Origin of the sequence: Saccharopolyspora halophila (genome assembly GCF_039531955.1) — a bacterium.
Lineage (GTDB): Bacteria > Actinomycetota > Actinomycetes > Mycobacteriales > Pseudonocardiaceae > Saccharopolyspora > Saccharopolyspora halophila.
On record NZ_BAAARA010000001.1, the window covers coordinates 1 to 225,725 of the forward strand.

General features: G+C 69.6%; 225 protein-coding genes and 4 tRNA genes. 183 read left to right on the plus strand and 46 right to left on the minus strand.

The features are described from left to right. A partial coding sequence (locus ABD289_RS00005; RefSeq protein ID WP_344125023.1) for an HpcH/HpaI aldolase family protein occupies positions 1-604 on the minus strand: 604 nt, incomplete at its 3' end. A gap of 151 nt (positions 605-755) precedes the next feature. Here ABD289_RS00005 and ABD289_RS00010 point away from each other — a divergent pair. Continuing rightward, entirely contained in the window at positions 756-2,429 is a 1,674-nt protein-coding gene (locus ABD289_RS00010) for an FAD-binding dehydrogenase (RefSeq protein ID WP_344125025.1), read from the plus strand. A gap of 111 nt (positions 2,430-2,540) precedes the next feature. Here ABD289_RS00010 and ABD289_RS00015 read toward each other — a convergent pair whose 3' ends face one another. Together ABD289_RS00015 and yczE are read right to left on the minus strand one after the other, a co-directional pair. Continuing rightward, complete coding sequence (locus tag ABD289_RS00015; protein WP_344125027.1) at positions 2,541-3,203, minus strand: maleylpyruvate isomerase family mycothiol-dependent enzyme; 663 nt, start codon at positions 3,201-3,203, stop codon at positions 2,541-2,543. A gap of 174 nt (positions 3,204-3,377) precedes the next feature. After that, a complete protein-coding gene (yczE, locus tag ABD289_RS00020; RefSeq protein ID WP_344125029.1) occupies positions 3,378-4,025 on the minus strand; it encodes a membrane protein YczE in 648 nt (215 codons plus the stop codon). A gap of 61 nt (positions 4,026-4,086) precedes the next feature. Between yczE and yczR the strand changes: the two genes are divergently transcribed. Further along, positions 4,087-5,529, plus strand: coding sequence for a MocR-like transcription factor YczR (gene yczR, locus ABD289_RS00025; RefSeq protein ID WP_344125031.1), 1,443 nt, complete (start codon positions 4,087-4,089; stop codon positions 5,527-5,529). 425 nt (positions 5,530-5,954) lie between these two features. On the opposite strand, the gene ABD289_RS00030 is transcribed toward yczR, so the two are convergent. Continuing rightward, positions 5,955-6,905: a hypothetical protein gene (locus ABD289_RS00030; protein WP_344125033.1), complete on the minus strand. Its 951-nt coding sequence runs from the start codon at positions 6,903-6,905 to the stop codon at positions 5,955-5,957. Positions 6,906-7,167: 262 nt separating this feature from the next. Between ABD289_RS00030 and ABD289_RS00035 the strand changes: the two genes are divergently transcribed. From ABD289_RS00035 to ABD289_RS00050, 4 genes are all read left to right on the plus strand, one after another. After that, the gene (locus tag ABD289_RS00035) at positions 7,168-8,289 is read left to right on the plus strand and encodes a S8 family peptidase (RefSeq protein ID WP_344125035.1); all 1,122 of its coding nucleotides are present in this window, start codon (positions 7,168-7,170) and stop codon (positions 8,287-8,289) included. A gap of 85 nt (positions 8,290-8,374) precedes the next feature. Then, a complete protein-coding gene (locus ABD289_RS00040) occupies positions 8,375-8,950 on the plus strand; it encodes an RNA polymerase sigma factor (RefSeq protein WP_344125039.1) in 576 nt (191 codons plus the stop codon). Beyond that, a complete protein-coding gene (locus ABD289_RS00045; RefSeq protein ID WP_344125041.1) occupies positions 8,947-9,417 on the plus strand; it encodes a hypothetical protein in 471 nt (156 codons plus the stop codon). The genes ABD289_RS00040 and ABD289_RS00045 overlap by 4 nt, the downstream gene beginning before the upstream one ends. Then, positions 9,414-12,032: a CHAT domain-containing protein gene (locus ABD289_RS00050; protein ID WP_344125043.1), complete on the plus strand. Its 2,619-nt coding sequence runs from the start codon at positions 9,414-9,416 to the stop codon at positions 12,030-12,032. The genes ABD289_RS00045 and ABD289_RS00050 overlap by 4 nt, the downstream gene beginning before the upstream one ends. 9 nt (positions 12,033-12,041) lie before the next feature. On the opposite strand, the gene ABD289_RS00055 is transcribed toward ABD289_RS00050, so the two are convergent. Continuing rightward, complete coding sequence (locus tag ABD289_RS00055) at positions 12,042-13,211, minus strand: pyridoxal phosphate-dependent aminotransferase (RefSeq protein WP_344125045.1); 1,170 nt, start codon at positions 13,209-13,211, stop codon at positions 12,042-12,044. Positions 13,212-13,381: 170 nt separating this feature from the next. Here ABD289_RS00055 and ABD289_RS00060 point away from each other — a divergent pair, with 170 nt between their 5' ends. Next, complete coding sequence (locus tag ABD289_RS00060; RefSeq protein ID WP_344126139.1) at positions 13,382-14,590, plus strand: DUF445 domain-containing protein; 1,209 nt, start codon at positions 13,382-13,384, stop codon at positions 14,588-14,590. A gap of 229 nt (positions 14,591-14,819) precedes the next feature. Here the strand turns inward: ABD289_RS00060 and ABD289_RS00065 are convergent, their stop codons facing one another. After that, complete coding sequence (locus tag ABD289_RS00065; RefSeq protein WP_344125047.1) at positions 14,820-15,362, minus strand: CGNR zinc finger domain-containing protein; 543 nt, start codon at positions 15,360-15,362, stop codon at positions 14,820-14,822. A gap of 330 nt (positions 15,363-15,692) precedes the next feature. Between ABD289_RS00065 and ABD289_RS00070 the strand changes: the two genes are divergently transcribed. The 6 genes from ABD289_RS00070 (at position 15,693) to ABD289_RS00095 (ending at position 19,151) form a co-directional block, all read left to right on the plus strand. Further along, positions 15,693-16,073 carry a VOC family protein gene (locus ABD289_RS00070; protein WP_344125049.1) on the plus strand — a complete coding sequence of 127 codons (381 nt, stop codon included), beginning with the start codon at positions 15,693-15,695 and terminating at the stop codon, positions 16,071-16,073. Between the two features lie 79 nt (positions 16,074-16,152). Beyond that, entirely contained in the window at positions 16,153-16,557 is a 405-nt protein-coding gene (locus tag ABD289_RS00075) for a helix-turn-helix domain-containing protein (RefSeq protein WP_344125051.1), read from the plus strand. Between the two features lie 6 nt (positions 16,558-16,563). Beyond that, positions 16,564-17,271: a hypothetical protein gene (locus tag ABD289_RS00080; protein WP_344125054.1), complete on the plus strand. Its 708-nt coding sequence runs from the start codon at positions 16,564-16,566 to the stop codon at positions 17,269-17,271. 265 nt (positions 17,272-17,536) lie between these two features. Then, on the plus strand, positions 17,537-17,821 hold the full coding sequence (locus tag ABD289_RS00085; RefSeq protein WP_344126141.1) for a DUF2516 family protein: 285 nt from the start codon (positions 17,537-17,539) through the stop codon (positions 17,819-17,821). Next, positions 17,821-18,561, plus strand: coding sequence for an alpha/beta fold hydrolase (locus tag ABD289_RS00090; RefSeq protein ID WP_344125056.1), 741 nt, complete (start codon positions 17,821-17,823; stop codon positions 18,559-18,561). Before ABD289_RS00085 ends, ABD289_RS00090 begins: the two co-directional genes overlap by 1 nt. Positions 18,562-18,602: 41 nt before the next feature. Continuing rightward, entirely contained in the window at positions 18,603-19,151 is a 549-nt protein-coding gene (locus tag ABD289_RS00095) for a YbaK/EbsC family protein (RefSeq protein WP_344125058.1), read from the plus strand. 9 nt (positions 19,152-19,160) lie between these two features. On the opposite strand, the gene purU is transcribed toward ABD289_RS00095, so the two are convergent. From purU to ABD289_RS00115, 4 genes are all read right to left on the minus strand, one after another. Then, positions 19,161-20,033, minus strand: coding sequence for a formyltetrahydrofolate deformylase (purU, locus tag ABD289_RS00100; protein WP_344125060.1), 873 nt, complete (start codon positions 20,031-20,033; stop codon positions 19,161-19,163). A 38-nt stretch (positions 20,034-20,071) separates the two neighbouring features. Beyond that, positions 20,072-20,812 (minus strand): maleylpyruvate isomerase N-terminal domain-containing protein, encoded by a 741-nt coding sequence (locus tag ABD289_RS00105; protein ID WP_344125062.1) that lies wholly within the window; start codon positions 20,810-20,812, stop codon positions 20,072-20,074. Between the two features lie 123 nt (positions 20,813-20,935). Then, entirely contained in the window at positions 20,936-21,793 is an 858-nt protein-coding gene (locus ABD289_RS00110) for a class I SAM-dependent methyltransferase (RefSeq protein ID WP_344125064.1), read from the minus strand. Positions 21,794-21,798: 5 nt separating this feature from the next. Then, positions 21,799-22,320 (minus strand): DUF2505 domain-containing protein, encoded by a 522-nt coding sequence (locus ABD289_RS00115; protein ID WP_344125066.1) that lies wholly within the window; start codon positions 22,318-22,320, stop codon positions 21,799-21,801. A 37-nt stretch (positions 22,321-22,357) separates the two neighbouring features. Between ABD289_RS00115 and ABD289_RS00120 the strand changes: the two genes are divergently transcribed. Beyond that, entirely contained in the window at positions 22,358-23,476 is a 1,119-nt protein-coding gene (locus ABD289_RS00120; RefSeq protein ID WP_344126143.1) for a UDP-N-acetylmuramate dehydrogenase, read from the plus strand. Between the two features lie 35 nt (positions 23,477-23,511). On the opposite strand, the gene ABD289_RS00125 is transcribed toward ABD289_RS00120, so the two are convergent. Next, positions 23,512-24,075, minus strand: a complete 564-nt coding sequence (locus tag ABD289_RS00125) for a hypothetical protein (RefSeq protein WP_344125069.1) — start codon at positions 24,073-24,075, stop codon at positions 23,512-23,514. 302 nt (positions 24,076-24,377) lie between these two features. Between ABD289_RS00125 and ABD289_RS00130 the strand changes: the two genes are divergently transcribed. Then, complete coding sequence (locus ABD289_RS00130) at positions 24,378-24,521, plus strand: hypothetical protein (RefSeq protein WP_344125071.1); 144 nt, start codon at positions 24,378-24,380, stop codon at positions 24,519-24,521. Positions 24,522-24,585: 64 nt separating this feature from the next. On the opposite strand, the gene ABD289_RS00135 is transcribed toward ABD289_RS00130, so the two are convergent. After that, entirely contained in the window at positions 24,586-25,329 is a 744-nt protein-coding gene (locus tag ABD289_RS00135) for an SDR family NAD(P)-dependent oxidoreductase (RefSeq protein WP_344125073.1), read from the minus strand. Positions 25,330-25,556: 227 nt separating this feature from the next. Here ABD289_RS00135 and ABD289_RS00140 point away from each other — a divergent pair, with 227 nt between their 5' ends. From ABD289_RS00140 to ABD289_RS00210, 15 genes are all read left to right on the plus strand, one after another. Then, positions 25,557-26,714: a L,D-transpeptidase gene (locus ABD289_RS00140; protein ID WP_344125076.1), complete on the plus strand. Its 1,158-nt coding sequence runs from the start codon at positions 25,557-25,559 to the stop codon at positions 26,712-26,714. Positions 26,715-26,885: 171 nt separating this feature from the next. Beyond that, positions 26,886-28,181, plus strand: coding sequence for a D-inositol-3-phosphate glycosyltransferase (gene mshA / locus ABD289_RS00145; protein ID WP_344125078.1), 1,296 nt, complete (start codon positions 26,886-26,888; stop codon positions 28,179-28,181). Beyond that, positions 28,178-28,663 carry a type III secretion system chaperone family protein gene (locus ABD289_RS00150; protein WP_344125080.1) on the plus strand — a complete coding sequence of 162 codons (486 nt, stop codon included), beginning with the start codon at positions 28,178-28,180 and terminating at the stop codon, positions 28,661-28,663. The genes mshA and ABD289_RS00150 overlap by 4 nt, the downstream gene beginning before the upstream one ends. Before the next feature lie 772 nt (positions 28,664-29,435). After that, the gene (locus tag ABD289_RS00155) at positions 29,436-30,179 is read left to right on the plus strand and encodes a phosphoglyceromutase (protein WP_344125082.1); all 744 of its coding nucleotides are present in this window, start codon (positions 29,436-29,438) and stop codon (positions 30,177-30,179) included. A gap of 350 nt (positions 30,180-30,529) precedes the next feature. Further along, positions 30,530-31,765, plus strand: coding sequence for a sensor histidine kinase (locus ABD289_RS00160; protein ID WP_425564509.1), 1,236 nt, complete (start codon positions 30,530-30,532; stop codon positions 31,763-31,765). Continuing rightward, on the plus strand, positions 31,762-32,442 hold the full coding sequence (locus tag ABD289_RS00165; protein WP_344125084.1) for a response regulator: 681 nt from the start codon (positions 31,762-31,764) through the stop codon (positions 32,440-32,442). The genes ABD289_RS00160 and ABD289_RS00165 overlap by 4 nt, the downstream gene beginning before the upstream one ends. A gap of 131 nt (positions 32,443-32,573) precedes the next feature. Beyond that, entirely contained in the window at positions 32,574-33,617 is a 1,044-nt protein-coding gene (locus tag ABD289_RS00170; RefSeq protein ID WP_344125086.1) for a Ppx/GppA family phosphatase, read from the plus strand. Continuing rightward, the gene (locus ABD289_RS00175) at positions 33,614-34,876 is read left to right on the plus strand and encodes a hypothetical protein (protein ID WP_344125088.1); all 1,263 of its coding nucleotides are present in this window, start codon (positions 33,614-33,616) and stop codon (positions 34,874-34,876) included. Before ABD289_RS00170 ends, ABD289_RS00175 begins: the two co-directional genes overlap by 4 nt. A gap of 104 nt (positions 34,877-34,980) precedes the next feature. Beyond that, positions 34,981-35,868, plus strand: a complete 888-nt coding sequence (locus tag ABD289_RS00180; RefSeq protein ID WP_344125090.1) for a sugar phosphate isomerase/epimerase family protein — start codon at positions 34,981-34,983, stop codon at positions 35,866-35,868. A gap of 149 nt (positions 35,869-36,017) precedes the next feature. Further along, positions 36,018-36,797: a thioesterase family protein gene (locus ABD289_RS00185; protein ID WP_344125093.1), complete on the plus strand. Its 780-nt coding sequence runs from the start codon at positions 36,018-36,020 to the stop codon at positions 36,795-36,797. Between the two features lie 120 nt (positions 36,798-36,917). Next, positions 36,918-37,736: a pyrroline-5-carboxylate reductase gene (gene proC / locus ABD289_RS00190; RefSeq protein ID WP_344125095.1), complete on the plus strand. Its 819-nt coding sequence runs from the start codon at positions 36,918-36,920 to the stop codon at positions 37,734-37,736. Positions 37,737-38,057: 321 nt separating this feature from the next. Further along, a complete protein-coding gene (locus ABD289_RS00195) occupies positions 38,058-38,282 on the plus strand; it encodes a helix-turn-helix domain-containing protein (protein ID WP_344125097.1) in 225 nt (74 codons plus the stop codon). A gap of 192 nt (positions 38,283-38,474) precedes the next feature. After that, positions 38,475-38,576, plus strand: coding sequence for a 30S ribosomal protein bS22 (locus ABD289_RS00200; protein ID WP_010241351.1), 102 nt, complete (start codon positions 38,475-38,477; stop codon positions 38,574-38,576). A 244-nt stretch (positions 38,577-38,820) separates the two neighbouring features. Next, complete coding sequence (locus tag ABD289_RS00205; RefSeq protein WP_344125099.1) at positions 38,821-39,855, plus strand: NAD-dependent epimerase/dehydratase family protein; 1,035 nt, start codon at positions 38,821-38,823, stop codon at positions 39,853-39,855. Positions 39,856-39,870: 15 nt separating this feature from the next. Next, on the plus strand, positions 39,871-40,785 hold the full coding sequence (locus ABD289_RS00210) for a lysophospholipid acyltransferase family protein (RefSeq protein ID WP_344125102.1): 915 nt from the start codon (positions 39,871-39,873) through the stop codon (positions 40,783-40,785). 312 nt (positions 40,786-41,097) lie between these two features. Here ABD289_RS00210 and ABD289_RS00215 read toward each other — a convergent pair whose 3' ends face one another. Together ABD289_RS00215 and ABD289_RS00220 are read right to left on the minus strand one after the other, a co-directional pair. Beyond that, entirely contained in the window at positions 41,098-41,979 is an 882-nt protein-coding gene (locus tag ABD289_RS00215; protein WP_344125104.1) for an HAD family hydrolase, read from the minus strand. Positions 41,980-42,158: 179 nt separating this feature from the next. Continuing rightward, positions 42,159-42,800 carry a sigma-70 family RNA polymerase sigma factor gene (locus tag ABD289_RS00220; RefSeq protein WP_344125106.1) on the minus strand — a complete coding sequence of 214 codons (642 nt, stop codon included), beginning with the start codon at positions 42,798-42,800 and terminating at the stop codon, positions 42,159-42,161. 398 nt (positions 42,801-43,198) lie between these two features. Here ABD289_RS00220 and ABD289_RS00225 point away from each other — a divergent pair, with 398 nt between their 5' ends. From ABD289_RS00225 to ABD289_RS00320, 20 genes are all read left to right on the plus strand, one after another. After that, entirely contained in the window at positions 43,199-43,417 is a 219-nt protein-coding gene (locus ABD289_RS00225; RefSeq protein WP_344126148.1) for a glutaredoxin family protein, read from the plus strand. Positions 43,418-43,728: 311 nt separating this feature from the next. After that, the gene (locus ABD289_RS00230) at positions 43,729-44,607 is read left to right on the plus strand and encodes a redox-sensing transcriptional repressor Rex (protein WP_344125108.1); all 879 of its coding nucleotides are present in this window, start codon (positions 43,729-43,731) and stop codon (positions 44,605-44,607) included. Next, positions 44,604-45,989: a glutamyl-tRNA reductase gene (locus ABD289_RS00235; protein ID WP_344125110.1), complete on the plus strand. Its 1,386-nt coding sequence runs from the start codon at positions 44,604-44,606 to the stop codon at positions 45,987-45,989. The genes ABD289_RS00230 and ABD289_RS00235 overlap by 4 nt, the downstream gene beginning before the upstream one ends. Then, a complete protein-coding gene (hemC, locus tag ABD289_RS00240) occupies positions 45,986-46,924 on the plus strand; it encodes a hydroxymethylbilane synthase (protein ID WP_344125112.1) in 939 nt (312 codons plus the stop codon). Before ABD289_RS00235 ends, hemC begins: the two co-directional genes overlap by 4 nt. Positions 46,925-46,938: 14 nt before the next feature. Further along, complete coding sequence (locus ABD289_RS00245) at positions 46,939-48,471, plus strand: bifunctional uroporphyrinogen-III C-methyltransferase/uroporphyrinogen-III synthase (protein ID WP_344125114.1); 1,533 nt, start codon at positions 46,939-46,941, stop codon at positions 48,469-48,471. A 227-nt stretch (positions 48,472-48,698) separates the two neighbouring features. Then, entirely contained in the window at positions 48,699-49,682 is a 984-nt protein-coding gene (gene hemB / locus ABD289_RS00250; RefSeq protein ID WP_344125116.1) for a porphobilinogen synthase, read from the plus strand. Beyond that, positions 49,679-50,242 (plus strand): hypothetical protein, encoded by a 564-nt coding sequence (locus ABD289_RS00255; protein ID WP_344125118.1) that lies wholly within the window; start codon positions 49,679-49,681, stop codon positions 50,240-50,242. The genes hemB and ABD289_RS00255 overlap by 4 nt, the downstream gene beginning before the upstream one ends. 56 nt (positions 50,243-50,298) lie before the next feature. Further along, complete coding sequence (locus ABD289_RS00260) at positions 50,299-50,862, plus strand: hypothetical protein (RefSeq protein WP_344125120.1); 564 nt, start codon at positions 50,299-50,301, stop codon at positions 50,860-50,862. 154 nt (positions 50,863-51,016) lie between these two features. Then, positions 51,017-51,643 (plus strand): hypothetical protein, encoded by a 627-nt coding sequence (locus tag ABD289_RS00265; protein WP_344125122.1) that lies wholly within the window; start codon positions 51,017-51,019, stop codon positions 51,641-51,643. A gap of 78 nt (positions 51,644-51,721) precedes the next feature. Next, positions 51,722-52,300, plus strand: a complete 579-nt coding sequence (locus ABD289_RS00270) for a hypothetical protein (RefSeq protein WP_344125124.1) — start codon at positions 51,722-51,724, stop codon at positions 52,298-52,300. Then, entirely contained in the window at positions 52,300-52,710 is a 411-nt protein-coding gene (locus ABD289_RS00275) for a hypothetical protein (RefSeq protein ID WP_344125126.1), read from the plus strand. The genes ABD289_RS00270 and ABD289_RS00275 overlap by 1 nt, the downstream gene beginning before the upstream one ends. Beyond that, positions 52,707-53,171, plus strand: coding sequence for a hypothetical protein (locus ABD289_RS00280; RefSeq protein WP_344125128.1), 465 nt, complete (start codon positions 52,707-52,709; stop codon positions 53,169-53,171). The genes ABD289_RS00275 and ABD289_RS00280 overlap by 4 nt, the downstream gene beginning before the upstream one ends. A 38-nt stretch (positions 53,172-53,209) precedes the next feature. Next, a complete protein-coding gene (locus tag ABD289_RS00285; protein ID WP_344125130.1) occupies positions 53,210-53,560 on the plus strand; it encodes a hypothetical protein in 351 nt (116 codons plus the stop codon). A 48-nt stretch (positions 53,561-53,608) separates the two neighbouring features. Further along, entirely contained in the window at positions 53,609-54,949 is a 1,341-nt protein-coding gene (hemL, locus tag ABD289_RS00290) for a glutamate-1-semialdehyde 2,1-aminomutase (protein WP_344125132.1), read from the plus strand. After that, the gene (locus ABD289_RS00295) at positions 54,946-55,590 is read left to right on the plus strand and encodes a histidine phosphatase family protein (RefSeq protein WP_344125135.1); all 645 of its coding nucleotides are present in this window, start codon (positions 54,946-54,948) and stop codon (positions 55,588-55,590) included. The genes hemL and ABD289_RS00295 overlap by 4 nt, the downstream gene beginning before the upstream one ends. A gap of 1 nt (position 55,591) precedes the next feature. After that, the gene (locus ABD289_RS00300) at positions 55,592-56,182 is read left to right on the plus strand and encodes a TlpA family protein disulfide reductase (RefSeq protein WP_344125137.1); all 591 of its coding nucleotides are present in this window, start codon (positions 55,592-55,594) and stop codon (positions 56,180-56,182) included. Positions 56,183-56,374: 192 nt separating this feature from the next. Continuing rightward, positions 56,375-57,157: a cytochrome c biogenesis CcdA family protein gene (locus ABD289_RS00305; RefSeq protein ID WP_344125139.1), complete on the plus strand. Its 783-nt coding sequence runs from the start codon at positions 56,375-56,377 to the stop codon at positions 57,155-57,157. Then, positions 57,157-58,776: a cytochrome c biogenesis protein ResB gene (resB, locus tag ABD289_RS00310; RefSeq protein WP_344125142.1), complete on the plus strand. Its 1,620-nt coding sequence runs from the start codon at positions 57,157-57,159 to the stop codon at positions 58,774-58,776. Before ABD289_RS00305 ends, resB begins: the two co-directional genes overlap by 1 nt. Next, positions 58,776-59,783 carry a c-type cytochrome biogenesis protein CcsB gene (gene ccsB / locus ABD289_RS00315; protein ID WP_344125144.1) on the plus strand — a complete coding sequence of 336 codons (1,008 nt, stop codon included), beginning with the start codon at positions 58,776-58,778 and terminating at the stop codon, positions 59,781-59,783. Before resB ends, ccsB begins: the two co-directional genes overlap by 1 nt. 231 nt (positions 59,784-60,014) lie before the next feature. After that, positions 60,015-61,478, plus strand: a complete 1,464-nt coding sequence (locus ABD289_RS00320; RefSeq protein WP_344125146.1) for a MinD/ParA family ATP-binding protein — start codon at positions 60,015-60,017, stop codon at positions 61,476-61,478. A 45-nt stretch (positions 61,479-61,523) separates the two neighbouring features. On the opposite strand, the gene ABD289_RS00325 is transcribed toward ABD289_RS00320, so the two are convergent. Both ABD289_RS00325 and ABD289_RS00330 read right to left on the minus strand, forming a co-directional pair. After that, complete coding sequence (locus ABD289_RS00325) at positions 61,524-61,706, minus strand: hypothetical protein (RefSeq protein WP_344125148.1); 183 nt, start codon at positions 61,704-61,706, stop codon at positions 61,524-61,526. 280 nt (positions 61,707-61,986) lie between these two features. Beyond that, complete coding sequence (locus ABD289_RS00330; protein ID WP_425564510.1) at positions 61,987-62,205, minus strand: BldC family transcriptional regulator; 219 nt, start codon at positions 62,203-62,205, stop codon at positions 61,987-61,989. A gap of 174 nt (positions 62,206-62,379) precedes the next feature. On the opposite strand from ABD289_RS00330, the gene ABD289_RS00335 reads away from it, so the two are divergent. The 4 genes from ABD289_RS00335 (at position 62,380) to ABD289_RS00350 (ending at position 65,031) form a co-directional block, all read left to right on the plus strand. After that, positions 62,380-62,706, plus strand: a complete 327-nt coding sequence (locus ABD289_RS00335) for a DUF4229 domain-containing protein (RefSeq protein WP_344125152.1) — start codon at positions 62,380-62,382, stop codon at positions 62,704-62,706. Positions 62,707-62,720: 14 nt separating this feature from the next. Continuing rightward, positions 62,721-63,818 carry an L-cysteine desulfhydrase Cds1 gene (cds1, locus tag ABD289_RS00340; protein ID WP_344125154.1) on the plus strand — a complete coding sequence of 366 codons (1,098 nt, stop codon included), beginning with the start codon at positions 62,721-62,723 and terminating at the stop codon, positions 63,816-63,818. A 26-nt stretch (positions 63,819-63,844) separates the two neighbouring features. Continuing rightward, complete coding sequence (locus tag ABD289_RS00345) at positions 63,845-64,414, plus strand: DUF3558 family protein (protein ID WP_344125156.1); 570 nt, start codon at positions 63,845-63,847, stop codon at positions 64,412-64,414. Between the two features lie 122 nt (positions 64,415-64,536). Beyond that, complete coding sequence (locus ABD289_RS00350) at positions 64,537-65,031, plus strand: hypothetical protein (protein ID WP_344125158.1); 495 nt, start codon at positions 64,537-64,539, stop codon at positions 65,029-65,031. A 1-nt stretch (position 65,032) separates the two neighbouring features. On the opposite strand, the gene ABD289_RS00355 is transcribed toward ABD289_RS00350, so the two are convergent. From ABD289_RS00355 to ABD289_RS00365, 3 genes are all read right to left on the minus strand, one after another. Then, positions 65,033-65,905 (minus strand): 1,4-dihydroxy-2-naphthoate polyprenyltransferase, encoded by an 873-nt coding sequence (locus ABD289_RS00355; RefSeq protein ID WP_344125160.1) that lies wholly within the window; start codon positions 65,903-65,905, stop codon positions 65,033-65,035. A gap of 108 nt (positions 65,906-66,013) precedes the next feature. Beyond that, a complete protein-coding gene (gene menE / locus ABD289_RS00360; protein WP_344125162.1) occupies positions 66,014-67,192 on the minus strand; it encodes an o-succinylbenzoate--CoA ligase in 1,179 nt (392 codons plus the stop codon). A gap of 323 nt (positions 67,193-67,515) precedes the next feature. Then, the gene (locus tag ABD289_RS00365; RefSeq protein ID WP_344125165.1) at positions 67,516-68,439 is read right to left on the minus strand and encodes a 1,4-dihydroxy-2-naphthoyl-CoA synthase; all 924 of its coding nucleotides are present in this window, start codon (positions 68,437-68,439) and stop codon (positions 67,516-67,518) included. 134 nt (positions 68,440-68,573) lie between these two features. Between ABD289_RS00365 and menD the strand changes: the two genes are divergently transcribed. Continuing rightward, positions 68,574-70,250, plus strand: coding sequence for a 2-succinyl-5-enolpyruvyl-6-hydroxy-3-cyclohexene-1-carboxylic-acid synthase (menD, locus tag ABD289_RS00370; RefSeq protein ID WP_344125168.1), 1,677 nt, complete (start codon positions 68,574-68,576; stop codon positions 70,248-70,250). Between the two features lie 416 nt (positions 70,251-70,666). Beyond that, entirely contained in the window at positions 70,667-72,205 is a 1,539-nt protein-coding gene (locus ABD289_RS00375) for a M1 family metallopeptidase (RefSeq protein WP_344125170.1), read from the plus strand. On the opposite strand, the gene ABD289_RS00380 is transcribed toward ABD289_RS00375, so the two are convergent. After that, positions 72,202-73,515 (minus strand): isochorismate synthase, encoded by a 1,314-nt coding sequence (locus tag ABD289_RS00380; RefSeq protein WP_344125172.1) that lies wholly within the window; start codon positions 73,513-73,515, stop codon positions 72,202-72,204. The genes ABD289_RS00375 and ABD289_RS00380 overlap by 4 nt on opposite strands. Positions 73,516-73,736: 221 nt before the next feature. Here ABD289_RS00380 and ABD289_RS00385 point away from each other — a divergent pair, with 221 nt between their 5' ends. The 3 genes from ABD289_RS00385 (at position 73,737) to ABD289_RS00395 (ending at position 75,838) form a co-directional block, all read left to right on the plus strand. Next, entirely contained in the window at positions 73,737-74,162 is a 426-nt protein-coding gene (locus ABD289_RS00385) for a DUF3592 domain-containing protein (protein WP_344125174.1), read from the plus strand. 100 nt (positions 74,163-74,262) lie between these two features. Then, positions 74,263-75,207: a 1,2-phenylacetyl-CoA epoxidase subunit PaaC gene (gene paaC / locus ABD289_RS00390; protein ID WP_344125176.1), complete on the plus strand. Its 945-nt coding sequence runs from the start codon at positions 74,263-74,265 to the stop codon at positions 75,205-75,207. Between the two features lie 109 nt (positions 75,208-75,316). Beyond that, on the plus strand, positions 75,317-75,838 hold the full coding sequence (locus tag ABD289_RS00395; RefSeq protein ID WP_344125178.1) for a hypothetical protein: 522 nt from the start codon (positions 75,317-75,319) through the stop codon (positions 75,836-75,838). Positions 75,839-75,856: 18 nt separating this feature from the next. On the opposite strand, the gene ABD289_RS00400 is transcribed toward ABD289_RS00395, so the two are convergent. Further along, positions 75,857-76,741: an inositol monophosphatase family protein gene (locus ABD289_RS00400; RefSeq protein WP_344125180.1), complete on the minus strand. Its 885-nt coding sequence runs from the start codon at positions 76,739-76,741 to the stop codon at positions 75,857-75,859. A gap of 177 nt (positions 76,742-76,918) precedes the next feature. Here ABD289_RS00400 and ABD289_RS00405 point away from each other — a divergent pair, with 177 nt between their 5' ends. The 19 genes from ABD289_RS00405 (at position 76,919) to ABD289_RS00495 (ending at position 99,422) form a co-directional block, all read left to right on the plus strand. After that, positions 76,919-78,043, plus strand: coding sequence for a glycosyltransferase family 4 protein (locus tag ABD289_RS00405; RefSeq protein WP_344125182.1), 1,125 nt, complete (start codon positions 76,919-76,921; stop codon positions 78,041-78,043). 146 nt (positions 78,044-78,189) lie between these two features. Then, the gene (locus ABD289_RS00410; protein WP_344125184.1) at positions 78,190-78,879 is read left to right on the plus strand and encodes a demethylmenaquinone methyltransferase; all 690 of its coding nucleotides are present in this window, start codon (positions 78,190-78,192) and stop codon (positions 78,877-78,879) included. Positions 78,880-79,278: 399 nt separating this feature from the next. After that, on the plus strand, positions 79,279-80,574 hold the full coding sequence (locus tag ABD289_RS00415; protein WP_344125186.1) for a geranylgeranyl reductase family protein: 1,296 nt from the start codon (positions 79,279-79,281) through the stop codon (positions 80,572-80,574). A gap of 182 nt (positions 80,575-80,756) precedes the next feature. After that, on the plus strand, positions 80,757-81,122 hold the full coding sequence (locus ABD289_RS00420; RefSeq protein ID WP_344125188.1) for an NADH-quinone oxidoreductase subunit A: 366 nt from the start codon (positions 80,757-80,759) through the stop codon (positions 81,120-81,122). 75 nt (positions 81,123-81,197) lie between these two features. Further along, complete coding sequence (locus ABD289_RS00425) at positions 81,198-81,869, plus strand: NuoB/complex I 20 kDa subunit family protein (RefSeq protein ID WP_344125190.1); 672 nt, start codon at positions 81,198-81,200, stop codon at positions 81,867-81,869. A 5-nt stretch (positions 81,870-81,874) separates the two neighbouring features. Further along, a complete protein-coding gene (locus ABD289_RS00430) occupies positions 81,875-82,630 on the plus strand; it encodes an NADH-quinone oxidoreductase subunit C (RefSeq protein WP_425564528.1) in 756 nt (251 codons plus the stop codon). Positions 82,631-82,712: 82 nt separating this feature from the next. Next, positions 82,713-84,053: an NADH-quinone oxidoreductase subunit D gene (locus tag ABD289_RS00435; RefSeq protein WP_344125192.1), complete on the plus strand. Its 1,341-nt coding sequence runs from the start codon at positions 82,713-82,715 to the stop codon at positions 84,051-84,053. After that, on the plus strand, positions 84,050-84,778 hold the full coding sequence (nuoE, locus tag ABD289_RS00440; RefSeq protein WP_344125194.1) for an NADH-quinone oxidoreductase subunit NuoE: 729 nt from the start codon (positions 84,050-84,052) through the stop codon (positions 84,776-84,778). Before ABD289_RS00435 ends, nuoE begins: the two co-directional genes overlap by 4 nt. Before the next feature lie 10 nt (positions 84,779-84,788). Further along, positions 84,789-86,090 carry an NADH-quinone oxidoreductase subunit NuoF gene (gene nuoF / locus ABD289_RS00445; RefSeq protein ID WP_344125196.1) on the plus strand — a complete coding sequence of 434 codons (1,302 nt, stop codon included), beginning with the start codon at positions 84,789-84,791 and terminating at the stop codon, positions 86,088-86,090. After that, positions 86,087-88,600 carry an NADH-quinone oxidoreductase subunit G gene (locus ABD289_RS00450; RefSeq protein ID WP_344125198.1) on the plus strand — a complete coding sequence of 838 codons (2,514 nt, stop codon included), beginning with the start codon at positions 86,087-86,089 and terminating at the stop codon, positions 88,598-88,600. Before nuoF ends, ABD289_RS00450 begins: the two co-directional genes overlap by 4 nt. Beyond that, a complete protein-coding gene (gene nuoH / locus ABD289_RS00455; protein WP_344125200.1) occupies positions 88,597-89,910 on the plus strand; it encodes an NADH-quinone oxidoreductase subunit NuoH in 1,314 nt (437 codons plus the stop codon). The genes ABD289_RS00450 and nuoH overlap by 4 nt, the downstream gene beginning before the upstream one ends. Continuing rightward, positions 89,897-90,460: an NADH-quinone oxidoreductase subunit NuoI gene (gene nuoI, locus ABD289_RS00460; RefSeq protein ID WP_344125203.1), complete on the plus strand. Its 564-nt coding sequence runs from the start codon at positions 89,897-89,899 to the stop codon at positions 90,458-90,460. Before nuoH ends, nuoI begins: the two co-directional genes overlap by 14 nt. After that, complete coding sequence (locus ABD289_RS00465) at positions 90,457-91,452, plus strand: NADH-quinone oxidoreductase subunit J (protein ID WP_344125206.1); 996 nt, start codon at positions 90,457-90,459, stop codon at positions 91,450-91,452. Before nuoI ends, ABD289_RS00465 begins: the two co-directional genes overlap by 4 nt. Beyond that, positions 91,449-91,748 (plus strand): NADH-quinone oxidoreductase subunit NuoK, encoded by a 300-nt coding sequence (gene nuoK / locus ABD289_RS00470; protein ID WP_344125208.1) that lies wholly within the window; start codon positions 91,449-91,451, stop codon positions 91,746-91,748. Before ABD289_RS00465 ends, nuoK begins: the two co-directional genes overlap by 4 nt. Positions 91,749-91,768: 20 nt before the next feature. Beyond that, entirely contained in the window at positions 91,769-93,754 is a 1,986-nt protein-coding gene (gene nuoL / locus ABD289_RS00475; protein WP_344125210.1) for an NADH-quinone oxidoreductase subunit L, read from the plus strand. 34 nt (positions 93,755-93,788) lie between these two features. After that, on the plus strand, positions 93,789-95,354 hold the full coding sequence (locus tag ABD289_RS00480) for an NADH-quinone oxidoreductase subunit M (protein ID WP_344125212.1): 1,566 nt from the start codon (positions 93,789-93,791) through the stop codon (positions 95,352-95,354). A 35-nt stretch (positions 95,355-95,389) separates the two neighbouring features. Next, positions 95,390-96,925: an NADH-quinone oxidoreductase subunit NuoN gene (gene nuoN, locus ABD289_RS00485; protein ID WP_344126152.1), complete on the plus strand. Its 1,536-nt coding sequence runs from the start codon at positions 95,390-95,392 to the stop codon at positions 96,923-96,925. A gap of 48 nt (positions 96,926-96,973) precedes the next feature. Then, positions 96,974-98,002 (plus strand): polyprenyl synthetase family protein, encoded by a 1,029-nt coding sequence (locus ABD289_RS00490; protein ID WP_344125214.1) that lies wholly within the window; start codon positions 96,974-96,976, stop codon positions 98,000-98,002. Positions 98,003-98,120: 118 nt separating this feature from the next. Then, the gene (locus ABD289_RS00495; protein WP_344125216.1) at positions 98,121-99,422 is read left to right on the plus strand and encodes a sunset domain-containing protein; all 1,302 of its coding nucleotides are present in this window, start codon (positions 98,121-98,123) and stop codon (positions 99,420-99,422) included. Here ABD289_RS00495 and ABD289_RS00500 read toward each other — a convergent pair whose 3' ends face one another. Further along, positions 99,423-99,869: an Lrp/AsnC family transcriptional regulator gene (locus tag ABD289_RS00500; RefSeq protein ID WP_344125218.1), complete on the minus strand. Its 447-nt coding sequence runs from the start codon at positions 99,867-99,869 to the stop codon at positions 99,423-99,425. Between the two features lie 74 nt (positions 99,870-99,943). Between ABD289_RS00500 and ddaH the strand changes: the two genes are divergently transcribed. Then, on the plus strand, positions 99,944-100,798 hold the full coding sequence (ddaH, locus tag ABD289_RS00505; protein ID WP_344125220.1) for a dimethylargininase: 855 nt from the start codon (positions 99,944-99,946) through the stop codon (positions 100,796-100,798). 150 nt (positions 100,799-100,948) lie between these two features. Here the strand turns inward: ddaH and ABD289_RS00510 are convergent, their stop codons facing one another. Continuing rightward, positions 100,949-101,854, minus strand: a complete 906-nt coding sequence (locus ABD289_RS00510; protein WP_344125222.1) for a YceI family protein — start codon at positions 101,852-101,854, stop codon at positions 100,949-100,951. Positions 101,855-102,140: 286 nt separating this feature from the next. Here ABD289_RS00510 and htpX point away from each other — a divergent pair, with 286 nt between their 5' ends. Next, positions 102,141-103,016: a zinc metalloprotease HtpX gene (htpX, locus tag ABD289_RS00515; RefSeq protein WP_344125224.1), complete on the plus strand. Its 876-nt coding sequence runs from the start codon at positions 102,141-102,143 to the stop codon at positions 103,014-103,016. Here the strand turns inward: htpX and rfbA are convergent, their stop codons facing one another. Then, positions 103,017-103,892 carry a glucose-1-phosphate thymidylyltransferase RfbA gene (gene rfbA, locus ABD289_RS00520; RefSeq protein WP_344125226.1) on the minus strand — a complete coding sequence of 292 codons (876 nt, stop codon included), beginning with the start codon at positions 103,890-103,892 and terminating at the stop codon, positions 103,017-103,019. 67 nt (positions 103,893-103,959) lie between these two features. Beyond that, complete coding sequence (locus tag ABD289_RS00525; protein WP_344125228.1) at positions 103,960-104,451, minus strand: YajQ family cyclic di-GMP-binding protein; 492 nt, start codon at positions 104,449-104,451, stop codon at positions 103,960-103,962. A gap of 179 nt (positions 104,452-104,630) precedes the next feature. On the opposite strand from ABD289_RS00525, the gene ABD289_RS00530 reads away from it, so the two are divergent. The 3 genes from ABD289_RS00530 (at position 104,631) to ABD289_RS00540 (ending at position 105,977) form a co-directional block, all read left to right on the plus strand. Continuing rightward, positions 104,631-105,080: a hypothetical protein gene (locus ABD289_RS00530; protein WP_344125230.1), complete on the plus strand. Its 450-nt coding sequence runs from the start codon at positions 104,631-104,633 to the stop codon at positions 105,078-105,080. Between the two features lie 39 nt (positions 105,081-105,119). After that, on the plus strand, positions 105,120-105,557 hold the full coding sequence (locus tag ABD289_RS00535; RefSeq protein WP_344125232.1) for a hypothetical protein: 438 nt from the start codon (positions 105,120-105,122) through the stop codon (positions 105,555-105,557). Between the two features lie 96 nt (positions 105,558-105,653). After that, on the plus strand, positions 105,654-105,977 hold the full coding sequence (locus tag ABD289_RS00540; protein ID WP_344125234.1) for a carboxymuconolactone decarboxylase family protein: 324 nt from the start codon (positions 105,654-105,656) through the stop codon (positions 105,975-105,977). A 98-nt stretch (positions 105,978-106,075) separates the two neighbouring features. Here ABD289_RS00540 and ABD289_RS00545 read toward each other — a convergent pair whose 3' ends face one another. Beyond that, on the minus strand, positions 106,076-106,675 hold the full coding sequence (locus tag ABD289_RS00545; protein WP_344125236.1) for a DJ-1/PfpI family protein: 600 nt from the start codon (positions 106,673-106,675) through the stop codon (positions 106,076-106,078). 254 nt (positions 106,676-106,929) lie between these two features. Between ABD289_RS00545 and ABD289_RS00550 the strand changes: the two genes are divergently transcribed. From ABD289_RS00550 to ABD289_RS00585, 8 genes are all read left to right on the plus strand, one after another. Next, complete coding sequence (locus tag ABD289_RS00550) at positions 106,930-107,322, plus strand: hypothetical protein (RefSeq protein ID WP_344125238.1); 393 nt, start codon at positions 106,930-106,932, stop codon at positions 107,320-107,322. A gap of 483 nt (positions 107,323-107,805) precedes the next feature. Then, complete coding sequence (locus ABD289_RS00555; protein WP_344125240.1) at positions 107,806-108,261, plus strand: hypothetical protein; 456 nt, start codon at positions 107,806-107,808, stop codon at positions 108,259-108,261. A 165-nt stretch (positions 108,262-108,426) separates the two neighbouring features. Beyond that, on the plus strand, positions 108,427-108,720 hold the full coding sequence (locus tag ABD289_RS00560) for a hypothetical protein (protein WP_344125242.1): 294 nt from the start codon (positions 108,427-108,429) through the stop codon (positions 108,718-108,720). Positions 108,721-108,934: 214 nt separating this feature from the next. After that, positions 108,935-109,939, plus strand: coding sequence for a hypothetical protein (locus tag ABD289_RS00565; RefSeq protein WP_344125244.1), 1,005 nt, complete (start codon positions 108,935-108,937; stop codon positions 109,937-109,939). A 66-nt stretch (positions 109,940-110,005) separates the two neighbouring features. Next, complete coding sequence (locus tag ABD289_RS00570) at positions 110,006-110,290, plus strand: hypothetical protein (protein ID WP_344125246.1); 285 nt, start codon at positions 110,006-110,008, stop codon at positions 110,288-110,290. A gap of 192 nt (positions 110,291-110,482) precedes the next feature. Continuing rightward, positions 110,483-110,833, plus strand: coding sequence for an SAV_915 family protein (locus ABD289_RS00575; RefSeq protein WP_344125248.1), 351 nt, complete (start codon positions 110,483-110,485; stop codon positions 110,831-110,833). A 362-nt stretch (positions 110,834-111,195) separates the two neighbouring features. Continuing rightward, positions 111,196-112,446, plus strand: a complete 1,251-nt coding sequence (locus tag ABD289_RS00580; protein WP_344125250.1) for a Shedu anti-phage system protein SduA domain-containing protein — start codon at positions 111,196-111,198, stop codon at positions 112,444-112,446. A gap of 241 nt (positions 112,447-112,687) precedes the next feature. Continuing rightward, positions 112,688-112,927 carry a site-specific integrase gene (locus ABD289_RS00585; RefSeq protein WP_344125252.1) on the plus strand — a complete coding sequence of 80 codons (240 nt, stop codon included), beginning with the start codon at positions 112,688-112,690 and terminating at the stop codon, positions 112,925-112,927. A gap of 120 nt (positions 112,928-113,047) precedes the next feature. On the opposite strand, the gene ABD289_RS00590 is transcribed toward ABD289_RS00585, so the two are convergent. Then, positions 113,048-113,129, minus strand: a tRNA-Tyr gene (locus ABD289_RS00590). 75 nt (positions 113,130-113,204) lie between these two features. Further along, positions 113,205-113,513, minus strand: coding sequence for a hypothetical protein (locus tag ABD289_RS00595; protein ID WP_344125254.1), 309 nt, complete (start codon positions 113,511-113,513; stop codon positions 113,205-113,207). Positions 113,514-113,594: 81 nt separating this feature from the next. On the opposite strand from ABD289_RS00595, the gene ABD289_RS00600 reads away from it, so the two are divergent. Continuing rightward, positions 113,595-113,852 (plus strand): DUF6191 domain-containing protein, encoded by a 258-nt coding sequence (locus tag ABD289_RS00600; protein WP_344125256.1) that lies wholly within the window; start codon positions 113,595-113,597, stop codon positions 113,850-113,852. Positions 113,853-113,863: 11 nt separating this feature from the next. Here ABD289_RS00600 and ABD289_RS00605 read toward each other — a convergent pair whose 3' ends face one another. Continuing rightward, positions 113,864-114,286 carry a TIGR03668 family PPOX class F420-dependent oxidoreductase gene (locus ABD289_RS00605; RefSeq protein ID WP_344125258.1) on the minus strand — a complete coding sequence of 141 codons (423 nt, stop codon included), beginning with the start codon at positions 114,284-114,286 and terminating at the stop codon, positions 113,864-113,866. A gap of 28 nt (positions 114,287-114,314) precedes the next feature. Here ABD289_RS00605 and ABD289_RS00610 point away from each other — a divergent pair, with 28 nt between their 5' ends. The 12 genes from ABD289_RS00610 (at position 114,315) to rplA (ending at position 123,021) form a co-directional block, all read left to right on the plus strand. Then, entirely contained in the window at positions 114,315-115,286 is a 972-nt protein-coding gene (locus ABD289_RS00610) for an alpha/beta hydrolase (protein WP_344125260.1), read from the plus strand. A gap of 316 nt (positions 115,287-115,602) precedes the next feature. Continuing rightward, the gene (locus ABD289_RS00615; RefSeq protein ID WP_344125262.1) at positions 115,603-118,224 is read left to right on the plus strand and encodes a putative bifunctional diguanylate cyclase/phosphodiesterase; all 2,622 of its coding nucleotides are present in this window, start codon (positions 115,603-115,605) and stop codon (positions 118,222-118,224) included. Positions 118,225-118,362: 138 nt separating this feature from the next. After that, positions 118,363-118,435: transfer RNA gene (locus ABD289_RS00620), tRNA-Thr, on the plus strand. 105 nt (positions 118,436-118,540) lie between these two features. Continuing rightward, positions 118,541-118,616 (plus strand) — tRNA-Met (locus tag ABD289_RS00625). 65 nt (positions 118,617-118,681) lie between these two features. After that, on the plus strand, positions 118,682-118,846 hold the full coding sequence (gene rpmG, locus ABD289_RS00630) for a 50S ribosomal protein L33 (RefSeq protein ID WP_344125264.1): 165 nt from the start codon (positions 118,682-118,684) through the stop codon (positions 118,844-118,846). 133 nt (positions 118,847-118,979) lie between these two features. Further along, positions 118,980-119,429, plus strand: coding sequence for an FAS1-like dehydratase domain-containing protein (locus tag ABD289_RS00635; protein WP_344125267.1), 450 nt, complete (start codon positions 118,980-118,982; stop codon positions 119,427-119,429). Further along, a complete protein-coding gene (locus ABD289_RS00640) occupies positions 119,426-119,851 on the plus strand; it encodes a MaoC family dehydratase (RefSeq protein ID WP_344125269.1) in 426 nt (141 codons plus the stop codon). The genes ABD289_RS00635 and ABD289_RS00640 overlap by 4 nt, the downstream gene beginning before the upstream one ends. A gap of 338 nt (positions 119,852-120,189) precedes the next feature. Beyond that, a tRNA-Trp gene (locus ABD289_RS00645) sits at positions 120,190-120,262 on the plus strand. Positions 120,263-120,293: 31 nt separating this feature from the next. Then, the gene (gene secE / locus ABD289_RS00650; RefSeq protein WP_344125271.1) at positions 120,294-120,689 is read left to right on the plus strand and encodes a preprotein translocase subunit SecE; all 396 of its coding nucleotides are present in this window, start codon (positions 120,294-120,296) and stop codon (positions 120,687-120,689) included. 77 nt (positions 120,690-120,766) lie between these two features. Continuing rightward, positions 120,767-121,630: a transcription termination/antitermination protein NusG gene (gene nusG, locus ABD289_RS00655; RefSeq protein ID WP_344125274.1), complete on the plus strand. Its 864-nt coding sequence runs from the start codon at positions 120,767-120,769 to the stop codon at positions 121,628-121,630. A gap of 160 nt (positions 121,631-121,790) precedes the next feature. Continuing rightward, entirely contained in the window at positions 121,791-122,225 is a 435-nt protein-coding gene (gene rplK / locus ABD289_RS00660; RefSeq protein ID WP_344125276.1) for a 50S ribosomal protein L11, read from the plus strand. A 91-nt stretch (positions 122,226-122,316) separates the two neighbouring features. Further along, entirely contained in the window at positions 122,317-123,021 is a 705-nt protein-coding gene (gene rplA / locus ABD289_RS00665) for a 50S ribosomal protein L1 (RefSeq protein WP_344125278.1), read from the plus strand. A 75-nt stretch (positions 123,022-123,096) separates the two neighbouring features. Here rplA and ABD289_RS00670 read toward each other — a convergent pair whose 3' ends face one another. Continuing rightward, entirely contained in the window at positions 123,097-123,876 is a 780-nt protein-coding gene (locus ABD289_RS00670; protein ID WP_344125280.1) for a hypothetical protein, read from the minus strand. A 327-nt stretch (positions 123,877-124,203) separates the two neighbouring features. Here ABD289_RS00670 and rplJ point away from each other — a divergent pair, with 327 nt between their 5' ends. The 13 genes from rplJ (at position 124,204) to ABD289_RS00735 (ending at position 137,092) form a co-directional block, all read left to right on the plus strand. Continuing rightward, on the plus strand, positions 124,204-124,722 hold the full coding sequence (gene rplJ, locus ABD289_RS00675; RefSeq protein WP_344125282.1) for a 50S ribosomal protein L10: 519 nt from the start codon (positions 124,204-124,206) through the stop codon (positions 124,720-124,722). Positions 124,723-124,845: 123 nt separating this feature from the next. Further along, the gene (gene rplL, locus ABD289_RS00680; protein WP_344125284.1) at positions 124,846-125,235 is read left to right on the plus strand and encodes a 50S ribosomal protein L7/L12; all 390 of its coding nucleotides are present in this window, start codon (positions 124,846-124,848) and stop codon (positions 125,233-125,235) included. A 268-nt stretch (positions 125,236-125,503) separates the two neighbouring features. Then, positions 125,504-126,799 carry an ATP-binding cassette domain-containing protein gene (locus ABD289_RS00685; protein WP_344125287.1) on the plus strand — a complete coding sequence of 432 codons (1,296 nt, stop codon included), beginning with the start codon at positions 125,504-125,506 and terminating at the stop codon, positions 126,797-126,799. Next, complete coding sequence (locus ABD289_RS00690; protein ID WP_344125289.1) at positions 126,796-127,584, plus strand: MlaE family ABC transporter permease; 789 nt, start codon at positions 126,796-126,798, stop codon at positions 127,582-127,584. Before ABD289_RS00685 ends, ABD289_RS00690 begins: the two co-directional genes overlap by 4 nt. A gap of 22 nt (positions 127,585-127,606) precedes the next feature. Further along, positions 127,607-128,446 (plus strand): MlaE family ABC transporter permease, encoded by an 840-nt coding sequence (locus ABD289_RS00695; protein ID WP_344125291.1) that lies wholly within the window; start codon positions 127,607-127,609, stop codon positions 128,444-128,446. After that, positions 128,443-129,774 (plus strand): MCE family protein, encoded by a 1,332-nt coding sequence (locus ABD289_RS00700; protein WP_344125293.1) that lies wholly within the window; start codon positions 128,443-128,445, stop codon positions 129,772-129,774. The genes ABD289_RS00695 and ABD289_RS00700 overlap by 4 nt, the downstream gene beginning before the upstream one ends. Next, on the plus strand, positions 129,771-130,814 hold the full coding sequence (locus ABD289_RS00705) for an MCE family protein (RefSeq protein WP_344125296.1): 1,044 nt from the start codon (positions 129,771-129,773) through the stop codon (positions 130,812-130,814). The genes ABD289_RS00700 and ABD289_RS00705 overlap by 4 nt, the downstream gene beginning before the upstream one ends. Then, positions 130,811-131,791 (plus strand): MCE family protein, encoded by a 981-nt coding sequence (locus ABD289_RS00710; protein ID WP_344125299.1) that lies wholly within the window; start codon positions 130,811-130,813, stop codon positions 131,789-131,791. Before ABD289_RS00705 ends, ABD289_RS00710 begins: the two co-directional genes overlap by 4 nt. Further along, positions 131,788-132,975 (plus strand): MCE family protein, encoded by a 1,188-nt coding sequence (locus ABD289_RS00715; RefSeq protein ID WP_344125301.1) that lies wholly within the window; start codon positions 131,788-131,790, stop codon positions 132,973-132,975. The genes ABD289_RS00710 and ABD289_RS00715 overlap by 4 nt, the downstream gene beginning before the upstream one ends. Continuing rightward, a complete protein-coding gene (locus tag ABD289_RS00720) occupies positions 132,975-134,216 on the plus strand; it encodes an MCE family protein (RefSeq protein WP_344125303.1) in 1,242 nt (413 codons plus the stop codon). The genes ABD289_RS00715 and ABD289_RS00720 overlap by 1 nt, the downstream gene beginning before the upstream one ends. Further along, positions 134,216-135,319, plus strand: coding sequence for an MCE family protein (locus ABD289_RS00725; protein WP_344125305.1), 1,104 nt, complete (start codon positions 134,216-134,218; stop codon positions 135,317-135,319). Before ABD289_RS00720 ends, ABD289_RS00725 begins: the two co-directional genes overlap by 1 nt. A gap of 15 nt (positions 135,320-135,334) precedes the next feature. After that, entirely contained in the window at positions 135,335-135,850 is a 516-nt protein-coding gene (locus ABD289_RS00730; RefSeq protein ID WP_344125307.1) for a hypothetical protein, read from the plus strand. 240 nt (positions 135,851-136,090) lie between these two features. Beyond that, positions 136,091-137,092, plus strand: coding sequence for a hypothetical protein (locus ABD289_RS00735; protein WP_344125309.1), 1,002 nt, complete (start codon positions 136,091-136,093; stop codon positions 137,090-137,092). A 247-nt stretch (positions 137,093-137,339) separates the two neighbouring features. Here the strand turns inward: ABD289_RS00735 and ABD289_RS00740 are convergent, their stop codons facing one another. Continuing rightward, positions 137,340-140,495 carry a CHAT domain-containing protein gene (locus ABD289_RS00740; RefSeq protein WP_344125311.1) on the minus strand — a complete coding sequence of 1,052 codons (3,156 nt, stop codon included), beginning with the start codon at positions 140,493-140,495 and terminating at the stop codon, positions 137,340-137,342. Positions 140,496-141,490: 995 nt separating this feature from the next. Between ABD289_RS00740 and rpoB the strand changes: the two genes are divergently transcribed. Both rpoB and ABD289_RS00750 read left to right on the plus strand, forming a co-directional pair. Continuing rightward, a complete protein-coding gene (rpoB, locus tag ABD289_RS00745) occupies positions 141,491-144,997 on the plus strand; it encodes a DNA-directed RNA polymerase subunit beta (RefSeq protein ID WP_344125313.1) in 3,507 nt (1,168 codons plus the stop codon). A gap of 113 nt (positions 144,998-145,110) precedes the next feature. Further along, positions 145,111-149,022, plus strand: a complete 3,912-nt coding sequence (locus ABD289_RS00750; RefSeq protein WP_344125315.1) for a DNA-directed RNA polymerase subunit beta' — start codon at positions 145,111-145,113, stop codon at positions 149,020-149,022. Between the two features lie 176 nt (positions 149,023-149,198). Here ABD289_RS00750 and ABD289_RS00755 read toward each other — a convergent pair whose 3' ends face one another. Both ABD289_RS00755 and pdxR read right to left on the minus strand, forming a co-directional pair. Then, entirely contained in the window at positions 149,199-149,723 is a 525-nt protein-coding gene (locus ABD289_RS00755) for a DUF6319 family protein (RefSeq protein WP_344125317.1), read from the minus strand. 92 nt (positions 149,724-149,815) lie between these two features. After that, positions 149,816-151,162 carry a MocR-like pyridoxine biosynthesis transcription factor PdxR gene (gene pdxR / locus ABD289_RS00760; protein WP_344126155.1) on the minus strand — a complete coding sequence of 449 codons (1,347 nt, stop codon included), beginning with the start codon at positions 151,160-151,162 and terminating at the stop codon, positions 149,816-149,818. Positions 151,163-152,233: 1,071 nt separating this feature from the next. Between pdxR and ABD289_RS00765 the strand changes: the two genes are divergently transcribed. The 30 genes from ABD289_RS00765 to map all read left to right on the plus strand — a co-directional run bounded on the left by ABD289_RS00765 (position 152,234) and on the right by map (position 175,490). After that, on the plus strand, positions 152,234-152,521 hold the full coding sequence (locus ABD289_RS00765) for an ADP-ribosylglycohydrolase family protein (RefSeq protein ID WP_344125319.1): 288 nt from the start codon (positions 152,234-152,236) through the stop codon (positions 152,519-152,521). Between the two features lie 25 nt (positions 152,522-152,546). Then, positions 152,547-156,359, plus strand: a complete 3,813-nt coding sequence (locus tag ABD289_RS00770; protein WP_344125321.1) for an ADP-ribosylglycohydrolase family protein — start codon at positions 152,547-152,549, stop codon at positions 156,357-156,359. A gap of 759 nt (positions 156,360-157,118) precedes the next feature. Then, the gene (gene rpsL / locus ABD289_RS00775; protein ID WP_344125323.1) at positions 157,119-157,493 is read left to right on the plus strand and encodes a 30S ribosomal protein S12; all 375 of its coding nucleotides are present in this window, start codon (positions 157,119-157,121) and stop codon (positions 157,491-157,493) included. Then, positions 157,493-157,963 carry a 30S ribosomal protein S7 gene (gene rpsG / locus ABD289_RS00780; RefSeq protein ID WP_344125325.1) on the plus strand — a complete coding sequence of 157 codons (471 nt, stop codon included), beginning with the start codon at positions 157,493-157,495 and terminating at the stop codon, positions 157,961-157,963. Before rpsL ends, rpsG begins: the two co-directional genes overlap by 1 nt. Positions 157,964-158,057: 94 nt before the next feature. Next, a complete protein-coding gene (gene fusA, locus ABD289_RS00785) occupies positions 158,058-160,160 on the plus strand; it encodes an elongation factor G (protein WP_344125327.1) in 2,103 nt (700 codons plus the stop codon). Positions 160,161-160,362: 202 nt separating this feature from the next. Then, positions 160,363-161,556 (plus strand): elongation factor Tu, encoded by a 1,194-nt coding sequence (gene tuf / locus ABD289_RS00790; protein WP_344125329.1) that lies wholly within the window; start codon positions 160,363-160,365, stop codon positions 161,554-161,556. Positions 161,557-162,076: 520 nt separating this feature from the next. Further along, positions 162,077-162,382: a 30S ribosomal protein S10 gene (gene rpsJ / locus ABD289_RS00795; protein ID WP_009948626.1), complete on the plus strand. Its 306-nt coding sequence runs from the start codon at positions 162,077-162,079 to the stop codon at positions 162,380-162,382. Between the two features lie 33 nt (positions 162,383-162,415). After that, entirely contained in the window at positions 162,416-163,063 is a 648-nt protein-coding gene (gene rplC / locus ABD289_RS00800; protein WP_344125333.1) for a 50S ribosomal protein L3, read from the plus strand. After that, a complete protein-coding gene (gene rplD / locus ABD289_RS00805; RefSeq protein ID WP_344125336.1) occupies positions 163,063-163,746 on the plus strand; it encodes a 50S ribosomal protein L4 in 684 nt (227 codons plus the stop codon). The genes rplC and rplD overlap by 1 nt, the downstream gene beginning before the upstream one ends. Continuing rightward, a complete protein-coding gene (rplW, locus tag ABD289_RS00810) occupies positions 163,743-164,042 on the plus strand; it encodes a 50S ribosomal protein L23 (RefSeq protein WP_344125338.1) in 300 nt (99 codons plus the stop codon). The genes rplD and rplW overlap by 4 nt, the downstream gene beginning before the upstream one ends. 31 nt (positions 164,043-164,073) lie before the next feature. Further along, positions 164,074-164,907: a 50S ribosomal protein L2 gene (gene rplB, locus ABD289_RS00815; protein ID WP_344125340.1), complete on the plus strand. Its 834-nt coding sequence runs from the start codon at positions 164,074-164,076 to the stop codon at positions 164,905-164,907. Positions 164,908-164,925: 18 nt separating this feature from the next. Then, a complete protein-coding gene (gene rpsS / locus ABD289_RS00820) occupies positions 164,926-165,207 on the plus strand; it encodes a 30S ribosomal protein S19 (RefSeq protein WP_344125342.1) in 282 nt (93 codons plus the stop codon). A gap of 42 nt (positions 165,208-165,249) precedes the next feature. After that, positions 165,250-165,666: a 50S ribosomal protein L22 gene (gene rplV, locus ABD289_RS00825; RefSeq protein ID WP_344125344.1), complete on the plus strand. Its 417-nt coding sequence runs from the start codon at positions 165,250-165,252 to the stop codon at positions 165,664-165,666. Then, positions 165,666-166,511: a 30S ribosomal protein S3 gene (rpsC, locus tag ABD289_RS00830; protein ID WP_344125346.1), complete on the plus strand. Its 846-nt coding sequence runs from the start codon at positions 165,666-165,668 to the stop codon at positions 166,509-166,511. The genes rplV and rpsC overlap by 1 nt, the downstream gene beginning before the upstream one ends. 3 nt (positions 166,512-166,514) lie before the next feature. After that, on the plus strand, positions 166,515-166,934 hold the full coding sequence (rplP, locus tag ABD289_RS00835) for a 50S ribosomal protein L16 (RefSeq protein ID WP_344125348.1): 420 nt from the start codon (positions 166,515-166,517) through the stop codon (positions 166,932-166,934). Then, the gene (gene rpmC, locus ABD289_RS00840) at positions 166,934-167,176 is read left to right on the plus strand and encodes a 50S ribosomal protein L29 (RefSeq protein WP_344125350.1); all 243 of its coding nucleotides are present in this window, start codon (positions 166,934-166,936) and stop codon (positions 167,174-167,176) included. Before rplP ends, rpmC begins: the two co-directional genes overlap by 1 nt. Then, entirely contained in the window at positions 167,173-167,451 is a 279-nt protein-coding gene (rpsQ, locus tag ABD289_RS00845) for a 30S ribosomal protein S17 (RefSeq protein ID WP_344125352.1), read from the plus strand. The genes rpmC and rpsQ overlap by 4 nt, the downstream gene beginning before the upstream one ends. Before the next feature lie 240 nt (positions 167,452-167,691). After that, positions 167,692-168,060, plus strand: a complete 369-nt coding sequence (rplN, locus tag ABD289_RS00850) for a 50S ribosomal protein L14 (protein ID WP_344125354.1) — start codon at positions 167,692-167,694, stop codon at positions 168,058-168,060. A gap of 2 nt (positions 168,061-168,062) precedes the next feature. After that, positions 168,063-168,377, plus strand: a complete 315-nt coding sequence (rplX, locus tag ABD289_RS00855; protein WP_344125356.1) for a 50S ribosomal protein L24 — start codon at positions 168,063-168,065, stop codon at positions 168,375-168,377. Between the two features lie 2 nt (positions 168,378-168,379). Further along, complete coding sequence (rplE, locus tag ABD289_RS00860; RefSeq protein WP_344125358.1) at positions 168,380-168,943, plus strand: 50S ribosomal protein L5; 564 nt, start codon at positions 168,380-168,382, stop codon at positions 168,941-168,943. A gap of 3 nt (positions 168,944-168,946) precedes the next feature. Continuing rightward, positions 168,947-169,132 (plus strand): type Z 30S ribosomal protein S14, encoded by a 186-nt coding sequence (locus ABD289_RS00865; protein ID WP_093414180.1) that lies wholly within the window; start codon positions 168,947-168,949, stop codon positions 169,130-169,132. Between the two features lie 249 nt (positions 169,133-169,381). After that, a complete protein-coding gene (rpsH, locus tag ABD289_RS00870) occupies positions 169,382-169,780 on the plus strand; it encodes a 30S ribosomal protein S8 (RefSeq protein WP_344125360.1) in 399 nt (132 codons plus the stop codon). Between the two features lie 17 nt (positions 169,781-169,797). Next, complete coding sequence (rplF, locus tag ABD289_RS00875) at positions 169,798-170,337, plus strand: 50S ribosomal protein L6 (protein WP_344125362.1); 540 nt, start codon at positions 169,798-169,800, stop codon at positions 170,335-170,337. A 2-nt stretch (positions 170,338-170,339) separates the two neighbouring features. Next, the gene (gene rplR / locus ABD289_RS00880) at positions 170,340-170,738 is read left to right on the plus strand and encodes a 50S ribosomal protein L18 (protein WP_344125364.1); all 399 of its coding nucleotides are present in this window, start codon (positions 170,340-170,342) and stop codon (positions 170,736-170,738) included. A 35-nt stretch (positions 170,739-170,773) separates the two neighbouring features. Continuing rightward, positions 170,774-171,385 carry a 30S ribosomal protein S5 gene (gene rpsE, locus ABD289_RS00885; protein ID WP_344125366.1) on the plus strand — a complete coding sequence of 204 codons (612 nt, stop codon included), beginning with the start codon at positions 170,774-170,776 and terminating at the stop codon, positions 171,383-171,385. 5 nt (positions 171,386-171,390) lie between these two features. Next, entirely contained in the window at positions 171,391-171,573 is a 183-nt protein-coding gene (gene rpmD / locus ABD289_RS00890; protein ID WP_344125368.1) for a 50S ribosomal protein L30, read from the plus strand. A gap of 1 nt (position 171,574) precedes the next feature. Then, positions 171,575-172,024, plus strand: a complete 450-nt coding sequence (gene rplO / locus ABD289_RS00895) for a 50S ribosomal protein L15 (protein ID WP_344125370.1) — start codon at positions 171,575-171,577, stop codon at positions 172,022-172,024. Between the two features lie 531 nt (positions 172,025-172,555). Next, positions 172,556-173,869 carry a preprotein translocase subunit SecY gene (secY, locus tag ABD289_RS00900; RefSeq protein WP_344125372.1) on the plus strand — a complete coding sequence of 438 codons (1,314 nt, stop codon included), beginning with the start codon at positions 172,556-172,558 and terminating at the stop codon, positions 173,867-173,869. Positions 173,870-174,045: 176 nt separating this feature from the next. Next, entirely contained in the window at positions 174,046-174,600 is a 555-nt protein-coding gene (locus ABD289_RS00905; protein ID WP_344125374.1) for an adenylate kinase, read from the plus strand. A gap of 101 nt (positions 174,601-174,701) precedes the next feature. Continuing rightward, positions 174,702-175,490 (plus strand): type I methionyl aminopeptidase, encoded by a 789-nt coding sequence (gene map / locus ABD289_RS00910; RefSeq protein ID WP_344125376.1) that lies wholly within the window; start codon positions 174,702-174,704, stop codon positions 175,488-175,490. Positions 175,491-175,628: 138 nt separating this feature from the next. Here map and ABD289_RS00915 read toward each other — a convergent pair whose 3' ends face one another. After that, on the minus strand, positions 175,629-176,225 hold the full coding sequence (locus ABD289_RS00915; RefSeq protein ID WP_344125378.1) for a class I SAM-dependent methyltransferase: 597 nt from the start codon (positions 176,223-176,225) through the stop codon (positions 175,629-175,631). Positions 176,226-176,392: 167 nt separating this feature from the next. After that, positions 176,393-177,034 (minus strand): class I SAM-dependent methyltransferase, encoded by a 642-nt coding sequence (locus tag ABD289_RS00920; RefSeq protein ID WP_344125380.1) that lies wholly within the window; start codon positions 177,032-177,034, stop codon positions 176,393-176,395. Between the two features lie 432 nt (positions 177,035-177,466). Between ABD289_RS00920 and infA the strand changes: the two genes are divergently transcribed. The 8 genes from infA to truA all read left to right on the plus strand — a co-directional run bounded on the left by infA (position 177,467) and on the right by truA (position 182,180). After that, positions 177,467-177,688: a translation initiation factor IF-1 gene (gene infA, locus ABD289_RS00925; RefSeq protein ID WP_009948665.1), complete on the plus strand. Its 222-nt coding sequence runs from the start codon at positions 177,467-177,469 to the stop codon at positions 177,686-177,688. A 54-nt stretch (positions 177,689-177,742) separates the two neighbouring features. Next, positions 177,743-177,856, plus strand: a complete 114-nt coding sequence (gene rpmJ, locus ABD289_RS00930; RefSeq protein ID WP_093414693.1) for a 50S ribosomal protein L36 — start codon at positions 177,743-177,745, stop codon at positions 177,854-177,856. A gap of 168 nt (positions 177,857-178,024) precedes the next feature. After that, the gene (gene rpsM, locus ABD289_RS00935; protein ID WP_344125384.1) at positions 178,025-178,405 is read left to right on the plus strand and encodes a 30S ribosomal protein S13; all 381 of its coding nucleotides are present in this window, start codon (positions 178,025-178,027) and stop codon (positions 178,403-178,405) included. Positions 178,406-178,426: 21 nt separating this feature from the next. Next, a complete protein-coding gene (gene rpsK / locus ABD289_RS00940) occupies positions 178,427-178,831 on the plus strand; it encodes a 30S ribosomal protein S11 (RefSeq protein WP_344125386.1) in 405 nt (134 codons plus the stop codon). A 26-nt stretch (positions 178,832-178,857) separates the two neighbouring features. Then, entirely contained in the window at positions 178,858-179,463 is a 606-nt protein-coding gene (gene rpsD / locus ABD289_RS00945; protein ID WP_344125388.1) for a 30S ribosomal protein S4, read from the plus strand. A gap of 142 nt (positions 179,464-179,605) precedes the next feature. Further along, positions 179,606-180,697: a DNA-directed RNA polymerase subunit alpha gene (locus ABD289_RS00950; protein ID WP_344125390.1), complete on the plus strand. Its 1,092-nt coding sequence runs from the start codon at positions 179,606-179,608 to the stop codon at positions 180,695-180,697. A 50-nt stretch (positions 180,698-180,747) separates the two neighbouring features. Beyond that, positions 180,748-181,284 (plus strand): 50S ribosomal protein L17, encoded by a 537-nt coding sequence (rplQ, locus tag ABD289_RS00955; protein ID WP_344125392.1) that lies wholly within the window; start codon positions 180,748-180,750, stop codon positions 181,282-181,284. A gap of 17 nt (positions 181,285-181,301) precedes the next feature. Next, complete coding sequence (gene truA / locus ABD289_RS00960) at positions 181,302-182,180, plus strand: tRNA pseudouridine(38-40) synthase TruA (protein WP_344125394.1); 879 nt, start codon at positions 181,302-181,304, stop codon at positions 182,178-182,180. Positions 182,181-182,457: 277 nt separating this feature from the next. Here truA and ABD289_RS00965 read toward each other — a convergent pair whose 3' ends face one another. The 3 genes from ABD289_RS00965 to eccB form a co-directional block, all read right to left on the minus strand. Continuing rightward, complete coding sequence (locus ABD289_RS00965; RefSeq protein WP_344125396.1) at positions 182,458-183,543, minus strand: WXG100 family type VII secretion target; 1,086 nt, start codon at positions 183,541-183,543, stop codon at positions 182,458-182,460. Between the two features lie 5 nt (positions 183,544-183,548). Continuing rightward, positions 183,549-183,848 carry a WXG100 family type VII secretion target gene (locus ABD289_RS00970; RefSeq protein ID WP_344125398.1) on the minus strand — a complete coding sequence of 100 codons (300 nt, stop codon included), beginning with the start codon at positions 183,846-183,848 and terminating at the stop codon, positions 183,549-183,551. Positions 183,849-183,969: 121 nt separating this feature from the next. Next, positions 183,970-185,547: a type VII secretion protein EccB gene (gene eccB / locus ABD289_RS00975; RefSeq protein ID WP_344125399.1), complete on the minus strand. Its 1,578-nt coding sequence runs from the start codon at positions 185,545-185,547 to the stop codon at positions 183,970-183,972. Positions 185,548-185,711: 164 nt separating this feature from the next. Here eccB and eccE point away from each other — a divergent pair, with 164 nt between their 5' ends. Both eccE and ABD289_RS00985 read left to right on the plus strand, forming a co-directional pair. After that, on the plus strand, positions 185,712-187,016 hold the full coding sequence (gene eccE / locus ABD289_RS00980; protein WP_344125402.1) for a type VII secretion protein EccE: 1,305 nt from the start codon (positions 185,712-185,714) through the stop codon (positions 187,014-187,016). Further along, a complete protein-coding gene (locus ABD289_RS00985) occupies positions 187,013-187,744 on the plus strand; it encodes a hypothetical protein (protein WP_344125404.1) in 732 nt (243 codons plus the stop codon). Before eccE ends, ABD289_RS00985 begins: the two co-directional genes overlap by 4 nt. Positions 187,745-187,838: 94 nt before the next feature. Here the strand turns inward: ABD289_RS00985 and mycP are convergent, their stop codons facing one another. Then, positions 187,839-189,206, minus strand: a complete 1,368-nt coding sequence (gene mycP, locus ABD289_RS00990; protein WP_344125406.1) for a type VII secretion-associated serine protease mycosin — start codon at positions 189,204-189,206, stop codon at positions 187,839-187,841. A gap of 12 nt (positions 189,207-189,218) precedes the next feature. Next, on the minus strand, positions 189,219-190,661 hold the full coding sequence (gene eccD, locus ABD289_RS00995; RefSeq protein ID WP_344125408.1) for a type VII secretion integral membrane protein EccD: 1,443 nt from the start codon (positions 190,659-190,661) through the stop codon (positions 189,219-189,221). 275 nt (positions 190,662-190,936) lie between these two features. On the opposite strand from eccD, the gene eccCa reads away from it, so the two are divergent. The 15 genes from eccCa to ABD289_RS01070 all read left to right on the plus strand — a co-directional run bounded on the left by eccCa (position 190,937) and on the right by ABD289_RS01070 (position 207,513). Continuing rightward, positions 190,937-195,025 carry a type VII secretion protein EccCa gene (eccCa, locus tag ABD289_RS01000; protein WP_344125410.1) on the plus strand — a complete coding sequence of 1,363 codons (4,089 nt, stop codon included), beginning with the start codon at positions 190,937-190,939 and terminating at the stop codon, positions 195,023-195,025. 278 nt (positions 195,026-195,303) lie between these two features. Next, positions 195,304-195,819, plus strand: a complete 516-nt coding sequence (locus ABD289_RS01005) for a DUF3558 family protein (protein WP_344125412.1) — start codon at positions 195,304-195,306, stop codon at positions 195,817-195,819. 740 nt (positions 195,820-196,559) lie between these two features. Continuing rightward, a complete protein-coding gene (locus ABD289_RS01010) occupies positions 196,560-196,763 on the plus strand; it encodes a DUF397 domain-containing protein (RefSeq protein WP_344125414.1) in 204 nt (67 codons plus the stop codon). A gap of 37 nt (positions 196,764-196,800) precedes the next feature. After that, positions 196,801-197,052, plus strand: a complete 252-nt coding sequence (locus tag ABD289_RS01015; RefSeq protein WP_344125416.1) for a DUF397 domain-containing protein — start codon at positions 196,801-196,803, stop codon at positions 197,050-197,052. A gap of 230 nt (positions 197,053-197,282) precedes the next feature. Next, positions 197,283-199,061 (plus strand): type VII secretion-associated protein, encoded by a 1,779-nt coding sequence (locus ABD289_RS01020; protein ID WP_344125418.1) that lies wholly within the window; start codon positions 197,283-197,285, stop codon positions 199,059-199,061. Between the two features lie 424 nt (positions 199,062-199,485). Then, entirely contained in the window at positions 199,486-199,788 is a 303-nt protein-coding gene (locus ABD289_RS01025) for a WXG100 family type VII secretion target (RefSeq protein WP_344125420.1), read from the plus strand. A gap of 65 nt (positions 199,789-199,853) precedes the next feature. Then, on the plus strand, positions 199,854-200,144 hold the full coding sequence (locus ABD289_RS01030; RefSeq protein ID WP_344125422.1) for a WXG100 family type VII secretion target: 291 nt from the start codon (positions 199,854-199,856) through the stop codon (positions 200,142-200,144). 415 nt (positions 200,145-200,559) lie between these two features. Beyond that, positions 200,560-201,006, plus strand: coding sequence for a 50S ribosomal protein L13 (gene rplM / locus ABD289_RS01035; RefSeq protein ID WP_344125424.1), 447 nt, complete (start codon positions 200,560-200,562; stop codon positions 201,004-201,006). Beyond that, a complete protein-coding gene (gene rpsI / locus ABD289_RS01040; RefSeq protein WP_425564511.1) occupies positions 201,003-201,524 on the plus strand; it encodes a 30S ribosomal protein S9 in 522 nt (173 codons plus the stop codon). Before rplM ends, rpsI begins: the two co-directional genes overlap by 4 nt. 183 nt (positions 201,525-201,707) lie before the next feature. Further along, the gene (gene glmM / locus ABD289_RS01045) at positions 201,708-203,042 is read left to right on the plus strand and encodes a phosphoglucosamine mutase (RefSeq protein ID WP_344125426.1); all 1,335 of its coding nucleotides are present in this window, start codon (positions 201,708-201,710) and stop codon (positions 203,040-203,042) included. A gap of 53 nt (positions 203,043-203,095) precedes the next feature. After that, positions 203,096-203,254, plus strand: coding sequence for a hypothetical protein (locus tag ABD289_RS01050; RefSeq protein WP_344125428.1), 159 nt, complete (start codon positions 203,096-203,098; stop codon positions 203,252-203,254). A gap of 215 nt (positions 203,255-203,469) precedes the next feature. Then, on the plus strand, positions 203,470-203,751 hold the full coding sequence (locus ABD289_RS01055; RefSeq protein WP_344125430.1) for a hypothetical protein: 282 nt from the start codon (positions 203,470-203,472) through the stop codon (positions 203,749-203,751). Positions 203,752-203,907: 156 nt separating this feature from the next. Then, on the plus strand, positions 203,908-204,219 hold the full coding sequence (locus ABD289_RS01060) for a hypothetical protein (RefSeq protein ID WP_344125432.1): 312 nt from the start codon (positions 203,908-203,910) through the stop codon (positions 204,217-204,219). Continuing rightward, the gene (locus ABD289_RS01065) at positions 204,216-206,909 is read left to right on the plus strand and encodes a hypothetical protein (protein ID WP_344125434.1); all 2,694 of its coding nucleotides are present in this window, start codon (positions 204,216-204,218) and stop codon (positions 206,907-206,909) included. The genes ABD289_RS01060 and ABD289_RS01065 overlap by 4 nt, the downstream gene beginning before the upstream one ends. 7 nt (positions 206,910-206,916) lie before the next feature. Then, the gene (locus ABD289_RS01070; RefSeq protein ID WP_344125436.1) at positions 206,917-207,513 is read left to right on the plus strand and encodes a hypothetical protein; all 597 of its coding nucleotides are present in this window, start codon (positions 206,917-206,919) and stop codon (positions 207,511-207,513) included. A gap of 82 nt (positions 207,514-207,595) precedes the next feature. Here ABD289_RS01070 and ABD289_RS01075 read toward each other — a convergent pair whose 3' ends face one another. Further along, positions 207,596-208,261: a hypothetical protein gene (locus ABD289_RS01075; RefSeq protein ID WP_344125438.1), complete on the minus strand. Its 666-nt coding sequence runs from the start codon at positions 208,259-208,261 to the stop codon at positions 207,596-207,598. Positions 208,262-208,313: 52 nt separating this feature from the next. Next, positions 208,314-209,147 (minus strand): dienelactone hydrolase family protein, encoded by an 834-nt coding sequence (locus tag ABD289_RS01080; RefSeq protein ID WP_344125440.1) that lies wholly within the window; start codon positions 209,145-209,147, stop codon positions 208,314-208,316. Between the two features lie 105 nt (positions 209,148-209,252). Here ABD289_RS01080 and glmS point away from each other — a divergent pair, with 105 nt between their 5' ends. From glmS to tsaE, 5 genes are all read left to right on the plus strand, one after another. After that, positions 209,253-211,115: a glutamine--fructose-6-phosphate transaminase (isomerizing) gene (gene glmS, locus ABD289_RS01085; protein ID WP_344125442.1), complete on the plus strand. Its 1,863-nt coding sequence runs from the start codon at positions 209,253-209,255 to the stop codon at positions 211,113-211,115. Between the two features lie 199 nt (positions 211,116-211,314). Beyond that, on the plus strand, positions 211,315-212,841 hold the full coding sequence (locus ABD289_RS01090; RefSeq protein WP_344125444.1) for a bifunctional ADP-dependent NAD(P)H-hydrate dehydratase/NAD(P)H-hydrate epimerase: 1,527 nt from the start codon (positions 211,315-211,317) through the stop codon (positions 212,839-212,841). Positions 212,842-212,946: 105 nt separating this feature from the next. Beyond that, positions 212,947-214,086 (plus strand): alanine racemase, encoded by a 1,140-nt coding sequence (gene alr, locus ABD289_RS01095; RefSeq protein ID WP_344125447.1) that lies wholly within the window; start codon positions 212,947-212,949, stop codon positions 214,084-214,086. 85 nt (positions 214,087-214,171) lie between these two features. Further along, positions 214,172-215,275: an alpha/beta fold hydrolase gene (locus ABD289_RS01100; RefSeq protein WP_344125449.1), complete on the plus strand. Its 1,104-nt coding sequence runs from the start codon at positions 214,172-214,174 to the stop codon at positions 215,273-215,275. After that, positions 215,250-215,723, plus strand: coding sequence for a tRNA (adenosine(37)-N6)-threonylcarbamoyltransferase complex ATPase subunit type 1 TsaE (gene tsaE, locus ABD289_RS01105; RefSeq protein WP_344125451.1), 474 nt, complete (start codon positions 215,250-215,252; stop codon positions 215,721-215,723). Before ABD289_RS01100 ends, tsaE begins: the two co-directional genes overlap by 26 nt. Positions 215,724-215,730: 7 nt before the next feature. Here the strand turns inward: tsaE and ABD289_RS01110 are convergent, their stop codons facing one another. Then, positions 215,731-216,498 (minus strand): IclR family transcriptional regulator, encoded by a 768-nt coding sequence (locus tag ABD289_RS01110; RefSeq protein WP_344125453.1) that lies wholly within the window; start codon positions 216,496-216,498, stop codon positions 215,731-215,733. 354 nt (positions 216,499-216,852) lie between these two features. Between ABD289_RS01110 and aceB the strand changes: the two genes are divergently transcribed. The 4 genes from aceB (at position 216,853) to ABD289_RS01130 (ending at position 221,407) form a co-directional block, all read left to right on the plus strand. Continuing rightward, positions 216,853-218,439 carry a malate synthase A gene (gene aceB, locus ABD289_RS01115; protein ID WP_344125455.1) on the plus strand — a complete coding sequence of 529 codons (1,587 nt, stop codon included), beginning with the start codon at positions 216,853-216,855 and terminating at the stop codon, positions 218,437-218,439. Between the two features lie 66 nt (positions 218,440-218,505). Next, positions 218,506-219,774 (plus strand): DUF6986 family protein, encoded by a 1,269-nt coding sequence (locus ABD289_RS01120; RefSeq protein WP_344125457.1) that lies wholly within the window; start codon positions 218,506-218,508, stop codon positions 219,772-219,774. A gap of 120 nt (positions 219,775-219,894) precedes the next feature. Next, positions 219,895-220,998, plus strand: a complete 1,104-nt coding sequence (locus ABD289_RS01125; protein WP_344125459.1) for an alcohol dehydrogenase catalytic domain-containing protein — start codon at positions 219,895-219,897, stop codon at positions 220,996-220,998. 76 nt (positions 220,999-221,074) lie between these two features. After that, entirely contained in the window at positions 221,075-221,407 is a 333-nt protein-coding gene (locus ABD289_RS01130; protein WP_344125461.1) for a hypothetical protein, read from the plus strand. A 50-nt stretch (positions 221,408-221,457) separates the two neighbouring features. On the opposite strand, the gene ABD289_RS01135 is transcribed toward ABD289_RS01130, so the two are convergent. The 3 genes from ABD289_RS01135 to ABD289_RS01145 form a co-directional block, all read right to left on the minus strand. After that, positions 221,458-222,390 carry a serine/threonine-protein kinase gene (locus tag ABD289_RS01135; RefSeq protein WP_344125463.1) on the minus strand — a complete coding sequence of 311 codons (933 nt, stop codon included), beginning with the start codon at positions 222,388-222,390 and terminating at the stop codon, positions 221,458-221,460. 363 nt (positions 222,391-222,753) lie between these two features. Further along, complete coding sequence (locus ABD289_RS01140) at positions 222,754-223,809, minus strand: S8 family serine peptidase (protein WP_344125466.1); 1,056 nt, start codon at positions 223,807-223,809, stop codon at positions 222,754-222,756. A 532-nt stretch (positions 223,810-224,341) separates the two neighbouring features. After that, positions 224,342-225,646, minus strand: coding sequence for a nucleobase:cation symporter-2 family protein (locus tag ABD289_RS01145; RefSeq protein ID WP_344125468.1), 1,305 nt, complete (start codon positions 225,644-225,646; stop codon positions 224,342-224,344). Positions 225,647-225,725 lie beyond the last annotated feature (79 nt).

Sequence of the window (225,725 nt, forward strand, 5' to 3'; positions counted from 1 at the left end):
CTTTCGCGATTCGTCCGAGCGCTGCTTCGAACGCCTCGTCTACGGCCGGGTCGTTCGCCGATTCGCCGCCGACCGCGAGTCGCAGGTCGGCGGGGCCGACGTAGACGCCGTCGAGTCCGGGGGTCGCGCAGATGGCTTCGACGTTCTCCAGTCCTGCCGGGGTCTCGATCATCGCGAGCACGGTCACGGCCTCGTTCGCTTCTGCGGGAGCGGGGCCGATCCGCAGTGCTGAGCGCATCGGGCCGAACGAACGCCCGCCCTCGGGCGGGTAGCGGGCCGCCCGTACCGCCGCGGCCGCGTCCTCGGCCGTGTCGATCAGCGGGACGATGACCCCGACCGCTCCGGCGTCGAGCACCCGGCCGATGGCGAACGGGTCGTTCTGCTCCACGCGCACGAGGGGCGCGGAGGTCGCGCCGGCGTCGATCGCCAGCAGCGCGTTGCTGATCCCGGTGTAACCGAGCAGGCCGTGCTGGGCGTCCACGACCACGTACTCGTAGCCGACGCGGGCGATCCGCTCGGTCGCCATCGGGGCGTCGAGCATGATCCAGTACCCGATCGACCGCTGCCTGTTGCGGATCCGGCTGGTGAACTCCGGTGCGCTCACGGAAACCACGCTCCCTCTCACGGCCTCGAACTGGCCTGTTCGGCGAGCTCAGCATCGCAGTCCGAACGGTCTCGAAGTGGTTTCTCCAACTTCCGCTCGTTCGCGGTCGCGGATACAGTCCAGCCCGCTGCTGGAGGAGAGGGGCGCAGTCGTGGACGCGGACGTCATCGTCGTTGGTGGTGGGCTCGCCGGGCTGGTTGCCGCGAAGGAGCTGACCGATCGGGGCAAGACGGTCTTGCTGGTCGATCAGGAGAACGAGAACGACCTCGGTGGCCAGGCCTGGTGGTCCCTCGGAGGACTGTTCCTCGTCGGATCGCCCGAGCAGAAGCGCATGGGCGTGCACGACTCCAGGGAACTGGCCTGGTCCGACTGGCAGGGCAGCGCGCAGTTCGACCGGCTCGACGACGAGGACTCCTGGGCGGCGCGATGGGCGCGCGCCTACGTGGACTTCGCGGCTGGCGAGAAGCGCTCCTGGGTCGAGCAGCAGGGGATCAAGCTGACACCCGTGGTGGGCTGGGCCGAGCGCGGGGATCTGCGCGCCGACGGGCACGGCAACTCGGTGCCGCGCTTCCACATCGCCTGGGGAACCGGAACCGGCGTGGTCGGGCCGTTCATCCGCAGCGCGCGGGCCGCCGCCGAGGCCGGGCTGCTGAAGTTCCGCCACCGGCACCGCGTCGACGAGCTGATCGTGTCCGGCGGGACGGTCACCGGGGTTCGCGGGACGCTGCTGGCGGCCGACGCCTCGGCGCGCGGCGTGGCGTCGAATCGCGACGAGACCGGGGAGTTCGAGCTCTCCGCGCAGGCCGTGATCGTCGCCAGCGGAGGCATCGGGGCCGATCACGACCTGGTGCGCCGGTACTGGCCGGAGCGGATGGGGACCCCGCCGAAGTCCATGGTCACCGGGGTGCCCGCCTACGTGGACGGCCGGATGATCGACATCAGCGACCGGGCCGGTGCGCGGCTGGTCAATCGGGACCGTATGTGGCACTACACCGAAGGCGTGCGCAACTGGGATCCGGTCTGGCCGGGGCACGGCATCCGGATCCTGCCGGGGCCGTCGTCGATGTGGTTCGACGCGCTGGGGCGCAGGCTGCCGAACCCGTACCTCCCCGGCTACGACACGCTCGGCACGTTGCGCCACCTGCGGACCTCGCCGGAGATCGCGGAACACGACCACTCCTGGTTCGTGCTCACCCAGAAGATGATCGAGAAGGAGTTCGCCCTCTCCGGCTCCGAGCAGAACCCGGACATCACCAGCGGTGAGCGCAAGCGGCTGCTCAAGGAGCGCGTTCTCAACAAGGGCGCTCCCGCCCCGGTCGAGGCCTTCAAACGGCACGGGGCGGACTTCGTCGTCGCCGACGACCTGGACTCGCTGGTGGCCGAGATGAACGGGCTGACCGACGAGCCGCTGCTCGACGCCGCCGAGCTGCGCGGGCAGATCGAGACCCGCGACCTGCAGATCGCCAACTCCTACGGCAAGGACGCGCAGGTCCAGGGCATCCACAACTCCCGCCGCTACCTCGGCGACCGGCTCAGCCGCACCGCTGCCCCGCACCGGCTGCTCGATCCCGCCGCCGGGCCGCTGATCGGGGTCAAGCTGCACGTGCTGACCCGCAAGACGCTCGGCGGGATCCAAACCGATCTGGACTCGCGGGCCATCGGCAAGGACGGCGAGCCGGTGGACGGTCTCTACGCGGCCGGCGAGGTCGCGGGCTTCGGCGGTGGAGGCGTGCACGGCTACAACGCGCTGGAGGGCACCTTCCTGGGCGGTTGCCTGTTCTCCGGTCGCCAAGCGGGCCGCGCGGCCGCCGCAGCGGTGCGCTGACTTCGCCGGACGGCCTCCCACGCCGTGTGGCTCTGGGCTGCCCGTGCACGGCGCTGCGGGTGTCTTCGCCCGACGACATGTCAGAACTCGCGACTCCGCCGCGCACCGCGCTCACGGCACGAGCGCCGTGTCCAGCACCGAGCGGTCGCCGTTCCAGGTCAGGCTCGGGTGGTCCTCGGGGATGCGCTTCCAGAGCAGGAGCAGCAGGTCCCGCACCGGCCCGGTGATCTCCGCGACGGGCTCTCCCCGCCCGTACGACCAGGTGTGACCGGTGTCCGAGGAGCTGATCCGGAAGGCGGTCGGCGCGGTGATGCGGCCGAGTTCGATCTGGCGCGGGACGAAGGTGTCGAAGACCTCGCTCACGCCGTCGACGGCCAGGTCGGTGTCGAACGCGGTGGGCTCGCCGAGGGCCTCTTCGGCGTCCCAGAGGTGCATCATCGTTTCCTGGGTTCGGCGGCGCAGCCAGAAACCGACCGTGCTCGGCGGGTAGAAGGTCCACGCGGGAGCGTCCGGATCGGCCGCCAGCGCATCGAGGATGCTTTCGCAGGTGCCTTCGAACCACTCGATCAGCCCGTCTCGCGGCGCCGCGCGGCGCTGGTGGTCCGGGTGGCCTTCGCGCACTGCGGTGGTGACCCACATGTTCTCGTTGCCCAGGTGATCGGCCAGGTCGTGCAGCGTCCAGCCGGGACAGGCCCGGATCGGTGCGGTCAGGTCGCCGCGCAGCTGGTGCCGGAAGGCATCGAGGCGGTGGCCGAGTTCGGCGTGAAGATCCATGGCGCAGAAGTTAAACCGCGTCCCCGACAGGACACGTGGGACTGGTGGAGCCGCAATTAGAGCGCCCCCGCGCTCGACCGGCCTGGGGGTTACCGGGAGTGCGGGGGCGTCGAGGTCCACCCCTGGGGGTCAGGTGGACATCTTCCATACTACTTCGTGGTAACTGAGATGTCTCTAGGGGAAGAGATCTTTTTTCACTCGGACGGCGGTGAACTTCAGGCAGGTCTGTGTGATCGGCCCGATCGCCGCAGCGTAGAGCACTGTGCCCAGTCCGACGGTGCCGCCGAGCAGCCAGCCGAGGGCCAACACGCCGATCTCGAGCGTGGTCCTGCACGCGCGCACCGATCTGCCCGTGCGCGCGTGCAATCCGGTCATCAGACCATCCCGCGGACCCGGCCCCAGGCGCGCGCCGACGTAACTCGCAGTGGCCAGCCCGTTGAGCACGACGCCGGCCACGCAGAACAGCACCCGCATCGGTAGTCCGTGCGCGGCCGGGAGCACCGCGAGAACGACGTCCAGCGAGATCGCGATGATCACGACGTTGGCCACCGTGCCGATGCCCGGGCGCTGCCGCAGCGGGAACCACGCCAGCAGCACGGCGACACCGGTGACCGCGCTCGCGGTGCCCAGGCTCCAGTTCGCCCGCAGGGCGATGCCCTGGTCCAGCACTGACCACGGCGACAGGCCGAGTTCGGCGCGGACCATCAGGGCCAGGCTCGCTCCGTAGAGCAGCAGGCCGGCGACGAGCTGGGTGAAGCGGGGCAGCGGGCGATCCCGCATCGGCAACGGCGAGAGGTCCACAGGAGCGGCGATGGATGCCATGCGCCCTTTCTACGGAAAAATTGGACTTCAAGTCGATATCCAATCCAATTACATTGGACCCATGTCTCCTGCTGCCGCTGTCCACATCCACGGTCACAAGCTCGATGAGCTGCTCGGCGAGTGGCACGGTGGGCGGCCGTCCTCGCAGCTGCTGGCCGAGTCGGTGCGCCAGCTCGTGCTGGACGGCCGGTTGCCGCCCGGCACTCGGCTGCCCGCCGAGCGCGAGCTGGCGGGAACCCTCGGTGTCAGCCGCACCCTCGTGGCGAGGACCTTGGACCGGCTCCGCGAGGCCGGCTTCGCCGCGAGCAGGCGCGGCGCGGGTTCCTGGGTGAAGCTGCCCGACTCGCAACGACGCGCCGGGGTGAGCGGCGGCTGGTTCCCGACCAGCGATCCCGAGGTGCTCAACCTCGCCCAGGCCACCCCCGCGGCTCCGCCGGAGCTCAGCGCGGCGGCCGATCGTGCCAGGCTGCGTCTCACCGAGCACTTGGGCGATCACGGTTACCAGCCGCACGGTCTACCGGTGCTGCGGGCGCGGATCGCCGAGCGGTTCACCGCGCGCGGGCTGCCCACGGGTCCGGAGCAGATCCTGGTCACCAACGGGGCACAGCACGCGTTCGCACTGGTCCTGCGGATGCTGGTGGCTCCGGGTGAGCGCGTGCTGATGGAGCACCCCACCTACCCGAACGCGATCGAAGCGGTCCGCGGGCTCGGCGCCACGCCGGTGGCCGTGCCGATGGTCGACGACGGCTGGGACCTGGACCTGCTCGCCGCGAACCTGCGGCAGACCGCGCCCCGGCTCGCCTACCTGATCCCGGATTTCCACAACCCGACCGGCGTGCTGCTGGACGGCGACGGCCGCGCCAAGCTGGCCACGGCGTTGGCTCGGACCTGCACCAACGCCGTCATCGACGAAACCATGGTCGATCTCGGGCTCACCGATGACCCGCCGCCACCTCCGATGGCGGCGCTGACCGAGCGGGCCATCACCATCGGCTCCGCGAGCAAGTCCTTCTGGGGCGGGCTGCGGGTGGGGTGGATCCGCGCTGGCGCGGAGTTCGTGCAACGCGCGGTGCTGAGCAGGGCCGCGGTGGATCTGGGCACGCCGGTGTTCGAACAGCTGCTGCTGACCGAACTCCTCGACGACGCCGATGCGGTCCTGCGACGGCGGCGGGACGAACTGCTCGAACGCCGCGAGGTGCTGATCGAGGCGCTGCGCGAGCACCTGCCGGAATGGCGCTTCCGGGTGCCCGACGGTGGCCTGGCTCTGTGGTGCGACATCGGATCGCAGGTCAGCAGCAGGTCGTCGGTGGTGGCCGAGCAGAGCGGAGTGCGGTTGGCCCCGGGAGCGCGGTTCTCGGTCAACGGTTCGCTGGAGCGGTGGATCCGGATCCCCTACACGCTGCCGGGCGACCGGTTGCGGGAGGCGATCCGGCGACTGGCCGGTGCGGTGGAAGGGGCCCGGCCGGGGCAAGCGCCGAGCGCGTTGACCGGGCCGGTCGCCTGAAGGTCGGCCGCTCAGCTCGCGAGCGGCGGAGCGGTGCGCCCGCGCCGCGGAATCCGATGAGGACGGTCGTGGTGCGGTCGCCGGTGGACGGTCACCGGAGCGAAAAAGAGGCGGTTTCGGGGTGGAGTCCGTGCTTGCTCCACCCCGAAACCGCCGTTCCTCTCAGCCGTTCCCAGCCCTTCGGCACGGCCCCTCGACGTGCCGATGAGCGCGGGTTCGACTGGGGCGCCACCCCGATGCCGCAGGGGCATGTGCGGCGCCGGGGGCTGGGCCGGCCCGGGCTGTCCGGCGTTCGGTGTTGTTGCCGGGCGGGCTGTGGCGCCCCGGTCCGATCCGGCCGGGCGCAGTCGGTCCGGATCGGGGTCCTCGGTGCTGGCACCAGGTTCACTGCCGCAGCGGGAAGCTGCAGGCCGACGCGGCGAGCGTTAGTCGGGCGAGGGCACAGGTTCGGTCGATCGAGTGTCGACGTGCGGGTCGATGTTGCGCTGTGCGACCAGGACACCCGCCGTGAGCGCGTGCGGGTTCGGCGCGGTGGGCAGGGTGTAGTGCACGTAGCGCAGCCCGTTGATCGACCCGCCGGAGGTGGAGTTGAACGTGGGCGCCGGCTGGGCCGGTGGTGTCGGAGCCTTTCCCCGCCGGTCTTGCGGCAGGAGCGGTGTCTGCCGGGGCTCCGGGTCCGGAGCGCGCGGCTTGGCCTCGGTGTCCTGCGGTCGGGTGTCCGGATCGGCGCGCCCCGGCGGGTCGACCGCGTTGGCGACCGGGTCCTGCGGAGATGCCTGCGCAGTGGTCCGCACGATCTCGTGCGGCGGGTTCTTCGTGCTCTCGGGTCCGTGTTCGGCGTGTTCGGACGGCTTGTTCGTCGAGTTCGAGGCCTCGGGATCGTCCGGGCGCTGGAGCTGGGCCGCGTCCGGGGCGGACGGCTCGGCAACCGATGCTCGGGCGGGCTCGGCCGGATCGGCGGGCGCCGGCTCGTTCGGCTTGACCTGCGTCGGCTTGGCCGGGTCGGCGGGCGTGACCGGTTCGGGACCGGACTGAGGACGTTCCGGAGCGTGCTCGCGCGTGCTGGACCGCGCGGGCTCGACCGGGCGCGGCCGAGCGGGCCGGTCCGGTTCGGCCGCGGCCGACTTCCCAGCGCTCTGGCCGGCCGCACCGTTCGAAGCCGATGCCCCGGCGTCCGGTTCCGCCCGATGCCGCTGCGCGACGGCGACCGAGGTCTTCCCCGCGTGGCCGGTGTCCGGCTGGCCCGCGGAAGCCGCAGCGGCTCCGCCGATCAACGTGCCCGCGCACAGACCACCGATCAGCGAGGCCCGCAGCAGGAGCGGCACGAACCGCGAACGGGGAACGCGCGGCGCGCGGATTCCCTGCACGGTGATCACCGCCTGTTGATCGGGTCCGCAGCGTCGGCGCGGGACCGGTTCCGGGGACGACGTTCGCCGCGGTCGGCGTCGCCGGGCACATTCAACCACCCGGAGCGGCGTTTTCGGGCCCCTGCGCCGACGAACACAACGGTCGGGCCAGCATTCTCCATGCATTCGGCCTAACCGGGAAGGGACCAAATAGGTCTGGAACGGGTGAGGCCGAGCTTCCGGGGCGTTTCGCGGCCGGGAGGGGAAGTCGAAACTGGGCACAGTGTCCGTTGTGGATCAACGCGACATTTCGCTCGGTATCGACGAGCTCCGGCAGGTTTGGGAGAACTACGGCCACGACCTGGTGCTGCACGATCCCGGCGGCAGCTCGGAGTGCCTGGTGCGCGGCGGTGAACTGATCACCCCGATCGGCGATCTCGACCCGGTGCTGGACCGCTGTCGCAGCTGGATCGACCACGTGCACCGCGACGAGGGTCTGCTGATGGCGCGGATCCGGCTGCGCGAGTCCGAACGCGGCAACTGCGTCGACCTCGCGCGCGAGACCGGTGCGCGGCTCAACCACGTTCACCTGGGCAGCCCGGTCATGTTCGGCACCCCGGTGATGTTCGGTACGGGGGCGGAGGCGGACCCGACGCCGCCGATGCCGGAGCCACCGGACGCGCGGTGGGACCCGCCGGTGGTGATCGGCGTGCTCGACACCGGCTGCGATCCGCACCCGTGGTTCCGCGGCCGCGCGTGGTTCGAACCGGTGCCCGAGGTCCTGGACGCCGACGACGACAGCGGGCAGGACCGGCAGGCCGGGCACGGCACCTTCGTCAACGGCGTGCTGCTGCAGCGCGCGCCCGGCGCGGTGATCCGGACCCGCCGGGCGCTGTCCTCGCTGGGATTCACCGATGACTTCACGGTGGCCGCCGAGCTGCGCGCGTTGCGCCGGTCCGCCGCGCTCGCCGGGGAGAACATCGACGTGCTGGTGCTGACGTCCGGATGCCTGACTCCGGACGACGAGTGCCCACCCGTCCTGGCCGCCGAGTTGGAGCGGTGGCCGGACACGGTCGTGGTGGCCGCGGCCGGCAACCACGGCAGCGGACGGCCGTTCTGGCCCGCGGCCCTGCCCGAGGTCCTCGCGGTGGCCGCGACCGGGTCCGACGGGCAGGTCGCGGAGTTCTCCGCGGCCGGTGACTGGGTCGATGTCGCGGCGCCCGGTGTGGACGTGCGCAGCAGCTACGTCCGGCTCGCCCCGGGCGGTGACCGGCGGTTCGGATACGCGCGGTGGAGCGGGACCTCGTTCGCCGCACCGCGGATCGCGGCGGCCGTGGCGACCTCGCTGCAGGCCGATCGGGACCCGGACGAGGCGCGCGACTGCGTGCGGCACTGTTACACGTTCGAGCGGTAATCGGCGCGAACTGAATCTCACGGCGTTCCCGATTCCTCTTATGTCGCGGGGGGCGACAAGGAAGTGGACGTCGGAGGGATCGGTCGTGATCGAACTGGGGGAAGCCGCTCTGCACCTGCGCCGGGCAGCGGAGGGGGATCAACAGGCGTGGCGGGTCGTGGTGGACACCTACACGCCGGTCGTGTGGGGAGTGTCGCGGGCGTTCACCAGAACGCCGGCCGACGCGGAGGACGTCTGCCAGCTGACCTGGCTGTCGCTGGCCGAGAACCTGCACGAGCTGCGGGACCCGAACCGCCTGTCGGGGTGGTTGGTGACCACCGCGCGCCGGGAGGCGATCCGGTTGTCCCGGGCGCGGCAGCGCGAGTCGCCGATCGGCCTGGACGCTGGTGACTTCGGACATCCCGAGCACGCCGAGCCGGCTGAGCACCACGCGTTGCGCCTGCTGACCGGATCGCGGCTGGGCCAGGCGTTCGGCCAGCTGCCGCAGCGCTGCCAACAGCTGTTGCGGGTGCTCGCGGTGGCGCCGGAGGCCAGCTATGCGCAGGTCAGCGAGGCTCTCGGGATGCCGATGGGAACCATCGGGCCGAAGAAGGGCCGGTGCCTGACCGAACTGCGGCGTCGGCTGCTCGGCGCCGAACTGCCCGAGGAGGTCGCGGGATGAAGCAGCGAATGCCCACCGAGATCCACAGGCTCCGGGAACTGTTCACCACCGAGGACCCGGTTCCGGAGAAGGTCTTGGCCGCCTCCTACGCGGCGGTCGCCGTGCGGTCGGAGTCCGCGGACCCGGTGCCGCTGCAGCTGGTCGGGGATTCGGCCGAGGAGCCGGTGGGGACGCGCTCGGGTGCGCAACCGCGGGTGCTGACCTTCGCGATGCCCGGCCGGGTGCTCGAGCTGGACCTGATGCCGATCACCTGCGGGCTCTACCGGGTGTCTGGGATGGTGCTCGCCCGCGCCGGAGACGCCCCGCCGTCGGGCGAGATCGTGCTGCGCCGTCCCGATCGCGAGTACCGCGGTGTCCTCGACGAGCACGGCGCGTTCGAGGTCTCCGACGTGCCGCGCGGTCCGGTCAGCGTGGTGTTCCGGCCGGAGCGGGCCGAGCCCGCCGTCGCGGATTGGCTGGTCTGTTGAGCGCCGGTGCGGCGGTGGCGCCGCCGGATCCGGTCGAGTCCGTCCTGCGCTGGCGCGAGCGCGCGTGCGCGGAACCCGTTGCCGCGCTGGAAGAAGCGGAACGGATCCTGGCTACCGTCGGCCGCGATGACGAGTTGCGGGTGCTGGCGCGGCACGTCGCGGCGTTGGCCTGCGCGGAGCTGGGCAGGGCCGAGCAGGCGCACCGGCACGCCCGGTTCGGCCTCGCGCGGGCGGTGTGCAACGACTGGATGGGATGGGCCGCGCAGCTGCGGCTGACCTTGGCCTGGATCGAGCTGGAACGCGGCGCGACCTCGGCGAGCCGGGTGCAGCTGGACGAGGCCGACCCGCACCTGGACGCGGGTGGGCGTGCCCGCGCTCGGTGCCTGCGAGGGCTGCTGCACGTCCAGACCGGGCACCACCGCCAGGCGCACGAGCACCTCACGACCGCGCTGGACGATCTCCGCGTCGACGGGGACCGGCGCTGGACGGCCAACGCGCTGCTCGGCCGGGGGCTGGCCGCGCTCTACCTCAACCGGCCTGCCGAGGCCGAGGCCGACCTGGCCGCGGCGGAACGGGTGTTCGCCGCCGACGGCAAGCGGCTCCGGGCGGCCGGGTGCAGGCACAACCGGGGGTGCGTGGCCTTCCGCGCCGGTGATCTCCCCCGCGCGCTGCGGCTCTTCGAGCAAGCCGTGGCGATCGGGCTGGACGAGGCCGTGCTGCCGGAAGCGATGGTCGATCGCGGCGAGGCGCTGGCCGCGGCCGGTCTCACCGAGCAGGCCAGGTCGATCATGGAGCAGGCCGCCGAACGCCTCGCGGCCTGCGGCCGGTCCGGGCGACTGGCCGAAACCCGGCTCGCCCTCGCCGGTTGCGCGCTGCGCAGCGGCGATCTGGTCGAGGCCGCCGCGCAGGCGAGCGCGGCGCGCGGGTTGTTCCGCGGCCAGCGACGACCCGCGTGGGCGGCGCTGGCCGCGGCCACGACCTGGCAGGCCAATCTGCGCGCCGGGCGGTACTCCCGGTTCACGCTGGCCGCCGCGCGCCGGGTGGCCGCGGAGTGCGAGCGGTACGGCTGGACCGTTCCCGCCGCCGAGCTGCGCATCACGGCGGGCCGGTGCGCGCAACGCGCGGGATTGCGCGGCACCGCGCGAAGGCTGTTCGGCGGCTGCGCGGTGCCGCCCCCGGATGCGCCGCCACCGGAGAAGGCGCTGGGGCATCTTGCCGAAGCTCTGCTGGCCGAGCAGGACGGTGACCCGTCGCGGCTGTTCCGGGCCTGCCGGGCAGGTTTGCGGCAGGTCGACGAGCAGGCCGCGGGCATGGCGGCCTTCGAACTGCGCGTGCACGCGCTGGGACTGGCCGACGAGCTCGGCGAGGTCGCCGTGCGAGCCGCGCTGCGCGTGGGCGATCCACGACTCGTGCTGCGCTGGACCGAGCGGTCCCGGGCCGCCGCGCTGCAGCGGCGAGCGCTGCGGCCGCCGAGCGATCAGCGGTTGAACTCCGATCTGGTGGAACTGCGCGCTGCGGTGCAGGACGTGCCGCGCAGCACCGATCCGAAGCGGGCCGTGGCCGAGGTGGCGCGGCTGGAGAAGCGGGTGCGGCACCGGGCGATGCTCGTGCGGGGTGGCACCGATCGGCTGGGCGATTCGGGCGGGCTCGCCGGGATATCGGCCGATCTCGGCGACGCCGTGCTGCTGAGCCTGTTCTCGCATCGCGGGAGGTTGTACGCGACCTCCGTCGTGGACGGTGCGACGCGGCTGCACGTCCTCGGTCCGGAGAACTGCGCGGCGCAGCAGGTCGTCCGGTTGCGCCACCTGCTCGCCAGGCAGGCCTGCGGGGTGGCCTCGCGGGCGGAACCGATGTTCGAGCACGGTGCCCGGCTGGCCGCCGCCGAGCTGCAGCGGAGCCTGCTCGCGCCGGTGCTGCCCGAGCTGGAGCGCGGCAGGCGGCTGGTCGTCGTCCCGACCGGGGTCCTGCACCTGCTGCCCTGGGCCGCGCTGCCCGCCTGCCGCGGTCGGAGCGTGACCGCGACCCCGTCGCTGCGCTGCTGGCGAAGCGGTGCCGAACGAAGCCGCGACATGGATCCGGCGGCACCCGGCGCGTGGATCGCCGGCCCTCGGCTGGAGCACGCCGAACGCGAGGTCAGCGCGCTGCACGCGCGCCACGGCGGGCGGCTGCTGCTGGAGTCCGAGGCGACCTGCGAGCGCGTGCTATCCACATTGGACGGCGCGGGAACCGTCCATCTAGCCGCGCACGGGCACTTTCGCGGCGATCAGCCGTTGCTGTCCTGTTTGGACCTGGCCGACGGTCCGCTCTACGCGCACGATCTGGACCGCCTGCACCGGAGTCCGGCCACCGTCGTGCTCTCGGCCTGCGACGTCGGCAAGTCCGCGGTCACCAGAGGTGATCAGCTCAGCGGACTGACCACCACGTTGCTGGACCGGGGTGCGGCCACGGTGATCGCCAGCGTCGTCCCGATCCCGGACGACCGCACCGCCGAGGTCATGTGCTCGCTGCACGAGGCCCTGGCCGAAGGTCGCCCGCCGGACACCGCGCTGGCCGAAGCCCAGGCGCGGCACGGCGAATCGGGATTCATCTGCGTCGGTTACGGAGGTGATCGCTAGCGCGATGCGTCACTTCAACTTCTGCAGGCGTCGCATGCCCTCGTCGAGGACCTCGTCGCGCTTGCAGAAGGCGAACCGGACCAGGTGCCGGGCGTCGTCCGGGTTGTCGCAGAAGACCTGGACCGGGATCGCGGCCAGGCCGATGCGCTCTGGCAGCGAGCGGCACAGGTCCGCGCCGTCGGTGAAGCCCAGCGGGCGCACGTCGGCGCAGATGAAGTAGGTGCCCTCGCTGGCCAGCACGTCGAATCCGGCGTCGGCGAGGCCACCGGCCAGCTTGTCGCGCCTGCGCTGCAGATCGGTGCGCAGCTGTTCTGCCCAGGCCATCTCATTGCGCAGCGCGTGCGCCACGGCGGGCTGGAACGGCGCGCCGCCGACGAAGGTCATGAACTGCTTGGCCGCCCGCACCGCGGCGATCAGCTCCGCCGGGCCGCAGACCCAGCCGATCTTCCACCCGGTGGCGCTGAAGCTCTTGCCCACGCTGGAGATCGACAACGTCCGCTCGGCCATGCCGGGCAGCGTGGCCAGCGGGTGGTGCGCACGACCGTCGTAGAGGAGGTGTTCGTAGACCTCGTCGGTGATGGCGACGACGTCGTTCTCCCGGCAGACCTCGGCGATCGCGGCCAGCTCGGCATCGGTGAACACCGTGCCGGTCGGGTTGTGCGGCGAGTTGAGCACCAGCGCGCGCGTCCTTGGTCCGACGGCGGCGCGCAGCGCCTGCACGTCCAGCTCGAAGCGGTGCTCGTCACCCTGCTTGAGCGCGACGGTCCTGCGCACGCCGCCGGCCATCGCCACGGCCACCGGGTAGGAGTCGTAGTAGGGCTCGACGAGCACGACCTCGTCGTCCGGTTCGACCAGCGCCATCATGGTGGCGGTGAGCGCCTCGGTGGCGCCCACGGTCACCAGGACCTGCGAATCAGGGTCGTACTCGGTGCCGTAGCGCGCCGCGCGGTGCTCGGCGATGGCCGCGCGCAGCTCGGGCTCACCGGCCCCCGGCGGGTACTGGTTCACGCCGTTGGCGATGGCTTCCTGCGCCACTCGCAGCATGCCTTCGGGACCGTCGGTGTCCGGGAACCCCTGGCCGAGGTTGACCGCGCCGGTCCGCCGGGCCAGCTCGGTGATCTCGGCGAAGATCGTCGAGGTGAACGGCTGCAGGCGATTGGTGAGAGCAGGAGTACGCACGAGGCGCAGGGTAATGCATCGACAAGCGGCCGGGGACCGTTCGTTTTGCGGTGTGGGACACCCCGCCCGCTGGCGTCGATTCGCTCGGTCGGGACGGAAACGCTGCCACAATCGGTCTCGTGCACACCACCACGGTCACCGACACCGACAAGCGGCGGAGCCTCACGCGGATGAAGGCGGTGGCGACGGCGCTGCTGCTGTTCGCCACCGCGGTCTACTTCTTCGCCCGCTGGCAGGAGAGCGCCGGCGCGGGCGCCTGGGCCGGTTACGTGCGCGCCGCCTCCGAGGCTGGCATGGTCGGTGCGCTGGCCGACTGGTTCGCGGTGACCGCGCTGTTCAAGCGCCCGATGGGGCTGCCGATCCCGCACACCGCGATCATCCCGACCCGCAAGGACGTCATCGGGCGCAGCCTCGGTGACTTCGTCGGCACCAACTTCCTGTCCGAGGACGTGGTGCGCGACAAGCTGCGGCGCGCCGAGATCACCCGGCGCATCGGCACCTGGATCTCCGAGACCGACCACGCCGAGCGGGTCACCTCCGAGCTGGCGACTGCGGTGCGCGGGGCCGTGCAGGTCCTGCGCGACGAGGACGTGCAGGAAGTGCTCGAGCACGCCGTGGTGCGCAAGATCGTGGCCCAGCAGTGGGGTCCCCCGCTTGGCCGGATCCTCGGCGGGGTCTTCGCCGACGGTTCGCACCACAAGCTCGTCGACCTGGTCTGCGACCGCGCCTACGACTGGGTGCGCGACAACCACGACCTGGTGCTGCGCGTGGTCAGCCAGCGCGCTCCGTCCTGGTCGCCGAAGTTCTTCGACGAGCTGGTCGCCGACAAGATCTACGCCGAGGTCCTCTCGTTCGCCTGGGCGGTCAAGACCGATCCCGACCACCAGATGCGCAAGGCGGTGGACCGCTTCCTCGTCGAGTTCGCCCACGACCTGCAGCACGACGAGCACACCATCGCCAAGGCCGAGCAGATCAAGCACCAGGTCCTCGAGCACCCCGAGGTGCAGAACCTGGTGTCCTCGGCGTGGACCACCGCAAAGAAGATGATCCTGGACGCCGCCGAAGACCCGTCCAGCGAACTGCGGCTGCGGGTCCGGGACGGCCTGCAATCGCTCGGCAAGCGGTTGAGCACCGAGGACGAGTTGCGCGGCAAGGTCGACGGCTGGCTGGAGGGGGCCGCGGTCTACGTGGTGTCCAACTACCGCGCCGAGCTGACCACGCTGATCACCGACACCGTGGAGCGCTGGGACGCCCAGGACACCTCGCGCAAGATCGAACTGCAGGTCGGGCGCGACCTGCAGTTCATCCGCATCAACGGCACCGTGGTCGGCTCGCTGGCCGGCTTGGCGATCTACACGGTCTCCGAGCTGCTGATCTGACCGGCGACGCGCCCGCTTCCGGCACGCGCCGGCGAAGCCGCGGTGGCCGGTGCGACCGCGGGCGGACGCGACGTGCCGCGCGGGCGACCCGCGGGCTCCGGCGCGTCGGGTGCCTGCGGGAACGCCGCTGGAGTGGCCGCACCGGCAGTGGTGCGCGGTGTCCGCGGAGCCGCTCGGGTTCCGCTGCCCGCACCGCCGATCGAGGCAGTTCCCGGACAGCCGGGTACGCCTAGCTCGTGTGGCGCTCGCGCCAGGATCTGGCCTTCTCGCGATTGCCGCAGACGCGCATCGAACACCAGGTCCGCGATCGGTTGCGGGAGCGGTCGTAGAACGCCCACAGGCAGGACTCGGCCGGGCAGATCTTGATCCGGTCCCAGTGCTGGGTGTGCACCAGGCGGGCGGCCGAGACCAGCACGCTGCCCAGCGCGTCCGCGCCGGTCAGCGCCGGGATCCCGTTGCGCAGCCGCACCTGCACCGGCCAGGCGGTGTCGGCGATGTTGGCCGGATGCGCGCCGTAGGCGACCGATGTCCGCATGGTGTCGCGGATCTCCCGCGCCGCGGTGACGTCCGGGACCGGGTTGAGTCCGCGGTCGACGCACCACTGCCGCCACTGGGCCTGGTCGTCGAGGAGCTCGGTGCCCTTCTCCGCGTCGCAGGTGTTGAGGAAGGCCAGGACTAGCTCGATGTCGTGGTCGAAGTCGAGTCCGACCGCCTCCAGCGCAGACGGACGGTCCAGCTCCGGAGCGACAGCTTTGCTGTTCACGAACACCATCGTAGGCCAATAGGAGGTTGCGGTGGGCGTGGCTAACCAGCATTATGCCTGAGTAGGTTAGTAACCGGTGTCATTGGTTTGCTGGTTGGGAGGTTGGAGACGAACCCGATTCAGTTCGACCTGCCCGACGACGGGAGGGATCGGGCCCGGCGAGCGGCCGGACGCGCCGAGACCGACCGTGCGCTGCAGGAGGGCGCCCGGTTGCGCCCGGAGTGGCTGAGCCGCTTCATCGGCTGGTGGGCCGCGGCCGCCACCCCACTTGCAGCCCGGTGCCGCCGTTGACCCCGGGCCCGCGCCGCGCGGCTGCCCGGACTGAGAGGAGAGAGACCTATGACCTCGCTCAAGCTCGCCGCTTTCGCCATCGACTGCCCGGAGCCCCGGCGGCTCGCTGAGTTCTACGGGCGCTTGCTGGGCTGGGAGATCGACGAGGCGGAGACGGACGACGACTGGGTGGAGCTGGCCGACCCGGCGGGCGGCGCTCCGCTGGCCTTCCAGCGTGATCCGGGATATCGCCCGCCGTCTTGGCCATCGCGGGACGTACCGCAGATGATGCACCTGGACGTTCGGGTGACGACCCTCGACGAGGGGCATCGGCGGGCGCTGGAGGCCGGGGCGACGCAACTGCCGCAGCCGACCGACCAGCAGGACGCGAAGTTCCGCGTTTACGCCGACCCGGACGGCCACCCGTTCTGCATGTGCGCATGTCAGTGACGTGCACGCGGGGTGTTAGCAGAGTGCTTGCAATAGTTAGCACTCGCGGTTAGAGTGGATGAAGACGGAGAGGGCACCGATGGATCGCATGGACAAAGCCGTCAACAAGGCCGTGAACCAGGCGGTCAGTGATCTCGGTGGCTACATCCGCACGCAACGGAACAACGCCCAGATCTCGTTGCGGCAGCTGGCGAAGCTCGCCGGTGTGTCCAATCCGTACCTGAGTCAGGTCGAGCGCGGCCTGCGCAAACCGAGCGCCGAGATCCTGCAGCAAATCGCCAAGGGCCTGCGGATCTCGGCGGAAGCGCTGTACGTGCAGGCCGGGATCCTGGAACGCCCCGATGCGGGCCCGGTGTTCGAGGCGGTCCAAGCCGACCCGGAACTCAGCGAACGGCAAAAACAAGTGCTTCTGGACATCTACGCCTCGTTCCGGCGGGAGCAAGACGCCGTGGAAGACGGGGACACCCAGCAATCCGAGGAGTGAACCGCCATGCCGGCTTTCCCCAAGACCGAAGATTTCACCAAGGCTCGCGAGCAGGCGAACCAGGTCGTCGGCGGTGCCGTCGAGCAGGCCCGCACGCCGCTGCTCGCCGTTCTCGGCGCCGGTGACCTCGCCAATCAGGCGCTGGTCGACGCCGTGACCAAGGTCCGCAGCCAGCTCACCGAGCGCGTCGAGTCCGCGCGCAAGGACCTGCCCAACGACATCGGCGAGCTGCGGCAGAAGGCCGACCCGGTCGAGCTGCGCAAGCGGCTCGACGACTACGGCCAGTCGGCCCGGAAGTACTACACCTACCTCGCCAAGCACGGCGAGGAGACCTTCCAGAAGCTGCAGGAGACCCCGCAGGCCAAGAAGGTCCGCGAGGGCGTCGACACCGCGCAGGGCAAGGTCGAGGAGACCGTGGGCCAGGTCAGCGACATCGCCGACGACGTGCTCGGCAAGGTCGCCAGCCCGTTCGCCAAGTCCGAGGAGCCCGCGGCCAACTCCTCGGCGGATTCCGCCGAGGCCAAGTCCGGGGGCTCCGCCAAGGGCGAGACCGAGGAGGCCCAGGGCGAGGAGAAGGCGGAAGCCCCGGCCAAGAGCACTGCGGCCACCAAGCCCGCGGCGGCCAAGAGCGGCACGACGACCACCAAGTCGACCGCCGCCACCAAGCCGGCCGGCGCCCCGAAGAAGACCACCAGCTCGAAGGCCGACAGCTGAGCCGACGAGACCGAGGAGATGTTTCGGTCGGCGACTGCCGCACCCCGGAACGACCGTCGCTGCTCAAGTCGCGGATCCCGGATCCCGACGGCGTCCGAGGTTCCGCTCCGCGCAAACCCGACCGAAGCATCTCCTTAGCCCCCGGCGACGTTCGCGTCGCCGGGGTTTCGCACGAGCTGTCGCGCCGTCCTGCGGGGCTCCCGCCGGGTGGGTGCCTGCGCAGGTGCCGAGCACGTAGGGTGGGAACGTGGGTTTTTCGAGCGGAATGCCGCTGTACTGGTGGATCCTCACCGCGATCTGGGTCGTGGGCGTCCCGGTCGGTGTCTTCGCGTTCGTGCACGCGGCGCTTCAACGTGCCGACGCGTACACGGCCGTGGGCAAGCTGACCAAGCCGGCCTGGATGGGCATCACCGGCGCGGCCGCGCTGTTGCTGATCTTCGACTCGCGCGGGCCGTACGGGATCATCTGGATCGCCGGGATCGTCGCCGCGCTGGTCTACATCGTCGACGTCCGGCCGAAGGTCCGGGAAGTCCAGGGGAAGTCCTGGTAGTGACCGCGCGCTGGACCACGCACGGCCGCGGCGACCCGGTGACCCTGGTGGTGCACGGGTTGGGCGCCACCGAGGGCGAGGCCCGCCTGCCCGCGTCCGGGTTGCCCGGTACCCGCGTCGTGCTCACGCTGCCCGGCCACGGCTCCGCGCCGGACGCTCCGGAGGGCTACTGGAACTACGGGGCGATCGCCGCCGACGTGCTCGAGGTCGCCCGCGAGGTCGGCGCGACCCGTGCCATCGGAACCTCCCTGGGCGCAGGCGCGCTCACCCGCATCGCGGCCGAGCACCCGCGGCTCTTCGACCGGATCGCGCTCCTGCTGCCCGCCGCCTTGGACAGCCAGCGCGAAGCGGCCGCCACCCGGACCTACGAGCGCCTGGCCGCCGCGGTGGCGGCGGATGACGGCGGCGAACGACTCCGCGAGCTCCTCGCCGAGGACATCCCGGCGGGCGTGGACGTGGGCGACTACCTCGAGCGCCGGGCCGAAGCCCTGCTGCGGCTCGAACCCGCGTTGCGCGACCTCCCCGGCGAGGTGCCGGTTCCGGACGCCTCGAGGCTGGCCGAGGTCACCGCCGACGTCCTGGTCATCGGCGCCACGAACGATCCGCTGCACCCGGCCGAGGTGGCCGAGGCGACGGCCAAGGCGCTCCCGCGGTCCCGCCTGGAGCTGCTGCCCTCCCGCGCGCCGGTGCTGACCCACCGCAAGGAGCTGCGGGCGCTGCTGACCGACCTGCTGGGCTGACCGCTCGGTCGCCGGGACGGGCGGGTTCGTATCGTCGGGGCATGGGATTCGATTGGTCCGCGGCGGCGGGAACCCTCGAGGTCGTCCCGGCGCTGGAGCGGTTGGAACTGCTGGCCGAGCCGGTCGCCTCGGCGATTCTCCAGCTCGATGACGAGCGGATCGGCGTGGCCGAGATCGACCCGGAGCTCGCCGACACCGCCGCCTTCTGCGAGCAGTACGGATCGCCGCTGGAGCTCTCGGCGAACTGCGTCGTGGTCGCCGGCAAGCGCGCCGGGGAGGTCCGCTACGCCGCGTGCCTGGTGCTGGCCACCATCCGCGCCGACGTCAACGGCGTGGTCAAGCGGCAGCTGGACGTGCGCAAGGCGTCGTTCGCCTCGATGGACGACGCGGTCGAGCGCACCGGCATGGCCTACGGCGGGATCACGCCGTTCGGGCTGCCCGGCGACTGGCCGATCCTGGTCGACGCCGAGGTCGCCGCGGCCCGTGCCGTGGTCGTCGGCAGCGGCCTTCGCCGCGGCAAGCTCATCGTGCCGGGCGAGGTGCTGGCCGAACTCGCCAACGCCGAGGTCATCGAAGGCCTCGGCCGCTGAGCGGTCCGGTCAGAACACCACGGTCCGCTTGCCGTGCACGAGGACGCGGTGCTCGAGGTGGGAGCGCAGTCCCCGGGCCAGGACCAGCTTCTCGATGTCGCGGCCCTTGCGGACCATGTCGGGAACGTCGTCGGTGTGATCCACCCGGATGACGTCCTGCTCGATGATCGGCCCCGCGTCGAGCTCGGCCGTGACGTAGTGGCAGGTCGCGCCGATCAGCTTCACGCCGCGCTCGTAGGCCTGGTGGTACGGGCGGGCGCCCGCGAAGGACGGCAGGAAGCTGTGGTGGATGTTGATCGCGCGACCGGCCCACCGCCGGCACAGCTCCGGCGGCAGCACCTGCATGAACCGGGCCAGCACGATCGCCTGCGGGTCGTGCTCCTCGACCAGCTCGCGGACCTGGTCGAACGCCTCGGCCTTGGCCGAGGGATCGGCCCCGAAGGGCACGTGGTGGAACGGGACGCCGTGCGCCTCGGTGATCGGTCCGAGGCCGGGGTGGTTGCCGATCACCGCGCGCAGGTCCACGTCCAGTTCGCCGGAGCCGATGCGGCCCAGCAGATCGTGCAGGCAGTGCCCTTCCTTGGAGACCAGGAGCACCGCGCGGCGCCGCTCGGCGGTGTCGTGGATCTGCCACTCGGCGTCCTCGCCGAGTTCCCGGGCTACCTCCGCGAACCGTTCGCGCAACTCGTCGAGCCCGAACGGCAGCGAGTCGGCGCGGACCTCCTGGCGGGTGAAGAACCAGCCGGTCGTCGGGTCGGTGTGGTGACCGGCTTCCAGGATCCAACCGCCGTGCTCGGCGAGGAAACCGGACACGCGGGAGACGATTCCGGTGCGGTCGGGGCAGCCGAGGCTGATGACGAAGCGGCGTTCGGTGGAGCTCACGGTCCGCGATTATTGCAGGTGGTGCGCGGTGCTTCCGGTCACCTTCCCGCCGCGATCCCGGCCAGCTCGGCGTCGCCGGTCACCAGCGCGGTGCTCGGACGGCCCCACACCCGCCGGTAGACCGCGTCGGCGGTTCCGGCCACCGTCGCGTCGACCTCGAGCGCCGCTCCGCGCGGTGCTGTGGTGACCGGCCTCTCGCCCGGCGAGTACGTCACGAGCCAGGCTCGCCCGGCGTCCGGCGAGTGGTAGAGCACGGTTCCCGCGTGCCGCGATTCCGACCAGTCGCCGAGCGGGAGCAGCTTGTCGAGCAGCTCGTCGATGCCGTCGGCGGCCAGCTCCGGATCGAAGATCAGCTCGTGCACCCGGTTCGGTCCCAGGCCGGCAAGCGCGTGCTCGGCGTCGAGCCGGTGGATCGCGGTCTCGTGCGCGATCCGCCGCGTCCAGCTCGCCGGGGTGCCTCCGGCGAAGAACGACCACACCGGACGATCGGGGTCCATAGTGGACAGCGCGCTGGAGAGCTCCGCGTAGCGCTCGTCCCACCACGCGATCGCGTCCTCGAACTCCGTTGGCGGATGGGCGACGTGCGGCCGGTCGTCGTCCGGCGCGAGCTCCAGCGAGGCGCGAACGCTGGCGTAGACGCGGGCCAGGTGCTTCACCATCCGGTCGACGTCCCAGCCGTCGCAGGTGGACACGGTCGCGCTCGGGCCGGCTTGCAGCACCGCTGCCCGGAACGCCGCAGCTTGCTCGTGGAAGGCCTTCAGGTGGAACTCGTTACCCATGTCCTCATTAAAGATGCTCAGCCCGCTGGACGAAACGTCCGCGCGCCGGTGGAGGCAACTTCGCCTGATTCCTCCCGGGGCCGCGCGGGATCGAGGTTCCCGGCTGCGGCTTCGGACGGTGGTTCAGCCCTCGGGCGCGACCGCTGCCCAGTCGACGGTCAGCTCGCCCGCGCGCCAGCGGCGCCTGCGGTCCCGGACCGGCCAGCCGCGTTCGGCGAAGAGCTGCGCGGTCTGGGCCCAGCGCGCCCGAGGGCCGAAGGTCGCCATCGGAGCCGCCTTGTCCCAGCAGGTGTCCAGGTCGGCGAGCAGCGCGTGGATCCGCTCGCCCGGCACGTTGCGGTGGATGAGGGTCTTGGGCAGCCGCTCGGCCAGGTCGGAGGGCTTGTCGATGTCCGAGGGCAGGCAGGCCAGCGTCAGCGTCCGCGGTCCCCGCCGGTCGAGCGTCACCCAGCAGCAGCGCCTGCCGATCTCGTCGCAGGTGCCCTCCACCAGCAGCCCGTCCGGGGACAACCGGCCGCACAGCTCGTCCCAGGCCTGCCACGCCTCCGGTTCGGTGTACTGCCGCAGGACGTTGAGCGCGCGGATCAGCGCCGGTCCGTCGGCGCCGCGCACGCCCGCGGCGAGTCCGGCGAGCTCGAAGCCGCCGTGCCGGAACTGCAGCCGGGGCGGATCGGCGACGACCTTGCCCGCGGCGACCCGGTCGGAGTCCAGCTCCAGTCCCACGACCCGCAGCTCGCCGTGCAGCGGGTCGAGCCTGCGCGTGAGCTCGAGGGTGGTCACCGGGGTCGCGCCGTAGCCGAGGTCGATGACCACCGGATCGGCCGACCCGGAGATCGCGCGCGCCACCCACGGAGTACCGGCGATCCAGCGGTCCACCCGGCGCAGCCGGTTCGGGTTGGTGGTGCCGCGGGTCGGGACGCCGAGCGCGCGGGCGCGTCCGGCGGCCAGCCTGGGATTGCGCTTCTTCGGGGTGCTGCTCATCGCAGCTACGCCCGGTGGGCCAGCCACTCGGTGGCGAAGCGCTCCTCATCGGCCAGCAGCTTCTGCACCTGGTCGACGACCAGGTCTTCCATCTTGCCGCCGACGAACGGCAGGTTGACCTTCACGCCACCGGAGACGACCAGCTCGCTGATCGCGGGGCCGCTGGTGTCGGCGAGGTCGCGCAGCCACATCGAGCCGGTGATCGAGCACGGCGCTCCCGCGATCTCGGCGGCGATCTCGCCGGTGTAGTACCCGTCCTCCTCGCGGCGCCAGGACTCGCTGCGTTCGATGGTCAGGTCACCGCCCACCACCGAGCGGGCCACGGTGGGCAGGGACTCGACCGAGACGCTGTGCCGGAGCTGGAACTGGAAAGCGCCATCGTCGGTGTGCGCGTGGTTGACGAGCACGGCGCCGGATCCACCGAGCTCCTTCAACCGGGCCTCGATGAAGGCGGGATCGATCAGTGCCCGGTACACCTCGGCCGCAGGCCATTCGGAGGTGCTTCGGTGCTCGATGCGGCGTGCCATGGTGCGGAGGTTACCTTTGGCAACCGTGAGTGCCTCTATGTCCGGTGCCGAAGAAGTGCGCGACGACACTGCGCTGCCCGGTGAACAGCCCGGCGGCGAGTGGCCGTTGGCCGATTTCACCACCCTGCGGCTCGGCGGGCCCGCGACCGGACTGGTGACCGCGACCAGCGAGGACGAGCTCGTGCGCGCCGTCCGCGCGGCCGACGGCAGCGGGCACCGGTTGCTGGTGCTCGGCGGCGGATCGAACCTGGTCATCGCCGATGCCGGCTTCGATGGGCACGTGGTGCGAATCGCCACCGAGGGGCGCGAGTACGACAGCATCGGCGATGGGCTGGTGCAGCTGACCGCCGAGGCGGGCGAGGACTGGGACGACGTGGTCGCCGATTCCGTCGCCCAGGGGCTCGGCGGCCTGGAGTGCCTGTCCGGCATCCCCGGTCTGGCCGGGGCGACGCCGGTGCAGAACGTCGGCGCCTACGGCGTGGAGATCGCCGAGCTGCTCGACTCGGTCGACCTGCTGGATCGCCGCACCGGGCAGGTGCGCACGGTGCCGGCGGGCGAGTTGGGGCTGACCTACCGCAACAGCGTCCTCAAGCACAGCGATGCGGCCGTGGTGCTGCGCGCCCGCTTCGTGCTGCGCGACGGCGGCGCCTCCGAACCGATCCGCTACGGCGAGCTCACCCGCGCGCTCGGCATCGAGCCCGGGGAGCGGGCCGACGCGAAGGCCGTTCGGGAAGCGGTGCTGCGGCTGCGGCGCGGCAAGGGCATGGTGCTCGACCCGGCGGATCACGACACCTGGAGCGCGGGCTCGTTCTTCACCAATCCGATCGTGCCCCACGAGGCGCTGCCGGAGGTCCTGGAACGGCTCGCAGCGCGGGTCGGCGAGGACCAGCGGATCCCGCAGTTCCCCGCGGACGACGGGACGAAGCTGTCGGCGGCGTGGCTGATCGAGCACGCCGGCTTCACCAAGGGGCACCCGGGGCCGGGAGGTCGTGCGGGGTTGTCGTCCAAGCACACCCTGGCGCTGACCAACCGCGGTGGCGCGAGCACCCGCGACCTGCTGGAACTGGCCAGGGAGGTGCGCGATGGCGTGCGCGCGGCCTTCGGCGTGTCGCTCGTTCCCGAACCCGTGCTGGTGGACTGCTCCCTCGATTCGTGAGATCCGCTGGCCGCCGTTGGTGTGACGCTTGGTGACTAACGCATAACACTGAGTGTTGAATGGGGTGGGTGTCCGCGAAACCGAGCATCTGCGAGCTGCGCGATCGGGCGGTGATCCGCCCGGTCAAGCGCGCGATCGAGGACGAGTTCCTGGACCTGCCCGGGGTCACCGGGGTGGACATCGGCCCCAAGCGCCGCGCCGGGGAGGCTGGCGAGCAGGGAATTGTGGTGCAGGTGGCCGAAAAGCTGCCTCCGGACCGGCTGGGCCGCGACAGCTGCGTGCCCAGCGACATCCTCGGCATTCCGACCGACGTGATCGAGGAACGACCGGTTTTGCAGCACATCCATCGTGCGCAGGGCGAACCCCTGGTCATCGGCGGGGACGGCGGATCGGCCGTGCTGCGCGGCGGCAGCGGTCTGGCGCCCCGCAGGCCGGTCCGGCTGGACGCGGGCGAGTACCGCCGCATCGGGACCCTGGGGGTGCTGGTCAGCGCCGGGATGGCGGAGCCGATGGGATTGACCACCTTCGACGTCGGCTGTCTGGATGACGCCTGGTCGGTTGGCGACCGGATGGTCGATCCCGTCGGCGGTCGGGAGCACGCCGAGCTCGCCCGCGCCGCCCTCTCCGGCCGCGTGGACGCCGCCGCGGTGCGCATCACGACCGGAGTGCCGACCTCGCCCGAGGTCGCCGGGCTGGGGCCGGTGACCGGGCGCGGGACCGCCTACCCGGGGGCGCGGGTGCACAAGTTCGGTTTCGGCACCGGGCTCGCCAGGGCGGTGGTGACCTCGGTCGACGCCACCGTGCGCATCGATCACGGCACGGCGCTGGGAGTGCGGGTGCTGCGCGAGCAGCTGCGCATCTCGGCGCGGGCTACTGCGGCCCGGGGGATGCCGGGGCGGCGGTGCTGGACGATTCGGGCCGGGTCGTCGGTCTGCACGTGGCGGGGTCGGCCGACGGGGCGGTCGGCTACGCGACGCCGATATCCGACGTGCTCGCGGAGCTCGACGTGCACCTGGATCCGCACCCGAAGTCGGCCTCGGTCTGAACCGGGCGGGGCTGCCCGCCGGACTCCCGGGGCGCTGGTGGCCACCGGGAGTCCGGGCAGCGGTTCACTGGTGGCGGTGCATCCGGGTGGCCGAGTGCTGGTCGCGCGGCTTGATCTCGATGAAGTCGAGGTTGACGTGGCTGGGCCGGGTCGCCGTGAACGCGATGACCTCGGCGACGTCCTCGCCGGTGAGCGGGGTGATGCCCTCGTAGACCTTGGCCGCGCGCTCCTTGTCGCCGCCGAAGCGCACCTCGGAGAACTCGGTCTCCACCGCGCCGGGGGCGATCTCGGTGAACCGGACCGGCTGCCCCAGGTGCTCGCCGCGCAGGGTGCGGTGCAGGGCGCCCTGCGCGTGCTTGGCCGAGGTGTAGCCGGCGCCGTTGTCGTAGACGGCCGAGGCGGCCACCGAGGTCACCGTCAGCACGTGCCCGTCGCCCGACTCGACGAGCTTGGGCATCAACGCCTTGGTCAACCGCAACGTGCCGAGCACGTTGGTCTCCCACATCCAGCGCCAGTCGTCCTCGACCGCCTCGGCGATCGGGGCGACGCCCTTGGCGCCGCCCGCGTTGTTGACCAGCACGTCGCACCGCGGCACCTGCGCGACGAACGCGTCGACCGAGTCCTGGTCGGTGACGTCCAGCTGCAGCGCGGTGCCGCCGATCTCGGCGGCGAGCTCCTCGAGCCGGTCCACTCGCCGTGCGCCCAGCACGACCGCGAACCCGGCCTCGGCGAGCTCGCGCGCGGTGGCCGCGCCGATGCCCGAGCTCGCGCCGGTGACGACTGCGACGCGACCTGAAGACGTACTCATTCTCGACCTCCTAGAAGCGCTTCGATCCCATCGGACCACGCCGGATGGCGGCGCGGCGGGATGGTCGCGGGACGGGAGAGCGGCTGTGATGCGTTACATACGATCAGTGGACATCTTTTTCGGTCGCCAAACGTCCTTACCTGTGGGGGAAGGTTTTTGGCAGGTCCATTGCGGGGGAAATTTCCCCCACGGGGCGTTTCGACACATTTTCAAAGGGGACTTCACAAGTGACAGGTGCCAAGCTCCGGCTACCGCTGCGCGCGTTGCTCGCGGTGCTGGCAGGCGCGCTGATGATCTCGGGCTGTTCGTCGCCTCCGACGAATCCTCAGGCCAAGCCGGCCGACCCGGTCGCGAAGGTTTCGTTCGAGCCGGGCGCGGGCGCGCAGCGGGTAAACCCGGCCGCGCCGATCAGCGCGTCGGTGCAGCGCGGCGAGTTCGATTCGATCGAGCTGCGCAATTCGGACGGCGATTCCGTCGAGGGAAAGCTCGCGGCGGACGGCCAGAGCTGGAAGGCCACCGAAGCGCTCGGCTACGGGAAGAGCTACAGCTGGTCCGGCCGGGCGACCGGTGATGACGGCAAGCAGGTCGAGGTGCGCGGCGAGTTCCGCACCGTGAATCCGGACAAGACCAACCACGCCACGATCAACCCCCGGGACGACGCCGTGGTGGGCGTCGCGATGCCGATCAGCATCAAGTTCGACGAACCGGTCGAGGACCGCGCCGCCGTTCAGCGCGCTCTGCGGGTCCGATCCTCGACGCCGGTCGAGGGGTCCTGGGCGTGGCTCAACGACGAGCAGGTGGACTACCGGCCCAAGGATTACTGGCCCGCGAACACGCACGTCGCGGTCGAGGCCGATCTCTACGGCCTGGACCTGGGCGGCGGTTCCTACGGGCAGGCGGACCTGACCACCGATTTCGACATCGGCCGGGCCCAGATCGTCAAGGCCGATGTGCGCACCCACCAGATGGCGGTCGTCCGGGACGGCAAGCAGGTCGCCAGCTACGCGGCCAGCTACGGCAAGGAGGACGACCCGGGTCGCAACACGCCGAACGGGACTTACATGATCATGGCCAAGCACCCGGTCGAGATCATGGACAACCCCGAGTACCACTACCGGAACGTGCGCAAGACCTGGGCCGCGCGGTTTTCCAACCACGGCGAGTTCATCCACGAGAACCAGGACAACATCGCCGCGCTCGGCAAGGTCAACAACACCCACGGCTGCATCAACCTGTCGGCCGCCGATGCCAAGGCGTACTTCGACAGCGCCCTGATCGGCGACCCGGTCGAGGTCGTCGGCTCGGCCAGCGAGATGGAGCCGCGCTACGACGTCTACGACTGGCTGCTGGACTGGGACCAGTGGAAGGCGAAGTCCGCGCTGTGAGCGAAGCCACCCGCTGGTGGCGGATCCTCGGGTCCGCCACCGGGTGGCGGTAGCGTCGAGCGCCGTCACCCGGCTTCACCGGGAGTTCGCGGGAATGTTTCCGCGTTCGTCGATGTCGGGGATAGAGGGCTTCCGAAAGGTTCGGGCCGACGGGCTTGTGATGGGCAGCAGATGACCTCCAGAACGACACGCATGCGGCCGCGCCGCGCAGCCGTCTTCTCGTTGCACACCTCCCCGCTCGAGCAGCCCGGAACCGGGGACGCGGGCGGGATGAACGTCTACATCGCCCAGACCGCCCGCAGGCTGGCCGAGATGGGCACCGAGGTCGAGATCTTCACCCGCGCCACCTCCTCGGACCTGCCCCCGATCGCCGAGCTCGCTCCCGGGGTGCTGGTCCGCAACGTCGTGGCCGGTCCGTTCGAGGGTCTGGACAAGAACGAATTGCCCTCGCAGCTGTGCGCGTTCGCCGCAGGCGCGCTGCGCGTGGAGGCCAGGCACGAGCCCGGTCACTACGACCTGGTGCACTCGCACTACTGGCTGTCCGGCCAGGTCGGCTGGCTGGCCCGCGAGCGCTGGGGGGTGCCGCTGGTGCACACCGCGCACACCCTGGGCAAGGTCAAGAATGCCAGCCTCGCCGCCGGCGACACCCCGGAACCGCGGGTGCGCGTCCTGGGCGAGGAACAGGTCGTCGACGAGGCCGACATGCTGGTGGCCAACACCGGCTTCGAGGCCGAGGACCTGATCAACAGCTACGACGCGGATCCGGACCAGGTCGCCACCATCCCGCCGGGCGTGGACCTGGACGTGTTCACCCCGGGCGAGACCCGGACGGCGCGCGCCGGGCTGGACGTGCCCGCCGATGCGGTGGTGCTGGCCTTCGTGGGCCGGATCCAGCCGCTCAAGGCGCCGGACGTGCTGCTGCGCGCCGCCGCCGAGCTGCTGCGGCGCAGCCCGGAGCTGCGCAGCCGCCTGGTCGTGCTGGTGGTGGGCGGCCCGTCCGGCAGCGGGCTGGAACGTCCCGAGGCGCTGCAGCAGATGGCCGTGAACCTGGGCATCGCCGACGTGGTGCGGTTCCTGCCCCCGCGCGCGGGCGATGATCTGGCGCGGGTCTACCGCGCGGCCGACGTGATAGCGGTGCCCAGTCACAACGAGTCGTTCGGACTGGTGGCGCTGGAAGCCCAGGCCTGCGGCACCCCGGTGGTCGCGGCCTCGGTCGGCGGATTACCGGTCGCGGTCTCGCACGACACGTCCGGGCTGCTGGTCGATGGACACCGCACCGAGGCGTGGGCCGATGCGCTGGGCGCCCTGGTGCACGATCCGGGCATGCGCGAGCGCTTGGCGGCCAACGCCGCCGGGCACGCGGCGCGGTTCTCCTGGAACCGCACGACCGAGATGCTGCTGGATGCCTACGCGCAGGCGAAACTGATGTTCAACGCGCGGCTGCGCACCGAGGAGGTCACGGCGTGAGCTTGGAGCAGGTCATCGAGTCCACCCTGACGGCCAACGAGCTGGATCACCAGGACAAGGGCGACGGCAGGTTCTTCGTGACCCTGCCCGGAACCAAGAAGCTGCAGACCAACTGCTGGCTGATCGTCGCCGAGCACGCGCTGCTGATCGAGGCCTTCGTCTGCCGCCAGCCCGACGAGGCCCACGAGGACGTCTACCGGTACCTGCTGCGTCGCAACGCCAAGCTCTACGGCGTGCACTACACGATCGACGGGACCGGGGACATCTACCTGGTCGGGCGCATCGCGCACCACGCGGTCACCGAGGACGAACTGGACCGCATCCTCGGCCAGGTGCTGGAAGCCGCCGACGGCGATTTCAACTCCCTGCTGGAACTGGGCTTCGCCACGGCCATCCGCCGCGAGTGGGCCTGGCGCGAGTCCAGGGGCGAATCCCTCGCCAACCTCCAGCCGTTCAAGACCCTCGTCGACCGCGAGGACTGACCCCGCCCACCGGAGCCCGGAAGGGCAGCACCGCTCGCCACGCCGAGCTGCGCGGCAGGTATCTCACCGAACGGCGTGCAGCGCTGCGGTCGGGTGCTGCCTCGATCTCCCGCCGCGGCCGAGGGCGGGCGCGCGAGCCCGACCGACCGGCCCCGGCGCACGAGGTGGTCCCACCCGAGCACCCGGCGCCGCCGCAGTGGGTCAGGTTCCGCTACCGGCACCGCTGAGCAGGAGGCCCACCTGTAGAAGCGCGTGTGGGGGCGGCTCGGAGAGAGGGGGAGTCACGAGCTCGAGCCGCCCCACACACGGAGGTCCCGCCTGTCGGGCCGGTGGGCGGGGGGCACCCGGGGCCCGGCGGGGCGCGGTTCTTTGGGGGAGCTGAACCGCGCTCGTCGCTCTCGCGAGATCGGGGAGTGCGTGGGAGCCGATCAAGGAGAGCGATGTCAACTTCGCAGAGTTATGTAGCTGCCACAAGGCCGCCACATTGCTCCATTAGTGTGATGTTAGGCAAAAAGGTTTACGCAGGGGAACAAGGGAAGCCGCTGCACTCCTCCGAAAGTGACCATCGCCACTTTCGTGTCACGGCGCTGTGTTGATCGAATAACTGTCGGGTGAATCGCGTATCCGGACTGCCTACTCCCTGCGCAAAGCAGGTTCGCGATCAGGTGGACGGCCACCGGAAAGCGTGAGGCCGCCGGAGAATCGTGTTCCGAAACTATCGGAGCCGGGCGCCCGGGGCGTGCGCTCGGTGGCGGCTCTATAGCCTGGATTCATGACTTCGACTCTGGTGCTGTTGCGGCACGGTGAGAGCACGTGGAACGCAGAGAACCTGTTCACCGGCTGGGTGGACGTTCCGCTGTCGGACAAGGGCGAGACCGAGGCCAAGCGCGGCGGTGAGCTGCTGCGCGAGGCGGGCGTGCTGCCCGACGTGCTGCACACCTCGCTGCTGCGGCGCGCGATCTCCACCGCGAACATCGCCCTCGACGGGGCCGACCGGCACTGGATCCCGGTGCGCCGCGACTGGCGGCTCAACGAGCGCCACTACGGCGCTCTGCAGGGCAAGAACAAGAAGCAGACGCTGGAGGCCTACGGCGAGGAGCAGTTCATGCTCTGGCGGCGGTCGTACGACACGCCGCCGCCCGAGATCGACCCCGGCGACGAGTTCAGCCAGGAGGGCGAGCCGCGCTACGCCGACCTGGGTGCCGAGATGCCGCGCACCGAGTGCCTCAAGGACGTCGTTGCCCGGCTGCTGCCGTACTGGGAGTCGGCGATCGTGCCGGACCTGCTGGCCGGTCGCGTCGTCCTGGTCGCCGCGCACGGCAACTCGCTGCGCGCGATGGTCAAGCACCTCGACGGGGTCTCGGACGAGGAGATCGCCGGCCTGAACATCCCGACCGGCATCCCGCTGCGCTACGACCTCGACGAGAACTTCAAGCCGACCAACCCGGGCGGCACCTACCTCGACCCGGAGGCCGCCAAGCAGGCCGCGGCCGCAGTCGCCAGCCAGGGCCGCTGACTCCCGCCCCACGAGCGACCGACTCGCCCGAAGGGCGTCTCCCCGGCGGAAGGCGCCCTTCGGTGTCGGGTGACAGTTTTGCCTAAAACTGCGCATGATCAATGTCCGTTTTGTCCGGACAGTTTTAGGCAAAACTGTCAGCGGGCTTCAGGTGTCGCTCACGTGGGTGAGGGGTGGCGCGAAATCGCCGTGGTGGCGAACGGAGCGCTACCGCAGGGGTTGGTGGAGTTGAATCGACCTCGATCTTCCGGTGAACCGGGGGTGAAGACAGGCCCGATTCGTGTCATGGGTGTCACGGAATGCCCTTGTGGGCTGGCCTTTGCCCACCGGAACTTGCTTACGATGACCCCGTGACCGCATTGGGCTGCACCGCCCTGATCATCGCCGCGCTCCTGCTGGGCGCGGTCGCCGGATTCTTGCTTCCGCGCGCCGCAGGCCGCGCCGTCAACAAGCGCCCCAAGGGCCCGACCGTCGCCGAGCTCCTCCAGCGCCAGATGCACACCAGCGCCAACGGTGTGGCGCTGCTCAACCGCTTCGGCGATGTCGTGCTGCACAACCCGCGCGCCGACGAACTCGGCGTGGTCCGCCAGCACCGGGCCGACTCGCGGGCCATCAAGGCCGCCGAGCAGGCGCTGTCCACCGGCGAGCCGGTTGAGACCGACCTGTCCCCGACGGACGGCCGGGTCACCCTGCGCGGACGCGGGCCCGCGGCCGTGCACGGCGAGGTCCGCCCGCTGGGCGATGGCTTCGTCGTGATCGACGCCGTCGACCAGTCCGAGTCGGTGCGCCTGGAAGCGACCCGTCGCGACTTCGTCGCCAACGTCAGCCACGAGCTCAAGACCCCGGTCGGGGCGCTCGCGCTGCTGGCCGAGGCGGTCATGGACACCGCCGATGACGCCGACGAGGTGCGCCGGTTCGCCGACAAGATCCTGCACGAGTCCACTCGCCTGGGGACGCTGGTCTCCGAGCTCATCGCGCTCTCCCGGCTGCAGGGCGCCGAGCGGCTGCCCGAGCTGACCACCGTCGAGGTCGACGACGTGGTCGACGAAGCGCTGGGCCGGGCCAAGCTCGCGGCCGAGTCGGCGGGCATCGAGATCACCGTGGACGAGCCCTCCGGTCAGCTGCTGGACGGCGACCGGGCGCTGCTGGTCACCGCGCTGAGCAACCTGATCACGAATGCGATCGCCTACTCCCCGCACAGCAGTCCGGTGTCCATCAGCCGTCGCTTGAACGGGGACTACGTGGAGATCGCGGTCACCGATCGCGGCATCGGCATCGCGCCCGAACACCACGAACGGGTCTTCGAGCGCTTCTTCCGGGTGGATCCCGCGCGATCGCGCGCCACCGGCGGTACCGGGCTGGGACTGGCGATCGTCAAGCACGTCGCGGCCAACCACGGCGGCGAGGTCAAGCTCTGGAGCCGACCGGGCACGGGCTCCACCTTCACGATGCGCGTGCCCAGGCGTAGTGCCGACGAGGACGAAGAAGTCGTCGCCGAGTCGGACGTCACGGCGGAACCGGCCGCCGCGTCCACCACCGAAAGTGCGGACGGCGTGACAACCGTCGAAACGGGAGGAGTCCGGTGACCAGGGTGTTGATCGTGGAGGACGAGGAGTCCTTCGCCGACCCGCTCGCGTTCATGCTGCGCAAGGAGGGCTTCACGGCCGCCGTTGCGGTGGATGGCGCGGAAGCGTTGGACGAGTTCGACCGCAACGGCGCCGACATCGTGCTGCTGGACCTGATGCTGCCGGGGATGAGCGGCACGGACGTGTGCAAGCAGCTGCGGCAGCGCTCCGCGGTGCCGGTGATCATGGTGACCGCTCGGGACAGCGAGATCGACAAGGTCGTCGGCCTGGAGCTGGGCGCCGATGACTACGTCACCAAGCCGTACTCGGCGCGCGAGCTCATCGCCCGTGTGCGCGCGGTGCTGCGCAGGCGCGGCGAGGCCGAGGAGCTGCAGCCGCAGGCGCTGGCGGCGGGCCCGGTGCGGATGGACATCGAGCGCCACGTGGTGACCGTCGACGGCGAGGACATCAGCCTGCCGCTCAAGGAGTTCGACCTCCTCGAGTACCTGCTGCGCAACGTCGGCCGGGTGCTCACCCGCGGTCAGCTCATCGACCGGGTCTGGGGAGCGGACTACGTCGGGGACACCAAGACGCTGGACGTGCACGTCAAGCGGCTCCGCTCGAAGCTCGAACCGGACCCCGCAGAACCGAAGTACTTGATCACCGTGCGTGGCCTGGGATACAAGTTCGAGGCGTGACGCGCCCGGGACGTGATCCGTTCCACCCCGGCACGGCCTGACCAGGTCGCGCTGGGGTTCGGGGCCGTTCCGAATCCCGTTTTCGGCCCACCTGCACCCGTCCGACATGCGCGGCCGGTAATTTGGCGGTCATGCGCCTAGGGGTGCTCGACGTCGGATCCAACACCGTCCACCTGCTCGTGGTGGACGCGCACCATGGTGCCCATCCGACCCCGCTGACATCGGAAAAGACAGTGCTGCGGCTCGCGGAGCGGATCGGCGGCAACGACGGCAGGCTCGCCGAGGGCGACGAGGACGAGCTCGTCCGCACCATCACGGACTTGCAGAAGGCCGCGGTCGCGGCGGGCTGCGACGAGCTGATGGGCTTCGCCACCTCGGCGATCCGCGACGCGGACAACGCCGCGGAAGCCCTCGACCGCGTCCGGGCCGAGACCGGGATAGAGCTGGTGGTCCTGCCGGGCGAGGACGAGGCCCGGTTCACCTTCCTCGCCGCCCGCCGCTGGTACGGCTGGTCGGCGGGCACCCTGCTGCTGCTCGACATCGGCGGTGGCTCGCTGGAGCTCGCGCAGGGCATCGACGAGCAGCCGGACCTGGCCGAGTCGGTGCCGCTGGGTGCGGGCCGGGTGGCCCGCACGATGCTGCACGACCCGCCCGGGCGCGATGAGATCAAGGACGCCAGGGAGTGGCTCGCGGGCCAGCTGGCGCCGACCGCCAAGCGGTTCCAGAAGCTCACCGAACCGGACCGCGTGGTGGCCACCTCCAAGACGTTCCGCTCGCTGGCCAGGCTGACCGGGTCCGCCCCGGCCTCCGCCGGGCCGCGGGTGCGCCGCACGCTCACCGACACCGGCCTCAAGCAGCTGCTGTCGTTCATCACCCGGATGTCGGCCAACGACCTCTCCGAGCTGGACGGGGTCAGCTCCGCGCGGGCGCACCAGCTGGTCGGCGGCGCGCTGGTGGCCGAGGCCGCGATGAAGGCGCTCGGGGTCACCGAGCTCGACATCTGCCCGTGGGCGCTGCGCGAGGGCGTGATCCTCCGTCGGCTGGACCACACCAACGGCGACAGCCACACTGCGTTGCAGGCGCGCGCCACGCTGGGTCACGAGAAGCCCCTCGTGGCGGGGCCGTCGGAGGATACTGGACTGCGGGCGCAGCACGGGGCACGGTGGGAGCGATGAGTCGGGACAGCGGGGCCGATCAGCCCACCCAGCGCACGGTTGCTGAGCTGCTCGCGGAGTACGGCGGCGAGAAGGGCGGCTCGGAGCAGAGCTCCCGGCGCAGGCGCAGGCGCGCCGAGGACCCCACCGAGACCGCTCCGCAGGCGATCATCGACCGGGTGCTGTCCGACAGCGGCAAGATGCGTCCGGTCGACCCGGACGCCGAGCCGCCCGCGAGTCGCAGGCAGGAGCAATCGCAGACTCAGGCGCAGCCGCCCGCCGCGCCGCAGGCGCCTGCTCAGCCACCCGCCGCGCAGCCACCCGCCGCGCAGCCGTCGGCCGGGCAGGCGCCAGCCGCCCAGGCCCCGGCTTCGCAACCGCCCGCGGCGCAACCCGGTCCTGCTCAGCCGCAGACCGCTCAACCTCCGGCCGCCCAGCCGCAGGCCCCGCAGCCCGCGCCCGAATCGCCCGCCGAGTCGCCCCAGGCCCCTGCGGGGCCGGGTCCGGCGGCCCAGGCTCCGGCCGCACCGCAGGCTCCGGCGGAGAAGGGCGGCTACTGGGCGCGGCGCTTCGGCGGTTCGAAGCGGGCGCCCTCGGCGCCCAGCGGTGACGCCGAGGCGACGATCCGGCAGCAGCCCGTCGCGCCGCCGGTGCCACCCGGCCCGCCGTCGATGCCCGCGGCTCCGGCGGAGCCGCCGGAGAACGCGACCCAGCAGATCCCGCGGCTACCGGAACCGGCCGCCTACCCGCAGCAAGCGGCGGCCGATGACGACCCGTACGACTTCGACGACAGCCTCGCGCAGGACTACTCCGGTGGTTACGCCGAGCAGGGCTACGCCGACGGGTACGCGGCGGACTACGACGACTTCGCCGGGAACTACGCCGGTGAGTACGCGGCGGACTACGACGACTTCGCCGGGGACTACGCCGGTGACGAGTACGCGGACGAGGACTACGACCGCAGCGCCCCCGCGGGGCTCGACGACGACTACGCGGACGAGCCCGATCGCCCCGCCTCGCCGGGCAAGGAGTGGGGCACGGTGGCCCTGCAGGGCGTCGGTGGCCTGATCGGTGGCGGCGCGGTGTGGATCGGCTTCCGGTGGTTGTGGATCAACGCCACCATCGCCGCCTTCGCGGCGGCCTTGGTGTTCACCGGCCTGCTGGTGCTGGTCGCGTGGAAGTTCTTCCGCACCAACGACCTGCAGACCATCCTCCTCTCGGTGCTGGTCGGTCTGTTCTGCACCGTCTCGCCCGCGGTGCTGCTGCTGATCGGGCGTTGAGAGGTTTCCGGTGTGGCTCGGACAGCTGAATCCCGGATGACGCGCCGGTGGAGAACCGACCGCAGCACAACAGCTTCCGGGGCGTGGGTCATGCTGGGCGGGCGATGACAGAACAACCGCTGCCCCCTGACCAAGACCCCGCCGCACGGATACCGGTGGGGTTGTCGAGCGCTTCGGTGTGGCCGCAGCCCGCGCGCGCCGCCTTCGAGATGGCGGCGGAGCTCGGGTTCGACGGCGTCGAGGTGATGGTCTGGGCGGACGCGGTGAGCCAGGACGTGGGCGCCTTGCAGCGGCTCTCCGAGCGCTACGACGTGCCGATCCTGGCCGTGCACGCGCCCTGCCTGCTGATCACCCAGCGGGTCTGGTCGCCCGAGCCGGAGGAGCGGTTGCGCAAGGCCGTGGTGGCGGCCAGCGAGCTGGGCGCGTCCACGGTCGTGGTGCATCCGCCTTTCCGGTGGCAGCGGCGCTACGCCGAGGGGTTCTCCGAGCTGGTGGGCGAGCTGGAGGAGACCAGCGGGATCGCCGTCGCGGTGGAGAACATGTTCCCGTTGCGCCCGCCGAGCTCGATCAACCGGCTGCGCGGCGGCAGGTCCGGCGCGAGCCGGTCGAACGGCCTCTCGGCGTTCAAGCCCTCGCCGGATCCGACCGAGGTCGGCTTCCGCAACTACACCCTGGACATCTCGCACGCCGCTGCCGCGCACACGGACCCGGTCGAGCTGCTCAAGCGCATGCAGGACGGCCTGGCGCACGTCCACCTCGCCGACGGCACCGGTGCGGCCCGCGACGAGCACCTCCTGCCGGGGCAGGGCAACCAGCCGTGCGCCGAGGTCTGCGAAGCCCTCGGCGCGGACGGTTACGCGGGTTCGGTGGTTCTCGAGGTCAACACGCGCAAGGCCCGGACCCCCAAGCAGCGCGCCCAGCTCCTCGGCGAAGCCCTCACCTTCACCCGCCATCACCTCTCGGGTGGCGGGTCCGTGCGAATTTCGTCCTGATCAGGCGTTTCGCAAGATCATCCTCTGTTCGGCCGGGGGTGCGCGCCGACTGCGCCCCGGACGCCCTCCATGATCAACTTTGATCGCGTTCACTAGGATGGACTAATGATCTTGATGCGCGCCACGGACGTTCGAGGAGTGACTCCCGCATGACCGAGGTGCTCGATCCGTTCTCCGCGGCCACCCCGGTGCGCCCGCTCGGTGACGGCGGTTACGTCGCCCACCTGCGGCCGGAGTGGGCCGTCGGCGAGAACCCGCACGGCGGCTACCTGCTCGCCCTGCTCGCCCAGGCGGCGTGCGGGGACGGCCTGGAACCGCTGGCCGTGAGCGCCCAGTACCTGCGACCGCCGCAGGTGGGACCGGTGCTGATCCGCGTCACGGAGCTCAAGGCGGGCAGGACCATCACCGTGCTGCGGGCGGTGCTCGAGCAGCGCGGTGAGGTGTGCGTCGACGCCACGCTGACCACCGGCAGGATGCCCGCCGCCGAGCCGCAGTGGTCCGACGTGCCGTCGATCCCGGCCTGCCCGCCGCCCGAGGCCATCGACCTGGCCTCCTGGCCGAAGTTCGCGCATCTCACCCGGGTCTGCGATCTGCGGATGGACCCGGACACGGCTGCGTTCATCAACGGCGGCACCGGCGAACCGCGCTACCGGATGTGGGCCAAGCCCCGGGACACCCGGACGGACCTGCTGTTCGGCCTGGTCGCGGGTGACCTGGCGCTGCCGGTGACGATGAACATGGGGCGCTTCGGCTGGGCCCCCACCGTTCAGCTCACCGCGCTGCTGCGCGCGCATCCGGCCAACGGCTGGCTGCGGCTGTCGGTGGACTGCCGGGCGGTGCACGGCCCGTGGTTCGACGAGGACGTGCTGGTCATCGACTCGGCGGGGCGGATCGTCTGCCAAGCCCGCCAGCTGGCCCTGTCCCCCTGAGGCGTTCTTCCGGCCGCGTGGTGCCGACCGCATCGGCGCCACGCGGCCGCGCAGGTGCCCGCCGCTGGAGCGACTGCCCTGATCCGCTTGTACGCAGCGTGCTCTGGCACCCTGAGCAGCATGACGAACATCGCCGTGCTGGGTGCCGGGAAGATCGGAGAGGCCCTGCTCTCGGGCCTGATCAAGGCGGGGCGGTCCCCGGCCGACCTGATGTTCACCGAGCGCTTCCCGACCCGTGCCGAGGAACTCGTCAAGACCTACGGGATCACGCACGTCGACGTGTCCACGGCGGTGCAGCGCGCGGACGTCGTGGTGATCGCGGTCAAGCCGCAGGACATCGAGCCGCTGCTGGACGAGATCGCGCCGAAGATCCCCAACGGCAGGCTGGTCGTCTCGTTGTGCGCGGGCCTGCCCACGCAGCTGTTCGAGCGCAGGTTGCCGGAGGGCACCGCCGTCGTCCGGGTGATGCCGAACACCCCGATGCTGGTCGGCGAGGCCATGAGCGTCATCTCCGGCGGTGTGCACGCCGAGGAGCATCACCTGGACCTGGTCGAGGACCTGCTGGGCAGCGTCGGCAAGGTCGCGCGCGTGCCGGAGACCCAGCAGGACGCGGTCACCGCGCTGTCCGGTTCGGGTCCGGCCTACTTCTACTACCTGGTCGAGGCCATGATCGACGCCGGGATCTTGCTGGGCATCCCGCGCGAGAAGGCCGCTGACCTGATCGTGCAGTCCGCGGTCGGTGCCGCGGCGATGCTGCGCGAGGGCGACGGGCACCCGGTGATGCTGCGCGAGGCCGTCACCTCGCCCGCGGGCACCACCATCTCGGGGTTGCGCGAGCTGGAGAAGCACGGCGTGCGCGCGGCGCTCATCGACGCCATCGAAGCCGCTCGCGACCGCTCGGTCGAGCTGGGCAAGGCCCACGAGACCGACGAGGACTGAAACGGGCCCCACCGACTCGTGGCCGTGAGCGCTTTGCCCGTCACGCGCCTGGCGTCCGAAGCGTCCGGACAGTTTTAGGCAAAACTGTCACGGCTGGCGCCGCGGGCTGGGTGATCGGGTCGCTCGCTTCTGGATGCGGTTCGTTTTTCTCGGGATTTTCCCAGGTCACCGGATTGCTGTTGGGGCTGGAGGGGCTCGGGGGCAGAAAGTCAACTCAAAAATCATCGTGTGTCCCGTTACTCTTTTCAGAGCACGTGCGTGAGGTTTCCGGCGGAGGGGAAGCCGCCGGTGGCGACACGTGCTGAAGGGGCACGGTGAAGCATGTCTGCGAACTCCGAACCCGGCCAACAGGAACCGCAGAGCATGGGACAGGTGCGGTTTCTCACCGTCGCCGAGGTGGCCAAGCTGATGCGGGTGTCGAAGATGACGGTCTACCGGCTCGTCCACGCCGGTGAGCTGCCCGCCGCCAGGGTGGGCCGCTCCTTCCGCGTGGCCGAGAAGGACGTGCACAACTACCTGGAGCACGCCTACTACAACGCCGGTTGACCCGGGCCACGGGCGTTCCCCCGAACCGGCCGGTGAGCCGCTCGGGGGTGCCCCGCGGCGCGCTTCGAGGACCACGGCGGTAGGGCTCGGACCAGGGCGGGTAAAGTTTTGAGATGGTCGTGCCTGGTGCGCCCTAGCGGCTGCGTCGGCACGGAAGACGTTCGAACCGCCGTCAAAAGTGAAGGAGTCCGCATGGGCTCGGTCATCAAGAAGCGCCGCAAGCGTATGTCCAAGAAGAAGCACCGCAAGCTGCTCCGCAAGACGCGTGTTCAGCGTCGCAAGCTGGGTAAGTGAGCCCTTGCGATGGCCGCCGCCGACGTTCTCAGTCGGCGGCGGTTTTTGCTCTCGGGCCCGGCTCGGCCCCACCCCGTCTCGGGCCCGGCTGATAGCTCGTTGTTCACTGGGGGTGCGCGCGGCATCCGCGCGTGCACTTCCGGCGCCGCGCCGACTCGCTCCGGTAACGCCCGATTCGGCCGGTGACCGGCGGGTTCGGCGGTAGCATCGCAAGCAGCGAGCAGCCGAGAGCGGGGGAGGCGGTTTGGCACCCAAGGTCGTGCTGGTCACCGGCGTGAGCCGGTTCCTGGGCGGGCATCTGGCCGCCCGGTTGGCAGCAAACCCCGCGATCGACCGGGTCCTCGGCGTGGACACCGTGCAGCCCGGGCGGGACCTGCTGCGCCGGATGGGGCGCACCGAGTTCGTGCGCGCGGACATCCGCAATCCGCTGATCAGCAAGGTGATCAGCAACGCCGGCGTGGACACCGTGGTGCACGCGGCGATCAACACGCACACCGGCCCCGCCGGTCGCGCCACGCTCAAGGAAATGAACGTCATCGGCACCATGCAGCTGCTGGCCGCCTGCCAGCAGTCGCCGCAGGTGCGCAAGGTCGTGGTGCGCTCCACCTGCGCGGTCTACGGATCCAGTTCGCGCGATCCCGCGGTGTTCAGCGAGGAGGTCGAGCCCAAGGACCTGCCGTCCTCGGGCTATGCCAAGGACGCCGTGGAGATCGAGGGCTACGTGCGCGGCTTCGGCAGGCGCAGGCCCGACGTGGACATCACCACGCTGCGGTTCTCCAACCTGATCGGCCCGCGCATCGACGCGGTGCTGACCCGCTACTTCGCGCTCCCGGTGGTGCCCACCGCGTTCGGTTTCGACGCCCGGCTGCAGATGTTGCACTCCGAGGACGCCCTGGCGGTGCTCGAGCGTGCCACCACGACCGACAAGCCCGGCGTCTTCAACGTCGCCGGGGACGGGGTGCTGATGCTCTCGCAGGCCATCCGGCGTGCCGGGCGCGTCGCGCTGCCCATGCCCAGCCAGACGCTGGGACCGATGACCCGGTTGTTCCGGGGCGCGCGCCTGGTGGACTTCTCCTCCGAGCAGCTGCGGTTCCTCAACTACGGCCGGGTGCTGGACACCACCCGGTTGCGCGAGCGGTTCGGCTTCACGCCGCGCTGGACGACCCTGCAGGCCTTCGACGACTACGTGGCGGGTCGTGGCCTCCGGCCGGTCGTCGACCCGGAGAGCATCATGGCGCTGGAACGACGCGCCGGGGATCTACTGTCGAGATCACGGTGAGAAACGGAAGACGCGATGGCGGATGCGCAGGTGATCCCGCTGCGAGCGGAGGATCGCGAGGAGATCCCGCGGGGACGGCCGCGTGAGGCGGGCCTGGAGGACGCGGTCATCGACGTGCTCGCCTTCGCGCGTCGGCGGCTGCTCGGCAACTACCAGGTCGACGAGTTCGGCTTCGACCAGGAGCTGACCGACGAGGTCTTGCTGCGCCTGATCCGCCCGTTCTACGAGAAGTGGTTCCGGGTGGAGACCATCGGCGCGCACAACGTGCCCAGCGACAGCGGCGCGCTGGTGGTGGCCAACCACTCCGGCACGCTGCCGTGGGACGCGCTGATGACGACCGTCGCGCTGCACGACGATCACCCCGCCAACCGGCACCTGCGGATGCTGGCCGCCGATCTCGTGTTCAAGACGCCGATGCTCGGGCCGATGGTCCGCAAGGCCGGGCACACCCTGGCGTGCAGTCCCGACGCGGAGCGGTTGCTCAACAACGGTGAGGTGGCGGCCGTCTGGCCGGAGGGCTTCAAGGGGGTCGGCAAGCCGTTCAAGGACCGCTACAAGCTGCAGCGCTTCGGCCGCGGCGGCTTCGTCTCGGCCGCCCTGCGCACCGGCGCTCCGATCGTGCCCTGCGCGATCGTCGGGGCGGAGGAGATCTACCCGAAGCTGGCCGACATCAAGCCCGTGGCGCGGTTGCTCGGCCTGCCCTACTTCCCGGTCACCCCGCTGTTCCCGCACTTCGGTCCGCTGGGTGCGGTCCCGCTGCCGTCCAAGTGGTACATCGAGTTCGGCGAGCCGATCGAGACCGCCGGTTACCCGGAAGGCGCCGCCGACGACCCGATGCTGGTGTTCAGCCTCTCCGATCAGGTCCGCGAGAACATCCAGCAGGCGCTGTACCGGCTGCTCGCTCAGCGCGCCAACGTCTTCCTCGGCTGAGGAGGTGTTCAGCTCGCCGTGTGCGTGGCGGTGCGGGTTGATTCGCGCACCGCGGGCGGCTCCGCCGCACTCCGCGGGGAGCCCTGAGACCGCGCCGGACGGGCCCTGCCGGTTCGAAGGGCACTCGGTGCGGTGATCCCCCGAGTTCGGACGTGCGGAGACCCGGTGCTCGCGCCGACGATGGGCGGGCGCCGGTCCGCGGGTGATGCCGCGACGTCCTCCGCCGGCGTTGCTGGGCTGGCGCGGTGGTCGGGGATGACGCCGCGCCAGCCCTGAGGAGCTGTCTCGGTGTCGCGCGCGGCGCTGCCGCGGTCAGCTGCGGTCGCGGCGGCGATAGGCCATTCCGGCCGCCACCGCACCTGCGACGGCGCTGGCGCCGAGCGCCGAGTTGAAGCCGATCCGCGCGGCCTTGCGCCCGGTGCGGAAGTCGCGGACCTCCCAGTTGCGGGCCCGTGCGATGTCGCGCAGCCGCTGATCCGGGTTCACCGCCACCGCCGTGCCGACCGAGGACAGCATGGGGATGTCGTTGGCCGAGTCCGAGTAGGCGGTGCAGCGGCGCAGGTCGAGGCCTTCGCTGGCGGCGAGCGCGCGCACGGCGTGCGCCTTGGCGCGCCCGTGCAGCATCTCGCCCATGAGCCGTCCGGTGTAGGTGCCGTCGGTGTGCTCGGAGACCGTGCCCAGCGCTCCGGTCAGCCCCAGCCGCCGGGCGATGATCTGCGCGAGCTCCACCGGCGTGGCGGTGACCAGCCAGACGCGCTGGCCCGCGTCGAGATGCATCTGCGCCAGCGCGCGGGTGCCCGCCCAGATCCGGTCGGCCATCAGCTCGTCGTAGATCTCCTCGCTGAGCTCGACGAGCTCGGCGACCTTGCGCCCGGCCACGAAGGACAGCGCCATCTCGCGGCTGGCCTGGATGTCCTCGGCGTTCTCCCGGCCACCCAGCCGGAACTTCATCTGCTGCCAGGCGAAGCCCGCCAGGTCGGTGGCGTTGAAGAACTTGCGCGCGGCGAGCCCGCGCGCGAAGTGGAACAGCGAGGCGCCCATCATCATCGTGTTGTCGACGTCGAAGAACGCCGCCGCTGTGAGATCGGGCGGGGTGGCCAGCGAGCCGTCCGGTCCCGGTGCGGCCGCCACCGCTGCTCGGGCGGACGCGCGTCCGGCCACCTTCGCGCTGTCGATCGGCTCTGACGTGCGCATGCCGTTGTGGTCCGCGCCATCGGCTGAGCCCTGACGTGTCGGCACCGCCGCGCCTCCCGGGGTCATCCGGTCGTGATGTGCGTAAGGGTCGTCGCTGGTAACGGCTGATGGTTCAGCCGCCCCCAGCTTAAGACCTCCCGATGGTCACACTTGCGCACCTCGCCCCGGCCGGGCAACCTTCAGCGGAGATCATCGGGCAACAATTGGGCCAACCTTCGAATCGCCCGGTGCTGCAGCGCCTTGACCGCGCCCTCGTTGCGGTTCATCGCGATCGCTGTTTCGGTGACCGACAGGTCCTGCAGGAAGCGCAGCCTGATGCACTCCCGCTGGTCCGGGTTGAGCTGGCGGATGCACTCGGCGAGTTCACCGTTGATCGCGTCGGTGAGCACGTGCTGCTCGGGCCCGGCGTGCGGACCCTTGCTCGGCAGGTGGTCGGTGACCTCGCAGGTCGGGATCTCCAGCCGGTTCCGGCTGGACTTGATGTGATCGAGGATCAGGTTCTTCGCGATGGTGATGAACCAGGCAGCCACGTCGCGGCCCTGGTAGCTGATCGAGGCGATCCGCCGCAGCCCGCGCAGGAAGGTCTCGCTGGTGATGTCCTCGGCGAGGCAGTGGTCGCTGACCCGGAACAGCACGTACCGGTAGACGGTCTGCGAGTACTCGTCGTAGAGCCTGCCGAAGGCGTCGTTGTCGCCCTGCTGCGCCGCATCGACGTAGGCCCAGTTGTCCCTGAGCCCGGGGCTCCCGGTCGCGGGTTCCGCCTGCGCCGGTTGGACGACGGGCTCGGGGGCGGGGGGTGCGAGCGTGTCAGGGCTGCTCATCGTCGGCGACCTCCTGCCTGGGTTGGCGGACCGCGCTGATGCCGTGGGGACGCATCAGTGCGGCAACCATGTCGCGGTGTCGGGACACCTGATCCGGGGCCGATCCGAACGAACAGGTGGCGCCGTTACCGCTCGATCGGGCCTTCACTCGACCTGGTCAACGCCTGCCTCGGCGGGCGTTGGAGATGAAGCATACGTGTTGTTACTCGGAAGTAGGTAGGTCAATACGGTGACCGTGTCGTAGCTGTGCGTGACAGGAGGCGCGAAACAGATCGACCCGGACAGGTGATTTTCCACACGTGCGCAGCGGAATTGCCGAATCGCGGGCTGGGTAACTTGGAATCCAGTCAGGGCCCACGACGATTTACTGGAGCGAGTAAGTGCACGAGGTGACGGTGATGTCCCGCGAGGGCTGTCACGCCTGCGCGGACGCGATCGCCGATGTCCGCCGGATCTGCGATGACCTGGGCGTGCCGTGGTCGGTGACCGATGTCGACACCGATGACGAACTGCGCGCCGAGTACGGCGACCAGGTGCCGGTGGTCTTGGTCGATGGAGCCGAGCACGGTTTCTGGAAGGTCGAGGAGCAGCGCCTGCGCGCCGCGCTGGCCCGCTGAGCCGGTCGCCGGCCGGGCGATGTGGGTCACGTGCCCTGGACCACGCGTTTTGGCACTTCAAGGGGCCATCGGGAATGATGGTCCGGCAGGGTTCGCGTCTTCGGTCGGACCGGCTGCGGCGACTTTGTGCGTGCGTTCACAAATAGCTACGGTATGGGGGCCGGTCAGCCGGAATTCTCGGTATGGGTCAACGGATCGGATGATTCGCGCCGCCGAGTTGGGGCGAACCGGTCGGTGTCGCTGACTCCCGCCTGCGTGACGACGGGAACGACGACCACGACAGCCAATGAGCAGGGCGAGGGAGATCCAGCGTGACGGCCCACGGAGCGGACGTACCGGACGGGGACGGGCAGGCGGCAGCCGGCCGGGGTGCTGCGTCCGGAGCGGCGGCATCCAACGGCGACCAGTCGATCGAGGTGCCCGCGGCGCGCGAACGCGCCCGTTCCATCCCGGAGGCGGCGGTCGCCCGGCTCGCGGTCTACCTGCGCGCTCTGGTGTCGCTGGCCGACCAGGAGGTCCGCACGGTCTCCAGCGAGGAGCTGGCCAACGCCGCGGGCGTGAACTCGGCGAAGCTGCGCAAGGACCTGTCCTACATCGGCTCCTACGGCACGCGCGGCGTCGGCTACGAGGTCGACGTCCTCATCGGGCAGATCGAACGCACCCTCGGCCTGACCCGCAAGCACAGCGTGGCCGTGGTCGGTATCGGTAACCTCGGTCATGCGCTGGCCAACTACGGCGGATTCCCGAGCCGGGGGTTCCCGGTCTCGGCCCTGTTCGACCTCGACGAGGACCTGGTGGGAGTGCCGGTTGGCGGCATCCCGGTCAGCCACGTCGACGACATCGTCCAGGTCTGCACCGACCGCGAGGTCACCATCGGCGTGATCGCCACCCCGGCCAAGGGGGCCCAGGAGATCTGTGATCGTTTGGTCGCGGGCGGTGTGCAGTGCATCCTGAACTTCGCCCCGGTCGCGTTGCAGGTTCCCGACGGCGTCGAGGTGCGCAAGGTGGATCTGGCCGTGGAGATGCAGATCCTGTCGTTCCACGTCGCGCGCAGGCAGCAGGACGCCGCGGCGCCGGCAGTGGACGGCGCGGGCGCCGACCCGCCGGGGCCGGACGGTCAAGCGGACGGGGACGCCCGGAAGGCGGGCGACGAGATGGAATCGGCGAACAGGATGGTGGAACGGCTGTGAACCTGCTCACCGTCGGGATTTCCCACCACAGCGCCCCGGTGCGGGTGTTGGAGCGAGTCTCCATCAGCGGCGGGGAAACCAACAAGATCCTCGACGAGCTGCTCGGGCGCGAACACGTCGCCGAGGCGTTCGTGATCTCGACCTGCAACCGGGTGGAGATCTACGTCGTCGCGGAGACCTTCCACGGCGGCCTGGACGACGTCACCGCCGTGCTCGCCCGCCACGCCGGGACCGAGGTCTCCGAGCTCGCCGACCACCTCTACGTCTACTACGCGGGCGCCGCGGTCGAGCACCTGTTCTCGGTCTCGGCCGGGCTGGACTCGATGGTCGTGGGCGAGGCCCAGATCCTCGGCCAGCTGCGGCAGGCCTACGGCAGCGCCGACGAGCGCGGCACCGTGGGCAAGACGCTGCACGAGCTGGCTCAGCAGGCGCTGCGGGTCGGCAAGCGGGTGCACGCCGAGACCGGTATCGACGACGAGGGCGCCTCGGTGGTCTCGGAGGCGCTGGCTGATGCCGATGCGTCGCTGGGCGGCCTGGAGGGCAAGCACGCGCTGCTGGTCGGCGCGGGCTCGATGGGCGGTCTGGCCGCCGCGCAGCTCAAGCGCGCGGACATCGGCCGGATCGTGATCGCCAACCGCACCGCGAGCAATGGCGAGCGGTTGGCCGAGTCGTTGCGCGCCGACGGCGTGGACGCGGGAACCGCCGATCTGTCCGACCTGGCGGGCGCGATCGCCGCCGCCGACCTGGTGGTGGCCTGCACCGGCGCGGTCGGTGCGGTGGTCACCGAGGACGTGGTCTCGGCCGCGCTGACCGTCCGGGACGGCAGGCCGCTGCTGGCCTGCGACCTCGGGCTGCCCCGCGACATAGCCGCCGAGGTGGGCGAGCTGCCCGGCGTGTCGGTGGTCGACCTGACGAGCCTGCAACAGCGGTTGTCCGCCAAGCGGGGAGGCAGCGAGTCCGAGTCGGCCGGCGAGATCGTCGCCGAGGAGGTGCGCGGCTTCCTGGCCGCGCAGCGCTCGGCGGAGGTGACCCCCACGGTCACCGCACTGCGCAAGCGAGCCGCCGAGGTGGTCGACAGCGAGCTGCTGCGGCTGGACTCGCGCTTGCCCGAGATCGACGAGTCGACGCGCGAGGAGCTGACCCGCACGGTGCGCCGCGTGGTGGACAAGCTGCTGCACGCTCCGACCGTTCGAGTGAAGCAACTCGCGTCGCAGCCGGGTGGTTCCGACTACGCCGACGCGCTCCGTGAACTCTTCGAGCTCGACCCGCAGACCGCTGCGGTGATCGGGACTTCGCTGGCCGAGGAGAACGTGCCGGGTGGAGTCACGGTCGCTCAGGCGCTGCTGCGGGGCCGGGCGGAACAGGACGGTGAGGACCGTTGAACAAGACCCTCCGGATCGGTACCCGGGGCAGTGCGCTCGCCATGGCGCAGAGCACCCGGATCGCCGAAGAGCTGGAGCGGGCCGGTTACCCGACCGAGCTGGTCTCGGTGAAGACCCCGGGCGACCGCTCGATGGCGCCGATCGCCGAGATCGGGGTGGGCGTGTTCACCTCCGCTCTGCGGGAGGCGCTCGCGGCCGACGAGGTCGACGTGGCCGTGCACTCCTACAAGGACCTGCCGACCGAACCGGACCCCCGGTTGTCGCTGGCCGCCGTCCCGGGCCGGGAAGACCCGAGGGACGTGCTGGTGGCGCGGGACGGTCTGACGCTCGGCGAATTGCCTCCGGGCTCCGTTGTGGGCACCGGTTCGCCGCGACGCGCCAGCCAGCTCCGGGCTCTGGGCCTGGGTCTGGAAGTGCGCGACATCCGCGGCAATGTGGACACCCGTATGCGCAAGGTGACCGACGGCGAGCTGGACGCCGTCGTGCTCGCCCGCGCCGGGCTGGCCCGGGTGGGCCGGCTCGCGGTGATCACGGAAACGCTCGATCCACTGCAGATGCTGCCCGCGCCCGCCCAGGGCGCGCTGGCAGTGGAATGCCGCGTCGATGACGTGGACACCGAGCACCTGCTGCAGTCCGTTTTGGACGATCAGGCCAGCCGCACCGCGGTGGCCGCCGAACGCGCCGTGCTGGCCCGGCTCGAAGCCGGATGCCACGCGCCGGTCGGTGCGCTGGCCGACGTGGTGGAGGACCTCGACGAGGAGGGGCGCGTGGCGCTGCGCCTCTCGCTTCGTGGAGTTGTCGCGACCGATGACAACCAGATGGTCCGCGCCTCCGCCACTGGTGAGACGACCGCCGCCGAGCAGCTCGGCCGAGACCTGGCCGACGAACTGCTCGAAGCTCGGACCGCCCTGCTCAGCGGTCCGGGCAGTAGTTGATGGGGAGTGCCCTGATGACCCGAGCACGTAAGGCCCCCGGACGGATTGCTTTTGTGGGCTCCGGTCCCGGTGATGCGGGACTGCTCACCGTTCGGGGACGGGATGTGATCACCCGAGCTTCGCTGCTGGTGACCGACCCGGACGTACCCTCCGACATCGTTGCCATGGCGGCCGATGGCGCCGAGGTGCGCCCGGCCGTGGGGGAGCCGGCGGATGTCGCCAAGGACCTGACCAACGAGGCCGACACCGGGCGCAACGTCGTCCGGCTGGTCGCCGGTGATCCGCTGACCGCCGACGCGGTGGTCCGCGAGGCGCAGGAGGTCGCCAAGACCGAGGTCGCCTTCGACGTGATCCCGGGCGTGGCCGGTGGCAGCGCCGTTCCGGCCTACGCCGGTATCGCGCTGGGCGCGGTGCACACCGAGGTCGACGTCCGAGGTGACGCCGACTGGCCCGCCCTGGCGCAGGTGCCCGGTTCGCTGGTGCTGCACACCGCGGGAACGCACCTCGCCGAGGCCGCGTCCCGGTTGGTCGAGCACGGCCGTCCGGCCACCACGCCGGTCGCCGTGACCGCCTCCGGTACCACGGTGCAGCAGCGCACCATCGACACCACGCTGGCTTCGCTGGCCGCCGACGCCGGCGAGCTGCAGGGTCACCTGGTGGTGACGATCGGCGACGTCGTCTCCGACCGCGGCAAGCTGTCGTGGTGGGAGGCCCGCGCGCTGTACGGCTGGAAGATCCTGGTGCCGCGCACCAAGGAGCAGGCGGGCGTGATGAGCGAGCGGCTGTGGTCGCACGGTGCGGTCTCGCACGAGGTGCCGACCATCTCCGTGGAGCCGCCGCGCAGCCCCGCGCAGATGGAGCGCGCGGTGAAGGGCCTGGTCGACGGCCGCTACCAGTGGGTCGTGTTCACCTCGGCCAACGCGGTGCGCGCGGTCTGGGAGAAGTTCGCCGAGTTCGGTCTGGACGCGCGCGCGTTCTCCGGTGTGAAGATCGCCTGCGTCGGCGAGGCCACCGCGGAGAAGGTCCGCTCCTTCGGCATCATTCCGGAGCTGATGCCCTCGGGCGATCAGTCCTCGGAAGGTCTGCTGCAGGACTTCCCGCCGTTCGACGACATACTGGACCCGGTCAACCGGGTGCTGCTGCCGCGCGCCGACATCGCCACCGAGACGCTGTCGGCCGGCCTGCAGGAGACCGGCTGGGAGGTCGACGACGTCACGGCCTACCGAACCGTCCGGGCCGCTCCGCCGCCCGCCGAGACCCGCGAGATGATCAAGACCGGTGGTTTCGACGCGGTGTGCTTCACCTCCTCGTCGACCGTCCGGAACCTGGTCGGAATCGCCGGTAAGCCGCACGCGCGGACCCTGGTGGCCTGCATCGGCCCGAACACGGCCGAGACCGCCAAGGAGTTCGGACTGCGCGTGGACGTGCAGCCCGAGGCGCCGCGGATCGAGGAGCTGGTCGACGCGCTGGCCTCGCACGCCGCGCGGCTGCGTGCGGAAGGTGCGCTGCCGCCTCCGCGCAAGGCCAAGCGCACGCGCCGCAGCTGACAGGAGGGCGTCCCGGATCCGTTCCGGGACGCCCTTTTCGTCGTGCGGTGGTTCCGCCGGGACGGCGTTCCTCGCCGGTGCGAACCGCCGCCGCTTCCGAGACCCGGGCTATTCCCGGGCGTGCCTGAGCCGTCGGTCACCCCGGAGCGCACCCTGCGTCGAGTGCGGGGGTGCGGTGGATACGCTCGGGATGTCACCCCGTCGAGGCTGTTATGGGGAGCCGCTGTATGTATCCGACGAGCCGTCCCCGTCGACTTCGCCGCAATCCGGCGCTCCGTCGGCTGGTTTCCGAGACCTCCGTCGAACCGCGGCACCTGGTGCTGCCGATGTTCGTCCGCGAAGGGCTTTCCGAACCGGCCTCGATCGCGTCGATGCCGGGCGTCGTGCAGCACACGCGCGATTCGCTGAAGAAGGCCGCGGTCGAGGCCGTGGGCGCGGGCGTCGGGGGCCTGATGCTCTTCGGCGTTCCGGAGAAGCACGACGCCACCGGCTCCGGGGCGACCGACCCCGAGGGCATCCTCAACGTCGCGCTGCGCGACCTGTCCGCCGAGGTCGGTGACGACACCGTCCTGATGGCCGACCTGTGCCTCGACGAGTTCACCGACCACGGCCACTGCGGAGTGCTCGACGAGGACGGCAACGTCGACAACGACCGCACGCTGCAGATCTACGGCGAGATGGGCGTGGTGCAGGCCGAGTCCGGTGCGCACGTGGTCAGCCCCAGCGGCATGATGGACGGCCAGGTCGGCGTGATCCGCGATTCGCTGGACGCCACCGGGTTCGCCGACACCGCGATCCTGGCCTACTCGGCCAAGTACTCCTCGGCCTTCTACGGCCCGTTCCGCGAGGCCGTCGACTCGCAGCTGCGGGGTGACCGCAAGACCTACCAGCAGGACCCGGGCAACGGCCGGGAAGCGCTGCGCGAGGCCGATCTCGACCTCGCCGAGGGCGCCGACATGGTGATGGTCAAGCCGGCCATGTCCTACCTCGACGTGCTGCGCGACATCGCGGGCGTGGCCGATGTTCCGGTCGCCACCTACCAGGTATCCGGCGAGTACTCGATGATCGAGGCCGCGGTGGCCAACGGCTGGCTGGACCGGCAGCGCACGGTGCTGGAGTCGCTGACCTCGATGCGGCGGGCCGGCGCGGACACCGTGCTGACCTACTACGCCACCGAGGCCGCGCGCTGGCTGCAGGACGCACGCGCATGACCGAGCCGCAGGTGGACGCCTTCGGGCGCCCCGTCAAGGACAACCAGGAACGTCCCGCGCCGCCGCAGGCGCTGGTCGTCGCGCGCTGGCTGTGGATCGCCTCGGTGTTGGTCGGCGTGGTGCAGGCCTTCGTCGAGCTGTTCGACCGCGCGCGGCTGATCGACCAGCTGCGCACCGTGCAGCCCGAGCTCGACCAGATGCAGCTCGACGAGCTGGCGAACAGCACGATCACGTTCACCTTCACCATCAAGCTGCTGACCCTGCTGGTCTACATGATGCTGGCCCGGCGGATGCTCGAGGGAACGAACTGGGCGCGCGTGGTGCTCGCCGTCTTCGGCGGCTGGGGCATCTTCTCCGCGGTGCTCACGGTGGCGCTGCTCGCAATCGTCGGCACGGGACCGCTGCAAGAGCTGATGCCGGTTTCGTTGACTTGGACCGACGCGTTGTTCGGGGTCTTGGCGGCCGCCGTCTCGGTCGCCGCGATCGTGTTCATGTTCCGCCCGGAGGCGAATCGCTTCATCCGCGAGGCCCGGCAACGGCGGGTCCGTTCCGGCGGATAGGTAACACTTCGTCCGGTTCTTTGGACAGGGATCCGCCCGTTTCCTAACCTCGAGAGGTGACTGATCTCCCTGGCCAGTCCGGCCCACCCCAGCCCGCGGACGGTTCCTCCTCCGTCCAGCGTCCGAACACGATCGACCACTCGTTCTTGGCGGGTGTGCTCAGCCCGGTGATCGGGCTCATCGCGGCGGCGCTGGAACTGTTCGCGATCATCGGACCCGGCGCGGGCGGGGTCGTCTCCCAGATGCAGCAGCAGCTGGAGAGCCAGGGCATGGGCGGGGAGTTCACGCCCCAGCAGATCCAGACGATGTACCAGGTGGGCATCACGTTCCTGCTGGTGATGCTGGTCGTGCTCGGCGGGCTGTGGATCATGTTCCTGGTCTTCATGCGGGGCGGCCGGAACTGGGCCCGCATCGTGATCACCGTCGTCGGCGCGATCTGGGCGCTGCGGACGCTGCTCGGCCTGCTGGGCAGCGGCGGTTACCCGATCGTGGCGGTGCTCGCGGTCGCGCAGCTGGTGGTCGTCGTCGCCACGATCGTCTTCGCCTACCTCGCCCCCTCCAACCAGTACTTCCGGGCGATCGCGGCGAAGCGCCACGCCGATCGGAACTTCCCGGGGTAGGGCGCGGCGGTGCGGCTGTCCGCACCCGGCGACGTCTGAGAACCCGCCGCGGTGCGAGCTGAAGCCCGCACCTGAAGAACGAGCGGCTACCGCCGCATACCGAAATTAAGCCCACAAGTGGACACGGGATCACTGGAATTCATACTGTCGTGCGGTGACCTATCCCCAGAACCCGTGGCAGCAGCACCAGCAGGTCGTCGGTCATCCGGCGCACCAGCAGCCCAACCCCTTCAGCGCACCGCCGGTGCCGGGTCCGGAGCTGACTCCGCCGCGGCGCCCGGCCACCGTGGAGGCGGCGTTCTGGATCGCGGTACTGCTGCCGCTGCTGGTCACGGTGCTGGCTGCGGTCGGTTACCTGCAGCTGCAGGGCTGGGTGACCGACGAGATCGGCAACGCGGGCGGCTACGACGACGCGATGGCCCAGCAGGTCACGCAGACGGTCAACAACGTGCTGCTGGGCGTCTTCGCCGTGATCACGGTCTTCTACATGCTCCTGACCGGGATGTGGATCGCGTTCGGCTTCAAGCTGCGGGCGGGCCGGAACTGGGCTCGGGTCACGCTGACCGTGTTCGCCGGGTTCTGGTTGATGTACAGCCTCACCGGCATCGCCTCGGGCGGCCTGGCGGGCAGCCTCGGACCGGATGCCCACCTGCCCGACTCGTACCACGTCCTGACCAACGTGCAGAGCGGGCTCGGCGTGCTCGGCATGGTCGCCTTCCTGGCCCTGGTGTTCGTCAAGCCCTCCAACGACTACTTCCAGGCGTTCCTCCGCCGGTACTGAGCCGGAGCGAACCGTCCGGGATTCGGGCGTTCCTGGTGAAAGTGGACTTCGCCGCTCCGGCTTTCGTAGGGTCGGGTCGTGAGCGAAGCGAACTCCTGCCAGCCTCCCGAGGCCCGCGCACCCGATCCGTTCGCCGCGCCCGCGGTCCCGGATCACGAGCTGGGCAACCCGCAGCGCCCGCGTGCGATCACGGCCGCGTTCTGGATCGCTCTGGTGCTGCCGGTCGTGGCGACGCTGATGAGCGTTGGCATGGTCTGGTTGCAGCAGGACGAGATGCGCACCTCGCTCGGCGCGGTCCCACCCGAGGAGCGGGCCGTCGCGCAGGCGGCGGCGATGTTCGCCATGGTCGGCGCGGTGCTGGTGTACGCGGTCCTGACGACGCTGTGGATCGTGTTCGGCTTCCAGCTGCGCGCCGGCCGGAACTGGGCCCGGGTCACGCTGACCGTGTTCGCCGGGATCTGGGCGGTGACGCTGCTGCTGGACGTCATCGCGACCCCAGCCATGCAGTTCCTGGCCCCGGAAATGGTTCAGCGGGGCGCAGCGGAGGCGCTGACCTTCGGGCAGAGCGCCGCCTGCCTGGTCGGTGTCCTCGCGTTCATCATCCTGGTCTACCGTCCGTCCTCGAACGAGTTCTTTCGAGCGAACCGCAGGTATTGATGCCGAACCCCCTCCGCTACGCCGTCGTCCTCTGGTGGGTCGTGGCGTTGCTGCTGCTGCTGGAGACCGCCGCCATGTGGTCCGGCCAGCACGACCTGATCGAGCAGCTGATGCGGACCGACGGCCTGCCCGCCGGGCAGGCCGAGCAGCGGGCGAGCGCGATGTTGCTCGAGCACAGCGTGTTCGGCGTTCTGCTCGCGCTCGCGTACCTGGCGTCCGGAGTGCTGCTCTACCAGCGTCGCGCGTGGGGGCGGATCGCGATGACCGGCTTCGCGCTGCTGCACGTGCTGATGGTGTTCGCCACCGGGACCGTGATCGGCGTGCAGGCGTTGCTGCTGGTGCTGGGCCTGGTGGCGGCGGTGCTGATGTGGCGCCCGGCGAGCACGGATTGGCTGACGGGGGAGCGATGAGCGAGCCGGTGCTGTACTCCGAGCGCGGCAGCAGCTGGTGGCCGGTGCTGTGGGGACCCGCGTTCGCCGCGGTGGGGCTGATCGTCGAAGTGCTCTCGCCGGGACCCGCGCACCCGATGATGTGGTCGCTGTTCGGCGGCGTCATGGCCGTCGCCGCGGCCGTGTGGGTCTACGGCAGGCGCCGCCTGGTCTCGGTCCGCCTCACCCCGGTGGAGCTGGTGCTCGGCCGGGAGGTGCTCGAGGTGGAACGGATCGCCGCGGTCACCGACGTGGGCGCGCCGGTCGGCGCCCGGGCCCTCGGCGGTGGTTGGGGAGCGCCCAAGGGAACCGGCGAGGTGCCGATCCGCCTCGACGACGACAAGGTCGTCCTGGCCTGGGCGAAGGACCCCGAATCCCTGCTCAGCGCGCTCACCCGGCTGGTCGAGGGGGAAGTCGCCGATCACGGCGAAGCGTCGAGCTGATTGTCGGCGGGCGCGCCGCTCGTGAGACGCTTCCCGGCGTGACGACAAGCCCGGAACCGTGGTCTGCGGATGGACCGAAGCTGAACGTCGACGAGCCCGCTGCTCGCTCGGGAGCCCGGCTGAACCAGCCGTGGCGGGCGGCGGTGGCCGGCCTCGAGCTGGTCGTCGCCATCGCTCTGACCCTGTTCGCGTTCTGGGCGTGGCAGCGCGGCGTGATCACCGTCCACCTGCCCGGCCCGGACGGTGCGCGGGAAGTGGTCACCCGATCCCTGGGAAGCTGGCTCACCGGTGCGGTGGGCGCGGTCACGCTCGCCGGGCTGCTGCTGATCGACGCGATCCGCCAGCTGGTGCTCGCGGTGAAGACCCGCGGGAGCGATGCCGGGACCTGATGGTCGGGGCGTCACCGGTCACATCGTCGCGAGTGTCAAACTGGTGGCGTGACAGCTTCTGCGAACCCCGCATCGAATCCGCACGACGATCCGGCTCCGCAGTCGCGGCAGCTGTTCGATCGCGCGCAGGCGGTAACGCCGGGCGGCGTCAACTCCCCCGTCCGGGCATTCCAGTCGGTCGGCGGCACGCCGCGGTTCATGGTGCGCGGCGAAGGCCCGCTGCTGTGGGACGCCGACGGCAACCGCTACGTGGACCTGGTCTCCTCCTGGGGGCCGATGATCAACGGACACGCGCACCCCGACGTGGTCGCGGCCGTGCGCGAGGTGGCCCTCGGCGGCCTGTCCTTCGGCACACCGGGCGTCGGCGAGATCGACCTGGCGCAGGAGATCATCGACCGGGTCGAACCCGTCGAACAGGTGCGGTTGGTCAACTCCGGCACCGAGGCGACGATGACGTCCGTGCGGCTGGCCCGCGCGTTCACCGGTAAGCGCAAGGTCGTCAAGTTCGCCGGTTGCTACCACGGGCACGTGGACGCGCTGCTGGCCAGCGCCGGTTCCGGGATCGCGACCCTCGGGCTGCCGAGCACGCCGGGCGTCACCGGCGCCCAGGCCGCCGACACCATCGTCGTGCCCTACAACGACCTCGAGGCGGTCCGCGCGGTCTTCACCGAGCAGGGCGACGAGATCGCCTGCGTGATCACCGAGGCGGCCGCGGGCAACATGGGCACCATCGCCCCGCTGCCCGGCTTCAACGCCGGTCTGCGCGAGCTGACCAGGGAGCACGGCGCGCTGCTGGTGATGGACGAGGTGATGACCGGTTTCCGCACCTCCGCGGCCGGTTGGTACGGCGTCGACGGGGTCGCGGGCGATCTCTACACCTACGGCAAGGTCATGTCCGGCGGGCTGCCCGCCGCGGCGTTCGGCGGCCGGGCCGACGTGATGGCCTACCTCGCGCCGCACGGCCCCGTCTACCAGGCGGGTACCCTGGCCGGTAACCCGATCGCGGTGGCCTCCGGACTGGCGAACCTGCGGGCCGCCGACGCCGAGGTCTACTCCGCGCTGGACCGCAACAGCGACCGGCTGGGCGAGCTGATCGGCGAGGCCTTGACCGCCGAGGGCGTGCCGCACCAGGTCTCCCGCGCGAGCAACATGCTCAGCGTCTTCTTCAGCGAGACGCCGGTGCACAACTTCGAGCAGGCGCAGGCGCAGCAGAGCTGGCGCTTCCCTGCGTTCTTCCACGCGCTGCTGGCGCGCGGCATCTACCCGCCGCCGAGCGCGTTCGAGACCTGGTTCGTCAACGCGGCGATGGACGACGCGGCCTTCGAGCAGATCGCCGACGCGCTCCCGCACGCGGCCAAGGCCGCCGCCGCGGCGGAGTCCGGCGCATGAGCGAGCCGACCGGCGACCGGACCGTCGTCCACTTCCTGCGGCACGGCGAGGTGCACAACCCGGAGGGCGTCCTCTACGGCAGGCTGCCCGGTTACCGGTTGTCCGACAAGGGCGAGCACCAGGCCAAGGTCGTCGCCGAGTTCCTGGCCGACCGCGACATCGCGCGCGTGGTGGCCTCGCCGCTGCAGCGCGCGCAGGAGACGGCGGCTCCGATCGGCTCGGCCTTCCAGCTCGACGTGGCCACCGACGAGCGGCTGATCGAGGCGGACAACCGCTTCGAGGGTCTGAAGGTCTCGGTCGGCGACGGCGCGCTGCGCTCGCCGGAGCACTGGCCGAAGCTGTGGAACCCGTTCCGCCCCTCCTGGGGCGAGCCGTACCTGGAGATCGCGCACCGGATGTTCGGTGCCGCGCACCGGGCGCGCGCCGCGGCGGCCGGGCGCGAGGCCGTGTGCGTGTCGCACCAGCTGCCGATCTGGACGCTGCGCCGCTACGCGGCCGGCAAGCCGATGTGGCACGACCCGCGCAAGCGGCAGTGCTCGCTGGCTTCGCTGACCACGCTGGTGTTCCGGGGCGAGGAGCTCGTCGAGGTGGCCTACGTGGAGCCCGCTGGCGGCACTGACCCGACGGTGACTGGAGCCTGAGTTGCGGAAACTGCTGGTACGTCTCGGTCTGATCGCGGCCGTCATCGCGCTGGTCGGCGGCTGCGCCGGTCAGGGCGGTGACGAGTCGGAGGTCGGGGGCGATTTCACCTTCGTCTCGCCCGGCGGGCAGACGCGGATCTTCTACCCGGAGAACGAGCGCGGTACCGTTCGCGGCCTCTCCGGCGACGACCTGATGCGCGAGGGCGAGCAGATCGGCCTGGACGACTTCAAGGGCCAGGTCGTCGTGCTCAACATCTGGGGATCCTGGTGCGGGCCTTGCCGCGCGGAGGCCGACGATCTGCAGGCCGTGCAGGACGAGCTCGGCCCGAAGGGCGCGCAGGTGCTGGGCATCGACGTGCGGGACAGCCGCAGCGCGGCGCAGGACTTCCACCGCGACCGGAAGCTGACCTACCCGTCGATCTTCGATCCGTCGGGACGCACGCTGCTGCAGTTGCGCAACTTCCCCCGCGCCACGGTCCCGGCCACGATCATCCTGGACCGCCAGCACCGGGTCGCGGCGATCTTCTTGACCGAGATGCTCAAGGACGAGCTGATGCCCGAGGTCCAGAAGGTTCTCGACGAGAAGGCCTGAGTCCCGGGTCGCCTCGCTGTGAATCTCGTCTCCCGGTTCTCAGGTTGCGGCCGCCGCTGGTCCCGAAAACGCGGGACCAAGGTCCCGAAGCGGGGCGGTTCGTGCGTGGAAGTCGCGTTCACCTGGGAAGATGTGCGTTCGTTCACTGAGCCCGGTGACTGACCGCCGTCTTGACTTTCCTACCCTCGAGGCGTGAATCCGACTGAGCTCGCCGCATCCGGGCCGCTGCTGCTCGCAGCGGTGATCGCGGTGCTCGCCGGGACGGTCAGCTTCGCTTCCCCGTGCGTGGTGCCGCTGGTCCCCGGCTATCTCGCCTACCTGGCCGGGATCGTCGGAGCCGAGGCTCCCGCCGTGGACGCGACCGAGGCCGCCGAGGCCCGTCGCGGGCGCTGGCGGGTCGCCGGGGCGGCGGCCCTGTTCGTGGCGGGCTTCACCGTCGTCTTCGGCGCGGGAGCGCTGCTGCTGCTCGGCGTTTCCGACGCCCTGCTGGCCAACGAGCTGCTGCTGCAGCGCATCGGCGGTGTGGTCACCGTGGCGATGGGCATGGTCTTCCTGGGCATGGTGCCCGCCCTGCAGCGCGACATCCGGGTGCACCGGGTTCCGCGCGGCGGGATCTGGGGCGCACCGCTGCTCGGTGCCGTCTTCGGCCTCGGCTGGACGCCCTGCCTCGGACCGACCCTGATCGGCGTGATCTCGGTGGCCGCTGGGACCAATGTGGACACCGGCACCGCGTCCCGCGGCATCCTGCTTGTGCTGGCCTACTGCCTGGGTCTGGGCGTGCCGTTCGTGCTGCTCGCGCTGGGCGCGCGCTGGGCGGTGCGCAGCGCGGGCTGGCTGCGCGAGCGCGGCCGCGCCATCCAGATCGCCGGTGGGGTGCTGCTCGTGGTGGTGGGCTTGCTGCTCGTCACCGGTTTGTGGGGAGAGATGATCACGATGCTCCGCGGCCCGATCGCCGGTTTCGAGACACCGATCTGATGCGCGCTCACCTGTTGGCCGCATGGGCGTTCCTGCGCAACACGTGGCGTGGCCTGACCTCCATGCGCACCGCCCTGGTGCTGCTGTTCATGCTGGCCATGGCCGCCCTGCCCGGTGCGCTGATCCCGCAGCGCGAGACCAACCAGCGGGAGGTCGACCGGTACTTCCGGGACTACCCGGAGCTGGCGCCGATCCTGGACAAGCTCGAGTTGTTCAACGTGTTCGGGTCGGTCTGGTTCGCCTCGATCTACGTGCTGCTGTTCATCTCGCTGGTCGGCTGCCTGCTGCCGCGCTCCTGGGACTACTACAAGCAGTTCCGGCAGAAGCCGGTGCGCACGCCGCGCAACCTCGCCCGGTTGCCGCACCACGCCACCAAGACGCTCGACGGTTCGGTCGACGACGTGATGGCCGCCACCCGCAAGCGGCTCAAGCGCTGGCGCACGGTCGAGCGCGCGGAGGCCGACGGCTCGAAGTCGATCAGCGCGGAGCGCGGGTACCTGCGCGAGGTCGGCAACCTCGTCTTCCACTTCGCCCTGGTCGGCCTGCTGGTCGGCATGGCGGGCGGCAAGCTCTACGGCTACGAGGGCCAGGTCATCGTGATGGCCAACGGTTCCTCGTTCTGCAACTCCGGGACCTACAACTACGACACGTTCCGCGCCGGGTTGTCGGTGGACGGGACCAGCCTGAGCCCGTTCTGCGTGCGCGTGGACGACTTCGACGTGCAGTACCAGGACAGCGGCCAGGTGAAGCACTACAAGGTCGGGATGCACTACCAGGCCGGGGAGAACCTGGAGAACAACGTCTGGAAGCCCTACACGCTCGAGGTCAACGATCCGCTGCGGCTCGCGGGCGACCGGGTCTACCTGACCGGCAACGGCTACGCGCCGCGGTTCACCGTCACCTGGCCGGACGGCGACCAGCGCACGAGCCTGGTGCAGTGGCAGCCGATGTCGCCGCAGACGATGCTCTCGCAGGGCGCCACCAAGTTCGATCCGCCCGGCGTCACCGACGAGAAGGTGCGCAGGAACAACCAGCTGGCCATCACCGGGCTGTTCGCGCCGACCGCCTCGTTCGACGGCAAGGTGCTCAGCTCCCGGTTCCCGGACCTGATCGACCCGACCGCGGCCGTGGACGTGCTCAAGGGCGATCTCGGCCTGGACTCGGGCCGCGGTCAGTCGATCTTCGGCGTCGACCAGTCGATGGTGGAGCAGGGCAGGCTCAATCGGGTCGCGCGCGAGAACCTGCGACTGGGGGAGACCCTCACGCTCGACGACGGTACCAAGATCAAGTTCGACGGCGTGGAGCGCTGGGCGAACCTGCAGGTCTCGCACGACCCGTTCCAGAAGCCCGTGCTGGGCTTCGCGCTGGCGATCATCTTCGGCATCAGCGCCTCGCTGATCATCAAGCGGCGCCGGATCTGGGTGCGCGCCGTGCCCGACCCCGAAGCGGACGAATCCGATTCCCCTCGTACCGTTGTCGAGATCGGCGGGCTCGCCCGCACCGACCAGGCCGGCTACGGCGAGGAGTTCACCAAGCTGGCTGCGGATCTGCTCGGTGCGGATGCCGACCACTCGCCCACATCCCGCGCGAGCGACGCCGCGCGTGAAAGGAAGAGCTGATGACGGTCAATACGACGCTGGCGAACTTCAGCGACATGGCCTACGCGACGTCGGTGGTCATCTACATCGCCGCGATGTTGCTGTACTTCGGCGAGTTCGCGTTCGGGCGGGCCGCGTCCGGGACGGCGGAGCGCGAGGCCGAGCTCGTCGGTGCGGGCGCCTCCAAGAGCGCCGAGCCCGCACCGAACGCCGTCGGGCACCTGCCGAAGACGCCGAAGCGCCCGCTCTCCGAGCGGCTCGGCGGCATGGCCGTGGCTCTGACCGTGCTCGGCGCGCTGGTGCACGCCTCCTCGCTGGTGTTCCGCGGTGTGGCCACCGGCAGGGCGCCGTGGGGCAACATGTACGAGTTCGGTTCCGCGATCACCCTCGCCGCGGTGATCGCCTGGCTGATCGTGCTGTTCCGGCAGACGCGCGCCACGCGCCGCGATTCCAGCCCGGCCCAGCTGCGCGCCCTCGGCGGGTTCCTTTTCCTGCCCGTGGTGGTGCTGCTGTTCCTGTCCGGCACCCTGCTCTACGCCAAGGCCGCGCCGCTGCAGCCCGCGCTGCAGTCGTACTGGATCGTCATCCACGTCAGCGCCGCGATCATCTCCACCGGCGCGCTGCTGTTCGCCGGCGTCGCCAGCCTGCTCTACGTCATCCGTTGCCGGTACGAGAACAACCCGCTGAACATGACCAAGGTCGGCTCCCGGCTGCCCACCAGCCAGGCGCTGGACCGGATGGCCTACCGCGCCACCGTGATCATCTTCCCGGTGTGGACGTTCGCGATCGTGGCTGGTGCGATCTGGGCGGAGGCGGCCTGGGGCCGGTTCTGGGGCTGGGACCCGAAGGAGACCTGCTCGTTCGTGGCCTGGGTGGTCTACGCTGCCTACCTGCACGCCCGGGCGACCGCCGGGTTCCGCGGGGTGCGGGCGGCGTGGCTGAACGTCCTCGGCCTGGCGGTGATGATCTTCAACCTGTTCTTCATCAACATCGTGATCGCGGGCCTGCACTCCTACGCCGGCCTGTGACGCTCCTCGGTTGACGGCCCGCCGGGTCGGCTCCGGCCGATCCGGCGCTCGCCGGAGCGCGGCAGCCCCGAGCGGGACCGTGCGGCGTTCCGGGTGGAGGTAGCCGACGGCGCCTACCCGCCAGCCCGAGTGACTGCGAGGCATACCTGGCGCTAGCGTGCCCCGGAGAAACTGGGGAACGTGCGAATCGGCCCGCGCGGGCCGGACGCGATTCTGGGAGGGACGGCAACGGTGACCGGACGGTACGAAGAGCCGGAGCAGCGCGACGGCAACGCCGCGGCGCAGACCTACGGTGTGATCGCCGAGACCACGGACAAGACGGGGGCGGCCGCGGGCGGTTCCTACGCCGAGCCGGAGACCAACCCCTCCCGGCCCAACCCGATGTCGGCGCACCCGGAGCCGCAGTACGTGGACCCGTCGCAGCCGGACCCCTCCGGCCCGTACCCGGTCGACGACGCGGCCCAGTACTTCCCCGGTCCGCAGCAGGCCCCGCAGCCGGGTCCGGTGCAGCCCGGACCGCCGCAACCGGGTCCCGCGCAACCGGCTCCGCAGCAGCAGTGGCCCGCCGGGTACCAGGCGAACCAGCCCGGCGCCGACGCGCAGGCGTGGCACGGCCCCGCGCAGTCCGGTCCGTACCCGATCCCGCCGCACGCCCCGGCGCAGCAGCAGGGCCAGCCGCAGACCGGTCCGCAGCCGACCTTCTCGCCCTACGCCCAGGGCGCGCCGAACGCGGCCGGGGAGCAACCGCCCAACCAGCAGCTCGCGCAGGACCTCTCCTCGGCGCAGCTGCTCCGGCAGACCAAGCGGCCTCCGCAGTCCGGCTGGCGCAAGGCGCTCTACCTGGCCAGCGGCAAGACGCTGAACCCCGGCGAGGGGCCAGCCGACCGGAAGCGCCGCGAACTGATCACGCGGGTGAACCAGCCGCTGCACGGCTGCTACAAGATCGCGATGCTCAGCCTCAAGGGCGGGGTCGGCAAGACCACCGCCACCGCGACGCTGGGCGCGACCTTCGCCTCGCTGCGCGGTGACCGGGTGATCGCGGTGGACGCCAACCCGGACCGCGGGACGCTCAGCCAGAAGATCCCGCTGGAGACGACCGCCACCGTCCGCCACCTGCTGCGCGACGCGCACCGGATCAGCCGCTACAGCGATGTGCGCTCCTACACCTCGCAGGGCCCCAGCAGGCTGGAGATCCTCGCCAGCGAGCAGGACCCGGCGGTCTCCGAGGCGTTCAGCGAGGAGGACTACCGGCGCTCGGTGACGCTGCTGGAGCACTTCTACAACGTGGTGCTCACCGACTGCGGGACCGGCCTGATGCACTCGGCGATGAAGGGCGTGCTCGACGTCGCGGACTCGCTGGTCATCGTCTCGTCCAGCTCGATCGATGGGGCGCGCAGCGCTTCGGCCACGCTGGACTGGCTCGATGCGCACGGCTACGGGCAGCTGGTCGCGCGCTCGGTCGCGGTGATCAACTCGGTGCGGCCCGCGTCCGGCAAGGTCGACGTGGACAAGCTGGCCGCGCACTTCGCCTCGCGCTGCCGCGCGGTCTCGCGCATCCCGTTCGACCCGCACCTGGAGGAGGGCGCCGAGGTCGAGCTCGAGCAGTTGGCCGCACCGACCCGGATGGCGCTGCTGGAGCTGGCGGCGGTCGTCGCCGACGACTTCCCGCAGGCGTCGGGGCGCAACCCCGGTTGAGGCGCGTGCCCGCCCCGCAGCCGACGGGGGGCGGGCCGCGGAGCGTCAGTCCTCTTCAGCCTTGCGCTGCTCGTCGAGGCGGCGCAGGAAGTCCGGATCGTCGTCGGGTGCGACGGGCGGTGCGGACCGCTGGGGACCTCGAGCTGCTGAGATCGCATCGGCGCCGAAGGCCTTCCACAGCAGGACGGCAACGGTGATCGCGCCGACTGCGGCGAGAATGTAGATCATCGGTCCACCTCCAAGGTTCCCCACCGAGACTAGCCAATTGTGGCGAGTGGATCCCTGGCCGGAAGTGTCCGGTTCACGTCGTGAGCGGCGGACCCAGGTGGCACCTCGACGGCGGGCGAGCTGCCACCTGGGCCAGCGGTCGTCTCGAACTCGCCGGCGCGTTGCCGGCCGCAGTGAAACGCGGATGTGGAATCGCTGCGCAGACGTCCGCGCCGCTGCGCGGTGGTGCGTGCTGACGCCGGTCCCGAACTTCGCGACCGTGCGCCTCCGTCGTGCCCGCTCAGTTGGCCGGGATGTCGTTCGTGAGCTCGGCGAGCAGCGTGCGGACCTCGGACTCGCGGAAGCGGCGGTGGCCGCCAGGGGTGCGGATGGAGCCGATCCGGCCCGCGGTCGCCCATCGAGTCACGGTCTTGGGGTCGACCCGGAAGAGAGCCGCGACCTCACCGGGGGTGAGGAGCTGCTCCTGGCTGTTCTGGCGGGGCTGAGTCGACGTGGTCACGAGTGACCTCCACTCCTGTGCGACGGGCATTCGGGCATTCCGGTCGCATCCTGGCACCCGGATAGCCAGGTACTCGAACGTTTGGGTTTAGGTAAAGGGAAGGTAAGGGGCAAAACCGGCGCTTCGGGCGGAGGCCGGCGGGGGTGGCGCCGAGCTTGCACTACCCTGGATGACGTGCGCGAACAGCAGGAGAACGAAGCCCCCAAGGCGGACACATCCGGCGGTGCGACCTCCAGCCTCGCCTGGGACCTGACGCTTTACACGCTCGCCAGGTTCGGGATGGTGGCGATCGTCACCGTCCTGCTGATGCTGGTGAAGGTCCCCGCACTGGTCGCGCTGGCGGTGTCCGTCGTGGTCGTGATGCCGTTGTCGCTGCTGGTCTTCCGCAAGCTGCGGCGGCGCGTGGCGATCGGCTTGGCCGAGCGCAACGCCGAGCGGGATGCCCGCCGTGCGCAGCTGCGGGCCCAGTTGCGCGGCGAGCAGGCTCCGGACGCCGGATGATCCACAATGCGGGGATGAGCACCGACATCGACCGCGCTTGCGCACGCACGCGCGGCTGGACCAGCGAGGCCGTCCGGGTCATCGAGGCCGATGCCAACCGGAGTGCGGATACTCACCTTCTGCGGTATCCCCTGCCAGATGACTGGGGAATCGACCTCTACCTCAAGGACGAGTCAACTCACCCGACCGGTTCGCTTAAACATCGCTTGGCTCGATCGCTGTTCCTCTACGCCATCTGCAACGGGTGGGTGACGGAAGACACACCGGTGATCGAGGCCTCCTCCGGGTCCACCGCCGTGTCCGAGGCGTACTTCGCGCGGTTGCTCGGGCTCCCGTTCATCGCGGTGATGCCCCGCTCGACGAGCCAGGAGAAGGTCTCGCTGATCGAGTGGCAGGGCGGCAAGTGCCACTTCGTGGACGAGCCCGGCGCGATCTACACCGAGTCCCGGCGGCTGGCCGCCGAGCTCGACGGTCACTTCATGGACCAGTTCACCCACGCCGAGCGGGCCACCGACTGGCGGGGCAACAACAACATCGCCGAATCGATCTTCGAGCAGCTGCGGATGGAGCCGCACCCGGAACCGGCCTGGGTTGTGGTCGGCGCGGGCACCGGTGGCACCAGCGCCACCATCGGCCGCTACCTGCGCTACCGCAGGCACAACACGCGGCTGCTGGTGGTGGATCCGGAGCGATCGGTCTTCTTCGACGCCTGGCGGACCTCGGACGCGAGCCTCGCCGGTGACGCCGGCTCGCGGATCGAGGGCATCGGGCGGCCCAGGGTGGAACCGTCGTTCATCGGGCAGGCCATCGACCGCATGATCAAGGTCCCGGACGCCGCGTCGATCGCCACCATCCGCTACGTCGAGCAGGTGCTCGGGCGCCGGGTCGGCGGCTCCACCGGAACGAATTTGTGGGGCGTGTTCACCCTGATCTCCGAGATGCTCGAGCAGGGGCAGCGGGGCAGCATCGTCACGCTGCTCTGCGACGGTGGCGAGCGCTACACCAACACCTACTTCGACGACGCGTGGGTCGCCGAGCAGGGCATGGAGCTCGGCATCGCGCACCAGGTGCTGGACCGGTTCCACGCCACCGGGAAGTTCCGGGCAGACTAGGCCGCGTGTCGCGCGGAGGAGGAACCTTGCGTCGTGTCGGTGTGGCCGTGCCGGTCATCGGACTGCTGGCCGGGCTGGGGATGACCGGTTGTACCGGGCAGGTCCCCGGTGCGGGCGCCCCGCCCTCGGGCGCGACCACCACGGAGGAGGGCACCACCACGGCCACCGCCACGCCCTCGTTGACCCGCGAGGTCCCGCCGCAGCAGCGCGAACGGCTCGGCGACCTCTCCGGGCAGCGGATCTGCGGGCTGATCTCTCCGGGCGAGCTCGAGGAGCTGGCCTTCGCGGTGGCGCCGGGCAGGCCCCGCCAGGCCGGTGAACCACCCGTGCGCGGCTGCGAGTTCGCCGCGCCCGAGGGCTCGCGTTCGGTCGTCCTGGGCGCCCAGCCGGAGGGTTACGGCACGCTGGGCACCACCGAGGTCGAGCTCGGCCGGGTAGCGGGCACCCAGGAGCTGCGCGCGGCCGACTGCACCGTCTTCGTCCCGGTCCGCGGCGCCACCCTGCAGGTCTCGGTCGCCACCGGTCAGGCCGACGACGAGACCTGCCAGAACGCGGCCGAGATCGCCGACTACCTGCTGCCCGGGCTGGTCATCTGAACCCGGATCGGGCGAAATCCCGGTCGCGGGAGCTGATCGAGCAGGTCGGTTCGTCCACAGCGGAATACGCTGACCCCGACGCGCGAGCACGGTGATCGGCGACGAACCGGGGTGTGATCGACATGGGTCGAAAGACTTTGCTGGGCATCACCATCGTGTGGGCGGTGCTGATCGGAGCGCTGGCCGCCGGCTTCTACGTGATGACCACCAACAGCGGGACCGAGCTCGGCAAGTCCTCCGACGTGGCCGCCGCCTCCTCCGGGCCCAAGTACGAGTGGTCGGGCGAACAGATGCTGATCAGCACCGAGCCCTCGAACAAGACGGCGGTCTGCCGGATCGTCCCGGAGAACGGGGTCCCCAAGGACATCACGACCTTCCGCTCGGAAACCGCGAACCGGGTCAACGCGATCGAGCCGTGGTTCTCCGGCAAGGCCGAGATGACCTGCAACATGGCCGTCAAGGTCCGCACCGGCGGCGACGTCACCATGTACGAGCTGGCCACCAAGGACCGGCTGGTCCAGATCCTGGTGGTCGTCGTCGCGGTCCTGCCGTTCCTGCTCGTCGCCATCTTCGGCTTCGCGGTGCGCGGCAGGAAGGCGAGCAAGACCGAGGCGTGAGTCAGCCGAAGGCCAGCGCCGCCCCGGTCAGCGCGCCCCAGGCGAGCATGGCGAAGCCGGTGTCGCGCACCGCGGGGATCAGGTGCTTGCCGGTCGCGCCTCCGGCCACCGCCTTCAGCGGCACCACCAGCAGCGGCAGCGCGAGGAAGCCGAGCAGCGCCCAGGAGCTCCGCAGGCTGATCATGATCGTGATCAGAAACGGGATCAGCACCAGCGCGATGTAGAGGGTGCGGGTGTCCCGGTCGTCGAGGATGACGGCCAGCGTGCGCTTGCCGGTCACCCGGTCGGACGGGATGTCGCGGAGGTTGTTGGCCACGAGCACGCCGGTGGACAGCGCGCCCACGCCGACCGAGGCGCCGATGCCGAAGCCGGAGATCGTGTCGGCCTGGGCGTACATGGTGCCCAGCACCGCGATCAGGCCGAAGAAGGTGAAAACGGCGACCTCGCCGAGGCCGGCGTAGCCGTAGGGCTTGCTGCCGCCGGTGTAGAACCAGGCGCCCGCGATGCACAGGGCGCCGATGGCCAGCATCCACCAGTGCCCGCTCAGCGCCACCACGCCGATGCCCGCGAGCGCGGCGCCGCCGAAGCAGCAGAAGGCGGCGGTGCGGACCGAACGGGGTTTGACCGAACCGGAGCCGACCAGCCGGAACGGGCCGACGCGGTCGTCATCGGTGCCGCGGATGCCGTCGGAGTAGTCGTTGGCGAAGTTGACACCGATGATCAGCAGCATCGACACCAGCAACGCCAGCAGCGCGATCAGCGGGTCGAACGAGTCGATGCCCGCGGCCGCGCCGCTGCCGGCGAGCACGGGTGCGATCGCATTCGGGAAGGTGCGGATTCGAGCGCCCTCGATCCACTGCGCGACAGTCGCCATGGGGACATCTTCGCGCATCGGAGGAACGGGCTGACGGGGGACTCTGGACGTCGCGCCGGGAACCGCCCGCGGGCATCGAAGCCGATGGCGCAGCGGGTTCCGCCCGCGTCAGGCGCTCAGCAGGGCCGCCAGCGCGCGGCGGTCCGGTTTGCCCGGCCCGCGCAGCGGGAGCTCGTCGAGGAATTCGATGCGCTTGGGCGTCGCGGCGGCCCCGAGCCGATCGCGGACCGCTGCGCGCAGCGCGGCCACCTGCGGGGGGTCGGCGTCCGGGACGATCGCGGCGACGACCACCTGGCCCCACTCCGGGTCCTCGATGCCCAGCACGCAGCTCTCGCGCACACCGGCCTGCTCGGACAGCACCCGTTCCACCGGCAGCGGGGCGATGTTCACCCCGCCCGTGATGATCATGTCATCGGCCCGGCCGAGGAGCTCCAGCTCACCCTCCCGAATCCGGCCGAGGTCGCCGGTGCGGAACCAGCGGCCCTCGAACGCCTCGGCATTCGGGCGGTGCCGGTATCCGCGGGCCCGCATCGGCCCGGCCAGCAGGATCGGCCCGGTCTCTCCCCGCGCGTCGATCCGGACCTCGGTGATGTCCAGGGGCGATCCGTCGTAGACGCAGCCGCCCGCGGTCTCGCTCATCCCGTAGGTGGTGGTCACCCGGACCCCGGCCGCGCGCGCCCGCTGCAGCAGCGCGGGCGGGGTGGCGGCGCCGCCGAGCAGCACCGCGTCGAACTGGGCCAGCGCGGCCAGGGCTTCGCCTCCGGCGGTGAGCAGCCGGGACAGCTGGGTGGGCACCAGCGCGGTGTAGTGCCTGCCAGGCGCGGCAAGCGCTTCCGCAGCGGCCGCCGCGAAGCTCTCCGGGCGGAATCCCTCGGCGGTGTCCACCGCGTGCGGTTCGGTGCCCGCGATCAGGGAGCGGACCAGCACCTGCATGCCCGCGATGTGGTGCGCCGGCATGGCCAGCAGCCAGGTGCCGCTTCCGCCGAGCCTGCGGTGGGTCGCCTCGGCGGAGGCGCGCAGCGCGCTCGCGGGCAGCAGCACTCCCTTTGCCGTGCCGGTGGAGCCGGAGGTGGCGATCACCAGCGAGGTCGGGTCGTCCGGGTCGTCCTCGGCGGGGGCCAGCGGCCCGGTGAGGGCGGTGATCGCGCTGTCGGCCGAGGTGTTCGGCGGCACCGGAAGCAGCGCGGGGCCCGCGCCGTCCAGCGCGCGGCGCAGCGCGGGCAGGACGTCCAGGGCGCCCGTTCCCGGAGGCACTTCGAGCTGCTGCAGGTCGCGGGCGTTCGGCATGGGGTCCATTGTCGGTCACCGGTGGGGCGGGCAGCCCTCGGCACGCCATCGATCACACGTTCGAGCGATCAAGTGTTCGAACCGGGTGGTCGATGTTCTTGGTGCGAGGAGAGGAGAAGGCGATGCCGAACGTGATCGTGCTGGTGTTCCCGATCTTCATCGGTCATCCGCCGCAACCGGATGCGGGCCAGTCCCGCGCCGGGGAAGGCGCCGGGACCGGCCCGTCGGAGGAGTCGCGTCCGCCAGGGGTGTTCCTGTCCGGAGTCCTGCCGGATCCCGAGCGGGAGCCCGGCGATCCGGAGGTGGCCCTGGCGGACGAGCCGTCAGTAGTACCAGGGGAACGAGGACCAGTCGGGGGTGCGCTTCTCGAGGAAGGCGTCGCGCCCTTCGACGGCCTCGTCGGTCATGTAGGCGAGCCGAGTGGTCTCACCGGCGAAGAGCTGCTGGCCGACGAGCCCGTCGTCGAGGGCGTTGAACGCGTATTTGAGCATGCGCTGCGCCGTCGGGGACTTGCCGTTGATCTCTCGGGACCACTGCAGGGCGGTGGATTCCAGCTCGGCGTGCGGGACGACCTCGTTGACCATGCCCATCTGGTGGGCCTGCTCGGCGGAGTAGGGGCGACCGAGGAAGAAGATCTCCCTGGCGAACTTCTGCCCGACCTGCCTGGCGAGGTAGGCCGAGCCGAACCCGCCGTCGAAGCTGCCGACGTCGGCGTCGGTCTGCTTGAACCGGGCGTGTTCGGCGCTGGCCAGCGTGAGGTCGCACACGACGTGCAGGCTGTGCCCGCCGCCTGCGGCCCACCCGGGCACCACGGCGATGACGACCTTCGGCATGAACCGGATCAGCCGCTGCACCTCGAGGATGTGCAACCGGCCCGCGCGTGCCGGGTCGACCGACTCGGCGGTCTCCCCGTCGGCGTACTGGTATCCCGAACGGCCGCGGATGCGCTGGTCGCCGCCGGAGCAGAAGGACCAGCCGCCGTCCTTCTCGGACGGCCCGTTTCCGGTGATCAGGATGCAGCCGACATCGCTGGTCATCCGTGCGTGATCGAGCGCGCGGTAGAGCTCGTCCACGGTGTTCGGGCGAAAGGCGTTGCGGACTTCCGGGCGGTCGAACGCGATGCGCACGGTGCCCTTCCCAGGGCCGTCCTCGATGCAGCGGTGGTAGGTGATGTCGGCGAAGTCGAAGCCCGCTACCGGCTCCCACAACGACGAGTCGAACAGCTCAGAGACACGGGGATTCTGCACGCCTGGGACAATAGGCCCAGCGAGTGCTCGGCGCGGGGGCCTCCCCCGGGCCACCCGGCGCTTGCACGGATCACGGCGAAGGGGTCGCGCGGCTCCTCCGCCCTGGTCCGACAGGCGATTTCAGAGGTGATCGGTTGAATCCGTCCACGGCCCAGGCTGAGGTCATCGTCGACGAGCTCGTCCGCAACGGCGTGCAACACGTCGTGCTGACGCCGGGGTCGCGCAATGCTCCGCTCGCTTACGCACTGCACAAGGCCGAGCACCGAGAGCGTTTGCGGTTGCACGTGCGCATCGATGAACGCAGTGCCGGATTTCTCGCTCTCGGGCTAGCTGCCCGCACGCGCCGGCCGGTTCCGGTGATGTGCACCTCCGGCACGGCGGTGGCCAATCTTCACCCGGCCGTCAGCGAGGCGTACCACGCCGGCATTCCGCTGCTGGTGATCACTTCGGACCGACCGCCGGAGCTGCGGGCCGCCGGGGCGAACCAGACCATCGACCAGCACCGGATCTACGGATCCGAGGTGCAGTACTTCGACGAGCTCGCCGTCGCTGAGGCGCGGCCGGGTCAGAACGGCTACTGGCGTACGCAGATCTGCCGAGCCTGCGCCGCTGCCGAGGCCGGGCCGGTGCATCTCAACGTGCCGTTCCGGGAGCCCTTGGTACCCGACAAGCCGATGCTGCTCGAGGACGACGGGTGGTGCGAATCGCTCGCCGGACGTGCCGAGGGTTCGCCGTGGACCGATGTCGATGTTCACGGCCGGGCGCCGAGCACGCTGTCCCGGCTGGGGGCGCGGCGCGGTCTCGTGCTCGTAGCCGAGGACGGCGACGTGCAGGCCGCCGGTGAGTGGGGCGCGCGCTACGGCTGGCCGGTGCTGTCCGAGGCGGGTGGGGCCGGCTTGGGTGGTACCGCCGCGATCAGCGCCGGGATGTGGTTGCTGAACCTTCCCGGCTTCCTCGACGAGCACCGCCCGGAGCAGGTGCTGTGCGTGGGTCGGCCGACGGTGTTCCGGCAGGTCCAGCGGTTACTGTCCGACGTGGGGACGGAGGTGCTGCTGACGCACGCGCGGCCGGACTGGCCCGCGCCCGCGCACGACGTGCGCGAGGTCGCCGAGGGCTTCGGCGGCGATCCGGGCCCGGTGGATCCGCAGTGGCTGACGGCCTGGCAGCAGGCCGATCAGAAGGCGGCCGCGGCACTGCACACCGCGCTGGACCTTGAGCGCTGGCCGAACGGGCCCGCAGTCGCGCGCGAGGTCGTCGATGCGCTGCCGCCGGGTGGCCTGCTGGTGCTGGGCTCGTCGAATCCGAGCCGGGACGTCGCGCTGGCCTGCAGGCAGCGGGCCGACGTGCGGGTGCACCGCAACCGCGGTGCGGCGGGCATCGACGGCACCGTGTCGACCGCGGTCGGAGCGGCCATCGGCCACGGCAAGCCCGCCTACGCGCTGCTGGGCGACCTGACCTTCCTGCACGACGGAAACGGTCTGATCCTCGGGCCGCACGAGGACCGGCCAGATCTGACGATCGTGGTGTTCAACGACGACGGCGGCGGCATCTTCAGCCTCCTCGAGCAGGGCGGGCCGGAGCACGCCGAGTCCTTCGAGCGCATCTTCGGAACCCCGCACGGCAGCGATCTCGGAGCGCTCTGCGCCGCGCACGGCGTTGCACACCGGCTGGTGCGCGAACACGCCGAACTGCGCGGGGCGCTGGCCTGGGAGCCGGGCCTGCGGGTTGTCGAGGTGCGCGCCGATCGCGCGGACCTGCGCGATGTCCACCAGCGCTTGCTGGCCGCGGTGCGGTTGGCCGTGCTGGGCTGACGCGTGCGGGGCTGATCGTGCTGGGCGGTCGTCCTCGAACGGTCCCCGGTGGGACGGCCGGTGCGGGGACCGAGCTGAGCCGGTGAGGCCGCACGACGCGCGGGCCCCGGGATTGCACCGGAATCGGGCCCCGGACTCAGGAGATATTTCAGTTTGAGGTTTGCGGGGCGGTGCGGTGGCGGAACCTGACGCGTCGTGTGGCTGCGGGATCCGCTTCTTGAGTAGCCACCTACGCGGCGTCGCGGCTGTCCTCGCCACACGACGCGTCAGAACCCGCAGCGGTGCTGACTGAGTCCCTCACCGCATGCGGCTGCCGCCGCATTCTGAAAGGACCCCTCATTCGATCGTGGGCCGCGCACTCGATCAATCCGTCCTACTCTCCTCTTCGGACCGGAACGAGTTCGAGGAGGTGCAGGGTGTTTCGAGGACGGGGCCTGCGGGCGGCGGTCGCCGCGTGCTGCGCGACCGCGATGTTCACCTCGCCGGCGCTGGCCGCGGGTGGGCCGGGTGCGCCGGGTGCGGGCGATGACTACTTCCCCGGCTACGGCAACGGTGGTTATGACGTCTCGCACTACGACCTGGCATTGCGCTACCAGCCGTCCGAGGACCACCTGCGCGGCACCGCGACCATCGTCGCCACCACCACGCAGGACCTCACCTCGTTCAACCTGGACTTCGCGCTGACGGCGAAATCGGTGCGGGTCAACGGAATGCCCGCCGATTTCCGGCAGCACGGGCTCGAGATGACGGTGACCCCGCCCAGCCCGCTGCCCGAGGGCGAGCTGGCGACGTTCGTCGTGGAATACGAAGGCGTTCCATCCACTGTGGACGTCGATGGGAAGACCCCGTGGGTGCGCACCGCCGGCGGAGCCCTGGCGATCGGCCAGCCGGAGATCTCCTCCTGGTGGTTCCCCGGCAACGACCACCCGCGGGACAAGGCGACCTACGACGTGGCGGTGGCCGTGCCGGACGGCACCGAGGTGCTCTCCAACGGCGCGCACACGGGCAATTCCAGTCTGGCGGGCTGGACCACCTGGCATTGGCGCAACAGCGAACCGACCGCCACGTACCTGGCCTTCCTGGCCATCGGCCAGTACGAGCTGCACGCCAGGAAGGGCGCGTTCGGGCAGCCCTTCATCAGCGCCTACTCCGAGCGCCTCGGCGAGCTCGCCGGTCCCGCCAAGGCCAGCATCGAGCGCACCCCGGAAGTCCTGGACTTCCTGTCCGGCCGGTTCGGCGACTACCCGTTCGGCGCGCAGGGCGGTGTGGTTCCCGCCGAGGGGCTGAACTTCGCGCTGGAGAACCAGACCCGGCCCACCTACAGCCACCTCTTCTTCCGGAGCGGATCGAACACCTCTGTGGTGGTGCACGAGAACGCCCACCAGTGGTTCGGCGACTCCGTGTCGGTGGACCGGTGGCGCGATATCTGGCTCAACGAGGGCTTCGCCTCCTACGCCGAGTGGATGTGGTCGGAGGCGCAGGGCACCGGCACCACCCAGCAGCTCTTCGACCACTACTACCGAGCTCACCCCGCCGACGACGCCTTCTGGCAGGTCCTACCGGGCGACCCCGGCCCGGACGACGTGTTCCACGAGGCCGTCTACGACCGGGGCGCGATGGCGCTGCACGCGCTGCGCAACGTCATCGGTGACGCGGCCTTCCAGGAGATCGCCCGAACCTGGGCCGCCGAGCACCGCCACGGCAACGGAAACATCGGGCAGTTCATCGACCTGGCCGAGAAGATCTCCGGGCAGGACCTCGGCGAGCTCTTCGACGCATGGCTGTTCACGCCGGGCCGCCCACCCGCAGACCCGAGTCTCGGTGTCCCGGCGGGAGCGGAGCCCCGCAGCGCCGAGGCTCCGGCAGCGGTCTCCGAGATCGACCGCACGCACGAGATCCTCGCCGGACACGGGTCCGCGCACGGATACGGGTCCGCGCACGGACACGGGCGCTAGCGAACGCCCTCCAGGGCTTCGCGAACCGGAAGCAGCTTCGCCTCCACCTCGGCGACCTCGAGATCGGGCTCCGAGTCGGGAACGATGCCGCCGCCGGCGAAGAGCCGAACCCGGCCGCCGCCGCGTCCGGGACCGGGCGCGGCGGCGGAGCCGTCCTCCTCGAAGGGCTCCTCGGCGGCCTCCACCTGGGCGCAGCGCAGGGCGATGCCGAACTCGCCGTTGCCCGCGGTGTCGATCCAGCCCACCGGCCCCGCGTAGCGGCCGCGGTCCATGCCCTCGAGCTCGGGGATCCGCCGCACCGCTTCCCGGGTGGGCGTTCCGCCGACGGCCGCCGTGGGATGCACCGCGGCGAGCATGCTCAGCAGCCCGGTCGCACCGTCCGGGGTGTCGGCGAGCTTGCCCTCCACGTCGGTGGCCAGGTGCAGGACGTTGCGCAGCCGTAGCACCTGCGGTTCCGCGGGCACCTCGAGTTCGCTGCAGAACGCGCGCAGCGCGTCGGCCAGCGACCGGGTCGCGTAGGCGTGCTCCGCGCGGTTCTTCGCCGAGGTGAGCAGCTCGGTGGCCAGCTCGTCGTCGTCCCAGCCCTCGCGAGGCCACACGGTGCCTGCGAGCACCCGCGAGCGCACCGCGTAGCCCTGGCGTTCCAGCAGCATCTCCGGAGTCGCGCCGAGCAGGCCGTCGACCGCGAAGGTCCAGCAGCTCGGGTAGCGCGCGGCCAGGTTGTGCAGCAGGAACCGCTCGTCGAGCGGCTCGGAGGTATCGGCCACCAGGTCGTGGGCCAGCACGATCTTGGCCAGCTCGCCGTCCTCGCGCATCACCCGCACCGCATCGGAGACGGCCTGGCGGTACCCGGACGAGGACAGCCGGCCATCGCTGTAGGAGACCGTGCCGGGCGGATGCACCGGAGCGATCTCGTTATCGGTGTCCGGATCGCCGATGGTGGTGATCCACCGGATGCCGTCGCGCTCGCCGATGACCACCTCGGGGACCACGAGCACCGACTCGCCCGGCTCGGCGGCGAAGGCCAGCGAGGCGAACGCGACCGGACCGCAGCCGGGCAGACCGACCGAATCGTCGATGTCGAAATGCTCGGCCAGCTCCACCCACCACGAATCGGCGTCGGCGAAGCGGTCCGGACCGCTGGTGCATAACCGCGCCGCGCAGCCCCAGCCGACCAGGCCCTCACCTGCGCGCACCCAGCTCAGCGGCGCCCCACCTGGCAGCAGCTCCAGCAGCGGGCGGTCGTGCCGGGCGTCGCCGCGTTCGATTCGTCGCGTCCGAGCCGTCAGCCGCCGGAATGTATTGGCCACGATGGCGAGGGTATGTCGTTGTTTCGCGCGGTGGTGCGCCCAGGACGGTCCGAGTGACCCCGGCCATTCCGATCACCTCGCCGCCCGCGTGACGGGTTCGACGGCAGGCGCTGAGACGTGATCGCGGAGCTTCCTTACAATCGGTAGCCGTGGCAGGCGAGGGGACAACCCAGGACGCGGCCGACCCGGTGAGCAGTGCGGATACTGACGGTGACCGGTCGGTGCAGGAATCGTCTCGTCGCCGGGTGCGCCGTCGCGTCGCCCGCGGAGTGCTGGTGGTCGGCGCGCTGCTGACGGCGATGGGTCTGTCGATGATCCTGGCCTGCTTCATCAACGATCGGACCATCGTGGAAGCCCGGGGCCAGGCGGTCGCCGAGGTGGTGGACACCTCGCCGATCCGCACCGCTGTGCGGTTCAACACCGAGGACGGCCGGGTGTTCCTGCCGCCCAACGGCGTGCTCTACCCGTCGGACCTGCAGGTGGGCCAGCTGGTCCGGGTCGAGTACGACGCGCGCAACCCCGATCTGGTGCGGGTCGCCGGGCGCAACTGGACCGTTTCGCTGCTGCCCGTCGCGAGCTCGCTGGCGGTCGTCTGGGCGATCCTGCTGCCGACGTATTACCTGATCAGGCGCTCCATCCGGGACTGAACGAGTTTCTGACGGGCTCCGTCGGTGTGACACTGGACCTCCGTCAATCGGGGCCGGTGGAGGTCGTGTTGTCGGCCCCGCACCCCTGCGAGGTCGCGTGATGAACATCCCGAGATCGCCCTCCGGCGCGCAGTCGCAGCAGTCGCAGCAGTGGGTGCTGGGCGCGCCGAGCAAGTCGACCGTTGACCGCTCCGTCCCCGACGGCGCCGAGGCCGCCGACCTGGCGCTGTACTCGATGATGCTCGGCGACGACGCGCTGGTGCTCGCGCACCGGCTGGAGCAGTGGGGGATGCGTGCCGGGCTGGCCGAGGCCGCCGCGCTCGGCGGTATCGCGCTGGAACTGATCGCCCAGGCGCGGATCCTGCTCGCTCGCGCCGGTGAGCTGGAGGACGCGGGCCGCGACGAGGACCAGCTGACCTACTTCCGCGACGTCGCCGAGTTCCGCAACGTGCGGCTGGCCGAGATCGACTGCGGTCCCGGCCAGGGCGGCGACTTCAAGACCACGGTCGCCCGGCTGCTGCTGCTGTCCACCTGGCGGTTGGCCGTCTTCGAGCGACTCGCGGGTACCCGCGACCCGGTGCTGGCAACGCTGGCCGCCCGGTCGATCCCGGTGCTGACCGAGCACCGCGATCACGCCGCGCAGTGGGTGATCAAGTTCGGCGACGCTGCGTCCTCCGCCGAGCGGATGGCCGCCGAGATCGCGCGGATCTGGGCGTTGACCGCGGAGCTGTTCGTCCCGCACCCGGTGGAGGCCCGGCTGTCCGACGCGGGCTGCGCGGTCGATCCGGCGCAGGTGCGCGGTGATGTCCGGCGGGGGCTCGACGAGGTCTTCTCGGTGGCGCGGCTTGCCGGTCCCGGCGAGTTCGGGGAGTTCCGCCGTCCCGGCGGCCGGGACGGCGCGCACACCGTGGGCATGGCGTTCCTGCTGGCCGAGCTGCAGCACCTGGTGCGCGGCACGGTCGGCGTCGCGGGCGACCCCGGGGTGCCCCGGCGTCCGGATCCGGGCGAAAGCGGCAGTGCGCCGCCGAATTTCTCGCCAGATTGAGTATTTCCCCGCACGACTCGAGCGGCCGCTGGGAGGACCCTGGACAGTGCTGTGGCGGTGATGAGGTCTTCGGGCCGTTAGGGGTCGAGCGGAAGGGCACAACTCGGAGATGGACGCACTGTGGCTGCACCTGCTCGTCGGCGTGCTCGCGGGTTGTGCCGGAGCCGGACTGGTCCTGCTGGTCCGCGATCGCCCGGCTGCCCCGGGGCCTCCGCTCGCCGCGGAGACTCCCGCCGAAGCGCCGGCCGATCCCTGGACGCTCGCGGTGCGCCGTTGCGAGCAGGCCGTGCACCGGGCGGAGCAGGCCGTCGACGCGATGTCCTCGCGCGCGTCGCGCAACCGGTTGCAGGCGGTGGTGCGCCGGATGGACGCCGAGCTCCCGGACGTGCGGGTGCTCGCCGAACTCGGCAAGGGGCTGACCGGTGACACGCGGCGCGACATCGAGGTCGCAGGCCGGGTGCGCGCTCAGCTGGCCGACACCGGGAACCGGTTCGCCGAGGTCACCGAACAAGTGCTCGAGGTGGTCGCCGAACCGGAGCACGTCGACCGCCGCGCCTCGATCCTGCGCGAGCGGTTTCCGCTGGTCCAGCCGTTGTCCGCGGTCCTATCCGAACCGGTCTCGGCTTCCTGACCCCTCAGACCAGCCCGGTCAGTCCAGCACGCTCCTGGGCGCCGGTGCCTCGGCGTCCCGGCTGGTGGCCTTCTGCCACCAGTCGTGCACGTGCGCGGCCGCGCCGGGGGCCGCGACCAGCAGCCCGTCCCGGGGCAGCCGGTCCGGCTCGCCGCGGCGATCCAGCACCGTCGCGCCGGACTCGGTGGCCAGCGCCAGCGCACCGGCCACGTCCCATTCCTGGTAGTCGTCGAGCACCGCCGCCACCGCGTGACCCAGCGCGACCTGGGTGATCGCCAGCGCGGGCGAGCCCAGTAAACGCACTCCGACCTGTGCTCCGGCGGCGTTGGTGATGAACCGGTCCATGCCCGGCCACGGCCCGTTGCGGGTCAGCTCGGTGCACACGATCCCGCCCCGGATCTCGGTGTTCTCCGGCAGCCGCACCGGCGTGCCGTTGGCCCGCATCCCGCGATCGCGGGCCGCCGCGTAGATCTGGGTGCGATACGGATCGGCGACCACGCCGACCACCGGCCCGTGCTCGTCCAGCATCGCCAGGCTGTAGGCGCACCACGGTAATCCGGCGACGTAGTTCGCGGTGCCGTCGACCGGGTCCACCGACCACCGGAAGCGCGACTTCTGCTCGCCCCGGCCGTGCTCGCCGTCGAACTGCTCGCCGAACTCCTCGCCGAAGACCGGGGTGCCCGCGAACTGCTCCGCCAGCACTCGGCGGGTGTGCCGTTCCAGGGTTCGGCCGGTGTCGCTCACCCAGTCGAAGGGCGACTCGGAGGGTTCCGGACGTGCGCCTCTGCCCGCGGTCGCGGTGATCACGTCGGCCGCGTCGTTGGCGAGCCGACCGGCGACATCGAGCGCCCGCGAGACCAGCGCGGGTTCGATCCGGGCAGGCGGGGAAGGCAGGACCGTCATGCCGCCTCAGGCTCCGCGAATCGAGTGACCGCCGTGCAACGGCGAGGTGTCCGGCCGGGGATGCGCAGGACACGTTTGCCGTTCGGATGCCCGAGTTGGCGTGGACTTCGGCCGGCGTTGGCGGTCGTGTCACATCGGTGTCGGCTGCGCGCCCGAAGCGGTGGCCACCGTTGAAGGGTGCGCATCGCAGTCGTGACCGAGAGCTTCCTACCGCAGATCAACGGAGTGACCAACTCGGTGTTGCGGGTGCTGGAGCACTTGCGTCGCCGGGGCGACTCCGCGCTGGTGATCGCACCGGGTCAGGGCCCGGACGAGTACGCCGGGTTCCCGGTGGTCCGGTTGCCCGCCGTGGACCTGCCGGTGGTCTCCTCGCTGCCGATCGGGTTCCCGAGCCGCCGCGTGCTGCGCGAGCTGCAGAACTTCCGGCCGGACGTGGTGCACCTGGCCTCGCCGTTCGTCGTCGGCGCTCGGGGCCTGGCCGCCGCCAAGCGGCTCGATGTGCCGACCGTTGCCGTGTACCAGACCGACGTCGCGGGCTTCGCCGAGTCCTACGGGCTCGGGTTGACCGCGCGGGCCGCTTGGCGCTGGATCCGCAGGCTGCACTGCGGCGCCGACCGCACGCTCGCCCCGTCGACCTGGGCCGTGCAGAGCCTGCGCGACCAGGGGATTCCACGCGTGCACCGGTGGGGGCGCGGGGTGGACACCGAGCGGTTCACCCCTGCTCGCCGCGATGAGCGGCTGCGCCGGGAGCTGGCCCCGAACGGTGAACTGCTGGTCGGCTACGTCGGCAGGCTCGCCCCGGAGAAGCGCATCGAGCGGCTGGCCGCGCTGGACGGCCTGCCGGGCGTGCGCCTGGTCGTCGTGGGCGACGGTCCGGAGCGGGGTCGCCTGCAGGAGGAGCTTCCGGGCGCGGCGTTCCTCGGCCAGCGCACCGGGGACGAGCTGGCGAACATCTACGCCGGTCTGGACGTGTTCGTGCACACCGGTCCCCACGAGACCTTCTGCCAGTCCGTCCAGGAGGCGATGGCCTCGGGTGTCCCGGCCGTCGCGCCGGACGCGGGCGGGCCGCGCGATCTCGTCGACCACGGCCGGACCGGTTACCTCCTCCCGGCTCACGAGGACGCGGCCCATCACGCCGCCCTGCAGGCCTCGATCGCCAAGCTCCGCGACCCGCACCTGCGCGAGAGCTTCGGCACCGCGGCCCGCTCCGCGGTCGCGGGTCGCACCTGGCCCGCCCTCTGCAACCAGCTCATCGACCACTACCGCGAGGTCAACGACTACCCCCGGGCAGCTGCCGCCTAGCCGACCCACGCGGAGCCGTGCCAGTTTTGCCTAGAACCGTCACCTGATCACGTCCGTTTGGTCCTGACAGTTTTAGGCAAAACTGTCAGGTCGACACGAGGTGAGGTGAAGTGAGGTTGCGCGGGGTCGGGCCGTAGGCTCTTGTTGTGTCTCGGGCTGACTTGGACAAGGATCCCCGCGAGGTCGCCGCGATGTTCGACGGCGTCGCGCGCAGGTACGACCTGACCAACACGGTGCTGTCCTTCGGGCAGGACCGGCGGTGGCGGAACGTGACCCGCCGGGTGCTCGCGCCCAAGCGCGACGAGAAGGTGCTCGACCTCGCGGCGGGTAGCGGCGTGTCCACCGTCGAGTTCGCCCGTTCGGGCGCCTACTGCGTGGCCGCCGACTTCTCCCTCGGCATGCTCTCCGTCGGCAAGGGCCGCGACGTGCCGCTGGTCGCCGCCGATGCCCTGCACCTGCCCTTCGCCGACGACGCCTTCGACGCCGCCACGATCTCGTTCGGCCTGCGCAACCTGGTCGACACCAAGGCAGGCCTGCGCGAGATGCTGCGCGTGGTCCGACCCGGTGGCAGGCTCGTGGTCTGCGAGTTCTCCACGCCGACGTGGCAGCCGTTCCGCACGATCTACTTGAACTACCTGATGCGCGCGCTGCCGCCGATCGCCCGGGCCGTCTCGTCGAACCCGGACGCCTACGTCTACCTCGCGGAGTCCATCCGCTCCTGGCCGGACCAGCGCCGCCTCGGCGAGATGATCTCCGAATCCGGCTGGACCGACACCACCTGGCGCAACCTCACCAGCGGCGTCGTCGCGGTGCACAGCGCGGTGAAACCGGCCTGACCGGGTCTCCCCGGCCCGCGCCGAGGGGCGCTCACCTTCGCCGGTGGGCGCCCCTTCGTCGTTCGTCCCGGTGCGAACCTCCGGGAGCACGATCGTGCGCCCGGAGCGCGATCGCCGCGCTGGCCGGGGCGGGTGCTCCGCGTCGCGGGGCGGCTGCGTTCGAGGACCGCGAGCGGAAGCGCGGATTCCACCGTCCGGGCGAGGAATGCCGGCGCGCGCGTCCGACATCACGCGGACAGCTGGCTTACCTGCGATGGCAACTCACTCGGGTGGCCTAATTCGAGGGCTCGATCGCGCGGTTTGCGCGGCTTAGACTCGGGAGTTAGTGAACTCGTTCACAAGCGGGTTCCCGGCGGGGCGCATCGCCGCGCCGTGCACTGCACTAGCTCGAGGAGTGTCATGACCAGCGCCACCAGCCGTCACCGACCCGAGGACGACGCGGACGTGATCGTCGTCGGAGCCGGGCCGGCCGGCTCGACGGCCGCGACCTACCTGGCCCGAGCCGGACTGGACGTCCTGCTGCTGGAGAAGAGCCTGTTCCCGCGGGAGAAGGTCTGCGGCGACGGGATCACCCCGAGAGGCGTCAAGCAGCTCATCGACCTGGGCATCGACACCCGGGAGGAAGCGGGCTGGCTGCACAACAGGGGGCTGCGGGTCGTCGGCGGTGGGGTCAACCTGGAGCTCGACTGGCCCGAGCTGGCCGACTTCCCGCCCTACGGCGTGGTCCGTCCGCGCAACGACTTCGACGACCTGCTGGCCCGCAACGCCCAGCAGGCGGGCGCGCGGCTGTTCCAGCAGACCACCGTCACCGGTGCGATCACCGACGAGCGCACCGGGCGGGTCATCGGCGTCGAGGCCAAGACCGGTCCGGAGCGCGAGCCGGTCAGCTATCTCGCGCCGCTGGTGATGGGCTGCGACGGGGTGTCGGCGCGGCTCGCGCTGTCGGTCGGCATCGACAAGCGCGAGGACCGCCCGATGGGCGTGGCGGTGCGCCGCTACTACACGAGTCCGCGCAGCAAGGACGACTTCCTCGAATCGCACCTGGAGCTCTGGGACCGCTCCGGTCCGGAGCCCCGGCTGCTGCCCGGCTACGGCTGGCTCTTCGGCATGGGCGACGGGACGGTCAACGCGGGGCTGGGCATCCTGTCGACCTCCAACGCCTACGGCAAGACCGACTACCGCAAGCTGCTGCGCTCCTGGCTGGACGGCACTCCCGAGGAGTGGGGACTCCGGGAGGACAACGCCACCGGCAAGATCGGCGGCGCCGCGCTGCCGATGGGTTTCAACCGCACTCCGCACTACAGCAACGGTCTGCTGCTGGTCGGCGACGCCGGCGGCATGGTGAACCCGTTCAACGGCGAGGGCATCGCCTACGCCATGCAGTCGGCCCGGCTGGCCGCCGAATGCGCGGTGCACGCGATGGCCCGGCCCACCGGTTTCTCCCGCGAGCAGGCGCTGCGCCGGTATCCCACGGCGGTCCAGCAGGAGCTCGGCGGGTACTTCCGGCTCGGCAATATCTTCAGCAAGTTGATTGGCAATCCCACCGTCATGCGGATGGCCGCCAAGCACGGTCTGCCCCGGACGACGCTGATGCGATTCGTGTTGAAGCTGCTGGCGAATCTCTACGACGAGAAGGGTGGGGACCCGATGGATCGTGTGATCAACGCCACGACTCGTCTCACCCCTAGCGCGTGAGCATCCGAGTCTGGTCAGATGTCCGACAGGAGTGAGAGAAGTCATAAAGTTAGGTTCACCTCACTACTAAGGCGAATCGCCTGACCGCATAGAGTGCGCGCCGAAGCCGGAACTTCCGGAACAGGCGGACGAAAACCTCGCGCGGTAGGCGGAGGCCGACGACGAGCTGGAGGGCAGCGACGATGCTCGACCCGTACATCCCGTTGGTTCTGATGTTCGCGCTCGCGCTCGCGTTCGCGCTGTTCTCGGTCGCGATCGCACCGATCGTCGGCCCCCGCCGCTACAACAAGGCCAAGCTCGACGCCTACGAGTGCGGCATCGAGCCTTCGCCGCAGCCGGTGGTCGGCGGTGGCCGGATGCCGGTCGCCTACTACATGACCGCGATGATGTTCATCCTCTTCGACATCGAGATGGTCTTCCTTTTCCCGTACGCCGTTTCCGCCGACATGCTCGGCGTGTTCGGGGCCGTTGCCGTCGTGCTGTTCATCGTCACCTTCGGTCTGGCCGACCTCTACGTGTGGCGCCGAGGCGGCTTCGACTGGAACTAGCCGGAGCGATTCGCCCGGTCCGCCGGGCACCAACTGCAGGGACTAGCCGCAAGGACGCGGGAAGGAGTGCCGGCGATGGGGCTCGAAGAGCAGCTGCCCAACGGCATCCTGTTGGCAAATGTGGAAAAGCTGGTCAACTGGACGCGCAAGACGTCGATGTGGCCCGCGACGTTCGGGCTGGCCTGCTGCGCCATCGAGATGATGACCGTCGGCGGCTCGCGCTACGACATCTCCCGGTTCGGCATGGAGCGCTTCGCGGCGACCCCGCGCCAGGCCGATCTGATGATCGTGGCGGGCCGGGTGACCAACAAGATGGCCCCGGTGCTGCGCCAGATCTACGACCAGATGCCCGAGCCGCGCTGGGTGCTGGCGATGGGCGTGTGCGCCTCCTCCGGCGGCATGTTCAACAACTACGCGGTCGTGCAGGGCGTGGACCACGTGGTTCCGGTGGACATGTACCTGCCCGGCTGTCCACCGCGACCGGAGATGCTGCTGGACGCGATCCTCAAGCTGCACGCCAAGATCATGGACGAGCCGATCAACGGCAAGCGCGCGCAGGAGAAGCTGGAGAGCGGCGAGCGCACCTCGATGATCCCGTCCTCCGAGCGCTACGCCCCGAAGAACCGCACTCAGCGCAAGCGCGCCGAGAAGCAGCAGGAAGTGCAGCGCCGCGAGATGGGTGGCACCGACGAGCTCGGCGGCCTCGACGCCACTCCGGAGCGGCCCGAGCTCAGGTCGGGTAGGTGAGTTCGTTGTCCAAGGACGAGATCACGCAGCCGGCGCCGGGCACGCCCGGCTCCAGCGCGGAACGCCCCAGCGGCGGGCTGGAGCCGGCGAGCTCCGGTGCCCCCGCGGCCGGGCGGGAACGCCGCGGCATGTTCGGCGTGCACGGCAGCGGTGACACCTCGGGTTACGGCGGGTTGCGACTGCCCGCCTACGTTCCGCCCGCTGCGGAACGCCCCTACGGCGGCTGGTTCGACGAGGTCGCCGACGCGCTGCTGGCCGCGCTCGGGGAGAAGGGATTGCCGGCCGACGCGGTGCAGCAGGTGACCGTGGACCGCGGTGAGATCACCTTCTACGTGCGCCGCGACCACCTGGTGGAGGTCTGCCGCACGCTGCGCGACGACCCGGCGCTGCGCTACGAGCTGTGCAGCTCGGTCTCCGGTGTGGACTACGGTCCCGAGACCGCGCAACGGCTGCACTCCGTCTACCACCTGACCTCGATGACCTATCGGCGGCGCATCCGCGTCGAGGTCGTGGTCGATGTCGAGGACCCGCACATCCCGTCCGTGGTCGAGGTCTACCCGACAGCCGACTTCCAGGAGCGCGAGACCTGGGACATGTTCGGCATCGTCTACGACGGGCACCCCGCGCTGACCCGAATCCTGATGCCCGACGACTGGGACGGCCACCCGCAGCGCAAGGACTACCCGCTCGGCGGAATCCCGGTGGAGTACAAGGGCGGCGCCGAGATCCCGCCGCCGGACCAGCGAAGGGCGTACTCCTGATGCCCGGGCCACGAGGGACGAGCGCGATTTCCACCGAAATCGCCGACGGACAGGTTGGCGGCACCGCGGAGAGGTGTTGGGAATGACCACCGAACCACTGGCCGGTACCGGCTACGAGGCCCCGCACGCGGAGTCCCGGGAGACCACCGAGGGCCGGGTCTTCACCGTCACCGGCGGGGACTGGGACGAGTTCCTCGACGAAACCGGTGGCGAGGAACGGGTCGTCATCAACCTCGGTCCGCAGCACCCGTCGACGCACGGTGTGCTGCGCCTGGTGCTGGAGCTCGAGGGTGAGACCGTCACCAAGGCCCGCTCGGTGATCGGCTACCTGCACACCGGTATCGAGAAGAACACCGAGTACCGGAACTGGACCCAGGGCGTCACCTTCGTGACGCGGATGGACTACCTGGCGCCGCTGCACAACGAGGCCGCCTACTGCCTGGCGGTGGAGAAGCTGCTGGGGATCGAGGTTCCCAAGCGCGCGCAGACCTTCCGGGTGATGCTCATGGAGCTCAACCGGATCTCCTCGCACCTGGTCTTCATGGCCACCGGGGCGATGGAGCTCGGCGCCACCACCGGCATGACCTACGGGTTCCGGGACCGCGAGGAGGTCCTGCACCTGCTGGAGTTCCTCACCGGGCTGCGGATGAACCACGCGTTCATCCGCCCCGGCGGCGTCTCCCAGGACCTGCCCGAGGGCTGGCAGGACAAGGTCAAGGCCTTCATCAAGGTGATGGATGAGCGGCTGCCCGCCTACGAGAAGCTGTTCACCGGGCAGCCGATCTGGAAGCAGCGGCTCAAGGGCGTTGGCCACCTGCCGCTGGACGGCGCGCTGCAGCTGGGCGTGACCGGACCGTTGCTGCGGGCCGCCGGGATCGCCTGGGACCTGCGCAAGGTCGAGCCGTACTCCGGCTACGAGGAGTTCGACTTCGAGGTGCCCACGAGCACCGACGGCGACTGCTACGCGCGGTTCCTGCTGCGGCTGCGGGAGATCTACGAATCCCTGAAGATCATCCGGCAGTGCGTGGAAAAGATGGAGCCCGGCCCGCACATGGTCGACGATCCCAAGATCGCCTGGCCCGCCAAGCTCTCCATCGGGCCGGACGGGATGGGCAACTCGCTGGACCACGTCCGCAAGATCATGGGTCAGTCCATGGAGTCGCTGATCCACCACTTCAAGCTGGTGACCGAGGGCTTCGACGTTCCGCCGGGGCAGGCGTACGCGCCGGTCGAGTCGCCGCGCGGGGAGCTCGGCGCGCACCTGGTCTCCGACGGCGGCACCCGCCCGGCGCGCGTGCACGTGCGGGACCCCAGTTTCGTGAACCTGCAGGCGATGCCCGCGATGTGCGAAGGCGGGCTGGTGGCCGACGTGATCGCGGCGGTCGCCTCCATCGACCCGGTGATGGGCGGGGTGGACCGATGAGCGAGCGAACCGAAGAGATCGACACCTCGGTGTTCGGCGAGCGGACCCGGAACGAGGCGAAGCAGATCATCGCCAGGTACCCGGAGTCGCGCTCCGCGCTGCTGCCGATGCTGCACCTGGTGCAGTCCGAGCAGGGCTACGTGAGCGCGGCCGGCATCCACTTCTGCGCCGAGCAGCTGGGGCTGGCGGTGGCCGAGGTCAGCGCGGTGGCGACCTTCTACACCATGTACAAGCGCAGCCCGTGCGGTCAGCACCTGGTCAGCGTCTGCACGAACACGATGTGCGCGGCCATGGGCGGCGAGGAGATCTACCGCGAGCTCAGCGAGCACTTGGGCGCCGGGCACGAGGAGACCGCGGGGGAACCCGGCACCGAGGGCTCGATCACCCTGGAGCACGCCGAGTGCCTGGCCGCCTGCGACTTCGCGCCGATGCTGCAGGTCAACTACGAGTACTACGACAACCAGACCACCGAGAAGGCGCTGGAACTGGTCAAGGCCCTGCAGCGCGGGGACAAGCCCGCGCCCACCCGCGGTCCGGAGTTGTCCGACTTCCGCAGCGCCGAGCGCCAGCTCGCCGGGTTCTTCGACGACCTCGACTCGACCGTGACGGGTCCGTCCTCGGCCACCGAGACGGTGCGCGGCGCGCAGCTGGCCGAAGAGCGCGGCTGGACCGCCCCGGGCATGCCCGATGACGCGGAAATCCCGCCCGTGCCGGACAAGAAGTGAGGGTGTGGCCATGACCGAAACTGCCATCAGCCCGGTGACCCCGGTGCTGACCAAGCGGTGGCTGTCGCCGAACGCCTGGCAGCTGCGCACCTACGAGCAGCTGGAGGGCTACACCGCCCTGCGCAAGGCGCTCAAGGCCGAACCGGACCAGCTCATCGAGCTGGTCAAGGCATCCGGCCTGCGCGGCCGCGGCGGTGCGGGTTTCCCGGCCGGGGTCAAGTGGGGCTTCATGCCCAAGGAGTCGGGCAAGCCGCACTACCTGGTGATCAACGCCGACGAGGGTGAGCCGGGGACCTGCAAGGACATCCCGCTGATGATGGCCGACCCGCACTCGTTGATCGAGGGCTGCGTCATCGCCGCCTACGCGATGCGCGCGAACAACTGCATGATCTACGTGCGCGGCGAGGCGCTGCACCCGATGCGCCGGCTGCAGCACGCGGTCAACGAGGCCTACCGGGCGGGCTACCTCGGCGAGAACATCCTCGACTCCGGGTTCGACCTGGACATCGTGGTGCATCCCGGGGCGGGCGCCTACATCTGCGGTGAGGAGACGGCGCTGCTCGACTCGCTCGAGGGCAAGCGCGGGCAGCCGCGGCTGAAGCCGCCGTTCCCGGCGGCAGCGGGTCTGTACGCCTGCCCGACCACGGTGAACAACGTGGAGACCATCGCCTCGGTCCCGTTCGTGGTCAACGGCGGGTCGGACTGGTTCCGCACGATGGGCTCGGAGAAGTCGCCGGGCCCGAAGATCTACTCGATCTCCGGGCACGTGGAGCGCCCCGGCCAGTACGAGGCGCCGATGGGCACCACGCTGCGGCAGCTCCTCGAACTCGCCGGTGGCATGAAGGACGGCGTCCCGCTGAAGTTCTGGACTCCCGGAGGCTCCTCGACTCCGCTGTTCACCGCCGAGCACCTGGACGTGCCGCTGGACTTCGAGGGCGCGGCCGAGGCCGGGTCGATGCTGGGCACGACAGCGGTGCAGGTGTTCAACGAGACCGTTTCGGTGCCCTGGGCCGTGATGAAGTGGACCCAGTTCTACGAGCACGAGTCCTGCGGCAAGTGCACTCCCTGCCGGGAGGGCACGTTCTGGCTCGCGCAGGTGCTCGAGCGGATGGTCGAGGGCCACGGCACCGAAGAGGACATCGACACCCTGCTGGACGTCTGCGACAACATCTTCGGCCGCTCGTTCTGCGCCCTCGGCGACGGCGCGGTCAGTCCGATCACCAGCGGTATCCAGTACTTCCGCGAGGAATTCCTCGCACTGTGCGACAAGAACAAGACGTCCGCGCCGGAACTGGTTGGAGCGGCCCGATGACGGTGGCACCCGAAGCTGAAACCCGTCCTGTCCCGGAAGGTCACGTCCGGCTGACCATCGACGGGGTCGAGGTCGACGCCCCGAAGGGCGAGCTGCTGATCCGCACCGCCGAGCGGATCGGCATCACCATCCCGCGGTTCTGCGACCACCCGCTGCTGGACCCCGCGGGCGCGTGCAGGCAGTGCCTGGTCGAGGTCGAGGTCAACGGGCGCGCGATGCCGAAACCGCAGGCTTCGTGCACCATCTCGGTCGCCGACGGGATGGTGGTCAAGACCCAGCAGACCTCCCAGGTGGCCGACAAGGCGCAGCAGGGCGTGATGGAGCTCCTGCTGATCAACCACCCGCTGGACTGCCCGATCTGCGACAAGGGCGGCGAGTGCCCGCTGCAGAACCAGGCGCTCAAGCACGGCCGCGCGGATTCCCGCTTCCGCGACACCAAGCGCACCTTCGCCAAGCCGGTGCCGATCTCGGAGCAGGTGCTGCTGGACCGCGAGCGCTGCGTGCTGTGCCAGCGCTGCACCCGGTTCTCCAAGGAGATCGCGGGCGACCCGTTCATCGAGCTGCTCGAGCGCGGCGCGGTGCAGCAGATCGGCATCGGCGAGCAGCAGCCGTTCCAGTCCTACTTCTCCGGCAACACCATCCAGATCTGCCCGGTCGGCGCGCTGACCAGCGCCGCGTACCGGTTCCGGTCCCGGCCCTTCGACCTGGTCTCCACCCCGGGGCAGTGCGAGCACTGCGCCTCGGGATGCGAGATCCGCACCGACTGGCGGCGCGGCAAGGTGATGCGCAGGCTGGCCGGCGACGACCCGGAGGTCAACGAGGAGTGGATCTGCGACAAGGGTCGCTTCGCCTTCCCCTACGCCACCGCGAGCGACCGGATCACCCGGCCGCTGGTCCGGGAGAACGGTGAGCTCCGCGAGAAGTCCTGGACCGAGGCGCTGCAGACCGCGGCGAAGGGCCTGATCGAGGCCCGCGATTCCGGCGGGGTCGGCGTGCTGCCCGGCGGCAGGCTGACCGCCGAGGACGCCTACGCCTACGCCAAGTTCGCGCGAGTGGCGTTGCGCACCAACGACATCGACTACCGGGCCCGCTCGCACTCCGCGGAGGAGCTGCGGTTCCTGGAATCCACGGTCGCCGGTGTCGCGCCGGAGGACGGGGTGACCTACGCCGACCTGGAGGAAGCGCCCGCCGTGGTGTGCGTGGCCTTCGAGCCCGAAGAGGAATCGCCGATCGTCTTCCTGCGATTGCGCAAGGCCGCGCGCAAGGGGAACACCGAGGTCTTCCACCTCGCCTCGCGCACCTCGCCGGGCGTGGACAAGACGACCGTGATCACCCACGACGGCGGTCCGGTGCGCACCGGTTCGCTGGTTCCCTGCGTGCCCGGCGGCGAAGCGGCCGCGCTGCAGAACCTGCCCGCCGAGGTCGACGAGGCGCTGCGCAAGCAGGGCGCGGTGCTCATCGTCGGGGAACGCGCCGCCGAGCTGCCCGGCCTGTTCTCCGAGGTCGTGCGCACCTCGCAGCGCACCGGCGCGCGGGTCGCCTGGATCCCGCGCCGCGCGGGCGAGCGCGGCGCCCTGGAGGCGGGCGCCCTGCCCACGTTGCTGCCGGGCGCCCGTCCGGTCGTCGACGACGCGGCTCGCACCCACGTGGAGAAGACCTGGGGCCTGCTGCCCGGTTCGCTTCCGGCGGCCTGCGGCCGCGATCTCGACGGGATCCTCGCCGCCGCCGAGGCCGGTGACCTCGGCGGGCTGGTCGTGGGCGGCGTGGACCCGACCGACCTGCCCGACCCGGTGGCCGCCGAGCGGGCGCTCGCGCGGGCGGGCTTCGTGGTGAGCCTCGAGCTGCGGCCCAGCGGGGTCACCGAGCACGCCGACGTGGTGCTGCCGATCGCCCCGTCGGTTGAGAAGAACGGCAGCTACCTCAACTGGGAGGGTCGCCGCCGCGAGTTCAGCACCACCATCGACGGCACCGGCGCGCTGCCGGACTGCCGGGTGCTGGACACCCTCGCCGTCGAGATGGACGCCGACCTGTTCACCCAGACCCCGGCCGCGGCCGTCGCCGAGCTCCGCAAGCTCGGCACGCACACCGGCGGCCGCGCGGTCGAACCCGACGAACCGGTGCTGCACGCACCACGACCAGGTCCCGGCCAGGCGGTCCTGGCGACCTGGCGGCAGCTGCTCGACAACGGTTCGCTGCAGGCCGACGAGCCGAACCTGGCCGGTACGGCCCGCAGCGCGAGTGCGCTGATCTCGCCCGACACCGCGCAGCGCGCCGAGATCTCCGAGGGGCAGCGGCTGGAGATCCGCACCGACCGGGGAGCCGTCGTGCTGCCCGCGGAGATCGCCGAGATGCCCGACGACGTCGTCTGGATCCCCGCTGACTCCGGCCCCTCGCGGGTGCGAGCGGTGCTGGGCGCCGGGCACGGCGCGCTCGTCGGCATCGCACCGGCCCCGGCGGCCGATCCCGAGGCCAACGGCCACGCCCCTGCCCACCAAGGGGGGAACGCATGACCAGAACCGCCGAGCTCCTCGCGGACGACCCGATCTGGCTCATCCTGATCAAGGTCGTGGCGATCTTCGCCTTCCTGGTGGTGATGACGCTGCTGACCATCTGGGCCGAGCGTCGCGTGATCGGCCGGATGCAGCACCGGCCCGGCCCCAACCGCGCGGGCCCGTTCGGCATGCTGCAGTCGCTGGCCGACGGGCTGAAGCTGGCGTTCAAGGAGGACATCCGGCCGGTGATGGCCGACAAGTGGGTGTACTTCCTGGCTCCGGTCATCTCGGCCACGCCCGCGCTGGTGGCGTTCTCGGTGATTCCGATCGGTCCCGAGGTCACCATCTTCGGCGAGCGCACCGCCCTGCAGCTGGTCGAGCTTCCGGTCGGGCTGCTGGTCGTGCTGGCCAGCGCGTCGATCGGCGTCTACGGGATCGTGCTGGCCGGCTGGGCATCCGGTTCGCCCTACCCGCTGCTGGGATCGCTGCGGTCGGCCGCGCAGGTGATCTCCTACGAGGTCGCGATGGGCCTGTCGTTCATCGCCGTCATCATGTACGCGGGAACGCTCTCCACCGCCGGCATCGTGGAAGCGCAGACCAACGGGTGGTTCTTCCTCCTGCTGCCGTTCAGCTTCGCCGTCTACGCGGTGGCCATGGTCGGTGAGACCAACCGCGCCCCGTTCGACCTCCCGGAAGCCGAGTCCGAGCTGGTGGGCGGTTTCCACACCGAGTACTCGTCGCTGAAGTTCGCGCTGTTCTTCCTCGCCGAGTACATCAACATGGTCACCGTCTCCGCGCTGGCCACCACGCTGTTCTTCGGCGGCTGGCACGCGCCGTGGCCGCTGTCGATGATCGGCGACGGGGTGCTCAACACCGGCTGGTGGCCGGTGCTGTGGTTCCTCGGCAAGACGATCGCGTTCCTGTTCTTCTTCGTGTGGCTGCGCGGCACGCTGCCGCGGCTGCGCTACGACCAGTTCATGGACCTGGGGTGGAAGATCCTGGTTCCGCTGAGCCTGGTCTGGATCATCGCGGTGACCGTCATCCGCGCGGTGCGCAACTCCGACCAGGTGACCACCACGCAGTTCATGATCGGCGGCGCGATCGTGATCGCGGTGCTGGTCGCGGCCACCTTCCTGATCCCGGAGCGCAAACCCGACGAGGACTCCGGCGAGGTGCCGATGGCGGGCAGCGGTTACCCGGTACCGCCCATCGACCTGGAAGTCCCGAAGACCCCGCCGCAGCGCGCATCCGGCTCGGAGACCCCGGTGCGCGCCGGTTCCGGCGGCGAGCTCGCGGAAGGCGAGGAGGCACCCCATGGGCATGTTTGATCCGGTCAAGGGCTTCGGCGTCACCTTCTCCACGATGTTCAAGAAGGTCGTCACCGAGGAATACCCCGAGGTCAAGAAGGTCACGGCACCGCGGTTCCACGGACGCCACCAGCTCAACCGGCATCCGGACGGTCTGGAGAAGTGCGTGGGCTGCGAGCTGTGCGCCTGGGCCTGCCCGGCCGACGCGATCTTCGTGGAGGGCGGCGACAACACCGAGGAAGCCCGCTACTCACCCGGCGAGCGGTACGGCAAGGACTACCAGATCAACTACCTGCGCTGCATCGGTTGCGGGTTGTGCATCGAGGCGTGCCCGACGCGGGCGCTGACGATGACCAACGAGTACGAGACGGCCGACGACAACCGGCAGGACCTGATCTACACGAAGGAAGACATGCTCGCGCCGCTGCTGTCCGGCATGGAGCAGCCGCCGCACCCGATGCGGCTCGGCGAGAACGAGCAGGACTACTACGTCCGCGGTCCCGAACTCGCCCGGCAGCGGGGTGTTCCGGACGAGGAGACGGTCGAGTCGGGCCGTGAGGAGGCCAGATGAGCACCGGTTTCGTGCTGGCGCAGCAGGGCGACGTGGTGGGTACCGGGGAGACGGCGCTGTTCTGGATCCTCGGCCCGCTGTCGCTGGTGGGCGCGCTGGGCATGGTCTTCGCCCGCAACGCGGTGCACTCCGCGCTGTGGCTGGTGCTGACCATGCTCAGCCTCGGCGTGCTCTACATGGGGCAGAGCGCGCAGTTCCTGGGCTTCACCCAGATCATCGTCTACACCGGCGCGATCATGATGCTGTTCCTGTTCGTGCTGATGATGGTCGGCCGCGACTCCTCCGACTCGGTGGTGGAAGTGCTTCGGGGGCAACGCCTCTGGGCCGCGCTGGGCGGGATCGGGCTGGCGGTGCTGCTGGTCGCCGGACTGGCCCGGTCGCTGACCGAGGTCACCGCGGCCGCGCCGCTGGATCCGTGGTCGCCCGCCGGTGGTGGCGCTGGCGGTCTCGGCAACCTGATCTTCACGGACTACCTGTTCCCGTTCGAGCTGACCTCGGCGCTGCTGATCACCGCCTCGATCGGCGCGATGGTGCTGGCCTACGGCGGCAAGGGCCGCGGACCGAGGCTGAGCCAGAAGGAGCGCGCGAACGCCCGCTTCCGCAGCGCGCGTTCGTCGCCGCTGCCCGGTCCCGGCGTGTACGCGACCGCCAACTCGGTGGCCGTGCCCGCGCTGCTGCCGGACGGTTCGGTGGCTCCCGAGTCGCTGTCCGATCTGCTGGAGAACCTCCCCGCCGAGGAGCTCGCCGAGGAGCGTCGCGCGATCGCCGACGAAGAGGTGGTCCGGGGCGCCGAGCAGCCCGATGCGCACGCGCTGGTCGAAAGCTCGGAACCGCCCGCGGCCGAGCACACCGGCGGGAAGTCCGGTGAGCAGCCGGAAGTACCCGGCGGGCCGGGGCTCTCGGCGCGCGCCAACGCGAACGGCAACAACGGAAGCGGGCACGGCGACGGTTCCGGTGACGGGTCCGAGCACGTCGAGGAGGTCCACCGGTGACCCCGACCTACTACCTGCTGCTGTCCGCGCTGCTGTTCTCCATCGGCGCGGTCGGCGTTCTGGTGCGGCGCAACGCCATCGTGGTGTTCATGTGCGTGGAGCTGATGCTCAACGCGGTCAATCTGACGCTGGTGACCTTCGCCCGCATCGAAGGTTCGGTGAACGGGCAGGTCATGGCGTTCTTCGTGATGGTCGTCGCGGCGGCCGAAGTGGTGGTCGGCCTGGCCATCATCATGTCGATCTTCCGGACGCGTCGCTCGGCCTCGGTCGATGACGCCAACCTGCTCAAGTACTGAGAGGGCGCGTGGTGACGGCAATGTTGCAAACCGCGTTGCAGGCAGCCGAACCGGCGGCCGGTGCCGCTCAGCAGAACGCGTGGCTGCTCCTGGCGCTGCCGCTGTTCGGTGCGCTGGTGCTGCTGGTGGCCGGACGGCGGGCCAACGGGTGGGGACATCTCCTCGGCTGCGCCACGGTGATCGGGGCCTTCGCGTACGGCCTGTGGTTGTTCTCGTCCGTCGCGGGCGCTCCCGCGGGCTCGGCGGTGCGGGAACTGCACCTGTTCTCCTGGATCCCGGTCGGTGCGCTGCAGGTCGACTTCGGGTTGCGGCTGGATCCGCTGTCGATGGTGTTCGTGCTGCTGATCACCGGTGTCGGCTCGCTGATCCACTTGTACTCCATCGGCTACATGGAGCACGACCAGCAGGGACGCACCGGTAGCGCCAACACCGAGCGGCGCCGGTTCTTCGCCTACCTGAACCTGTTCGTCGCCGCGATGCTGATCCTGGTGCTGGGCAACGGCTTCGTGACCCTCTACCTGGGCTGGGAGGGCGTCGGTCTGGCGTCCTACCTGCTGATCGGGTTCTGGCAGCACCGCCCCTCGGCCGCCGCCGCGGCGACCAAGGCGTTCGTGATGAACCGCGTCGGCGACGTCGGGCTGGCGCTGGCGATCTTCCTGCTGTTCGCCAACCTCGGCACCACCCAGTACACCGAGGTCTTCGCCCGCGCGGGCGAGCTCTCGCCGGGCGTGCTGCTGTCCATCACGCTGCTGCTCCTGCTGGGCGCCTGCGGCAAGTCCGGCCAGGTCCCGCTGCAGGCGTGGCTGCCGGACGCCATGGAGGGCCCGACCCCGGTCTCGGCGCTCATCCACGCCGCGACCATGGTCACTGCGGGCGTTTACCTGATCGCCCGCGCCAACCCGCTGTACTCGCTCTCGCCCGGCGGGCAGCTGGCGGTGACCATCGTCGGTGCGGTGACGCTGCTGGTGGGCTGCATCATCGGTTGCGCCTACGACGACATCAAGAAGGTGCTGGCCTACTCCACGGTCAGCCAGATCGGCTACATGATGCTGGCCGTCGGGCTCGGCCCCGCCGGTTACGCGCTGGGCATCATGCACCTGCTCACCCACGGCTTCTTCAAGGCCGGGCTGTTCCTCGGCGCCGGTTCGGTGATGCACGGCATGAACGACGAGGTCGACATGCGCAAGTTCGGCGGCCTCGCGCGCTACATGCCGATCACCTTCGCCACCTTCGGGCTCGGTTACCTGGCGCTGATCGGGTTCCCGTTCCTGTCCGGCTTCTACTCCAAGGACGCCATCATCGAGGCGGCCTTCGGGCTGGAGGGCTGGCGCGGCTGGGTCTTCGGCGGCGTGGCCGTGCTGGGCGCGGCGCTGACCGCGTTCTACATGACCCGGCTGGTGCTGATGACGTTCTTCGGCGAGAAGCGCTGGCAGGGCCTCAAGACCGCGAGCGGCGAGGACTTCCACCCGCACGAGTCGCCGGGCATCATGACCGCGCCGATGATCGTCCTGGCGGTCGGCTCGGTCGGCGCGGGCATGTTCTTCGCGGGTGGCGACCGGCTGGTGTCCTTCCTGTCGCCTTCGCTGGGCGAGCTCCAGGAGGCCGAGCACACCGTGCTGCCGCACGCGGTGATCCCGGTCCTGACCGTCGCGCTGTCCGCGCTCGGCGTGCTGGCCGCTTGGCTGCTGGTCGGCCGCAAGCGGGTTCCGGTGCAGCGTCCCGAGCGGGTCTCGCCGGTGGTGGCTGCGGCCCGCGCCGACCTCGGCGGCAACCGGATCAACGATCTGCTCGCGGTCAAACCGGCTTTCGGCCTGACCCGCGGACTCGTGACCGTCGACCGCAAGGGCGTCGACGGCACCGTCACCGGCATCGCGTCGACGCTGGTGGTCGGCTCCGGCTGGCTGCGCCGCTGGCAGACCGGTTTCGTCCGGTCGTACGCCCTTTCCATGCTCTTCGGCGGCGTCATCGTGATCGCCGCCATGATGGCCGTGGGATTCCCGTCATGACCAGGTACGTCCGGGAGATCCGGGAGGCGAACCGATGACCCTGCTCCTCGCGCTGGTGCTGCTGCCGATCGCCGGCTCGGTGGTGGTGGCGCTGCTCCGCGGCAACGCCGTCGCCGCGAAGTGGACCGCGCTCGGCATCTCGCTCCTCGAGCTGGTGCTCGCCGCGGCCACGTGGTTCGCCTACGATCCGGCGGGCCCTCGGCTGCAGATGACCAGCTCGGTGGCGTGGATCCCGTCCTTCGACATCAGCTTCGCGCTCGGCGTGGACGGCATCGCGCTGGTGATGATCGTGATCATCGCGGTGCTCACCCCGCTGGTGCTCGGCTACAGCTGGGGCGAGCGACTGCCCGAAGGCCGCACGCACGGCGGGTTCTTCGCGCTGCTGCTGCTCGAACAGGCGCTGACCATCGCGGTTTTCGCCGCGACGGACGTGTTCCTGTTCTACGTGCTCTTCGAGATCATGCTGATCCCGATGTACTTCCTCATCGGCGGCTACGGCGGTGCGAAGCGCACGTACGCGGCGGTGAAGTTCTTCCTGTACTCGTTCCTCGGTGGCCTGATCATGCTGGCCGCCGCGATCGGCGCGTTCTCCTACAGCGCCCAGGTCACCGGTCAGGGCACCTTCGACTGGGCGAAGCTCCAGCCGATCCTGGCGGAGGCGCCGCTGAACGTGCAGATCTGGTTGTTCCTGGGCTTCTTCACCGCGTTCGCGATCAAGGCGCCGCTGGTCCCGTTCCACACCTGGCTGCCGGACGCCGCCGAGCAGGCCCCGATCGGGGTCGCGGTGATCGTGGTCGGCGTGCTGGACAAGGTCGGCACCTTCGGTTTCCTGCGCTACAGCCTGCCGCTGACGCCACAGGCCTCGCAGTACCTCGCGCCGCTGGTGCTGGTGCTGGCCGTTGTCGGGGTGCTCTACGGCTCGTTGCAGGCGTTCGGGCAGACCGACCTCAAGCGGTTCATCGCCTACGTCTCGATCGCGCACTTCGGCTTCATCGCGCTGGGAATCTTCGCGTTCACCGCGCAGTCCCACGTCGGCGCGGTGTCCTACATGGTCAACCACAGCATCGCCACGGGAATGCTGATCCTGGTGGTCGGGATGGTGATCTCGCGCGGCGGCTCCACCCGGATCGCGGACTACGGCGGGATGGCCAAGGTCGCGCCGCTGCTGGCGGGGTGCCTGCTCATCGCCGGCCTGAGCACCTTGTCGTTGCCCGGGACCAACTCGTTCGTCAGCGAATTCCTGGTGCTCATCGGGGCGTTCGAGACGCGCCCGGTCTACGCCGTCCTCGCCACCATCGGCATGGTGCTGGCCGCGGTCTACGTGCTGTGGCTCTACCAGCGCATCATGCAGGGCCCGGTGCGCGGTGACGCGCTGATGGGCACCGCGGGCGGCCCGGGCGCGGTCGTCAACCCGGAACGTGAAGGCGCGCACCGGCTTCGGATGGGCGACCTGAACGCCCGGGAGGTCGTGGTGCTGGCCCCGCTGATCGTGCTGATCATCGGACTGGGCGTGTACCCGAAACCGGTGCTGGACGTGGTCGATCCGTCGGTCGCGGCGACCATGAGTGAAGCAGGCGTCACCTCGCAGGGAGGGAACTGACAGTGGTCCTCGTAGAGGGATTCCGGACCCAGCAGGTGGTCGAGGTGCCGCCGATCGACTACGGCGCGGTCGCACCGGTTCTGATCGTGCTGACCGCGGCCTGCCTGGCGGTGGTGGTCGAGGCTTTCCTGCCGCGCCACCAGCGCTGGTCGGTGCAGGTGGGGCTGAGCCTGCTCGCCGTCGTGGTCGCGGGCGTCGCGCTGGCCGTGCACGCCCGCTCGGCGGGCACCGGGCTGACGACGTTCTCGGACACGCTGGCGATCGATCCGCCGACGCTGTTCCTGTGGGCCACGCTGCTGGCGCTGAGCGTGGCCGCCCTGCTGCTCATCGCCGATCGCTCGGTCGAGCCCGGCGGTGCGTTCGTCGCCGAGTCCGCCCGATCGGAAGGCCCCGGCACGATGAGCCGGGCCGCCGCGGGTGTGGAGGGGATGCGCACCGAGGTCTTCCCGCTGGCCCTGTTCTCCCTCGGCGGGATGATGGTCTTCGTCGCGGCCAACGACCTGCTGACCATGTTCATCGCGCTGGAAGTGCTGAGCCTGCCGCTGTACCTGATGTGCGGGCTGGCCAAGCGGCGCCGGCTGCTGTCGCAGGAATCGGCGATGAAGTACTTCCTGCTCGGCGCCTTCGCCTCGGCCTTCTTCCTCTACGGCCTGGCGCTGCTCTACGGCTACGCGGGCTCGGTGAAGCTGGCGGCCATCGCCGATGCGACGGCGGGAACGGAGCGCTCGGACACGCTGCTGTTCGCCGGGCTCGGGCTGCTGCTGATCGGGCTGCTGTTCAAGGCCTCGGTCGGCCCGTTCCACTCCTGGACCCCGGACGTCTACCAGGGCGCGCCGACCGCGGTGACGGCGTTCATGGCCGCCTGCACCAAGGTCGCCGCGTTCGGCGGCATCCTGCGCGTGCTGCAGGTCGCCTTCGAGGCCTCCAGCTGGGAGTGGCAGGGCGTCGTGTGGGCCGTCGCGGTCGCCTCGATGGTCATCGGCGTGGTGCTGGGCCTGACCCAGCGCGACATCAAGCGCATGATCGCCTACTCCTCGGTCGCGCACGCCGGGTTCATGCTGCTCGGCGCGGTCGTGCTCACCGACCGGGGGCTGGCGGCCACGCTGTTCTATCTGCTGGCCTACGGCTTCACCACGGTCGCGGTGTTCGGGGTGATCAGCCTCGTCCGCCGGGCCGACGGTGAGGCAACTCACCTCGCGGATTGGGCCGGTCTGGCGAAGCGGTCACCGCTGGTCGCCTGGACGTTCACCTTCCTGTTGCTCGCTCTCGCGGGCATCCCCATGACCAGTGGTTTTGTCGGAAAGTTCGTGGTTTTCGAGGCCGCGCTCACCGGTGGGCTGGCCCCGCTGGTGGTCGTGGCGCTGGTCGCCAGCGCGGTCGCCGCGTTCTTCTACCTCCGGGTGATCGTGCTGATGCACTTCCAGGAACCGGACCCGGACGGGCCCGCCGTCAGCGTGCCGGGTGCGTTCACCACGGCGGCGATCACGCTGGGTGTGGTGGTGACGCTGCTGCTGGGCGTGCTGCCGACGTTGGCACTGGACTGGGCGAACGTGGGTGGCTTCGTGTCGTAGAGTGCACGCCCGTAGGACGTCGTGGGGGAGCGAAGGGCGAGCGTGACGGTGAGCAGGTCAGCGGAAGACCCGATCGGCGAACTGACCGCGGGTGCATCGGGCGGTTTCCAGATCACCGACGCGGAGTTGTCCGACTCGGTCAAGCAGGGCTTGACCCGCGTCGAGGCCATGCTGCACGACCTGGTGCGGAGCGAGCTCGACTTCGCCACTCGCACCTCGCTGCACCTGGTGGACGCGGGCGGCAAGCGGTTCCGCCCGCTGTTCGCCCTGCTGGCGGCCCAGTTCGGCGACCCCTCGGCGGACGAGGTGATCAAGTCCGGCGCGGTGGTGGAGATGATCCACCTGGCCACGCTCTACCACGACGACGTGATGGACGAGGCCACCATGCGGCGCGGCGCGACCAGCGCCAACGCCCGCTGGGACAACTCGGTGGCCATCCTCACCGGCGACTTCCTGTTCGCCAAGGCCTCCCAGCTGATCGCCGACCTCGGCGCGGAGGCGGTTCGCCGGATGGCGAGCACCTTCGAGGCGCTGGTCACCGGTCAGATGCGCGAGACCGAAGGGGTTGGCGCCGGTCAGGACGCCGTCGAGCGCTACCTCCGGGTGATCTACGAGAAGACCGGTTCGCTGATCGCGACGGCGGGCCGGTTCGGGGCCTGGTTCTCCGGCGCGGACCAACCGGTCATCGAGTCGCTGGAGCGCATCGGCAGGCTGGTGGGCATCGGGTTCCAGATCTCCGACGACATCATCGACATCGCCTCGCCGACCGACGAGTCCGGCAAGACCCCGGGAACCGACCTGCGGGAGGGCGTCAAGACGCTGCCGATGCTCTACGCGCTGGCGGACCCGGAGACGGACCCGCGGTTGCGCGAGCTGCTGGGCCGTCCGCTGGAGCTCGACGCGGAGGTCGACGAGGCGCTCGAGCTGCTGCGCGCTTCCAGCGGGCTCGAGCGCACCCGGGCCACGCTGCAGGAATACGCCGACGACGCGCGCAAGGAACTGGCTTCGCTGCCGGAGAACCCGGCCCGCGAGGCGCTGTCCGCGCTCGTCGACTACGTGGTGGCCCGCACCGGCTGAATCCCGGCGAGGGCGCCGCACGCGTCGCGAGCCGGGCAAGACCATGTTCGCCGCCGGTCGGAAGTGATAGGTATCCGGGGACGGGCGGTGCTGCCGGAGCCCCGAGGAGGGACGTGTCGTGATCACCTGGCTGTTCACCCAGGTGTGGCTGTGGAGCCTCGCCTCATTTCTGCTTGGCGCGTTGCTGACCTGGGCGCTGTTCGTCCGGCCCGCGCGCCGCCGCCTCAAGCACGCGCTGCAGCGGACGTCGCTGGACTACGGCTATCACGACGGCTACGGCGGCTACTACGACTACGGCGGCTACTACGACGACGCGGTGCACGACGAGCCGGACCACCTCGACCCGGGCTTCGACGAGCGGGTGCTCGACGACCGCGCCGAGCGCTTCGACGAGCGCGAGCAGGCCGATCAGCGGGCCGACGAGGGTCCGCTGGACCTGGTGACCGAGCAGCAACCACCGCCCCCCGCAGAGCCCCGGCGATTCGCACCGGTGCCGCAGCCCGCGCCCGGCAGCGAGCCGACGCTCGCCGAGTTCGACCGCAGCCCGCGGGGGCCGTGGGTGCCCGCGGAGGCGCCACCGCAGCCGGAACCGGAGCCGGAGCCGGAGGCCGCCGAGCCCGAACCGGAGCGGCCCGCAGCTCCCGGCAACACCTGGTTCCGGCGCTGGGACGAGGAGCAGATCACCGAGACGCCCGAGCCGGATCCCGCGGTGACCGCGGTCCAGCCGCGCGTGCTGGACGAGGAACCGGCGACCGCGCAGAGCGGACCGGCCGAGACGTCCGCGAGCACCGAGCCCGCCGAGGACGAGCGGCAGGGCGACCTGTCCGGTCAGCTGCGGTCGCTGTTCAAGCCGGTCGAGGGCGGGAACCCGGCCGGGGAGACCGGATACATCCCGCCGGTGGGCGCCGACGCCACTTCGGTGCTGCCCAAGGTTCCGCAGGAGGAGCCGAACCGGGACACCCCGCGCGCGCAGGTGAGCGGCGATCTGAACGACACCGGGAAGGAGAGCGGCCCGGACGCGGAGCTGCCCAGGCGAACGCCGTCCCGGCAGAACGATGCCCCGCAGGCCGAGCCCCCGCGAATTCCGGAGGCGTTGCGCCAGCGCGCGGAAGCCCCCAAGCGCAGGCCGCTGCCGCAGGAGCAGTCCGGTGAGCCGGGAACCGGTGGCCCGGCGAACATCCAGCCCGCCGAGAACCTCAGCCGGGACGCGGACCTGCCCCGGCGCACCCCGGGAACGAACCCGCTCCCGGGACGGGAGTCCGCGGGCAACGGTCCGATGATCAAGGGTCATTCGGCGTCGCGGCAGTACCACAGCCCGGACTCGCCGCAGTACGACGACATCGTCGCCGACGTCTGGTTCCGCACCCCGGCCGACGCCGAGACCGCGGGTTTCACCCCGTGGCACGGCCGCCGGAACTGATCAGCCGGACTGCTGGGGCTGGCGCTCCAGCAGCCGGGACAGCACGACCGTGGACACCGTGCGGTCGATGAACTCCACCGAGCGCAGCCGCTCCATCGCCTCCTCGAGGTGGTGGATGTCGGCGGCGCGCAGGTGCACGATCGCGTCCGCCTGCCCGGAGACGGTGTAGGCGGCCACCACCTCCGGCAGCGGTTCAAGACCGTTGCGGATGCGGTGCGCGGGCACGTTGCCGTTGCAGTGCACCTCGACGAACGCCTCGGTGCCCCAGCCCAGCGCCTCCGGGTCGACCACTGCGGTGAAGCCCTGCAGCACGCCCTGGTCCAGCAGCTTGTCCACCCGGCGCTTGACCGCGGGAGCGGACAGCCCGATGTCGGCACCGATCTCGGCGTAGCTGGCGCGCGCGTCGGTGACCAGGTGCGAAACGATTCGTTGATCCAAGGCGTCCATAAGCAACATTCTGCCGCATATGACGAACGGAGCAGCGTTGATGGCCGGTCAAGTCAGCGTTTAGATTTCGATTCATGACGGTTATCGCGCCCGAACTCGCCGAATCGCGCTCCGCCAAGGAGGCCACCGCGCGGCACTACCTGATGTGCCCGCCCGAGTACTTCGCCGTCGAGTACTCGATCAACCCTTGGATGGACCCGTCCGCTCCCGTGGACGCCGAGCTCGCGATGGCCCAGTGGACCGAGCTGAAGAACACCTACGAGCGCCTCGGCCACGCGGTGGAGCTGGTCGACGCGCAGCCGGGGCTGCCGGACATGGTCTTCGCCGCGAACTCGGGGACGGTGATCGACGGCCGGGTGCTGGGCGCTAGGTTCCGGGCACCGGAACGCGCGGCCGAAGCCGAGCACTTCCGCCGCTGGTTCACCGACCACGGCTACCGGGACCTCGTGATGCCCGAGCGGATCAACGAGGCGGAGGGCGACTTCGCCTGGACCGGTGGTTTCCTGCTGGCGGGCCACGGCTTCCGCACCGACCCGGCGGCGCACTCCGAGGCCCAGGAGCAGCTGGGCGTTCCGGTGGTCTCGTTGAGCCTGCGCGACCCGAACTACTACCACCTGGACACGGCCCTGTTCGTGCTGGAGAAGGGGCCGGAGGCGAAGGTGGCCTACTACCCGGAGGCCTTCTCCGCGGGCTCCCGGCGGGTCCTCGAGCGGCTCTTCCCGGACGCGGTGATCGCCGATGCCGCCGACGCGGCCTGCCTCGGGCTCAACGGGGTCTCCGACGGCCGCAACGTCGTGCTGCCGGCTGAGGCGACGGGGCTCGCGAAGTCGTTGACCGATCGCGGATATGCGGTTCATCACGTGGACATCGCGGAGTTGCGCAAATCCGGCGGAGGGCCCAAATGCTGCACATTGGAGATCCACTCCTGAACCGCTGCCATCCGCGAATTCCCCGGGAATCCGCGGGGCGTCTCCGCGGGAATCCGGGGCGCGCATTCGAGAGAATTTCGGGTTCGATCCGGTGATTCTCCCGAAACGGACGTGGCGAGGGGCACTACCCGTGCGGCAGTGCCCCTCGGGTCACTGGTCGAGCACGGCCTGCACGCCGAGCTCGACCTCGATGGTCGGGCCGACCACGGAGATGCCCTTGGCCAGCGTCGCCTGCCAGTTGACCGCGTAGTCCTCCCGGCGCAGCGTGGTGGTGGCCTGGCAGGCCACGCGCAGGTCGTTGTCGAAGCCCGGGCCCTGGAAGCGCCGTTGCCCCAGGTAGACGGTGTCCAGCGCGACCGGGCTGGAGTTGCCGCGCAGGGTCAGGTGCCCCGAGACCGACCAGCGGTCCGCGCGCACGTGGGTGAACCGCTCGCTGCGGAAGTGCATCAGCGGGTGGTTCTCCACGTCGAAGAAGTCCGCCGAGCGCAGGTGGTCGTCCCGCATCTGCACGCCGGTGTCCACCGATGCGGTGTTGATCGACATCTCGATGCGGGAGCGCTCGAAGTCCGGTGCGACCTCGACGAACCCGTCGAACTCGTTGAACCGGCCGTGGATCTTGGACAGCCCGATGTGCTGGGCCACGAACCGGATCTCGGTGTGCATCGGGTCGAAGCGGTACCGGCCCGGATGGGGCAGCTGGAGGGAGTCGTCCGCGGTCAGCTGGATGCTGCCCAGCGGCGAGCGCTGGTTGACCTGGACCTGCAGCCGCGTGCTGTACCGGCGGAAACCGCCCGCCGCGACGGAGAGCTTGTGGGTTCCCGGGGCGACCGACACCGCGAACCCGCCGTAGGAGTCCGTGGTGGTCTCGGCGATGACCTGGCCCATGCGGCTGGTGATGTGCACGGTCGCGTCGGGGAGCAGGTTGCCGTTCTCGTCGTGCACCTGCCCGGTGACCACACCGCTGTCCAGCGGGGTCGGGTGCAGCGCGAAGACGCCGCGCGGCGTGACGCTGGTATCCGCGCCGGATAAGCGCCTGCGCAGCTTGGCGAAGACCATAAAATTCCCTTTCGGTCTTCCTCCGGAGGGGGAAAACGGAGGAAGATGCTCGGCTTGTGCTGCTAGACCTTCAGAGCCTAGATCGAAACCGACTTTCGTTTGATGGGTGGGGTCACAGTTGTATTCGGCACATCTGGTCAGCGGAACCACTCGCCGTGCCCGTTCGTTTCCGGGGTGACTTCGATATGAATGGGAAGGTGTCACGAGAAGCGATCGGCTCCGCGCGTCCGGTGCTGCCGGACGGGACGCGCCGCCGGGGCTGATCGAGACTCGGGCGGAGGCAGGCGTGCACGGTCACTTCAACGGGCTGAAAACAGCGGTGCTGCTCGGCGGTATGAGCGCGCTGGTGCTGTTGATCGGATCGATCTTCGGCAAGGGCGGGCTGATCATCGCGCTGGTCGTCGCGCTGGGGATGAACGGCTACGCGTACTTCAACTCGGCCAAGCTGGCGCTGCGCTCGATGCGGGCCCGGCCGGTTTCGGAAGCCGAGCAGCCGGCGATGTACCGCATCGTCCGCGAGCTGGCGACCTCCGCGCGGCAGCCGATGCCCGCGCTCTACCTGAGCCCCACCCGCGCTCCGAACGCGTTCGCGACCGGGCGCAACCCGCGCAACGCCGCGGTGTGCTGCACCGCCGGGATCCTGGAGCTGCTGGACGAGCGCGAGCTGCGCGCAGTTCTCGGCCACGAGCTCTCGCACGTCTACAACCGCGACATCCTGATCTCCAGCGTCGCGGGTGCGCTGGCCAGCGTGGTGACGTTCCTGGCCAACTTCGGCATGTTCTTCGGCATGTTCGGCGGCGACGACGAGGACCGCCCGAACATCTTCGCGATCATGCTGGTGGCGATCCTGGGGCCGGTCGCGGCCGCGGTTGTGCAGATGGCGGTGAGCCGCTCCCGCGAGTACCAGGCGGACGCCTCCGGAGCTGAGCTCACCGGTGATCCGCTGGCGCTGGCCTCGGCGCTGCGCAAGCTCGAGTCGGGTACCGCGCGCGCCCCGCTGGCCCCGGAACCGCAGCTGGTCTCCCAGTCGCACCTGATGATCGCCAACCCGTTCCGGCCGGGGGAGAAGATGGCCCGGCTGTTCTCCACGCACCCGCCGATCGGCGAGCGCGTGCAACGCCTGGAGGGCATGGCGGGGCGGCAACTACCACCCGGTCTGTGATCAGGAGCCCGCCTTGCGGGCGACGTCCATGACGTAGTCGCCGTAGCCGGACTTGCGCTGCTTGGCGCCGAGCTCGTAGCACTCGGCCGCCGAGATGAAGCCCATCCGCAGCGCGATCTCCTCCAGGCAGGCGATCCGCACGCCCTGCCGGTGCTCCAGGACCTGCACGAACTGCCCCGCTTCGAGCAGCGAGTCGTGGGTGCCGGTGTCCAGCCAGGCGAACCCGCGACCCAGCTCGGTCAGCCGCGCACGTCCTTCGCGCAGGTAGGCCAGGTTGATGTCGGTGATCTCCAGCTCGCCGCGCGGCGAGGGGAACAGGCCCTTGGCGATGTCGACGACCGCGTTGTCGTAGAAGTACAGCCCGGTGATGGCTGTGCTCGACGGCGGTTCGTCGGGCTTCTCCACGATGGACAGCAGCTTGCCGTCGGAATCGACCTCGCCGACGCCGTAGCGCTGCGGGTCGCGCACCGCGTAGCCGAACAGCGTGCAACCGGACAGGTCCCGCACGCAGTCCTGCAGGATCCGGGAGAAGCCCTGGCCGTAGAAGATGTTGTCGCCGAGCACCAGCGCCACCGAGTCGTCGCCGATGAAGTCCGCGCCGATCACGAACGCCTCGGCGAGCCCGTTGGGCTCCTCCTGCTCGGCGTAGCTGATGTCGATGCCGAACTGCGAACCGTCGCCGAGCAGCCGCTGGAACAGCGGCATATCGCTCGGGGTGGTGATCAGCAGCACGTCCCGGATGCCTGCCAGCATCAGCACCGACAGCGGGTAGTACACCATCGGCTTGTCGTAGACCGGCAGCAGCTGCTTGGACATCACCTGCGTCAACGGGTGCAGTCGCGTCCCGCTCCCGCCGGCCAGCACGATCCCCTTCACCGCAGTCCCCTCCCCAGGCGCGTAGCCGCCCTGCGCCACGGCCGTGCGCAGGGCGTCGCGCGCGTGCTCACCGGTAGTTCTCGAACTGCAGCGCCACCTCGAAGTCGGAGGACTTCAGCAGCGAGATGACCTCTTGCAGGTCGTCCTTCTTCTTGCCGGAGACCCGCAGGCTCTCGCCCTGGATCTGCGCCTGGACGCCCTTCGGGGCCTCGTCGCGGATCTTCTTGGAGATCTTCTTGGCGACCTCCTGCGAGATGCCCTGCACGAGCTTTCCGGAAGCCTTGTAGACCTGGCCCGAGGACGCCGGCTCGCCCATGTCCAGCGACTTGAGCGAGAGGCCGCGCTTGATCATCTTCTCCTTGAAGACGTCGATGGCGGCCTTGAGCCGCTCCTCGGTCTCCGACTCGAGCTGGAGCGACTCCTCGCCGGACCAGGAGATCTTGGTTCCGGTGCCGCGGAAGTCGAACCGGTTGGCGAGCTCCTTGGCCGCCTGGTTCAGCGCGTTGTCCACCTCTTGGCGATCGACCTTGCTGACCACGTCGAAGGACGGGTTTGCCACCGTGCCTACCTCCCAAAATCCAGCGAACAATCCTCCCCGACACGCTACCGGGCAGCCATCTCCGCCGACGGGGAACGCCACCACCGGGTGCCGGAGCGGATGGAGCGCCCTTCCGCTCCCGGATTCTTCCGGTATTCTCGGGAGTGGAAGAGGTTGCATCGAGTCCGGGGAGGTCTGCTGTGACGACCCTGGAGCGCGAACGCGCCGACACCCGGCAGGCGTTCGAGCAGCTGGAACGCCTCGAGGAGCTGCAGCAGCAGCTCGCTCCGGAGGTCAGCGACGCACAAGCCCGGAACCTGGCGGAGGCCGTCCGGGTGGCGCTGGAGAGCATCCACCCCGTCCGGGTCCCGATCGCCAGCGAGCTGCTCGAGCTCGACGAGAAGACCGTCCGCGAGTGGGCCCGCGAGGGCGTGCTCACCGAGGCCGAGACCACCAGCCCGCGCAAGCACCTGGACCCGAAGCGCCTGCACGTCGTCCTGCACCTGGTGCGCGACCTCCGCGCGGCGGGCAAGACCCGCGGGCTGCTCGACGCGGTCTGGTGGCGGCTGCAGGACGAGGCGCTGCTCTACCGCGAGGACTTGGCCGAGAGCCTCGACCAGATGCGGCGCGGCGAGGTCGCGAAGCTCTGATCCGTCGACCTCGGCGGCCCGGCCTGACATGATCGCCGCGTGGTCGAGGTGGACATCACCCCATTGGCCGAACGGCAGCGCAAGGGCCTGCGCAGCAAGCACGCCACCGCGTTCGCCCGGTGGCTCGACGAGCTCAAGCACCAGGGCTGCCGCGCCCTCGGCTACCGCCTCACCGGACAGGTCGTCGAGCACCTCTGCGTGCGCCACCTCTCCGGCGCCCTGCGGGTGGTCGTGGGCTTCCACGCGGCCGATCACGCCACGATCGTGCTCATCGGCCCGCACGACGACACCGATCCCGGCCTCGACGTCTACACCCGGCTCTACGCGCTGGCCGGTCTTCAGGCGCCCCCGGCGGAGCAGCGAACCAAGCCACCGTGCTGCGATGACGCCGGCCTGCCGCCCACCCGCGACGACGTCGTCGACCAGCTCGTCGACCGCGCGAGCGACCTCGTCCGCCAGCGCAGGAATCCTCGGTGAGCGCCCCTCGGTGAGCGCCCCGGACAGGACGGCCACCAGCTCGGGGTAGCGCCCGTCTGGATCTGCGGCGCCGGATCGACGAGCCGGAACAGGGCCGTGGCCTCGAGCGCTTTGTGCGTGGACATGCACGCCGAGGAGGCCGAGCGCGACGGCGAGACCACCGAGCGGTTGCACTCGGTCGCGGTCTGGTGGGAAGCGCCGTTCTTCCGCGACGCCGAGCGCGCGGCGTTCGAGCTCGCCGAATCGGCCACGCGCATCGTCGACGACCCGACCGGCGTTCCCGGCGAGGTCTGCCAGCGGGCGCGGGAGCACTTCGACGAGGAGCAGCTGAGCTCGCTGGTCTTCGCGATCGCGGCGATCAACGCGTGGAACCGGATTAGCGTGAGCAACCGAACCGAACCGGGTTCTTTCGCGCGCTGAGGGAGAACTGCGGTGACTTGATAGGAATGGTCCGAAGGGCGGCACCCGGGTGAGCCTGCGGTAGTGCCTGCCGCAGGCCCCCGTGGTTGGCGGTCGAGTCAGACAGGTGGTTCGGGGTCGTACTGGATGCCGTGGCGGACCTGGCGCGCGCGTTCGACGTTCGCCAGCCGGGCGACCAGGTGCAGCGCCATGTCGATGCCCGCGGAGATGCCGGACGCGGTGATCACTTCGCCTGCGTCGACGAACCGCTCGTCCTTCCGGACATCGATGGTCGGGTCGAGCTGGGCCAGGTGCTCCAGTGCGTTCCAGTACGTGGTGGCCGGTTTGTCCCGGAGCAGGCCTGCTGCGGCGTAGACCAGCGATCCGGTGCACACGCTGGTCATCAGGGGCACTGTCGTGCGCTGGTGACGTACCCAATCCAGCTGGCGCTCGTCGTGGAGATGCCGCCGCGTCCCGTCCCCGCCGGGGTAGAGCAGGACGTCCAGCTCGGGCGCGTCCGCGAAGGAGTGGGCGGCCTGCACCACGAGCCCCTTGGCGCAGCGCACGGCGCCTCCGTCACGAGAGAGCGTGCTGACCGCGTAGCCGTCTTCGGGATGGTTCTGCGTCCAGTACGACAGGACTTCCCAGGGGCCGATGGCATCGAGCTCTTCGACGCCATCGAACAACAGGATGCCGATGTGCTGCGTCTCCTCAGACATGCGATCGAGAATGCCAGTCGACCCGGTCTTCGAGATCCGAAACGCTCGGACGTGGTCAGCGGGCGGCTGTGCGAAGTGCCCGAGAATCGTGAGCAAGCCGCTCGTGCGTCGCGGCGCGTGTTCGGCGCGGACGCGGTCAGAACGTCGCGTACGAGTGCGATGGAACGACTCGTCGTGAGCCGGCATCGCACTCGTTTTCGGTGGTGATGACTACTACGCTCGGGTCGATCAAACCCCTGCGGACTTGGAGCGCGGTGCGTGAGCCGATCGTGCGGCTGGTGTACGAACGCACCGCTGCGCCAGGTGTCGACGGAGGCGTTGAGCCGCTGATCGCGGTGTGCGCCACCGAAGACGAAGCCGAGGACCTCAGAAGGGCGAGTGCCATCCGCGGCCGATACGCCTCCTGGGAACACCACCCGTTGCGAGGTGCTGCCGGCCGCGCGGCACCGCTGCTCGACGGCGAGATGGTGCGCGTGGTGCTGATCGGCGATGTGGAGGCCGAGCACCGCGATCCGATCGGGACCGCCGTCTACGCCGAGCGCGAGGCCGCAGAACAGCGCGCAGCCGACGAACTGTTCCGGACCGGCGATACCGCGTATCACGCCCGCACGCTGCCCATCGGGTGGAGAGCCACCTACTGCCCGTAACAGCAGCACCTGGGCTGCCGGAGCCGAGCCCACGCTGAACGGGCCGGACACTCGGGGCCGTCCCCCTCCACGTGTACGCGAAGTGCGTCGACGGCGGCGAGCAGGAGGCACGCGCGCATCGACCGAGCCTCGAGCTGAAGCCGTGGCCGGGCGTTGGCCAGCGACAGCCGGGATCGCACAAAGAAGACCCCCTGGCCTGTCATTGCAGGTCAGGGGGTCTTCTTGCAGGTGTGCCGGGTAGAGGATTCGAACCTCTGAAAGCAATGCCGGCTGATTTACAGGCTCTCGATCGCATGCGTCTTGACCTGCGATGACGATTGAGTATAAGCGGGCATGGCCACGTATTGGCCACCGTGGCTTCGCGGTCCTGGGGGTCACACGCGCGGGAGCGTAGCCGGAGATCAGTGCTGGACCCCGGTTTGACCAGTGCGGGGGAGGCGAGGGCTGCCGATCATTCACCCGTCCGGGCTAGGGTGGCATCCCATGACTCGGATCAGCGTGGATGTTGTCGGCGAGCTCTCCGATACGCAGATCAAGCACTTCCGTGACTTGCTGGAGCGCCAGCTCCAGCAGATGGGGCTGCGCGGGCAGATCACGACTCCGCCCCGGTTCATGCTGCAGCAGCACCAGGAGCCGGGAAATCTCGCGGTACGCATCCACCTCGACACCGATCCCATTGATCGCCAGGACCCGTGCCGCCTGGTCAATGACCAGCACGATGCGTGGATCTTCATGCCCTCCGAGCTGCTGGACATGATGGCTAACCCGAAACGGGTCTTCCCTCACGTCGTGTGCGGCCGCTGCATGGGCAAGGCTGGCGGGAACATCGTGCGCAAAGTGCTCGGTGTGTACCAGCCAGACCTGTGGCCGGAGGAGTCCCAGCGGGCGGAGATCGTCAAGGAACTGCGGGACCAGTTCCGAGACAAGGGCTGGTACTAGGTCCTGTGCTCGCAAAGCTGGCGTGAGCGTAGCCGTAGTCGCCCGACAGAACGGGTTGCTGAGCCTTCGCTCTGTTCGAGTGATCAGCAACAACCCGCTCTCGTCGGTCTTACTGCTTCGATACGGTTTCGCGGGACCGCAGGCGAGGTTTTTGGGGGATCGGGCGTGACCAACCCTGGGGATGGCATCACAGCGCCGCCGGAGTTGTTCGACCGTATGCACGGCACGCTCGACGGTGGTACGCAGGCCCTTCGTGGTCTGGCCGATGCAGCGCCGCCGGGAACCGACGCCGGTGAGTCCACGGCCCCGCTGGTGGAGACGCTCGGCAAGCTCCTGGAAGCGAGTGCTGGAATTCTCGCTGGGACCGAGGAGATGGCTACTGACGTGCAGGCTGTTCGTGAGACTTACCTGAATGACGACGATGCGGCGGCAGGTTTGTTCCGCCGCGGCGGGCAGTGACGGGGCTGTTGTGACAGCCATCAACACGGACGTCCTGGCTGACCCCGATTCCTGTCGTGAGGGCGTGCGCTACCTCACAAGGTTGGCCGAGGCCAATCATGCGACAGGTACGGCGCTGAACAAGGCGCGTTCCGAGTCGGAATCCGACTGGGAAGGCTCGGCATCCGAGGCGTTCCGCGAACAGGCGGCTTAAGCCACGCGAGCAGCCGATGAGGTGGAACGGATCGCGCACAAGGTGTCGCGAGCGTTGACCTCGTTCGCGGACAACATCGCGACCTGCAAGTCCCGCATGAACAGCGCGTTGGATGTGGCTCGGGACGGTGGCCTCGTCGTTCGGGGAACCTGGATCGAGAAGCCGCTCCGCGACCCCACGCAAGCCGCACCGCAGGGCATGGGGAGCCCGTCGCTGCCTGGGCTCGACCCTGCGCACCAGAAGCACGAGGCGTTGGAACGACGGTTCGAGGCGTGGGATGAAGCCGAGGGCTTGGTCCAGTGGGCGCGGCGTTCGGAGAACACGGCCCATGAGGAGCTAAACGCAGCTCTCGACGATGCCAACGCGCTTGTTGCGTCTCTGATGAAGGGGTCCACGTGGCTGGCCAACACCGTGGCGGTGGTCGGCGCACTGCACGGCGCGGCGAAAAAGCTGCAAGACATGGCGGCAGAACGCCTGAGGTTCGTGGAGATCTTCTCCCGTCTCTCCGCTGACTCCGCACTGCCCGCTGCGACCCGTCAGGCACACCTGACCAAACTTATGGCCTCGATCGGACTCACCGAGTCACAGGCGGCGAGTAATGCTCGTGCACTCGGCAATATCGGCGAGACCCGAGCCGGCAACATCCTGTTCAACCCGTTGACAAAGACCTTCGGCGGTACCAAACCGGGGGCCGTACGGACGGTCGGAAGGATGGGCGGAATCGCCGGTTTCGTCCTGACCGGTGTCGAGTCGGGGCGACAAATCATCGTGGAAGGCAAGCCCGTCGGGAAGACCCTCTCGTCCAACTTCGCGAGCTATGGGGTGGGCGCGGGTGTCGGTGGCGTCGCTGCTCTCGCCGCTGGCGCAGCCGGAGCAGCAGCAGCTCCGGTGACGGTTGTCGGCGTCGGTGTCGGAGCAGGCCCCTCGTGGTTGTATAGCTATTCCCAGGAGAACACCTGGCAGGACTTCCAACACGACTCCAAGGAAGTGAGGAAGGAAGCCCTTGACCGGCACTTAAAAGCCTAGAACAACTCCACGAAGTCGAACGCAAGCACCCCGGCTCCACGCCGCTGACGAAGTGGTGAAGAAGGCATGCCGAAACACAAATGGCCGAAGTGGCTGCGGTACACGACGGCAACCGTCGCGATCATCGTGGGTCTACTGCCACTGGTTTTTGCGCCAGGACTCGCTGAGACGCAGGGCTGGGACCGGAGCAGGGGCTCGAACATCGGTGCACTCATCACGATGGCTTACTTCGCGATCGTTGGCGTCCTCAGCATGAAGATCATCCGTCAGCAGGCGCGGCGCGAGGTCGGGCAGGAAGTCAATCGCCTCCTCTACCCGTATCGCGACGAGGAGGACAAGGGGAAGCCATGAGTCCCCAGCTTCGGGCTTCGGGTTTTCCTGGTTTGCCTCGGCCTCATGGCCGCTCCATGGTTCCGAGCTGGATCGCCGGAGGGTATGAGGGCTCTGCGCCGGTCGTGGTGGTGGCGTCATCGGCGCTGTTCGTGGGTGCTTTGCTGGTTGGCTGGTGGTTCGTCCGACGTCAGATCCGGGAGCGCGAACGCGATGAGTCGTGACGACCTTTTCCCCGTGGATGATGTTGCTCCTGCTGTGTTCGGTGCTGAGCACGAACCGGAAGCAGCGGACGAATCCGAGCCCGGGGACGTGGAACCACCAGAAACCGTGTACGTGCCCGCCGAGCCGGTCGAAGCTCCGCAGGACGAGGTCATAATCCAGCTGAGCCGCACTGAGGACGACGATCTGGTCCTGCTGGCCTTCTCCTCCCCGGAACGGCTGGCCGTCTGCCTAGGAGACGAGCAGCCCTGGTTGGCAGTGCCGAAGGTGCAGATCGAGGCCATCCGCCAGCGCTGCGAGGCGACATGCCTCGAGCTCGACCCGGTACTCCCGCAAGATTAGTAGCGCCGATGGCACGGTGGCCCAGACGAGCGGATCACGCACCTCACCTGGGCCTTCATTCTTGTGAGCGGATCACAATCGCCCCGCGTTCTCAGCTAGGGAATCAGACAGACATCCGAGGAAACCGGCTCTGACCTGGGTCGCGACGGTGCCGGTGGTGTCCGGTCTTCACCCCTGTGACCGCCCCATGTTGTTGGGATGTTGTTGGTCCGTACCCATGGCATGAGCCCGACACGCTGCCGCCTCTGCGGTCGGTGGCGCCGGGTCAAAAATGCTTTCCCGGCTTGATCCGGACTCGGGGCTTGATCGCCCTATCGCAATATCGATCGAGGATGTCAGGCAGGACGTCCATCATACTCGGCATGACGGTCAGGGCGGATTGGACGCTGGAACGGCAACTCGAAATGGTCGAGAAGGAAGCGGTCGACGTGGAGGTGAAGGACGCGATCAACACCGTCCTCCGTCACATGAGGAGCGGCAAGGGACGCCATCGCAGAGGTGGAGCGACGCTCGTGAAGCTGCTGGAAATAGCTCGCCTCAGGGCTTCCGAGGAGAACGAGTGGGACGTCGTATGCCTCATACAAGACGCCTTGTACTACGCCACTGGACGAATTCTTAGGCCGGACTTCGAGGAGCGATATCGGCTGTTCCAAGAAGGTGCCCGTAACGAGGGTCGCCGCGAGTTCGTAGCCTCGGCGCTCAATCTAACCGGGCGCTACGTGAAGGAGGCTGGCCGCAAGTTCCTGGACGAGCACACTGAGGCGACCGCGAACGAGCTGCTTACACATCTTGTCTCATTCGGCGAGGACGCGCGATTCCTTGAAGCTCCTGCTGATCGCCCTGGTCGCTACCGCATCCTTCGGGGTAGCGCCGAGACGGCGGCCTGGCTGGAACGGGTTCTCCGTGATCGCATCGATGTAGAAGATCCCGTTGAGGCCGCACGTAGGATCGTTACATCGCCCGAGGCAATCAAAGTGCTCGTGGCCGACGAGGATGGCCGGACACTGCTGAAGGCTACGGAGCTGAAACAGCGCTCGGACCGACTTTCACAGCTGCGCAATATCGCGGCAGACCCCTCCGCTACCGAGCATGATCTCCAGCACGCTCTGGAAGCCCAGCCATGGATATTCGGGGGCCGCTTCGTCGGTGCGGCCGCTCGTCGCCGCATGGTGCCTGGCGACGAAGTAGACATTCCGCTCCTTCGCGCTGATGGTGCCCTGCATATCGTGGAACTCAAGCGAGCCATGGGCGTGCCTGCGCTGGTGAAATGGCACCGCAACGCGTTGGTGCCCACTGCGGACGTGCACGACGCCGTCGCCCAGGCCATCAACTACTTGGTTCGCTTGGACGAGAACCGACACCGCCTTCGCGAGGAGTTCAGCATCGAGACCCGCCGGGCAAGCGCAGTGGTCCTGATCGGCCATCCAGCGAAACATCCTCAGGTTCCAGAAGAAGCGATCAACGAGGCACTGCGAACACTCAATACGCACGTGAACAGGGTGGAGGTCCTTACCTACAAAGAACTCCTCGATAATGCCGAACGCTCCCTGGGCGGCGCGCCAATTCCCACGATGAACGGCCAACACCCGATAGCGCCCGATCAACTTCGATGATCAAAGTCTGAGCGTTGGCGCGCGTTGGTCGGCCCCGCGAGTGAAGTGACCGGGGTGTTGATCTCGATACGAAAGCCCAGGCGGAGTCAATCATGCTCCTGACGTGGTCCTTCGTCGTCTGAGCGGATGACGGGAATCGAACCCGCGTTCTCAGCTTGGGAATCAGACGGACAGCCCGGTTCAGCGGCCGTGACCTGCGAGAAGAGAGCCCGCGCTTGGTGACCGCACGGTCTACGGCCGCGTGTGGGCTCAGGCGCGCAAGATCGCTTTCGTCGAGGACGTGGCCAACTCGCCGCTCGCGAAGCGGCCGTACGACCTGCGGCACGCCTGCGTCTCGATGTGGTTGAACGCAGGCGTCGAACCGCCGCGGGTTGCCGAGTGGGCGGGCCACAGCGTGCGCGTGCTTCTGGAGGTCTACGCCAAGTGCCTCGATAGCGGTGAGCAGCTTGCGCGGCAGCGAGTGGAGCAAGCACTGCGCTGAGCGTGTACGCACATTGTACGTAGACCGCCGGGTGAGGCCGGGTAAGTCCGGGTAGAGCCGGGCAACGCAAAACGTCCCCCTGGCCGCGTATGCGCTGGTCAGGGGGACGTTTTCGCAGTGTGCCGGGTAGAGGATTCGAACCTCTGAAGGCAATGCCGGCTGATTTACAGTCAGCTCCCTTTGGCCGCTCGGGCAACCCGGCGTGCGCGCCAGCCTGGCTGGCTTGCGGGAAAAAGAATACATACCGCCCGCGGGGGTGCTGCGAAGGGGGTGGGACTCATCCTTCTTCTGGGTGGAAGACCAGGGAATCGGCGCGGTCGCGTGCGGCGTCGAGGGCGGTGCGGAGTTCCCCGTTCAGGGCGTCCGGGAACTCCTGGCCCGCTGCCTTGAGCAGCACCATGAGCCGCTTGGCGAGGCCGCGTGCCTGGGTGAGGCGGACCTCGTCGGCGGAAAGCATCTGGCGGGACTCGTCGAGCATCTTGCGGTAGCGGTGGTTGAGGTCCGCGTGCTCGTCGAGGATCTCCAGGGCGCGGGCCAGCTCCGCTAGGTCGGATGTCGCGATCTGGACGTAGTACGGGTCTTCCACGCCCCTCAACCTACTGCTCGAGGTGTCGGGTTCTCGCCGATGGCCGGGCCCGGCCGGGGTGTGGCGGGATAATCTGGACACATGGCCATCGATCGGGCGGGCCGCGCGCAGCGGCGGCGGGAGAGGCGGGAGGCGGATGCCTCCCAGCCAGAGCCCGAGCAGCGCCGCGCGGTCGGCGAGGTCGCGCTGGGTGTCGACGGGCTGTTCAACCCGGGGGCCAAGCACCAGCTCGAGCAGCTCGCCTACGTCGCGGTGACCAGGGAGGACGACCACGAGACCGGTAGCGGGCCGCTCGACCTCGACTCGGCGACGGTGCGCCTGAACCGGCGCGGTGAGTGACGCGGGCGGTTCTACCGGGAACCGCCGCCCTGCCAGCCCGACCAGCGCACGACCCGCACGACGACGAGTTCTCCGGTCGGGGGTTCGCGCTGGTACTGCGGGTACTTCGCGATCAGGGCGGACAGCAGCTCCGGCTGATCCTCCGGGGCGTGGATCTCGGCGGTGCCGTCGGCCCTGGCCCACCAGAGGCCGCTCCAGTCCTCCTCGTAGTGGTCGACCAGCAGAGCGACCTGCGGGTTGGACTCGATGTTGCGCAGTCGCTTGAGCCGGGTGCTCGACTTGGGCTTCCAGTCGATGGCCGTGGCGATCCGGTCGCCGATCGTGGCGAATACCACCGGGACGAGATGCGGCACCGCGTCGGCGTCCGCGGTGGCCAGATGGGCCGTGCGGGCGTCGGCGAAGCGGGCCCGTGCCTGCTGTTGGCTGATGCGCATCGCCCGGTCGACTCCGTATGTTCGAGGTGTGGCTTCGAACGCCCCATCGCCCCCAGGGTCGGACATCGACGTCGGTCCCGGCTACCGCGAGCAGCACCACTGGCAGCGCTACCAGGACTTCTTCCCCGGGGCGCTGCGGGTGAGGGCGGGCAACGCTCCGACGGAGCAGTGGTGGCGGTGGCACGGTTCGGTGGTGCACGTCGACCGCGTTCTCCGGCCGGACGCGCCCGCGAAGGTGATCGCGCTGCACGGGGTGGGCACCTACGGCCGGATGCTGGCGCCCTACGGGAAGCTGCCCGCGCTCGCCGATCTGGAGTTCATCGCACCCGATCTGCCCGGCTTCGGGCTCTCCGGCAACGGGCTGCTCGGCGGTTCCTACCAGGACTGGGTGCGTTGCGTGCGCGACCTCGTGCGCTACGAGCGGGCGCGCGACCGGCGGCCGATCGTGCTGCTCGGGTTCAGCACCGGCGGCAGGCTGGCCTACGACGTCGCGGCGCGGGCCGAGGTCGCCGGGGTGGTCGCCACCTGCCTGGTGGATCCGAGCCGGGACGAGGTGCGCAGGACGCTCGCCGCTCGTCCGGAGATGGCGCGCTTGGCGCGGGTGCTCTCGCTCGCCAGGGGACCTGCGTCGCTGTCGCGGGTGCCGGTGCACTGGCTGGTCAACATCGCCGCGGTGTCCAACCACGCGCAGTTCGCGAACCTGGTGTGGGCCGACCGGCTCGCCGGTGGTGGCTGGTTGTCGCTGGGCTTCGCCCGCAGCTGCCTGGAGGCCGCGCCCGCGATCGAGCCGGAGCGGTTCGCGAGCCCGCTGCTGCTGGCGCACCCCGACGAGGACCGCTGGACCCCGCAGAAGCTGTCCGAGGACTTCTTCGGCCGGATCGGTTCGCCCACCCGGCGCGCGAGCCTGCGCGGGGCCGGGCACCTGCCGGTCGAGGAGTCCGGGCTCGCCGACCTGGACCGTGCGGTACGTGATTTTCTGGACGAGTTCGACATCCAGTGATGACACGTTGTGGCTAGTGCGGACACCTTCCGTGACTGGCCGATTTCGTTGTTGCGGCCATCCTCACACTTCTCGACAGCGCCTGTGATTAGCACAAGAAAATGTTTGGCTCAGCATCACTCTCGCGTTCTTCCCAGGTCAGGCATGTGCTGAAGTGGTTCGACCTGGGGCTCGTCGCCGAACGGGCGGGAACGCTGAGCGCGTCCCCAGCACAGGAAGGCGGGTTTTGTCCTCTGGTCTTCCGAGGCCGCGTGCGTCACGATCGGCGGACGGACATGTGTGGTACGCCCGTATCGCCTCGCGGGGAGGAGCGTGGATGATCGAGCGCCATCGCTCCCTAGGCCCGCATTCCGGTCTGGAGCCGACCAGGCCGCCGGTTCGCGCGGAGGTCGATCCCGACCGACGGCGGATGTTCACCTTCTTCTCGTTGGCCACCCTGGCCGCCGGCGTCCTCGTTTCGGTCATCGCGTCCAACGCGCTGCCGTTCCGCTACGACTCCAATCTCCTGTTCATCGGCCCGCTGCTGGTCATCGGCTTCCTGCTGGCCGAGCAGCTGACCATCGACGTGGACGTGAAGCGGGTCGGCTGGACGATCTCGTTCACCGAGATCCCGCTGCTGCTCGGGCTGCTCACCGCGCCGTTCGAGGTGGTGCTCGCGGCGAACCTGCTCGCGGGGCTCGGCGCTCAGATCGGCAGGCGCGCGGCCACCCACGTCGTCTACAACGCGGGCGTGCTGTGCCTGGAGATCGCCGTTCCGTTCGCGGTCGCCGGGATGGTCAATCAGGCCTTCCACGCGGTCGCCCCGGACTGGTTCGGGCCGGTGATCGGCACGCTGACCTCACCGCTGATCAGCTGCGGCTTCGCCCTCGCCGCGCTGACCGTGCTGGGCGGTGCGATGAAGGTCGCCGCCGGTGCCAGGCTGGCCGCGCGCACCCTGGCCGTGGGCCTGCTCAACACCTCGGTCGGGCTGATCGGCTACGAGGTCGCGATCGGCACCCCGTGGGGCTGGCTGCTGGTCGCCCTGGTCGCCGTCGCCGTGGTCGGCCTCTACCGCGCCTACTCCGACCTGATGCGCGAGCAGCGCGATCTGGAGGCGCTCAGCGACGTCAGCCTCAGCGTCGCCCGTTCCGGGCAGGGCACGCCGGATCCGGCCGGGCCGGAGCACGTCGTGTCCCTCGCGGAGTGGGAGCCGGTGGCCGAGCGCATCCAGGAGCAGCTCAACGCCACGCGCGTCGTGCTGCGCCTGCGCCTGGACCCGGGCGGCGAGGTGATCACCCTGGTCGCCGGGGAGCCGATGCTGGACCCGGCCGTGCGGGCCGCGCCGTCGGCGCTGCGCGACGACCCGCTGCTGCAGCTGCCGGGCAGTCACGTCCGCTCCTTCCGCAGCCTGGAGGCGCCCGAGGAGGTGCGTCGTGCGCTGCGCCAGCGCGGTGCCTACGAGGCGCTGGTGGTGCCATTGCGCGGCGCGAGCACGCTCCTCGGCGCGGTGGAGGTGCACGACCGGGTCAGCCGCTGGCGCGGTTTCGGTCGCGCCGATGTGCGGTTGCTGCACACCCTGGCCAGCCACCTGGCGACCGCGATGGACAACCGCAGGCTGCTGGCCCGGCTGCGCCACGACGCCTACCACGATCCGCTCACCGGACTGCTCAACCGCACCGGTTTCCGCGAGATGGGCGGCGAGGAGCTCCGGCGGGGGCGCACCGCGGTGGTGCTGCGCATCGACCTCGATGTGCTCACCACGGTCAGCGAGGCGCTGGGCTACACCTGGGGCGACCGGATGGTCGTGGCCGCGGGCCAGCGGATGCGCGAGGCGCTCGACGGCGCGCCGCTCGCCCGCTTGGAGGCCAATTCCTTCGCCGTCCTGCTGCTGGACCACACCGAGGAGCAGGCCCACGAGGTCGCGCAGCACCTGCGCGAGATGATCGCGAAGCCCTACCCGCTGGACCGGATCGTGGTCGAGGCCACCGCGGTGGCCGGCTACGCCTCCTCGGCCCCGGCCGATGGCGAGGCCGAGACCGACGTCGACACGCTGCTGCAGCACTCCGACGTGGCGGTGCGCGCGGCGCGCAACGGCGAGGACGGGGTCCGCTGCTACGCGCCCGCCATGGGCCAGGTGTTCCTGCGCCGCTTCCAGCTGGTCACCCAGTTCCGGCACGCCATCGACTCCGGTCAGATCGAGGTGCACTACCAGCCCAAGGTCGCCCTGCCCGGCAGGCAGGTCGTCGGCGCGGAGGCGCTGGTGCGCTGGTGGCATCCTGAGTACGGGCGGCTGGATCCCGACGAGTTCATCCCCGTGGTCGAGGCGACCGGGCTGGTCGACGCGCTCACCGCCTTCGTCCTGGAGTGCGCGCTGATCAAGATCCGGGATTGGCTCGATCGCGGGATGCGGATGTCGGTGGCGGTGAACCTGTCGGTGCGCAACCTCGCCGACGAGTCGTTCCCGGACCGCGTCGCCGATGCGCTGCAGCGCCACGACATCCCGCCCGAGCTGCTCACCCTGGAGCTGACCGAGTCCAGCGTGATGGCCGACCGCGAGCGGTCGTTGCCGGTGCTGCGCAGGCTGCACACGATGGGCGTGGTGCTGGCGGTGGACGACTTCGGCACCGGGTACTCGTCGCTGGCCTACCTGCGGCACCTGCCGGTGGACGAGGTCAAGATCGACAAGAGCTTCGTGCTCGGCATGGGAACCGATCTCTCGGACCTGGCCGTGGTGCGCACCATCGTCGAGCTGGGCCACTCGCTGGACCTCGCGGTGGTGGCCGAGGGCGTCGAGGACGACATCTCGCGGGACCAGCTGGTCGGCATGGGGTGCGACGTGGCTCAGGGCTACCTGCTCTCCCGCCCGCTGCCGGAGGAGCGCTTCGAGGCGTGGCTGGAGGCGCGGACCAAGCGCGAGATCGACGCCCGGAGCGAGACCGTGCTCACACTCCTGCACTGAGGCCGCTTTTCGGCCCCAGGGGTGGCCGTCGGCCCTCGAAGAGCGAGGTTGACCTGCGGTTCCACCGGATGGGGACCCCCCTGTTCGAGGCCCCCCGGAAGGTGTGTAAAGTTCTAATCGCTCCGCAAGAGAGGGCACGCCCCAATAGCTCAGTCGGTAGAGCGTCGCCATGGTAAGGCGAAGGTCTACGGTTCGATTCCGTATTGGGGCTCGAAAGACAGCTGCGGTGCTCGGTAAACTGGGTACCGTGGCTGTTTTGCGTGGGATATCCCGCGTCGCTTGAGACCCCTGGTGCTCGTACGGCAGGGCTCAGCATGGCGGTGTAGCTCAGTCGGTAGAGCAAGCGGCTCATAATCGCTGTGTCGTCGGTTCAAGTCCGGCCACCGCTACCAGTCACGGGTTCGCGCGGAATCTCCAGCGAACCATTCGTAGACGACCGAGAGAGAAAGGCATCTCCGTGGCAGCCACCGATGTTCGCCCCAAGATCACGCTGGCGTGCGAGGAGTGCAAGAACCGTAACTACATCACCAACAAGAACCGGCGTAACAACCCGGACCGCTTGGCGATGAAGAAGTTCTGCATGAACTGCGGCACGCACAAGGTCCACAAGGAGACCCGCTGAGGCCAGCGGTCGTACAGACGCGAAGGACCCGCTCCCTGCTCGCAGGGGGCGGGTCTTTGCTGTGCGGACCCGCCCGCTGCGGGCGGTGAGCTCGTGCCGAACGCGGGGAGCCCTTGCGGGTACCCTTCTTCCCGTGCCGCTTGACCAGTCATTCATTGGACGTGAGTACCCGCCGACCGACCCCTACGAGGTCGGCAGGGAGAAGATCCGGGAGTTCGCCGAGGCGATCGCCGACGACTCGCCGCTGCACCGCGACGTCGATGCCGCCAAGGCCGCCGGATACCCGGACGTGATCGCGCCGCCCACCTTCGCGGTGATCCTGGCGATGGCCGCGCAGGACCAGATCGTCGGCGACCCGGAGCTGGGGCTCGACTACAGCCGCGTCGTGCACGGCTCGCAGGAGTTCGTGCACCACCGGCCGATCCGCGCCGGGGACCGGCTGGCCACCGTCGCGCACGTGGACGACATCAAGACCAGGGCGGGCAACGACTTCCTGACCGTCCGCGCCGAGATCGCCACCGCCGAGGGCGAGGCCGTGTGCACGGCCACCTCGACGCTGGTCGTCAGGGGGGAGGAAGCATGAGCCCACGGCTGTCCGAGGTCTCGGTCGGCGACGAGCTGCCGCCGCTGAGCGTGCCGATCCAGCGGGCCGACCTGGTCCGGTACGCGGGGGCCTCCGGCGACTTCAACCCGATCCACTGGAACGAGCGCTTCGCCACCGAGGTGGGCCTGCCGGACGTGATCGCGCACGGCATGCTCACCATGGCCGTCGCGGGGCGTCTGGTGAGCAACTGGACGGGCGATCCGGGCGCCATCGTGCGGTACGGGGTGCGCTTCACCCGGCCGGTCGTGGTCCCGGACGACGGCGCGGGCGCCGCGGTGGAACTCGCCGGCAAGGTGGCCAAGATCAACGAGGACGGCACGGTGAAGGTCGCCATCACCGCCAAGAGCGCCGAGCAGGGCGTCCTCGGCGGTGCGGCGGCGACCGTGCGGCTGCCCGAGTGAGCGCCCTCGCGGTGGTCGTCGGGCGCGTGCCGCCGGGCGGATCCGGCGGGCCTGATCGACCGGTCGGGTGATCTTGGACGGGTCGTTTCTTGCCGTTTTCCCGGTGGGACGGTGATCCGGCCGGGGAAACGGGGAGTTCTTCGGCGCTCGACGCGCCGGTGAAAGCGGTGCGACCTGCGATGGAGTTCTTCGCGACGCGATCGCGGGGGGTGCCGTTGGAAGTGGCGCGGCGGCGTGCCGTACACTTTCGAACCTGGGATGCCCGAACACCTTGGAGCTCAGGTTCCAGGGCTGGTTCCGGGTGTCCTGAGTTTGCGGTCAGGCTCCATGGGCCGCAGAGGGGTGTAGCTCAATTGGCAGAGCAGCGGTCTCCAAAACCGCAGGTTGCAGGTTCGAGTCCTGTCACCCCTGCGTCAATGCGACGGTGAGCGGAGGATTGGGCGTGAGCGAGGACCGCGAGCAGGGTCGCGACGGGCAGGACGAAGGTCGCCCGTCCAGCGCTGCGGCGCGACGCGAGCGCCGCGCCTCCGCCCGTTCGAGCGGGCGTAAGGCACGCTCGGAGGAGTCGGGTTCCGGCTCGACGCGCACAACTGAGTCGAAAGGTCGGCCGACCCCGTCCCGGGATGGCCGGCAGGGTCGGGTTTCGCCGTTCCGCAAGGTCGGACGCTTCCTGCGTGAGGTCGTCGCAGAACTTCGCAAGGTCATCTGGCCGACGCGCAAGAACCTCGCGACCTACACCCTCGTGGTGCTCGTCTTCGTCAGCATCATGGTGGCGTTCGTGGCCGGCGTGGACGTGCTCTTCGCGAAGGGTGTGGCCTGGCTGTTCGGCTCCGGCTGAACTTCCGGCCCCACCTAGGTGCCGGCGGCGAACTGCACGACCCGGCACGCAACGCACGAGAGGAAGCGAGTCCGACTGTGACCTCCCCCGAGGGCCAGGAATCCACCGGCCTCACCGAAGAGCAGGAGCAGCCCGAGGCTGCCGAAGCCGAGGCGACCGCTGACTCGGTCGACGCAGTCGACGAAGTCGATTCCTCGGGCGCTGCAGGTGAGGACACCGAGGCCGAAACCGCTGAAACCGAGTCGAACGACGAGACCACCGGGGACGAGTCCGCCGGTGCCGACGACTCCGCCGAGGACTCCACCGGCGAGACCGAGGAAGCCGAGGTCGACCCGGTCGAGGAGCTCCGCACGGCGCTGCGGCGCGCGCCCGGCGACTGGTACGTCATCCACTCCTACGCCGGCTACGAGAACAAGGTGAAGACCAACCTCGAGACCCGCGCGCAGACGCTGGACGTCGAGGACTTCATCTTCCAGGTCGAGGTTCCGACCGAAGAGGTCACCGAGATCAAGAACGGCCAGCGTAAGATGGTGCAGCGCAAGGTGCTGCCCGGCTACATCCTCGTCCGGATGGAGCTCAACGACGCTTCTTGGAGCGCGGTGCGCAACACGCCGGGTGTCACCGGCTTCGTGGGTGCCACGTCCAAGCCTTCGCCGCTGACCATCAACGATGTGCTGAAGTTCCTCGCGCCCCAGGTCGAGGAGAAGAAGGCCGAGACCGGCAAGAAGGCCGCAGCGGCTGCTCCGGCCGCCGCGAAGTCTTCGGTGGAGGTCGACTTCGAGGTCGGCGAGTCCGTCACCGTGATGGACGGTCCGTTCGCGACGCTGCCCGCCACCATCAACGAGGTCAACGCCGACGCCCAGAAGCTCAAGGTGCTGGTGTCGATCTTCGGCCGTGAGACTCCGGTCGAGCTGTCGTTCGACCAGGTCTCCAAGCTCTGACCGCGCTCCCGCCCGCGGGAGCGCGGAGGGCTGCGCGTGGGTCTGGCAGGAACCTCGCGCAGCAGCGGGCGATGCCACCGTCTCGTGGTACCGCCGAAATCGGTGTCGCCCGACCCGGGCGGCGCCGAGCAATCGGATAGCGAAGACACAGGAAGCAAACATGCCGCCCAAGAAGAAGAAGCTGGCAGGGATCATCAAGCTGCAGATCCAGGCCGGTCAAGCCAACCCGGCGCCGCCGGTCGGTCCGGCGCTTGGTCAGCACGGCGTCAACATCATGGAGTTCTGCAAGGCCTACAACGCGGCCACGGAGAACCAGCGTGGCAACGTCGTGCCGGTCGAGATCTCGGTTTTCGAGGACCGGTCCTTCGACTTCAAGCTGAAGACCCCGCCGGCCGCGAAGCTGCTGCTCAAGGCCGCAGGCGTGCAGAAGGGCTCCGGCGAGCCGCACAAGACCAAGGTCGGCAAGGTCTCCATGGACCAGGTCAAGGAGATCGCCGAGTCCAAGATGACGGACCTCAACGCCGGCGACATCGACCAGGCCGCGAAGATCATCGCCGGTACCGCCCGGTCGATGGGCTTGACCGTCGAGGACTGAGCCGTCCGCCGGGCGAACCGGCGAGAGGCTGTGGGAGGGCTTGAGCGCAGCCCGACCAACCACAACTGATCCACATTCGTAAGGGACAGCAATGGCTAAGCGCAGCAAGGCATACGAGCAGGCGGCCGAGCTGGTCGACCGGAACCGGATCTACACGCCGGTCGAAGCGGTCGAGCTGGCGCAGAAGACCGCCAAGGTCAACTACGACGCCACCGTTGAGGTGGCCCTGCGGCTGGGTGTCGACCCCCGCAAGGCAGACCAGATGGTCCGCGGCACCGTGAACCTGCCGCACGGCACTGGTAAGACTGCCCGCGTCATCGTGTTCGCCACCGGCGACAAGGCCGCTGAGGCCGAGGCCGCCGGCGCGGACGCGGTTGGTTCGGACGAGCTGATCGAGCGCATTCAGGGCGGCTGGCTCGATTTCGACGCGGCTATCGCCACCCCGGACCAGATGGCCAAGGTCGGTAAGATCGCCCGGGTTCTCGGCCCCCGCGGCCTGATGCCGAACCCGAAGACCGGCACCGTCACCCCGAACGTCACCAAGGCGATCGCGGACATCAAGGGCGGTAAGATCAACTTCCGCGTGGACAAGCAGGCCAACCTGCACTTCATCATCGGCAAGGTGTCCTTCGACGCCGCCAAGCTCGCGGAGAACTACGCGGCCGCGCTGGACGAGGTCCTGCGTGCCAAGCCGTCCGCCTCGAAGGGCAAGTACCTGAAGAAGGTCACCTTCACCACGACGATGGGTCCGGGCATCCAGGTGGACCCGACCATCACGAAGGTCCCCACGGCCTGATCGCAGGCGCAAGCGAGAACCGCTCCCCGGAAATCCGACTTCCGGGGAGCGGTTCTTTGCTCGGCAGCGGCCCGATCAGCAGGGGGCGGGCGCGGAGAGCGAGACGATCACCCAGCCGCCGGTGGGCTGGCGGTGCAGCCTGAAGTCACCGAGGTTCGGGCCGCCGGTGACCTGCGTGTCGCAGGCGCGAATGGTCACATCGTCCTGCTGCGCCGGCTCCAGGGCCGCGCCCGCGAAGTTCGGGTTCTTGAACTGCATCGGCTCGGTGATCTGCGCCGTGATCGCGGCGACCGCGGCCGGGCAGTCCGGGGCCTGGTTGCCGCGGGCGAAGCCCTGCCTGCCCTCCGGGGTGAACTTCTGGCAGACCTTGTCCGGTTCGGTGGCCAGCGCGTCGTAGACCGTGCGCACGGCGTTCATCGGCTTGGTCTGCCGGATCGGGTTGGTGTGCAGGTGATCCCGGTGTGCCTGCACCGGGTTGGCCTCGTCGGCCCGATCGCTGGAGCCGAAGTAGTGGTTGTAGGCCCAGTTGAGCAGCAGCAGGGCGATGAGCAGGTAGAGCACCCGGCGGATCGCCTTGTAGCGCAGCAGCCCGAGCGCCTTCTTCCACCAGGGGCGCGGCGCGCCCGCGGCGGTGCCGCCACCCTGCGCGGCCTGCCATTCCTTGAACCTCTTGAACTCCAGGAACTCCTGGTACTCGCGATCGTCGGTGCCGCCCTGCCCGGTCGACGGCCGCGCGGACTGCGACGCCCCGTCGCCTCCCCGGGCCACCTCTTTGCCCGGCTCGACCTCCACGGCCTCGCCCTCGATGACCTCGGGCGGTTCGGAATCCTCGCGCGGCTGCTGCTGATCACCCACGCCGACCATCATGCCGGTACGCGCTCGCGCGGTCACCACCCGCGCCGGTGGCGCGTCCAACCCCCCCAGGTGAAGGGCCCGCGCCGGGTCGGCTATGCTGTTCGAGGTTCCACCCAAGACCGCTGGTCTTCTCCGGGTTTCCCGGGGAACTAAGGTCCCGTGAGATGCGGGCGGCCCGCGCAGGAGGGACGAGGCTATGCGAGATGCGCGTCTCCGTGCGCGCTCATGATCTTTCACGCCCCGTGCTGCCCTGCGCCGGGGCGTTTTGTCGTCTCAGGACCGACTGACTGGATGGGTCACCACAGTCGGACACAGAGAGGAGGCGACATGGCGAAGTCCGAAAAGGTCGAGGCAGTCGACGAGATCGCGCAGGCGTTCAACAACTCCAGCGCTGCCGTCGTGACCGAGTACCGCGGATTGTCGATGGCTCAGATCTCTGAGCTGCGGCGCTCGCTCGGGCCCAACGTTAAGTACCGTGTCGCGAAGAACACGCTGGTCAAGCGTGCCGCCGAGCAGTCGGGCGTCGAGGGGCTCGACGACCTGTTCGTCGGTCCGACCGCGATCGCCTTCGTCGAGGGCGAGCCGGTCGACGCGGCCAAGGCGATCAAGCAGTTCGCCAAGGACAACAAGGCGCTCGTCGTCAAGGGCGGGTACATGGACGGCCGCCCGCTGTCCACGTCCGAGGTCGAGAGCATCGCCGACCTGGACTCCCGCGAGGTCACGCTTTCGAAGCTGGCCGGCGCCATGAAGGCCAAGATGAGCCAGACCGCCGCGCTGTTCGCAGCACCGGCGTCCCAGGTGGCTCGGATGACCGATGCCCTGAAGGAGAAGAAGGGCAACGAGTAGGACTCCGAGTCGGTCCCGGTCCCGGCGCTCGCCGGGCCGCTTCAGACCCGGAAATCTCACTTGCTTCAAATCCCGTCCGGGACGCCGACGGTGCCCCGGTCTTGATCAGAAAGGACGCCTCCCATGGCGAAGATGAGCAACGACGAGCTGCTGGACGTCTTCAAGGAGATGACCCTCCTGGAGCTGTCGGAGTTCGTGAAGCAGTTCGAGGAGACCTTCGACGTCACCGCCGCCGCCCCGGCCGCGGTTGCCGCCGCCCCGGCCGCCGGTGGTGGCGAGGCCGAGGAAGCCGAGGAGCAGGACGAGTTCGACGTCATCCTCGAGGGCGCCGGCGACAAGAAGATCCAGGTCATTAAGGTCGTCCGCGAGGTCGTCTCCGGTCTGGGCCTGAAGGAGGCCAAGGAGCTGGTCGAGGAGACCGGCAAGCCGATCCTGGAGAAGGTCGACAAGGAGAAGGCCGACGACGCCAAGGAGAAGCTGGAGGCCGCCGGCGCTTCCATCTCCATTAAGTGAGCCAGTCGACTCACGGTCTGTAAGAGAACGGGCACTCGCAGCAACTGCGGGTGCCCGTTCTCTTTTGCATTGTGGGATCGGAACTTGCTTTTTCGGACATCTGCGCGGCGGGCTGGATTTTCGGTGAACTGGCGAGTAACCATGTGGCGGCGCACTCGTTGCACAGGTGTGACGCCACCAACCTTCGTTAATCGCGTCACATATGTAAGGGTGCTATTCCGGGGTAACCCTGGTTCGGTTCAAATCGCGAAGACGCGGAGGTTCGAGGATGGGCGTCGAGGTGGTTGTCGACGGGCTCTCGAAGTCCTTCGGCGCGCAGACCATCTGGCGAGATGTGTCGCTGACGCTGCCCACGGGTGAGATCAGCGTCCTGCTCGGCCCTTCTGGCACCGGTAAGTCGGTGTTCCTGAAGTCATTGGTCGGTCTGCTGAAGCCGGAGCAGGGCAAGGTCGAGATCAACGGGACTGACATCGTCACCTGCTCCGAAAGTGATCTTTACGAGGTCCGCAAGCTCTTCGGCGTGCTGTTCCAGGACGGCGCGCTGTTCGGTTCGATGAACCTCTTCGACAACATCGCGTTCCCGCTTCGCGAGCACACTCGCAAGACCGAATCGCAGGTTCGGGACGTGGTGAACGAGAAGATGGAGATGGTCGGGCTCATCGGCGCCGAGGACAAGCTTCCCGGCGAGATTTCCGGCGGTATGCGCAAGCGCGCGGGTTTGGCGCGCGCGCTGGTTCTCGATCCCGAAATTCTGCTGTTCGACGAGCCGGACTCCGGTCTGGACCCGGTGCGCACCGCGGTGCAGAACCAGCTGATCGTCGACCTGAACGCGCAGACCGATGCGACCTTCCTGATCGTCACCCACGACATCAACACCGCGCGGACGGTGCCGGACAACATCGGCATGCTCTACCGGCGCAACCTGGTGATGTTCGGTCCGCGCGAGGTGCTGCTGACCTCCGAGGAGCAGGCGGTCGTGCAGTTCCTCAACGGCCGCCCGGACGGTCCGATCGGTATGACCGAGGAGAAGGACACCGCGCTGGTCGAGGCGGAGCTGGCCAAGAACGGCCGGGCCGAGGTGCCGCCGATGATGGAGCAGCTGCCGGTCAGCCCGGGGCTGCCCGAGCGTTCCGCCGTGCGCCGCCGCAAGGACCGGGTGCTCAGCCAGCTGCGCACCCTGACGCCCACGGCGCAGGAGGAGATCCTCAAGAGCCTGTCCTCGGAGGAGCTGGCGCTCTACGGCTACAAGCGCCCGGCAACGGGCGGCTGGCCGGAAGGTGCTCCGCCCCAGCCGCCGCAGCCCCAGCCTCCGCAGGGGCCTCCGCAGGCACAGCCGCCGCGCCCGCAGCCCTCGCAGGGTCAGCCCTCGCAGGGCGCTCCGCAGCCGTCGAACCAGCCCGCTGCGCCGCGGCAGGGCAACTCGTCGCCGCAGCAGCGGCCGACGCCGTACCCGCGCGGTCAGCAGCAGGAGGAACCGGCCTGGCCGGGAGGTCTGCAGCCCGAGGAGGACTCTTCGGGCGAGCCGAAGCGGCGCTGGTTCGGCCGCAAGCGGGGTGAGCAGTGAGCACCAGTCGGACGCAGTTTCCCGGCGCGGGCGGCCTGCGAGAGACGGGCCGCCTTTTCGCGCTGGGCATGGACATCGTGCGGGCGTTCCCGTCGCGTCCGTTCCAGATCCGCGAGTTCATCCAGCAGTGCTGGTTCGTCGCCAGCGTCACGATCCTGCCGACGGCTCTGGTCTCGATTCCCTTCGGCGCGGTCATCGCGCTCCAGCTGGGTTCGCTGACCAGGCAGATCGGCGCGCAGTCGTTCACCGGTGCGGCCAGCGTGCTGGCGATCATCCAGCAGGCCAGCCCGATCGTGACGGCGCTGCTGATCGCAGGTGCCGGCGGTTCGGCGATCTGCGCCGACCTGGGCTCGCGCAAGATCCGCGACGAGATCGACGCGATGGAGGTGCTGGGCGTTTCGCCGATCCAGCGCCTCGTCGTGCCGCGGGTGCTGGCCGCGATGCTGGTCGCGGTGCTGCTCAACGCCATGGTCAGCGTGGTCGGCGTGATGGGTGGCTACACCTTCAACGTGATCATGCAGGGCGGTACGCCCGGTGCGTACATGGCCAGTTTCAACGCGCTGGCCCAGCTTCCCGATCTGTGGATCAGTGAGCTCAAGGCGTTGATCTTCGGCTTCCTGGCCGGCGTGGTGGCCGCCTACCGGGGCCTGAACCCGCCTCCCGGGCCGAAAGGCGTCGGGGATGCCGTGAACCAGTCGGTGGTGATCACCTTCCTGCTGCTGTTCGCGGTGAACTTCATCCTCACCACGCTGTACCTGCAGCTGGTGCCGCCAAAGGGAATGTGACGGGCACCGGGGGAATAGGAACATGGTGACGATCTCGCAGCGCGCCAAGCGCGCGGCTCGACGGCCACTCGAGGCGCTGGACGAACTGGGCGACCAGATGTCGTTCTACCTGCGCTCGCTGGCCTGGATCCCGCGGGCCATCACCCGCTACTTCAAGGAGACGATGCGCCTGCTGGCCGAGGTCAGCTTCGGCAGCGGTGCGCTCGCGGTCATCGGCGGCACGGTCGGCGTGATGATCGGCCTGACGCTGTTCACCGGAACGGTGGTCGGCCTGCAGGGTTTCGCCGCGCTGGACCAGCTGGGCACCTCGGCGTTCGCGGGCTTCGTCTCGGCCTACTTCAACACCCGCGAGATCGCGCCCCTGGTGGCCGGTCTCGCGCTCTCGGCGACCGTCGGCTCGGGCTTCACCGCCCAGCTCGGAGCCATGCGCATCTCCGATGAGATCGACGCGCTCGAGGTCATGGGCGTGCCGAGCTTGCCGTACCTGGTCACGACGAGGGTGATGGCCGGCTTCGTCGCGGTCATCCCGCTCTACGTGCTGGGCCTGCTGACGTCGTACATCGCCGCGCGGGCCGTGACGATCTACATGTACGGCCAGTCGGCGGGTACCTACGACCACTACTTCAACCTGTTCCTGCCTCCCGAGGACGTCCTGTGGTCCTTCGGGAAGGTGCTGGTCTTCAGCGTGGTGGTGATCATGACGCACTGCTACTACGGATATCGCGCCAGCGGCGGTCCCGCCGGGGTCGGCGTGGCGGTCGGACGCGCGGTGCGAACCGCGATCGTGACCACGGCGCTGCTCGACTTCTTCCTGAGCCTCGCCATCTGGGGCACCACTACGACCGTTCGGATCACCGGATGAGCGCGCGCGGAACCCTCACCACAGTGAAGCGGCGCGTGCTGGGTCTTGCGCTGCTGATGACCATCGTGCTGTTCGTGGTCACCTGCCTGGCCTTCTACCAGAAGGCGTTCAGCAACAACATCGAGGTCAAGCTGCAGGCGGCCTTCACCGGCAACCAGATCCGGCCCGAGTCCGACGTCAAGGTCCGCGGCATGGTCGTCGGCCGGGTCGAGCAGGTCGAGGCGACCCGCGACGGTTCGGTGCTGGACCTGTCGATCCAGCCGGACATGGCCAAGAAGCTGCCCAGCAACGTCAAGGCGCAGTTCCTGCCGCGCACGCTGTTCGGCGAGCGCTACGTCTCGCTGGACGTGCCCGAGGAGGCGTCCGGCGAGAAGCTGACCTCGGGAATGATGATCCAGCAGGACACCTCGCAGTCCGCGGTCGCGCTGGAGAAGGTGCTGGCCGACACGATGCCGGTGCTGCAGGCCGTGCACCCGCAGGACCTGGCGACCACGCTCAACGCGCTCGACCAGGCGCTGTCCGGCCGCGGTGATCAGCTCGGCGACACGCTGTCCCGGCTGAACACCTACCTGGAGGGGCTGAACCCCTCGGTCCCGGACCTGAAGCAGAACCTGCAGGAGCTGGTGGGCGTCGCGGAGACCTACGAGACGGCGGCCCCGGACGTGATCAACGCGCTGGACAACTTCAGCACCACGGCGCGCACGCTCGTGGACCAGAAGCAGAACCTCCAGACCCTGACCGGTCAGCTCACGACCACGTCCAACGATCTGACCGGGTTCCTGGAGAAGAACGGCGACACCATCGTCACGCTGGCCGACACCAGCAGGCCGACGCTGGACCTGCTGGCCAGGTACTCGCCGTCCTACCCGTGCTTCCTGAACGAGATGGCGCGGTTCGTGCCGCGGGTGCGCGAGGCGTTCGGCGAGGGCAGCGACGAGCCGGGCCTGCACATCACGCTGGAGGTCACGGCGCACCGCGGCAAGTACGTGCCGAACCAGGACGAGCCCGAGTTCAACGACCACCGAGGGCCGCGGTGCTACGACTTCATGGAGAACATCGACCCGATGCCGGAATACCCGCCGGACGGGCCCTTCAAGGACGGTTCGGAGCCGCCTCCGGCCTCGCGTCCGGCCACGGGCGGGCTGAATCCGCCTGCTGAAACGGCTCCGTCGTCGACTTCCTCGCAGTGGGTCAACTCCAAGGCCGAGCAGGACATGGTCGCCACCGTGCTCGCGCCCGCCGTCGGCCGCCCGGCCGAGCAGATTCCCGACTGGGGCTCGCTGCTGGTCGGCCCCGTGCTGCGCGGTGCGGAGGTGAGCTACCGATGAACGGACGCAGCATCACCGGTCCGCTGGTGAAGTTCCTGGTGTTCGTGCTGGTCACGTTGCTGGCCGCCGGCTTGCTGATCATGACCATCGCGAACCAGGACTTCCGGGCCTCGAAGTCCTACACCGCGCGGTTCACCGATGCGACCGCCCTCACCGAGGGCGACGACGTGCGGATCTCCGGTGTGAAGGTCGGCGAGGTCGAGAGCATCGACCTGGTCGACCGGCGCGTCGCCGAGGTGAAGTTCAACGTCGCCGAACGGCGGCTGCCGAGCAACGTCAGCGTCGCGATCAAGTACCGGAACCTGGTCGGTCAGCGCTATCTCGCGCTCGAGCAGGGCAGCGCGGGCATGCAGGCCGCGGGTACCCAGGGCGGGTTCCTGCAGCCCGGGGCCACCATCCCGCTGGAGCGCACCAAGCCCGCGCTGGATCTGACCGTGCTGCTCGGCGGCTTCAAGCCGCTGTTCCAGGCGCTCTCGCCGGAGGACGTCAACAAGCTGTCCTACGAGATCATCCAGGTGCTGCAGGGCGAGGGCGGCACGGTGGAGAGCCTGCTGGCCCACACCGCTTCGCTGACCCAGCACATCGCTTCCCGGGACAAGGTGATCGGGAACGTGATCAACAACCTGAACGGCGTGCTGGAGACGGTCAACGACCGCGATCAGCAGCTGTCCGAGATGATCGGTCAGCTGCGGCGGGTGGTCTCCGGGCTTTCCGAGGACCGCGAGGCGATCGGGGACGCGATCACCGCGATGGACGGGCTGACGAACAGCACCGGGGATCTGCTGCAGGACGCGCGTCCGGGGCTGCAGGCCGACATCAACGGGCTCGGTGAGTTGTCGAAGAACCTGAACGGCCACCAGGAGCTGATCGAGCGGACGTTGAAGAGAATGCCGAACAAGTTCGACACCCTCAGCCGCACGGCTTCGTACGGCTCGTGGTTCAACTTCTACCTGTGCGGGGCTTCCGGAAACGTCGGGGTCGGCGACCTGAACGTGCCGCTCCCGGTCATGCCCGTGACCCAGCCGAGGTGCCAGCGATGAAGTCCTTCTCCCAGCGCGACCCGCTCAAGATCGGTATCGCCGGCATCCTGGTGCTGGTGGTGCTGTTCTTGCTGGCCGCCAACTACGAACGGTTGCCGCTGATCAGCGGAACCAAGTACTCGGCGAACTTCACCGAGGCCGCGGGCCTGCGCGCCGACAACGAGGTGCGCATCGCCGGCGTCAAGGTCGGGACGGTTTCCGACGTCTCGCTCGAGGGCGATCACGTCAAGGTCGACTTCCGGATCGACGACGCGTGGCTGGGCGACAACACCACCGCCGCGATCAAGGTGAAGACGCTGCTCGGCCAGAAGTACCTGGCGCTCGACCCGCAGGGCGGCAAGGAGCTCGACTCGTCGGAACCGATCCCGACCTCGCGGACGATGTCGCCCTACGACGTCATCGAGGCGTTCAGCGACCTGTCCAAGAACGTCGACGCGATCGACAGCGAGCAGCTGGCGCAGAGCTTCCGGACCATGTCGCAGACCTTCTCCGACACGCCGGACGAGGTCGGCGGTGCGCTCGACGGGCTGAGCAAGCTGTCCAAGACCATCTCCTCGCGGGACGAGGAGCTGAAGAAGCTGCTGGACAACACCGCGAAGGCGTCCAAGACGGTGGCCGATCGCAACGCCGACTTCGAAAAGCTGCTCAAGGACGGCAATCTGCTGCTGCAGGAGCTGCACGCCCGGCGCGAGTCGATCAGCTCGCTGCTGACCGGAACGCAGCAGCTGTCCCGCCAGCTGTCCGGGATGGTCGAGGACAACCAGCAGCAGATCGGACCGGCGCTGGAGCAGCTGGACAAGGTCACCAAGATGCTGCAGCGCAACCAGGAAAACCTGGACCAGAGCCTGGCCTCCTTCGCACCGTTCACCCGGCTGTTCGCCAACGTGCTCGGCAACGGCCGGTGGTTCGACACCTACATCTGCGGGTTGCTGCCGCCCGCGATCGGACCGGTCAACCAGGAGGGCTGCAAGCCATGACGAACGCAGCTGCCAAGAGCTCCAACCTGGTCAAACTGATCGTCGTCGCAGTCGTCGTGATGCTGGTCGCCGCGGTGGGCGGATGGTGGATGTTCTCCGGTTCCGACCGGAAGGTCACGGCCTACTTCTCCGCCGCGGTGGGGATCTACCCCGGTGGTGACGTGCGGATGCTCGGCGTGCCGATCGGCACCATCGACGAGGTCGAGCCGATGGGCAAGAAGGTCCGCGTGGCGATGAGCGTCGAGCGCGATGTGGACGTGCCGAAGAACGCCAGCGCGGTGGCGGTTTCGCCGAGCGTGGTCAGCGACCGCTACGTGCAGCTCGCACCGGTCTACAAGGGCGGCCCGAAGATGGCCGACGGCGCGGTGATCCCGGAGGAGCGCACCGCCACCCCGGTGGAGCTGGACAACGTCTACCGCAGCCTCAACGACCTGACGAAGGCGCTGGGGCCGGAAGGGGCGAACAAGGACGGCGCGCTGACCGAGCTGCTCGACACCGGCGCCGCCAACCTCGAGGGCAACGGCAAGGCGCTCTCGGAGACGCTGAAGAACCTCGGCGAGGTCGGCACCACGATGTCGGGCAACAGCAAGGAGCTGTTCGAGACCGTCGACAACCTGCAGCGCTTCACGTCCATGCTGGCCGCCAACGACGACGAGGTGCGCAAGTTCAACACCCAGATGCAGCAGGTCAGCTCCGAGCTGGCTGGCGAGCGTCAGGACATGAGCGCCGCGCTGGCCGAGCTGGCGCAGGCGCTGGGCAAGGTGGAGACCTTCGTGCGGGACAACCGGGCCCACATCAAGACCAATGTGGACCAGCTCAACTCGGTGGCCTCGATTCTGGTCAAGCAGAAGAAGGCCCTCGAGGAGTCGCTGCTCAACGCTCCGGTGGCGATGAGCAACCTGAACAACGCCTACAACGGCGCATCCGGCACGCTCGACACGCGCGCGGTTTTCAACGAGGCCAACCAGCCGCCGCTGGTGTCGGTGTGCCGGATCCTGGAGCAGGGCGCGCCTGCTGATGTGCCCGCCGAGCTCTCCAACACGTGCCGTTCGCTGCAGCCGGTGCTCGACGGGGTGGCCCCGCTGCCGAGCCTGGGCGAGACCCTCGGCTCGGTGCAGAACGGCGAGTTGCCGCCGCTGCCGCTGCCGCTGACCGGCGGAACCCAGTCCGGAGGTGGCCAGTGATGCTGCACGAGCTCCGAGCGGCCGCAGCGGCCGGGTATCGCGCGAGGTTCGGCACCGGACGTCCGCGCGTCTCGGCTCGCAGGACCGCGGTCAAGGTCGTGACCTCCGCGACGGTCGCGCTGCTGGTGCTGTCCGGTTGCGGCTCCCGCGGGGTCTACGACATGCCGTTGCCCGGCGGCGCCGATGTCGGCAACGACCCGTACGAGGTGAAGGTCCACTTCAACGACGTGCTGGACCTGGTGCCCAACGCGGGCGTGCGGGTCAACGAGGTACCGGTGGGCCGGGTGGAGGACATCCGGCTGGCCAACGGCAGCTGGGACGCCGAGGTGACCGTGCGGGTCAACCGCGACGTGAAGCTGCCGGCCAACGCGATGGCCCGGTTGCGGCAGTCCAGCCTGCTCGGCGAGAAGTACGTCGAGCTGACGGCACCGCCGAAGAACCCGTCCGGCTCGCTGCGCGACGGCGCGACGATCCCGATCGAGCGCACCGGCCGCAACCCGCAGGTCGAAGAGGTCCTCGGCGCGCTGTCGCTGTTGCTCAACGGCGGTGGTGTGGCGCAGCTGCAGAGCATCACCAAGGAGCTCAACAAGGCGATGGAGGGCCGCGAGTCCGACATCCGCAACCTGCTGGGCAACCTCGACGAGCTGGTCGCCGGGCTGGACGCGCAGCGCAACGACATCACCAACGCGCTGGAGAGCATCGATCGGCTCAGCGCCAAGCTCAACGCGCAGCGCGGGCAGATCGACACCGCGCTCAACGAGCTCGGCCCCGGGCTGAAGGTGCTCGCCGACCAGCGAGAGCAGCTGGTCACCATGCTGCAGTCGCTGGACGAGCTCTCCGGTGTGGCCACCAACGTGGTGGACAAGTCGCACGAGGACCTGGTCGCCAACCTCAACCAGCTGGCCCCCACGCTGCACCAGCTCGCCGCGGCGGGCGACAGCCTGCCGAAGTCGCTGGAGGTGCTGATGACCTTCCCGTTCCCGGACAACGCGGTGCAGGGGATCAAGGGCAGCGATTACACCAACCTCTACGTCAAGGCCGACCTGAACCTGACGAACCTCCTGGAGAACCTCGGTCGTTCGCGGCAGCCGCTGCTGCGCGCGCCGGACGGCATCCCGCTGCCGCTGGCCGAGCCGAACCAGCAGCAGGCACCGCCGGAGCCGCAGCCGGAACCGGATCAGCAGCAGCAGAACAACGACGACGGCGGCGGTCTGCTCGGCTCGTTGCTTGGAGGTGACTGATGCTCACCCGTCAGGTCCGATTGCAGATCATGGGGTTCATCCTGATCGCGCTGGTCGGCGTCAGCTACGCGGGATTCCGCTACGCGGGCCTGGAGCGGCTGTTCGGCGAAACCGGTTACGAGGTCAAGCTGCAGCTCGCCGACACCGGTGGCGTGTTCGAGAACGCCGAGGTGACTTACCGGGGCGTTCCGGTGGGCCGAGTCGGCGAGATCGAGCTCGCCGACGACGGTGTGTCGGTACCGCTGAACATCAAGGACGACGCGCCGAAGATTCCGTCCGATGTGGAGGCCTCGGTCGAACTGCGGTCGGCGGTCGGTGAGCAGTACGTCGACCTGCGCCCGAAGGCGGACGGCGGGCCGTACCTCGAGGACGGCTCGGTCATCGAGCGCGCCTCGACGTCCACGCCGCTGCCCGTGCAGGACCTGATGACCAACCTGGACAACTTCGCCAACTCGGTTCCCACGGATTCGCTGAACACCGTGGTCAGCGAGCTCGGTACCGCGTTCCGCGGCAACGGTGGTCACCTGCAGACCATCTTGGACACCTCCAGGGAGTTCACCCAGCAGGCCCAGGACCACCTGCCGCAGACCGTGCAGCTGCTCGAGGACGGCAAGACGGTGCTGGCCACCCAGAACGACCAGGGATCGGCGATCAAGTCGTTCAGCAAGGACCTCAACCTGCTGTCGCAGTCGATCAAGTCCTCCGATCAGGACCTGCGCAACGTGATCCAGCAGGCGCCGCCGGCCGCGCGCCAGGTGAGCGGCCTGCTGCACGACAACGAGAACCTCGGGCCGCTGCTGGCCAACCTGACCAGCACCTCGAAGTTGTTGTCGGCCAACGTGGACGGCATCGAGCAGCTGTTCGTGTCCTACCCGGCGCAGGTCGCCGCGGCGAAGACGGTCGTTCCGGGCGATGGCACCGCGCACTTCGGTCTCGTGCTCAACGTCATGGATCCGTTGCCGTGTACAAAGGGCTATGAGGGAACTCAGAAGCGCGAGGGCACGGCCATGAACGAGGTGCCGTTGAACGCCGATGCGCACTGCGCCGAACCCCCGGGCAGCGATACCAGCGTGCGCGGCGCGCAGAACGCCCCCGGGAAGTAGGAGAGGAGCCGCGAATTGACCGCAGAAGGCAACACCAAGCGCCGTCCGGTGGTGGCGCTGGTGGCGTGCGGCCTGAGCCTGGTGCTCGCGTTGGTCGCCGGGGTGTTGTGGGTCCTGGCGGCCACCAGCTCCTCGGTGGCCTACGCGGAGACGCGCGACACGGCTCTGCAGGACGGCACCAGCGCGATCATCGCCTTCAACACCCTGGACCACAAGAAGGTCGAAGAGGGCCTCAAGCGGTGGGAGAAGTTCTCCACCGGGCCGCTGCACGACGAGATCAAGAAGAGCCACCAGGACTACGCCACCAAGATCAAGCAGGCGAAGTCGTCCACGACCGCGAAGGTCCTGGACGCGGGTCTGACCGAACTCGACCAGCAGGCTGGCAAGGCGAAGATGATCGCGGTCGTGCAGGTCACGGTCAACATCGAAGGTCAGAAGCCGTCCACCAAGCAGGACCGCTACCAGGCCGAGCTCTCGCGTGAGGGCGACACCTGGAAGCTCAGCAACCTCGGCACCGTCCCGGTCGGCTGAGGCGGGCGATACCTCTAGGAGCTAGTTCAGTTTGGGGTTTGCGTGGCGGTGCCGGGAGCGGAACCGCGGACGTCGCCGGGTTGCGGGGTCCGCGATTCGAGCAGCGGCCTGCGCGGCGCTGCGGGTTTCCTCGCCCGGCGACGTCTGAGAACCCGCCGCGGTGCGAACTGAGCCCCGCACCGCACGCGGCTCCGCCGCGTACCCAAGGACCCCTTCAGCGATTCTCAGGAGTGCAAGCCAGTGCCAACCAACCGCCGCTCCGGAAGCAACGGACAGCCCTCGGGCCGCAAGCCCAAGGTGGCCGGCCTGCGCAAGCGCGAGCAGACCGAGACCACGACGAGCACCGACCCGACCCCGGACGAGGGCACAACCTCCTCGGCGGGAGAAGGTGACGCCGCCGAGCCCGCAGGTGCGCAGTCCCGGGAGTCCGCATCGGACGGGCAGCTGAACGAGGCCGAGGACGCCGAGCCGCAATCGGAGTCCGCGGCCGCTTCGGAGCGGGAGTCGGACCGGGAGTCCGATTCGGACGCCGCGACCGCGGCCGGCTCGGGTGCCGAGGCCGGGTCGGCCTCGGAGTCCGCTGCGGAGTCCGGGAGCGAGTCCGAGTCCGCGCCCGAAGAGGACGAGTCCGCGCCCGAAGAGGACGAGTCCGGGCCCGAAGAGAACGAGTCCGGGCCCGAAGAGGACAGCGCCGCGGACGACGGGACGGGCTCCGGCGGCGAGGAAGCCGGGTCGGGCGCCAAGAGCGGCAAGTCCTGGGTCATCTGGGCCGTCACCGCGGTCTTCCTGATCGTGGCGATCGTGTGCGGCGCGATGGCCTACGCGACCTACTTCCGCGGCCCGATGGCCAACGAGGCCATGGTCTCCGCCGGTGAGACCAGCGAGGTCAAGGGCCAGGTCGAGGACGGCATCCAGAAGCTCTTCTCGTACGACTTCAACGACACGGCCAAGACCGAGAAGGCCGCCGACGACCTGCTGCGCGGCGAAGCCGTCAAGAAGTACGACGAGCTGTTCTCCGTGGTCAAGAAGGAAGCGCCGAAGCAGCAGCTCGTCGTGAACACCACCGTCAAGGGCAGCGCGGTGACGCGGCTGCAGGACGACAAGGCCACCGTCCTGGTCTTCGTCGACCAGCACGCGCTGCGCTCGGGCACCGGCGAGAGCAACGTCGGACCGGCCCAGCTCTCGGTGACGACCGAGAAGCAGGGCGACAGCTGGAAGATCACGAACCTGAACGTCCGCTGACGATCCGCGCCCGCCGGACGATCGAGGGGCCCTCGCGCAACCACGCGCGAGGGCCCCTCGTCCTGCCCAGATGTTTGGCGGTGCGGGGAGCGGAACCTCGGACGCCGCCGGGCTGCGGGATCCGCGGCTTGCGCAGCCACCTGCACGGCGCTGCGGCCGTCCTCGCCCGACGACGTCCGAGAACCCGCGGTGGCGCGGGCTGAGTCCCCACCTGAAACAGCGGCACCACCGCACTCCGCAAGGACCCCTAAGGCCCCATGTGCAGGTGCGCCGACCACATCGCGTGCCCGTTCGGGAACTTGCTGCGCAGTCGTCGCGCCGCGTTGTGCACGGCGTAGGCCGCCCCGTCGACGCCGTAGCCGTCCAGGCCGAAGAGCTCGGCGTAGACGTCGGCGTGGACCTCGGCGGCACTGTCGCCGTCCACCTCCCAGAGGGTGCCGATCACGTGGGTGTAGCCGGCGAAGCTCAACGCGCCAGCCAGCGACAGGGCGGCCGCGCACGGAGGGTCGGCGGCGGTCGCGCACTGCCCGAGGTAGCAGAACTCCGCCTGCCCCAGCGCGACCTGACCGAGCTCGACCAGGCCGAGCGGCCGTTGCCCCTCGCGGTCCAGCAGTAGCCCGGCGGCCGGCTGGGCCGGGAACTGCGAGCTGGGTTCGCAGACGTGCACCCAGGGGAACTGCGGCAGCATCCGCAGCATGTCCGGGGCGCCCGCGCTCTCGGTCGAGGCGATCTCCGCGGTGGGCCAGTACTGCGCCAGGATCTGGTTCTGCGGCGGCAGCTCGCGGGACACCTGCTCGGCCGAGCCGGCCGCGACCAGCGCACCGCCCTCGGCGGCACGCCTGCCCCGGCTCCGGTACAACGCGTTCAGCGTCGGCGTGTGCGAGGAGACGACCCGGTCCAGCGCGGAAGCACCGGCGTGCGCGGTCGCGGAGTGCAGCGGAAGGTAGGCCGCGGCGCCGAAGGCGCTCCACCAGATCCGCGGCCACCGCTCGCCGTCGGCGGGCGTGGTCAGGTATCCCATCCGGTCCAGCACGGGCCGGGTCATGCGCACCCAGGTCCAGTCCAGCACCTCGGCCATCGCCGCGTGATCGTCCTGCTGGGCCGCTGCCAGCAGGGCCGCGGCCATCGACCCGGCCTTCTCCGGCTCGACGCCGCTGAGCGGAACGGTCAGCACCCGGCCGCCGAAGACGATCAGCGCGTCGGAGCGGTACCGGCTGAGGTTGAGCACCGCGACGGCGCCCTCCTGGTTCTCCACGCCGATCTCGGCGATCCGCTCGATGCGCAGGTGGGCGGGCTGGACCTGCCGGACCTCGCCGAGCAGGTTGGTCCACGCGTCGGCCAGGTGCAGCCGGTCGTCGCCGTCCAGATCGGTGTCCTCCACCGGCCGGTCCAGCAGCCTGCGCAGTCGCACGATCTCGTCGGCGAGGTCCGGGCTGCTGCGGTGCAGCTCGCCGAGCTCGCCGCCGGTGGGCAGGTAGTCGGCCAGGATCGCCGACCGGCCGTGCTCGATGAGCTCGACCGCCCGGTCGGACTGGCCCGCCTCGACCGCGCACGCGGCGGCGTCGGCGACCAGCGTGGCCCAGCGCTGCTGGGCGCTCGGCGAGGCCACCACCCGCTTGCCGCGGGTCATCAACGGCAGCAGGTCTACGGCCAGCGAGAACGAGTCCAGCGCCTCGGACCACCGCTGCTCGGAGGCGCTCATCCTCCCGGCCAGCGCGGCGGCGCGCAGTCGCTGGTCGGCCGGGGCGTTGATCAGCTCCGCCGCCTCGGTGAGCACCTTGCGGGCCCACCGGTAGTGCCTGCGCCGCCCGTTGCGCTGGTGCAGCGCTTGCAGCGCGCGCCCGAGGTCCGTGGCCACACCCGCGCGGCCGGGGGCGTCGGCGGGCATGGCGATCAGCGCCTGGTCGAACAGCTCGATGGCGTTGTCCAGGTCCTTGGTGCGCCCGGAGGTGGCGAACCGGTGCGCCGCGCACCGGCCCAGCTGCACCCAGGCGATCCGCTGGGCCGGTGAGCCCGCGGACTTGGACACCTCGTGCGCTAGTTCCGCCGCCCGGTCCAGGTCGCCGCGCTCCTCGCCGTGCTCGAAGCGCTCCAGCAGGGCGGTGACGAGCGCGATGATCATCCGATGCCGGTCGGCCTCGCTCGCGCCCTCCACTGCGGCCTCGGCGGCGGTGACCGCGGTGTCGAGCGCCCTGGCCTCACCGCCGTGCAGGTATTGCCTGCGCAATAAGGCCGCGTAGCCGGCGAGCGCGGCCGAGCGGCCGGGGTCGTCCGCGGTCATCGCGCGCACCGCCGGGGTGATCGGCCGCAGCACCCGGCGGAGCTGCCCGGGTTCACCGGTGGCGTCGACGTGCTCGCCGGTGGTCTCGGTGAGCTGGCCGATGGTCAGGCCGAGCAGCGGGTTCCCGCCCTCCAGCACGCCGAGCACGCCCATGAGCTCGTTGATCGCGGTGTTGAGATCGGTGAGGTCGCCGCTGCGCTGGAAGCGCAGCCGCAGCGCATCGGCGTAGCGGCACAGCGCGGTGCGCCGGTTCTCCCCGTCGGCCAGGGCACCCGCGCCGGTGCCGAGGTGCTTGATCGCCTCGTCCAGATCGTCCAGCGACCAGCTGCGCCGGTAGCGGCGCAGCAGCGCGCTGCCCAGGTTGACCAGCAGCTCCGACGTGTTGAATTCGCTCGCGGGGGAGATCCGAGCGGCCTCCCGGAACGCGGGGATGGACTCCTCGTCGGAGTCGATCGATCCGGACAGCTCGGCGTGCAGCTTGAGCGCGTTGGCCAGCCGCATCAGCACCATCGGCCGCCGGTCGTCGCGCTTGGACGTCTGCTGCAACGCCTCCTGCGCGACCCGGGCGCTCTCGGCCGCCAGGTCCTCCCGGCCGGTCTTGTTCGCCAGGTCACTCAGCGCCAGCGCCAGGTTGCAGTAGTACAGCGCGCGGTCGCGGTCGCCCGAGTGCGCCGAGTCGACGGCGGCCCGGTAGTAGCTGATCGCGTCCTCGAGGTCGGCGAACTCGCCGCTTCGCACGTGGGTCAGCTGGGTCGCGCTGCCCAGGTTGTTGAGCACCCCGGCGCGCGCCGGATCGTCCCCACGCAGCACGCCCGCGGTGGTGCGGAACACCTCGGTGACCCACGGCAGGGCGGAGAAGTCGAAGGTGTTGACGATGTTGTTCATCGCCGCGATGGCGTCGGCGTAGCGCTGCTCGGCGCTGGGGCGCTCGCCGCCGGGCCGCTCGAAGCCGCGCGGGGTCTCGGGTGGTGCCGGCTCGATGGGAGGCGTCGCGGGGGCCTCGGGAGGAGCGGTCTCCTCTTCGGGGGCGAACCAGCTCGAATGTGCGTCGCCCCGATCCTTCCCGGTCCAACGCTGCAGCCCGCGGAAGCGCTCGCTCGCGCGGCTTGCATCGTCTGTCATCGGTCTCGTTCTCCTGTGGCCTGCCGGGCACCGGTCGGGGCCGGTGGTCGTGTCACGTTACCGGCGGGGCTAATTGTTCAACCAGCCCGTGATTACCTGGTGAGATCGGTCAGGAGGCAGGCTCGGCCGCCGGTCCGATTTCTGAGGTCTTGGACGGAGAAGTTACTAGGTTCGGCGTGTCAGATCAGCCGGGTATCCACATCGGGTGGTCTCGATGTGATCGAGCTCTTTCGAAGGTGACCGGTGACCACCGGGTTTGGACAGACGTTGCGACAAATGGGTGACTTCCGCCCAGGTCAGGGGCCTGCGAGGGCGGCGTAGAGTTGATCATGAAATCGGCCCGCGGTGGCGCCGGATCGGTTCCGATCGGCCGCCAACTGGTCTCGGCCGGTCTCGGATGGTCTGACCGATTCGGTATTTTCATGATCAATAGATGGCCGCCCGGAAATGGGTTGTGACCGCGACCTCCCATTCGGGCGCGCGAGCAGTTATTGGAACTTCGAGGTTCCGAAACTGAGAATGATCTTCTGCGGTGCCGTCCCGCGCGCGGGTGGGCGCGTGCTCGCCCGGGTGCGGGGCCGAGGAGTCAAGGGCCGTTCGGGCATCCTTCGCGGGTCGCGTCGCGGATGCCCACCAAAGGATGATCATCTCGCGCTGACCAGGGAGAAAGGCTCACCCGGCGGTTACGTCCGGTGATCGTGGTCTGCGCCACGAGAGTGACGGGAGCGCGATCTCTTGACTGAAAGCTCGCGTGGGTTCACTCTGGTCGTCAACACGGGGTTGGGCCGCCATCGGGTGGGCCCCCTCGACAGCTGGCGTCCTTCCGGTTAGACTGCTACTTTGCGCTGCCCTCTTTCCGTCTGGCCTGTACCGGACCGTAGGATGGCGAGCGCCATTGCACCCTTGACAGCTGTGCTAGTGATCTGCGCGCTCCACTGATAGCGCGCTGTCTCTGGCGTGGCTGTAGCCAGTTCAGAGTCCCGGAAGGACGCATCTTGGCAGTCTCCCGCGCGACCAAGGTCTCTGCAGCTTCCAACTACACGTCGGGGATCCCTGAGGCACCCACTCGGGTCTCGTTCGCGAACATCCGCGAACCGCTCAACGTGCCGAACCTGCTAGACCTGCAGATCCAGTCCTTCGAATGGCTTGTCGGTAGCGAGGCCTGGTTCCAGCGCCGGGTCGACTCCGGCGAGGAAAGTCCGGTTGGCGGCCTGGAAGAGGTCCTGAGCGAGATCTCCCCCATCGAGGACTTCTCCGGATCGATGTCGCTGTCTTTCTCCGATCCTCGGTTCGACGAGGTCAAGGCCTCCGTCGACGAGTGCAAAGACAAGGACATGACCTACGCGGCGCCCCTGTTCGTCACCGCGGAGTTCATCAACAACACCACCGGCGAGATCAAGAGCCAGACGGTGTTCATGGGTGACTTCCCGGTCATGACCGACAAGGGCACCTTCATCATCAACGGCACCGAGCGGGTCGTGGTCTCCCAGCTCGTGCGCTCTCCCGGTGTCTACTTCGACCAGTCGGTGGACAAGACCACGGACAAGGACGTCTACAGCGTCAAGATCATTCCCAGCCGCGGTGCGTGGCTGGAGTTCGACGTCGACAAGCGCGACACCGTCGGTGTCCGCATCGACCGCAAGCGCCGGCAGCCGGTCACCGTGCTGCTCAAGGCGCTCGGCTGGTCCACCGAGGCCATCCGCGAGCGCTTCGGCTTCTCCGAGACGCTGATGGCGACCCTGGAGAAGGACCACACCGGCGGCACCGACGAGGCGCTGCTGGACATCTACCGCAAGCTGCGCCCCGGCGAGCCGCCGACGAAGGAGAGCGCGCAGACCCTCCTGGAGAACCTCTTCTTCAAGGAGAAGCGCTACGACCTGGCCCGCGTCGGCCGCTACAAGGTCAACAAGAAGGTCGGCCTCGAGCTCCCGTACGAGACCGGCGTGCTGACCGAGGAAGACATCGTCACCACGATCGAGTACTTGGTTCGCCTGCACGCGGGCGAGACCGAGATGCCGCAGCGTGATGCCGAGGGCAACGTCGTCGAGGGCGCCACCAACCCGGTCGAGGTCGACGACATCGACCACTTCGGCAACCGTCGGCTGCGCACCGTCGGCGAGCTGATCCAGAACCAGGTCCGCGTCGGCCTCTCGCGCATGGAGCGGGTCGTCCGCGAGCGGATGACCACCCAGGACGTCGAGGCGATCACGCCGCAGACCCTGATCAACATCCGCCCGATCACGGCTTCGATCCGCGAGTTCTTCGGCACTTCGCAGCTCTCGCAGTTCATGGACCAGACCAACCCGATCGCGGGTCTGACGCACAAGCGTCGTCTCTCCGCGCTCGGCCCGGGCGGTCTGTCCCGTGAGCGCGCGGGCATGGAAGTCCGAGACGTGCACCCGTCGCACTACGGCCGGATGTGTCCGATTGAGACGCCGGAAGGCCCGAACATCGGTCTGATCGGCTCGCTGGCCACCTTCGGCCGGGTCAACCCGTTCGGCTTCATCGAGACGCCGTACCGCAAGGTCATCGACGGCGTGGTCACCGACCAGATCGACTACCTGACCGCCGACGAGGAGGACCGCTACGTCAAGGCGCAGGCCAACGCGCCGATCGACGCGGACGGCAACTTCCTCGACGAGCGCGTGCTGGGCCGCCGGAAGGGCGGCGAGGTCGAGCTGCTGGCCCCGACCGAGATCGACTACATGGACGTCTCGCCGCGGCAGATGGTCTCCGCCGCGACCGCGATGATTCCGTTCCTCGAGCACGACGACGCGAACCGCGCCCTGATGGGTGCGAACATGCAGCGTCAGGCGGTGCCGCTGCTGCGCGCCGAGTCCCCGCTGGTGGGTACCGGTATGGAGCTGCGCGCCGCGGTCGACGCCGGTGAGGTCATGACCGCGGAGAAGGCCGGTGTGGTCGAGGAGCTCACCGCCGAGTTCGTGACGATCATGGCCGACGACGGCACCCGCCGCTCGTACCGGATGGAGAAGTTCTCCCGCTCCAACCACGGCACCTGCATCAACCAGAAGCCGATCGTCAGCGAGGGCGACCGGGTCGAGGCCGGGCAGGTCATCGCCGACGGTCCGAGCACCCAGAACGGCGAGATGGCCCTGGGCAAGAACCTGCTCGTGGCGATCATGCCGTGGGAGGGCCACAACTACGAAGACGCGATCATCCTGTCCCAGCGCCTGGTGCAGGACGACGTGCTCACCTCGATCCACATCGAGGAGCACGAGGTCGACGCTCGCGACACCAAGCTGGGCGCCGAGGAGATCACCCGGGACATCCCGAACGTCTCCGACGACGTGCTGGCCGATCTCGACGAGCGCGGCATCATCCGCATCGGTGCCGAGGTCCAGGGCGGCGACATCCTGGTCGGCAAGGTCACGCCGAAGGGCGAGACCGAGCTGACCCCGGAGGAGCGGCTGCTGCGCGCCATCTTCGGCGAGAAGGCCCGCGAGGTCCGCGACACCTCGCTGAAGGTGCCGCACGGCGAGACCGGCAAGGTCATCGGCGTCCGCGTGTTCAACCGCGAGGACGACGACGAGCTGCCCCCGGGCGTCAACCAGCTGGTCCGCGTCTACGTCGCGCAGAAGCGCAAGATCTCCGACGGTGACAAGCTCGCGGGCCGGCACGGCAACAAGGGCGTCATCGGCAAGATCTTGCCCGCCGAGGACATGCCGTTCATGGCGGACGGCACGCCGGTCGACATCATCCTGAACACCCACGGTGTGCCGCGACGGATGAACATCGGCCAGGTCCTGGAGACGCACCTCGGCTGGATCGCCTCCCAGGGGTGGTCCATCGACGGGACGGCCGAGTGGGCCAAGCGCCTGCCGGAGGACATCCTCGAGGTGGAGCCGGGTACGAACACGGCGAGCCCGGTGTTCGACGGTGTGCGCGAGGAGGAGATCACCGGCCTGCTGGGCTCGACCAAGCCGAACCGCGACGGCGATCGGATGGTCGGTTCGGACGGCAAGGCCGAGCTGATCGACGGTCGCAGCGGTGAGCCGTACCCGTACCCGGTCGCCGTCGGGTACATGTACATCCTGAAGCTGTCGCACCTGGTGGACGACAAGATCCACGCCCGGTCGACCGGCCCGTACTCGATGATCACCCAGCAGCCGCTGGGCGGTAAGGCCCAGTTCGGTGGTCAGCGCTTCGGTGAGATGGAGTGCTGGGCCATGCAGGCCTACGGTGCGGCCTACACGCTGCAGGAACTGCTCACGATCAAGTCGGACGACGTGGTCGGCCGCGTCAAGGTCTACGAGGCGGTCGTCAAGGGCGAGAACATCCCGGAGCCGGGCATCCCGGAGTCCTTCAAGGTGCTCCTGAAGGAGCTCCAGTCGCTGTGCCTGAACGTCGAGGTGCTCTCCAGCGATGGTGCCGCGATCGAGATGCGCGACAGCGAGGACGAGGACCTGGAGCGCGCCGCTGCCAACCTCGGCATCAACCTGTCCCGCAACGAGAACCCGTCGGTTGACGACATCGCGCACTGACACTCGCCGCCGGCCCGCGGGGCAACTCGCGGGCCGGCGCCCGACCCAACCTGGCACAAGCCGGCCCCGGTCCGACCGGGGCGGCCCCTTCCGACCAAGGGAGAAGACCCGACGTGCTTGACGTCAACTTCTTCGATGAACTCAAAATCGGCCTCGCCACGGCCGACCAAATCCGCCAGTGGTCGTACGGCGAGGTCAAGAAGCCCGAGACCATCAACTACCGCACCCTGAAGCCGGAGAAGGACGGACTCTTCTGCGAGAAGATCTTCGGTCCGACCCGGGACTGGGAGTGCTACTGCGGTAAGTACAAGCGCGTCCGCTTCAAGGGCATCATCTGCGAGCGCTGCGGTGTCGAGGTCACCCGCGCCAAGGTGCGCCGCGAGCGGATGGGCCACATCGAGCTGGCCGCCGCGGTGACCCACATCTGGTACTTCAAGGGTGTTCCGTCCCGTCTGGGATACCTGCTGGACCTGGCCCCGAAGGATCTCGAGAAGATCATCTACTTCGCGGCCTACGTGGTCACCTCGGTCAACACCGAGCTGCGGCACAACGACCTGTCCACGCTGGAGAGCGAGGTCAGCGTCGAGCGCAAGCACCTCGCCGACCAGCGGGACCAGGACCTGGAGGCCCGGGCCCAGAAGCTCGAGGCCGACCTGGCCGCGCTCGAGGCCGAGGGCGCCAAGAGCGACCAGCGCCGCAAGGTCAAGGAGAGCGCCGAGCGCGAGATGAAGCAGCTGCGCGACCGCGCGCAGCGCGAGCTCGACAAGCTCGACGAGATCTGGGAGACCTTCACCAAGCTGGAGCCCCGTCAGCTCATCGCCGACGAGTCGCTCTACCGCGAGCTCTACGACCGCTACGGCGAGTACTTCACCGGCGGCATGGGCGCGGAGGCCATCCAGTCGCTGCTGGCCAACTTCGACATCAACGCGGAGGCCGAGGGTCTGCGCGAGACCATCCGCAGCGGCAAGGGCCAGAAGAAGCTGCGCGCGCTCAAGCGGCTCAAGGTCGTGGCGGCCTTCCAGGCCACCGGCAACGACCCGAGCGGCATGGTGCTCAACGCGGTGCCGGTCATGCCGCCGGACCTGCGCCCGATGGTGCAGCTCGACGGTGGCCGGTTCGCCACCTCGGACCTCAACGACCTGTACCGCCGGGTCATCAACCGCAACAACCGCCTCAAGCGACTGATCGACCTCGGTGCTCCCGAGATCATCGTCAACAACGAGAAGCGGATGCTGCAGGAGTCCGTGGACGCGCTGTTCGACAACGGTCGTCGCGGGCGTCCGGTCTCCGGCCCGGGCAACCGGCCGCTGAAGTCGCTGTCCGACCTGCTCAAGGGCAAGCAGGGCCGGTTCCGCCAGAACCTGCTCGGTAAGCGCGTCGACTACTCCGGCCGTTCGGTCATCGTCGTCGGCCCGCAGCTGAAGCTGCACCAGTGCGGCCTGCCGAAGGAGATGGCGGTCGAGCTGTTCAAGCCGTTCGTCATGAAGCGGCTGGTCGACCTCAACCACGCGCAGAACATCAAGTCCGCCAAGCGGATGGTGGAGCGCCAGCGCCCGCAGGTGTGGGACGTGCTGGAAGAGGTCATCGCCGAGCACCCGGTGCTGCTCAACCGCGCTCCGACGCTGCACCGCCTGGGCATTCAGGCGTTCGAGCCGCAGCTGGTCGAGGGCAAGGCGATCCAGCTCCACCCGCTGGTCTGCGAGGCGTTCAACGCCGACTTCGACGGTGACCAGATGGCGGTCCACCTGCCGCTGTCCTCGGAGGCGCAGGCCGAGGCCCGCGTGCTGATGCTGTCCAGCAACAACATCCTCTCGCCCGCCTCCGGGCGGCCGCTGGCGATGCCGCGTCTGGACATGGTCACCGGGCTGTACCACCTGACCAAGCAGGTCGACGGTGCCAACGGCGAGGGCCAGGCCTTCTCCTCGGTCGGTGAGGCGATCATGGCCTACGACCTGGGCAACCTGGACCTGCAGGCCAAGGTCAAGATCCGGCTGCGCGACGTCGTTCCGAACGCCGCGCAGATGCCGGAGGAGTGGGAGCCGGGTCAGCCCTGGACCGCCGAGACCACCCTGGGCCGGGTCTGGTTCAACGAGCTGCTGCCCGACGACTACGGGTTCGTCGACGAGCTGCTGCCGAAGAAGAAGCAGGCGGCGATCGTCAACGACCTCGCCGAGCGGTACCCGATGGTCACGGTCGCCCAGACGCTGGACAAGCTCAAGGACGCCGGCTTCTTCTGGGCCACTCGCTCCGGCGTGACCGTGTCGATCTCCGACGTGGTCGTGCCCGAGAGCAAGACCGAGATTCTCGACAACTACGAGAACAAGGCCGACCAGGTCGAGAAGCGGTACCGCCGCGGTGCGCTGTCGTACCAGGAGCGCAACGCCGAGCTGGTCAAGGTCTGGACGGCGGCCAAGGACGAGGTCGCCGAGGCCATGGAGAACAACTTCCCGGACGACAACTCGATCTCCACGATCGTGAAGTCCGGTGCCGCCGGTAACATGACGCAGGTCGTGCAGCTGGCCGGTATGCGTGGTCTGGTGTCGAACCCGAAGGGTGAGTACATCCCGCGCCCGATTAAGGCCAACTTCCGCGAGGGCCTGTCCGTGCTGGAGTACTTCATCTCCAACCACGGTGCTCGCAAGGGTCTGGCCGACACGGCGCTGCGTACCGCCGACTCGGGCTACCTGACCCGTCGTCTGGTCGACGTCTCGCAGGACGTGATCGTCCGCGAGGGCGACTGCGCCACCGAGCGCGGCATCAAGATGCCGATCGCGGACAAGCTGCCCGACGGTCGACTCATCCGTCACCAGCACGTCGAGACCAGCGTCTACGCCCGGACCACTGCCGAGGACGTCATGGACGCCGACGGCAACACGATCATGGCCCGCGGTTCCGACCTGGGCGACCCGGCGATCGAGAAGCTGCTCGAGGCCGGCGTCACCAAGGTCAAGGTCCGCAGTGTCCTGACCTGCGAGTCCGGCGTGGGCGTCTGCTCGGTCTGCTACGGCCGCTCGATGGCCACCGGCAAGCTCGTCGACGTCGGCGAGGCCGTGGGCATCGTCGCCGCGCAGTCCATCGGTGAGCCGGGTACGCAGCTGACCATGCGCACCTTCCACCAGGGCGGTGTCGCCGGTGACGACATCACCACCGGTCTGCCGCGTGTCCAGGAGCTGTTCGAGGCCCGCGTCCCGAAGGGCAAGGCGCCGATCGCCGACACCTCCGGGCGCATCCGGCTGGAGGACAACGACCGCTACTGGAAGATCACGATCATTCCGGACGACGGCGGCGAGGAGATCGTCTACGACAAGCTGTCCAAGCGGCAGCGCCTCGCGGCGATCTCGGTCGACGGTACCGAGCGGCAGATCTCCGACGGCGACCACGTCGAGGTCGGTCAGCAGCTGCTGGAAGGTGCGGTCGACCCGCACGAGGTGCTGCGCGTGATGGGCCCGCGCGAGGCTCAGCTGCACCTCGTGGACCAGGTGCAGGAGGTGTACCGGTCGCAGGGTGTGGGCATCCACGACAAGCACGTCGAGGTCATCGTCCGCCAGATGCTGCGCCGGGTCATCATCATCGACTCGGGTGCCACCGAGTTCCTGCCCGGTTCGCCGGTCGAGCGCTCGCAGTTCGAGGGCGAGAACCGCCGCGTCGTCGCCGAGGGCGGGGACCCGGCCTCCGGCCGTCCGGTGCTGATGGGCATCACCAAGGCGTCGCTGGCCACCGAGTCGTGGCTGTCGGCGGCCTCCTTCCAGGAGACGACCCGCATTCTCACCAACGCCGCGATCGAGGGCGCGAGTGACAAGCTGGTCGGCCTGAAGGAGAACGTGATCATCGGTAAGTTGATCCCGGCCGGTACGGGCATCAACCGGTACCGCAACATCCAGGTGCAGCCGACCGAGGAGGCACGGGCCGCGGCCTACGCGATCCCGTCCTACGACGACAGCTACTACACCCCGGATGTCTTCGGTGCCGGCACCGGTGCCGCGGTTCCGCTGGACGACTACGACTTCGGCCGCGACTACCGCTGAGGCCGATGACCAAGAACCCCCTGCCCGACTCCTCCGGGCAGGGGGTTCTTTTTCGTCTGACAGTTTTGCCTAAAACTGTGAGCCTTCGGCGCCCGAAATGTCCTGACGGTTTTAGGCAAAACTGTCAGGCAGACGAAAGCCCCCGGCCGGAGCCGGGGGCTTTTCGCTCGGTTCGGTCAGCCTTCGAGCTCGGCGAGGGCCTTGCGGACCCGCTCGACCTCGGCTTCGAGCTCGGCGAGCTTGGCCTCCTGCTCCTGGCGAGCCTTGTGCAGGACGTCCTCGATGGTTTCGGAGATGTCGCTGTGCAGCTCCGCCGCGGCCTTGGAGACCGCAGCGGCCGGGACCTGCAGCCCCTGCACGACGCGCTTGCCGCTGTGCAGCAGCTCGGCCTGCCACTCGCCGTCGGCAGTGCCGGTGACCGTCAGGGTGAGCTCAACGGTCCGCGTCTTCTTCGCGGTGCTCTTCTTGCGGGTCTGCTTCTTCGGCGCGGGCGACTCGGCCGCCTGCTTGTCCGCCGACGCGGAGTCGGGAGCCGGGGCATCCCCGGAGGTGGCGGACTCGGCGGCGGACTCGGCGGCGGACTCGGTGGCGGGGGTGGACTCGGCAGACGAGGCGTCGGAAGCGGCCGCTTCGGTCGCGGGGGCCTCGGTCGCCTCCTGGGACGCGGATGCTTCGGCCTGGATGGTCTGCTCTTCGGTCAACTTGTCTCCTGTGTATCGAGAGAGAGGGGGCACCAGAATAGAACAGGTGTTCCCAATGACGTGACGGGACGTCGTAGTGCCGCCCGATTGTGTTATCGGCGCAGGATCGCGGCCAGCGCCTGCAGCGCGGGTTCGAAATCGTCGTCGGCAGGGGCCGCGTAACCGACGACCACGCCCGGAGGTCCTCCACTGGGACGCACCCGATGCGGGCCGAGGACGTCCAGGTCCACCGACTCCGCCCGCGCCCGTACCAGGACGTCGTCTTCCGAAGGTCCGTCGAGCTGCAGGGTCAGGTGCAGTCCCGCCGCGATACCGGCTGGGTAGGGCGGGTGGTCCACCAGCTCGAGCAGTCGCTCCCGGCGCTGCCGGTAGGTGGCGCGCGAACGGCGGACGTGTTGATCGTAGGCCCCGCCCGAAATCAGCTCCGCCATGGCCAGCTGTTCGAAAAGCGGTGCGTGCAGCCCGCTGTGGCGCTTCAGCTCGCGAACGGGTTCGACGAGCCGGGTCGGCAGCGCCAGCCAGGCCAGCCGCAGCGCGGGCGCCAGCGTCTTGCTCGCGGTGCCCGCGTAGACGACGTGTTCGGGCGCCATGCCCTGCAGCGAACCGACCGGGGTGCGGTCGAAGCGGAACTCCCCGTCGTAGTCGTCCTCCACGATCAGCAGGTCCTCGTCCTTGGCCCGCTGCACGAGTTCGGTGCGCCGGGCCGAGCTCATCGCGACACCGAGCGGGAACTGGTGCGCAGGCGTGACCACGACGACGGGCCCGCGCACGCTGGTCACGTCGATGCCGTCGGCGTCCACCGGCACCCCGCGCACCCGCATCCCGAGCCCCGCCGGGATGTCGCGCAGCAGCGGAGCGGAGGGGTCCTCGAAGTCGACGGAAGCGGTCCCCTCGTCGACAAGGGCCTTGCTGAGCAGGGACAACGCTTGCGTGTACCCGTTGCACACGATGATCTGGCCGGGCGTGGTCGCCACCGCTCGGACGCGCGAGAGGTATTCGGCCAGGGCCTCCCGCAACGCCGGGTGGCCCTGCGGATCGCCGTAGTCGAGATCGCCGTCGGGCGCGCGCAGCGCCCGCCTGCTGGCCGCCAGCCAGTCCCTGCGCGGGAACGCGCTCAGGTTCGGCCTTCCGGGGCGGAGATCCCAGCGCGGGGCCGGAGCCGCCCGCTCAGCCGGGACCTCGGGCGCCGGGGTGGCGAGCCGATCGGCCACGATCGTCGGCGCTCCTTGCCTGGCGACCAGGAAGCCCTCGGAAGCCAGCTGGTTGTAGGAGCGGGTGACGGTGCCCCGCGCGATCCCGAGTTCCTGCGCCAGCGAGCGGGTCGAGGGCACGCGGCTGCCCGCCGGCAGCCGGCCGTCCCGGATCGCGGCGCGCGCGGCCTCGGCGAGCTTCCGGCTGTCCGGTCGGCCCGCCGGTAGGTCGAGCACAGCGGACCACATCACGAGCCCGAGCCTACCGGCGCCGAGGCGTGATCCTCGCCGCATGTCCGGAACCGGCGAACGCGGCGGTCTCCGATGATGTCGGTCGGTCGGCGCCGTTCGCCAACCCGATCTGGACGCCGCGCGGGCGGCGGAGCTGTCGTGAGCATCGCGAAGGTCGGCGATTCGAACGCGGTCCTCGGCGCGTCGGCGATCGGGGTTCGCTCCCCCGCGGGGCAGGGGCGCCCTGTCCGGCGGTTGGCCGCTTCCGTGTCCAGGGCGGTGATCGGGCAGCTGCCGGATCACGGGTGCGCAGGTGGGTCCCGGTGCCCGGACACTGTTCGACGAGCCGGAGCTGCTACCGGTCGTATCGCGGCTCGACTCGGACGTCGCCGGGGAGATCGGGCCGGAACCGCCTGCGGAGGCGGACTGGTTCACCCGTTGCGCGCTGGTGCGGCGGATCCCCGGCGGGGAGTGGAGATCGGTGCCGCGGGAGCGGGGCGAACAGCGGGCAGCAGGCGCCGGTCAACGAGGAGCCGCAGGCGCAGCGAGCGCCGACGGCCGCGAAACCGACCGTGCCGCAGGTTGATCCGCTGCGAGCGGCATCCGGGGCGATTCTCGGCGAGACGGTGGGGAAGCACTCGGTCGTGCCGTGGATCCCCGCGACATCGGCGTGATTCGGCGCCATCAACGTGAGAGCGGGCTCGTCGAGCCGGTTTTGCGGTCGATCCCGATCGCGCTCCGTTCGCCGATCGGGCCGTGGCCGGTTACTGCGGGTCGGCGTTGACGAGTTTCGCGCAGACGCATCGGTTCGCGACTCCGCAGAACCAGGTCGACGATTTCAAGGGTCGCGACGGGTTCGTGCCCGGCTCCGGTCGCGGTGTGGTCCGCTAGATCCCGGCGAGGCGTTCTTCGCGGCCGGGCGGATGGCGGCGTTGACGCGCAGCCACCCCAGCGGGTTCCTGCCCGCCGGTGCGCCCGCGGTAGATCGTGCGCCAGCTGCTCCGAGAGGTCTGCTGCGCGTTGCGATCGGGGTGGCGCGGGAGCTGCTGGTGCGCTGGTCGGAGCGCGGAGCAGCGCTGTGCGGGCCGGGTGGGCGAGGATGCCCTGGTCATCGGGCTCTGCTCGGTGCCTGCCATCGGTGATCCGCGGGACGCGCTGCCGTCGTCGGTGAATCACTCGGGGGACTCGGATTCGACCGGGACCGGGTGCGGCAACATTGGTGGCGCGGTTCACGGGGCTCGGGCCATCCCTGCGGAGTGGTTGCGGACCCCGGAACTGCGCGAAGAAATCGAAACCCTGCCCAACGACGCGCTGGTGGAGTTCAGCCCCGGTTCGCCGACCGATCCGAGCTGGACCCAGCGCCACCCCGGTTGGTGACCCCGCGAGTACTAGGGAGATCGTGATGACCCAACAGCAGCTGAGCTGGGCCGACCGCTTCCGCGGGGCCATGCTCGGTGGGGCCGTCGGGGATGCCTTCGGTGCCGGCGTGCGGAGCACCTCCACCGCGGAGATCCAGCAGTGGTTCGGGCCGCGCGGTGTCGTGGACTACCTCCCGGTCTACGGACGACGCGGGGCCGCTACCGATCTGTCGCAGCTGACCGTGTTCACCCTCGAGGGCTTGCTGCGCGCCAAGGCCGCGGGCGCGAACGGGTTACCGACCGAGTTCGTGTTCACCAACCACCTGCGCTGGCTGCACACCCAGGGCGTGCCGTGGGAGTACGCCATGGCGGCCTCGCTCTCCACCGAGCCCGCACCGGCCAGCTGGCTGCTGGAGCGCTCCGAGCTGCACTCCACGCGCAATCCAGCCGGGCACGCGTTGTCCCTGTTCGGGCGGATGGCCGCGCGGTCCCCGCTGGGCACCGACGGCCGGTTGTACCCGCCGGTGAGCGGCGACGGTCCCGCGGACTTCGCCGTGTGGGCGGCGCCCGCGATGGTGTGGTCGAACGTGCCTGAAGGCGTGTACTCGGCGGGCGCCGCGATCGCGAACCTGTGCACCTCCGGCGCGAACTCGGTCGCCGCCGCCGGTCTGCACGCCGACGTGCTGGCGCAGCTCATCCGCGGCATTCCGCTGTGGGACGCGCTGACCGTCTCCGATCAGCGACGGCTGAACACCGCCTACCGGGTCGCCGGAGTGCCCGCCGACGTTCGGCGGACCGTGCACGCGGCGATGTTCGTCGGTCAGCGCGGAGCGCGTCCGGGACCGATGGACATCGACATCGAGTTCGACGTGGTGGACAAGCCGGGGGAGCTGGGCATCGCGCTCGCGGCCGTCGGCAGCACGCGGACCTTCGCCGACGCGGTGCAGGTCGCGGTCAACAACTCCGCCGACAGCGCGGTCACCGGCGCTCTCGCCGGGCAGCTGGCGGGCGCGCTCTACGGCCCCGCGGGCATCCCCGCGCCGTGGCTGCAGCACCTCGAACTGCGCGGTGTTCTCGATGTGCTGTGCAACGACGCCGCCGAGGCGTTCGCGCCGCCGCCTCCGCCGCAGTGGGCGCAGCGCTACGTCGGTGATCCGCAGCACAACGGGCCGCGTCCACTGGCGGGAACGCCGGAGCGCACCGTCGAGAGCTCGGGCGAGCAGACGATGGTCCTGCCGGCCATCCTCGCCGAGGGGCGAGCCGAGAAGTCCGCGGCGAAGCCGGTCCACGATCCCACTGCGGCATCCGGGGAAGGACGCGCGGCGAACTCGCCGCGGTTCGAACCGCCCGCTTCCAACACCGGTGCGGCGGTGTTCCCCGCAACGGGCCCGCACGAACAGGAATCGGCCGAGACGACGGCCGTGTTCGCCGCCATCGGCACCGAGCGGCACGAACCGGCGGACCGGTCGCCGATCGAGTTCGAAACCCCCGAGCCTGCGCCGGATCCGGAGCCGGAATCTGAGCCGCAGCCGGTTCCGGATACGCCGTTGGTGGATTTGGAGCCGGAGCCTGCGCCGGATCCGGAGCCGGAGCCTGAGCCGCAGCCGGTTCCGGATACGCCGTTGGTGGATTTGGAGCCGGAGCCTGCGCCGGATCCGGAGCCGGAGCCTGAGCCGCAGCCGGTTCCGGATACGCCGTTGGTGGATTTGGAGCCGGAGCCTGCGCCGGATCCGGAGCCGGAGCCTGAGCCGCAGCCGGTTCCGGATACGCCGTTGGTGGATTTGGAGCCGGAGCCTGCGCCGGATCCGGAGCCGGAATCTGAGCCGCAGCCGGTTCCGGACGCACCGCGGGTGGACCTCGAGCCGCAGCCGCCGGAAACCACCGCTGATGAGGCGGAATCCCAGCAGGCTGCAGTGGAACCGCCGCCGCCCCGCCGGTCGTCGATGGAGATCGAGGTCCCGGTGGTCGACGTCAGCGATATCGGTGCGCCGTTCGGCGCCGATGCGCGGGACGGATCCGACGCTGCGGAGCGGGACCGGTACCGGTCCGAATCCGTCGACCCCCGGTTCGGCCGCGACTCCGATCCGGAGCTGGCCTTCGGCGCCGACGACTCGGAATCGGTGTCCGAGGAGGAGGGCCCCGCTCCCGCGCCGACGATCGACTTGGCGGCGGACCGGGCCACGGCCTTCGCGAACCTGCCCGCGTTCGAGCCGGCGTCCGCCGAGCCGACGTCCGACGAATCGACACCTGCCGAGGTGGTCGAGGGCTCCGAGGATCTCGGGGGAGAGGACGAATCCGCGGCGGGCGAGATCGAACCGGACGCCGGCGAACCTGCCGGGGCGGAACCGGTCACCGGTGTTGCGGACGAAGCGCTCGACGCCGAAGCAGGTGCCCGTATCGAGACCGAGGCCGAACCGCAGCCGGTCGCAGCAGCGGAACCCGGGGAACCGGTCGTGCCCGAAGCGGCGGAGCCGGAACCGGAGGAGTCCGCGAAGGGCCTTGCTGACCAGCGGATTCCTCTCGAAGGGCAGCCCGTCGAGGTGGCCGCACCGGACACCCGCAGGTCCGAGGTGTCGCCGGCGGCGGTGGTTCGCCGCGGTGGGCACGCCGTGGCCGAGGGGCCCGGTGAAGCGGCGCCGTCGCTGACGGAGCGCGTGCTGGGCAGCTTCCTGGGCGGCGGGCTCGGCGATGCCTACGGTTCCGACTTGGAGTTCGTCACCGCCGAGCAGATCACCGAGCGGTTCGGCCCGCAGGGCCCGCGCGGCCTGCGCGAGGCCTACGGCGTGCACGGGGCGATCACCGACGACACGCAGATGACGCTGTTCACCGCCGAGGGCTTGATCCGTGCCAGCGTCGCCGCCCGCAACGGCGTGGCCGCCGATCCGATCCGGCAGGTGCAGTTGGCCTACCAGCGCTGGCTGCACACGCAGGGCGTCGAGTGGCAGGCCGCGGCCGGTCCGTTCCGCGACGAGTTCCCCGAACCGGACGGCTGGCTCGTCGAGGTCCCCGGGCTGTTCAAGACGCGGGCGCCCGGCAAGACGATCTTCCGCGCGCTGGCCCGGTTCGGCGAGGGGCACCCCGTCGGCTCGCTGACCGAGAAGATCAACGACTCCAAGGGCTGCGGTGGCGTGATGCGCGCCGCTCCCGCAGCGCTGTACTCCGCGGATCCCGCCGAGGCCTTCGAGCTGGCCGCGCGCACCGCGGCGATCACGCACAGCCACCCCGCCGGCTATCACTCGGCGGGTGCGCTGGCGGTGATCGTGCAGCAGGCACTGCTCGGGCGGAATCTCGACGACGCGGTGTGGTTGGCGCTGCAGGTGCTGGAGACCTGGGAGAACAGCGGGGAGACCACGGCCATGATCAAGGCCGCGGCCCGGCTGGCCGAGGAGGGCGTGCCCACGCCGCAGCGGTTGGCCGAGGTGCTCGGTGGTGGCTGGGTCGGCGAGCAGGCCCTTGGCATCGCCGTGTGCGCGGCGCTGGTCGGCGGCAAGGACACCGAGCTGGCGCTGCGCGTGGCCGTGCACCACGACGGTGACAGCGATTCCACCGGCGCGGTCTGCGGAAACATCATCGGCGCCCTGCACGGCGTGGGGGCGCTGCCGCTGGACTGGCTGGCCGAGCTGGAGCTGCGCGACGTCATCGAGCAGATGGCCCTGGACTGCGTCGCCGAGTTCGGTCGCGGCGGGTTCCAGCCCGGCCACGCCGCAATCGACCCGCCCTCGGACGCGGACTGGGCCGAGCGCTACCCGGTGCGGACTCGCGAGCCCGCGATGGCGAGCGAGTTCCCGCAACCCAAGCCGGCCCCGCGCCGCCTCAACGGCGTGCCGCGGACCGAAGAGCACGAGGAGAACGGGTGATCCGCGGGGGAACGTCGTCGTCCGCGGAGCTGGCTCGTGCAGCGGATGCGCGAACCGCCCCCCTCAGGTGACGCCGGGCTGACCTGCACCGCGTTGGACACCCGGCTGGCGTCCGTCAGTTCGGGCGACGGCGCGCCCCGGCGGGCGCCGGGCTCCCGCAGCGCGGTGCCCGCCGGGGCGTCATCTCGGCCAACGGCCAGCTGGGCGGTGCATCGCCTACGTCCTGCCGAACCGGCTGACTCCTCTGCGGCGAGGACGGGTGGATCGCCGAGGTGTGAGTGGCCGCGCGGCGCTGACGGGGCCCGCGCTCTTGCCCTCGCGAGTACAGTGGCGACAAGGAATACGCGAGCTCGCACCTCAGCAGCGGCGCCGTGGTTGCCGCCGGGTGATCGAGCAGGTCAAGGGGGACCCCGTTTTGACCCTCTGAGAACGGGGCAGGTATCTTTGCTTATCGGACCCGACACATATCGGGTCGATCCGCATGCCCGTGCATGACGTGGCTGCCCCGGTAGTGGGCGGCTGCGGCAGCGCCGAGGATGTGTGGAACTCCTCCAGATCCCTCTGGGTCGTTCCCGATATTTTGGGGTCACTCCGGGGCCGTGAGGCGAGGTAGGGGGCGACACGCCCGACCTCGTGGTGCGGAGGAGTCCCGAAACACAGTGCCTGAGAGGTGCTCGACGCCAGGGCACGCCGAAGCTCGAACGAGCGGCTGCTTGGTCGAGTACCCAGAAGACGCGAACGCTGACAGAAAGCCGGTCCATGCCCACCATCCAGCAGCTGGTCCGTAAGGGCCGCCAGGACAAGGTCACGAAGACCACGACCGCGGCGCTCAAGGGGAGCCCGCAGCGGCGTGGTGTGTGCACCCGCGTGTACACGACCACCCCGAAGAAGCCCAACTCGGCACTGCGCAAGGTCGCTCGTGTGAAGCTGACCAGCGGCATCGAGGTGACCGCGTACATCCCGGGCGAGGGCCACAACCTGCAGGAGCACTCGATCGTGCTCGTTCGTGGCGGCCGTGTGAAGGACCTCCCGGGCGTGCGCTACAAGATCATTCGCGGTTCCGCTGACACCCAGGGTGTGAAGAACCGTAAGCAGGCTCGCAGCCGCTACGGCGCGAAGAAGGAGAAGAGCTGATGCCCCGCAAGGGTCCGGCCCCGAAGCGGCCGCTGCACGCTGATCCCGTGTACGGCTCGCCGCTGGTCACGCAGCTGGTGAACAAGGTTCTCGTGGACGGCAAGCGCTCGCTGGCCGAGAAGATCGTCTACGCGGCGCTGGAAGGCTGCCGGGAGAAGACCGGCACCGACCCGGTCGTCACGCTCAAGCGTGGCCTGGACAACGTCAAGCCGAGCCTCGAGGTCCGCAGCCGCCGCGTCGGTGGCGCGACCTACCAGGTTCCGATCGAGGTGCGGGCCGGCCGGTCCACCACCCTCGCGCTGCGCTGGCTGGTCACCTACTCCCGGCAGCGCCGCGAGAAGACCATGGTCGAGCGCCTGACGAACGAGCTGCTGGACGCGAGCAACGGTCTCGGCGCGAGCGTCAAGAAGCGCGAAGACACGCACAAGATGGCGGAGTCCAACAAGGCCTTCGCGCACTACCGCTGGTGACGCCGGGTGGGTCTTGCCCGCCTGCGCACTGAATTCGACAGCTTGCACCTGTCACAGGACTAGCACCTGCTGTTAGGGAACGGGGAACGAACTCGTGGCACGCGACGTGCTGACGGACCTCAAGAAGGTCCGCAACATCGGCATCATGGCCCACATCGATGCGGGCAAGACCACCACCACGGAGCGGGTCCTCTACTACACGGGGATCAACTACAAGCTCGGCGAAGTGCACGACGGCGCCGCGACGATGGACTGGATGGAGGAGGAGCAGAAGCGGGGTATCACCATTACCTCGGCTGCCACCACCACCTTCTGGGGCGACACCCAGATCAACATCATCGATACGCCCGGCCACGTCGACTTCACCGTCGAGGTCGAGCGCTCGCTGCGCGTCCTCGACGGCGCCGTTGCGGTGTTCGACGGCAAGGAAGGTGTCGAGCCGCAGTCCGAGCAGGTCTGGCGGCAGGCCGACAAGTACGAGGTTCCGCGCATCTGCTTCATCAACAAGATGGACAAGCTGGGCGCCGACTTCTACTTCTCGGTCAAGACCATCGAAGACCGGCTGAACACGAAGCCGCTGGTGCTCCAGCTGCCGATCGGCACGGAGTCGGACTTCGAGGGCGTCGTCGACCTGGTCCAGATGAAGGCTCTGACCTGGCGCGGTGACGTGCAGAAGGGCACCGAGTACGCGATCGAGGAGATCCCGGCGGATCTCGCCGAGACCGCCGCGAAGTACCGCGAGCAGCTTGTCGAGTCGGTCGTGGAGACCGACGAGGAGCTCATGGAGGCCTACTTCGGTGGCGAGGAGGTCACCGAGGAGCAGATCCGCGAGGGCATCCGCAAGCTGACCCTGAACCGCGAGGCCTTCCCGGTGCTGTGCGGCACCGCGTTCAAGAACAAGGGCGTGCAGCCCATGCTCGACGCGGTCGTCAGCTACCTGCCGTCGCCGCTGGACGTCCCGCCGGTGCAGGGCACCCTGCCGGACGGCGAGACCCCGGCGGAGCGCAACCCCTCCACCGAGGAGCCGTTCTCCGCGCTGGTCTCCAAGGTCGCGGTGCACCCGTTCTTCGGCAAGCTGACCTACATCCGGGTCTACTCCGGCAAGGTCTCCTCGGGCGCCCAGATCATCAACTCGACCAAGGGCAAGAAGGAACGCATCGGGAAGATGTTCCAGATGCACTCCAACAAGGAGAACCCGGTCGAGGAGATCCAGGCGGGTCACATCTACGCGGTCATCGGTCTCAAGGAGACCACGACCGGTGACACGCTCTCCGATGCGCAGAACCAGATCGTCCTCGAGTCGATGAGCTTCCCGGAGCCCGTCATCGAGGTGGCCATCGAGCCCAAGACGAAGGCCGACCAGGAGAAGCTGTCCACGGCGATTCAGAAGCTCGCCGAGGAGGACCCGACGTTCCAGGTCAACCTGGACGACGAGACCGGTCAGACCATCATCAAGGGCATGGGTGAGCTGCACCTCGAGGTGCTGGTGAACCGCATGAAGACCGACTTCAAGGTCGAGGCGAACATCGGTAAGCCGCAGGTGGCCTACCGCGAGACGATTCGCAAGACGATCGAGAAGTACGAGTACACGCACAAGAAGCAGACCGGTGGTTCCGGTCAGTTCGCGCGTGTGATCATCAGGCTCGACCCGATCGAGCAGACCGCCGACTCGCCCTCCTACGAATTCAGCAACCAGGTCACTGGTGGCCGCATTCCGCGGGAGTACATCCCGTCGGTGGACGAGGGCGCACAGGACGCCATGCAGTACGGCGTGCTGGCCGGCTACCCGCTGGTCGGTGTGAAGGTGACCTTGCTCGACGGCCAGTACCACGAGGTCGACTCGTCGGAAATGGCGTTCAAGGTCGCGGGCTCGATGGCGATGAAGGAAGCCACCGCGAAGGCTTCCCCGGCGCTGCTCGAGCCCATGATGGCGGTCGAGGTGACCACTCCCGAGGACTACATGGGTGAGGTCATCGGCGACCTGAACTCCCGCCGTGGCCACGTCCAGGCCATGGAGGAGCGCAGCGGTACCCGCGTCGTCAAGGCTCTCGTGCCGCTGTCCGAGATGTTCGGGTATGTCGGCGACCTGCGGTCCAAGACCCAGGGACGCGCCAACTACTCGATGGTGTTCGACTCCTACGCCGAGGTTCCGTCCAGCGTTTCCAAGGAGATCATCGCCAAGGCAACGGGCGAGTGACCCGCTGATCGGTGCCGGATCGCCGGCATCGATCATCGAGGCGACGCCTCGCGAAGGCGACCGGGGAGCAATCCCCTCCAATACGGCGGCGAGCGGGCCGTTTCCGAATCGGATTCGGCTTTCTCGTCACCTACCCGACAGGACTCCGCCTGGCACTACAAGTCGTACGGCGGAAAGTTAACAAGTCCAGGAGGACAATCCAGTGGCGAAGGCGAAGTTCGAGAGGGACAAGCCGCACGTCAACATCGGGACCATCGGTCACGTTGACCACGGCAAGACCACGCTCACCGCGGCCATCACCAAGGTTCTGCACGACAACTACCCCGAGCTGAACCCCTTCACGCCGTTCGACGAGATCGACAAGGCGCCGGAGGAAAAAGAGCGCGGCATCACGATTCAGATCGCGCACGTCGAGTACCAGACCCAGGCGCGGCACTACGCCCACGTTGACGCCCCGGGTCACGCCGACTACGTGAAGAACATGATCACCGGTGCCGCCCAGATGGACGGTGCGATCCTGGTGGTCGCCGCGACCGACGGCCCGATGCCCCAGACCCGTGAGCACGTGCTGCTCGCGCGTCAGGTCGGCGTGCCGTACATCCTGGTCGCGCTGAACAAGGCCGACATGGTCGACGACGAGGAGATCCTCGAGCTCGTCGAGATGGAGGTCCGTGAGCTGCTGTCCGAGCAGGACTTCCCGGGCGACGACGCTCCGGTCGTTCGCGTCTCCGCGCTGAAGGCGCTGGAGGGCGACAACGAGTGGGGCCAGAAGATCGTCGAGCTCATGCAGGCTTGCGACGAGAACATCCCGGACCCGGTGCGGGCCACCGACCAGGCGTTCCTGATGCCGGTCGAGGACTCGTTCTCGATCACCGGCCGCGGCACCGTGATCACCGGCCGCGTCGAGCGCGGTGTCATCAAGGTGAACGAGGAGGTGGAGATGGTCGGCATCAAGGACAAGCCGATCAAGACCACCGTCACCGGTGTCGAGATGTTCCGCAAGCTGCTCGACCAGGGTCAGGCGGGCGACAACGTGGGTCTGCTGATCCGCGGTGTCAAGCGCGAAGACGTCGAGCGCGGCATGGTCGTTGTGAAGCCGGGCACCACCACCCCGCACACCGAGTTCGAGGCGCAGGTCTACATCCTGTCCAAGGACGAGGGTGGCCGGCACACGCCGTTCTTCAACAACTACCGTCCGCAGTTCTACTTCCGGACCACTGACGTCACCGGTGTCGTGACGCTGCCGGAGGGCACCGAGATGGTCATGCCGGGCGACAACACCGAGATGTCCGTCCAGCTGATCCAGCCCATCGCCATGGACGAGGGCCTGCGCTTCGCGATTCGCGAGGGTGGGCGCACCGTCGGCGCCGGTCGCGTCACCAAGATCGTCAAGTGACGTGACGGTGGGCCCGCCTTCCCACGGGAGGCGGGCCCACCGCTGTCTTGCGGGGCTCCGGCCCCGCAAGACGACCCCCCGATTTGGGCTGGCACATAGCGTGTGTCATCCTGTATGGGTTGCTCGTTCGGACGGGCGGATTTCGGACCGCGATTCTGCGGTATTCGATCCGTTCGTTCTGATGCGAAACTCGCTCCCTTGTTGGGCGTTCCGAGGTCCGTTCTCACGTGGATTCCGGAAGGCCACGGCTTCGGCCGGACAGCGGGGCAAAAGAAGGTGTACGGACCTCCGGGTCCACCCCATCGGCGACGCTCGAAGGGGACCGGTCTGCGGCCACTGGCCGACACGCCCGACCGCGTGTACCGGGCATCGACAAACCTGAACAGGGGCGGACGACAGAGCTGTGACGGCTCCCGAATCGGGGACGACACCACGCTGAGGGCCGCGAGGGGCACCAGTGCGGTGCGTCCGCACCCACTGACCTGACCGCGGCACGAGACTAGAGGAACGGCAAGCCACCATGGCGGGACAGAAGATCCGCATCCGGCTCAAGGCCTACGACCACGAGGCGATCGACGCGTCCGCACGCAAGATCGTCGAGACCGTGACGCGCACCGGCGCTCGGGTCGTTGGGCCGGTGCCGCTGCCCACGGAGAAGAACGTCTACTGCGTCATCCGCTCCCCGCACAAGTACAAGGACTCGCGGGAGCACTTCGAGATGCGGACGCACAAGCGGCTCATCGACATCCTCGAACCGACGCCGAAGACGGTCGACGCGCTCATGCGCATCGACCTGCCGGCGAGCGTCGACGTGAACATCCAGTAAGCGGCGACGGAGTAGCTGGAGAGAACGAGACCAATGTCTGACAGGCAGATCAAGGGGATTCTGGGCACCAAGCTCGGCATGACCCAGGTCTTCGACGACAAGAACCGGGTTGTCCCGGTGACCGTCGTCCAGGCCGGGCCGAACGTGGTCACCCAGATTCGGACCCCTGAGAAGGACGGCTACTCGGCCGTGCAGCTGGCGTTCGGCGCCATCGACCCGCGCAAGGTGAACAAGCCGCGTAGCGGCCAGTTCACCAAGGCCGGTGTCACCCCGCGCCGTCACCTCGTCGAGCTGCGCACCGCGGACGCCGGTGAATACGAGGTCGGCCAGGAGATCAGCGCTGAGCTGTTCGAGGCCGGCACGGTGATCGACGTGGTCGGCACCAGCAAGGGCAAGGGCTTCGCGGGCACCATCAAGCGGCACGGTTTCCACCGTCAGCCGATGAGCCACGGTGCTCAGGCGGTGCACCGCAAGCCGGGTTCGATCGGTGGCTGCGCTTACCCGGGCCGCGTGTTCAAGGGCATGAAGATGTCCGGCCGGATGGGCTCGAACCGCGTGACCACGCAGAACCTGAAGGTGCACAAGGTCGACGAGAGCGGCCTGCTGCTGATCAAGGGCGCGGTGCCCGGCCCCAAGGGCGGCCTGGTGCTGGTCAAGAGCCCGGCGAAGGGTGGTGCGTGATGAGCCTGACGCTCGATGTCCGTACCCCGGACGGTAAGACCGACGGCACCGTCGAGCTGCCCGCCGAGATTTTCGACGTGCAGGCGAACGTGGCGCTGATGCACCAGGTCGTGGTGGCCCAGATGGCCGCTGCGCGCCAGGGCACCCACGCCACCAAGACGCGTGGCCAGGTCTCCGGTGGTAGCAAGAAGCCGTACCGGCAGAAGGGCACCGGTAACGCCCGTCAGGGTTCGACCCGTGCGCCCCAGTTCGTCGGCGGTGGAACCGTCCACGGCCCGCAGTCGCGGGACTACACCCAGCGGACTCCGAAGAAGATGAAGGCCGCCGCGCTGCGCGGTGCCCTCTCCGACCGGGTTCGCGCCAGCCAGCTGCACGTGGTCACCGGCGTGGTCGACGGGGACTCCCCGTCCACCAAGTCCGCCAAGACCGCGCTGCGGAACTGGACCGAGGCCAAGAAGGTTCTGGTCGTGCTGGACCGCCACGAGGAGCAGAACTCGTGGCTGAGCCTGCGGAACCTGCAGAACGTGCACCTGATCGACCCGGGTCAGCTCAACACCTACGACGTGCTCAACAGCGACGACGTGGTGTTCACCAAGGCTGCGTTCGAGCGCTTCGTCGCCGGACCTGCCAAGGGCCGGTCGGTTAAGGCCGCCGCTTCTTCCGCTGAGGAGGCAGAGCAGTGAGTGCCGACCCCCGAGACATCATCATCGCGCCGGTGATCTCCGAGAAGAGCTACGGCCTGCAGGAGCAGGGCCAGTACACCTTCCTCGTGGACCCGCGCTCGAACAAGACCGAGATCAAGATCGCCGTCGAAAAGATCTTCGACGTGAAGGTCTCCGGCGTCAACACGATCAACCGCGACGGTAAGCGCAAGCGCACCCGCACCGGGTACGGCAAGCGCAAGGACACCAAGCGGGCGATCGTCACGCTGACCCCGGAGAGCAAGTCGATCGACATCTTCGGTGGACCGGCCGCCTGACGGTGCTGATTAGGACGAGGTTGTTTTAACCATGGGCATTCGCAAGCACAAGCCGACGACGCCTGGACGTCGTGGCTCTAGCGTGTCCGACTTCGCCGAGATCACCCGGACGGAGCCGGAAAAGTCGCTGGTGCGTCCGCTGAACCGCAAGGCGGGGCGGAACGCGCAAGGCAAGATCACCACGCGGCACAAGGGTGGCGGTCACAAGCGGGCTTACCGCGTGATCGACTTCCGCCGCAACGACAAGGACGGTGTGCCGGCCAAGGTCGCGCACATCGAGTACGACCCGAACCGCAGCGCTCGGATCGCGCTGCTGCACTACGCCGACGGCGAGAAGCGCTACATCGTCGCGCCGAACGGTGTGCAGCAGGGTCACACGGTCGAGGCAGGCGCTCGGGCTGACATCAAGCCGGGCAACAACCTCCCGCTGCGCAACATCCCCACCGGTACCGTGATCCACGCGATCGAGCTTCGCCCCGGTCAGGGCGCGAAGATCGCGCGGTCGGCCGGTGCCCGGGTGCAGCTGGTGGCCAAGGACGGCCCGTACGCCCAGCTGCGGATGCCTTCGGGCGAGATCCGCAACGTGGACGCGCGGTGCCGGGCCACCGTCGGCGAGGTCGGCAACTCGGAGCACGCCAACGTCAACTGGGGCAAGGCCGGCCGGATGCGGTGGAAGGGCAAGCGCCCGACCGTCCGCGGTGTCGTCATGAACCCGGTGGACCACCCGCACGGTGGTGGTGAAGGCAAGACCTCCGGTGGTCGCCACCCGGTCAACCCGAACGGTCGCGCGGAGGGTCGTACCCGCCTCCGCAAGCCGAGTGACAAGCTCATCGTCCGCCGCCGTCGCACCGGCAAGAAGCGCTGAGCAGGGAGGTAAGCAAAAATGCCACGCAGCCTGAAGAAGGGCCCGTTCGTGGACGACCACCTGCTCAAGAAGGTGGACGCGCTTAACGAGTCGGGCAAGAAGACCGTGATCAAGACCTGGTCCCGCCGGTCGACGATCATCCCGGACATGCTGGGCCACACCTTCGCGGTGCACGACGGCCGTAAGCACGTTCCGGTGTTCATCACCGAGGCCATGGTCGGGCACAAGCTGGGCGAGTTCGCCCCGTCCCGCACCTTTAAGGGCCACGTCAAGGAAGACCGGAAGTCGCGCCGCCGCTGAGCGGGTCTGTGACACGAACGAGTAAGAGCAAGGGGTAGCAGGATGACAGCCCGTTCCGATTCCACTGTGGCGGAGCACCCGCACGCAGTGGCACGGGCCCGGTTCGTCCGCGTTTCGCCGATGAAGGCGCGCCGCGTGGTCGAACTCATCAAGGGCCGGAGTGCCGCCGATGCCCTGGCCGTGCTCCAGTTCGCGCCGCAGACCGCCAGCGGTCCGGTGTCGAAGGTGCTAGCCAGCGCGATGGCCAACGCCGAGAACAACCTCTCTCTCGACCCCGAGACGCTGGTCGTGCGCCACGCGTACGTCGATGAGGGACCGACGCTGAAGCGTTTCCAGCCGCGGGCGCAGGGCCGTGCGTACCGGATCCGCAAGCGGACCAGTCACATCACGGTCGAGGTCGAGTCGCGTCCCAAGGCGGCGGCCAAGTCCCGAAAGAGCCAGAAGGGAAGTGCCCGGTAGTGGGTCAGAAGATCAACCCGCACGGCTTCCGACTCGGCATCACCACGGACTGGAAGTCCCGCTGGTACGCCGACAAGCAGTATTCGGAGTACGTCGCGGAGGACGTCAAGATCCGCCGGCAGCTGTCTCGCGGTATGGAGCGCGCGGGTATCTCCAAGGTGGAGATCGAGCGCACCCGCGAGCGCGTCCGCGTGGACATTCACACCGCCCGGCCGGGCATCGTCATCGGCCGTCGCGGTGCCGAGGCGGACCGCATTCGCGGCAACCTCGAGAAGCTGACCGGCAAGCAGGTTCAGCTGAACATCCTCGAGGTCAAGAACTCCGAGGCCGACGCCCAGCTGGTCGCGCAGGGCGTGGCCGAGCAGCTGTCCAACCGCGTGTCCTTCCGGCGCGCGATGCGCAAGGCCATTCAGTCGGCCATGCGCTCGCCGCAGGTCAAGGGCATCCGGGTGCAGTGCTCGGGTCGCCTGGGCGGCGCTGAGATGTCCCGCTCGGAGTTCTACCGCGAGGGGCGCGTCCCGCTGCACACGCTGCGCGCGGACATCGACTACGGCTTCTTCGAGGCCAAGACCACTTTCGGGCGCATCGGCGTCAAGGTCTGGATCTACAAGGGTGAGCTGGTCGGTGGCCTGAAGCAGAAGCAGCAGGAGTCCGAGGTCCGCCCGCCGCGCGGCGGTGGCGGCGGGGACAACCGCGGCGGGGACAACCGCGGCGGCCGCGGCGACCGCGGTGGTCGCCGTCGCGGCGGTGACCGCGCTGCAGCTGACAAGTCCGCCAAGGCCGACAAGGCCGCGGAGGGCGAGCAGCCTCAGGCTGCGCCGGCTGAAGAGAAGACGGAGGGCTGAGACGTGCTCGTCCCACGCAGGGTGAAGTGGCGCAAGAGCCACGCGCCGAAGCGTAAGGGCTTCGCCAAGGGTGGCACCCGGATCAGTTTCGGCGAGTACGGCATTCAGGCGATCGAGCACGGCTACGTCACCAACCGGCAGATCGAGTCGGCCCGTATCGCGATCAACCGGCACGTGAAGCGTGGCGGTAAGGTCTGGATCAACATTTTCCCGGACCGCCCGATCACCAAGAAGCCGGCCGAGACCCGTCAGGGTTCCGGTAAGGGTTCGCCGGAGTCTTGGGTCGCCAACGTCAAGCCCGGACGGATCATGTTCGAGCTGACCTTCCCGAACGAGAAGGCGGCGATCGAGGCGCTGACTCGCGCGGCGCACAAGCTCCCGATGAAGTGCAAGATCGTGTCCCGCGAGGGTGGTGACTTCTGATGGCAGCGGGTGTCACCGCATCCGAGCTCCGTGAGCTGAGCAGCGAGGAGCTCGTGCAGCGGCTGAAGGAAGCGAAGGAGGAGCTGTTCAACCTCCGCTTCCAGATGGCCACTGGTCAGCTGCAGAACAACCGGCGACTGCGCACGGTCCGGCAGGACATCGCCCGGATCTACACCATCATGCGCGAGCGCGAACTGGGCCTGACGGTTTCCCCCGAAGGCGCTGAGGAGGGCGCGGCATGAGTGAGAAAGGACAGGGCGTGGAGCAGCGCAACAGCCGCAAGGTGCGCGAGGGCTACGTCGTCTCGGACAAGATGGACAAGACGGTCGTGGTTTCCCTCGAGGACCGCAAGAAGCACGCCCTCTACGGCAAGGTCATGCGGCAGACCACCAAGGTCAAGGCGCACGACGAGGCCAACACGGCCGGTGTCGGCGACCGGGTGCTGCTGATGGAGACCCGCCCGCTGTCGGCCAACAAGCGCTGGCGGCTGGTCGAGGTCGTCGAGAAGGCCAAGTAACTTCGGCCGGCGAGCGTGCGGAACAATCGCGTTGCGCACGCCGTCCGGCGGGGTGCGGACCCGTTCCGCATCCGTCGAGCACGTCGAAATGACCGGCCGGTCGCAGACCCTCCCAGGAGGGGATCCAGCGATCCGGCCGGTTGGCGTGCCGGAAGTTGACCGCGCGCGTCAGGTCGGCAATTTGGCGCGCCAGAGTGTGTCCGGACACGAGGTCCGGGCACTTAGGGTCAGGAGTCAGAAGTGATCCAGCAGGAGTCGCGACTTCGCGTCGCCGACAACACCGGGGCCAAGGAGATCCTTACGATCCGTGTCCTCGGTGGGTCGGGACGTCGTTACGCGGGCCTCGGGGACATCGTCACGGCGACCGTCAAGGAAGCCATCCCGGGTGCCGGAATCAAGAAGGGCGATGTGGTCAAGGCCGTCATCGTCCGGCAGAAGAAGGAAAGGCGTCGGCCGGATGGTTCCTACATCCGCTTCGACGAGAACGCCGCCGTCCTGGTTCGTCCGGGCGGCGAGCCGCGGGGCACCCGTATCTTCGGGCCGGTTGCTCGTGAGCTGCGCGACAAGAAGTTCATGAAGATCATCTCGCTCGCGCCGGAGGTGTTGTGATCATGAAGATCAAGAAGGGCGACACGGTCGTCGTCATCTCCGGAAAGGACAAGGGCGCCAAGGGCAAGGTCATTCAGGCCATGCCCACGGAGGACCGCGTCCTGGTCGAGGGCGTCAACCGGATCAAGAAGCACACCAAGGTCTCGCAGGGCGAGCGTGGTGCGCAGTCCGGCGGCATTGTGACGCAGGAAGCCCCGATCCACGTGAGCAATGTGATGGTCGTGGACTCCGACGGCAAGCCGACTCGCGTCGGCTACCGCACCGGTGAGGACGGCAAGAAGGTTCGCATCTCGCGTCGCAACGGTAAGGACATCTGATCATGACTACGACTGAGAAGATCGTCCCCCGGCTCAAGACCCGCTACCGCGAAGAGATCCGCCAGGCGCTGAACGAGGAGTTCACCTACTCCAACGTCATGCAGGTGCCCGGCCTGGTCAAGGTCGTGGTGAACATGGGTGTCGGCGACGCCGCGCGGGACAGCAAGCTGATCGAGGGCGCGGTTCGCGACCTCGCCGCCATCACCGGGCAGAAGCCCGAGGTCCGCAAGGCCCGCAAGTCCGTCGCGCAGTTCAAGCTGCGCGAGGGCATGCCGATCGGTGCGCGGGTCACCCTGCGCGGCGACCGGATGTGGGAGTTCCTGGACCGCCTGGTCACCATCTCGCTGCCGCGCATCCGCGACTTCCGCGGTCTGTCGGGCAAGCAGTTCGACGGCAAGGGCAACTACACCTTCGGCCTCAACGAGCAGTCGATGTTCCACGAGATCGACCCCGACTCGATCGACCGGCCGCGCGGCATGGACATCACCGTGGTTACCACGGCGACCAACGATGACGAGGGCCGGGCGCTGCTGAAGCACCTGGGCTTCCCGTTCAAGGAGAACTGAGCGATGGCGAAGAAGGCGCTGGTTCACAAGGCGGCCCAGAAGCCGAAGTTCAAGGTTCGCGGCTACACCCGTTGCCAGAAGTGCGGGCGTCCGCGTTCGGTGTTCCGCAAGTTCGGGCTGTGCCGGGTGTGCTTCCGCGAGATGGCGCACGCGGGCGAGCTGCCCGGCGTGAGCAAGTCCTCCTGGTGATCTCCCGCCTGCCGGGGGTGGCCCTGTCGTCCGGTCTTCCCGGATGGCCCGGTACCCTCGGCGGGCGTTACCAGGACTGATGCCCGCGCTCCGCGGCGAACGCCGTACTTGAGAACGCGTATTGGTTGAGGGCCCTGCCAGATAGGCGGGTCACCCCGAACTTCGTCCAGGCCAGAGCCCAGACGCTCACCCGACGGGTGGGGCGTGGTCGGGGCTCATCGGAACCAGACGAGAAAGGTTGAGCAGGTCATGACGATGACCGATCCGATCGCAGACATGCTGACGCGTCTGCGGAACGGGAACTCGGCATACCACGACGAGGTCGTGATGCCGCACTCGAAGCTGAAGGCGAACATCGCCGAGGTCCTCAAGCGGGAGGGCTACGTGTCCGGCTCCCGCGTCGAAGAGGGCGAGAAGGGCAAGCAGCTCGTCGTCGAGCTCAAGTTCGGCCCGAACCGCGAGCGGAGCATCGCGGGCCTGCGCCGGGTCTCCAAGCCCGGCCTGCGGGTCTACGCCAAGTCCGACAACCTTCCCAAGGTGCTGGGCGGTCTGGGCGTCGCCATCATTTCGACTTCCGGCGGTCTGCGGACCGACCGGCAGGCCATGAAGGACGGCGTGGGCGGGGAAGTCCTCGCCTACGTCTGGTAAAGGGAGGAGGAGCGGCTATGTCGCGCATCGGAAAGCTGCCGATCACCGTCCCCTCCGGCGTCGAGGTGGCTATCGACGGCCAGGCGGTGACCGTGAAGGGCCCCAAGGGCACCCTCGAGCACCAGGTCTCCGAGCCGATCGTCGTCGAGAAGGACGAGGACGGTTCGGTACTGGTTCAGCGCCCGAACGACGAGCGGGAGTCCCGTTCGTTGCACGGCCTGACCCGTACCTTGGTGAACAACATGGTGATCGGCGTCAGCAAGGGATTCCAGAAGGATCTGGAGATCCAGGGCGTCGGTTACCGAGTGCTGCAGAAGGGTTCGAACCTCGAGTTCAACCTCGGCTACAGCCACCCCATCGTGATCGAGCCGCCGGATGGCATCGAGTTCGCGGTCGACGGCCCGACCAAGCTTTCGGTCAAGGGCGTCGACAAGCAGCTGGTCGGCGAGATCGCAGCCAAGATCCGCAAGCTGCGCAAGCCCGACCCGTACAAGGGCAAGGGTGTCCGGTACGCGGGTGAGAACATCCGCCGCAAGGTCGGAAAGACGGGTAAGTGACCATGAGCGAGACAGCTACCAAGCGCAAGCCGGTTGGCAAGGACATCTCGACCAAGCGTCGGCTTGCCCGCTCCAAGCGGCACACGCGCATCCGGAAGAAGATCGTCGGCACCGCCGAGCGCCCGCGTCTGGTCGTCAGCCGGTCCCTGCGCAACATCACCGCGCAGGTCATCGACGACACCAAGGGCCACACCGTTGCTTCGGCTACCAGCTTGGAGTCGGACCTGCGTGGCTTCGAGGGTGACAAGAAGGCCATGTCCACCAAGGTCGGCGAGCTCGTTGCCGCCCGCGCCAAGGACGCCGGCATCGAGAAGGTCGTGTTCGACCGCGGCGGTAACGCCTACCACGGTCGGGTTGCCGCGCTGGCCGATGCGGCCCGTGACGGCGGTCTGGAGTTCTGACAAGTGCGTAAGAACGAGAACGAAAGGGACGCCTGATGCCTGGACGCACTCGGCGTGAAGGCGGGGAGTCCGGCGGCAAAGACCGCCGGGACCGCCGCGACGGCGGCCGTGGCGGGGCGGCCCAAGAAAAGACCCCGCAGTTCGAACGGGTTGTGACCATCAACCGCGTTGCCAAGGTCGTCAAGGGTGGTCGGCGCTTCAGCTTCACCGCCCTGGTTGTCGTCGGCGACGGTGACGGCATGGTCGGTGTCGGCTACGGCAAGGCCAAGGAAGTTCCGTCCGCGATCGCCAAGGGCGTCGAGGAGGCGAAGAAGAACTTCTTCCGCGTCCCGCGCCTGGGCGGCACCATCACCCACCCGGCACAGGGTGAGGACGCCGCGGGCATCGTCCTGCTGCGCCCGGCCAGCGCCGGTACCGGTGTTATCGCCGGTGGCCCGGTCCGTGCGGTGCTGGAGTGCGCCGGTGTCCACGACGTGCTGAGCAAGTCGCTGGGCTCCGACAACCCGATCAACATCGTGCACGCCACGGTCGACGCGTTGAAGCAGCTGCAGCGGCCGGAAGAGGTCGCGGCTCGCCGTGGCCTGCCGCTCGAGGACGTCGCGCCGGCGTTCATGCTGCGGGCGCGTGCTGCCGGGACGGGGGTCTGATCGTCATGGCTCAGCTGAAGATCACCCAGGTGCGTGGTCTGGTCGGCACTCGTCAGAACCAGCGCGACACCATGCGCACCCTGGGGCTCCGCAAGATTCGTCAGTCTGTGACGCGTCCGGACGACTCCAACGTGCGCGGCATGATCAAGACCGTTTCCCACTTGGTTTCGGTCGAGGAGGTCGACTGACATGGTCATCAAACTGCACGACCTGCGTCCGGCTCCCGGTTCCAACAAGGACAAGATCCGCGTCGGCCGCGGTGAGGGCTCCAAGGGCAAGACCGCCGGTCGCGGTACCAAGGGCACCACGGCGCGCAAGACCGTCTCCCCTCGTTTCGAGGGCGGGCAGATGCCGATCCAGATGCGGCTGCCGAAGCTTCGCGGCTTCAAGAACCGCTTCCGCACCGAGTACCAGGGTGTGAACATCGGCAAGCTGGCCTCGGTCTTCCCGGAGGGCGGCACCGTCGGTATCGACGAGATGATCGCCAGGGGCCTGGTCAAGAAGAACGAACTGGTGAAGATCCTCGGCGACGGGGACCTCGAGGGCGTCAAGCTGGACGTGAGCGCGCACGCGTTCACCGGCTCCGCCCAGGAGAAGATCACCTCCGCCGGTGGCTCCGCCACCAAGCTGGAGCGCTGAGAACTCCCGGCTTCACCCGGCGAGGGCCGGTCCACCCACGGGTGGGCCGGCCCTCGCTTTTGCGTCCGGCCGCGGGGCCGCGCTCCCGGGGGCGGCGGTAGCGGGCACCGCTGCGGCCGCTGCCGCGGGGCCGCGATGCCGCGCGAACCAGCGAGCCTCGACGCGCCCGGTGACCGAAGGGGTGCAGCGGTTCGGCGACGGCTGACCGGCAACATCGCGAGCCGCCGTGCGGGGCGGTCGCCGCGCGAAACGGATTCGCAGGTCATCATGGGAAAAACGGCAACCGCACCGCACCGGGCGCGGTTGCCGCAGCTTGGCCGAACGTTGCAAAACGTTGATCATCGTGAAGGTTCGGTCGCTGTCCGTATCCGGTTCCACGCCTGCTAAAGTCGCGCAGTAGTGCCGTGGGTCGTCCCCGTTGGCGGGGTGAGCCGGCGGCACTGCTACTGGAGTTTCCCGCCGTGCCGGCTGATGGAAGCCGGCCGATGTCTTTCCGGCCGGTTTCGACCGGCTCGCGTACAGGAGGTTCGCGTGCTCGGCGCCTTCCGCTCGGCTCTGGCAACGCCGGACCTGCGCCGCAAGATCCTGTTCACTCTGGGGATGGTGGTGCTCTACCGCCTGGGCGCGACGATTCCGTCGCCCGGTGTGAGCTACCCCAACATTCAGCAGTGCATCCAGCAGATCCAAGGCAGCGGCTCCGAGAGCGTCTACTCGCTGCTCACTCTCTTCAGCGGTGGTGCGCTCCTGCAGCTATCGGTGTTGTCGCTGGGCATCATGCCCTACATCACCGCGAGCATCATCGTTCAGCTGCTGCAGGTGGTCATTCCTCGCTTCGAGCAGCTGAAGAAGGAAGGCCAGTCCGGCCAGGCCAAGCTCACCCAGTACACCCGCTACCTCACGATCGCGCTCGCGGTCCTGCAGGGCACCGGCATCGTGGCGCTGGCCGTGCGCGGCCAGCTGTTCCAGGGCTGCACGGTTTCGCCGATCCCGGACTCCTCGGTGCTGAACCTGGTCACCATCGTGGTCGTCATGACCGCCGGTGCGGCGATCCTGATGTGGATGGGCGAGCTGATCACCGAGCGCGGTGTCGGCAACGGCATGTCGCTGCTGATCTTCGTCTCGATCGCCTCCCGGATCCCGGCCGAGGGCGGCAACATCCTCAAGGGCCACGGCCCGCTGGTGTTCTCGATGGTCTGCGTCTTCGCGGTCGCGATCATCGCCACCGTGGTGTTCATCGAGCAGGCGCAGCGCCGGATCCCGGTGCAGTACGCCAAGCGCATGATCGGGCGCCGGATGTACGGCGGCACCTCGACGTACCTGCCGCTGAAGGTCAACCAGGCCGGCGTTATCCCGGTCATCTTCGGGTCGTCGCTGCTGTACCTGCCGCAGCTGATCGGCCAGGTCGCGGGCCAGAACGACAGCTGGTGGTCCCGGTTCCTGCAGACCTACATCGTCGATCCGTCCAGCTGGGTGCACATCCTGCTGTACATGATGCTGATCATCTTCTTCGCCTACTTCTACGTGTCGATCACGTTCAACCCGGAGGAGCGGGCGGACGACATGAAGAAGTTCGGCGGGTTCATCCCGGGCATCCGCCCGGGCAGGCCGACGGCCGAGTACCTGAGCTTCGTGCTCTCCCGGATCACGCTGCCCGGCTCGCTGTACCTGGGCATCGTGGCGATCCTGCCGATGTTCTTCCTCGGGCTGACCGGTGGTCAGGGCGGGGCGCAGAACTTCCCGTTCGGCGGCACGGCGGTGCTGATCATGGTCAACGTCGGCCTGGACACCGTTAAGCAGATCGAGAGCCAGCTCACGCAGCGCAAGTACGAGGGTTTCCTCCGGTAAACTCGGCGACTCCGGGCGTGCCTTCGGCATGCCCGGAGTGGCGTGCGTAACCCGTACCGTGTGTTCACTCGTTCTTCGGGGATGCGTAGTCTGGCTTGACCGCACGCCCCGCAGTACTGGTGGTGCGCAGCTCGTCAGCAAGTGGCGCGCGATGGCGATGATTCGGAGGCAGACCCTTGGTGCGATTGGTTCTCGTCGGTCCGCCCGGTGCGGGCAAGGGCACCCAAGCGGCCGTGCTGAGCGAGAAGCTCGGCGTACCGCACATCTCCACCGGCGATCTGTTCCGCGCGAACATCGGCAACCAGACGGCTCTCGGGCAGAAGGCCAAGAGCTACATGGACGCCGGTGAACTGGTGCCGGACGAGGTCACCAACGAGATGGTGCGCGACCGCCTCGGTGACGACGATGCGGCCAAGGGCTTCCTGCTCGACGGGTACCCGCGGAACACCGCTCAGGCGGACGTGCTCAGCGGCATGCTCGCCGACAAGGACATGGAGCTGACCGCGGTGCTGCAGTTCGACGTCCCGGAGGAAGAGCTGGTCAACCGCATGCTCGAGCGCGGTCGCTCGGATGACACCGAGGACGTGATCCGGCGCAGGCTGGCGGTCTACCACTCGGAGACCGCGCCGCTGCTGGACTACTACCAGGGCAAGATCATCAAGATCGACGCGCTGGGCTCGGTCGAGGAGATCAGCTCGCGGGCGATGGAAGCGCTGCGCACTCAGGCGTGAGAGCTCGAACCCGGCCGGTCACTTCGGTGGCCGGCCGGTATTTTGTTTCCGTGCCGGAGTCCTCCGGCGATTCCGAGTAGTACTTTTCGAGGGTGAGTGCCGTGTTGCGTCGGGGGAAGGGCATCGAGCTCAAGTCGCGCGGTGAGATCGAGGCGATGCGCGCCTCCGGTCTGGTCGTCGCGCGGGCGTTGGCCGCGGTCGCCGAGAAGGCGGTGCCCGGCGTGAGCACCGGCGAGCTGGACGCGGTTGCCGATCAGGTGATCCGCGACGCCGGTGCGGTGCCCTCGTTCAAGGGCTACCACGGCTTCCCGGGCTCGATCTGCGCGTCGGTCAACGAACGCGTGGTGCACGGCATCCCGTCGAAGAAGGAGATCGTCCAGGAGGGCGATCTGATCTCGGTCGACTGCGGCGCGATCCTGGACGGCTGGCACGGCGACTCCGCGGTGACGCTGGCCGTCGGCGAGATCAGCGAGGCCGACCGCGCCCTGTCGGAGGCCACCAAGGCCTCCATGTGGGCCGGCATCGAGCAGGTTCGCGCGGGCAACAAGCTCACCGACATCTCGCACGCCGTCGAGCAGGCCGCGCTGGCCGCGGCGAAGGCTGATGGCCGGGAGTACGGCATCATCGCCGAGTACGGCGGGCACGGCATCGGTACTCAGATGCACATGGAGCCGTTCCTGCCCAACCTCGGCAAGCCGGGCCGGGGTCCCAAGCTCAAGGTGGGCATGGCCATCGCGGTCGAGCCGATGCTCACCCTCGGCACCGCCGACACCGATGAGCTCGACGACGCCTGGACCGTCGTCACGGCGGACGGTTCCCGCGCCGCCCACTGGGAGCACACGGTAGCCATCACCGAAGAAGGCCCCTGGGTCCTCACCCAGGCGGAGTGAAGGTTCAGCGCCGAGCTTTTTCAGCTCGCCAGGGCTAGGCACTCCGAAGCCGCCGGAAGCGCGCGGCGGTGGTGACAGTTTTGCCTAAAACTGTACGGCCCGGTGCTCGAAGCATCCGTACAGTTTTAGGCAAAACTGTCAGGGCTTGGGGCGCCTGCAGGCGTAGATGCGGGCCGGGGGGACGTTCCGCCACACCGCGCTGCGGGGGAGGACCTCCTCGAAGGTGTCCTCCAGGGCGCCGATGAACTCGCGGGTCTGCTCCCGCCACAGCGTCGTCAGGTACGTGACCGTGGTGAACACCGCGGTGTCGGACATGATCGACGCGGCCTCGGCCAGCAGGGTGCGTTGCTGGTCCGGGGGCAGCAGGGTCCACGGGATGCTGCTGATGACGGCGTCGACCCGCTCGATGCCGATGTCCGCGAGGATCTTGCTCAGGTGGTGTGCATCGCCCTGGACGACCTCCAGCCAGGGCTTGCTCTCCCGCAGGTACGCGACCAGCTCGGGATCGATCTCCACCGCCAGGTGGCGGGACCCGGCCGCGATCCGGCGATGCAGCGGACCGCTGAGCGCACCGGTTCCAGGGCCCAGCTCCAGCACCGTGCAGGGTTCTTGCGCGGGCACCAGGTCGGCGACCGCAGCCGCCACGTACTGCGATGTGGGCAGCACCGCTCCCACCGTGGACGGCGAGCGCACCGCCCGGTGCATGAACGTCAGGTACTCCTGTGGCTTGTTCACGGCTTCTCCCTGCCCTCGGTCTGGACGCGCTGACCGTAACTGGTCCGCGATCCGGCCCGCGAAGCACCATCGATGCAGGTGAAAAAGGGCTTTCGGGTGGGTTACCCCGGAAGTCGCGCCCGGCAACCCCCGGTAGCGCCCACGTGCGCGCCCGGCAGCGGAGCGGCTCAGGTCAGGGGCCTGCGGCAGATGTAGTGCAGGATCGGCGGGGCGCACCGCCAGGTGGTGGTCGTGAGCACCTCGTCGAAGTGGGTCTCCAGCAGGCCGCGGAAGTGCTTGCCGCCCGCGCTGCGCTCGGCGGGCAGGTAGGTCAGCGCGGTGAACACGCCGTGCGGCGGCAGCGCCTCGGCGACCTGCTGCAGGGTGTGCTCCTGCGCGTCGGTGGCCAGCAGCGACCACGGGATGCTGCTGATGATCGCGTCCGGCCGGTCGATGCGCAGCTTGTCCAGCAGCGCGAGCAGGTCTCCTGCGTCGCCGTGCACGACCTCCAGCCAGGGCTTGTTCGCGCGCAGGTGCTCGACCAGCTCGCCGCCCAGTTCGATGCCCACGTGCCGGGCGCCCTCCGGCAGCCGCGCGCGGATGCCGTCGCTCAGCGAACCGGTTCCGGGGCCGAGTTCGACGACCACGGGGGAGCCGGTGGTGGGCACGACCTGGCCCACGGTAGCGGCCACGGCCGCGGTGGTCGGCGTGGCGGCGCCGACCTCGCGCGGGTGTTGCAGCGCGCTGTGCAGAAACGTGCGGTACTCGTCGAGCCTGCCCACGGCGCTCTGGGCAGCCGCCGCGAGCCGCGATGCGGTGGAACGTGTCACGCTGCTCCTCGCTTAGTCCCCGGTGTGAACGTCCTCGACCGCGCTGTCGAGCGTCTGATCGAACTTAATGAGGGTGCGAATGCCTCCGCAAGCCGTGCCGGGGCGGCTCTCAGGGTGCGCATAGGTACCGATCCAGACGAACCGAACGCGGTCGAATCATCGGCAGGAAGTGCCTGTAGCCCACTTGAGCTGCCCCGATGTGGAGTGGTAATTCGGCGGCGCGTACGATGAACTATCGGCGCACGAGTGGCGCCGGTTCGTTGTGCCTGCGCGCTCCGTCCGGGTGGCTTTCTTCAGCCTATCCGTTGCGGACGAACATCGGTATTTCGATCCGGGCCGCGCGTGTGCCGGTCGTGGCCGCCGGGGCTTCCGGTGGTCGCGTCAGGGATCGCGAGGTCCCGCAAACCGTCACCGTCACGAAACGCGGAGGACATGGGCAAGAAGGACGGGGCCATTGAGGTCGAGGGTCGAGTGATCGAGCCGCTTCCCAACGCGATGTTCCGCGTCGAGTTGGAAAACGGCCACAAGGTCCTCGCACACATCAGTGGCAAGATGCGTCAGCACTACATCCGCATCCTGCCCGAGGACCGGGTCGTGGTGGAGCTCTCGCCGTACGACCTTTCCCGTGGGCGCATCGTCTACCGCTACAAGTGACCTCCACGGTGTCCGGGGCGACCCGGACACGCGTCCGAGCAGGAGAGCACGACCGTGAAGGTCCAACCAAGTGTGAAGAAGATCTGCGACAAGTGCCAGGTCATTCGTCGTCACGGACGAGTCCTGGTGATCTGCGACAACGCCCGGCACAAGCAGCGCCAGGGCTGACGCGGACCACTTAGGTCGCGGCAAGCTCACAACAAAGTGAAGAACTCCCGCAGCCTGCCGGTTCGGAAGTGAACCGGTGAGACCCCTGGGCCAGGCCGGGGCTCCGCACGTCACGTGCGGGGGCGGTGCGGGAGCAGACCTGGACCGAGTGAAGGAGAAGGAGCCGACATGGCACGGCTCGTTGGAGTCGACCTCCCGCGCGAAAAGCGCATGGAGATCGCGCTCACCTACATCTTCGGGGTCGGCAAGACCCGGGCCAAGGAGATTCTCTCCGGCACCGGGATCTCGCCCGACCTGAAGCCGCGCGACCTCGATGACGATCAGATCACCACGCTGCGTGACTACATCGAGGAGAACTACCGGGTTGAAGGTGACCTCCGCCGTGAGGTTCAGGCCGACATCCGCCGGAAGATCGAAATCGGCTGCTACGACGGCCTGCGGCACCGCAAGCACCTGCCGTTGAACGGGCAGCGGACCAAGACCAACGCCCGTACCCGCAAGGGGCCGAAGAAGACGGTCGCCGGCAAGAAGAAGGCCGGACGGAAGTAAGCCTCACTAGGAGACACCTGCATGCCACCCAAGGCTCGCGCCGGCGCCGTGAAGAAGGTGCGGCGCAAGGAAAAGAAGAACGTTGCCCACGGGCAGGCTCACATCAAGAGCACGTTCAACAACACGATCGTTTCGATCACCGACCCCACGGGTGCGGCGATCAGCTGGGCATCGGCCGGCCACGTCGGGTTCAAGGGCTCTCGCAAGTCCACCCCGTTCGCCGCGCAGATGGCCGCCGAGAACGCGGCCCGCAAGGCCGCGGAGCACGGCATGAAGAAGGTCGACGTCTTCGTGAAGGGCCCGGGTTCGGGCCGCGAGACGGCGATCCGCTCGCTGCAGGCCGCAGGCCTCGAGGTGGGCACCATCCAGGACGTCACCCCGCAGCCGCACAACGGTTGCCGCCCGCCGAAGCGTCGTCGGGTCTGAGCCGCGGGAAGGAGTAGACAACACCAATGGCTCGTTACACCGGTCCCGCGACCCGCAAGTCCCGCCGCCTCAAGGTTGACCTTGTCGGTGGCGACCAGGCCTTCGAGCGTCGTCCGTACCCGCCGGGGCAGCACGGTCGCGCGCGCATCAAGGAAACCGAGTACCTGCTGCAGCTCCAGGAGAAGCAGAAGGCCCGGTACACCTACGGCGTGCTCGAGCGTCAGTTCCGCGCGTACTACGAGGAAGCCAACCGCCGCTCCGGCAAGACGGGTGAGAACCTGCTGCAGCTGCTGGAGAGCCGGCTGGACAACGTCGTGTACCGCGCCGGTCTGGCCCGCACCCGCCGGATGGCGCGTCAGCTGGTCAGCCACGGCCACTTCACGGTCAACGGCAAGCGCGTGAACGTCCCCAGCTTCCAGGTCTCGAAGTGGGACATCATCGACGTCAAGCCGAAGTCGCTGGCCATGACGCCGTTCCTGATCGCGAAGGAAACCCTGGGCGAGCGCCCGGTTCCGGCGTGGCTCCAGGTCGTGCCCTCGAACCTGCGGATCCTGGTGCACCAGCTCCCGGAGCGCGCGCAGATCGACACCCCGGTCACCGAGCAGCTCATCGTCGAGCTCTACTCGAAGTGACGCGTTCCGCCGGCGGCCCGATGCGGTCGCCGGCGGTCGCAGCCCACGGTGGCGGTGCAGGAATCCGCCACCGGCCCGCGCGAAGCGGGCATGCCATTCCATCGGCGTCATATGGCGGTCGCCGTGAGGAAAGGATTACGAAGTGCTCATCTCCCAGCGACCCACGCTGTCCGAGGAGGCGGTGTCGGAGACTCGCTCCCGGTTCGTCATCGAACCGCTGGAGCCGGGTTTCGGTTACACCCTCGGCAACTCGCTGCGTCGTACCCTGCTCTCCTCCATCCCGGGGGCGGCGGTCACCAGCCTGCGCATCGACGGTGTGCTGCACGAGTTCACCACGATCCAGGGTGTGAAGGAGGACGTCACCGACGTCATCCTCAACATCAAGGAACTGGTCGTGTCCTCCGAGGAGGACGAGCCGGTCACGATGTACCTGCGCAAGCAGGGCCCGGGTGAGGTCACCGCGGCGGACATCGTGCCGCCGGCCGGTGTCACCGTGCACAACCCCGATCTGCACATCGCCACGCTGAACGCGAAGGGCAAGCTGGAGATCGAGCTCGTCGTCGAGCGTGGTCGTGGCTACGTCCCTGCGATGCAGAACAAGCAGGCCGGTGCCGAGATCGGCCGGATCCCGGTCGACTCGATCTACTCGCCGGTCCTGAAGGTGACCTACAAGGTCGAGGCGACTCGTGTCGAGCAGCGCACCGACTTCGACAAGCTGGTCCTCGACGTCGAGACCAAGCCGTCCATCACCCCGCGCGATGCGGTGGCGTCGGCCGGCCGGACCCTCGTCGAGCTGTTCGGGCTCGCCCGCGAGCTCAACATCGATGCCGAGGGCATCGAGATCGGCCCGTCGCCTGCGGAGGCCGACACCATCGCGGCCTACGCGATGCCGATCGAGGACCTCGACCTGACGGTGCGCTCCTACAACTGCCTCAAGCGGGAGGGCATTCACACCGTCGGCGAGCTGGTTTCGCGGAGCGAGGCCGACCTGCTGGACATTCGCAACTTCGGTGCGAAGTCCATCGACGAGGTCAAGATGAAGCTGGCCGGGCTGGGGCTCGCCCTCAAGGACAGCCCGCCCGGGTTCGACCCGTCGGCCGCGGCGGCCGAGTACCCGTCCGAGGGCTGGTCCTCCGATGAGGACGAAGAGGAGACCACCCTGGGGTCGTTCGGTGCCGTCGAGGACACCGGCTTCGACGACGGTCAGGACTACGCGGAGACAGAGCAGCTTTAGCTGTGTTGCGCGTCCGGGGTTCACCGGCGCGCCCTTGAGAGGAGCAACCGATGCCCACCCCGACCAAGGGTCCGCGTCTCGGCGGGTCCCCGTCGCACGAGCGGCTGATCCTGGCCAACCTGGCCACCTCGCTGTTCGAGCACGGTCGGATCACCACCACCGAGGCGAAGGCGAAGCGGCTGCGGCCGATCGCCGAGCGGCTGATCACCAAGGCCAAGAAGGGCGACCTGCACAACCGTCGCGAGGTCATGAAGACCATCCGCGACAAGGACGTCGTGCACAAGCTCTTCGAGGAGATCGGTCCGTTCTTCGCCGACCGCAACGGCGGTTACACCCGCATCGTGAAGACGATGCCGCGCAAGGGTGACAACGCGAAGATGGCCGTTCTCGCGCTGGTGGCGGAGAAGACCGCCACCTCCGAGGCCGAGGCCGCTCGCGGTACCAAGTTCGCCAAGGACGAGCCGAAGGCCGAGGCCGCGGAGGAGACCACCGAGGCCGCGGAGGAGACCACCGAGGCCGCCGAGGCGACCGCGGAGGACACCGCCGCGGAGGAGACCGCTGCCGAGAAGAAGGACGACGAGTCCTGATCTTGGCTGGTGAAGTCATGAACGAGCCCGCCGCTCCCGCTGGGGAGGGCGGGCTCGTTCGCGTTCGCGCCGAGCTCTCCTACGACGGCACGGACTTCGCGGGCTGGGCCAAGCAACCCGGCCAGCGCACGGTCCAGGGCCTGCTCGAGGACGCGCTGGCCAAGCAACCGCCCGGCGAGCGAGTGCCGCGTTCGGTCGTGGTCGCCGGTCGCACGGATTCCGGCGTGCACGCCGATGGCCAGGTCGTGCACTTCGACGTGGAACCCGTCGATGCCGCGTCGAGCCGCCTGCCGGTGGACGCCGACGGCATCCCCGACCTGGACCGGATGGCCCACCGATGGAACCGGATCCTGCCGCCGGACGTTCGCGTCCGGAAGGCGGAGAAGGCCCCGGCGGGATTCGACGCCCGCTTCTCGGCGATGCGCAGGCACTATCGCTACCAGGTCTCCGATGCCCCGTGGGGCGTCGATCCGCTGCGCAGGCGCGACACCCTCGCCTGGAACCGGCCGCTGGACGTGGACGCGTTGAACGCGGCGGCCCGGGAGTTGCTGGGGCTGCACGACTTCGCGGCGTACTGCAAGCCGCGGGAGGGCGCCACGACGATCCGGGAGCTGCAGTCGTTCACCTGGACCCGGGTCGAGGAGCACCTGGTCGTGGCCGAGGTCATGGCGGACGCCTTCTGCCACTCGATGGTCCGGAGCCTGGTGGGCACCCTGCTGATGGTTGGCGACGGTCGCCGCCGGACCGGCTGGCCGCACGAGGTCCTCGACTCCGAGGTCCGCACCTCGGCGGTCGCCCCGCCGCACGGCCTGTCCCTGGCGGCGATCGACTACCCGCCGCCGGAGCAGCTCGCGGCCAGGGCCGAGCAGGCCAGGGCCGTCCGCGACCTGTCCTGAGCTCCTCAGCTCGGAGTTGCGTGGCGGCGCGGATGGCGGCACCTGACGCGTCGTGCGGCGAGGACGGCCGCGACGCCGCGCAGGCCGCTGCTCAAGGAGCGGATCCCGCAGCCGCACGACGCGTCAGGACCTGCGGCGGTAACGGTTGAGTCCGGCACCGCGAACAGCGGCTCCCGCCGCACACCGCTGAGGCTCCCTGATCCTTGGGTCCACGGCGTCCGGTGCCGGTTGAGTTCCCGCACCGCGTGCGGCTGGCACCGCGTGATGAGGGGACCCGTCAGTTCTTCGGGTTCAGCGTCTCCGCGATCGAGGGCTTCGGTTCTCCGGGCTGCGGGGTGGAGGGCACGTCGAGCTGCCTCGCCGCACCCGGTTCGGCCTGCTCCGGTTCCTCCTCGGGTTCGCCGAACACCGCGGGCGCGGCGTCCGGTGGGGTTCCGAAGAGCTCCTCGGGGCCGTTCTTGATGCGGGAATCGTTGGTGCGCTCCTGCGAACGGCCGCCCTGACGGCCCAGCATCGCGCTCATTCCGCCCATCATGCCCATGGGCATCATGCCGCTCGCCACGCCGGCTCCCGCGGCTCCGACCGCGGCCCCGGCGACGCCGCCCGCCGCGCTCGCGGCGGGCTCGTCCTCCGGTGGTTCGGCGGATGACGTCGTCGCGCCGGGGGCCAGTGCGGACGGTTGGCCGGGATCCGGTGCGGCACCCGGTGTTTCCGGTTCGCTCGGGGTTCTGGAGTCCGACGAGGACGACGCGTTCGCCGGGGAACCGCTCGGCGCGGCCGCGGCTTCCGGGTGCGGGGCGGCCGGGGCTTCGAAGCGCCGCGGGTTCTCCCGGTCGGCGCTGAGATCGCCGCAGCGGTGGGTGAGGGCGCGGTAGGAATCCGCGACGGCCTCCAGGATCTCCGCGACCGGTTCGCCGAGATCGATCAGCTTCCTGCGGGCCCGCTCCGGTGCTCCGGGCATCGCCTCGCGCACCTCGTCGGCCGCGTCGGCCACGAGTTCCCGCAGATCGCGGCTCTGCACGCGCAGCGCTTCGGCCGTGTGCTCCAACGCCTCGGCGAGCGCGCGCATCGTGTCGGTGAGCTCGTTGCCCGCCAGGCCGACCTCGCGCACGTGCGCGAGGAAGGCGTCCGCGCCCGCGCCCTCCCAGGCCGCGTCGACGTCCCCGAGCTTGCCGGTGGCCGCGCCCGAGGAGCGCTCCACGGTCTCGGCGAGCTCGCGCCACGCCTCGGCAGCGTTGCGCAGATCCTGCTGCCTTCCGAGGAGCCCGGCGGCGTCGGCGGGGATGGCGTGCGGTACTTCCAGCTCGTCGGCCACCCGCGCGAGGTAGCCGAGTTCCTCGGTGAGTTCGGCGTGCTCCCGCATCGTCCTCACCGCTCCTGTCCGCGGAGCTGACCGGCACCGTCGTCATCGCCACCGGTGTAGGCGTCGACGACCGCGCGCAGCCCGTCCCCGGCCTCGGTCAGTGCTTCGGCCGCGCGCTCGCGCCTGCCCAGCAGCTCCGAGCACAGCCGCGCGTACGCCTCGGCAGCGCCGTGCCCGAGCTCGCCGAACGCCGTCGGGTCGAGCCGCAGGTCGTGATCGGTGGTCTCGGTGATCTCCTCGCCGGCCGCGCGCACCTGCCGCGCGCAGGTCGAGAGCACGTCGACGTCCACCCGGATTCCCGGCATCGCCAGCACCTCCCAGGTCGTCCGGAAAAAGAACCGCCCGCAGCCAACCCCGGCTGCGGGCGGTTCGCTCGTTCCTCGGACGTGCGAAGCAGGCGGTGCGGTTCCGCCTCGGGCGGGCGAATCAGCTGCCCGCGGCGGCTCCGGACTGCTGCGCGTCGTCCTGCGGCGGCCGATTGACCCCGCCCGGGCCGACTGGCACCGAGTCGTAGGTCATGCTGGCGTTCGCCGGGTCGAGGAAGTCACCGCCCGGCAGCGTGCGCATCAGCCAGGACGGTCCCGCCTCGATCTCGCGGGCGTTGTTGACCACGCCGAGTCCCTGCGCGGTGGCCGCGTCCTTGATGCCGTACTGCACGCCCTGGTCGGAAACCAGGAAGATCGGGCCGCTCTCGGCCCCGGCCTCGTTGGACGTGCCGCGCACGACCGCTGACTTGCCCGCCGGGGCGTAGTAGTAGTCGACCTTCGGGCCGGTCCCGTCGGCCTGCGCCAGCTGCACGGCGGGCTTCGCGGCCGGGCTGCCCTGGTTGAGGGTCACCGTGATGTTCTGCGCGCCGTTGACGTTCTTCCAGCTCAAGCAGGACGTGTCGGCCTGCTGGAAGGTCGTCGGCTTGGGCACCTCCACCGGGAAGTGCGAGAGGTCGATCCGGTCGCTCTCGTCGGCGTTCGGTGCGTCGGTGATGGCACCGGTCGCGTTGGGGATCTCGCGGCTGCTCTGCTTGGACGCGTGCAGGACCGCGGCCGCGCCGGCGTTGATCTTCTGCTTGCCGCTGGGCATCAGCGCGAAGTACTCCGCGTCCTCGCCCGGCACGCTGCGCTTGACCACGTCGCCGGCCTGGTAGCGCGACATGTAGTCGAGCTGGGCGCCGTCGATGTCCGGGACCTCCAGGTCCGGCACGCTCGGGATGGCGTTGAGCATGTTGGTGGTGATGGTGCGCGGCGTGGCGCTGTTGAGACCGAAGATGTCGCGCACGGTCTCCTCGTCATCGGAGATCTTGGACTTCACCGCGTGGGTGTGCTCCCGGTTTCCGCTGAGTTGCTCGACCCGGTAGATGAGGTACTCGTCACCGGTGGTCTGGTCCTCGACGAACAGCGACCGGTTCGGCGCGAGTTCGGTGCCGTGCTGCCCGTCACCGCCGATGACCGTGGTCTTGACCTCGGTCGCCTCCTCGACGCGCGAGGAGCTGACGTTGGCCACGTCGCCGACGTCGCAGATCGCCCACGACGGTTCGGCCTGGTTGTCCGCGCTGGGCAGGTAGGTGGGGGCGTTGACCATGCCGGTCACCGGTCCGCGCGGGAAGTCCCCGAGCGCGGCCTCCTTGACCGTGGTGGTCGGCACCGCGCCGCTGCCCTGCTGGCCGCCCTGGGCCATGACCAGCAGCTTCGCCGAGGCCATGTTCAGCATCGGGATCAGCCGCTTCTGCGCGCGGTCGTCGGAGGTGACGACGAACACGCTGCCGCTCTCCTTCGCGATGGCGATGTTGCCGGGTTCGGGAACCGTGCCCTTGCCGCCGAACAGGCCCCAGACCAGGAACCCGATCACGCCGATGACGGCCAGAGCCGCTCCCGCGCCGGTGGCCCGCTTGTGCGAGCCCATCGGGTCGTGGAGCATCACGGCGTCCTTGCGCACCAGCGCCGACTCCATGCGGCGAAGTACGAACCGATAGGCCTGGACCTGTGACTTCGTTGTGGGTGTTGATGCCATTCTTCGCCTACAGCTCTCCCGTCCGAGGTACGGTCTCGCAGGATAGTCGCTGAGTTATGCGGAATGGGTGCGGTTCGACGGACTCGGTCAGTATTCTCTTCACGCGGCTAGCACCCGGATCGTTCTGCGCCGCACTTAACCTGCGAGGGGGAGAGACCGAACGGATGTCCGTGCCCACACAACATCCGGCCCAGCCGAGTTCTCCCGGGCCCGCCAATCCGCCCCGCACGCGAATTCGCGCGCGACGCAGGCGGATCAACGGCGTGACGCTCGGTGGCATCCCGGCGGCCAACATCGTGCTCATCGAGGTCGGTCTGGCGATCGGCCTGGGCATCTTCGCGTGGAACCAGGCGTTGTGGCCCGCTGCGGCGAGCGTCGCCGGGGTGGCGCTGATCATCGCGCTGCTGCGGCGGCGCGGTCGCTGGTTCACCCAGTGGTTCGGCCAGGTGCTGGACTACCGCGGCCGCAACCACACGCGGGTCTCCGAGCCGGCCAACGTGGACGCCGCCGAGCCCGCGGAGGACAAGGACGGCGACGGCATCATCGGCCCGGAGGAGAACCACCGGGTCGCGCTGTTGCGGCTGGTCGTCGAGGACCTGGTCATCGCCCGCACCCAGGATCACGATCGCAGCCCGGTCGGGATGTCCTGGCACAACGGCAAGTGGACCGCGGTGCTGATGGTCGAGCCGACTCCCTCGTTGCTCAGTCCGGTGGACAACGCGCCGAACCTGCCGCTGGGCGTGCTGGTGCCCTGCCTGGAAGACCGCGGTGTGGTGCTGGACGCGATCCAGCCGATCTGGCACTGCTACCCGGGAAGTGCTTCGCTGCCGTCGAATTCGCCCGCGCTGAACTCCTACATGGAGGTGCTCGGCAGGCTGCCCGCGGCGGCCCGTCGCACCACCTGGATCGCGGTCCGGCTGGATCCGCAGCGCTGCGCCAAGGCCATCGGCGAGCGCGGTGGCGGCGTGCTGGGCGCGCAGCGCGCGCTGCTGGGTGCGCTCTCGCGCGTGCGCAACGCGCTGGAGCAGCAGGGGATCACCACCCGCCCGCTGGATCCGGACGAGCTGCTGCAGGCGGGGATCTCCTCGGCCGAGCTGCACGGCGTGCTCGGCACGCAGCGCCCGGTGGCGTTGAAGGAGCGCTGGGAGGGCGTGACGGCCGGACAGGTCGGCCACTCCAGCTACGCGATCACCTCGTGGCCGAACCAGATGAACAACAGCCTCAACGCGTTGACGGGTATTCGCGCGCTGTCCACCAGCATCGCGCTGTCCGTTTCGCCGGTCGGCGAGGACGGCGAGGTCGGTCTGCGCGGCCTGGTGCGGGTCAGCGCCCGCACGCCCAACGAGCTCGACACGGCCGACGCCCGGTTGAAGGCCATCAGCAACCGTCTCGGGCTGACGCTCACGCCGCTGCGCGGTTCGCAGCTGGCAGGTTTGGCGGCGACCATGCCGCTCGGAGGTGCGGCATGAGCCGAAGCAGGACCATCGACGTGCCCGGAAACCAGGGCGTCGCACCGGAATTCCTGGTAACTCCGGAGACGCTGGACGCGGTCAGTCCGTCCGGCGATCGCGGCGGCGTGATCATCGGGTCCGATCCGCAGGGCGAGGCGCAGGCGGCGTCGCTGCTGCGCAACCTGCCGACCAGGATGGTGACCGTCGGCGGCCTCTACCTGGCCCGGCAGCTCGCGCTGCGCGCGATGGCCACGGGTGCTTGGGTGATCATCGCTACCGGTCGGCCGGCCGCCTGGAAGGTCCTGGAGCGCGCGGCCGGTGAGACCCCGGACGGCAAGCCCGTTCCGCTGGTGCAGATCCGCCGCCTGGCTCCGTTCGACCTCCCGCGCTCCTCCGAGGACACCCCGCTGCTGGTGATCCACGACGGCGGCGCGGTTCCGCAGGAGCTGTTCCCGCCGCGCGCGGCCTGGCAGACCACGATGTACGTGCTGCCGTACCTGCACCCGCAGGTCAGCAGCGGCAACGCGGCCAACACCGCGGACCTGGTGCTGTTGCAGCGCCTGCCGCTGAACCAGGCTCAGCTGGCGCAGCGGATCTGGTCGCTGCGCAACCACCAGGTGCAGCCGCTGACCCAGCTGCAGGACGACCAGGTGATCGCGCTGGGCAACATGACCTGGGCGATGATCAGGCTGGTGACCAACCAGCAGGAGAAGGAGATCCTCGGCCCGATCCGCCGGGGCGACTGACCCGCGCAGCACCGCGAAATCGCGAAATGCCCCGGCGAAACGGATGTTTCGCCGGGGCATTTCGCATGAGGGGGATTTCCCGTGTGCGCGGTGCTCAGTCCTCGCCGGAACCTCGGGTCCTCGCTCGGACGCTCCGGACCGCGTTGATCAGGAACGCGGTGAAGATGATCGCCGCGATTCCCGCACCCGCTCCGCCGATCGCGACGATGATGGCCGGGAGGTCCTTCTGCTGCAGCGCGTCGGCAGCGAGGTGGGTCTCCCCCTTGGGCGGCGGCGCCTTGCCGTGCTCGGCGGGCACCACGTCGGACAGGGCGGCCTGCGGGTCGATCATGCCGTACCCGACGATGTCGTTCTTGCCGTTGGCGCCGCCGGGGTGCAGGGCGGTGGTCTTGATCCGCTCCATGACCTCGCCGGCGTCCAGCTCCGGGTGCTTCTGCTGAACCAGCAGCGCCAGCCCGGAGACGTACGGTGCGGCGAAGCTGGTGCCCTGGATCGGGCCCATCTGGCCGTTCTCGCCCTCGGCGACCTGGCTGGCCAGTCCTTCGCCCGCTACGCCCGGGTCCAGGGCGATCAGGCCCTCACCGGGAGCGGCCACGTCCACCCACGGGCCGGGGACGTCGAACTCGGACGGCGCGCCCTGCCTGTTGGTCGAGGACACGGTCAGCACGTACTCGTCGAACCACGCGGGCAGCACTGCCGTGGTCGGGTCGCCGGTGGCGTTCTTCTGGCACTGCCCGCCGACGTTGCCCGCCGCCGCGACGACCACGACACCCGCGTTGTACGCGTTGATGACCGCGTTGTGCAGCATCTGGTTGCCGCTGTCCTGGAAGTTCGAGGCCTGGGCGATCGTCTGGCAGGACGATTGCGAGATGTTGATGACGTTCGCGCCGCTGGCCACCGCGTGGTTGATGGCCTGGGCCATCGTCTTGGTGTTTCCGACGGTCTGGTTGGTCTCGTTGTCCTTGAACAGGCTGGAGGTCTGCCGGATGGACAGGATCTGCGCGTCCGGTGCCATCCCCACGTAGGCGTCCTGGCCGGTCGGGTCGGGCTGCGCGCCGATGATGCCGGCGACGATCGTGCCGTGCCCGTCGCAGTCCTCCGAGCCGCGGTCGTCGTGAATGCTGGTCGGGCCGTCCTCGAGGTTGGGCAGCCGCGGGTGGTGGTTGACACCCGTGTCGATCACGGCGGCCTTCGTGCCCGCACCGGTGAGGCCCTGCGCGTGGATCCGGTCGACGCCGAGGACCTGCTGGCTCCAGGGCTTCTCCTCGATCGTCCCGCCGCTGCTGCTGCCCATGCAGGCCTGCTGCTGCGGGAAGTTCATCGGATCCAGGGAGCTCCCGGCCTGCTGCGACGGGTCCAGCCTGGGCGGGCCCTCGGTCTGGGCCAACGCCGGGGTCGCGGGCCCGCTGAGGGCGAGGACGCCCACCGCGGCGCCCAGCGCCCCCACACGCTTCAAGCTCATCAACGCAGCCCCTCAGAAGTTGAGGTTGAGGTCGCGAATGGCCATGTAGAGGTCCATCGCGGCCAGGGCCAGCGGCAGCACGAGGGCGATCAGCACTGCCTCGAGGATGTCGACCATCCGCCGCTGCACCGGCGAGAACCGGCGGTTCGGGAACACTACCCCGAAGATGATCGCCAGCATGCCCAGGACCAGCAGCGGCGGGAACACCCACGCGACGGCCATCGGGTTGTCGGCCACCTGGTAGAGCAGCCCCATCGCGATCCCGCCGGAGGCCAGCAGGCCGCTGAACAGCAGCGCCAGCGCCTGACTGCCGTTGGCGTAGTTGCGCCCGCGCAGCAGCAGCACGGCGGCCACCACCACGGCGAACGCGGAGCCCCAGATGTGGCTGGCCGCCGCCGCGGTCATCGCGCCCAGCGCGGCGACCAGCCCGCAGCCGATGATCAGGCCGGTCATGTACTGGTGCGCCAGCCCGGTCTGCTTCTCGATCTCCCGGTAGTCCGGGAATCCGCTGTCCTCCTTGAGGTCCTCCGAGCTGCCGGGCACGTGCGGCAGCGGCAGCCGGGCCAGCTGGATGGTGATCCGCGGCAGCAGCGAGATCCCGGCCAGCGCCACGGCAGCGGCGCCCGCCGCGACCCCGGTGGCATCGGCGTGCGGGACGAGGGTGGCGACGATGAAGGCCAGCGTGCCGAAGGCTCCGGCGGTGGCCGCGGCGATGAAGGTGACGATCCCGGCGCCGATCACCATGATCGCGATCGAGGCGAAGATCAGGACCAGGGCGCTGCCCAGCAGCAACCGCGGTTCGAGGCTGTTGCCGGGCACGATGTTGAAGCCGCCGACGAAGGCCATCGGCAACCCGCCCGCCGCGGCGATCACGGTTCCGGTGGTCGGCGCGGCGTAGGCGCGGGTGACGATCGAGCCCACGCCGGTGGCGAAGATGGCTACGACCAGCGTGGTCACCGCGGCGATGAGCTGATACGCAACAGCGGTGGTGCCCTGCACGTCCTGCGGGTGCAGCAGCCCGGCGGGCCCGGCGAGGCCGATGGCCGCCGCGGCGGCGATCATCGCCAGCGCGCCGGCCACGTGGCCGACCTTGGCCGCCGTCTCCTTGGTCCACGGCCGGTAGCTGCCTGGCTCGGCCTCGGCGAGCGCGTCGACCACGTCGTCGTAGAGCGGCGGCGGCGGATCGTCGGAGCGGCGGCGCAGCTGCAGCATGTCGCCGTCGACGACGCCCTGCGCGGACAGCGACTGGCTCGGGTCGAGCGGCTGGCTCTCGCCCAGCTGCGCCAGGACCCAGCCGCCGTGCCGCGAACCGCCGTCGGGCGACTGCTCGCGCGCGTGTTCCAGCAGCATCGGCAGCAGGTCGGCCACCGATACGTCGGAAGGTAGCGCCAAGTCGATACGCGTTTGAGGCGCCACCACCGTCACGCGGCTGAACACCGTGGTCCCGGTCGCCACTTGGGCCCCCTACTTCCTCAAAGTCATGTGCTTTCACTTGTCGCGGGCTCGATCCAACCAAGACCGGTTTTCTCGTCGAAACCCACCCGCCCGATCGAAGAGCGCCCCTAGTATGGCCACACCGACCGTCGACAGGTGACGGGTTTGGTGGAACTCGTGCCAACTACTTCGTATCTGGTTGGTCACGTCGTGCGGCACCCCGCCGCTCGGCGCGGATCGACCGTGAAGAATGGCGCTCGTTCGCGTCCGATGACACGGAAAGGTTGTTGCCTCCGGTGAGCACGCTGCAGTTCAAGCGCCCGCCGCGCCTGGCCGCGCCCCGGCCCCCGGGCGGGGAGGTGCACCTCGAGCCGCCGCCGGAGATTCCGCGCGCGGTCCCGGGCAACGTGGTGCAGAAGCTGCTTCCCGCAGTCATGATCGTGGCCTCGCTGGGAATGATGGCCTTCATGCTCACGCGGGCCAGGAACAACCCGATGATGATGATGATGCCGATGATGATGCTCATCTCAACATTCGGGATGATGGCAGGCGGCGGGCGCGATGGGTCGCAGAAGAAGGCCGAGATGAACGAGGACCGCAAGGACTACCTGCGGTACCTCGGCCAGATGCGCGAGCGCGCCCGCGAGGCCGCGGACGAGCAGCGGTTGGCCCGCGAGTGGGTCCACCCGGACCCGCAGTCGCTGTGGTCGATGGCCGCGGGTAGCCGCCGCATGTGGGAGCGCCGTCCCAACGACAACGACTTCTGCCAGGTGCGGGTCGGGCGCGGTTCGCAGCGCCTGGAGACCCGCCTGGTGCCGCCGCAGACCGGCCCGGTCGACGAGTTGGAGCCGATCACGACGCTCGCGCTGCGCCGGTTCGTGCGCGCCCACTCGCTGGTCTCGGACCTGCCGATCGCCACCTCGCTGCGCGGGTTCGCCGCGGTCGGCTTGCAGGGCGACCGGGAGCAGACCCGCGCTCTGGCGCGCGCGATGGTCTGCCAGCTGGCGACCTTCCACACCCCCGAGGACGTGATGATCGCGGTCGCCTCCAGCGGTCGCGCGCGTCAGGAGTGGGAGTGGGTCAAGTGGCTGCCGCACGCGCAGCACCCCACCGAGACCGACGGCATCGGCCAGGTGCGGTTGATGTCGGGTTCGCTGGCCAACCTCGAGAGCATGCTCGGCGAGCAGCTGGCCGAGCGGCCGCGCTTCCAGCGCAACGCGGCTCCGCCGGAGGGCCAGCCGCACATCGTGATCATCCTCGACGACGCGGAGATCAGCCGCGAGGAAGCCCTCTACGTCGAGGGCGGCCTGGCGGGCGTGACCATGATCGACCTCTCCGACGTGCTCGGGCCGCTCACGGCCCGCCGCGGCATGCGAATGGTCGTCGAGCAGGAGCGCATCGGTGCTCGCGGCGGTTCCGGCGTGGAGTGGTTCGGCAAGCCGGACTGGCTGACCATGGAGGAGGCCACCGCGCTGGCCCGCCAGCTGGCCCCGTGGCGGATGGCCGCGGGTCAGTCCGCCGAGACCGATTCCGGCGAGTACGAGCCGCTGACCACCCCGCTCAACTACGTCGAGCAGCTGGGGCTGGCAGGTGACGTGGTCACCTTCGACCTCAACGACGCCTGGCGGCCGCGCTCCCGCGACGACCTCTACCGCGTCGCGATCGGCCCCGGCGAGCAGGGCGAGATCGTGCACCTGGACATCAAGGAGACCGCCTCGGGCGGTATGGGCCCGCACGGCCTGTGCATCGGTGCGACCGGTTCCGGTAAGTCCGAGTTCCTGCGCACGATCGTGCTGGGTCTGCTCGCCACGCACTCGTCGTCGATGCTCAACTTCGTGCTGGTCGACTTCAAGGGCGGTGCCACGTTCAACGGGTTCGACCCGGCGCCGCACGTGTCGGCCAACATCTCCAACCTGGAGGGCGACGGCTCGCTGATCGACCGGATGCAGGACGCGCTGGCCGGTGAGATGAACCGCCGCCAGGAGGTCCTGAACAAGGCGGGCGCGAAGAACGTCTGGGACTACCGCAAGATGGGCGAGGCCGGCGACGAGAACTGCCAGGAGCCGCTGCCCGCGCTGTTCGTGGTCATCGACGAGTTCTCCGAGCTGCTGTCGCAGCAGCCGGAGTTCGCCGAGCTGTTCGTGATGATCGGTCGGCTCGGCCGGTCCCTGCAGGTCCACCTGCTGCTGGCCTCGCAGCGCCTGGAGGAGGGCAAACTGCGCGGCCTGGATTCGCACCTGTCCTACCGGATCGGTCTGAAGACCTTCAACGCGGCGGAATCGCGCGCGGCGATCGGTGTTCCGGACGCCGCGGACCTGCCAGCCACCGGTGGCCACGGCTACATCAAGCACCCCGAGGGCATGGACCGGTTCCGCGCCGCGTTCGTGTCCGGCCACATGCACCAGACGAGCGGTCGCCGCCCGGTGATGGGCGGCGGTCCGGCACCTGTGACCGGCGAGAAGATGCCGAAGCACTTCATCCCGGACTTCGTCGAGAAGCCCCCGGAACCGGAGCAGCCGGAGGTCGTCGAGGAGAAACCGAAGGAAGAGGAGGACGAACTCCGTCCGACCGACTTCCAGGTCGTCATCAACAAGGTGCACGGTCAGGGCCCGCCCGCTCACCAGGTGTGGCTGCCGCCGCTGGACACCCCGCCGACGCTGGACAACCTGCTGCCGCCGCTGCAGCAGACCGACGACCGCGGCTACACCGCCGCTGGCTACACCGGCAGCGGCAGGTTGCAGGTGCCGATCGGTCTCATCGACGTGCCGTACAACCAGCGGCAGGACCCGTTCGTGCTGGACGTGTCCGGTCAGGGCGGTCACGGCGCGATCGTGGGCGGTGTCGGCGCGGGCAAGTCGAACACCGTCCGCGCGATGATCACCGCGATGGCGCTGACGCACACCCCGCAGGAGGTGCAGTTCTACTGCGTCGACCTCGGCGGTGGTTCGATCAACGCGCTGCGCGGCCTGCCGCACGTGGGCGCCTACGGTTCCCGCCGCGACCCGGACACCGTCCGGCGCACCGTCGCCGAGCTCAAGACGGTGCTTTCCGAGCGGGAGGCCCGCTTCCAGCAGCACGGCGTCGAGGGCATGAACGACTACCGCAACCGCAAGCGGCGCGGTGAGTTCGAGGACGACCCGTACGGCGATCTGTTCCTGATCGTGGACGGTTGGCGCACGTTCCGCGAGGAGTTCGAGAGCCTCGAGCAGGACGTGCTGAACCTGGCTGCCAACGGTCTCGGCTTCGGCGTGCACGTGTTCGTCACCGCGACCCGGTGGGCGGAGATCCGCCCGGCCATGAAGGACCTGCTGCAGACCCGGATCGAGCTGCGGCTCGGTGACCCGGGCGAGACGGAGATGCCGCGCAAGGCCGCGCAGAAGGTGCCGACCGGTCGGCCCGGCCGCGGTATGCACGATTCCGCGCTGCACTTCCTCACGGCGCTGCCGCGAGTGGACTCGGAGAACATCGGCGACCGCGTCGGCGCCGAGGCCGAGGCCGCCGAAGCCGAGCGGCGTCCGGCCAAGATGGGCTGGGAGCTCTACAACGACGACGTCTCCGAAGGCGTCGCCGACCTGGTCAACCGGGTCAAGAGCTCCTGGCAGGGACAGCCCGCCCCGCAGGTGCGCCTGCTGCCGGAACTGCTCCCGCACAACCAGCTGCCGCGCCCGGAACAGCAGCCGCACCCGAAGCTGGTGCCCATCGGCATCAACGAGGACGGTCTGCACCCGGTCTACCTGGACTTCAAGGCGGAACCGAACTTCTACGCCTTCGGCGAGCGCGAGTCCGGCAAGACGGCGCTGCTGCGCACCATCGTTCGCGGCATCACCGAGCGGTACACGCCGAAGGAAGCGCTGATCCTGCTGGTCGACTACCGGCGCTCGATGCTCGGGTTCCTCAACACCGGGCACCTGCTGGAGTACTCGGTCAGCGCGGACCAGCTCAAGTCCAACATCAACGATGTGGTCACCTCGCTGAAGAAGCGGTTGCCGGGGCCGGACGTCACGCAGGAGCAGCTCAAGAACCGCTCCTGGTGGAAGGGTCCGGAGCTGTTCGTGGTGGTCGACGACTACGAGCTGGTCGCCCCGCAGGGCAACAACCCGCTCGCGCCGCTGGCCGAGTTCATCCCGCAGGCCGCCGACGTCGGTCTGCACGTGGTCCTCGCGCGCAACTCCGGCGGTGCGGGTCGTGCCCTGTTCGAGCCGGTCATCGGCAAGATGCGGGAGACCTCGGCGCCCGGTTTGGCGATGAGCGCGAACAAGGACGACGGACAGCTGGTCGCCAACATCAAGTCGCGTCAGCTCCCCGCCGGACGCGGCACCCTGGTCAGCCGCAGCCTCCGCGGAGGCCCGCAGCTGATCCAGACCGCCTACATCCAGCCGGAATGACGATGTTCCAGGTGTGCGGTTGGCGTGGCGGTGCCGGGAGCGGAACTTGAGGACCCGCGGCGGCGTTAGCCCCTGTTCCAGGTGTGGGCCGCAGCTCGCGCCGCCGCGGGTTCCGCCACGCGAACCCCGAACTTGAAGTATCTCCCTAGTCGGTGAAACCGCTCCTCGGCCGGTCCGAGGGGCGGTTTCGTCGTCCGGGAGGGATCGGGCGCCACGCGGAGGGTGACCGCCCGGCGACAGCGAGCTGTTTTCTTGGCAAGCTTGCAAGGGTGCAATTGATGCGAATCACGGCCGCGGCGGTGACTGCCGCCGCGGCCGCAGCCGTGTTCTCCAGCTGCGCGAGCACCTTCGAGTCGCCGGAACCGCCCGGCTCGCTCGCGGGTGCGGATCCCTGCACGGTGCTGTCCGGCGAAGAGCTGATGGTGATGTTCGGCGTTCCCACGCCCGGCGAGCCGGTGCGCGACGCAACGGGATCCGGCTGCCGCTTCGAGCACCCCGAGTTCCAGCTCGCCATCACCAAGCACGAGGGCCGGGGCCTGCAGTACTGGCAGGAGCACCGCGCCGACATCGGTCTCTTCCAGGAAGCCCAGATCGGGGAGCACAAGGTCCTCAAGCTGATCCCGGAGGAATCGATCGGTCAGCGGGTCTGCAACCAGTCGGTCGTCGTCGGCACCGGTTCGATCAACGTCCAGGTCGCCTACGCTCCCGAAGCCCTGGAGGGGACCGCCGACGCCGCTGCGGCCTGCCAGAAGGCTTGGGAGATCGCCTGGCCCATCGAGGGCAAGTTCTCCTGAGGCGATGTTCCAGTTTGGGTTGCGGGCGTTGCCGGGGCGGAACCTCGGACGCCGCCGGGCCGCGGGATCCGCTGCTCGAGCAGCCACCTGCGCGGCGCTGCGGCTGTCCTCGCCCGGCGACGTCTGAGAACCCCCGGCGGCGCGGGCTGAGTCCCCCGCCTGAAGCAGCGGCTCCGCCGCATTCCGCAAGGCCCCTAGCGCCGCCGAGCCCGCTCGCTCGCGGGCGCTGCGCGCAGGTCGCTCGGCCAGGAGCGCGCGCGTCGCTCCGAAACGCTTGGCGCCCGGCGGATATCACCGCACGGGTGTCTTGCCGGTCGGGCTCAGCTGGTTTCGGCTCCGGATGAGGCGAAGTGGATGCCGTGCTCGTGCGCGCAGCGCCCGAAGCGCGCGGCGAGATGCCAGGCCGCACCTCGATCGGGCGGATGACTCCGGACCGCTGCTCAGCCGGCGAACTTCGTCGCGAGGTGCTGCCAGCAGCCCATGCAGGTCGGTTCCACGATCCGCGTGATCTCGCTCGGTTCGCGCAGACCACCTGCCGCGGTGGCTTCGCCGGGGCCGATCCCGACCCGGGAACCCGGTCAGCTACCTGGAAGCGCACCTGTCCGGGGCGTTCAGCGACGACGCCGAGAACGTTGGCTAGTTCGCGGGCGGCGTTCAACTCTTGGAAACAAGGCTTCGTGCGCGGAAGACTCTCGCGGGATACTGAACTCGTACGTGCAGCAGTACGAGAGCGAGCTGGGATGACCCACGAGTTGCATGGCTGGCGGACGGCTTCCCACAGTGGCGCGGGCGCGGACTGCGTTGAGGTCTCGGTGGGGCGCGAGCTGGTCGAGGTCCGGGACTCGGAGGATCGCGGTGGGTCCGTGCTGACCTTCTCGCGCCGGCAGTGGGAAGTCTTCCTGAACCGCCTGCGCGGCAGCTCTCCCCGGAAGGGCGAAGGATGAAGGTTCCCGAGGCGCTTAGCGTCGGGACGTTTCGAACGTGGAAGGCACACCCGCGGCGATTCGTCACCCCGCCGGGGGCGAACGTGCAGCAGTACGAGAGCGAGACGACATGACCGATGCTTTGAATCGCTGGAAGACGGCTTCGTTCTCAGGCGCCGGGCGCGACTGCGTTGAGGTCTCGGTCGGGCGCCAGCTGGTGGAAGTCCGGGACTCGGAGGATCGCGGTGGGTCCGTGCTGACCTTCTCGCGCCGGCAGTGGGAAGCATTCGTGAACCGCCTGCGCGACTGATCGTCGATGGTTCGGCCGGTTGCCGCACACCCGGACGGGTGCGTCAACCGGCCGAACTCCGCGGTCCCGTCCGGTACGACGACCGGTCAAAAGCAACCTCGCGCCCGGGCGTTCGAACGCGGAAGGCCGGGCGGGGCGATGCGCACCCCGCGAGGGTGTCGCTGCTGGTCGGTCTCGGCGCCTACCCTCTAAGCTGCTCCACTCGGGGGTCAGGCGATTAGGAGTACTGGGTGTCCCTGCACGTCTCGATCGACTTCGGCACGTCGAGCACTTGCACGGTGGTCTCCGCCGGCGGGGCCGAGCCGCAGGTGGTCGTCATCGACGGTCAACCGCTGGTGCCCTCCGCGGTGTTCGCCGCGGCCGACGGGACGCTGTTCGTCGGGCACGAGGCCGAGCGCCAGGCGGCCGTGGATCCGTCCCGGTTCGAGCCGCACCCCAAGCGCCGCATCGACGAGGGCGAGCTGCTGCTCGGCGGCACCGTGTTCAAGGTCGGCGACGTGATCCGCGCCGTGCTGCAGCGCGCGGTCGACGAGGCCCGCCGGTTCGCCGGGGGCGCGGCCGTCGACCTGCTGGTGCTCACCCATCCCGCGGACTGGGGCTCCGTGCGCACCGCCGAACTCCGCCAGGCCGCGCTCGGTCTCGGCAAGGAGATCGTGCTGGTCGCCGAGCCGGTCGCCGCCGCGGTGTTCCACTCCGCGGGGCACGGGCTGCCCGATGGTGGCGCGCTGGCCGTGCTCGACCTCGGCGGCGGGACCGTCGACGCCAGCGTCGTGCGCAAGCAGGGCGCCTCCTTCCAGGTGCTGTCCACCCGGGGCAAACCGGACTTCGGCGGTGCCGACATCGACCAGGTGTTGCTCGATCACGTCGGCCGCCTGGTCAGCGGCACCGACCTCGACGCGTGGCGCAAGCTGGTCGCCGGTCGCGAGATGCCCGACCGGCGGCGCCGCCGCGTGCTGCGCCAGGACGTGCGCGGCGCCAAGGAGACGCTGTCCCGGCACGCCTACACCGACGTGCCGATGCCGCCGCCGTTCTCCGATGCGCACATCACCCGGGCCGACCTGGAGAGGCTCATCGCCGCACCGCTGGCGGCGGCGGCCGACCTGGTTCCCGCGACGCTGCGCGACGGCCAAGTGCCGCGCGAACGGCTCGCCGGTGTCTTCCTGGTCGGTGGTTCCAGCCGGATCCCGATGGTGTCCCGGCTGATCCACGAGCGCACCGGCGTGGTGCCCACCACCCTCGATCAGCCCGAGACCGTCGTCGCCAGGGGCGCGTTGCGCGCCGTGCGCCTCGATCCGGAACGCGGCGGTCTCGCGCCCGCGGGCACGTGGGCGGGCACGACCGTCCGCTCGCTGCCTGCGCCCGGCACCGCCGAGGAGCTCGGCCGCGCCCGCACCGTCGTCCTGGACGACGAGCCCACCAGGCCCGCCCGCGAGAACCCCCTGCGCAAGTCCAAGCGCCGTCGGAAGCCCTGGCTGATCGGCGGTGCGGTGGCGTTGGTGCTCGCCGCCGGTGCCGTCGCGACGCTGTTGCTCACCGGGGGCGACCGGCCGCGGGCGGCGCCGGAGCAGGCGCCCGCGCAGTTCAACGCCTACGACTACGGCTTCGCGCATCCGGCGGACTGGAAGCCGACCGGCGACGGCGACCCGGCGAAGCTGCAGACCCTGCTCGCCCCCGTGCGGGGTGCGCAGGGCTCGCTGGTCGCGATCGAGGAAGGGCGCCTCGATTTCGACACCGACAGTGATCGGAGCCGCGCGGTGCAGGTGCTGCACGGCGAGTACCGGGAGAGCGTCGCCAACGGCGAGAGCTTCAGCTCCTTCGCGCCGTCCACCAGTTTCGCCGGTCGCAACGTCGTCTACTACCGGGAGAACCTGCCGGAGGCGACCGTCGAGTGGTACACGCTCTACGAAGGCCGGTTCAAGGTCAGCGTGGGATGCAAGTACTCGCCCGCGGGCAAGGACGACGTGGTGCGCGCCTGCGAGCAGGTCGTCTCCTCGCTGCGAATCGGCTGAGGGCGCGGGCGATTCCCGCGGCGGAATTGCCGTTGACCGCACCGGTATCCGCGCGCCGGTTCCGCGCCGAACCGGACATCGCCGTCGGGCGCGGCGGCAGGCGCGCTGATCAAAGCGCTGGCGCCTGCCGCCGAATCCGACGACGCCGGCAACTCCGGGGCGCCAATCAGTCCACTGTGGATACTCTCGTCGCGAGCGGTGATTCCCGAGCGCACGGGCAAACGCTGGTCACCGATGCCGACATCGACTTTTCGCAACTGCGAATCCTGTCCTGACCAGCGCGTTTCCGTTTCGTCGTTTACAACCGCAACGGCTTGCCCGGAAATCGGGGACAGGGCGGAACCGGACGTGGCAATGTCTGCGTCGCAGGTTCATCCGGACTTGAAATCGAGTGCTTGAAGGGGGTCATCCACAGATGGCTGGAATGGGTGCGGACGTTGAGGCGATTCAGCAGGCTTCGACGGACATCGAAGAGGCCCGCAACGCCGTCGAGCAGGCGCTGAACCAGCTGCACGGTCAGCTCGAGGGCCCGGTGCAGAACTGGAAGGGTGCCGCCGCCGACACCTTCCGCCGGCTCATGGAGCAGTACCAGGAGAGCGGCAAGAAGATCATCCAGAAGCTGGACGAGCTGGGGCAGAACGTGCAGTCCTCGGGTCGGGACTACGCCGCCACGCAGGAGGAGCAGGCTCAGGAGATCTCCAAGATCACGAGCATGCTGGACGGCTGACCTTTCGGATTCGCGTCACGCGGACCCGCATTCTTGATCGACACGCTTTTCGAGGGGATAGGTAAATGAGCGAGATCAACGTCAACTTCGCGGAGCTGCAGCAGGCTTCGGACGACCTGCAGCAGGCGGCCCAGAAGATCCAGGGCGAGCTGGACGACCTGGAGAGCAAGATCCAGCGCCTGGTCTCCACCTGGGAGGGCGAGGCCGTGCAGTCCTACCAGCAGGCGCAGGCCGAATGGGACGCCGAGGCGGCCAAGATGCAGGAGACCGCCGCCAAGATGGGCATGGCCGTGGGCGCGGCCAACGAGGCCTTCCAGGCCGGTGAGCGGAAGAACGCCGGCCGCTTCGGTGGCTGAGCTCACTTCGAGCCGATTGCTCTGCCGCGGCCCCGGTCCTCGCACCGGGGCCGCGGTCGTGCCCGGCAGCTCGCGATCTTCATTTCGCGTGGTCGGGGGCGATTGCGCCGGGGCGGCGGAAGGGTCCTCTCGGGCATTGCTATAGTTGCTGCGGCGATTGCCGGGTCAGAGACCTCGAACCCGCTACCGAGGACCCGTTTTGACCGGGCAAGAAGCCACCAAGTACCCTCATTTTTTGTTGTGCGGTGCGCGGTCGCAGTCCGCGCCACGAGAACGGCTCGCTAGCGCGAGCGAGTTCCGGGCGGCGGTACTGACGGACGTGCCGGTTCGATGGGAATGGACCACGAACCGACCGGCGTGATCGAGACGGGCTCCGCACTGACGATTCCGACGCGAACGACGACGAGGTAGACCCGTGCGCACGTACAGCCCGAAGCCCGGCGAGGTGACCCGCGCCTGGCACGTGATCGACGCCGAGGATGTGGTGCTCGGCCGGTTGTCAACCGAGGCCGCGACGCTGCTGCGCGGCAAGCACAAGCCGACCTACGCGCCGCACGTCGACACCGGTGACTTCGTCGTCATCATCAACGCCGACAAGGTGGCCCTCACCGGTAACAAGCGCGACCAGGCGTTCCAGTACCGGCACAGCGGTTACCCCGGTGGTCTGCGCAAGCAGTCCTTCGGCCAGGTGCTCGACTCGCACCCCGAGCGGCTGCTCGAGAAGGCGATCAAGGGGATGCTCCCGAAGAACAAGCTCGGCCGCGCCATGGGCAAGAAGCTCAAGGTCTACGCCGGCCCGGAGCACCCGCACCAGGCCCAGAACCCGCAGCCGTTCGAGATTAAGGCGAAGGTCAAGAAGTGACTGAGGAATTCCAGCAGGAAGAGGCAGTGACCGCTGCCGAGGAGACCGCTGCCCCGGAGGAGACCGTCGAGACGACGGAGACCGCTGAGACGGCCGAGGTCGTCGCTCCGGCTCCGGTTCCGGTGCCCTCCGGCCGTCCGGTGCAGACCGTCGGCCGCCGCAAGGAGGCCGTGGCCCGCGTCCGGCTGGTGCCGGGCAGCGGTGGGTTCAAGCTCAACGGCAAGTCCCTCGAGGACTACTTCCCGAACAAGGTTCACCAGCAGGTCGTCAAGGAGCCGCTGGCCACGGTCGAGCGCCTCGAGGGCTTCGACGTGCTGGGCACCCTGCGCGGCGGTGGCCCGTCCGGTCAGGCCGGTGCCCTGCGCATGGCGATCGCCCGCGCGCTGGCCGCCTACGAGGCCGACGACCGCCCGGCACTGAAGAAGGCCGGCCTGCTCTCCCGTGACTCCCGGGAGAAGGAGCGCAAGAAGTACGGTCTCAAGAAGTCCCGTAAGGCCCCGCAGTACAGCAAGCGCTGACGCGAGCCTTATCGAGCAACACCTGCGGGAGCAGCGTCCGTCCTCAGTTCGGGGCGGGCCTGCTCCCGCAGTCGTTGCATGCGGGGGAATTCCCCCTACCGGGTGCCTGGCACGTACCCCTCGGAGGTTTGTGCGAGGCTTGTCCGCGAACCGGTCGCGGTGACACGAGGAGGATTTCTGCTGATGGCTCGATTGTTCGGCACCGACGGCGTGCGCGGATTGGCCAACGGCGATCTGACCCCGGAACTTGCGATGCAGGTCAGCGCAGCAGCGGCTCGCGTCCTCTACGACCGGGATGATTCGCGCCGCCGGGTGGCCCTGGTCGGCCGCGATCCACGAGCCAGCGGCGAGATGCTCGAGGCGGCCGTCGTGGCCGGCTTGACCTCGGCCGGGGCCGATGTCCTGCGTGTTGGGGTGCTGCCCACCCCTGCGGTGGCGCACCTGGTCAACGACCTCGGCGCCGATATCGGCGTGATGATCTCCGCCTCGCACAACCCGATGCCGGACAACGGCGTCAAGCTGTTCACCGCGGGCGGGCACAAGCTGCCGGACGCGGTCGAGGACGAGATCGAGACCCGTCTGACCGAGCAGGTCGAGCGCCCGACCGGTGTCCGCATCGGCCGCGTCCGCGATGCCGTGGACGCCGAGAAGCGCTACGTCGACCACTTGCTCGCCGCCGCTCCGCAGTCGTTGGAGGGCCTGAAGGTCGTCGTCGACTGCGCCAACGGTGCGGCCTCGGTCGCCGCCCCGGACGCCTACCAGCGCGCGGGCGCGCAGGTCATCGCGATCAACGCCGCCCCGGACGGCATCAACATCAACGACGGCGTCGGCTCCACTCACCTGGAGGGCTTGCAGGAGGCCGTGGTCGAGCACGGCGCGGACCTGGGCATCGCTCACGACGGTGACGCGGACCGCTGCCTGGCGGTGGACTCGGCCGGCGCGGTCGTCGACGGCGACCAGATCATGGCGATCCTCGCGGTCGCGATGCTGGAATCCGGCGAGCTGGCGGAGAACACCCTGGTCGCCACGGTCATGACCAACCTCGGCCTGCACCTGGCCATGCGCGAGCACGGCGTGGCGCTGCGCACGACCAAGGTCGGCGACCGCTACGTGCTGGAGGAGCTGCGCGCGGGCGGGTTCTCGCTCGGCGGGGAGCAGTCCGGGCACGTCGTGCTGCCCGGCCACGCCACCACCGGTGACGGCCTGCTCACCGCGCTGCGCCTGATGGGCCGGGTGGCCGAGACCGGTACGAGCCTGGAGACGCTCGCCAAGGTGATGCGGAGGCTGCCGCAGGTGCTGGTCAACGTTCGAGTGGCGGACAAGGCCACCGCCGTGACGGCCGAGCCGGTGACCGCCGCGGTCGCCCATGCCGAGGCGCAGCTGGGCGAGACCGGCCGGGTGCTGCTGCGCCAGTCGGGCACCGAGAACCTGGTGCGGGTGATGGTGGAAGCCGCCGATGAGCAGCACGCACAGGCCACGGCGGACCAACTGGCAAAAATCGTGTCCACCGTTCGGTGATCGTTTGTGATTTGGGTCTCCTATAGAACGTGTTTCTATGAGACCCTGCTCACATGAGTGCCATCGCTGTCGCCATGTTGGTCGGGCTCGTCGCCGTCGGGCTCGTTGTCGGGATCATCGCGCTCTCCGCGCTGATGCTCACAGGCCTCAAGGCCGTCAACGCGGTCCACGAGGGCCGCAGTCGTCTGGTGAACCGCCGATCCTCAGCGTGATCCGATCATGAGAACTCTCGGTGACCTCTTCGCGGTCCTGATCACCCCGCTCGCGTGGCTGCTCGTGATGGCCGCCGCGGCGGTCGTGCTGGCCATGCCCAACGGCGTCGCGGAGCTGCTCGGCTGACCCGGGGACACCCCCTCGCTTCCCCGCACCTGTCATGCTGCTGGGTGCGGATGTGCGCGTCCACGAACGAGGGGTTGGGTGTTCTCAGTTGAGTCTGTTCCATCTGCTGATCGGGTTGCTCGTGGGCGGCGCGATCGGCTTCGGCGTCGGTTACCTGGTCTTCGGCAAGAAGCGGGACAACGCCCACCAGCAGGGCTTCGGGCAGCCGCAGTGGGGCCAGCAGCCCCCGCCACCCCAGCAGCTTCAGCAGCAGTGGGGTCAGCCGCAGCAGTGGCAGCCCGGCGCCCAGCAGCCCCAGCAGCAGTACCCGCCGCAGCCTCCGCAGCAGCACCCGCCGCAGCAGGGCTTCGGGCAGCACCCACCGCGGTAGATCCCCGTTCGCGACTGCAAGCACCTGGTCGAAACGGCCATTTTGCGGCGAACACCCTGACAAGATGTGGAACCGAGCGGGCAGCCGGGCCCGTCCGATCTGCATCGGTCGCGGGCTCGGAGCGGCCGGTCTGCAGATGGCGGAGGGGAGAGCACGGTGAGTGGGCTGAGCGCCAATACTGGCGAGCTCGCGTCGGCTGCGACAGCGATCAAGGGGAACTCGCAGACGATCGGCGGTCTGAAGGACGAGGTCCAGTCGTCGAAGCTGGGGAAGAACGATTTCGGGCGCGCGCACCAGGAGTCCGCCCAGCCCTATTTCGACGGTCTCAAGCGCATCGGTGCCGCGATCGACAAGAACGCCCAGATCACCGACGACTTCGCGGACAGCCTCAACGACGTCGCACGCGGTCTCGAGTGGGATGACGCGGGCAACGCCGAGACGGTCCAGAAGGCGGGTGGCCAGCAGTGACTGCGTCGAGCGGCAACGCGTACGACCCCAGCCCGCAGTACCCGTCCTGGTCCGAGATCAAGAAGGTCCTCGAGGACCCGGACGTCCCGGAGGAGCACAAGCGGTCCCTGGTCCGGGACATCCGAGCTGACGAGCACACCTACAAATCCGAGGTCGGCCATCGCGCGAGGGACGCGGACGAGAACTCCCTCGATGCGAGGGACCAGTTCGACAGCGAGCTCTCGAAGTACGAGCAGAAGTTCAAGGTTCAGTACGACAAGACCTCGGACGCCGCCGATGGCGACGACATCAACGACGCCTACGACGCCGCCAAGAAGGCCGGCAAGAAGGAGTCGAACTACGACGACGCGGTGCAGGGCAACAAGGGTGCCCTGGAGGACATCACCCGCAAGGCGTCCGACGGCGGCGCCGGTTGCTCGAACTCGAACGAGATCCTGGACAAGGGGCAGCCCGCGCTCGCGTACTTCGCCAACTTCGGGCCGGAGTACCAGAAGCTCGACGGCTTCATGCGCGAGAATCCTCCGAAGGGGGATTTCGGCAAGGACGGCGTCCAGAAGCGCTACGACGAGCAGCGCGACATCAACTTCGCCAACTTCGAGGCCGACGCGAACGGCCTGAGGGAAGCGGCCCGGAAGCAGAACGCGCAGTCCCAGAAGATGGCCGACCGGATGAAGTCGGTATGGGGCAGCTGGAGCGGTGCCGCCTCGAACGCCTCGCAGCAGAACTTCGCCGACATCAGCACCGGCGCCGCCAAGGTCGGCGACTACCTCGACAACACCGCGCAGGTGATCACCGACGCGATCCACCACGTCTCCAAGGCGTGCGTGCAGAAGGCGGACGGCGTTCTAGACGCCATCACGAACGTCGACACCGTCGGCGGGCGGAACTCGGCCCAGATCAGCTGCATCATCGAGGTCGCGAAGGGGACCGCTGACGACGACACCGTCATCGAGGTCTGCGGCTACTTCGGCATCGACGCCACCAGTTGCGATAGCGACGACTACACCCCTCCGGCGACCAGGCAGGCGATCAAGTGGGTGCAGACCACTTTCGTGCCGGACTTCGAGGCGAAGTACAAGGCGTTCGACGAGATCTGCAGCACCGCCAAGGAGACGGTCAACAAGCACTGGAAGACGCTGACCGAGCACCTCGGCGGGCTCGAGGAGGACCCGTTCAAGAACCCGGGCGGTGAGCAGGACTACAAACCGGGCGAGCAGGGCGCCGGCGGTCAGCAGGGAGCCGGGCAGCAGGGGTCCGGCGGTGGACCGGGTACCGGTGGCGGACCCGGCGGTGGCGGTGGCACCGGAGGCGGCGGTGCCGGAGCGGGCGCCGGTGGTGGCGGTACCGGCGGTGGAGCAGGTGCTCCGGAGGCGCCGAAGATGCCGGAGACCCCTGCGATGCCCGAGCCTCCGCAGATGCCGCAGCCGACGGCTCCCGGAGCACCCGGTGCGGAGGGCGAGAAGGTCACCCTCGGCGCGGGCGAGGACGCGGTGAGCGTGCAGGAGCCCGGCTCGGACGGCACGACGCGGGTCGAGCTGATCGGGGAGGACGGTCAGCCCAAGACCTACGCGGTCGACTTCGGCCAGGGCGGACCCGGTGCGGCTGAGCCCGGCCCGATGCCCGGCCAGGCGATGCCGGGTCAGACGGGCCCCGGTCAGGCGATGCCCGGCCAACCGGTTCCCGGGCAACCCGCTCCGGGGCAGCCCGTTCCCGGTGCGCCCGGAGCTGATCAGGTCGCCGGTGACCAGCGGCAGACCGGGCCGCAGCCGGTTCCGGTGCAGCCGGGCCCGGACGGCACGGCCGTCATCCAGGAGGGCGACCGCACCATCACCCTGGAACAGGGCCAGGACGGCGAGATCGAGGTCAACGTGGACAACGGCGGGGACGAGCCGCCGCTGAACCAGACGATCGACTTCGGCGACGAACCGCAGGCTCCCGCGCTCGGTGACGAGGGCGTCGGCGGCGGTCCGGTTCCCGGCGAGCCGCCCTCGTTCGCTCCGGAGGCGGGTCCCGGCGCCAGCGGCGGTCCGGTTCCGGGAGAGCCACCGGCTTCCCTCGCGCAGGACCCGGTTGCGCAGGCCGAACGGCCCGCGGAGCCGGTCGCGGCGCCCGCTGCCGAGGCGTCACCACCCGGTTTCGCCGATTCCCCGGCCGCCGCAGGAGCCGCTGGCGGCACGCCCGGCGTACCCACCGCGCCCACCGCGAGCGCTTTCGGCGGCCCGGTGCCGGGCGAACCGGCCATGACGACGCCGCAGGCGTCCGGGATGAACGCGTTCACCTCGGGCGAGGGCGTGCAGAACTCCTTCGGGAGCGCCGCGGGCAACCTCTTCGGGGACGACGGTGCCGGCCCGGGCGAGCAGCCGGGCGGTTCGAAGGGCTCGGCCGGGCTCTCCTCGCTGGGCGGGGGCGACGCGGCTGCTTCGCCGCACAACACCGGGTCGACGGGCATGTCCTCGCTCGGCGGTGACGCTTCCGGTGCTGGGCAGCAGGGCCAGTCGAGCGCCGCCACCGGTGGCGGAATGATGGGCGGCGGCATGATGGGCGGCGGCGCCGGGCAGGGCCAGGGCGGCGGCGACCAGGAACGCACCAACGACAGCCCGTGGCGCACCGAGGGCCAGTTGTTCGACGACGGGGTGGAGGCCTCCAACGTGCGCTTCCGCTCGGTGCTGGGCGAGGACCGGGATCGGTGATGGCTGAATGACGACTGCGGGTGACTCGCCGAGCGAAGCGGTGGCCGCCGCGCGGCGGAAGTTCGAGGAGACGAGCAATTCCGCCGCCGCGCGCGTGAGCGCGAGCGCGCAGGCCTCCGCCGAGGCGGGCAAGAAGGCGAACGAGTCGAACGAGCGTTTCACCGAGGACGTCCAGAAGATCGATCGGCGAGTCCGCGAGCTGATCGACAAGCGCGCCCAGGACGCCCTTCGGGAGAACGAGATCCAGGTCGGCGGCGAGGACGACGAAGAGCCGCAGGACGAGATCGCCATCGAGTTCAAGGACCTGATCGAGAACTACCCGATCGCGCGCCCGGCGGAGACGACTCCGGCGGCCGCCGAGACGACCGGGGTGCCGCAGGCGGACACTTCGCCAGCCGCGCAGCCGGACGACCGGACACCGCCGCCCGATCCGAAGTGGCAGGTGCAGGCGGGCCGCTTCGGTCGTCGCGACCAGCAGCAAGCTCAGCAGGCTCCGCCCCCGGCTGCGCCGAAGCCCCCGGCACAGCCGAAACCGGCACCGCGCAGGCAGCGGCCCGCGTTCGACGATGACGACGACTACGAGAACCAGACCTGGCTGAGGTGACACCGAAGAAGACCTCCCCGTCACCGCGACGGGGAGGTCTTCTGGTTCCGAGCTCGTGCCGGGAACCGGTCGCCGGCGCTGCTCAGCGCAAGCCGCGGCGCAACGGCGGGAGCAGTCCGAGAACCAGCGGGACGAGCCCGATGATCAGCATTGCCGCGATGAAGGGGTTGCGTGGGACGTACGGCACGTACTCGATGATCGTCGGTGCGTTTGAAGAGGTGCTCGCTGCCCACGCGTAACCGCTGACGTAGTTCGCGATCGCCGCGGACGTGCTGACCGCTCCGCCGGCCAGGGTGAACGGTGCTCCCACGCGCTGCCTCTGGAGGAGTCGAACCGCGCCTATGATCAGCAGGCCGGCTGCTACGAGCATGAGCACGTCACCGAAGATCCAGATAATGGTGGCTGGAAGGACGAACTCTTCCTCGGACGCGCTCTTGCTGTACAAGATCGCGAAAATCACGCCCACGATCGCCGTGAAGGCGCTGACCGCGAGGTTCAGCACGGCGGTGGTCACCCGTAGCGGGTCGTTCGGCTTCCCCGGGCCCTGTGGATAGCCCCGTTGCGCGTAGTGCCACTGCCCGCCCTGCTGGGGATGAGCCTGTGGATAACCCGCCTGTTGCTGGTAAGCGCCCTGCTGAGGGAACTGCTGCGGTGTGCCTTGCTGGGGGTGACCGCCCTGCTTGGGGCGGTTCTGCGGATACCACGCCTGCTGCCCGGGGGCGGCAGCAGGTTGTTGCGGGGAGCTCATGATCGCGAATTGTGTCGCATTCGCTCCCCGCCGCGCGTGTCCTTCGGGCAGATCAGGACGCGAGTTCGCCGTGGGTGTGCAGCTTGTCGATCTCGTTGCCCTTGAAGGCGTCGTTGAGCAGCGAGTCGCCCCGGTGGTCCTTGGCCAGCGCGCGGAGGAAGAACGCCGTCAGCAGCGCCTTGGTGATGCGCTGGGTGGACCACTCCGGCTTGCCGTGCATCAGCAGCTGGGTCCAGTGGGTGCCCTCGGTGAAGCCCAGGTGGGTGGCCTTCTTGATGGTGCGCAGCTGGACCGGGCCGCCCCAGGCGCGGGCGAGGGGCTCGGCGTTGGCGACCGAAGGGGTCAGCAGGTCGTTCTCGGCGGCCAGGTGCAGCCCGGGGACGGTCACCCGGCTCGCCGCGTCGAACGCCGACGGGTGGGTCTCGGCCGGGGCAAGGGTTGCCACCGCGCGGATGCGCGAGTCCTCGGCGGCTGCCTGCACCGCGCAGCCGCCGCCCATGGCGTGCCCCGCGATCCCGAGCTTGTTCTCGTCCACGCTGATTTCGCCCTCGCCGAGGCGAACGCCCGTGGCGACGTCCAGGGCGGTGCGCAGATCGGCGGTGAACAGGCGGTGGGAGGCCAGCGGGCCGCGCTGCGTGCCGGGGGCGACCACGACGACGCCCCACGAGGCCAGGTGCCGCATCAGGTTCAGGTACCGGTTGGCCGGCTGCAACCAGCCGTGGCCGAAGGCGATCGCGGGCAGCCCGAGTCCCTTGCGGGGAGTGCAGACGACGCCGGGCAGGCCCACCAGAGCCATGTCGCCGTGCAGCACGTCGTGCGGTCCGCGGCGGGACAGTTCGGCGAGCGCGTGTTTCGCGGAGGGAGCCTTCTTGGCAGTGCGTGCCATGGTCGACAACCGTAGCGGACTCAGGCGTGCGCGCGCGGTAAGCCACGTGTGCCGTATTCGACTCCCGGCAGGTTCTGACCAACAGGACTAGCTACGCTGGGCCGCGTGTGCGGCATCGTTGGTTACGTAGGACATCGCCAGGCGCTGGAAGTCGTGCTGGGCGGGCTTCGTCGGCTCGAATACCGGGGTTACGACTCATCGGGGGTGGCCCTGCTCGACGGTGAGGGCGGCCTCGCGGTGGAGCGCGCGGCAGGCGCCCTGTCGAACCTGGAGAAGAAGCTCGCCGAGGACGGAACGTCCCGGTTCGAGGGGAACGGCGGCGTGGGTCACACCCGATGGGCGACCCACGGCGCGCCGACCGATCGCAACGCCCATCCGCACCGCGACGCCGTGGGCAAGGTGGCGGTGGTGCACAACGGCATCATCGAGAACTTCGCCGCGCTGCGCGCCGAGCTCGAGGGCTCCGGTGTGGAGATGGCCAGCGAGACGGACACCGAGACCGCTGCGCACCTGGTGTCGACGGCGTACGCCTCGGGTGCCACCGCGGGCGACCTCACGGCCAGCGTGTGCGCGGTGGCGCGGCGCCTCGAGGGCGCGTTCACCCTGGTCGTCACGCACGCCGACGAGCCGGGCACGATCGTGGCCGCGCGCCGCTCCTCCCCGCTGGTGGTGGGCGTCGGCGAGGGCGAGCACTTCGTGGCCTCCGACGTGGCGGCGTTCATCGAGCACACCCGCGACGCGGTCGAGCTCGGTCAGGATCAGGTCGTGACCATCACCCGCGATGGATACCGGGTCACCGACTTCCACGCCGCCGAGGTCGAGACCAAGCCGTTCCGGGTGGACTGGGACCTGTCGGCCGCCGAGAAGGGCGGTCACGACTACTTCATGCTCAAGGAGATCGAGGAGCAGCCCGAGGCCCTGGCCGACACCCTGCGCGGGCACTTCTCCAACGGTCAGGTGATGCTCGACGAGCAGCGGATGACCGAGCAGGACCTGCGCGATGTCACCAAGGTCTTCATCGTGGCCTGCGGTACCGCGTACCACTCGGGACTGCTGGCCAAGTACGCCATCGAGCACTGGTGCCGGATCCCGGTCGAGGTCGAGCTGGCCAGCGAGTTCCGCTACCGCGATCCGGTGCTGGGGCGCGACACCCTGGTCGTGGCGATCTCGCAGTCCGGGGAGACCGCGGACACCCTGGAGGCCGTGCGGCACGCGCGCACCCAGCGGGCGCGGGTGCTGGCGATCTGCAACACCAACGGCGCGCAGATCCCGCGCGAGTCCGACGCGGTGCTCTACACCCACGCGGGGCCGGAGATCGGCGTCGCCGCCACCAAGACCTTCCTCGCCCAGATCGCGGCGAACTACCTGGTCGGGCTGGCCCTGGCGCAGGCTCGCGGCACCAAGTACGCCGACGAGGTCGCCCGCGAGTTCGGCGAGCTGGCCGCGCTGCCGGACGCCGTGCGGCAGACGCTGTCCACCGTCGACCAGGTGCGCAAGCTGGGGCAGGAGATGGCCGACTCCAAGGCGGTGCTGTTCCTCGGCCGTCACGTCGGTTACCCGGTGGCCCTGGAGGGCGCGCTCAAGCTCAAGGAGCTCGCCTACATGCACGCCGAGGGCTTCGCGGCGGGCGAGCTCAAGCACGGGCCGATCGCGCTGATCGAGAACGACCTGCCGGTCGTCGTGGTCATGCCCTCACCGGTGGGTCGCGCGCAGCTGCACGCCAAGATGGTCTCCAACATCCGCGAGATCCAGGCCCGCGGCGCCCGCACCATCGTCATCGCCGAGGAGGGCGACGAAGAGGTCAAGCCCTTCGCCGACGAACTGGTGGTCATACCCGCGGTCCCGACGCTGCTGCAGCCGCTGGTCTCGACGATCCCGCTCCAGGTCCTCGCGGCCGAGATCGCCCGAGCCCGCGGCTACGACGTCGACAAGCCCAGAAACCTGGCCAAGTCCGTCACCGTCGAGTGAGCGAGCCGCCTCGGTCCTGCTGGGCGCGTCAGCGCTGACAGTTTTGCCTAAAACTGTGTGGATATTCCGTGCGCCGAGGCGTCACAGTTTTAGGCAAAACTGTCACGGCTCGCCCGTTCGTGGGTGAGTGGGACGTGGTTCTCCGGGCCCTTGCCGGGCAGACTGTGCCCGGATCTTGGGCTTCGTCGAGGGAGTCGCGATGTTGGGTGCGTGGACGCCCGAACAGGTTCGGGCCGCCGAGCAGCGGTTGTTCGCCCGTGTGCCGGAAGCGAGCGTGATGCGGCGCGCCGCCTGGGGCGTGGCCACCGAGACCGCTCGGCTGCTGCGCGAGCGGACCGGCGGCACCGCCGGACGGCGGGTCGCGCTGCTGGTCGGAGCCGGGAACAACGGGGGTGACGCGCTCTGGGCCGGGGCGTTCCTGCGGCGCCGCGGCATCGGCGTGACCGCCGTGCTGCTGACGCCGGACAAGGCGCACGCCGCCGGGCTCGACGGGCTCCGCAGGGCGGGCGGCAGGGCCGTGCCCGCCGCGGGTGCCAACCGGGACACCTCCGGCATCGGCGCCGAGGCGACCGATGCGGTCGAGCGCGCCGACGTCGTCGTAGACGGGATCGTGGGCCTGTCCGCCACCGGAGGGCTGCGGCCGACCGCCGCCGAGCTGGTGCGCCGGGTGGACGTCCCGATCGTGGCCGTCGACATGCCCAGCGGCGTCGACCCGGTGACCGGAGCGGTGGACGGGGACGCCGTGCGGGCGGAGCTGACCGTCACCTTCGGCGGGCTCAAGCCCTGCCACGTGCTCGGCGCGGGCGCGGTGCGCTCCGGTGCGGTGGAGGTCGTCGACATCGGCCTCGACGACGAGCTGCCCGACCCCGAGCTGCACCTGCTGGAAGCCGAGGACGTCGGAGCGGGCTGGCCGGTGCCCGGACCGGACGACGACAAGTACTCCACGGGCGTCGTGGGCGTCGCCGCGGGATCGGCCACCTACCCGGGCGCCGCGATGCTGGCCACCGGCGCCGCCGTGCATGCCACGGCGGGCATGGTGCGCTACGCGGGCCCGGCCGCCGACGCGGTCCGGGGGCGCTGGCCGGAGACCGTGGCCACTGGTTCGGTCGGCGATGCGGGCCGAGTCCAGGCCTGGGCCGTCGGCCCCGGGATCGGTACCGGCAGCAGCGGGCGGGACGTGCTGCGCTACGTCCTGGAGTCCGGCCGCCCGGTCTGCGCCGATGCCGACTCGATCACCCTGCTGGCCGGTGACGAGGCCTTGTGGGACGCCCGCGATCCCGACGCGGCGCTGGTGCTGACCCCGCACGCGGGCGAGTTCGCCCGCCTGGCGGGTGCGCCCCCGGGAGCCGACCGGGTGGCCGCGGCCCGCGAGGCCGCCGCCCGCTTCGGCGTGTACCTGCTGCTCAAGGGCAACACCACGGTCATCGCCGCGCCGGACGGGCGCGCGCTGGTCAACGACGCCCGGCACGCCTGGCCCGCCACCGCCGGGTCCGGCGACGTCCTCACCGGTCTCATCGGAGCCCTCCTGGCCACCGGCGCGGACCCGTTGCTCGCCTGCGGGCAAGCGGCCCACGTCCACTCGTCGGCGGCGGAGATCGCAGCGCACGGCCCCAAGTCCGATGGCAGTCGCGCCGCGGCGGGAGCTCCGATCGGTGCCTCGGCGCTGCTGGCGGCGGTGCCCACCGCCATCCGAACGGTCCGCGACGCGGTTCCCGAGCTCGACTGAACGGGGGCGCCGTGTCGTGCCCGGGGACGAGTCCGGCGGCCGGTCGCGCTCGGTCGCGGCGTGGGAGATAGGGCGGAATCGCAGGTATGCGACTATTGCCTTGCCATGAGTGACCAGCACGTGCGCCGCGCCGACCTGCGGATCGACGTCGATGCGATCCGCCACAACGTCGGCGTGCTCGCGGGCCGGGCCCGGGAATCCGGAGCGGCCACGATGGTGGTCGTCAAGTCCGACGGCTACGGCCACGGTGCTGCCGTGGTGGCGCGCGCGGCGCTGGAGTCGGGAGCCGAGCGGCTCGGCGTGGCCGCCGTCGAGGAGGCGCTGCAGCTGCGCGAGGCCGGCATCACCGCGCCGATCCTGTGCTGGTTGTTCGTCGAGAGCGACCGGTTCGGCCCGGCGATCGACGCCGATGTCGACCTCTCCGCGTCCTCGCAGGCGACGCTGGCCCGCATCGTCGACGCGGCGGCGGAGCGGGGCAAGACCGCGCGGGTGCACCTCAAGATCGACACCGGGCTGTGCCGCAGCGGCTGCCCCGCGGACCTCTGGCCGGAGCTGGTCGAGGCCGCCGCCAAGGCCGAGGCGGCTGGCCGGATCCGCGTCGAGGCGGTCTGGTCCCACCTGGCCTGCGCCGACGAGCCCGGGCACCCCTCGATCGACCGGCAGGCCGAGCGCTTCGCCAGGGCCTACGAGCAGGCGCGGGCGGTCGGTCTGGAGCCGATCCGGCACCTGGCCAACTCGGCGGCCACCCTCACCCGCCCCGATCTGCACTTCGAGCTCGTGCGCCCGGGCATCGCCAGCTACGGCCTGGATCCGGTGCCGCAGGCCGGTGCGCACGACCTGATTCCTGCGATGACCTTCCGTTCCTCGGTCTCCCTGGTCAAGCGGGTCGCAGCGGGCGAGAGCGTCTCCTACGGGCACACCTGGACCGCCGAGCGGGACACCACCCTGGCGCTGGTCCCGGTCGGTTACGCCGACGGCGTGCCGCGCTCGTTGTCCGGCCGCATGGACGTCTGGCTCGCGGGCAGGCGGCGCCCCGTGGTCGGCCGGGTCTGCATGGACCAGCTCGTGGTCGACACGGGCGGCGACGTCGTCGACGAAGGTGCCGAGGTGATCCTCTTCGGCACCGGTGACCAGGGCGAACCGACCGCGGCCGAGTGGGCCGACGAGCTCGGCACGATCCACTACGAGATCGTCACCGGGATGTACCGGCCGCGGGTCACCCGGACCGCGGTGGGGGCGCCATGAGTGGTGGCGAGCACAGTGCGGTGCGCGGGATCGCCGGCGATGTAACGATCTTGACGTTCAGCTACCGGAGCCGGACGGAGACGACGTGAAACCGGTGTGGCAGGTTCTGGCCTGGACCAGCGGGGCCGTCGGTGCGGCGATCACCGGCGCCGCCGTCGGCGTGGCCGCGCACAGCACGAGGGCGGGAGCTCGCAAGGACGAGGAGCTCGAGGCGCTGGGCATGCTGCGCCCGGACCGCCAGTCCACGGTCGCCGCGGACGACGGCGTCCCGCTGTCGGTGCAGGAGGTCCTGCCCGCCGACGGCGGCAAGCCGGATCTGACCGTGGTGTTCGTGCACGGCTTCACGCTGAACTCGCGCGGCTGGCACTTCCAGCGCCGCGACCTCCCGGCCCTCACCAAACCGCGCGCGCGGTTGGTGTTCTTCGATCACCGCAGCCACGGCGAGTCCGGTCACTCCAGCAAGAAGACCTCCACCATCGACCAGCTCGGGCGCGATCTCGACGCGGTGCTGCGCGCCGCCGCTCCGCGCGGCCCGATCGTGCTGGTCGGGCACTCCATGGGCGGCATGACGATCATGGCGCTGGCCGAGCAGCGCCCCGAGCTGTTCCCCGACCGGGTCCGCGGGGTCGCCTTGCTCGGCACCTCGGCGGGCGCGGTCGGCTCCTCCGGGCTGCCCCGGCCGTGGCTCTCCCGCGCCAACCCCGTGCCGCGCGGCCTGGCCATCCTGTCGGATCTGCAGCCCGGTCTGGTCGAGTGGACGCGCAAGATCGGCGACCGGCTCGCCTGGTCGATCATCCGCGCGGTGTCCTTCGGCGATCGCAAGACGCCGAAGAACGTGGTGGACCTGATGGCCGAGATGATCGGCTCCACCTCGGTGGAGGTGGTCACCGACTTCCTGGAGACGCTGGCCCAGCACGACCGCAAGGACGCGCTCGCGGCCCTGAGCACCTGCGAGGTCCTGGTTCTCAGCGGCGACGCGGACAAGCTGACGCCGTTCTCGCCGCACGCCGAGGTGATCGCCGAGGCGCTGCCGAGCGCCCGCGTGGTCGAGGCCGAGGGCGCCGGTCACCCGGTGATGATGGAACGGCCCGAGCTGGTCACCGGCGAACTGGAGGCGCTGCTGCGCCGCGCGTACCGATCGAAACCGCAGAAGGGAACCGGGAGTGAGCGCCGCGCTGAAAACCGTTGAACTGCCGGAGGAAACCGACACGCTGGAGCTCGGCCGCCGTCTCGGCGCGAGCCTGCGGGCCGGTGACCTCGTGCTGCTGGACGGGCCGCTCGGGGCGGGCAAGACCGTGCTGACCCGCGGCATCGCCCGGGGCATGGGCATCTCCGCCGCGATCACCTCGCCGACCTTCGTGATCGCCCGCGTGCACCAGCCGGACTCCGGCGGCGGGCCCGCGCTGGTCCACGTCGACGCCTACCGCCTCGGTGGCCTGGAGGAGATCGACGACCTGGACCTGGACACGGACCTCACCGAGGCGGCCGTGATCGTGGAGTGGGGCGAGGGGCTGGCCGAGCGCCTCGCCGAGGACTACCTGCTGGTCCGGTTGCGCCGCCGCGAGGACGACGTCCGCGAGCTCGATCTCGAACCGCACGGCGAGGGCTGGCCGGAGCGCCTCGCCGCGCTCGGCTGAGCCGTCCTCAGGCGCTGGCGCTCAGCTCCGCCGACAGGCTGCTCGCCAGTCGCTGCATCAGCGGGATGACCTCGTCGGTGGAGATGCGGGTCATGCGCGCTTCCGGACCGGAGATCGAGATGGCCGCTCCGGCCGGGGCGCCGGGCACGGCCACCGCGAAGCAGCGCACGCCGACCTCCTGCTCGCCGTCGTCGATGGAGTAGCCGCGGGCGCGGATGCGCTCGAGCTCCTCGTGCATCGACTCGATCGTGGTGATGGTGTTCTCGGTCTTCGGCGACATCGGGGTGCGCGCGAGCAGCTGCGCGACCTCGTCGGCCGGCATCGTCGCCAGCACCGCCTTGCCGACCGCGGTGGCGTGCGCGTCGACCCGGCGCCCCACCTCGGTGAACATCCGCATCGAGTGCGGGGACGGCGCCTGCGCGACGTAGACGATCTGCTCGCCGTCGAGCACCGCCATGTTCGCCGATTCGCCGGTGATCTCGGTCAGCTCCGCCAGGTAGGGCCGCGCCCAGGAGCCCAGCGCCCGGCTGGCGGTCTCGCCCAGCCGGATCAGGCGCGGGCCCAGCGCGTAGCGCCGCGACGGTTGCTGGCGTGCGTACCCGTTGTTGACCAGGGTCCGGATGATCCGGTGGATCGTCGGCAGCGGCAGGCCGGACTGCTCGGCCAGGTCGGAGAGCGCGACCTCGCCGCCGGAGTCGGCCATCAGCTCCAGCAGCTCGAAGGTGCGCTCGACCGATTGCACACCGCCGCCCGCTCGCTGTGGGCCCGTAGTCATAGTGGCTCCCTCTCCCGGCATCAGCCGAAGTTTAGTCCGCCGTCGGTGTGCAAGCTCATGTTGCCTTGAACGCTATGTGGAAACTAACATCCACGATGCAGAATTTCATGGAGATGTTCATCGCGTCGCCACGAGCTCGTCCGCTGCGCGGATCGGGGCAGCGCGGCAGGGTGAGTCATCAACCACCGTCTTAAGGGGATGTTTCAGCTTGCGGCTCGCTCGGCGGTGCGGGTGGCGGAACCTCGGACGCCGCCGTACTGCGGGGACCGCGACTCGAGTCCCGCACCGCGCGCAGCTACTGCCGCATGCTGGAACAACCCCTTAGATCCGGCAGCAGAAAGAGGTGGACGATTCATGTCCGAAACGGCAGGGGTGCAGGTCCTCGGCGGCGCCGTCGAGCGCGGCGACGAGATCCTCACCGCCGAGGCGTTGGAGTTCGTGGCCGGGCTGCACCGCGCGTTCGGCGCGCGGCGCGATGAGCTGCTCGAGCGTCGCGCGGAGCGTCGCGCCGAGGCCTCGCGCAACGGCAGGCTGGACTTCCTCGAGGAGACCAAGCACATCCGCGAGGGTGACTGGCAGGTCGCCGCGCCGCCGGCCGACATCGCCGACCGCCGCGTGGAGATCACCGGTCCGACGGACCGCAAGATGGCGATCAACGCCGCCAACTCCGGCGCGAAGATCTGGCTGGCCGACCTCGAGGACGCCAACACCCCGCACTGGGACAACGTGGTCTCCGGTCAGGTCAACCTCTACGACCTGGTGCGCAAGCAGATCGAGCTGCACGTGCCCGGCGGCAAGTCCTACACCCTGCGCGACGACGTCACCCACGCCGTGCCGCTGGTGCGGCCGCGCGGCTGGCACTTCGACGAGAAGCACATCCTCGTCGACGGCGAGCCGGTCGTGGCCGCGCTGGTCGACTTCGGCCTGCACTTCTTCCACAACGCGCAGGAGCTGATCAACCGCGGCAGCGGTCCGTACTTCTACCTGCCGAAGATGGAGACGCACCTCGAGGCGCGGCTGTGGAACGACGTGTTCACCCACGCGCAGAAGGAGCTCGGCATCCCGCACGGCTCGGTGCGCGCCACCGTGCTGATCGAGACCTACCCGGCCGCCTTCGAGATGGAGGAGATCCTCTACGAGCTGCGCGACCACTCGGCGGGCCTCAACGCGGGTCGCTGGGACTACCTGTTCAGCGTCATCAAGACCTTCCGCGACTCGGACCAGTACATCCTGCCGGACCGCAACTCGGTTGGCATGACGGCGCCGTTCATGCGCGCCTACACCGAGCTGCTGGTGCGCACCTGCCACAAGCGCGGTGCGTTCGCGATCGGCGGCATGGCCGCGTTCATCCCGACCAAGGACGACTCCAACGCGGCCGCGATGGAGAAGGTCCACGCGGACAAGAAGCGCGAGGCCGGCGACGGCTTCGACGGTTCCTGGGTCGCGCACCCCGGTCTGGTCCCGATCTGCTTCGAGGAGTTCGACGCGGTCCTCGGCGACAAGCCGAACCAGATCGACCGCAAGCGCGAGGACGTCGAGATCACCGCCGACCAGCTGCTGGCCGTGTCCGAGACCCCCGGTGAGAAGACCGCCGAGGGCCTGCGCGCGGCCGTGGACGTCGGCGTCCGCTACATCACGTCCTGGCTGGGCGGCAACGGCGCGGCGGCGATCCACAACCTGATGGAGGACGCCGCGACCGCCGAGATCTCGCGCTCGCAGATCTGGCAGTGGCTGCACAACAGCGTGACGCTGTCCAACGGCCAGCAGGTCACCCTCGAGCTGGTGCGCGAGAACCTGGCCGACGTGGAGAAGTCGCTGCGCAGCGAGGCCGGGTTCCCGACGGAGAACCTCTCGCGCGCGGTGGAGCTGTTCGAGCAGGTCGCGGTGGCCGACGACTTCGTCGACTTCCTCACGCTGCCCGCTTACGAGCAGATCGACTGAGTGGTCCTGGTGGGGGTGCCGGCGTTGCGTTCCGGCACCCCCGCTTTCACGTTGAGGGGAGTTCGAGTGTCCGGAACCTCGTTGGAAACCGCAGAAGTCAACCGCCTGCTGTCGCGCCTGTCCGCTGTGGACGATCACGTCGCGCGGCGGTACCCCGGTGCGCGCGCCGCGCGGCAGCCGGTGCACACCTGCTACGTGCCCGCGGATCGCGTGGACGCCGAAGTGCTGCGGCGTTGGGGTTCCGAGGCGCTGTCCGCGCTGGACTCGCACGCCGCCACGCCGGAGGCGCTGGCTTCCGCGCTCGGCCTCTCCGGCGAGATCGCCGGGGCCGTGCACCCCCGGGTGCGGTCGAAGCTGGCCTCGGATCCGGTGGAGGACCTGCGGATCGACTTCGAGGACGGCTACCTCGCCCCCGCGGGAGCCGCGGACCCGGACGCCGTCGAGGACGCCGACGCGGAGCGCACCGCGGGCGTCGTGGCGGACTGGCTGCGCGACGGCGTGGCCCCGGGCGTCTTCGGGTTACGGGTGAAGTCCTTCGACACCCCGCAGCTGCGGGCGCGCTCGGTGCGCACCCTCGACGTGTTCCTGACCGCCCTGCTGGCGCGGCACGGCAGCGTGCCGGACGGGCTGGTGCTGACCTTCCCGAAGGTCGTCGACGTGGCCCAGGTCGAGGTGTTCGTGGAGGTCCTGGCGCTGGCCGAACGGCGATTCGGGCTGGCCGACGGCGCGCTGCGGTTCGAGATCCAGGTCGAGACCACCCAGTCCATCGTGGACTCCGAGGGCCGGTTCGCGCTGCCGCGCTTCCTCGGTGCCGGTGCCGGCCGGGTGAGCGGGCTGCACTTCGGCACCTACGACTACACCGCCGCCTGCGGGCTGACCGCCGCGCACCAGCACCTCGCGCACGGCGCCTGCGATTTCGCCCGGCACGCCATGCAGGTCGCCGCCGCGGGCACGGGCGTGTTCCTCTCGGACGGCTCGACGAACGTCCTGCCGGTCGGCGAGCAGGTCGAGCACGGCTGGCGGACCCACTACGACCTGCTCCGCAGGTCGCTGGCCCACGGCTTCTACCAGAGCTGGGACCTGCACCCGGCCCAGCTGGTCACCCGCTACGCGGCCGTCTTCGCCGCCTTCCGGGACTCCGCCGGTGCGGAGGCGGCCAGGCTCGCGGCCTACACGTCCGCGGCGGGCGGCGCGGTGCTCGACGAGCCCGCCACGGCCCGAGCGCTGGCTGCCTCCTTCGTCCGCGCGCTGGACAACGGCGCCACCGATGCCGAGGAGGTCGAGTCCATGACCGGCCTGGCCGAGGACGACCTGCGCGCGCTCGGGCGCCTCTGAGCCGACCGCGAACGCCCCGGTGAACAGCGGATTCGCCGGGGCGTTCGCGCGGGTTGCGGCAAGTGTCTTGCGCCGGGAGGTCCGACGTGCGGAGATGGGTCTGTCGGAAGGAGCGTGGGTATGCGGATCCGGGGTGCTGTGCTGCAGGAATGCGGCAGGCCTGGTCCTTGGGAGTCGTCCGAGCCGATCGCGGTGACCGAGCTGGATCTCGGTGAGCCGGGTCCCGGGGAGGCGCTCGTGCGGCTGGAGGCCGCGGGGGTGTGCCACTCCGATCTGTCCGTTGTGGACGGAAACCGGGTGCGGCCGACCCCGATGCTGCTGGGGCACGAGGCATGCGGGCGGATCGAGCGGGTCGGGCCCGGGGTCACCGACGTCGCCGAGGGGCAGCGGGTGGTGCTCTACTTCGTGCCGCGCTGCGAGGAGTGCGAGGCCTGCCGGGCGGGTGGCAAGCGGCTGTGCACGCCCGGCTGGGCGGCCAACGGCGCGGGCACCCTGCTCTCCGGCGAGCGCAGGCTGAGCTGGAACGGCGCCGAGGTGCAGCACCACTGCGGCGTTTCCGGCTTCGCCACGCACGCGGTGGTCGACCGGCACTCGATGGTCCCGGTCGACGACGACATCCCGCCGGGGATCGGAGCGCTGCTCGGTTGCGCGGTGCTCACCGGCGGCGGGGCGGTGAAGAACGCCGCCGCGCTGCAGCCGGGCGAGGACGTCACGGTCGTCGGCGTCGGCGGGGTGGGCATGGCCGCGGTGCTGGTCGCCAAGGCCCTGGGCGCCGGGAGCGTCACCGTCGTCGATCCGCTGCAGGACAAGCGCGACCGGGGGCGCGAGCTCGGCGCGACCGGCGCGCTCGACCCGGACGAGGCCGTCGAGTCCGGGCACAAATCCGCGGTCGTCATCGACGCGAGCGGCAACGGCAAGGCGTTCGAGACCGCTGTCGCGGTCACCGCGCCCGCGGGCCGCACCGTTTCGGTGGGGTTGCCGTCGCCGGAAGCCCGGAGCACGATCTCGCCGCTGGCCCTGGTCAGCGAGACCCGCACCATCATCGGCTCGTTCCTGGGGTCGGGGCTGCCGAGCGAGGACATCCCGGAATACGCCGATCTCTACCGGGCGGGGAAGCTGCCGGTCGACGAACTGGTCTCGGGCGAGGTCACCCTCGACGGCATCAACCGCGCGATGGACGAGCTGGCCTCCGGGCGGGCGATGCGCCAGGTCATCACCTTCTGACTCCCTCGCCCGGTTTGGCCCGCGCGTTCGTCGCCGGGCGGGCAGACTGGGTGAACCGGATCCGGGAGGTATGGGCATGGAGCACAACGGCGACATCGCGACGCAACTCGCGGGCAGGCTCGGCGAGCGCGAGGTGTTCGGGACGCCGGTGCAGCAGGGCGGGACCACCCTGCTGCCGGTGGCCCGGGTGCGCGGCGGTGGCGGCGGAGGCGGCGGCGGAAAGGCCGACGAGAACGGCGCGGGCGGCGGGTTCGGGCTCAACGCCGAACCGGCCGGGGCGTTCGCCATCTCCGCCGACGGCGCGGTCGCCTGGCACCCCGCGGTGAACGTCAACCGGATCGTCTGGGGCGGGCAGCTGGCGCTGGCCGTCGCGATCACCGCTTGCGCGATCGCCTTCCGGCGCCGCTAGGCCGTCCGGAAGCCGCTGCGCTCGCCGGGGACCGCATGTCCCCGGGGGCGCTACCCCGGGTCCGCCGCTGCCGGGTCCAGGCCGGACCAGTCGATCAGGCAGGCCGAGACCTCGGCGATGCTCGGCCGATCCTTCGGCTCGGGAGCCAGGCAGGCGTCCACCAGTTGCGACAGCGCCGCCGGCAGGTCGCGATGAGTGCCCACCGGGGCGGCCGGTCGCTCGCGCTGGGGGTAGTAGCGGCTGCCGCCGTCGGATCGCTGCCGGTGCGATTCCTCGGCCCAGGGAGTCGTGCCGGACAACGATTCGTAGAGGGTCACGCCCAACCCCCATACGTCCGCGGCCGGCGTCATCCGCTCGCCGGCGGCCTGCTCCGGGGACAGGTAGTCGAAGGTGCCCGCCGAGCTGCGCTCGCCGACCCGGCACACCAGGCTCAGGTCGAGCAGCACGGCGCGACCGCCCGCTTCGACCACATTGGACGGTTTGACGTCCAGGTGCACCCAGTTGTGCCGGTGCAAGTACGTCAGCACCGAGCACAGCTGCATTCCCAGCACGGCCACGTCGAGCGGCTCCAGCGTGCCGTGCTCGGCGATCAAGTAGCTCAGCGTGCTCCCGGGCAGCGTCTCGGTGATCAGCACCGGGCGGTCCGGGTCGTCGTTGCGCACGATCTCGTAGCCGCGCACCAGGTGCGGATGGGCGAACTGGGTCAGCAGCACGCCCTCGTTGCGCAGCCAGCAGATCGCGCGCTCATCGGTCGCCCGCTCCGGACGCAGGGTCTTCGCGATGCAGCGGCACGTCCGCTGCTCGCTCCACACGTCGTATACGTCGAGCCTGCCGCCCCGGCGCAGATGCGTGACCACCCGGTAACCGGGCGCCAGGGCGTCGCCGGGGCCCAGCACGGGCCCGGGCGGGCCCCACGTCTGCGTCGGCTCGTCCGGGTAGTAGGAGCTCGCGGACTCGATCAGCACCGCACGCTGCTCGCCCACGATCAGCTGTGACTGCGACGACGGCGATGCCCACCGCTGCTGGATCGCCTGCGCCGGTGGTGATCGCCGCTGCTGGAACCGTGGCGCCCGCCGGAGCCGGATCCCCGGCCGCGCTTCCTGCCGGAACCGGAATGATCGGAGGAATGGTGCTTGGCCGGTGTGACCATCTTGAACAGCTTGGAGAAATCCATCGCCCGCGCACTCCCGAGACCGCGTTGTCATCTTGCCCGATGACGTCATTGTTCCCGGATCGGCGCGTGCGGTCGAGCGGTTTCGCAACAGCGCTGGAACGCCGTGAGTGATAATAGCGAAAAGCATTACCGCTCACGGCGTTCCGGTCACGACTGCCCGGTCACGTCGTGCTCACAGCGGCTGCTGCACGGCGGCCAGGGCGTCGACGACGCCGTACCCGTAGATCGGGTCGTAGAGCCCGCGCGTCCCGAGGATCGGGGTCACCGCGGTCTCCATCAGCGATTGCTCGATGCCGTCGGCATCCCGGCCCTGGGCTCCCAGCAGCGCGGCGACACCGGCCACCTGCGGTGCCGCCATCGAGGTCCCGGCCAGCGCGTCGTAGTCCGGCATGCCGCACTCCGGCGAGCCCGTTCCTCGCGGCACCGCGGACCACACGTCGGCGTCGCAGTCGCCCAGCGAGGATCCGCCGGGCGCCGACACCGCCTTGGTGTCCGGGGAGATCCCGAGGTTGGAGTACACCGCGTGCAGCCGGTTGGCATCGGTGGCGCCCACGCACAGCGCGCCCGCTTCCCACGCCGGGGTGTCGCACAGCGGCGAGGTCTCGTTGCCCGCCGAGGCGACCACGACAACGCCCTTCTCCCTGGCGTAGGCGATGGCTTCCTTGGCGCCCGCCTGCTGGCCGAGCAGCGTCAGCACCTGGGTACCGGGCGCCGCGCCCAGGCTGAGGTTGATCACGTTCGCACCGCGGTCGGCCGCGTAGCGAATGCCCGCCCCGATCTCGTCGAACGTGCCCGAACCGGCCTCCAGCGCCTTGATCGGCATCACCTTGGCGTCCGGGGCGACACCGGCGATGCCGGTGCCGTTGCCCGTGGTCGCCGCGGCGATGCCGGCGACGTGCGTGCCGTGCCCATCGGTCTCCTGGCCGACGCCGTCGGGGCCCCGCCAATCGCCGTTGCCGCACGGGGCCGGGCCTCCACCGCAGGTGAAGGTGGCTCCTGGGACGAGCTTGCCGGACAGGTCCGGATGTCCCAGGTCGACCCCGGTGTCGACCACGGCGATGACTTCTCCGGCACCGGTGCTGTGCGCCCACGCTTCCGGGGCGTGGATCTGATCGAGGCCCCACTGCTTGTCGCTGAGCGGGTCGCCGCCTGCGGCACTGGCGGTGGCCTGCGAAGCCAGCAGTGCTAATCCGATCACGCTCGCTGTGACCGGGGTCCGCATCCGCATTGCGTCTCCCAACGGTTGGCGTCTGATCGGCTCAACGAGACCCGGCCAATGTGGTTTCCCGCACAACAGCAAGAACGGCCGTTCGCCGGGCGAAGTTCAGGCACATGGCGCAGTGCGGCCCGGGTTTCGTTGCTCTCCGATGAAGCCGAAACGCAGGGAGTGACATTTCGGCTCAGGAGATTTTTCAGTGTGGGGCTTGCGCGGCGGTGCCGGTGGCGGTTCTGACGCGCCGTGTGGCTGCGGGATCCGCTCCTCGAGTAGCCACCTACGCGGCGTCGCGGCTGTCCTCGCCACCCGACGCGTCAGAACCCGCGGCCGCGCGAGCTGAGTCCCACACCTGAAGCAGCGGCTCCGCCGCATACCGCAAGGACCCCTAAAACTGTCCGGACATTTCGGGCTCCGGAGGCACCGCAGTTTTAGGCAAAACTGTCACCGCCGCCGCGCGCATGTGCGGAGCCGTGGTGCAGGGCCCCGAGGTCGTGCTGGGAGCGCGGCGGAGCCGCTGTTTCAGGTGGGGACTCGGGTAGAGCTGTCAGTGCGTCTCGGGGGTTGCGGTCTTGGTGGGGCGGAAGAGGAGGTTGAGCGCGAGGGCGGCGATGCAGCCCGTGCTGATGCCGGAATCCAGCACGGTGCGCAGTGATTCCGGGAACCCCGTATAGAACTCCGGAGCAGCAACCGGGATCAGTCCGATGCCCAGCGCGCCCGCCACGATCAGCGAGTTGCGCGGATCGCCCAGCTCGCACTTGCTCAGCGTGCGCATGCCGCTTGTGGCCACCGAGCCGAACAGCACCAGCGCGGCACCGCCGAGCACGGGTTGCGGGACCAGCGATACGACCGCGCCCACGACGGGGAACACGCCGAGCAGCACCAGCACGCCACCACCTGCGGCGACCACGTACCGGCTGCGCACCTGGGTCAGCGCGACCAGGCCGATGTTCTGCGCGAACGCCGAGCAGGTGAACCCGCCGAACACGGCGGAGATCGCGCTGCCCGCGCCGTCCGCGCGCAGGCCCGCGGCGATGGTCTTCTCGTCGGCCGGCCGGTCCACGATCTCGCCCAGGGCGATCATGTCCGCCGTGGACTCCATCATCGCCACCAGCATCACGATGCAGATCGAGATGGTCGCGGTGATGCTGAACGAGGGCATTCCGAGCGCGAAGGGCGTCGGCAGGTTGAACACCGGGGCCGAGCCGAACGTGGAGGTGTCGATCAGGCCCAGCGGCCAGGCGATAAGGCTGCCCGCGAGCAGGCCGATGAGCAGCGCGATCCGGTTCCAGAAACCGGTCAGGAAGCGGTTGAACAGCAGCACCAGGGCGAACGTGACCGCGCCGACGGCGATCTTGGTGGGAGCCGCGTAGCCGGGTGACTCGGCGTCCTGGCCCGCGATCCAGTCGATGGCGACCGGCATCAGCGACAGGCCGATCAGCGTGATCACGGTGCCGTTGACCACCGGCGGGAAGAACCGCACCAGGCGGGAGAAGTAGGGGGCCGCGAGGAAGGCCAGCACGCCCGCGATGAGCACCGATCCGTAGACCGCGGAGAGCGGGTTGCCGCCGCTCTGCTGCGCGACGATGGCCAGGATCGGGGCGACCGATCCGAAGGTGACGCCGTTGACGAACGGCATCCGGGCGCCGATCTTCCACACGCCCACGGCCTGCAGGACGGTGGCCAGTCCTGCGGTGAACAGGCTCGCGCCGATCAGCAGGGTGAGTTGCACCGGGGGAAGGCCGATGGCTTCGCCGACGATCAGCGGTGGCGCCACGACCCCCGCGTACATCGCGGCGACGTGCTGCACCCCGTAGGCGAGCATGCGAGTCGGCGGGAGGACTTCGTCCACGGGGTGAACGCTTCGGTGGTCGGTACGGGCCATAGCGCACTCCAATGTGGGCCAGGGGATTTTCGAGTTAGACCACTAT

Bases quoted from the DNA above. Each gene is read 5' to 3' on its own strand.
- ABD289_RS00015 (WP_344125027.1), bottom strand. From the start codon at position 3,203: ATGGATCTTCACGCCGAACTCGGCCACCGCCTCGATGCCTTCCGGCAC.
- yczE (WP_344125029.1), bottom strand. From the start codon at position 4,025: ATGGCATCCATCGCCGCTCCTGTGGACCTCTCGCCGTTGCCGATGCGG.
- yczR (WP_344125031.1), top strand. From the start codon at position 4,087: ATGTCTCCTGCTGCCGCTGTCCACATCCACGGTCACAAGCTCGATGAG.
- ABD289_RS00045 (WP_344125041.1), top strand. From the start codon at position 8,947: ATGAAGCAGCGAATGCCCACCGAGATCCACAGGCTCCGGGAACTGTTC.
- ABD289_RS00060 (WP_344126139.1), top strand. From the start codon at position 13,382: ATGAAGGCGGTGGCGACGGCGCTGCTGCTGTTCGCCACCGCGGTCTAC.
- ABD289_RS00065 (WP_344125047.1), bottom strand. From the start codon at position 15,362: ATGGTGTTCGTGAACAGCAAAGCTGTCGCTCCGGAGCTGGACCGTCCG.
- ABD289_RS00070 (WP_344125049.1), top strand. From the start codon at position 15,693: ATGACCTCGCTCAAGCTCGCCGCTTTCGCCATCGACTGCCCGGAGCCC.
- ABD289_RS00075 (WP_344125051.1), top strand. From the start codon at position 16,153: ATGGATCGCATGGACAAAGCCGTCAACAAGGCCGTGAACCAGGCGGTC.
- ABD289_RS00080 (WP_344125054.1), top strand. From the start codon at position 16,564: ATGCCGGCTTTCCCCAAGACCGAAGATTTCACCAAGGCTCGCGAGCAG.
- ABD289_RS00085 (WP_344126141.1), top strand. From the start codon at position 17,537: ATGCCGCTGTACTGGTGGATCCTCACCGCGATCTGGGTCGTGGGCGTC.
- ABD289_RS00095 (WP_344125058.1), top strand. From the start codon at position 18,603: ATGGGATTCGATTGGTCCGCGGCGGCGGGAACCCTCGAGGTCGTCCCG.
- ABD289_RS00105 (WP_344125062.1), bottom strand. From the start codon at position 20,812: ATGGGTAACGAGTTCCACCTGAAGGCCTTCCACGAGCAAGCTGCGGCG.
- ABD289_RS00110 (WP_344125064.1), bottom strand. From the start codon at position 21,793: ATGAGCAGCACCCCGAAGAAGCGCAATCCCAGGCTGGCCGCCGGACGC.
- ABD289_RS00115 (WP_344125066.1), bottom strand. From the start codon at position 22,320: ATGGCACGCCGCATCGAGCACCGAAGCACCTCCGAATGGCCTGCGGCC.
- ABD289_RS00120 (WP_344126143.1), top strand. From the start codon at position 22,358: ATGTCCGGTGCCGAAGAAGTGCGCGACGACACTGCGCTGCCCGGTGAA.
- ABD289_RS00135 (WP_344125073.1), bottom strand. From the start codon at position 25,329: ATGAGTACGTCTTCAGGTCGCGTCGCAGTCGTCACCGGCGCGAGCTCG.
- mshA (WP_344125078.1), top strand. From the start codon at position 26,886: ATGACCTCCAGAACGACACGCATGCGGCCGCGCCGCGCAGCCGTCTTC.
- ABD289_RS00155 (WP_344125082.1), top strand. From the start codon at position 29,436: ATGACTTCGACTCTGGTGCTGTTGCGGCACGGTGAGAGCACGTGGAAC.
- ABD289_RS00170 (WP_344125086.1), top strand. From the start codon at position 32,574: ATGCGCCTAGGGGTGCTCGACGTCGGATCCAACACCGTCCACCTGCTC.
- ABD289_RS00175 (WP_344125088.1), top strand. From the start codon at position 33,614: ATGAGTCGGGACAGCGGGGCCGATCAGCCCACCCAGCGCACGGTTGCT.
- ABD289_RS00180 (WP_344125090.1), top strand. From the start codon at position 34,981: ATGACAGAACAACCGCTGCCCCCTGACCAAGACCCCGCCGCACGGATA.
- ABD289_RS00185 (WP_344125093.1), top strand. From the start codon at position 36,018: ATGACCGAGGTGCTCGATCCGTTCTCCGCGGCCACCCCGGTGCGCCCG.
- proC (WP_344125095.1), top strand. From the start codon at position 36,918: ATGACGAACATCGCCGTGCTGGGTGCCGGGAAGATCGGAGAGGCCCTG.
- ABD289_RS00195 (WP_344125097.1), top strand. From the start codon at position 38,058: ATGTCTGCGAACTCCGAACCCGGCCAACAGGAACCGCAGAGCATGGGA.
- ABD289_RS00200 (WP_010241351.1), top strand. From the start codon at position 38,475: ATGGGCTCGGTCATCAAGAAGCGCCGCAAGCGTATGTCCAAGAAGAAG.
- ABD289_RS00210 (WP_344125102.1), top strand. From the start codon at position 39,871: ATGGCGGATGCGCAGGTGATCCCGCTGCGAGCGGAGGATCGCGAGGAG.
- ABD289_RS00215 (WP_344125104.1), bottom strand. From the start codon at position 41,979: ATGCGCACGTCAGAGCCGATCGACAGCGCGAAGGTGGCCGGACGCGCG.
- ABD289_RS00220 (WP_344125106.1), bottom strand. From the start codon at position 42,800: ATGAGCAGCCCTGACACGCTCGCACCCCCCGCCCCCGAGCCCGTCGTC.
- ABD289_RS00225 (WP_344126148.1), top strand. From the start codon at position 43,199: ATGTCCCGCGAGGGCTGTCACGCCTGCGCGGACGCGATCGCCGATGTC.
- ABD289_RS00245 (WP_344125114.1), top strand. From the start codon at position 46,939: ATGACCCGAGCACGTAAGGCCCCCGGACGGATTGCTTTTGTGGGCTCC.
- hemB (WP_344125116.1), top strand. From the start codon at position 48,699: ATGTATCCGACGAGCCGTCCCCGTCGACTTCGCCGCAATCCGGCGCTC.
- ABD289_RS00255 (WP_344125118.1), top strand. From the start codon at position 49,679: ATGACCGAGCCGCAGGTGGACGCCTTCGGGCGCCCCGTCAAGGACAAC.
- ABD289_RS00275 (WP_344125126.1), top strand. From the start codon at position 52,300: ATGCCGAACCCCCTCCGCTACGCCGTCGTCCTCTGGTGGGTCGTGGCG.
- ABD289_RS00280 (WP_344125128.1), top strand. From the start codon at position 52,707: ATGAGCGAGCCGGTGCTGTACTCCGAGCGCGGCAGCAGCTGGTGGCCG.
- ABD289_RS00295 (WP_344125135.1), top strand. From the start codon at position 54,946: ATGAGCGAGCCGACCGGCGACCGGACCGTCGTCCACTTCCTGCGGCAC.
- resB (WP_344125142.1), top strand. From the start codon at position 57,157: ATGCGCGCTCACCTGTTGGCCGCATGGGCGTTCCTGCGCAACACGTGG.
- ccsB (WP_344125144.1), top strand. From the start codon at position 58,776: ATGACGGTCAATACGACGCTGGCGAACTTCAGCGACATGGCCTACGCG.
- ABD289_RS00325 (WP_344125148.1), bottom strand. From the start codon at position 61,706: ATGATCTACATTCTCGCCGCAGTCGGCGCGATCACCGTTGCCGTCCTG.
- cds1 (WP_344125154.1), top strand. From the start codon at position 62,721: ATGAGCACCGACATCGACCGCGCTTGCGCACGCACGCGCGGCTGGACC.
- ABD289_RS00350 (WP_344125158.1), top strand. From the start codon at position 64,537: ATGGGTCGAAAGACTTTGCTGGGCATCACCATCGTGTGGGCGGTGCTG.
- ABD289_RS00355 (WP_344125160.1), bottom strand. From the start codon at position 65,905: ATGGCGACTGTCGCGCAGTGGATCGAGGGCGCTCGAATCCGCACCTTC.
- menE (WP_344125162.1), bottom strand. From the start codon at position 67,192: ATGCCGAACGCCCGCGACCTGCAGCAGCTCGAAGTGCCTCCGGGAACG.
- paaC (WP_344125176.1), top strand. From the start codon at position 74,263: ATGAACATCCCGAGATCGCCCTCCGGCGCGCAGTCGCAGCAGTCGCAG.
- ABD289_RS00395 (WP_344125178.1), top strand. From the start codon at position 75,317: ATGGACGCACTGTGGCTGCACCTGCTCGTCGGCGTGCTCGCGGGTTGT.
- ABD289_RS00400 (WP_344125180.1), bottom strand. From the start codon at position 76,741: ATGACGGTCCTGCCTTCCCCGCCTGCCCGGATCGAACCCGCGCTGGTC.
- ABD289_RS00415 (WP_344125186.1), top strand. From the start codon at position 79,279: ATGACCAGCGCCACCAGCCGTCACCGACCCGAGGACGACGCGGACGTG.
- ABD289_RS00420 (WP_344125188.1), top strand. From the start codon at position 80,757: ATGCTCGACCCGTACATCCCGTTGGTTCTGATGTTCGCGCTCGCGCTC.
- ABD289_RS00425 (WP_344125190.1), top strand. From the start codon at position 81,198: ATGGGGCTCGAAGAGCAGCTGCCCAACGGCATCCTGTTGGCAAATGTG.
- ABD289_RS00435 (WP_344125192.1), top strand. From the start codon at position 82,713: ATGACCACCGAACCACTGGCCGGTACCGGCTACGAGGCCCCGCACGCG.
- nuoE (WP_344125194.1), top strand. From the start codon at position 84,050: ATGAGCGAGCGAACCGAAGAGATCGACACCTCGGTGTTCGGCGAGCGG.
- nuoF (WP_344125196.1), top strand. From the start codon at position 84,789: ATGACCGAAACTGCCATCAGCCCGGTGACCCCGGTGCTGACCAAGCGG.
- ABD289_RS00450 (WP_344125198.1), top strand. From the start codon at position 86,087: ATGACGGTGGCACCCGAAGCTGAAACCCGTCCTGTCCCGGAAGGTCAC.
- nuoH (WP_344125200.1), top strand. From the start codon at position 88,597: ATGACCAGAACCGCCGAGCTCCTCGCGGACGACCCGATCTGGCTCATC.
- nuoI (WP_344125203.1), top strand. From the start codon at position 89,897: ATGGGCATGTTTGATCCGGTCAAGGGCTTCGGCGTCACCTTCTCCACG.
- ABD289_RS00465 (WP_344125206.1), top strand. From the start codon at position 90,457: ATGAGCACCGGTTTCGTGCTGGCGCAGCAGGGCGACGTGGTGGGTACC.
- nuoL (WP_344125210.1), top strand. From the start codon at position 91,769: ATGTTGCAAACCGCGTTGCAGGCAGCCGAACCGGCGGCCGGTGCCGCT.
- ABD289_RS00480 (WP_344125212.1), top strand. From the start codon at position 93,789: ATGACCCTGCTCCTCGCGCTGGTGCTGCTGCCGATCGCCGGCTCGGTG.
- ABD289_RS00500 (WP_344125218.1), bottom strand. From the start codon at position 99,869: ATGGACGCCTTGGATCAACGAATCGTTTCGCACCTGGTCACCGACGCG.
- ddaH (WP_344125220.1), top strand. From the start codon at position 99,944: ATGACGGTTATCGCGCCCGAACTCGCCGAATCGCGCTCCGCCAAGGAG.
- ABD289_RS00510 (WP_344125222.1), bottom strand. From the start codon at position 101,854: ATGGTCTTCGCCAAGCTGCGCAGGCGCTTATCCGGCGCGGATACCAGC.
- ABD289_RS00545 (WP_344125236.1), bottom strand. From the start codon at position 106,675: ATGTCTGAGGAGACGCAGCACATCGGCATCCTGTTGTTCGATGGCGTC.
- ABD289_RS00555 (WP_344125240.1), top strand. From the start codon at position 107,806: ATGACTCGGATCAGCGTGGATGTTGTCGGCGAGCTCTCCGATACGCAG.
- ABD289_RS00570 (WP_344125246.1), top strand. From the start codon at position 110,006: ATGCCGAAACACAAATGGCCGAAGTGGCTGCGGTACACGACGGCAACC.
- ABD289_RS00575 (WP_344125248.1), top strand. From the start codon at position 110,483: ATGAGTCGTGACGACCTTTTCCCCGTGGATGATGTTGCTCCTGCTGTG.
- ABD289_RS00580 (WP_344125250.1), top strand. From the start codon at position 111,196: ATGACGGTCAGGGCGGATTGGACGCTGGAACGGCAACTCGAAATGGTC.
- ABD289_RS00600 (WP_344125256.1), top strand. From the start codon at position 113,595: ATGGCCATCGATCGGGCGGGCCGCGCGCAGCGGCGGCGGGAGAGGCGG.
- ABD289_RS00605 (WP_344125258.1), bottom strand. From the start codon at position 114,286: ATGCGCATCAGCCAACAGCAGGCACGGGCCCGCTTCGCCGACGCCCGC.
- ABD289_RS00615 (WP_344125262.1), top strand. From the start codon at position 115,603: ATGATCGAGCGCCATCGCTCCCTAGGCCCGCATTCCGGTCTGGAGCCG.
- ABD289_RS00640 (WP_344125269.1), top strand. From the start codon at position 119,426: ATGAGCCCACGGCTGTCCGAGGTCTCGGTCGGCGACGAGCTGCCGCCG.
- rplK (WP_344125276.1), top strand. From the start codon at position 121,791: ATGCCGCCCAAGAAGAAGAAGCTGGCAGGGATCATCAAGCTGCAGATC.
- rplA (WP_344125278.1), top strand. From the start codon at position 122,317: ATGGCTAAGCGCAGCAAGGCATACGAGCAGGCGGCCGAGCTGGTCGAC.
- rplJ (WP_344125282.1), top strand. From the start codon at position 124,204: ATGGCGAAGTCCGAAAAGGTCGAGGCAGTCGACGAGATCGCGCAGGCG.
- rplL (WP_344125284.1), top strand. From the start codon at position 124,846: ATGGCGAAGATGAGCAACGACGAGCTGCTGGACGTCTTCAAGGAGATG.
- ABD289_RS00685 (WP_344125287.1), top strand. From the start codon at position 125,504: ATGGGCGTCGAGGTGGTTGTCGACGGGCTCTCGAAGTCCTTCGGCGCG.
- ABD289_RS00695 (WP_344125291.1), top strand. From the start codon at position 127,607: ATGGTGACGATCTCGCAGCGCGCCAAGCGCGCGGCTCGACGGCCACTC.
- ABD289_RS00700 (WP_344125293.1), top strand. From the start codon at position 128,443: ATGAGCGCGCGCGGAACCCTCACCACAGTGAAGCGGCGCGTGCTGGGT.
- ABD289_RS00705 (WP_344125296.1), top strand. From the start codon at position 129,771: ATGAACGGACGCAGCATCACCGGTCCGCTGGTGAAGTTCCTGGTGTTC.
- ABD289_RS00710 (WP_344125299.1), top strand. From the start codon at position 130,811: ATGAAGTCCTTCTCCCAGCGCGACCCGCTCAAGATCGGTATCGCCGGC.
- ABD289_RS00715 (WP_344125301.1), top strand. From the start codon at position 131,788: ATGACGAACGCAGCTGCCAAGAGCTCCAACCTGGTCAAACTGATCGTC.
- ABD289_RS00720 (WP_344125303.1), top strand. From the start codon at position 132,975: ATGCTGCACGAGCTCCGAGCGGCCGCAGCGGCCGGGTATCGCGCGAGG.
- ABD289_RS00725 (WP_344125305.1), top strand. From the start codon at position 134,216: ATGCTCACCCGTCAGGTCCGATTGCAGATCATGGGGTTCATCCTGATC.
- ABD289_RS00740 (WP_344125311.1), bottom strand. From the start codon at position 140,495: ATGACAGACGATGCAAGCCGCGCGAGCGAGCGCTTCCGCGGGCTGCAG.
- pdxR (WP_344126155.1), bottom strand. From the start codon at position 151,162: ATGTGGTCCGCTGTGCTCGACCTACCGGCGGGCCGACCGGACAGCCGG.
- ABD289_RS00770 (WP_344125321.1), top strand. From the start codon at position 152,547: ATGACCCAACAGCAGCTGAGCTGGGCCGACCGCTTCCGCGGGGCCATG.
- rpsL (WP_344125323.1), top strand. From the start codon at position 157,119: ATGCCCACCATCCAGCAGCTGGTCCGTAAGGGCCGCCAGGACAAGGTC.
- rpsG (WP_344125325.1), top strand. From the start codon at position 157,493: ATGCCCCGCAAGGGTCCGGCCCCGAAGCGGCCGCTGCACGCTGATCCC.
- rpsJ (WP_009948626.1), top strand. From the start codon at position 162,077: ATGGCGGGACAGAAGATCCGCATCCGGCTCAAGGCCTACGACCACGAG.
- rplC (WP_344125333.1), top strand. From the start codon at position 162,416: ATGTCTGACAGGCAGATCAAGGGGATTCTGGGCACCAAGCTCGGCATG.
- rplD (WP_344125336.1), top strand. From the start codon at position 163,063: ATGAGCCTGACGCTCGATGTCCGTACCCCGGACGGTAAGACCGACGGC.
- rplB (WP_344125340.1), top strand. From the start codon at position 164,074: ATGGGCATTCGCAAGCACAAGCCGACGACGCCTGGACGTCGTGGCTCT.
- rpsS (WP_344125342.1), top strand. From the start codon at position 164,926: ATGCCACGCAGCCTGAAGAAGGGCCCGTTCGTGGACGACCACCTGCTC.
- rplV (WP_344125344.1), top strand. From the start codon at position 165,250: ATGACAGCCCGTTCCGATTCCACTGTGGCGGAGCACCCGCACGCAGTG.
- rpmC (WP_344125350.1), top strand. From the start codon at position 166,934: ATGGCAGCGGGTGTCACCGCATCCGAGCTCCGTGAGCTGAGCAGCGAG.
- rpsQ (WP_344125352.1), top strand. From the start codon at position 167,173: ATGAGTGAGAAAGGACAGGGCGTGGAGCAGCGCAACAGCCGCAAGGTG.
- rplX (WP_344125356.1), top strand. From the start codon at position 168,063: ATGAAGATCAAGAAGGGCGACACGGTCGTCGTCATCTCCGGAAAGGAC.
- rplE (WP_344125358.1), top strand. From the start codon at position 168,380: ATGACTACGACTGAGAAGATCGTCCCCCGGCTCAAGACCCGCTACCGC.
- ABD289_RS00865 (WP_093414180.1), top strand. From the start codon at position 168,947: ATGGCGAAGAAGGCGCTGGTTCACAAGGCGGCCCAGAAGCCGAAGTTC.
- rpsH (WP_344125360.1), top strand. From the start codon at position 169,382: ATGACGATGACCGATCCGATCGCAGACATGCTGACGCGTCTGCGGAAC.
- rplF (WP_344125362.1), top strand. From the start codon at position 169,798: ATGTCGCGCATCGGAAAGCTGCCGATCACCGTCCCCTCCGGCGTCGAG.
- rplR (WP_344125364.1), top strand. From the start codon at position 170,340: ATGAGCGAGACAGCTACCAAGCGCAAGCCGGTTGGCAAGGACATCTCG.
- rpsE (WP_344125366.1), top strand. From the start codon at position 170,774: ATGCCTGGACGCACTCGGCGTGAAGGCGGGGAGTCCGGCGGCAAAGAC.
- rpmD (WP_344125368.1), top strand. From the start codon at position 171,391: ATGGCTCAGCTGAAGATCACCCAGGTGCGTGGTCTGGTCGGCACTCGT.
- rplO (WP_344125370.1), top strand. From the start codon at position 171,575: ATGGTCATCAAACTGCACGACCTGCGTCCGGCTCCCGGTTCCAACAAG.
- infA (WP_009948665.1), top strand. From the start codon at position 177,467: ATGGGCAAGAAGGACGGGGCCATTGAGGTCGAGGGTCGAGTGATCGAG.
- rpsM (WP_344125384.1), top strand. From the start codon at position 178,025: ATGGCACGGCTCGTTGGAGTCGACCTCCCGCGCGAAAAGCGCATGGAG.
- rpsK (WP_344125386.1), top strand. From the start codon at position 178,427: ATGCCACCCAAGGCTCGCGCCGGCGCCGTGAAGAAGGTGCGGCGCAAG.
- rpsD (WP_344125388.1), top strand. From the start codon at position 178,858: ATGGCTCGTTACACCGGTCCCGCGACCCGCAAGTCCCGCCGCCTCAAG.
- rplQ (WP_344125392.1), top strand. From the start codon at position 180,748: ATGCCCACCCCGACCAAGGGTCCGCGTCTCGGCGGGTCCCCGTCGCAC.
- truA (WP_344125394.1), top strand. From the start codon at position 181,302: ATGAACGAGCCCGCCGCTCCCGCTGGGGAGGGCGGGCTCGTTCGCGTT.
- ABD289_RS00965 (WP_344125396.1), bottom strand. From the start codon at position 183,543: ATGCGGGAGCACGCCGAACTCACCGAGGAACTCGGCTACCTCGCGCGG.
- ABD289_RS00970 (WP_344125398.1), bottom strand. From the start codon at position 183,848: ATGCCGGGAATCCGGGTGGACGTCGACGTGCTCTCGACCTGCGCGCGG.
- eccB (WP_344125399.1), bottom strand. From the start codon at position 185,547: ATGGCATCAACACCCACAACGAAGTCACAGGTCCAGGCCTATCGGTTC.
- eccE (WP_344125402.1), top strand. From the start codon at position 185,712: ATGTCCGTGCCCACACAACATCCGGCCCAGCCGAGTTCTCCCGGGCCC.
- ABD289_RS00985 (WP_344125404.1), top strand. From the start codon at position 187,013: ATGAGCCGAAGCAGGACCATCGACGTGCCCGGAAACCAGGGCGTCGCA.
- mycP (WP_344125406.1), bottom strand. From the start codon at position 189,206: ATGAGCTTGAAGCGTGTGGGGGCGCTGGGCGCCGCGGTGGGCGTCCTC.
- ABD289_RS01005 (WP_344125412.1), top strand. From the start codon at position 195,304: ATGCGAATCACGGCCGCGGCGGTGACTGCCGCCGCGGCCGCAGCCGTG.
- ABD289_RS01010 (WP_344125414.1), top strand. From the start codon at position 196,560: ATGACCCACGAGTTGCATGGCTGGCGGACGGCTTCCCACAGTGGCGCG.
- ABD289_RS01025 (WP_344125420.1), top strand. From the start codon at position 199,486: ATGGGTGCGGACGTTGAGGCGATTCAGCAGGCTTCGACGGACATCGAA.
- ABD289_RS01030 (WP_344125422.1), top strand. From the start codon at position 199,854: ATGAGCGAGATCAACGTCAACTTCGCGGAGCTGCAGCAGGCTTCGGAC.
- glmM (WP_344125426.1), top strand. From the start codon at position 201,708: ATGGCTCGATTGTTCGGCACCGACGGCGTGCGCGGATTGGCCAACGGC.
- ABD289_RS01050 (WP_344125428.1), top strand. From the start codon at position 203,096: ATGAGTGCCATCGCTGTCGCCATGTTGGTCGGGCTCGTCGCCGTCGGG.
- ABD289_RS01070 (WP_344125436.1), top strand. From the start codon at position 206,917: ATGACGACTGCGGGTGACTCGCCGAGCGAAGCGGTGGCCGCCGCGCGG.
- ABD289_RS01075 (WP_344125438.1), bottom strand. From the start codon at position 208,261: ATGAGCTCCCCGCAACAACCTGCTGCCGCCCCCGGGCAGCAGGCGTGG.
- ABD289_RS01080 (WP_344125440.1), bottom strand. From the start codon at position 209,147: ATGGCACGCACTGCCAAGAAGGCTCCCTCCGCGAAACACGCGCTCGCC.
- ABD289_RS01090 (WP_344125444.1), top strand. From the start codon at position 211,315: ATGTTGGGTGCGTGGACGCCCGAACAGGTTCGGGCCGCCGAGCAGCGG.
- alr (WP_344125447.1), top strand. From the start codon at position 212,947: ATGAGTGACCAGCACGTGCGCCGCGCCGACCTGCGGATCGACGTCGAT.
- ABD289_RS01110 (WP_344125453.1), bottom strand. From the start codon at position 216,498: ATGACTACGGGCCCACAGCGAGCGGGCGGCGGTGTGCAATCGGTCGAG.
- aceB (WP_344125455.1), top strand. From the start codon at position 216,853: ATGTCCGAAACGGCAGGGGTGCAGGTCCTCGGCGGCGCCGTCGAGCGC.
- ABD289_RS01125 (WP_344125459.1), top strand. From the start codon at position 219,895: ATGCGGATCCGGGGTGCTGTGCTGCAGGAATGCGGCAGGCCTGGTCCT.
- ABD289_RS01130 (WP_344125461.1), top strand. From the start codon at position 221,075: ATGGAGCACAACGGCGACATCGCGACGCAACTCGCGGGCAGGCTCGGC.
- ABD289_RS01140 (WP_344125466.1), bottom strand. From the start codon at position 223,809: ATGCGGATGCGGACCCCGGTCACAGCGAGCGTGATCGGATTAGCACTG.